This window comes from Chryseobacterium sp. 'Rf worker isolate 10' (genome assembly GCF_050753305.1).
In the GTDB taxonomy this organism is placed as follows: domain Bacteria; phylum Bacteroidota; class Bacteroidia; order Flavobacteriales; family Weeksellaceae; genus Chryseobacterium.
Window position 1 is genome coordinate 576,714 of sequence record NZ_JBOZOF010000003.1, and the last position, 174,980, is coordinate 751,693.

Consider the following 174,980-nt stretch of genomic DNA (forward strand, 5'->3'; position numbering starts at 1 on the left):
AGCCGGATTTCACGGTAATCAACGGATCAAAAACTATCAACCCGAACTGGGAAGCACAAGGATTAAACTCTGAAAACTTCATCATGTTCAATCTTACGGAAAAACTACAGATCATCGGAGGTACTTGGTACGGAGGTGAAATGAAAAAAGGGATGTTTGCTATGATGAACTATTACCTTCCATTAAAAGGTATGGCTTCCATGCACTGTTCTGCAAACGTAGGTGAAAAAGGTGATGTTGCTTTATTCTTCGGTCTTTCAGGAACAGGTAAAACTACTTTATCAGCAGATCCTAAAAGATACCTTATCGGTGACGATGAGCACGGATGGGACAACAACGGAGTATTCAACTATGAAGGTGGATGCTACGCTAAAGTAATTGACTTATCAGAAGAAAAAGAACCGGATATTTTCAGAGCCATCAAAAGAGATGCACTTCTTGAAAACGTTGTTGTAAACAATGGAGTAGCAGATTATACTGACGGATCTATCACAGAAAATACAAGAGTTTCTTATCCAATCTATCATATCAACAAAATTGTACTGCCTTCTAAAGCAGGTCATGCTAAGAAGATTGTATATCTTTCTGCAGATGCATTCGGAGTACTTCCTCCGGTTTCCATTCTGAATGAAGATCAGGCTCAATATCACTTCCTTTGCGGTTATACTTCAAAATTAGCCGGAACTGAAAGAGGAATTACTGAACCTCAGCCATCTTTCTCACCGGCATTTGGTGAAGCATTCCTTACATTACACCCAACAATGTATTCTAAAACATTGATCGGTAAAATGCAGGAACATGGAGCTAAAGCATATTTAGTGAATACAGGTTGGAACGGTACTGGAAACAGAATCTCTCTGAAAGATACAAGAGCAATTATCGATGCAATCATTGATGGATCTATTGATAATGCACCTAAAACTCAGGTTCCGATTATGAATCTTGAGATCCCTACAGAATTGCCAAACGTTTCTACAGGTATTTTAGATCCTAGAGATACGTATGAAAATGCTTCAGACTGGGAAGAAAAAGCAAAAGATCTTGCTTCAAGATACATCAAAAACTTTGAGCAGTACTGTGATACTGAAGAAGGTAAGAAATTAGTGGCTTCAGGACCTCAATTGCAGGAACAAACTATCTAATAGTTACCCATCAACATACAAAAAGCCTCATCAATGATGAGGCTTTTTTATTAATATTTTTGACAGTTTTCAATCAATTCATTCTGTTCATCAAGTTTTAAGACTGTTGATTTGATGGATTCTTCAGTCAGATATTTTATGATCATAAAATGTTTTGAAGAAAAGTAAGATTCTTCGTCCAATATTTTATCTAAACACTTTGGAGTAGTGAAAGTCATCCAATATTTTGCTTTGTTGGAAAACGTAATAGTTACTTCTATGGCATCAGATTCAATATTTTTTATTGGATCATCTATGTTGATAGAAATTATCTCCGGTTCATTGCGTGCGCTAAAATAAAATTGTGAATACCATCTCAGTCTTCCTTCATCATTCTGAACCTTTACATCTTCAGTATTTATTTCTTCAATAATATAAGATTTTCTTTTCGTTAGTTGCCCGGAATATACCCCAATGCCAGTGCAGTAAATCTTGTCCTTTATCTTCATAAATTATGTTCTAATTATCCACATACATCTGTGAAAATCTGTGGGGAAATAAGCAACTGAATTATTTTAAACTCAATAAAGCCAATCTATACCCGTCCATTCCAAAACCAGATAAAACTGCATCAGTGTTAGCTGCTGTTACTGATTTCTGTCTGAATTCTTCCCTTTTGTAAATATTGCTGATGTGTACTTCTACTTTTGGCTTGCGGATATTTTTCAAACAATCAGCAATAGCATAAGAATAATGGGTAAAAGCTCCCGGATTAATCACTACTGCTTCAAAATCATCCTCTTGAAGTCTGTTGATAAGCTCCCCTTCAATATTAGACTGATAATATTTTAATTCGTGAGCCTGAAACTCAGATTGTAAATTTTCCAAATAGCTTTCCATAGAAACAGTTCCATAGATTTCCGGTTCTCTGGTGCCTAGCAGGTTAAGGTTAGGGCCGTTGATGATCAAAACTTTCATAGTATAAAATTAAAAACTTTTTTTAATTAATGATCAATAATTTCTGCACAGATTAATCTCTGTGTAATTAAATTATTGATAATGATATTTGTCATGTGTGAGAAAATGATAAGGTGTGTAACTCTTTATTTTAATGGGTTTTATTAAAAAATTACGTTAATTTTTGAAAATTTATCATGAAAAATAAATAAGTCTACTTGTTTTGTAGACTAAAAGTTTTTAGCTTTGCAACCATATTTCGATCGGCTTATAAAGAAAGACGGAGGGAACTGACCCTGTGAAGTCTTAACAACCTACCCATGGGGCAAGGTGTTACATTCAGCCTTTTAGGGAAAAATAAGCATTTGGTTTATCGTATTTATCGATGCCCTTTGCTGACTTTTCTGCAAAGGGCAATATTTTAATATATGATAAATAAAATTGATTATGATTAGCAAAAATTTATTCAATTCTAAAGCTTGGATACCTCCTGTTGCTGCATTTTTCTTTGGGATTACCAGTGCAAATGCGCAAAATTCTAAGCCGAAAAAAGATAGCCTTCATGAAAAGGAGATTGATGAAGTGGTGGTGGTGGCTTACGGAAAAGCTAAAAGAAACAGTTATACCGGTTCCGTAGCTACTATTTCAAGTGATAAGATTAATAACAGACCTGTAACCAATATTACAAAAGCATTAGAAGGCCAGGTTGCCGGAATTCAAACAACGAGTGCATCGGGGCAGCCAGGAGCTGTTTCTACCATTCGAATCAGAGGAATTGGTTCCATCAGTGCTTCCAGTGATCCGTTATATGTAGTAGACGGAATTCCTTTTGACGGAAACCTGAACTCTATCAGCCCGAGCGATATTGAATCCATCAGTGTTCTGAAAGATGCTACAGCAAGTGCTTTGTATGGTTCAAGAGGAGCCAACGGAATTATCATTATTACTACAAAATCAGGTAAAAAAGGAGAAGCTAAAGTCAATTTTAATATCAGTCAGGGATTCTCCGGAAGAGCAGTGAAAGACTATGAACAGGTTAATACAGACCAATATTTCCAATTATACTGGGAAGCATTGAGAAATGGATATCAGTCTGGGAAAGTGAATGCTCAGCAAGCTGCTCAGATGGCAACAGACAACCTTGTTTCTTCACTGGGGATCAACCCATATGGAACAGGTTATCCAAAACCGGTAGGAACAGATGGTAAATTGTTGCCGGGAGCTTCACCACTTTGGAATGACGACTGGAGAGATATTTTACAGAGAGTAGCTTCAAGAAATCAGGTAGATCTTGATATCAGCGGAGGAAGTGAGAAAAGTAATTATTTCTTCTCTCTGGGCTATCTGGATGATAAAGGAATGGCGATTGAATCAGGATATAAAAGATACAATACCCGATTAAAAATCAATTCTGAAGTCAAAAAATGGCTGAATGTAGGAGTGAATTTAAATTATACAAACAGTATTCAGCAGGCTCCGACTTCTTCGGATTCGAAAGCGAGTAATATCATCAATGCAGCAAGATTTATTCCTTCATTTTATCCTTATTATGAAAGAAATCCGGACGGAACGTATATTTTAGGTGCTGATGGAAATCCAATTTATGATTTTGGAAAATACAGACCTACAAATGCCCTTCAGAATCAGAATGCTGCTGCAACACTGCCTTTAGATAAAAATGATAATAAAGAAGATAACTTCTCAGGAAAAGGTTTCATGGAATTTACTTTCTTACCGGAGTTGAAATTCAAGACAAGTTTCTCTGTTGATTTGGTGAATTATAACGGTCATTATTATTCAAATCCATTACTGGGGCAAGGTGCAGAGACGGGAGGCTCTGTGACTAAAACAAATACCAGAACACTTTCTTATACCACCAGTAATATTCTTACGTATGATAAGAAATTTGGAAAACATCATATCAATGCTTTGGCAGGACATGAATTCTATAAATACGATTATCAGACGATTTCCGGGACAAGAAGCCAGTTTTCACTGCCTTATTACTATGAGCCGGATGCAGCTTCTCTGTTGGGAAGCTTCAGTGGAAACAGTAATAAATTAAGCTTATTAAGTTTCCTTGGAAAAGTAGAATATGACTACAATAATACCTATTTCCTGTCAGCTTCAGGACGAGCAGACAGTTCTTCAAGATTTGAAAAAGATAACAGATGGGGGAGATTCTGGTCAGTAGGAGGTTCATGGAAGATTTCGAATGAGGAATTTATTAAGAGCCTGAATGTCTTCAATCAGTTGACATTACGTGCCAGCTATGGAGGTCAGGGGAATGACAAATTGCTTCGACCAAACGGACAGCCACTTTATTATGCATATCAGGAGTTGTACAGATTTATCAGTCTTGGCGGAGAACCGGGAACAACACTGGAAAAAACGTCTACTAATAATGTGAAATGGGAAACCAACCTTAATTTAAATGTAGGATTGGAGTTCGCTGTTCTGAATAACAGGATTAAAGGAAATATCGAATATTTCAAAAGACAAAGCCAGGATCTTCTGTTTAATATGCCTGTTGCACCATCATTGGGAATCAGTGATTATCCTGCGAATATCGGAACCATTCAGAATACAGGGTTTGAGTTTTCATTATTCACAACACCGATTAAAACTGATGATTTCCAATGGAATGTGGATGTTAACCTAAGTACTTTAAATAATAAAGTAACCAAGTTACCTGCGGGTTCTCTTGTTGTTGGGACAAAATTATTAACAGTAGGAGGGTCTGTATATGACTTCTTTATTCCGGAGTGGGCTGGAGTAGATCCAAGCAATGGAAAACCACTGTGGAAAACGGTTACTACAGATGTCAGCGGAAATTCAGTAGAAGGAACTACTTCAGAGTATTCAAAAGCTACAAAACTGTTGCAGGGTTCTGCATTACCTAAGCTGACAGGAGGAATCAGTACCAGTATCAATTACAAGAATTTCGATTTTTCAGGATTACTGACATTCAAAATCGGGGGTAAAATTCTGGATAATGACTATACTTCCATCATGCATAACGGAAGTGCCGGAGGACGTGCATGGAGTGCTGAAATGCTGAACAGATGGACTCCGGACAATCCTAATACAGATGTTCCGGGGTTGAGTACCACAACGAATAACTGGACGTCAACATCTTCGAGATTCTTATATTCAGGAACGTATGCAAGACTTAAAAATGTAAGCTTAGGATACACTCTTCCTGAAGCTTACTTTGAGAAGATAGGATTGAAAAAGTTCAGAATTTATATTCAGGCAGAAAATCTTCTGACCTTCTATAAACATAAAGGAATGGATCCTGAACAGGCTTTGGACGGGACAACGTATTACAGATATCCTGCAATGAGAACAATCACTTTTGGTCTTCAGGCAACTCTTTAATCTTTTAAAATTGAAACAATGAAAAAATTAAAATATATATCGTTTGCACTCATCAGTTTTTTGTTGCTGACAAGCTGTGAAAATGATCTGGATACTGCACCGACAGATCAGGCTAACAGTGTGGAGGTTTTCAAAACAGCAGAAAGTGCAGAAACAGTTGTGAATGGTACCTGGGCAAAATTTAATAATGACGGAACAACGTATGCCAATATTGGTTATTCTACTGTTCTAAGAGCCAGTGATGCCATGGGAAGTGATGTGGCCGTATTGACTAATAAATATGGTTTCGGGTCTACGTATGCTTTCACAGAAATGGTGAACAGTACGGCTAGCCGTCCGTTGTTTATCTGGACAATGTTATATTCTACCATCAACAATATGAATAATGTGATTACAAGAATTGATGGAACAGAAGGAAGTCAGGAGAAAAAGAATCAGGTGAAAGGACAGGCCAAAGCATTGCGTGCTTTCTGTTATCTGAATCTGGCGAGTTTTTACCAGTTCAGCTACCTGAAAGACAAGTCAGCGCTGACAGCTCCTATTTATACTGAACCTTCCACAACAAGCACTGTAGGAAAAAAGAGATCGAGCCTTGAGGAAATCTATACTTTGATTAAAAGTGATCTTACCGATGCCGATAATCTGTTGAAAAATTATACAAGAAACAATAAAGATAAAATCAACCGTTCTGTAGTGAACGGACTTTTAGCAAGAACTTACTTAAATACAGGAGAATGGAGCAAAGCAGCAGCTTCTGCAAAAATTGCGAGAGAAGGTTCTCCACTGATGGCTCCGGAAAAATATAAAGATGGCTTTAATGACATCAACAATGTTGAATGGATCTGGGGGCATGCACAAACTCAGGAACAGTCTGATGAAAGTTATGCGTTCCATTATCTGGATGTTTCTTCATCAGGAAGTTTTTATTACAGTTTTATGGCTGATCCTTATTTTAAAGACCTTTTCGATGCTAATGATATCAGATCTCAGCTGTTTTCATGGGACGGGCAGAAAGGAAGAGAGGGATTGCTGAGATATGCTAAGTTTAAATTTAAACCAACCCTTATTGCAGATATTGTCTACATGAGAGCTGCAGAAATGTATCTGATTGAAGCTGAAGCTGAAGCCAGAACCGGAAATGTTCCTCAGGCAGTTGCTGTTCTGAATCAATTAAAATCTGCCAGAAATGCTAATGTTTACAATGGTTCATTATCACAGAATGCAGTAGTAGATGCTATTTTGATTGAAAGAAGAAAAGAATTATTTGGAGAAGGATTTTCTCTTTCAGATATTATCAGAACGCAGGGAACAGTGGTAAGAAAACCGTTTGTAGATGCCGATGGTAAACCGATAAAAGTACAGATCACTACACCGGATGGAACTGTAAAAACCGTAGACGGTAAAGGACATTCTGTTCTTGATTTTCCGGATAAATCGGCTTTCACACCCAACAGTAATTATTATTTATTCAGTATTCCACAAAGAGAATCTGAAAACAACCCGAACTTATAAGGGGACATACTTATAATTAGATTTGATTTTTAGCCACTGCTTTTGCGGTGGCTTTTTTATTATTTAAGACTTTATTGATAATAAAATGTGTAGATCTTATCTGATAGATTTACATAGACTGTATCTCCCATTTTTTCTCCACTGATCTTCTTAAAATAGACTTTATCATTTTGAGATTTGTCAACTTTTCCGAAATAAATGGATCTAATAGTTGAGCTATCCATCGTTTTGTTTTTAAAAGCAATATAGAGAGAATGGTTGTTTTTCCTATTATAAATAGTATGAATACCTATCTTTATATAATTTATTTTGCCATTCGGTTCCTGAATCTTATAATAGCCATTAATTTGAGCTAAGTTATCGTCAGACTTGTAACTACTGAAATTACTTGTTACACAGCTAATAGTTGTACACAGTATAGAAAATAATAAAATATATTTAACCACAATCAGTTTTTTTATTCATATGCTATAGTGGAAGGCTTCAGTTGTTTCACTTCATTTTTGTTGAAGATAATATCCTGTATAATTTTATTAATTCTGTCGAATTTTTTTCCATTATAGCAGAACCATCCCTCTTCAGTATTGTGAATATATTCTACATTAATGTTGTTCAGACTCAATCTGTCATAGATTTTAGGATTATATCCCCATCTAGAACAATCAATTGTAGAAGGAAGACTTTCAAAGCTGTTTTCTGAAAAAGTTTTCAGAATTTTTTCTTTTTCTTCTCTGGTTAAATTGACTTTTATCGTAGTCGAATCAGAATCATAATTTCTTGTAAACAAACCTGTTTTTGAATCATAGGTATCAGTCAAATCTTTATAAATGAATGATGAATTCTGGTTTATTGTATTTTGCTTATTACATGATATCAGACTAATGATAATCAGCAAATAAAAGGTGATAAAAAAGTGATTATTTTTCATATGTGCCCTTTTTGATATTGAGTTATTTTTATTTTCAATGATATGAATTTTATTTTTATGATAAAGACCTTGGTATATATTTGTGAATAGGTTTTTACATAAAGAATGTTAGTTAAATACTTAATAGAATAATTCATTTTAGAAAAAATCTCTACCTTTGTAGCAATGAACCTCTTAAGATGGATACTGGCAATTTATTTCATGGCACTCTCATTGATGCCATGTGAAGATACGTCCCATCCTCTGAATTCAGGAGGTAATAAGATCTCATTAAGTATTCATGGTGTTCATTCTGGAGAAAAAGGAGATATCTGTTCTCCATTGTGTGCATGCAGCTGCTGTCAGATGACAGTTTCAGCATTTAAAATGGATCCTTTATTGGAGATTCCTGAGCAGATTCCTGCTTATTTTTCAAAGAAGATCTTATTCCACAAAAACGACTTTGCTTACCAGATTTATGATCCTATCTGGCAGCCTCCTAAGATTTAATTTTTATTGACTTTTAGAAAGCCTTTGCTTTCTGATTTTAAACTGTGCTTGAAACTTTGCAATACCATTGCAGAGGTTTTCAGGATATTTTTGCTGCAGCATTGTAATGCTGTGAGCATTTATTTTCAATAAAAATTAAATATCAATCGTGTTAGATAAAATCATAAAATTCAGTATCAAAAATAAAGTTATCATTGGTTTGATGACTCTGGTGCTGATTATCTGGGGAACGTGGAGTGCTACCAGATTGCCAATAGATGCTGTACCGGATATTACCAACAATCAGGTACAGATCATTACCGTATGTCCTACATTGGCAGGACAGGAAGTGGAACAGCTGGTTACCTTTCCTATTGAACAGAGCATAGCCAATGTTCCCGATATTCAGGAAACAAGAAGTATTTCAAGATTCGGACTTTCTGTAATTACAGTGGTGTTCAAAGAAAATGTAGATGTTTACTTTGCGAGACAGCTCATTAATGAACAGCTGAAAAATGCCGTGGAAGAAATTCCCAAAGGAGTAGGAACTCCTGAGCTGGCTCCTGTAAGTACAGGTCTTGGAGAAGTCTATCAGTATATTCTTCACCCTAAAAAAGGAAGCGAGAAGAAATACAATGCGAAAGAACTCCGCACCATGCAGGACTGGATCGTGCGAAGACAGCTGAACGGAACTCCGGGTGTTGCGGAAATCAACAGTTTTGGAGGCGAATTAAAACAATATGAAGTTGCTATTGATCCCAACCGTTTAAAAGCAATGGGAACAAGCATCACTGAAATATTTACAGCCCTTGAAAAAAACAATCAGAATACAGGAGGAGCTTATATTGATAAAAAACCCAATGCGTATTTTATCCGTGGAATTGGCTTGGTTACCTCTTTGGAAGATATCAAAAACATTGCGGTTAAAAATGAAACCGGAAGCGTTCCGATTTTTATAAAAGATGTTGCTGATGTTCGTTTAGGAAGTGCCGTTCGTTACGGAGCATTAACCTATGACGGAAAAGTAGATGCCGTAGGTGGAGTAGTGATGATGCTGAAAGGAGCCAACAGTAATGAAGTTGTTAATAATATCAAAGCTAAAATTCCAACTATTCAGAAATCTCTTCCCAATGATGTCATTATAGAGCCGTTTCTGGACAGGACAGACCTTGTAGACAGAGCCATCAATACTGTACAGAAAAACCTCATCGAAGGAGCTCTGATCGTTATTTTTGTTCTCGTTATTTTCTTAGGAAACCTGAGAGCCGGACTTATCGTAGCTTCAGCAATTCCGCTTTCCTTACTGTTTGCTCTGGGAATGATGAATGTTTTCGGAGTGAGTGCCAACCTGATGAGTCTTGGAGCAATAGATTTCGGGTTGATTGTAGATGGTGCCGTAATTATTGTTGAGGCTACCCTGCATCATTTAGGAATAAGGAAATCTACCCGTGCATTGACACAATCTGAAATGGATCAGGAAGTATTTCTTTCTGCATCAAAGATCAGAAGCAGTGCAGCTTTCGGAGAAATTATCATCCTTATCGTATATATTCCAATTCTTACACTGGCGGGGGTAGAAGGAAAAATGTTTACCCCAATGGCTAAAACAGTAGGATTCGCCATTCTTGGAGCATTGATTCTGTCATTGACGTATATTCCGATGATGAGCGCCCTCTTTTTATCTAAGAAAATATCCCACAAAGAAACCTTCTCTGATAAAATGATGAACAGCCTGCAAAAGGTGTATCAGCCATTATTACAAAAAGCGATCAAAGTAAAATATATAATAGTTTCTGCAACGGCTGTAGTGTTCCTTATTTCTGCTTTTATTTTTAAAAATATGGGCGGTGAATTTATTCCGCAGCTGCAGGAGGGAGATTTTGCTTTCCACTGTATTTTACCACAGGGAAGCTCACTCAGCCAGAGTATAGAAACCTCCATGCAGGCATCAAGAATTATCAAACAGTTTGATGAGGTGAAAATGGTCGTTGGGAAAACCGGTTCCGCTGAGGTTCCTACAGATCCAATGCCACCTGAAGCAACTGATATGATTGTAGTATTGAAACCACAAAGCGAATGGAAAACCAAGAAGTCCTACAATGAACTCGCCGATGAGATCAGTGAAAAACTGGAAACAATTCCTGGAGTGTTCTTTGAGAAAAACCAGCCTATTCAGATGCGCTTTAATGAGTTGATGACAGGAATCAGACAGGATGTTGCCGTAAAGATTTTCGGAGAAAACCTTGATTCTCTTGCAATATATGCAAATAAGGTTGGGAAAATCATTCAGACCGTAGATGGAGCGACAGCACCTCAGATTGAAAGAGTGAGTGGTCTTCCGCAGATCAATGTTCAGTATGACAGAACGAGAATTGCCAATTATGGATTGAATATCGAAGATGTCAACAATGCAGTAAGCACAGCCTTTGCAGGGAAAGCAGCCGGACAGGTTTTTGAAAATGAAAGACGTTTTGATTTGGTTGTTCGCCTGGATAGTCTTCACAGAACGGATATTTCAGATGTGAATAACCTGATGATCACTTCTGCTACCGGAGCACAAATTCCATTATCACAGGTGGCTAATATAAGTTACAAATTGGGACCGGCACAGATCAGCCGTGAGCAGGGAAAAAGAAGAATTGTTATTGGCTTCAACGTAAAAGGTCGTGATGTGGAAAGTGTAGTAAAAGATATTCAGGCAAAACTGGATAAAGTGAAACTTCCTTCCGGATACTATTTTACCTACGGAGGACAGTTTGAAAACCTTCAGGAAGCGAGCAAACGTTTGATGATTGCTGTTCCGGTATCATTGCTTCTGATTTTTATGCTGTTGTATTTCACCTTCCGCTCATTCAAACAGGCCGCATTGATTTTTACAGCGATTCCTATGAGTGCCATCGGTGGTGTATTTGCACTTTTAGTAAGAGATATGCCTTTCAGTATCAGTGCCGGGATCGGATTTATTGCCCTTTTTGGAGTAGCGGTTCTTAACGGAATTGTTTTGATAGGCACATTCAACCAGTTAGAAAAAGACGGCGAAACGGATATTCTGAAAAGAGTATTTGAAGGAACAAAAACGAGATTAAGACCTGTGTTAATGACTGCTACAGTAGCTTCATTAGGATTTTTACCAATGGCTATTTCCACCGGAGCCGGAGCAGAAGTACAGAAACCTTTGGCGACAGTGGTAATTGGTGGTCTGGTAACCGCAACATTCCTTACACTATTTGTTTTGCCGATGCTGTATATCATTTTTAACACAAAGATTTTGAAAAGAAAAAATAATACTACAGGAACCATTATTGCCGTTCTTGTTGTGGGATTGATGATGCTGGGACAAACTTTTAAAGCACAGTCCAGACCGATTTCTGTAGAACAGGCGGTAGAACAGGCGGTGAACAATAATTTAACCCTGCAGTCTAAAGATTTAAGCATTAAATCTGCTGAAGCATTAAGACCAACTGCAAAAGAACTTCCTAAGTTAGGGGTTACAGCACAGCTTGGGCAATACAACAGTCCAAGGTTTGACCAGTCGTTTGCCATTTCACAAAGTATTCCTTTTCCTACATTGTTTAAAGCAAGAAAAGACTTAATCAATGAGAATATTAAAAGCAAGCAGATTGATAAGGAAATTACAGCCAATGAACTGATAAAACAGGTTCGTACTTACTATTACCAGATTGAATATCTTCAGTATAATAAAGCACAGCTGACCAGCCTGGATAAATACTATGAAGAATTTATCAGAATAGCAACCGTAAGATTCAAAGCAGGGGATATCAAAAAGATTGAAATCAGTACTGCAGAAACTCAGAAAGGGGAAATTGATCTGCTGCTCAGACAAAATGAAGTCTTTCTGAACAACGCTTACAAGAATTTAAAGACTTTGATGAACACGTCAGAAGATCTTGAAGTTCCGTTTAATAAAGATTATGCACCTTTAAAAGCAGAAAATGTACTCGATAGTGCTGTGGTTGCCAACAACCCGACTGTGAAAGCTTTTTATCAGGAAATGGAAATTGCTGAAAAAAATAAGAAAGTTGAAAAGTCCCTCGGACTGCCTGATTTCAGTTTAGGATATACCAACCAGTCTTTGATAGGCCTTCATACCATCAACGGACAGGAGAATTTTTATAACTCAGGAAAACGTTTTCAGTCGGCAACAGTAGGAGTGTCTATTCCATTAACATTTGGTGCCACAAAAGCAAGAATTCAGGCATTGGAATATGAAAAACAGGTTGCTGAAACTAATGCGAAAATGCAGAAAAAACAGCTTTCTGCCCAGTTGGAAAACGCTTTCAGCCAGTATCAGCAAGATTTGCAGCAATATGATTACTATACAGGTCAGGCACTTCCTAATGCAGAGAAAATTGTAAATGCAGCTCAGCTAGGATATAAAACAGGAGAGATTTCTTATGTGGAATATCTTTTTGCCCTGCAGACTGCAACGAATATCCAGTTAAAATACCTGGAATCTATCCAGCAGGTGAATCAATCTGTAGTTACTATTAATTCAATCATAAACAAATAATATGAAATCACTGTTAATAAAACTTTCTGCCAGATCAATGAAAATGAAGGCACACAGCATCAGACAAAATACATTTTTACTTATGAAACTCAAATATAATATCATCCCTCTTATCCTGATCTCAATCTTACTAACAAGCTGTGGAAAAAAAGAAGCTTCGGAAGAAAAAGCTCCTGAAAAAACAGAACAGAAAGAGCAGGCACATGAAGAAGCTCCACAAACGATAGCTTCACTCACAGAAGAGCAGATGAAGTCTGTAGGCGTTGCTTTGGGAACCGTAGAAATGAAAGAGCTGACTTCTACTATAAAAGCCAATGGTTTACTGAGCGTACCGAACAGCAACAAAGCAACCATCACTTCCCTGTATGGAGGAATCATCAAAACCATCAATATTCAGGTAGGAAGCATCGTAAAAAAAGGACAGGTGATTGCCACGATTGCCAACCCGGAATACATCCAGCTTCAGGAAGATTATCTGACTACCAATAGCAGAATAACCTACGCAGAACAGGAGTACAAAAGACAGAGAGAGCTTTTTGATAATGATGCAGGAGCGAAGAAGAACCTCCAGAGTGCCGATGCTGAGCTGAAAACCTTAAGAACAAAAAGAGCTTCTCTGTTGAAACAGCTTCAGATGATGGGAATAAGCCCGGGAAAAGTAAGCAATGGAAATATGAAATCCGGTTTGGTGATCACAGCACCCATCAGCGGGACAATCAGCGGTATCACTGCACAGATCGGAAGTTATGTGGATATTTCCTCTCCCGTTGCAACGGTGATTGATAACGGTTCCATTCACCTCGATCTCCAGGTATTTGAAAAAGACCTTCCTAAAATGAGAGTAGGGCAGGTTGTTCATTTTAAACTGACCAACAATCCGGAAACCGAATATGATGCAAGAATTTACAGCATAGGATCTTCTTTTGAAAACGAAAGTAAAACCATTTCCATGCACTGCGAAGTGATCGGAAATAAATCCGGACTGATTGACGGAATGAATATCACCGGAATTGTAAGCCTTGATAAAAGTACAACCCCGGCAGTTCCTACAGAAGCTATTGTTGAAGCAGACGGGAAATATTTTGTATTTGTTCAGACCGATAAAAAAGCGGAAGAAGAACATGAAGAAAAAAGCAAACCACATCCGAAAACCTTAAACTTTGAGAAAATAGAAATAGTGAAAGGAACATCTGATATGGGATATACCGCAATCACTCCGGTAGGGAATATTCCTGACAATGCAAAAATAGTAGTGAAAGGAGCATTTTTCGTGAATGCAAAACTGGTGAATTCAGGAGAACATGAACATTAATGAAAGCCACTGGAACCAGTAAAATGTCGATTTTTATCCTTAAATTAGAACTGTTTACGTAATTTTTTATTGAATAAAAACGGTTGGAAGAAACTAAAGCTAACCTCACCGAATTTTAATAAATAACCCGATTATGTTATTAAACAAAAAAATATCAGTCTGGTATTTCATCCGTGAAATAAAAAAACAAATTCTGTTTATCGGAATATTTGCTATAGCCATTGGTCTTTTGGACGAATTGCCGTGGTTTCGCAAAATATCACTGCCCTTGAATATTCCGGCATTGTTAGGAACAGCAGTATCATTGCTGCTGGCATTCCGTACGTCCCAGTCCTATGAAAGATGGTGGGAAGCCAGAACTGTTTGGGGGGCAATTGTAAATGATTCCCGGACTTTTGTAAGGTTGATTATACAGTTTATGCCGGCAGGAGAAGACAAAACAATAAAAGAGTTTGCCGAAAGACAAATGATCTGGACGTATGCACTTGGAGAATCTTTGAGAAAACTGCCGTTTTCTGAAAAAGTTCAGCAATATTTGGATCAACATCAGATCAAAGGAGCCAATATTCCCAATGCAATTCTGGACGAACACTCCAGACAGCTGAAAGAAATTGCAGCCTCCAAAGGGCTGACCGATTTCCAACAAATGCAGCTCAATGATATCATCACAAGGCTCTGCGACAGCATGGGAAAATGTGAAAGACTGAAGAATACGGTTTTCCCACGTTCTTACAGTGTTTTAGTTCATATTTTGATCTATGTTTTTGCAGCTATCCTTCCGTTTGGACTTGATGATTCACAGCTGTTGGTAGAAATTGCAATCACTTTCCTGGTTCCGGTGACATTCATTGCCATTGAAAAAACATCCATCATCATGCAGGATCCGTTTGAAAATGGCCCTGTAGATACTCCGATGACTTCCCTGGCACAGACCATAGAGATCAATATCAGACAGATGATCGGTGAGCAGAATGTTCCCCTTAAAAAAGAAAATACATCCTATTATGAAATGTAATTAAACCATACACAATATGGAAAGTACACCAACACAAACCGTTTCTGCGGGAAGCAGACATAAAAAGAACCTCCTGATCGTACTCTGCCTTAGCGGAACCTATCTCATTGCTGAGGTAATAGGAGGAATAGTGACCAACAGTCTTGCGCTATTAGCTGATGCAGCCCATATGCTGACAGACGTTGTAGGATTGTTATTGGCATTTATTGCCATTAAAATAGGAGAAAGAAAAGCAGATCCTTCCAGAACATTTGGTTATTATCGGACAGAAATATTAGCAGCTGTAATCAATGCAGTGGTTTTACTGGCCATTTCGATCTATGTTTTGTTTGAAGCCTACCGGCGTTTTCAAAATCCACCCGAAGTACAAAGTAAATCAATGCTGATTGTAGCAGGAATCGGATTGATTGTCAATATTGTTGGAATGATGATTCTCAGAAAAGATTCAGAAGGCAGTCTCAATATGAAAGGCGCCTATTTTGAAGTCCTCTCAGATATGCTTACCTCTGTAGGAGTTATGATTGCCGGAGTGATTATGCTTACAACAGGCTGGTACTATGCCGACCCGTTAATCTCAGCTGCCATCGGATTATTAATCTTTCCAAGAACATGGAGACTGTTGAAAGAAGCCATCAATGTTTTGTTGGAAGGAACACCCAAAGATGTGGATATTCATGCCCTTCGTCAATCATTGGAGCAAACTCCCGGAGTGAAAGAAGTACATGATCTGCATGTATGGTCACTGACATCCAGTGTTAATGCAATGAGTGCTCATGTGGTGAAAGATGCAGGCTATTCTCAGAATCAATTATTAACTGTATTGACAAATACTACGATTACTAATTTTAAAATCAGTCATACCACTTTTCAGATAGAAGAGGAAGGTTATGAAGAAAATGAAGTTCATCTGTAAAAATTTAAAAGCGTACAATGAAAAAAGATATAGAACACAAACTCATTGATAAAAATACCAAACCTACCAGTATGAGGATCTTGGTATATGATTTCTTAAGCTCTCAGGAAGCAGCATTATCCCTTTCTGAAATAGAAAATCATTTTGATAATGCTGACAGAATTACCATCTACAGAACATTGAAAACCTTTGAAGAAAAAGGAATTGTTCACAGCATTCAGGAAAATACAACCACAAAATATAAACTATGCGAAGACGATTGTGATGAAAAAACACACAAAGACTGGCATCTGCATTTCTACTGTAAAATATGCAAGCAAACAACCTGTAAAGAAGATATTTCCTTTCCGGAAAACATTCAGACTAATTTCAGGATTGACGAAATACGATTGTTTGCCAAAGGAATCTGCGAAAACTGTCTTGAAAATTTGCAATAGCATTGCATCAGTCTCATCTTTACATTTGTATAAAAATATTCAGTTATGGAAAAATGCTGTAGTACAACCCCCGAAAAACCCGATACAAAAGGGCATAAACATAATCATTCAGAAGGAGACGGACATGACCATGACGGACATGATCACTCTCACGACTCAGGAGATCAGACGATCTTCCAGATGTTTCTTCCTGCTATTATATCCTTTGTTGTCTTATTAATAGGAATTGCCTTTGACAACTATATAAAACCCGCATGGTTTACAGGCTGGGTACGTCTGGTATGGTTCCTGGCAGCTTATATTCCTGTAGGATTTCCTGTATTAAAGGACGCCTATAAAAGCATCATCAAAGGAGATGTATTTTCGGAATTTTTTCTGATGAGTATCGCAACCATTGGTGCCTTTGCCATTGGAGAATACCCTGAAGGAGTAGCTGTAATGCTGTTTTATGCCGTAGGGGAAGTATTCCAGTCTATGGCGGTTACCCGAGCCAAAGGAAACATAAAAGCATTATTGGATCAGCGTCCTGATGAGGTAACGGTTATGGAAAATAATCAGCCAAAGACAATGAAAGCCAAAGAAGCTAAAATTGGAGACATCATTCAACTGAAACCCGGTGAGAAACTGGCGCTGGATGGAGAACTGCTTTCAGATTCAGCTTCATTCAACACCGCAGCTTTAACAGGAGAAAGTAAGCCTGATACCAAAAATAAAGGCGAAGTTGTTCTTGCGGGGATGATCAATATGAACAGTATTGCTTTGGTAAAAGTAAATACGGCCTATGAAGACAGTAAACTGAGCAAAATTCTGGAACTGGTTCAGAATGCCACGGCTCAAAAAGCACCTACAGAATTGTTCATCAGAAAATTTGCAAAAGTATACACCCCTATCGTTGTATTTCTTGCTATAGGAATCTGTTTGCTTCCGTATTTCTTTGTGAACGACTATCAGTTCAGAGACTGGCTGTACAGAGCGTTGATATTCCTGGTAATTTCCTGTCCTTGTGCCCTTGTGATCTCAATTCCATTAGGATATTTCGGGGGAATTGGTGCAGCAAGCCGAAACGGAATTTTATTCAAAGGAAGTAATTTCCTGGACAGCATTGCAGAGATTCAGAATGTAGTGATGGATAAAACCGGAACCATGACGGAAGGTGTATTCAAAGTTCAGGAAGTAAGCATGAGCGCTGAATTTAATAAAGAAGAAATCCTTCAGATGGTCAATGTCCTGGAAAGTAAAAGTACCCATCCGGTGGCAACAGCTATTCACAATTATGCAGGAGATATCAATCACAACATTCCTTTAGAAAATGTAGAAGAAATTGCAGGTCATGGATTAAAAGCAACGATTAACGGAAAAGAACTTCTGGTTGGAAACTTTAAACTGATGGATAAATTTAATATCAGTTATGATCTTAACCCGGCTAACATCGTTTATACGGTAATTGCGGTAGCTTATGATAGAAAGTTTGCAGGCTATATCACCATTGCAGACAGTATAAAAGAAGATGCAAAACAAACCGTAGATAACCTTCATAAAATGAATGTAAAAGCTACAATGCTGAGCGGTGATAAAAGTACTGTTGTGAAATATGTAGCAGATCAGCTGGGTATTGACAATGCATTCGGAGACTTGCTGCCTGAAGATAAAGTCAATAAAGTTAAAGAGATTAAAGGAAGAAACCAAACCGTAGCTTTCGTAGGAGACGGAGTAAATGATGCTCCTGTAGTGGCTTTAAGTGATGTAGGAATTGCAATGGGAGGCTTAGGAAGTGATGCCACCATTGAAACAGCAGATGTCGTGATTCAGGATGACAAACCAAGTAAGATTCCAATGGCCATCAATATCGGAAAACAAACGAAAAAGATAGTTTGGCAGAATATCATTCTTGCTTTCGCTGTAAAAGCTGTTGTTCTGGTCTTGGGAGCGGGAGGACTGGCAACCATGTGGGAAGCCGTATTTGCCGATGTAGGAGTAGCGTTGCTGGCTATTTTAAATGCAGTAAGAATTCAGAGAATGAAATTTTAAAAAGCAAATAACAAACACAACTAAATTATATTCAATAAAGCCCGGCTGAACTTCAGTAGGGCTTTTGTTTAATAATACATCGTGCCAGCCATTCCATTGAGATCCATATTATGCAGCTGAGACTCCTACGGAGTGAGAAAGGGACAGTCTTTACTTTCCATATAAACTATGACTGACAAATACAATTAGTATAAAAATGATACACACAGCTTGTCATTCTGTAGGAATTCAATGATCAGGCTCATTATTAGCAGTATTAAATTTTATCGGAGATAAAATCCTTGCGCCTTAAAACAATAAACGTTAAAAAAACTTGCGTCTTTGCGTTTATCCAACAAAACATAAAAAAAGCTCTGCCAAAAACATGAGCAAAGCTTTTATCAACAAGATTAAATTTGATATAAAGAACTAAATTTTTTAATTAGATCTTAATTTTCAATCAAAGTTCGGGATAAAATTATACTGGTAACAGGCACAGTTTTGTAATTTTTGTAGGTAACAGTAAACAAGCATAATGACATTCATCATAAATCATCCGGAAAACAGTTTTGAAGTAGTATATTTGTAACAGAGAACAAAATCATTGAGGTTATTCATTTCCATATTCATCATTTTTACCGTTGCAATACGTCCCGTTTTGCCATTGGTAAATTATGCAGTGAACTATGATTATATTGTGAAAAACCTTTGTGAGAATAGAAACGTACCACAATCCACATGTAAAGGAAAATGCTACGTGGAAAAAGAACTGGCAAAAACAGAAAAGCAGTCCAATAGCTCTCAAACCATAAAGATTGCAGGCTTAGATGTTTTTATTTCTCATGATATCCTTTCTTTCTCCTCTCATGTGAGCCCGGAATCGCTTTCTGAAATTCCTGATTCCAGTTACTTTAATTCTCACTCTTCAGAATACTTTTCAAGGATATTCCATCCTCCATTGGCTTAATTTTTATTGTAAACTATGTTTTTAGTTTATGAGATAAAAGAGTTTAAAGCTTTTATAGATAAGTCATCAAAGATACATTATGCAGTTAAAATACATTGAGGAATTCCGTGTTTTCTCAGACTTGTACATTGTGTCATAATTTTATTTAACATTATTAATTTCAATTTAACATTAAAATGAAATCCCTTATTATTTTGACCGCTCTGCTGTCAATATCATTACTGTCGTGTGCCAAGGAAGTCCCTCAGGTAAGGCATGCAAGCCATATGGACTCCTCTGGAAAGAATGTAGAAAATGTACAGGTGGTGAATGAAGAAGACCCAATTTGTCACATGAAAACTACAGGATCTATTAGAGATACCGCTGTATATAAAAATAAAACGTATGGTTTTTGCAGTGTATCCTGCAAACTTGAATTCAAAAAAAGCCCTGAAAAATATGCCCAAAAATAAAAAGTCCAATAATAAAAGTAAAGTGATCATACCTATCGCTTTATTTGCGTTGCTTTTCCTTGGAATAGGTGTGGGAATGGGCTATTTTAAAAAGAACCTTTACACCGTGATGAAAGTTCCTGATTTTGAACTCACCGATCAGAACAGTAAAAAGATCACCAATAAGGATATGTTAGGAAAGGTATATCTCGTAGAATTTTTCTTCAGCAAATGTCCTACAATATGTCCTGTGATGAATACTAACATGAAGGCTATTCAGAATCAGATCAATGACCCTAATTTTGGTATTATCTCCATCAGCATTGATCCTGAAAATGATACTTCTGCAGCATTGAAAGAACATGCTCAAAGAATAGGCGCAAAATCTCCGGACTGGCATTTCCTGACCGGAGATCGAACCTATATTGGCGATCTTGCTGATAAATTTAATATCTATGTTGGCGACAAAGAAGATGAAGGAGAAAGCCTGAACCACAGCGGAATGATTGCTCTGGTAGATCAGGACGGAAATATCCGATGCAGATACAATAAAGAAAATATGCCCATTCTGTATTATTCAGGATTAAATTACGATGATCCGGAAGGGAAAAACCCAAGATTAAACGGGAAATACCATCCGGATAGAGAAATTCTGATTGAGGATATTAAGAAATTATTGAAATAGATTACTTCCAGCCTCCATCTCCCAGCTTAAGAAGAAAACATTGTTAAACCATAAACAAAAACGTTATGAAGATTTTGAAAATAGCTGCTCTAAGTGCAGTTTTCGCGGCCCAGTTTGCACTGGCTCAGTTTAAGCAGACACCTCTGCCATATGCTTATAATGCATTGGAAGGAAATATTGATGCCCAAACGATGGAAATTCATTATTCAAAACATGCTGCAGCCTATGTAGCTAACCTGAATAAAGCCATTACAGGAACTCCACAGGAAAAAGAAACTTTGTTTCAGATTCTTTCTAATGTTTCAAAACTACCAGCTGCAGTAAGGAATAATGCAGGAGGACATTACAATCATGAATTGTTCTGGACCGTTCTTACACCTCAGAAAAATACACAGCCTTCAGCAAAATTAGCAAAAGCCATCACTGAAACTTTCGGAAGCATAGATGCTTTTAAAGAAAAAATGGCTAAAGCCGGAGCAGACCGTTTCGGATCAGGATGGGCATGGCTTTCTGTAGATAAAAACGGAAAACTATTCGTTTCTTCTACTCCTAACCAGGATAATCCTTTGATGGATGTAGTGGAAGAGAAAGGAACTCCTATCTTCGGAATTGATGTATGGGAACATGCTTATTATTTAAAATATCAGAATAAAAGAGCAGATTATTTGACCGCGATCTGGAACGTTACCAACTGGAAAGAGATCAGCAGAAGATATGACGAAGCGATAAGCAAGAAATAGTCTGATGAAATTATTTTACAGCATACTTTTTACCTTTTATATGGTGCTACGACCTTTAGTGCCCTTGGTAGAGTATGCTGTAAATTATGATTATATCGTAAAAGTTCTCTGTATTAATAAAAGCAGACCGGAGATTCACTGTAACGGAAAATGTTATCTGAGTAAAGAACTGGCCAAAACCAATGATTCGGAATCTTCACCCTTTCAGAAACTCAAAAACTCAGGACAGAAAATCCTTGATACGTATATTCTGCCTGAAACCACAGAGATCAATACTACTGAAAAACAGTCTTTTTTCAATTTCAATTTTACTTATGAAACAGCCTATTCTTTTCTGTTTCTTACCCACATTTTCAAACCACCGGTTTTTTAAGTTATACCATCACTATTCAACCATAAAAGTCACAAAAGCTTAGATGAATTAAAAGCTTAAGTGTTCTTATCAGACATAAAACCTGTCACTTAAAAAGAATTTAAGTGTAAAAAATTTTTGTGCCTTTTGTGGTAAAAAAAGAATGTTTTCACATTCAAAATAACACATTCAAATTGTATTCAACTTAAAAAATCAACAATGAAAATTTATAAATTTTTATCACTATTCTTTATTGCCTTTACTTTATTCTCTTTTGTAGCCTGCGAAAGCAGCAGGGATGACGAAAATCCACAGGATACCACACCCGGAAAACTTCAGATCAAATTTGAAAACGGATTTAATAATGTAGGAGATATTGTCTTGAATCAAACAACTCAAACATCTTCTAACGGACAGAAACATAATTTTTCTGCTTTGAAATATGTCATCAGCAACATTTCATTGATAGACGAAAATGGAAACGAATTTAAATACAATGAAAACAACCCTGATAAAGGTGCTTTTATTGTGGATCAGGCAGATGCTGTAGCCGGAATTATATACCTTAATCTGGATGGTGTTCCGAAAAACAATTACAAGAAAATAAAATTCGGATTAGGTGTCAGTCAGAAAGCCTACCTATTAGGACAAGACGGACAGGCTGAATTCTGGACAAAAGCCAAGCAGAAGGGAATGTCATGGTCATGGGCTGCCGGTTATGTTTTTGTAAAACTGGAAGGAAAATACGGAAATGATGCTCCTTCAAAGGAATTCATGAATCATACCGGAAATATGGGAAATGTTACAGCTAATCAACAGGCTGATTTATACCGCGAAATCACATTGAATCTTCCGACAACAGCAAGAGTGACAAGTCAGATTCGACCTTCTGTTCATATTCTTGCAGACCTGAACCAGTTTTTGAGCGGAGATAAGGCGCTTACTCTTGCCACCGGTAATGATATGCTGATGGGTTCGAACCAACACCTGGTAGACGTTACCAACAATCTCACAAAAATGTTTAAAGTAGATCACGTTCACAATGATTAATTTTTTTGTTAAAACGATACTGGTTCTGCTTGTATTTCTGTTGAGTTGTATTTCCTGTTCTGATGAGGTCATACAGCCACTGGAAAAAGATGAAGCGTATAACCTGCAGTTTCCTTCTTATTTCCCGGAAATGACTTTTGACAAATCAGTTAATCCTGTGACCAAAAATGGGGTAGAGTTGGGACGAAAATTATTCTATGAAGGCAGACTTTCAAGGAATAATACCATTTCATGTGGTTTCTGTCATATTCAGGAAAATGCTTTTACCCATCATGGTCACACAGTAAGTCATGGTGTTGACGATAGAATCGGAATCAGGAATGCACCACCTATTCAGAATATGGCTTTTTTGAAAAGGTATATGTGGGACGGAGTGATTCATAATCTTAATGAACAGCCTATCAGTCCGATTACAGATATCAATGAAATGGACAGTTCCATACCGGAAGCTATTTCAAAGATAAAAGACGATCAGAAGTATAAAAAACTTTTCAGAGAAGCCTATGGGGATGAAACCATTACCGGAGAAAGAATTCTGAAAGCATTGTCGCAGTTTATGGCTTCTTTAATTTCTGCAGATTCAAAATATGACAGATTTAAGCAAGGAAAAGAGCAGCTAACTTCAACAGAATCTCAAGGAATGGCTTTGTTTGGACAGAAATGTGCCTCCTGTCATAGTGGAGAACTGTTTACTGATGAGAGTTTCAGAAACACGGGAATGTATTACAATACAGAATTCAAGGATGCAGGACGTTACAGAGTTTCCCTTAATCAGGTAGACTGGATGAAATTTCGTGTTCCCAGTCTGAGAAACGTAGAATATACAGCACCTTATATGCATGACGGTAGATTTTACACTTTAGAAGCGGTACTCAATTTCTATTCAGATCAGGTGGAAGATAATGCCAATCTTGATCCTCAGCTGAAACAGAACGGTCATGTGGGAATTGCCATGAACAGTCAGGAAAAACAGTCGATTATTGCATTCCTGAAAACATTATCGGATAAAAGTTTTATATCCAATCCAAAATTTGCAGAATAATTTATAGAAAACATGAAGAAGATTATAGTGATAGTAAGTTTGATCCTGTTTAACCAGTATCAGGCAAAGACCATTAGAGACAGTGCTTATAGTGCTCCGCAAACCTTTAGCAGATTCGATTTTGATGATGATTGTGATGCCTGTGGCTGTGCGGCAGGAAACGGATCTTCCGGCTTTGAGTCTTTATTGAATCCACAATTTGTAGGAATCAAATACTTTGCTCAGCATTACAAAGCCAAAGAAAACTTATTTGTGAAAGACCTTACGCAGGATCAGTATTTCAATACTTTACAGCTTTGGGGAAAAATTCCGCTGACTAAAAAACTCAGTGTATATGCAAGTCTGCCCTTCCATTTCCATGAAAAGAAAACAATGCAGGGAGATATTAAGATTAATGGAATAGGGGATCTGAACCTAATGGGAATTTACCAGCTGATGAGTTCTAAAGATAATTTCCATCATCTGAGCGGAGGTTTGGGTGTAAAAATTCCGCTTGGAAAATTTGATGAAAAAGGAGTCTCCGGGGTCAATCCGAGTTTTCAGTTGGGAACCGGAAGCTGGGATTATCAGGCCGCTTTGAATTATAAATTTCAGAAAAACAAAGTCGCAGTATTGGTCAATACAGACTATACCATCAAAACAGAGAATAAGAAGAATTACCGCTTTGGAAACCAATGGAACTATGCTGCAACGGGTTTTTATCAAATTGCAGGAAATGAAAAATCCATTTTTTCTGTAAAGACCGGAGTTCAGGGAGAGGTTTATGCACAGAACAAACAATTTGATGAAGCCCTGCCCAATACTGCAGGAAGTGCTTTGTACGGAAAGCTGGGATTTGAAGCTTCTTATAAAAAGCTGAGTCTTGGAAGTGAGATCATGCTTCCCATGTACACGCATCTTGCAGGAGGAGATATTGAAGCAAAATCAAGGTTTAGTATTTTCCTGAATATTGGAATTTAAAGCAAAACCCTTGATAAAATCAGGTTAAAGCTCCTTCGGGAGCTTTAATTGTTTATGAATCATGATTTTAATTGGGGATTAGGAATTATTATTTATCTTTGCCGAAATTTGGTGAGCCCTAAAAAGCTCTTAAAAGGGAATCCGGTGAAAATCCGGAACAGACCCGCTGCTGTAAGCTCCGCACCAAAGTTTTTGAAGAATATATCCACTGTTTTTTTAATGGGAAGGATTTCAAAAATGGAGTAAGTCAGAAGACCTGCCAGAAAATAATCGTTTGACGCTTTCGTGGAATAAAGCTTAGGACATCAATGATTCTGTGCAGTGACAGCTGTGCTTTGTCGTTGTATTCTTACATCCATTAGCGTCTTCATGATACTAAATGAGCTAATGGCGGCAAAACTAACTACTTCTGCAATTCAAAAAACTGTTTTCACTATATTGGTGATCACATCTCAACTTTTATATTCTCAAAAAAAGAAGAATGATACTCTGAAGGAAGAATCCATTAAGGCAATCAGTCTCTACAAAAAGAATTTTAAAGAGATCCTTCCGGCACAAACCCTAGAGGGAGAGCAGCTGGAAAGACTGAACAGCCAATCTGTTGCAGATGCACTGCGGTATTTTTCAGGTGTTCAGATCAAAGACTATGGAGGATTGGGCGGTTTGAAAACCATTAATATCCGAAGTATGGGAAGCCAGCATGTAGGTGTTTTTTATGATGGAATTCAACTGGGGAATGCCCAAAACGGGCTGGTAGATCTGGGAAGATATTCTTTGGACGATCTGGAAGAAATATCATTGTATAACGGCCAGAAAAGTGAAATCTTTCAGCCGGCAAAAGACTTCGGGTCTTCCGGATCTATCTATTTACAGCCTAAAACTCCGGTATTTAAAGGAAATAGGAAAACCAATCTTGTTATAAGAGCAAAAAGTGCTTCAATTGATCTTTTCAATCCTTCATTCCGATTGGAACAGAAGATTTCAGACCGGGTTTCTGCCAGCTTCAGTGGAGAATTTATGCAGAGTGACGGAATTTACAGATTTCGATATGCCAAGAAATATCCTGATGGACAACAGGCTTATGATACCATCGCAAAGAGACAGGATTCAGACATTCGGGCAAAACGTTTTGAAACTTCTTTAAATGGAACTTTAAATAACGGAAGCTGGAACATCCGTGGTTATGGTTATATTTCAAACCGTGGAATGCCGGCTCCTATTGTGAATGGTCGTTTTGGAGGAAGAGGAGCGAGACTTTCCGATGAAAATTATTTTGTGCAGGCTAATCTGAGAAAAAAGCTGTTTCCCAAATTTGAAACACAGCTGAAAGCAAAATTCGCTTACGATTATACTCATTTCATGGATACGGTTCGTTCACAATCTATTATTTATACCGATAACACCTATATCCAGCGAGAGCTTTACCTTTCTTCATCCAATATCTATTCAATCACGCCCAATTGGGATGTCAGCCTGAGTGGAGATTTTCAGTACAATAATCTGGACGCCAATCTGGATAATTTTTCTTATCCTACCCGTTACACAACATTGGTAGCATTGGCAACAACGTATCAGTGGAACAGGTTCAAAATTCTGGGAAGCCTTTTAGGGACCTTTACTTTTGAAGAAGTAAGGAAAAACAAAAGACCGGGAGATGCCAGAGAATGGACACCTGCTGTATTTATGAGCTATCAGCCGGAAATTATTCCCGAACTTACCCTTAGAGCATTTTATAAAAGAATTTTCCGACTTCCAACCTTCAATGATTTGTATTATACCAATATCGGAAATACTTACCTGAAACCGGAATTCACCAATCAGTATGATGTAGGATTTACCTATCAGAAGAATTATAAAAATGGTTTCTTTAAAAGCTTTTATGCTAAAGCAGACGGCTATTATAACAAAGTTCAGGATAAAATTGTAGCGGCTCCTAACGGAAGCATGTTCCGCTGGCTGATGATGAACCTTGGAATGGTTGAAATCATAGGAGCCGATGTAAATCTTCAGACTGAATTACAGCTGGGACAAGTAAAGCTAAGACCATTGCTTTCCTATACTTATCAAAGTGCCAGAGATATGAGTGATCCGGAGGATACTTTCTATCGCAATCAGATTCCTTATACACCATGGCACAGCGGATCATTCACCCTGATGGCGGATTATAAAGACTGGAGTTTCAATTACAGTGCAATGTACGTAGGAGAAAGATATGACGTGAATCAGGATAATATTCAATACAATTATGTTCAGCCCTGGTATACTCACGATCTGTCTGTTCAGAAAAAATTCAATTGGGCGAGTCATCAATTTAAAGTAAGCCTTGAGATGAATAATATTTTCAATCAATACTATGATGTGGTCATCAATTATCCGATGCCAGGAAGAAATTTTAAACTTATTCTAAACTTCACCCTATGAGAAAACTAAACTTTTATTTTTTATTTATTGTATTAGCTTTTCTTACTTCATGCCGTACAGATGACATTATTGTCCGTCAGGAAGTGGTAGAAGGTCTTCCCTCAGAAAATACGGCTATAAAAGGCTTTTATATGCTCAATGAAGGGAATATGGGGAGCAATAAATGTACGCTGGATTTTTTTGATTATACCAAAGGAACCTATTACCGGAATATCTACGCAGAAATTAACCCCAATGTGGTAAAAGAACTGGGAGATGTAGGAAATGATATCAAAGTCTACGGAAGCAAACTCTATATTGTTGTGAATGTTTCCAATAAAATTGAAGTGCTGGATGCCAAAACAGCTAAGCGTATTACCTCTATTCCGCTGCAAAATTGCAGATATCTTGCCTTCAAAGACGGGAAAGCTTATGCCAGCAGCTATGCCGGGCCTGTAGCTATTAACCCCAAAGCACCGAAAGGAAAAGTAGTGGAGATTGATACCACTTCTCTTTCCATTCAGCGTGAAGTGGTAGTAGGATACCAGCCGGAAGAAATGGAAGTTGTTGGAAATAACCTATTTGTAGCCAATTCCGGAGGATACAAAGCTCCCGATTATGACAATACAGTTTCCGTCATTGATCTGAACACTTTTACAGAACTCAAAAAAATAGATGTTGCCATTAATCTTCACCACCTTAAAAAAGACAATTACGGTGATCTTTATGTAACCTCAAGAGGAGATTATTATAACGTTCCTTCCAGTTTGTATTTAATAGATGCAGCTACCGGAACTGTGAAGAAAAATTTCAATCTCTCCGTGAGCGAAATGACCATTGTGAATGATAAACTTTATTTCTACGGAAATGAATTCAATTACAATACCCACAGCTATAAAAAGAGTTTTGGAATCATTGATGTAAAAACAGAACAGATCATTGCCAACAGAATTTTTGATAAAGAATATGAAGATGCCATTAAAACACCTTACGGAATTGCAGTAAATCCGATCACAGAAGATATCTATATGACAGACGCCAGAAATTACGTATCCATGGGGTTTGTCTATTGCTTTGATAAAAACGGACACTTTAAATGGAAAACGGAAGGCGGGAATATCCCTGCTCATTTCGCTTTTTTATACAAATAACCAAACTTAAAGAAATGAACAGAAATACCTTTACTTATTTAAAAATCGGAATTTTATCATGCTTCCTCGTAGGAGTGATAGCTTGTAAACATGACGATGAAGATGAATTTACATTTAATGGTCTTGATGATTCCTATACCATTGAGCGTTTCAAAGTTCTGAGCATTCCTACTCATGCTTCAGGGTCGGTTATCTGGAGTATTAATGATTCCATTATTTCTCAAAATTCAGAACTAGAATTTATTAGTCCAAAGGCAGATGCTTATCCTTTGACTTTAAAAATTAATAATAAAGGAAACGAGCAGGTTTTTCATTCTAAAATAATCGTTACCAAGGAAAAAACACCTTACAGTAAATATATTTCCAAAGTATTAGAGTTCCGCCCTGCTGTAGGACAGTTTATGAACGAAATTCCGGAATATTTGCCGGGAAATACAGCTGCAAATATGCTTCAGAAAGCTAATGAATCTTTGGTGGGAGGAAATTCTACCATGATCAGTTTGGGAGGTTATGGCGGATACGTAGTTTTCGGTTTTGATCATACCATTCCCAATCTGAATGGGCGTGATTTTAAAGTACTGGGAAATGCATTCTTTGGAAATGATGCTGCTGATCAACGCTCAGGATCTTGTGAGCCGGGAATTATTATGGTAGCCTACGACCGAAACAAAAACGGAAAACCGGACAATGACGAATGGTACGAAATTGCAGGCAGTGAATATTTTAAAAATACCACAGTAAAAGATTACAGCATCACTTATTATAAACCTAACGAAAATAAAATACCTGTACCCGGAACTGAATTCTGGCAGACTGATGTAGAATATATCAAGTGGAGTGATAATCTGGGAAATCAGGGATTCAAAACAAAAAATACTTTCCATGTACAAAGTTATTATCCTTTATGGTTTACAGATCCTTCATACAGCTTTTCAGGAACCAGACTGGCGAATAATTTCTTCGATCAGAGCGGGGACGGATCCTATTGGGTAGGGAAATCCTACGAGTTTGGCTATGCAGATAATGCTCCGAATACAGATGCAGCCTCCAACATTGATATTTCATGGGCGGTAGACAGAAGCGGAAAATATGTGAAGCTTCCCGGAGTCGATTTTATGAAAATATATACGGGAGTCAATCAGGAAGCTGGCTGGCTGGGAGAAGTTTCTACAGAAGTAGCGGGAGCTTACGATTTACATTTCAAATAATAATACAATCTATTTAAATTAATAAAAAATGAAAAAGTTTTATCTTTTTATGATGCTTTTTCTGTTTGCATGCGTATCAAATGCACAGATAAAAGTTCAGGGTGTACCCAGAAATGATATTTCAGGGATCAGCAAGCTTAATACCACTACCATCAGTTTTTCTGATATTCAGTATTGGGTAGGATCAGGATCCAATCAGGCTGCTTTTGTAGTACAGTGGAACGACAGCAAGAATCCGGATGCCATGGTTTGGGGATTCAAATGGGACGGAAACGCCACAGGAGAAGACATGCTGAAGGCTATTGCTAAAGCAGATCACAGGCTATACACTTTGCTGTATCAGGGAACTCAATTTGGATCAGCGGTAGGAGGAATAGGTTTTGATCTTAACGGGCAGAACACCAATGCACTGATCAAAAGTGGAAACACCACTTATCCGTTATATCCGGTAAATGGTTTTGTGAATACCACAGCTTATGATTTTGACAGCTATACCATTGTAGATGCTGCCAACGATCACTGGCAATCCGGCTGGACAGTGAATGGGTATTGGGCGTATTGGGTAAAGAATCCTGCTGATACGGATTTCGGATATTCTAACGTAGGGGCTTCTTCACGTGTATTGGAAAACGGTTCATGGGATGTTTGGAATTTTAACGTAGGGTTTAATGAAACTCCTATTTCTTCCACACTTACTCCGGTTTCTCCATACGTAGCTTCTACTAACTTTACGAATGGATATTTCATGGTAAACGAAGAATGGTTTGGTCATACTAATGGCTCTGTGAATTTCATTGACAATAATGGCCAGATCAATTACCGTGTGTACAGTAACGCCAACAATAACCAGGCTTTCGGAGCGACTACACAATACGGAACCATCTATGGAGATAAATTCTATTTTGTATCAAAACAGGCTGCTGATGGAGGAGATACTCAGTATACTCCGGGAGGAAGACTTGTTGTTGCTAATGCGCAGACAATGCAGAAAATTGCAGGATTCAACAACATCGGAGGCGGTGACGGAAGATCTTTTGTAGGAGTAAACGAACACAAAGGATATATTGGTACTTCTACAGGAATTGTTCTTTTTAATATTGATAATTTACAGGTTGGTACTTTAATTGCCGGAACCGGCGGAACAGGACAGATTGGGAACATGATCCGTACTTCACAATATGTATTTGCTGTGAAGCAGGGAGCTGGAATTTTAGTTATTGATCCTAATACGGATACGATAGTGAGTACAATTGCCGGAGGTTTCTACTCGGTTGCTCAGGCTAAAGACGGAAGTGTATGGGGGATTCAGGATCAGAAATTGATTAACATCAATCCTACAACTTTCGCAACACAGATTTACAATATTCCTACAACGAAGTACATCGGTGACTGGGGAGCATGGAATGCTGGTAAATTTTCAGCAAGTAACAAAGAAAATGCTTTATACTGGATCAACTCAATTAGCAGCTTTAGCTCAGGATCACAGATTGTAAGATTTGATGTTACAACGAAAACATTTAATGAAAACTTTGCAGCTATTCCAGGACAGACAGGACAGTTTAAGCAGATTCCTTACGGTGCGGCTCTTCGTGTAAATCCTATTACCGGAGAATTGGTTCTGAATACTACAGAAAGCGGATATGGAGCGCACTATCAGAAAAACTGGATTCATACCTATAATATGTCCGGAGCTCTTATCAACACCAAAACGCTGAATGATTACTATTGGTTCCCTTCACTGACGGTATTTACCAATAATTCAGTTCCTGTGGTGAGTAATGTTTTGCCTTCACAGGTTACAGCTGGAAATACTACAGCGATTGATTTGAAATCAATAGTTTCTGACGCCGATAATATGGCCGTATCAGTAGTAAAATCTATAAAATCAAACAGCAATCCTACAGCAGTTTCTGTGGCTATTAATAATAATGATGAATTAGTTCTTACGCCACTTACTTCAGGAACATCTGATATTGTGATCAGCTTCAACTCGAATGGTAAATTGGCAGAAAAGACAATTACTGTAAATAGTACAGCTTCAACATTGGCTACTGCTGAAGTGAAAAAACTTGAGTTCGGTATTTATCCAAATCCGGTTGTTGACATCCTTACCATTAAAACTCAGGAGAAAATCCAGAATGTTTCTATTTATGATGCTTCAGGGAGAGCAGTTAATGCACAGCTGAATAACGGACAGATCAATGTAAGTGCACTTCCAAAAGGTATTTATATTCTAAAAGCTGTTACAGATAAAGCTGTATATCAGCAAAAGGTAATCAAAAACTAATACGGTTTTAGATAGTAATCTTGTTAACATAACCCTGACCAAAACTGGTCAGGGTTTTTTATAATACATAAGTGAAGCTTTTAATTCATTAACAGTTGTCATGAATTAATCTCATAAAAAACCCGGCAAGCTTGAAAAGCTTGCCGGGTTCGATTTGTTATGTCTTTTTTTTATTTGATAATCACCTTTTTAGAGTATGTTTTTCCTTCTTTTGTCTGAAGTTTCATAATATATACTCCCTGTGGCTGTTTGGTATCAAAAGTATTTGAATTCAGTTTAGAACGGAATACCTCTTTTCCTGAAGTATTTGTTAAAGTAACCTCCGAACCTTCTGCAGCAACATTTTTGTCAAGAGTAAACAATCCGTCCTGGCTGTGAGCCATGAAATTGATGAAAGGATCTTTATACTGGTAAGCATAGTATACTCTAAGTTCTCCGCCAATATTCAGTAATCCAGAGTTCACATTGATTTTGATTCGGTCAAATGGAATGTTCATGGTCATTTCAATTTCTCCTTTGCTTGGATCTGTGCCTCCAAGATTGATCAATTTTGTAGCAAGACTTGTGTAATCGTTATTCGAAACGTCACCATTAAATGTCTCAATTGATGCACCTCCCAATACCTGAGCGGATAGAGGAGTTCCGTTGGAACCAATAGCAAGAACAAGCTTATTCGTATTGTTAGCGATATTAGTAGTAGGGAAGATCAATGTTTGTTCTGTTCTCGCCAGCAATCCTACTGATACCTGAAGAGTAGAGTAGTCATTTTCGTTACTCCCTACTGCATTTTGCGGATTCAATACCCCGCAACCTATGCATAATCCCAATACCTGATTGGTTTGGCTGCTTGCATAGGTTTTTACAATCTGTGCAGAAGACATTACACTTGTTAAAAATAGGAATGATGCCAAAATTGCAGCTTTCATTGTGCGTTGGCTAAGTAATAAATAAGTTTTCATATGTAGAAAAATTTTGGGTTTTTAGCTTTGTGTAAATTTATAAATAAAATGATTATGTTGCTTATTTTATTTCATATTTACGTGATTTGTTAATAATTTGTTGATATATGTGATTTTGAATTTATTTTTATTCAATAATGATATTTCTTCTATTTCTTTGAAAATGAAGACAAAAAAATACGGCAGACCAGAATAAGTCTACCGTATTAAGTGATCTATTATTTAATTATTTTATTAAAACTTTTTTGGAATAAGTTTTTCCATCTTTCGTCTGTACATTCATAATATAAACTCCTTCTGGCTGTTTAGATTCAAATGTATTGGATTTTAATGTAGAGCGAAATACTTCTTTTCCTGAAGTATTATACAAAGTAACTTCAGAGCCTTCTACGGCAACATTGCCTCCAAGAGTGACCTGTCCATTCTGACTGTGAGCAGTAATGTTTGCCAATGGATCCTGGTAAGCATAGTAAATTCTGAATCCGCCGCCAAGACTTAATACACCTCCGGTTAAGCCGATTCTTATTCCATCATAAGGCTTTGCTGGTTTGAACTCTACTGTACCTCTGTTTGGAGTAGCTCCCAGTTTTAGGAGGCTTACATCTATCGTTCTTCGATCATCATTGGAAGTTCCCCCATTCATTGTTTCAAGAGTGACTCCGCTTAATAATTGTACAGATAAAGGAATGTTGTCTGTTCCGATTCCTACCACAAGTCTTGTATCTGATCTCAGATCAGGAAAGATTAGAGTTTGTTGTATTCCTCCTAATAAAACTGTTCCCAATACCATTGTTGAATAATCATCCTCATTAAATCCTACAGCATTCAACGGGTTGTCAATACGGCATCCAAGGCATGCTACCCCAAATACGCCGGAGCTTTGCGCGTGCGCATAAATTCTGTTCTGTGCAAAAGATAAAGTGCTTGTTGATAATAGAAATAAAGCCATCAATCCGGCTTTAAAAGAGAATTTTTTTCCCAAAAGTAAATTAATTTTCATGTTATATATTTTTTGAATTAATAGTTTTAGCCAAATTTAAGCATTAAAAGGACAAGTAAAAAATAATATTTCCATTATTAGTGATATTTTAAATAAAATTTAATATTACTATATAATTACTTGGGCTTATGCTATAGTGTAAGTTGGGTTATTTATTTTCACCAAAAAGTAGAGTCATTAGAATATATAAGGTAAAAATGGCGAGAGATATGAATCTCTTTTACTATAAGGATTAGTATAATGTAACCGGAGATCGAAAGGGATAGATGATATCCTGATTCAGGGTAATAGATGATCAAAGAATTGTTAGGTAAAGATTGTCCAATAGAGTAGGGAAACGAAAAAGGACTTCCGAAAAAGTCCTTTTGTAGCCCGTAGGGGAATCGAACCCCTCTTACCAGAATGAAAATCTGAGGTCCTAACCGATAGACGAACGGGCCCTCTATCTTCCATTACCGAAATAATGTGTTAGCTTTTGTTTTTATAAGTATCAACTCTTAATCTTGTAGCCCGTAGGGGAATCGAACCCCTCTTACCAGAATGAAAATCTGAGGTCCTAACCGATAGACGAACGGGCCGGTTAGATTTATTTTAATATAGCTTTTTCTACTGTGATCTTTATAAAACCACCGTTATTACAGTGGTCTTATAAGATGTAAGTAGCCCGTAGGGGAATCGAACCCCTCTTACCAGAATGAAAATCTGAGGTCCTAACCGATAGACGAACGGGCCAGCTATATTATTACGCTAATTTATTAACGTGCTTTGTCAATTTGCTTTTCAAGTTAGCAGCTTTGTTCTTGTGGATAATATTTTTCTTAGCTAATTTATCCAATAAAGCGATAACTTTTGGCAGTTGTTCTGTAGCAGCAGCTTTGTTCTCTTCATTTCTTAAAGCTTTTAAAGCTGTTCTAGCAGTCTTGTGGTAATATCTGTTACGAAGTCTTCTAGTTTCGTTTTGTCTGATTCTTTTTAGTGCTGATTTATGATTTGCCATATCGTTTAAATGTGAGTGCAAAACTATAAACTTTTTTTAAAACTACCAAATTTATTTTCGAAAATTTTAATTTTCTTCTGAAAGGTACTTTCTAAGCTTATTTATTGCTTGTTCTATTTTTAAATTTTCTTGTTCTTTCTCTATTTTTTTGATCGTATTTCCCAGCATGATCAGTGCGTTGTTCCATTCCCCAGTTGTATTGGTGAAAGTAAGTCCGTCAATTGTTACTTCAAAAGCAACCCTTTCTCCAGTCCTGTAAAGTCTGAAACTGATTTTATCATCGTTGCCTGTAATCCCGTCTTCATTGATTTTTAAATCATAACTTTTTGGGTTAGAGTGGATTTTCTTAAAAAGCAATTTCGCTTCTTGTATTTTTAAATCCGGCATGATATAAAATTTGATAGCCTGTAGATAACTACAAACATGATTTATAAATAATATTTTTCATCAGTGTGACCATATTTGTGTGACCAATTATGGTTAAAAATTTTTGCAAATATAATGCTTTTGTAAGATATAACGAAATAGAAGAGCCTTTAAAATGATTTTAAAATTTGGAATGAAAATATTGAAATAAAATAAATATAACACGACAACTTGGCGTTACCCGTATCTACATTTGGTTCAGATAAATACAAATGATATGAAAAAAAGATTAGATTATGTTTTAAGCAGAGACAAAAATGTAAAATCGCAGAAAATCATCAGGATAAACTTTGAGGAAGAATGAAAAAGACTATTGTAATATCAACAATTATTCTCTTCCTGTTCTCCTGCTCCAAAACAACAACAATAGAGCAGGTAAATTATGATTTAAAAGGAATGCTTGAAAACAAGGTTGAGGTTCAGAATCTTGAAATCAAAAAAATCTCTTCCTTTTCTGAAAACGGACATGAATTAGACAGTATTTATTTTGATTGCGATCTTTTGTTTACCAATGATTTGTTTTCAGAAGATTTCAAATTTAACAAGGGTATGAATGTATCTTCTCAAAACAACGTGTTTATTTACAATAAATCAAACAAGTTGGTCGGTTTGAAGTTTGGAAGAACAAATCAGATTGACAAATAAAAATAATGCGTCACGTTTTGTCGCTTTGACATTATAGCTTTGCACTATAATTACTAAAGAATAGTTTAATAATAAAATCAAGAATATTCATACTACACCATTAAATAACTCTTTTTCTTGTGAACTAAAAAATATACTTTTGCAGGAAAATTAAAACATAATTATTTAATACATATACAAATATGAAAACACAATTATTTTCGCTGGCACTATTAGTGTCATCATTCTCATTTGCACAAAGTTGGAATACAACAGGAAATTCAGGGACTAATCCATCCAATAATTTTATTGGGACTACAGACAATCAACCATTAGTTTTTAAAGCTAATAATAACCCATCACTTCGTATACTTTCCACAGGAGCCTTAAGGGTTGGACTCAATGATACGGATACTAATCCTTATACTACAATGAGAGTATATAATAACGACAATCCTGTTCTTGAAATTGCCAATTCATTAGGAAGGTTTCAAATTGGAAAATCTTCATGTAATGGCTGTTATGGTGGTGGTGTAGGAGATACTGTCTTAAGAAATCTTGACGTTTCTCATAATATTATTGTAGCTCAACCTAATGATGGTAATGACGGTTCTACCTATTTCGGTATTCAGGATGCTTATAATGGAACTTGGGTAAAGTTCTTCAATAATGCTATTGCTAGATTTGACGGTAAAATTAAGGCTAAAGAAGTTGAAGTAAAAGCCAATGTATGGGCTGATTATGTGTTTAAAAAAGAATACCAGCTTAGATCTTTAGAGGATGTTGAAAAACATATTAATGAAAAAGGGCACTTACCTAACATTCCAACTGCTCAGGAAGTACTCGAAAACGGAATTAACGTTGCTGAGATGAATTCTAAACTTCTTGAAAAGATTGAAGAATTAACATTATATTCTATTGATCAAAATAAGAAATTACAGCAACAGTCAGAAAAGATTGAACTATTAGAAAAGCAATCCGCGGAACTTAGAGAGTTGAAACAGCAGGTTCAACAATTATTATCAACACAAAAATAATCACAAATGAAAAGAAAATTACTATCATTATCATCCCTGATGATAGGATTCTTCGGGTTTTCCCAAACCGAAGTGTATTTCAAATATGATGAAGCAGGAAACCAACGATACAGGGGAACTGATTTAGCTGGGAAAACAGCAGAAAAGTCTGTACAAACTGTAGCTAAAACAGTTTCCGTCACTCAAACTATGGATGAAACCTCATTTTGGAAACAGATAAGATTATATCCTGTTCCTGTAAATGATATTTTAACAATAGACTGGACAGAGGAAGTAGATGGACTCATAGAATCTGTTTCACTCTATCAACACAGCACTGTTCACTGGAAATTCCAACAGAAGAATATACCTGATCTTAACAAACAAGTCAAAATTAACATGACGGGGTATGACTGGGGAGTGTATGTTGTACGCTTTACACTAAAAGACGGTAGAATTTTCAGTAAAAATATCACCAAACGATAAGAGCTATGAAACGTTACGATAAGAAAATAAAGATATTTTCAACAATTATACTGTCTCTTTGTTCGGTACTACTTTTTTCGCAGACCATACTGTATCAAACAGAAAGCAGCTCAAGAACGGTACAAGATCCACAATCAGTAGTGTTAGCTCAGGGATTCTATGCTTCTTCAAGCTCTTCAAATCCTTTTGTTGCTAAGATAGGTCCAACTACAGAAAATCCGGGAGGTGGACCAATTGATTCCAATGCAGGAGCTACTAATCCATCAGGGACAACTGTACCTGCTGGAAAGAGTTTTCATGATACCAGAGGAAATATTGATGTTAATGGAACTGGACAATTGCAGTTTACTTTACCCATTGCTTTACCGCCAGGGGTAAAAAGTGTAGCACCACAATTCAATTTGGTTTATACCAGTGGTACAGGAAATGGAATAGCAGGTTATTCTTGGAATCTTTCAGGAGTAACCTCTATTTCAAGAGCCGGAAAAACAATTGATAAAGATGCAGAGGCTAAGGGTGTTCAATTAGACTATACAGATCGTTATAGCTTCAATGGTCAAAGATTAATTTTAAGATCAGGAGAATACGGTAAAGACGGTGCAGAATATGTAACGGAAAAATATTCTAATATCAAAATAAAATCTGTTGGATCTATAAACGGGCAGGCATGGCAAGGACCTGAATATTGGGAAGTGACTTTTGAGGATGGATCGCAGGCATGGTATGGAGCAACTACTTCAGGGCTTAATAGCGCCAGGACACCGATTGAATATAATATTGTGAAATGGAAAGACAGTAAAGGTAATTATATCACGTATGATTATTTACAAACAGGAGTTTCAAATGTAGCCATTATTTCAAGTATCCAATGGGGAGGAAATGAGACGTTAAATAAACCTCATTTTAACAAAATAGATTTTACCTATATTAATAGAAGCTTAGCTGAGGATTCCTATGTTGGAGGGGTTCGTTTCTTACAAACTCAATTATTATCTGAAATTAAAGTCACCTCAAGCGGAAACCTATTTAAACGATATGCAATTAATTATCTAAAAAATGGAACGAATTATGAGATTGTTGATAAAATAATAGAGTACAATACTGATAGCAATACTAATAATAATTTTGCCAATCCCGCATCTTTTACTTATCCAACTCCTACCCAGCCTGTTTTAGAGTTTTCAAACAATAATGTAGATAGCTTTGAAAACGTAAAACTGACAGGTGATTTTAACGGTGATGGATATTTGGATTTTTCTCTGAATAATGGTGTGGTCAAGCTGGGAGGACTCAATAATACCTTTACTGATATTTCTACGGGTAAAACCTTTAATACAGAAGCTAAAGTTGTTAATACATTGCTCGATGAAGAAGGACAAGTCTATAATGGGAATGGAATTGTTCAATATGAAGGAGGTAAAATTACAGGCTATATTTTCAGAGATAACTTATTTGTAAAAGTATTTGAAAAGTTTGTTTATGATGAATCAACTTGTACAAAAAGTAATTATCCTCCACCTGCTGGCTGTACAATGTTATCTCCTAAATTAAATGAAGGAGATCTTAATGGGGATGGTGTTTCAGATCTATTTTTCACATTAGAAAAGGAAGTTTGTCAGTGGGTTTATGATCCTAACTGCGTCAATAAAACATCCAATGACACGACTAACCGCCCTCCTCCATGCAGTATACTTGAATGCAATACTTATACTGTAGGAAACTTTATTGTTGATTTAAAAAATGCTAACAATCCTTTATCTACCTATACTCTAGATTCTGGAATCAATGAAAGTTCCTATTATAAACAACAATATCTGGATGTAGATGGGGACAGGAAAGTAGATATTATTGATGTTTCCAATACCGCTTATACTGTTTTTGAATTTATAAAAACAGCTCCTAATCAGTATCTCAAAAAGATAAAATTTACAGGCAATTTAGCCGAAACAAAAGCCCCGGAATTTGCAGTATTATTTGGAGACTTCAACGGTGATGGAAACCTTGACTTTACGATCCCAACTACAGATAACAAGGAAAAAGATAACTGGAGGTTTTATATGGGTATCGGAAAAGGGTTTTCCAATATCCTAAAAACCGACTTTTTGAAATATAGAAAACCTGATGACTATCAGAACAGTAATTATCCTACTTTTAATATTTACAGGAATTTTTATACAGTTTCAGATATTAATAAGGATGGTAAATCAGATATTGTACACATCAATTCTTTTAACAAAGCTGGTCAGGTAAATTCAAGCGGAGTTATACTTAACAGATACTATGGCTATACCATTGCTGCTTATACCGCTAATGGAGCTATGGCAAGTGGAAGTCCTGATTTCTTTACCAGTTATAATTATGGAGGGTATAATTATGTAACTGGTACTAGTGAATTTGCTTTATTCTCTCCGGTCACCTCACAGGTAAAGGTCAACAATAGCTATTATGACATATTATTATTCTGGAAAGAGAGAATGCATAAGCTAAAATCTCCCTCACCTGTTGGAAAATTATCTCAAGTACAATCCATTATTCAGGGAGATATTGTCACATCAGTAGATTACCTGGAAGTAATCCCGAATGACCCCGTACTTCCTAATTTTTATCAAAAAGTAAAAAAAGAATATTACCCTTATTTTTCATTAAGCAGAGCAGACCAGTCCTATGCAGTATCACAGCTTAGACAAGAAGGCAGAAAAAGGATTTCCGATACAGAGGAATGACAGGACATTTACAAGGCAAAGGAATGATGGGCTATCATCAGTCTGCCCGCAGCTCATGGTATGCTGATGGATTTGAAAATACTAAAATTTGGTCAGGAGTAGAGATTGATCCTCTTTTTGATGGAGTTCCAGTAAAAGAATGGAGCATCAGGACAAGCAATGAAAACAACATTTTTCCAACAGATATTTCTGAGAATAACTCTCAGTTATTGAGCTTCAAATCTACAGTATATGAGTCTTATAAATTGTTGAATGAACAGATAGTAAGTACTCCTATTTCTGACATTGATAAGCCAAAGGTTGTAACAGCGACTGTTCCAAAAAGCACTAAAACAAAAGACTTTCTTAGTGGTACAATAACAAACAGCTCTATTGTTTATGGAGACTATTATCTTCCTAAACAGACAGTAACCAATGTAAATAATGGTTATGCAGTAACTACTTCTGATTTTGAATACATTCATAATATATCAGCAGCAGGTTCTGATTATTTTGTTGGACGTCCAAAAAACAAAACAGAAACGCTGCAAGCTTATGGTGATACAAAATCTGCAAAAGAAGAATATACTTACGAAAGCAATCTTATAAAAACCTTAAAAACCTGGAATCGGGATAATACAGGATATTTGCTTGAAACCTATAACTATGACGGTTTCGGAAATATTATCCAGAAGACAATCAGCAATAGTGTTGACTCACAAACTCAAACAAGTGGAGTGCTTTATGATCCTAAAGGAAGATTTGTTGTAAAGAAAACAGATAATTTAGGATTAGAAACCAATATTGGATATAATGACTGGGGACAGATTCTGACTCAAACAGATCCGTTAGGAAATATTCTTACCAATACATATGATGGGTGGGGAAAATTATTGACCTCTAAAACCAATCTTGGCGGTACAACTACCTATCAATATAACAGAGATAATGATTCTAATATCACTGTTACCCAGTATGATTCAGATGGAGATATTTCAAAAAAATACACCAATAGATTAGGACAGGATTATAAAACTTCCGCCAAAGCATTTGGGCAAGGGAAATTTGTTTCTAAGGTTACTAAATATGATGTTTTAGGCAGAAAAACAGCTGAAAGTGAACCCTACTTTGATGATCAGACTGTCAGCTTATGGAACATAATTAATTATGATGATACATTTTTTCCTACAAAATTAACTGCTATATCATTGGCTTCATTAGATCCATCTGGTAATATAACTTCATTTTTAGGTAAAAAAATAGAAACATCTATTTCAGGATTAACAACAACCATAACTGAAGTTAATAATTATAATAAAATCACCTCTAAAACATCTGATGCACTAGGAAACACAGTTTCTACAACAGACAAAGGAGGAACTATACAATTCTCCTACAATGCAGCCGGAGAACAGATTAAAGCGCAATATGCTGAAAATATTGTAAATACCAAATATGATGCCTGGGGAAGAAAATCAGAATTTAATGATCCTTCCAACGGAATTTATAAATATGAGTATGACGGATTTGGACAACCCCTAAAGATTATAAGCCCTAAAGGAACTAAGGAATATACTTATAATACTTTGGGTCAACTTATTTCTCAGAAAGAGTTATCTACAGGCGATGGCGGACAGGCAACCAATAAATTGATTTCTTATTCGTATGATAATAAAGGAAGGGTTATTTCCAGATCGGGAACCTCTAAAGGGAAAGTTTATAGCTCTAATGTAGCGTATGATCCTCAGGGAAGGCTCTTATCTTCATCTGAAAGCAGTAATGGAAAATATTTTATCCAAAAAGGAATTACTTATGATGATAAAGCAAGGGTAATCTCTTATGAAAAGCAACTCTACTCTTCGGGTGTTCTTACTAAAGTTCAGATTGAAAATGTGTACAGTGCATGGAATGGTGAGTTGTATCAAGTAAAGGATAAAGTTACAGGCAAAGCCCTTTGGGAACTAAAAGAAACCAATGCTAAAGGACAAGTTCTGAAATCAAAGCTTGGAGCAGCAGATATTAACAATACCTATGGTACTAATGGTTTCTTGACAAATGTGAATCATTCTTCACAGGTAAAACCAGGTATCCTGCAACTATCTTACTCATTTGATGCCATCAAAAATGAACTGAAGAGCAGAACTACCGGAGGAGATTTTAACATTAATGAATCTTTTGATTATGATGATAATAATCGTTTGGTGAACTGGACGAATCCTGTAACCGGAATCAAGCCAACAAGCAATAGAAATGTTTACGACATCAAAGGAAGAATTACCCAAAATGATGAGGTAGGAACGATCAAGTTTGAAAATTCTGCTAAGATTTACCAAGCTACAGGAATGACATTAAATGCTGCCGGAGAGCAGAATTATAATAATGATTTAATACAAAGTATTACCTACAATGAGAACAATGACCCTGTATTCATTGATGGAATGAAAGGAGATGTGGCCTTCCAGTATGGCTTAACTTCAATGAGACAGAGAGTAACCTATGGAGGTAATTTTAGCGGTGATGGTGATGGTAAGTTCACTAAGTTTTATAGTGAGGATGGGAGCTTTGAAGTGGTAAAAGATAATACAACCGGAAAGGAGAAGCATATTCTTTACATTGGAGGTACTCCTTATGAATCAAATATTGTATATTTAAAAAACTTTGCTGAGAGCAGCGGTTCTTATAAATTTTTGCATAAAGATTATATCGGAAGTATCCTGGCGATCAGTGATGAAGCCGGAAACAAATTAGAACAAAGGCATTTCGATGCCTGGGGTAATTTCACCCATCTTCAAATCGGAAACGGAGCAGTTATAACAGATAAAAATACAATTGACAATACTTCGCTATTATTGGAAAGGGGATACACGAGCCATGAGCATTTTGCAGAGGTGGGTATCATCCATATGAATGGTAGATTGTATGATCCTTTACTGAGAAGATTCTTAAATGCAGATGAGAATATCCAGGATCCTTATAACACACAGAATTACAACAAGTATGGGTATGTATTGAATAATCCCCTGATGTTTAATGATCCTAGTGGAGAGTTTGCCTGGGCAGCAGGATTTTTCTTAACATATGTTGCTCCGGTGATTTGGGGAGCAGTAGTAGGAACCTTGATTAGTGTAGGCATGTATACGATACAGTCACTAGTAATGAATAGCTGGTCATGGAATGGTTTTGCCAATGCGCTGTTAATGGGTGCTGTTACGGGTGGAGTCTCTGGTGGATTAGGACAGGTTTTCAGTGCCAGTGGCTTCTGGGGAACAGTTGGTAACAGTACTTTAGCAGGTGCTGGAAGTGGAGGAGCTACTGCTCTAATTACTGGACAGAATTTCCTTGAAGGGGTGATAAAAGGAGCTGTGATAGGGGGCGGCGTAGCAGTCCTTAGTCATTCAATAAAATATTTTGTAAATGGCAATTACAAATCTCACGCTTTTTATGCTTCAGGTACCCATGGAGATTACAAATATGATCCTTCTATAAGTAAAGAAGCTATGCAACAAAACATTAATGATGTTCAAAACAGTCTTTTTCCTGAAAGTGACCCTATAAGTAATTATGGAGTTGCTCAAAATACTTTGGGACCAGGAAATTCTGAAGGCTTTTTAGCTTTTGGTGAAAAAAATCAAAATCTACTCGCCTTTGCAAGCCCACAAAATTACCTTTCGGGAAACACTGATATTTTGTACTCTCCGCTAGCTGCACAACATAAAGACTTATTAGGAATAGTAATGGTGCACGAGACTGGACACGCTTACCTAAATATGTTGGGCTTAGCAGGTTCTTATATTACTAGAAATAAATGGGACGAATCATTGTCTTTAAGTAAAAAGTATAACACTACAGACCATTTTGCAATTTTAAAACTCGAAAATTATTATGCAAATAAAAATAATTTAAATATTTTAAAAATGTTTGGAGTTGATACTGAGACATTGTCTGTGGAGTTTATTAATTTCAGCAAAAGTATTCAAAATGAAGTTAACACTTTATATCAGAAGTTATTTCCAGTATTTAATAGAGTAATGAAATAAATATAGATAAATGAAAAATTTAAATTTAATAATGTTTTTTTTAGTGCTTCAAATAATTAATTGCACATCTTTTAAAGAGTCTAAGATCAAAGTAGATGAAAATAATATAAATGTAATATTTCAATCAAAATTTTATAAAAACTCTATGTTGGTTGGAGAAAAACATTATAATAGTAAAAATGGAAAATTTAAAATTAGCGAAACAAAACAAAATACATCTTTTGATAAAGAAATTATAATTAAGCTTACAACAGAAGATTTAAAAAAAATTTATTCCAAGTATAAAGAACTAAAAATTCCAAATAAAAAATTATGCTTACAAATGAAGGATGAAGGAAATAATATAGTAATCGAAAGGGTAATTCTAATAAATTCTGAAAATGATTTTACTTTAAATGATTGTGCAATTACAGATAATGATCAAAAAAACCTTAGCTACATTACATCAATGCTTTTAAACCTGTTAACATCAAAACCAGAATACAAAAAAGCTTTTCCAATGGCAGAATGGGAATTGTAAAAAAATACAATGATTCAAAATAGTTGTTGCTCCAGTGATTTGGGGAGCGGTAGTAGGAACTCTGATCAGTGTAGGCATGTATACTATACAGTCACTAGTAATGAACAGCTGGTCATGGAATGGTTTTGCCAATGCGCTGTTAATGGGTGCAGTCACAGGAGGAGTCTCCGGGGGATTGGGACAAGTCTTCAGTGCCAGTGGTTTCTGGGGATCTGTGGGAAGCAGTGCTTTCGCAGGAGCAGGAACAGGAGGTGTTACAGCTTTACTTACCGGACAGAATTTCCTTGAAGGAGTGCTTAAAGGTGCTGTAATCGGTGGTGGTGTAGCAGCAATATCTTATTTTGGCGCTAAATTCTTTACAAGCCCAGTATTTAGTGAACTAACCAAAGCGGAATATGATGCTCACGGAATATCTGATTCAGGAGAAGCACTGGATCCATCAATAAATACATTAAGAAAAATGTATAAAGATACTGGATGGAGTGAAATGAATACGGGTGCAAAACAGTTTTATGTAGATCATGTATCTGGTCCCTATATTAAAAAGGGAGATATGTACTATAATCCTAAAACAGGAGAAGATGTATACGCTTATACAAGACGTAACTTTTGGAATAATAATACCTCAAGCATATCATTCTCAAAAGCTGCTTTTGCATCTAAAATTAAGTTAGGACTTATAATGGTTCATGAATTAGGACATGCTACAATTAATCTTAATAATAGCTTAAATGTTTTTTTACAAAGTAAAACAGATAATGGATATAAACCTGAAATGTTACCAGCTATTCCTGGTTCTGGCATACCATCAATTAGTATAGAACATGGGGCAATCTGGGGAATTGAAAGGGACTTTTTAAAATTAAATGGACTTAATAATTTACCCGGTTTTTTTAATCCAGATGACAAAGCATACTTTGACGCTTGGTTTTCACCAGGAAAACAATATAATAGAGTATATGAATATATAAAACATTTACCTGTAAAACTAAAATAATGAAAAATATAATATTGATTATAAGTATCGTCTTTTTTATAAGTTGCAATAAAAAAATGGAAAAAAAAGTAGATATTTCTATTAAAATTTTAAAATATAATAAAGTAGATTCTGCAAATTCATATTGTGTTCTTTCGTTTGAAAATAATAGCTTTAAGAATTATGTATTGCCAAGCAGTGGTGGTATATACTTAACATCAACAAAAAAAGGGATTATATCTTATGATGACAAAGGAAAGATTAAAGGAAAAATAGTCAGCTCAGATTTTGTGGACTATGCTGGGGGGGCTAATAGTAATGAAAGTGTGAAAATGCAGCAACTAATTAATAACTATTTTGAAGCTACATGGCCCTCAACGATTGACCGAGAGCAAATTTGGAAGAATAACTTTGAAGGTTTTATTCATTCTTTATTATTCATGCCTAAAAAAAGCAAAAAAGAAGTAATAATATGGTTTCATGCTTTTGATATAAATCAGCACACCTTAACTAATAATAAATCAAGGATTTCTATAATTTCAGATGAGCAAGAGCCTAAATCACTTATCTATTTTAGAAAAATTGATTCTCTCTTAAAAGTACATGATCTTAATTATCAGGTTTATAATTATTCTCCATATTTAAAAGATTCATTATTTATTAATAAATAAATTGAACAAAAGATCTATATGGATAGTTTCGGTGATCTATGGAATGGTAGTAGGGATATTGACTAGTGTAGGCATGCATGTTTTACAGATATTAGTAATGAACCTGAATTGCTCCCTTCTGTTAAAAACAGTTTATACTTTTAATATATCCACTTTAATATTTTCTCAAATTCCTGTATCAATTGATACAGGAATTTTTCATTCTAACTTTTACTGTATTAGAAAAAACAACAATATCCAATAAGTTCTGGGTAGGATGAATAAATTCTCAAAAATTAAACCACGAACAGGCTTATTTTAAGCCTGTTTTTTATTTTCTGAGCATTCCCTTTGTAATTCTATTTTCATATAAAAGAAGGGTGTTTAAAAGAGTCCTCAGACCTGAGTGAGAGCAAGAAACTATAACCGAGCTAATTTCAAGAAACAAAAAGGTAACGAAAGGAAAGTAAAATTTTAGAAATCAAAAAAGATTTTCGAAATTCGCCTTGTACAAAGCGTGTATGAGAGTTCTTTTAAATTTTCGTGGAGATTCCGTTGACTTTTGGAATAAAAAAATCCCTGAATCTTGTATTGATCAGGGATTGAGTCATGTAGTTTAGTAGCCTATAGGGGAATCGAACCCCTGTTGCAAGAATGAAAATCTTGAGTCCTGACCACTAGACGAATAGGCCAAATTTTGAGGTTGCAAAAGTAATCATTAACTTTTTAACTTCAAAATTATTTTTTTTAATTATTTATAGACTTTCTGTATCACGGTGTTTTTGATACCTTTAGCTTCAAGATCTTTTTGAAGTTTTACGGCATCTTCTAACGTGTATACTTTTCCATAAGTATAATAGAACACTCCACTGTCTTTCTCTCTTTCTACATCTTTCAGGTTCTGAAGAATGTAAGAGTTGCCATTCAGTTTATCACCAGAGTATACTTCTATAGTATAATACCCCATATTAATCCTTTGATTAGGCATGAAACCTACTGCAAAAGCATTTCTAAAGCCAGCATCTTTGGCTGTTTTAAGATTAATATCTTTTACTGAAGCCATATTTGTTACGGCATAGTAATATTTGTACTGTCCGTTTTCTTTAAGAGTAAGAATATAATTCAGGCCTTTAAGGGCAGGATCATTTTCATTGTATTTCATTGGCGAACTCATCAGTAAGATTCGGAAATCATTTTTCAGAGGAACTTCTGCCGGTTTTTCAGGTTCAGGTTTCTTTACTGCAAAAGAACCTCCGGATTTTCTGTCAACAGCTTTCTTGTAATCTATCACTGCATTGTAGATACTTTCTGCAATCTCAGTCTGTCCTTTATCTGAAGCAATATAGTGGCTTTCTTCCGGATGGTTGATAAACCCTGTTTCTATCAGTACAGAAGGCATGGCATTCATACGGAGAACGTGAAGGTTCTTCTGGAAAACACCCCTTGAGGATCTTTTATCCTTATTCACAAAGTTATCTTCCACTAATCCTCCTAAAAGAAGACTTGATTCCAGATATTTACTTTGCTGAAGTTTTAAGGCAATTAAAGATTCCGGAGAATCAGGATTATAAGATCCGAAGGTCTGTTTATCTTTTTCATCCAGGAAGATCACATCATTCTCTCTTTTGGCAACCTCAAGATTCTCGTTGTTCTGGTTAGGTCCCTGTACATAGGTTTCCGTACCATAAGCCGTAGGTCTTTGGGAAGAATTACAGTGAATAGATATAAAAAGGTCTGCCTTGCTCCTGTTGGCCAGATTGGTTCTGTCGGACAGAGAAGGGTATTCATCAATTTTACGGGTGTATATTACTTTGAAGTCCCTATTTTTCTCTAACATTGCACCTACTTTTAACGTAATTGCAAGTGTAATATCTTTTTCTGCGACTCTTCCAATGTCAGAATATGCCCTGTTGGCTCCATGATCACTTCCTCCGTGTCCCGCATCCAGAACGATAGTAAACTTCTTTTGAGAGAAAATAAAGTTGCTAGTAAGGATAAGGAGAAATGATAAAATTATTTTAAAATTTTGTTTGTACATCTTACAGTTATAAAAATTATATTAATTTTGAGCCTTAATTATATAGAATAACATTGGCCAAAACCGTCCTCAAAAATATATTACAAATTTTAATTATCCTAATTTTTAACAATTTTTTAGCACAAAAAACTCCTGAAAAATTGCCTAAAAATGCGGTTAATGATACTATTTCCAAAAAGGATACCATAGTTGTAAAAAAAGAATCTCTGGATGATATTCTTCGTACCAAAGCTGACGATCAGAGAAGGGACATCCCTAAAAAGATGACTTTCCTGAACAAAAATGCGCAGGTAAAGTACCAGGATATGCAGATTGATGCAGATTATATTTCTATTGATGATAATAAAAATCTGATCTACGCCAGAGGGAAACAAGACTCTTTAGGGAAAATCATCGAACCTGTAATTACTACGCAGGCCGGGAAAAAATATGAAACCAACGAGTTCAGCTATAATACAAAAACCAAACAGGCCATCGCTTTCAATGCACGAACAGAAGAAAGTGAAGGAGTAATTATAGCTCAAAAAACTAAAAAATATAACGATTCCGTATTCGCGATGAGAAAAGCGGATTACACAACGGATGATTATTTCATTAAGAAAAAAGATACAGCGGCGGATTATTTTATGAGAGCTTATAATATTAAGCTGATTAAAACCAAAAATAAATCCCAGATTGTTACAGGGCCTATTCAGATGTTTATTGAGCAGGTTCCCACCCCTCTTTATCTTCCATTTGCTATTTTGCCGTTTTCAGCTAAAAGAGCAGCGGGTATCCTTATCCCGAGTTTCGGGGAAAGGGAAGATGTAGGATTTTTCCTTAACGGAATTGGATATTACCAGCCGATTGGAGAACATTTTGACCTTAAAGTTCTGGCTGATATCTATACAAAAGGAAGCTGGAATTTACGTCCACAGGTAAACTATCAGAAGAAATACCGTTATTCCGGAAACTTTACAGCAGATATTGGAACTATGGTGAGAGGGATTAAAGGGCTGGACGATTATTCTAAAAACAGTACATACAGAATCAACTGGACACACTCTCAGGATTCTAAAGCGAATCCTTTTCTTACATTCAGTGCTTCCGTGGATATCGTAAGTACAAAGTTTTACAACAATCCGCTTAACAACAACTATATTTTCAACCAGAACGTGTTGAATACCCAGCAGAACTCCACGGTAACTCTTACCAAAAGATTTCTGAAGCTTCCGATGACTATTACAGGAACGGCTTCTTACTCTCAGAACTTTGCAACAGGATTAGCGGATCTTCGTCTTCCGCAGATGAATGTTGCCATCAACCAGTTCTATCTGTTTAAATCAAGAACGGGAATCAGACAGGGGCTTCTTGAAAATATTACGGTGAATACCGGTTTCAACCTTACCAATTTCGTAAATACTCAGGAAAATGAGCTATTTAAAAAAGAAATGTGGGACAAAATGCAGACAGGGCTTAAAAACAATATCGCTTTGGCTACCAATACAACAGTGGCAAAATATTTTACCTTTAGTTTAAGTGCGAATATTGACAATGCGTTGACCACAAAAACGCTGAACAGATATTACGATCCGATAAAGAATGTAACAGTAGATCAGATCAACAAAAACTTTACCGGATATTCTACTTTTTCTACATCTGCCAGTCTTCAGACTACTCTTTATGGAATGATGAAATTCAAAAAAGGATCTGCAGTAGAAGCAATAAGACATATGATGACACCAAGTATTGGTTTTACCTATGCTCCGGATTTTTCAAGTCCTAATTTCGGATATTACAGAAACTATTACAATGCAACCGGAGCGCTGACTCCTTATTCCATTTTCGAAAAGGGAATTATCGGAAGTCCGTCAAGCGGAATGGTAGGTGCTTTAGGGTTTAATATCGGTAACAATATCGAAATGAAAGTAAAGTCTAAGAGCGACTCTACGGGAGTGAAAAAAATCAAGATTTTTGAATCTTTAAACCTTGCAGGAAGCTACAACTTCGCGGCTAAAGATCACCCTTGGTCTGTATTCACAATCAACGGGCAATCATCTTTCTTCAACAATAAGCTTACAGTAAATACCAGTCTTTCATTGGAACCTTATAAAATTGATTTCTCTTCAGGACAGGATACAGGTATAAGAACAGAACAGTTCGGACACTTCAGTGTACAAGGATTCAATGTACAGTTATCTTATCCTTTAAGCAGCGAGATTTTTGGAGAAAAGACAGACTATGCTAAAAAATATTCTTCGAAAGGTGAAGTCCGAAATGAAAATTATTATTTTGATGATGATCATTACGCTCACTTTAACCAGGCATGGACTTTAAACATCAGTGCCAACTATGCCTACTCGAAAGGATTAAGCAAATTAGGCAACAAAATTGCATCATTAGGATTGGATGGAAGCATCAAGCTGACACCTTACTGGAATGTTAACGGAAGTACGCATTATGATATGGTGACTAAACAATTGGCGTATACAAGAATTGGTTTCTCGAGAGATCAGCGAAGTTTTACGATCAATTTCAACTGGGTTCCTTTCGGACAATATAAAGTGTATGACTTCTTTATCGGGATCAAAGCCAACATCTTAAGTGATGCTCTGAAGTACAAAGACAGAAGCTTTACCCAGCCTAATGCACCTTTCTAATATCAGATTGGCATTTGAGAATATAAATTTTATATTTGCAACCAAAATAAATTCTAATGAAATCATCGCTAACGAAAATGCGTAGATGATTGCATATAACCATAGAAAAAATAAATATCCGCATATGAAACAAATAATAAACACAGTTAATGCACCTGCAGCTATCGGGCCTTATTCACAAGCTAATATGGCAAATGGAGTTTTGTATATCTCCGGACAGATTCCTGTAGATCCTGCAACTGGTAAATTGGTAGAAGGTATTGAAAAGGAAACGCACCAGGTAATGAAAAACCTTGAAGCGATTCTTACTGAAGCCGGCATGACTTTCAAGAATGTTGTAAAAGCTACCATCTTCCTTAAGAGTATGGATGATTTTGCTGTAATGAATGATATCTATGCCTCTTACTTAGATTCAGAAAGCTATCCTGCACGTGAAACAGTACAGGTTTCATGCCTGCCTAAAAATGTGGATATCGAAATTTCTATGATTGCACATCAGGATTAATGAATTTTATAAGAAATACAATTGCGGTTCTGGTAGGTCTTGGTATTACAGGACTTATTATTACTCTTGGTATAAGAGCTTTTCCGCAATGGATAACTTTTGAAGCTTTTGCTCCGTTTGAGCACTGGCAAAGGTTTCTTTTCAGCATGAAAGATGATAAGGCGTTTTTCGGCTTCCTTTTGTTTATTTCCGGATTGGGAACTACTATTGGGGGAGTTGCTACGGCTATTATCGTAAAGTATGCTAAAGTAGCTTATGCTATTCTGATCGGATTTATTATGCTCTTTATAGCAATGCTGGATGTTATTATTTTCCCTTACCATCCTACATTTTATAAGATCTCTATTTTTCTTACGTTCTTTCCGTTTTCGTGGATTGGCGGTAAGATTGTAGAAATTATTTATGAGCGGAACAAGAAGAAAAGGATTGCTGAAAAAATGAATAAGCCTAAATAAAAAATATAAAAAAACGCTGCAGATTTCTGCAGCGTTTTTTATTGATATGAAAAACTAATTGGTTTTAAGATTAAGGCATTTTAAATCCTCTTTGGTAATTTCTTCCGTAGTCGTCCATGTATTTTATTTGTGCGGTTCCGGAGAATTTATTCAGTAAATTTTCCACATCTTTCTGTGAGTTTACTGGCTTACCATTGATTTCTGTAATGATATAACCGTCTACAATTCCTGCTTTAGCCATTTCGCTTCCTTCTACAACATTTTTAGCAACAACCCCACTATTTAAGCCGTAATAAGCTTTTGTTCTGTCATCAATGCTTTGGAATTCAGACCCAATTTTTTCTGTTACACTAAGATCTGCTTTTGTTCTTGTAGAGGTTCCTCCTTTCTGATCTCTAAGCGTTACCGTAGTAGTTCCTTCTTTACCATTTCTTAAATAAGTTACCTGTACTTTATCGCCTGGACGTTTGCTTCCAATTGACATAGAAAGGTCTGCAAAGTCTGTGATATCATAGTTGTCTACTTTTGTGATAACGTCTCCTTTTTTCAAACCTGCATCTTCAGCACCACTGTTATCACCAAATCCTGTAATATAGATTCCAGATCCTATTTTTAGGTTAGTCTTATACTGCTGATTGTAGGAAGTTACCAATTGATCATTCGAAAGATCTAAAGACTGAACTCCTAAGAATCCTCTCTGTACGATTCCGAATTTCTTGATATCCTCTACAATTTTTCTTGCAAGGTTAGAAGGAACTGCAAATCCGTATCCCTGGTAATATCCTGTAGTAGACTGAATTGCAGAGTTGATACCGATAAGCTCACCGTTTGTATTCACCAAGGCTCCTCCTGAGTTCCCCGGATTGATCGCAGCATCCGTTTGAATGAAACTTTCAATAGGATTAGTTGCTTTTCCCTGGCTTCCCAAAATTCCGATACCTCTTCCTTTAGCAGAAACAATACCTGCTGTAACCGTAGAGTTTAATCCAAGTGGATTTCCTACTGCAAGTACCCATTGGCCTACATCAATATTGTCAGAATTTGCAAAATTTAAATAAGGAAGACCTTTTTCTTCAATCTTCAATAAGGAGATGTCCGTATTAGGGTCCGTTCCTATCAATGTCGCAATATATGATTTTTTGTTGCTTAAAACGACTTCCAGCTTGTTAGCACCTGCTACCACGTGGTTGTTGGAAATGATGTAACCGTCTGGAGAGATGATTACACCAGAACCCATTCCTGATGGCATATTGTCAGGAGTCTGCTGCTGCTTCTGTCTCTGCTGGCCCTGACCTCTTCCCCCGAAAGGATCTCCGAAGAAAAAGTCGAACAGATCTTGTTCTGAAGCTCTGCTTGCTGTTCTGCTTTGGTAATTTTTGATGGTAACTACAGCCGGAACGGTTGTCTTGGCTGCTTTTACAAAGTCATCCCCTACAGCTCCCGTATTCATTCCTGCGAATGAAGTGTTGGGTGCAGCTGTTGTGAAATAAGATTGATCTCCATTGTTGGAGCTGTGTCCGAAATATTGTAAAGCTCCAACGGTAGTAGCTCCGGAGATTACTCCTACTACTGCAAATGGTAATAGTTTTTTTAAAGTACTCTTCATTGTATATCTTTCTTGTTTATTAATTAATTTCTTTATTATGTTTTTGAGTAAACAAATTTAATGTTAAATAAGTAAGCAATTAGCATGCTATGTTTCAATTTTAACTAAAATTTAACGGCTATTATATCATTTTATACCTTATGTCATAATTGTTAATGTCAGAGTTAACAAAAATTAAAAAAAAATTAAAGAAAATATGTCAGACTGATAGTATAAAGTAAGACATAATTCATTGCTGGCCGTACATAATTCATGACTTGTGATTTGTGTCATAAATATACTTAATTCTAAAATTCTTATCTTTGCAAAAATTTTATTCTCACTTAAAACGTTTATAGCATGCAACTGTATAACACCTTAAGCGCAGAAGAAAGAGCTCAACTTATTGATGAAGCCGGTAAAGACCGTCTTACTTTGTCTTTCTATGCGTATGCCAAAATCGAAGACCCCAAAAAATTTCGCGACGAATTATTTATAGCCTGGAATGCACTTGATGCGCTTGGCCGTATTTATGTTGCGACTGAAGGAATCAATGCTCAGATGAGTGTTCCTGCAGATCAGTTTGAGGCTTTTCGTGATACGCTGGAAGTGTATGACTTCATGAAAGGAATCCGTCTGAACGTAGCGGTAGACCAGGACAATTACTCTTTTTTAAAATTAACCATAAAAGTCAGAAACAAAATTGTTGCTGACGGTTTGAATGATGAGACTTTTGATGTTACCAACAAGGGAATACATTTAAAAGCTCAGGAATTCAATGATTTACTTGAAGATCCAAATACTATTGTAGTAGATTTCAGAAACCACTATGAGAGTGAAGTAGGACACTTTGAAGGGGCAATCACTCCGGATGTGGAAAACTTCAGAGAAAGTTTGCCGATTATCAACGAACAGCTGCAGGATTTTAAAGAAGACAAAAAGCTGTTAATGTACTGTACCGGAGGGATCCGCTGTGAAAAGGCGAGTGCTTACTTCAAACATCAGGGCTTTAAAAATGTTTACCAATTAGAGGGAGGTATTATTGAATACACACGCCAGATAAAAGAAGAAGGAATAGAAAGTAAGTTTATTGGTAAAAATTTCGTATTTGACCACCGTTTAGGAGAAAGAATTACAGACGATATTATTTCACAGTGCCACCAATGTGGTAAACCATGCGATAACCATACAAATTGTGCTAATGATGCGTGTCATTTATTGTTTATTCAGTGTGACGAATGCAAAGCCGCCATGGAAAACTGCTGTTCTACAGAATGTCTGGATACGATACATTTACCTTGGGACGAGCAGGTGCAATTAAGAAAAGGACTGCAGGTTGGAAATAAAGTGTTCAGAAAAGGAAAATCGGATGCTCTGAAATTCAAAAACTCAGGGGATTTATCAGATAAGCCTTTAGCAAAAGCTGAAACAAAGAATATCCGCCAAAAGATTGCTGTCAAAAAAGAATTGATTGGAAAAGCAGAACATTATTACTCAAAATCAAAGATTGCACAGTTTTTAATTGAAAACAAAGATCTGTCAGTTGGAGATAAAGTATTAATTTCCGGACCTACAACTGGTGAGCAGGAAGTTACGATTACTGAAATTTATGCTAACGGAGGTCCTTGCGAAACGGCAAAACCAGGTGATCAGATTACTTTTGAACTTCCATTCAGAGTTCGTTTATCTGATAAACTGTACAGAATTGTGCAAAACGCATAATCCAAAATTAAGCGATAAAGCTGTAAAGCTTGTCAGAGTAACAATTATTTCAGTTCAAATAACTTAATAATTATGCTAAAAGCTGAGCTTAGAAAAAAATATACACAAAAAAGAAAAGCCTTGTCTTCTGATGAGGCTTTCTTGTTATCTGAGAAGATTTTTGAAAACTTCATTCAATATTTCAATCCAAATGAATCAGAAAAAATACACGTTTTCATCCCGATTCCGGCAAGAAAAGAAATTGACACCCAAATCTTCATTCAATATTTTTTAACGCATAATATCCGTGTTTATGTGCCTAAAGTTGTAGGAGATAAACTGATTAATATCGAAATCTCTGATGAGACTGTTTTTGAAACCAACAGCTGGGGTATTTCAGAACCAGTGTCTAATGAGGATTCCGGTGAAAATTGCTTTCATTATGTGATTACGCCGCTATTGTACTGCGACAGAAAAGGAAATCGGGTAGGGTATGGCAAAGGTTTTTATGATGGCTTGTTCCAAAGTATATCCGCTGAGACAAAAAAAATCGGAGTTAATTACTTTAACCCCGATGAATATGTGGATGATGTCTGGGAAAATGATATTCCCCTAGACTATTTGGTTACTCCTACAGAAGTACTGTCTTTCTTAAGCGGTTTGGAATAAAAATCCAAAAAGTAGAATTTGAATTCTTTTTTAAGCTTGGAAGTAGAAAGCAGGATATATTGTGCATTCTTTTCAAAGCTTCCCAGAGACTTATTCTTATTGTCAAAATATTCTACATTAAACTTGGCGTAGTCCAGCGTATCTTTTTTATAAAATTCTTTATAAACATTCAGGTTGCTCACCTTTGCTGTTTTTGCTTTCATGCTGTCAAGCTCTTTCAGTAGAGTTTTAAAGGTCAGAGAGTCAGGTTTGTGAAAATAGCTTTCCATCTGTGAATAAATAACGGTATCTATTTCGGTATTTCTGTTTCCGCTAAGATACAGCGTAGACAGATCCAGAAGTTCCTGAACTTTCTGTTTGGTAATGGAATTGATAGCCTGCATACTGTCCATTTGCACTGCAGGATAGCTCTTTTCATTGTTGCTGTTTCGTAGTTTATCGAGGTCGCTTACCTCTGAAGTTTTATTATTACAGGCAATAAATAAAGTCAGAAGCACGGTGAAAATTAAAAAATTAATTATTCTTTTCATCTGTGGTAGCAATTTTAAATTTGATGGATACAATCTTTCCTTTGTTATCCTTTTTCATTTCTATTACATTCAGGTTTTTCAGTGAGGTCGTAGGAGTGGTTACCAGAGTGATATACTTCTGTTTATCCAGCCTTTCTATACCATAGGTGTTATTGTCATATACCTGGTATATGATAGCATTGTTGCTGATCAGGTTCTCAAGCTGGCTTCTTTTCTGCTTAATAAGAGCAACCTGTTCATCAGGGTTTCCTCCCTTGATATCTTTTATGGAGAAATAATACACAGCCATCTTATAATCGTCCGGCTTGAGTTCGATTTTTTCCTCTTCAGGGGCATTTTCAAGATTTCTGTTAACTTCCAGAGGTTCATAGAATGGAGCACTGATGCGCATTTTTAAATTTTTATCCTTGGTTGAATAATAAAAACACTCACCTGGTTTTATTTTATACATCAATGGTGACTCATTTTCTTTCACCACCATTATTTCTAAAGTATTAATTACAGATACCCCTCTGTCTTTATCAATGAAACAATATTTATAAGTTTTTGAAAAAAGCACATCTTTAAATCCTAAAAGACCGGTTATGGTAATTAAAATTGAAGTAACGAATGCCCAGGCGTTCTTTTTGAAGAAATTTTTCTTAGGCGGAGCAGAGGAAATTTCAATTTCATTTGTGGTTACTTGTTTTTGTGTAATTTGTTGATTTTCAGTATTTGATTTTTGTAAATCAGTGTTTTCCGGGGTGCGGATTTCAACTTTTCTAGGCTGGTTTTCAGTTTTTGGAAGTTCAGGGGCTTCAGAAACTGTTTTTTCTAGTTCACTGATTTCTTCTTCCTCCAAATTCTCATTTTCCTGGAGCAGTTCACCGGCAAAAAGATGCTGTTTTTTGAACTCATACCAAGAGTCGTAACCTGCATAAATACTCAATAAATTGAGCATATCTATTCTTGGCAGTTTGGTAACCGGTGAGTTTTTAAAATAGGTATAAAATGACTTTTCACTGATGTTCCCTTTTGCCTTTTTCCGCAGGTCTTCCTGAAAATATATAATATCTATACCCTTCCACTTGGATATGTCATCCTGTGAAGGGGTATATTCTTTTAAGTATTGACCCTGAACATCCTTTTTTAGCTGCTCAAAGTGTAATAGATCTAAATCTGTCAATTTTTCAAAAAATAATTAAATTGTTGATTATCAGTTGTATTGTTTTGTAAAACTATTTTACAAAGGTATTACAATTATTTTTCATAGACAAACTTTCTAACTGCTCTACCTTTGTCTTGTTCAAATAACAGAACAGAAGAAAATTTTATAAAACAATATTAACAAAATTAAATTTAATTTATTATGAAAAAGTCATTATTCGTAGCTGCTATCGCTGCAATCTCTCTAGTTGCTTGTAAAAAAACTGAAGCTACTGCTACTGAAGGTACAACTGATTCTGCTGCTGCTACTGTAGCTGATTCTGCTGCTGTAGTTTCTGACTCTGCTGCTAAAGTTGTTGATTCTGCTGCAACTACTGCTGTAGAAGCTACTAAAGATGCTGCTGCTGCTACTACTGCTGCTGGTGCTGAAGTTGCTAAAGATGCTGCTAAAGGAGCTGGAGAAGCTGCTAAAGGAGCTGCTGATGCTGCTAAAGGAGCTGCAACTGCTGCTAAAGATGCTGCAAAAGACGCTGCTAAGAAATAATTCTAGCATAAGCTTAACAATAAAAGAACCGTTTCACCCAGTGAAACGGTTCTTTTATGCTTAGTCATTGCGAGCCGAAGGCGAAGCAATCTCATTCATAACAAAGTTTAATAAAGAGTTGCAGAAATAATACTCAACCCGTATTTACCCTTTCTTCTGCTTTAAAGATTCGTAGCAGGTAATCGCTACTGCATTGCTCAGATTTAATGAATCAATACTTCCGGCCATAGGAATCAATGTATTTTTTCCTTTTCCAATCCAGAAATCACTCAACCCTGAATGTTCCGTACCGAATAATACGGCAGAACGCTGTCTGAAATTTCTCTTATAAAGATCTTCAGCGCTTTCATCCATAAGGGTAGTGTAAATATTAAAGTTGTTTTTTTGAAGGAATTCCAATGTTTCTTCGTTTTCAGCCTGATATACTTCCATTCCAAAAAGGCATCCTACACTGGATCTGATTACATTAGGATTGTAAAAATCTGTTTTTCCATCAGCAACAATGAGTGCATCTACTCCAAAAGCTTCACAGCTTCTTAAAATAGCTCCAAGATTTCCTGGTTTTTCAACACCTTCCACAATAATTATCGTAGAATCTTCTTTAGGAATAAATGACGAAAGTAAAGCTTCTTTAGCATGATATACTCCGATAATTCCCTCGGAGCTTCCTCTGTAAGCTATTTTTTCATATATTTTATCACTTACATAATGTATTTTTCCATCAGGAAGAGTTCCTTTAAAGATATTTTCACAGATAAAGAACTCCAGCGGTTCGAAATCATACTGCATGGCTCTTTCATTTTCCTGCTGGCCTTCTACTACAAAAACCTTTGATTTTTTACGAAACCTGTTGTCAGTAAGGAGCTTAGTGACATTTTTTATTTTATCGTTTTGAAAACTTTCTATCAACATTTTGCAAAATTATGCAAAATTTATGATTGAACTTCTCTGGTTTTGATAAAAAGGCTTTTCCAGGTAATCTCAAATAGGGTTTTATTTTTTCTTTTTAAAATTGATAATAGTTGCGATCATGATGATAGCCAAAGATTTTATAAATATTTCCACACTAAACTGGAAGTACTAAGATAAGATGCAAATGAAACGTAAAAGTTTAGCTTTCTGATGGATCAATAAGATTACTGTTGTCAATAAGACTTTGAGGCAGGTCTTTTTTGTTTTTGATTCCTAATGACTTCAGTTTTTGAGTCTGGATCACAAGATTATCATTTCCTGTATGTAATTGCTTGTAGGCATCATTGAATACATTTTTTGCCTGATCGAGGTTTCGGCCTACTTTTTCCAGATTATCCACAAAACCTACAAATTTATCATAGAGTCTGGCTCCGCGTTCTGCAATTTCTATGGAATTTCTGTTTTGATATTCGCGTTTCCAAAGATCCGCAATAAGCTTAAGAGAAGTAATCAGATTGCTTGGATTAAGGAGAAGGATTCTTCTCTCATAGGCATAGTTCCAAAGATTCTGGTCTGCCTGCATTGCAGCAATATAAGCAGGTTCACTAGGAATGAACATCATCACGAAATCCAATGATTTTCCATAGTCATCGTATGCTTTTTGACTTAGTTGATTAATATGATTCTTGATAGATCCAAGGTGCTGGCTCAGTTTTATAGCATAAACATCGGCATCGGTTTCGTCTACCAATTCTGTGAAAGCAGTCAGTGATACTTTAGAATCAATGATGACATTTCTTTCATCCGGATATTTTACAACAGCATCAGGACGCATTTTCTTTCCGGAGAATTCGGAGAATAAAGCTTTATTGTCTTCATCACGCAATTCATGTTCCAGGAAATATTCTCTTCCTTTTACCAATCCTGATTTCTCAAGAATGCTTTCCAGAATCATTTCGCCCCAGTTCCCCTGGGTTTTGCTTTCTCCTTTCAGAGCACGGGTCAGTTTTTTGGCATCTTCGGAAATCTGCTGGTTCAGTTCTGCCAGTTCTTTCACTTTTTCTGCAAGAGAGAAACGTTCTTTATTTTCCTTTTCGTAAGCTTCATTGACTTTGTTTTTTAAATCAGCTATTTTCTCCTGAAAAGGCTCAAGGATATTTTTTAAGTTATTTTGATTGAGAGTAGTAAACTTTTCTGTTTTTTCTTCTAAAATTTTATTGGCGAGGTTTTCAAACTGAAGTTTAGAATCTTCCTGAATCTTGATAATTTCTTCTTTCTGAGTATCAAGAGATTTCTGAAGACCCTCATTTTGGGCAGAAAGTTCAGCGTTTTTCGCAAAAAGAGTCTGTTTTTCAAGAATATGGGTGTCTATCTGAGAGGTCTGTCTCTGATTGACTTGTTTTAAATCCTGAAACTGAATATGTAAGGAAGAATATTCAGCAGAGATTTTAGAAAACTCATTTTTCAGATCATTCAGAAGATCCTGCTGTATCATATTAGCGTCTTTTTCTTTGCTGATATTCTGATTAAGCTCCTGAATCTTCAGATTTGAATTTTCAAGATCAGACTGGGTTTTAATAGATAAGGTATGCAGCAAGTCATAAGAACTTCTTGAAACCATTGATGATTTCAGTGCAAAATATAATATAACGGCGCCAAGTACACCACCGGCAATCAACCCAATAATTAAATATATCATCTCCATCTTCCAAAATTATGAAAAAAGGCCGGAAGAAGGAAGAAGGATGTTGGAAGTTACCTCCCTCTTCCTTCTTCTGGCTTCCTTTCTTAATTAGAATACTTATATTTATGGGAAATTTCAGAAAATGATGAATATTTTGTTGGTAGAAGATGATCAGAGAATCAGCAATTTCCTGATAAAAGGCCTTTCCGAGGCTGGTTATAATATGACCCTTGCAGATTCCGGGGAAAAAGCGCGTGAACTTCTTCATACTTATGATTTTGATATTATTTTGATGGATATTATGCTTCCCGGATTGGATGGGATGCAGCTTACTCAAATTATCAGATTTAAAGGAAATTATACTCCGATTTTGGTTTTAAGCGCATTGAACAGCCCGGATGATAAGATCAAAATGCTGGATATGGGCGCTGATGATTATCTATCAAAACCTTTCCATTTTGAGGAACTGATTTCTAGGATTAAAGCGTTAACCAGAAGAAATAAAATGAGCTATCAGAAGGAAGATCAATATTTATCATGTGGAAATATCACCATAGATACTGACCTTCATAAGGTAACACAGAATGACAGAGAAATAGAATTTTCTCCTACAGAATACAAGCTTTTTACTTTCCTGATGGAGAATAAAAATAAGGTGCTGAGCAGAACTCAGATTTTACATAAGGTTTGGGGGATTGATTTTGATAATACAACGAATGTAGTGGATGTTTATATTTCCTACGTCCGTAATAAGATTGATGAAAAAGAACAGAAAATTATTCATACGGTGAAAGGAACCGGATATTTGATCAAAGACTGAAAATGACGCTCAGAAACAGATTTACCCTTATTTCAAGCCTTTCTTTCGGCATTGTTTCTATCATCACATCTGCGGTGATATTCTTTGCCTATTATGACAGTACCAAGATTTTTTATTTTGAAAAGCTGAGAAATACAGCTCTTATTTCTGCCATATACTATCTCGAAAAAGATGAACTTCCGAAAGACCGCCATGCTCAAATCAAAAAAGAATACAATCACTTGATTCAGAATAACAGGGTTGCAGTCTATAACCAGAATAATGAAGTGACTTTTGGGCATAATCTAAACGATAAAAATATAAAACCTTCCCATTTACAGGCTGTACGCAATAATAAAGGAATACAGTTTATGTCTGATAATCAATTCTACTATGGAATTTTTTATCCGGATAATCAGGGTGATTTTGTTGTTTTTGTAAAATCTTCAAATGATTCTTTTCAATCACAGATCCTGAGGCTGGCGATTATCATGCTTTCCGTATTGTTAATTGGATTGCTTGCAATTTATTTTCTGAGCAGATATCTTTCAAAGGTGGTTTATAAACCCATTTCCAACGTTGTTGAACGTATCAATAAAGTGGAATATAATAACATCTCTACAGCAATCATTACTTCCACAAATACCAATGATGAAATTGAAGATCTGATAAAATCGTATAATAAACTGCTGGCGAGAATTTCTGAAAATGTACTCTTACAGCAGAATTTTATCAATTATGTTTCCCATGAATTTAAAACTCCCTTAGCTGCTATCTCCGGAAATCTGGAAGTCTTCGCTCAAAAAGACCGTACGCCTGAAGAATATAGGGAAGTGGCAAAAGAGTCCCTGGAAAATGTATACGAGATCGAAAACATTCTCAACAACCTTCTGCTGATGTCCGGAATGACAAAACTTGAATCTTCTCACAAACCCATGAGAGTGGATGAGCTGATCTGGAAGATTTATGAGAAGTTAGAACCCAAAGCAAAAGAAAACAATTCATCCATTAAAATACAGCTTCAGGTAACAAAACCTGCTTTGCTGGAATTTCCCGGAAACGAAACATTATTATATCTTGCATTATACAATATTGTAGAAAATGCAGTAAAATATTCCTATGACAAGCCTGTGGTGATTACACTATCAGAAAAAAACAATCAATTGTATATTGAGGTCAGAGATCAAGGAAGAGGAATTCCTTCTGATGATCTTGTGAAAATAGCTGAGACTTTCTACAGAGGAAAAAATGTAGATACCGTGAAAGGAAGTGGAATTGGCTTATCACTTTCAAAAAGTATTTTTGATCATCATCATATTGGGATGAAAATTGACTCTGTTATTAATATAGGAACAAGTGTTCAACTTGAATTTCCTGTTCATTCGTAATCGTGTTATTTGTGAAAACATTTGTGTTATTCGTGTTTTTTTTGATTCTAATCAAACTCTAATGTTGAACTAACCGAATTTTAATTTTGTTTAAAATTCCCTCTAATCTTAGACAAATAGCTTTGTGGTCTTAAAATAAGAGACCTTGAAGAAACTATTTTTTACCCTACTTTATATTCATTGTTTCAGTTTCTTTTCAGCACAGATTTCAGACACCCTGAAAATTGGCAGAAAGGAGGCTGAGACTATTTTTCTGGCTAAAAACCTCGACCTTATCGCCCAGAAGCTTGAAATTTCACAAGCTGAAGCAAGAGCTGTTCAGGCTAAATACTGGCCTAATCCCAAATTAAGCATCAGTGAAGTGAATTTATGGAGAACCTACGACATCGAAGAACAGCCTGCGCTCATTGGAAACTGGGGAAAGAATACCCAGATTTCTGCTGAAATAGAACAGGTGATTCAGACTGCGGGTAAAAGAAGAAAAAATATTGAACTGCAGAAAATTGAAGTGGAAGGAGAAAAGTATGAATTGCAGGAAGTTTTGCGTGAACTTAAGAAGACACTCAGAAACACCATTACCGATATTCTTTACAATCAGGAACAGCAGAAAATTTATCAAGGGCAGATTACTTCTATTGAGAAATTAACAAAATCCTATAATAATCAATTAAGTCTTGGAAACATCAGTAAAGCTGAATATGTCCGCTTAAAGGCACAGGAAATTGAATTCAAAAAGAAACTGATTTCATTAAAACAGGAAATTGAAGACCAGCAGGTAGAACTTAAAGCCTTATTGATGTTGCCTTCTCAATCTTATCTGGTGATATCAGATTCATTTGTTATGCCTGAAAAACAACTTTCGGAGCTGGAAGTGACACAATGGATAGAAAAGGCAAAAGAAAACCGACCGGATATCATGATCTCAAAAAATAAAGAGAAACATGCTTCCAAAAATCTGGAAATTCAAAATGCGATGAAAACGCCTGATGTTGCTGTTTCTATTGGATATGACCGCGGAGGAAATATCATGAAGGACTTTATAGGGCTGGGTGTTTCTATGGATCTTCCCATTTTCGACCGTAACAAAGGAAATATTCAGGAAGCCAGGCTTGAGATTGAGAAAAGCAAATTGGAGACCCGTAAAAATATGCTGAAATCCGAGAATGAAATTGTATCGGTTTTCAGAAACTATATCAGAACACAGCAGGTTTCAGAAGAGATTGATGAAAATTATGAATCTACGCTGGATGGTCTGCTGGTAAGCCATGAAAAAAACTTCAGACTAAGAAATATCAGCATGTTGGAATACATGGACTTTCTGGATACCTACATCGGTAATAAAATGATCATCCTGGATACTAAAAAAGAATTGAATCAATACTACGAAAACCTGCAGTATGTTGTAGGACAAGATTTATAAGATATGAACAAAAATATTACTAAATACACTGCTGCAGCTTATCTGTCTGCCCTCATGATTTTTACAGGCTGTGCCGGAAAACAGGAAAATAAAGAAGCTGAAAAAGGCTACTGCATCAGCAAAGAGCTTAAAAAAGATATTAAACTGGCCAAAGCAGAAATGCTTCCCATAGAGGAAAGTATTACCCTTACCGGAGAAGTGGAAAGCAATTCGGACAAAACGGTTCCCTTTGTAAGCCTTGTGGACGGAGTGGTGATTGATACCTATTTCTCACTTGGTGATTACGTGAAAAAAGGTCAAACGTTGGCAAGTGTAAAAAGTACCGCTGTGAATGAAATGCAGGATGATACTCAGACCTTGCATGCTCAGTTAGCCGTAGCAAAAAGAAAACTATCCTCTGTAGAAGCCATGTATAAAGATGATATTGCCTCTCAGAAGGATTTGCAGGAAGCTCGTTCCGAAGTAGCCATATTACAATCCAATATTTCCAAGACTCAGAAAAATATGCAGCTGTATTCAGCGGGTGGAAATACCATTCAGATAAAAGCTCCGGCAGACGGATATGTTATTTCAAAAAATATTTCCAAAGGAATGCCAGTTACTGCTGGCGGAGATCAGTTGTTTACCATTTCCAATCTGGATAAAGTATGGGTAATGGCTAATGTATATGCAACCAACATGAGACATGTGTATGTAGATCAGCCTGTAGTAGTAAAAACACTTGCTTATCCGGATGACAGTTTTGCAGGGAAAATCAATAATATCTCTCAGGTTTTTAATGAAAATGAAAGAGTACTGAAGGCTAAAATCATTATGGATAATAACGGAATGAAGCTGAGACCGGGAATGTCTGCGGATGTTGTATTACCGATCAATTCACAAAACAAAAGTGCATTGGCTATTCCTGTAAAGGCATTAATCTTTGATAACAACCAAAGTTATGTAGTCGTTTACAAAAAAGACTGTGAGCTTGAGATCAGACCGGTAACGGAGATTGCTTCCAACAGCCAGTATATTTATGTAGAAGGTAATTTAAAACCAGGTGAAAATGTCATTGCTTCCAACGGACTGCTGATTTATGAAAACCTGAAAAACCAATTAAATAATTCCACGAAGTAATGCGAAAATTTGTCCAGAATATAGTTTCCTTTTCGTTAAAAAACTCACTGATCGTTCTTTTGGGAACTTTTCTTTTGCTGGCAGGAGGAATCTATTCCTATATGCATACTCCCATTGAAGCGTTTCCGGATGTTACCAATACAAGGGTAAGAGTTATTACCCAGTGGCCGGGAAGAAGTGCTGAGGAAATAGAAAAATTTGTCACTTTACCCATTTCCAAAGAAATGAATGCCATCCCGAATAAAACCTCGGTACGTTCTATTTCCTTATTCGGATTGTCTGTGGTTACCGTGATTTTTGATGATCATGTGAATGATTTTTATGCACAGCAATATGCTTCCAATAAATTAGGAAATGTAAATCTCCCCGCCGGAGCAGAGTATAGTATTGAGCCTCCTTCCGGTGCTACAGGTGAAATTTACAGATATATTATCAAAAGTAAACTTCCCATCAAAGAAGTAACAGCCATCCAGGATTGGGTGGTAGAAAGAGAATTGCTTGCCGTTCCGGGTGTAGCTGATGTGGTGAGTTTTGGTGGGGAAGAAAAAACATATGAAATAAAAATTAATCCTACGGAACTACACAATTACGACCTTTCCCCCCTGGATGTGTATGAAGCGGTTTCGAAGAGTAATATCAATGTAGGAGGAGATGTAGTAGCAAAAGGTGATCAGGCTTATGTAGTGCGGGGGATCGGTCTTTTAGAGAAAAAAGAAGATATTGAGAATATTCAGATTGAGGTAAAAGGTTCTACCCCCATTTTGGTAAAACATGTTGCGGAAGTAAAAGTTTCAGCAAAACCGAGATTAGGACAGGTAGGATACAACAAAGAAAATGATGTTGTAGAAGGAATTGTAATCATGCTTCGAGGTGAAAATCCAAGTGAAGTTATTACAAGACTGAAAGACAGAATACAAGAACTTAACGGGGGAGAGCTTCCCGGTGATGTGCAGATTGTTCCGATCATCGACCGTACGGAGCTTGTGAATACTACGGTTCATACTGTTTCCAAAAACCTTATTGAAGGGGTCATTCTCGTTTCTATTATTGTATTTATTTTCCTTTACAACTGGAGAACTACTTTTATTGTAGCATCAGTTATTCCTTTGGCTTTCCTGTTTGCTATTATTATGCTCAAAATTCAGGGGTTGCCGGCTAACCTGATTTCCATGGGAGCATTGGATTTCGGACTGCTTCTGGAAGGAACATTGGTGATTGTTGAACACGTCTTTGTTGCCCTCGAACTTAAAGCCAGGGCGATAGGAGTGCGGAGATTCAATAAGATTTCAAAATTGGGAATCATCAAGAAAAGCGCAGGCAGTGTGGCAAGCTATATTTTCTTTGCCCTGTTGATTCTTATTGTAGCCCTGATGCCAATTTTCTCTTTCCAGAAAGTAGAAGGAAAAATGTTCTCACCATTAGCATTTACGCTGGGATATGCATTATTAGGATCATTGATCTTAAGCTTGACCTACGTTCCGGCCATGTGTAAACTTTTGTTGACGAAAAATATTGAAGAGAAAGAAAACTTTATTTCAAGATTCTTCAGAGTCAATATTTACAGAATTTATGAGTTCAGTGACCGTTACAAAAAAGGATTTATCATTGGCTTCGTTGCCTTGCTTGCCATTTGTGGATGGAGATTTTCCAATTACGGATCTGAATTTTTACCAAAATTAAACGAAGGCGCAATCTACGTAAGAGCAACCCTTCCAAACAGTGTCAATCTGGATGAATCTGTACGGTTGACCAAAGAGATGAAGGAGATTCTCATGAAATATGATGAAGTAAAATTTGTCATGACCCAGACAGGCCGACCGAATGATGGAACAGATCCCACCGGATTTTTTAATATCGAATTTAATATCCAGCTCAAGCCGGAAAATGAATGGAAGAAAAAGATATCCAAAGAAGAACTTCTTGAAGAAATGAGAGTTTCTCTTGAGAGATTTCCGGGAATCAATTTTGGATTCAGTCAGCCGATTCAGGATAACGTGGAAGAATATGTAGCAGGAGTAAAAGCTCCATTGGTGATTAAGATTTTTGGAAATGATCTTTTTGAACTTGAAAATTATGCCAATAAAGTAGCCAATTCCATCAGAACGGTTCCGGGAATATCAGATGTGAATGTTTTCAAAAATATCGGGCTTCCGGAGCTGAGAATACAACTTCACGATTCCAAGATGGCAAAATATGGAGTGTCCACAGCAGATGCACAGGCGGTTATCGAAATGACAATCGGAGGGCAGGCTGCTACGAAGTTTTACGAAGAAGAAAGAATGTTCGACGTAATGCTTAGGTTTGAAAAACAATACAGGGATACTCCTGAAAAGATGGGAAATATTCTCATCCCGACTCAGGATAATAAAAAAGTTCCGCTGAAAGAAATTGCAACCATTGATTATCACACCGGACCGTCATTTATTTACCGTGAAGGAAACAGCAGATACATCGGAGTTGGATTCAATATTGAAGGACGTGACTTGGGAAGTACCATTCAGGAAGCAAAAGAAAAAGTAGATAAGGAAGTAAAGCTTCCTAAAAATCATAAGATGACATGGGCTGGAGAATTTGAAAGTAAAGAAAGAGCAGCAAAACAGCTTGCAATGGTTGTACCGATTTCTTTAGTTCTTATTCTGATGCTGTTGTATTTCAACTTCGGAAACATAAAAGACACGCTGATTTCTTCCATAACATTGGCATTTGCGTTTATCGGAGGATTTTTATCCCTTTGGTTTACGGGAACCATATTCGGAATTTCAGCGGGAATTGGTTTCATCATCCTTTTCGGAGTAGCAACCATAGACGGTATCGTTCTGATAGGAGTCATGAAAGAGAATCTGCAAAACAGAATGTCACTCAAAGAATCTATTGCTCTGGGAGTCAAAAGCAGAATACGTCCGGTAGTGATGATTGCTTTGATGGGATCTATGGGACTTCTTCCGGCAGCGATGTCAAACGGAATGGGCTCTGAAATTCAGAAACCTTTAGCCATTATGATTGTTGGAGGGTTGATCGTCTGTATGCTGCTGTCATTTACAATACTGCCAATTATTTTCCATTATGCCTATCGCAAAAAGCATAAGGAAGCAATATAGTTTCTTTTATTTTGTTCATTATGAGGCTGGGATCCGTGAGGAAGATCCCGGCCTTTTTTGTTATGAGGTTTTTGTAGATTCTAAAATCTCAATATTTTTCACCACATCACTGCTTTCACAATTTTTAAGTTCTTTTAAAAGAGCGGGAGTGAGGATCTTCGGGTTCAGAATTTGTGTAGCAACTTTGGCTGCGGCGTAATCTACGATGCCAATAACTGATTCTCTCAGGAGATTGGGTGTGTTGGATGCAATCACTGCTGTTGCCCAGGAAGTGTCTCTTGCTTTGGATATAGCAAAATCAAGTACAGCATTATCCTTTCCGTTAGAGAGTTTATCAATAAGATCTACAGGATAACAGATTTTATTCAGAGAATCCTGCACATTCTAATTGATGGAAGCAATGACCTTATTAATATTCTCGAAATCTTTTTTCAAAGGATTTATCTTCCGGTAAGGCATTATAGTGGCAGCCGAAATTCCCAGATCCAGATTGATGTGAGCATTCATACCCAAAAATATATGCTGCAATATCAATAGATTCTTGTTTTTAGCAGCTTCAAAAGCAGTGTACCATGAATTGGTGCATCTTTCTCCTTTGCTGTAGCTTTCCCATGCCTGAAGATACCTTTGTGCGAAAGCAATGTCAAGAGATGTCATTCTGGGATTGTCTTCAAATTTTTTCTGCTGGATTCCTCTCAGAACCTGTGCGGTCATGATTCTGTAGGTACAGGCAAAATACCCTGCAGGACTCTTTTTTTCTTTGCACCAGATAATAATTTCATCCAGTTTTTTCAGAACTTCCTCAATGGTTTTCATGATGGTTTTTGTTTATTTAAAGATAATAAAAAAGTGAGCCGGAAAAGCTCACTTTATGTATTGTTCGTTCAGATTATGGGGTGATGATAATTGGATCTGGAAAAGGTTCGAGAACCAGTGGCTTGCACATGGCAGCAGGTTGACAGGTTCCTCCCATGCATATAAAATTTGTCATCGTAGTGGTGCCGTCAGGACATCTGATCATGCCTTCACCGTGGCATCCTCCGGGACATTCTGCCGGATAAAGGGTTCCACCAAATACATCTTTGAGTTCTGTTCTCGAAAGTTTTGTAAAATTCATTTTTTTCATGAGATTAAGTTTTAATTATGGTATTGGTTTGTTGATAACTCGCTTATAATTAGGTGAATAAGTTGAATTGTCAATAAGCTAAAGTAATTAAATTAATTCATTGAAACAAGAGGTATTATTTAAAGTTTTCATATAATTTATAGATAATTGATTGAAATATAGAAGTTTTAAAAATAAATTGTATATTTATTTCCAGACAAAGAGAAATAATAAAGAGGAATCCGAAAATCTTAAAGAGTAGGAAATCAAATTAAACTAAATTAATCATGAAAAATTTAAAAAGCTTAAACAGAAAAGAGTTAAAAACTGTTTTAGGGGGTGCAGCATTAGCCTGTGAAACACCTGTTGATGGAGGATGTCCTGCGGGATATATATTCTGCAGCAATCCTTATTGCTGTTATCCGCCTAGAAAACCGTATATCTGCTTTGATTAATAAAAAAATCCCTCAGTTGAGGGATTTTTTATTTCTTAATGATTTTCTTTTTAAAGTTATTGCTAACTTAAGAGTTCCGGTTAAAATGATAACCCTAAAATAATCAGAACCCGCTTTTTTCATAAATTTCACGAGGTGACTTTATGAAAACATCTTTCCAGGCGTCTTTGCCATTCTTTAATACATATTGCTCAATGATTTTGTAGCCTATATAATATCCTATTGCACCGGGAAGCTTTTTATTAAGTTTTGTCTCTCTGCTCCTGAAAATATCAATTATGTTTCCATCTTCTGAAAATTTATTTTTTTCAAAAAAAGATTTGATCAATTCCATATTTTTTTCGCAAAGTTGTAATTCTGAATTTGTGTAGCCGAGATGTTGAGCAAGTGTATATTTTTTCTTCCAGTATTTTTGATTAACCCAAACGGCAAAACCTTCTCCGATTATGGGTTCCAGTGCAGTCTTGTCATTGTGTTTGTTTGTTTCCATCATAATTTGATGAGTAATTTCATGGGGTAAAATTTGCTCAATACTTTCTAATGATTTATTGTTATCATGTGATAAATCTATCACCATGGCATATCTTCCTAATCCGCCTAAATCAGTCCATGCGGGGCCAAATAAAATATACCAATCACCTTTGGCATCATAACCCGTTAGAGCTTCCATGTCTTTAGAAAACTTATGAAGTGACCTGGTGATTTGTTTTCCATTCACATTTTTGCTTTTTTCAATCCATTTTTCTGTTTGTGACTGGTTTTCGTTTAGCCATTGTACCACTTTGTCAGAATTTCCCAGATATCCATTCCATAGTTTTTGGTAAGGAATATAAATTGAATCTGCATATGCCTTATTCCTTTGAATAGAATCCGAATTTTTGTAGTGCTTCAATATTCTGATTTGTGTTGTAGAAACATCAATAATATTGATGCCTTTTTGCCCAAAAAGGCATTCGAAGAAAATGATTAGGATGATAGATATGTATTTTTTCACATCAATAAATTTTAATGATTTTCTTTTGAGATTTCATCATGATGTTTAAGATATAAAGGCAGTGCTGCTGAACCATACCAAGGGAAAATTTCATAACTAAAGACTCCAGCTTGTACAGCGGGATCTGTTTTTACCCATTGCTCAGCTTCTTCTTTAGACTTGGTATTGAAAATAAACATACCACGGTAGTTTTCTTTATTCTTTTCTAGGAAAGGTCCGGCTACAACAATTTTACCTTCATCTGCCAGCTTACCGATATTGGTCATGTGGCCTTTCATAAGTTCACCCATTTTAGCTTTGTCTTCAATCTTAGCAGAACCTGTTGTCAGCATGACAATAGTATAGGGTTTCATTCCATATTGATCAGCTCCTAAAGAAGTGGCCAGTTCCTGGTTATATTTAGGCTTTTCAGCTTTCTTTTCCTGTGCAAAGGACAGTGCTGATATAAGGAGGGATGCTATTAGTAATGTTTTTGATTTCATCTTGTTTTATTTTGATAAATATAATAAAACCTTAAAGATTTCTGAAAACTAAATTTTAATAATGATATGATACAAAAAAAAACCTCGATGATGACGAGGTTATCTATAATTGTTCTGATAAGAATACTAATCTTTAATTCTTAAAAATTCTTTGGCTAATTCAATCATTTTTGGATCTCCGGTATATTTACCATGTTCATCAGAAAGTTTTACCGTAGGAATCCATTCTTTGTTAGGAGCCTGCACACCGATAAGCTTCATCACAATATTCATTGGTTTCAATCCTACATCATTGGTAAGGTTGGTTCCAATTCCGAATGAGATGCCAATTTTTCCTCTGCAGTAACGGGTGATTTCCTCTACTTTTTCGAGATTTAGTGCATCAGAAAAAATAATGTATTTAAACATAGGGTTGATGCCGTTCTTTTGATAATGGGCAATTGTTTTGTCTGCAAATTCTAAAGCATCGCCGCTGTCATGACGGACACCGTCAAAAAGCTTCGCAAATTTTTTGTCAAACTGCTGGAAGAAAACATCTGTAGTATAAGTATCAGACAATGCTACTCCAAGATCACCTCTGTAAACGTCTACCCAATGTTCCAGCGCCATTTCATTGGCCATTTTGAATCCATATTCAGCAGCATGGAACATAAACCATTCATGAGCGTGTGTTCCGATTGGCTTTACACCGTATTTCATTGCAAAATGAACATTTGAACTTCCGATAAAAGTTGACTCTTTTTTCTGCGTTAAGGCTTCCATTACCAGGTTCTGTACCTTATAAGAATGTCTTCTTCTGGTTCCAAATTCGGCAAATGTTACCCCAAGTCTGCCCAATGAGTCTGCTTTTTCAAGGGTTTTGCTCATTACTACTTCATTGGAATCTCTTTCCATGTGGTTCATTTCATAATGCAGTTCGCTGATCAAAGCAAGCAGCGGAACTTCCCAAAGAATTGTTCTGTACCAAAGCCCTTCTACAATTACGGAAAGGTCGCCTCCCTCCTGATGAATTTTTACTTCAGACGGGTCATAATGATATCCTTCTAAAAAATCGAGATAAGGAAGATCTATATAAGGACATGTTCTCGCCATGAATTTTTTTTCGTCTTTCGTAAGTTTAAGTTCGGCCATTTTATTAACAGCTTCTCTTAAAGCAACGTCAAATCCTTCCGGAAAGTGGTGTTTTCCCCTGTTGATAAATTCATATTTTACAATAGAACTTGGGAATAGTTTTACCACTGCATTCTGCATGGTTATTTTATAGAAATCATTATCAAGGATAGAGTTTAATCTTACGTCGTTCATAATATGTGTAATTTTAACGCAAATATAAAAATAAAAAATAAAATCGCCTAAATGTAAGGCGATTTTTTTGAAATATTTCAATGCTTTTGATGGAGTTATTTTCCAAGATAAGAATTGTACATCCAAACTTCTTTCTCCTGCTCGGTAATATAGTCGCTCATTTGCGAATTTGTACCTTCATCTCCGGCTTCATCAGTAATATCTAAAAGTTCTCTCTGCAGATCGATCACTACTTTGAATGAATTTAGAATCTGCTCAACACTTTTTGTTCCATCAGTAACTTCTTTACTTTCTTTAATGGTAGCTACTTTTAAATAGTCTGAATAGTTGTGTGCAGGAATTGCACCTAACGTAAGGATTCTTTCTGCAATTTCATCAATCTTTAAAACCAGACTGTTGTACAGTTCCTCAAACTTCGGGTGAAGGGTAAAGAATTGTTCTCCTTTAATATTCCAGTGAGAACCTCTTGTGTTCTGATAGAATACAGAATAGTTAGCCAACAGCACATTTAATTTTTCTGAAATTTTTTTACAATCAGCTTCTTTAAGGCCAATGATACTAGCATTTTTCATATGTATATATTTATTTTTTTAAGATCGGATACAGTCACCGCTTCAGTGGAATGAAGACTTGTTATGGTGATTGATAAGTTTATCATTTTGTATATCCCAAATTTACGAAATATCGTGCCGAACTCCTCTGATTATTAATAGATCATAACTATAAGAAAGTTTTTAAATATAGTTTGGATATATCGGATGAGGTTTTTGGAATCTGTTTTGGATTAAAAAGTTATAGATAATTTTTTAATAAGGTAAATTTCATAATTATTTAATACGGTTTTTTTAAAATGTTAAAGCTGTTTTTTTCAATCCCTTTTCCTTTTATATATTAAGTTTCTGTGATTGCCGTATTGAAATGGGGTGTATTTTCCTGTAAGTATTTGATTTTAATTTTTATATAAGTGTTTGCAGATTAAAAAAATATTACTATTTTTGCACCCTAAAATAAAAAGCAATTAAATGCCTACTATTCAACAATTAGTAAGAAAAGGAAGAGCCACGCTTGCCAAGAAGAGCAAATCGGCTGCCCTTGATTCTTGTCCACAAAGACGTGGTGTATGTACGAGAGTATATACAACTACACCTAAGAAACCTAACTCTGCACTTAGAAAAGTAGCAAGGGTAAGACTTTCTAACGGTAAAGAAGTTAACGCCTATATCCCGGGCGAAGGACATAATCTTCAAGAGCACTCGATAGTATTGGTTAGAGGCGGAAGGGTGAAAGACCTACCGGGAGTACGTTACCACATCGTAAGAGGTGCATTAGACACAGCTGGTGTAAATGGAAGAACTCAGAGAAGATCTAAGTACGGAGCTAAGAGACCTAAACCAGGACAAGCAGCTGCTGCACCTGCAAAAGGAAAGAAAAAATAATCATTAAATAAGGTACAAAAGCAATGAGAAAGACAAAAGCGAAAAAAAGACCGTTGTTACCAGATCCGAAATTTAATGATCAATTGGTAACTAGATTCGTAAACAACTTAATGCTTGACGGTAAGAAGTCAATCGCATTCAAAATTTTCTATGATGCATTAGATATCGTAGAAACTAAAAAAGGAGAAACTGAAAAAACTGCACTTGAAATCTGGAAAGATGCACTTACAAATGTAATGCCTCACGTAGAAGTACGTTCTAGAAGAGTAGGTGGAGCTAACTTTCAGATTCCAATGCCAATCAGAGCTGATAGAAAAATTTCTATGGCAATGAAATGGTTAATTAGCTACTCTAAAAAGAGAAATGATAAGTCTATGGCTTTGAAATTAGCTAATGAAGTAGTAGCTGCTTCAAGAGAAGAAGGTGCTGCTTTCAAAAAGAAATCTGATACTCACAAAATGGCGGAAGCTAACAAAGCTTTCTCACACTTTAAATTCTAATTAGAAATGAGTAGAGATCTTAAATTTACAAGAAATATTGGTATTGCCGCTCACATTGATGCTGGTAAAACTACTACTACAGAAAGAATCTTATTCTATACAGGTGTAAACCATAAAATTGGAGAAGTTCACGATGGTGCTTCTACAATGGACTGGATGGAGCAGGAAGCAGAAAGAGGTATTACTATTACTTCTGCTGCAACTACTTGTTCTTGGAACTTTCCAACTGATCAAGGAAAACCTGTTGCAGACACTAAACCTTACCACTTCAACATTATCGATACACCGGGACACGTTGACTTCACTGTAGAAGTAAACAGATCTTTAAGAGTATTAGATGGATTGGTATTCTTGTTCTCTGCAGTAGATGGAGTAGAGCCTCAGTCTGAAACAAACTGGAGACTTGCTGACAACTACAAAGTTGCTAGAATGGGATTCGTAAACAAAATGGACAGACAAGGTGCTGACTTCCTTAACGTGGTAAACCAGGTTAAAGACATGTTAGGATCTAATGCAGTTCCAATCGTTTTACCAATCGGTGCTGAAGAAGATTTCAAAGGTGTTGTTGACTTAATTAAAAACAGAGCTATCATCTGGGATGAAGCAGGACAGGGAGCTACTTTTGAAGTAGTGCCAATTCCTGAAGACATGAAAGCTGAAGTTCTTGAATATAGAGAGAAATTAGTAGAAGCTGTAGCTGACTACGATGAGACTTTGATGGAGAAATTCTTCGAAGATCCAGATTCAATCTCTGAAGAAGAAATCAACGAAGCTCTTAGAAAAGCTACTATCGATTTATCTATTATCCCAATGACTTGTGGTTCTTCATTTAAGAATAAAGGAGTACAGTTTATGTTGGATGCAGTATGTAAATACTTGCCTTCTCCATTGGATAAAGATGATATCAAAGGTACTGACCCAAGAACAGACGCTGAAATTACAAGAAAGCCATCTGTAGATGAACCTTTCTCTGCATTAGCGTTTAAGATTGCTACTGACCCGTTCGTGGGAAGACTAGCATTCTTCAGAGCTTACTCAGGAAGACTAGATGCTGGTTCTTATATCTTGAATACTCGTTCAGGAGATAAAGAAAGAATCTCAAGAATCTATCAGATGCACGCTAACAAGCAAAACCCAGTAGAATATATTGAAGCTGGTGATATTGGTGCAGCAGTAGGATTCAAGTCTATCAAAACTGGTGATACTATGTGTGATGAGAAAAACCCGATCGTTCTTGAATCTATGGTTTTCCCTGATCCGGTAATTGGTATCGCTGTTGAGCCTAAAACTAAAGCTGACCAGGATAAAATGGGTAACGCTCTAGCTAAATTGGCTGAAGAAGATCCAACGTTTACTGTTAGAACTGACGAAGCTTCTGGACAAACGATTATCTCTGGTATGGGTGAGCTTCACTTGGATATCATTGTTGACCGTATGAAGAGAGAGTTCAAGGTTGAAGTAAACCAAGGACAGCCTCAGGTAGAATACAAAGAAAACTTAACAAAAGTTGCTCAACACAGAGAAGTTTACAAAAAACAATCTGGTGGTAAAGGTAAATTTGCTGATATTGTATTTGAATTAGGACCTGCAGACGAAGGTAAAATTGGTTTAGAATTCATCAATGAGATCAAAGGTGGTAACGTTCCTAGAGAATTTGTTCCTGCAATTGAAAAAGGCTTTAAAGCTGCAATGAAAAACGGTCCTTTGGCTGGTTTCGAAGTTGAAGGTATTAAAGTTATTCTTAAAGACGGATCTTTCCACGCAGTGGATTCTGATGCTCTTTCTTTTGAAATGGCTGCTAAATTAGGATTTAAAGAAGCGGGACGTGCTGCTAAGCCAGTAATTATGGAGCCAATTATGAAACTGGAAGTTGTAACTCCGGAAGAATATATGGGTAACATCATTGGTGACCTTAATAAAAGAAGAGGTACTATCAGTGGTCAGGAAGAGAAAAACGGTGCTGTTGTAATCAAAGGTTCTGTTCCACTTTCTGAAATGTTTGGATACGTAACTACTCTAAGAACACTTTCATCAGGAAGAGCTACTTCTTCTATGGAATTAGAGAAGTACCAAGCTACTCCACAAAACGTTGCTGAAGAAATCATAGCTAAAGCAAAAGGTTAATTTTTAAATTAAAGAAATGTCACAAAGAATCAGAATAAAACTAAAATCTTACGATTACAACTTGGTAGACAAGTCTGCTGAGAAAATCGTAAAAACGGTAAAGGCTACTGGTGCTGTTGTAAACGGTCCAATTCCATTGCCAACGAATAAAAGAATCTTCACAGTGTTGAGATCTCCGCACGTAAACAAAAAAGCAAGAGAGCAGTTCCAACTTTCAGCTCACAAGAGACTAATGGATATCTACTCTTCTTCTTCTAAAACTGTTGATGCTCTAATGAAATTAGAACTTCCTTCAGGTGTAGACGTTGAAATTAAAGTGTGATAAATGCATACTTTGCAATGATTATACAAATCCGTTCCTTTTTAGGGACGGATTTTTTTATGAATATTATCCTGATAAGTTTGACCAGGAATAATAAAGCTGATTTGTGAGTTATCAAATCAGCTTTTTTTTTGCATTGTACTTTCTGTAACCATAAAAAGCCTAGAAGGGATAACTCTTAACAATAGGATAGATCTGTTTGGGGATTCTAAAGAGTCCTCAGGAAGGATTAATGATCTGATATTAATAGTTCTTTTTAGGGTGACATATGTCACTCGTGTTTATTTATTTAGAATCAATAAAAATAATAATTTGCAAAAAATTATCAGATGAATAAAGTAGTATCCTTTTCTCTGCTAGTATTGGGTGGAGTTCTGGCCAATGCACAGAAAGTAAATGATTCAATTAAACACAAGAAAATTGAAGAAGTAGAACTATTTGGTGAAAAAAAGAAACAGCCGCAAGGTCTGGATGCAATTACAAGATTGCCTTTGAAAACCAGAGATCAGATTCAGAGTATTTCTGTAATTTCCCATAAAGCAATTGAAGAATTAGGAGCACTTACAGTCACTGATGTTGCCAAAAACGTTCCGGGGGTAACCTTGTTTTCAAGTTATGGTGGAGGAAACGAAAGTATGTCTATCAGAGGATATCGTGGCGTTCCCGTATTGAAAAACGGAGTTCAACTGGATTCAGATTTCCGTACTGCAGGAATGATCACAGACATGCAGGGAGTAGAAAGCATTCAGGTAATCAAAGGATCTGCTGCCATTGGCCAGGGAATAGGAAATGGTCTTGGATCTGCAGGAGGAGTCATCAACGTTGTAACAAAAAGACCACAGTTTATTGATCAGACCAATGTAGGATTCCGTTATGGAAGCTGGGATTTTTACAGACCTACAGTAGACTTCCAGAGAGTATTGGATTCTCAGGGTAAAGTAGCGGTTAGATTCAATGGGGCGTATCAGAATAACAATTCATTCAGAAGCCACGTAAAAGGGGAAAGAATCTATGTAAATCCATCAATAGCTTTCCGTCCGGATGATAAAACATATATCAATGTGGAAATGGATTATCTGCATGATAAAAGAACACCGGACAGAGGAACAATCAACCTCGCTCCAGGAACTGTAGAAGCATTGTATCATATGCCAAAAGGTAAGTTCTTAGGATATACATCCGATTATTCAAAAACTGAGACTTTCAACTTCGCCACTACAATCGTACGTAACCTTACAGATAAATTAAAAGTGAGAGCTGCTTTCGTTAATTCAGTAAGCAATACAGATTCTGAAGCTTCCTCCGTATCATTACCGGCAGGTGAAACCAACTATAATATCAGGCAACGTACTATTGGAAAATCACAAGGTGAAGATATCAATAAAGTATTACAGTTAGACTTCATCGGAGAACAGATAAAAACAGGATTTATCAACCACACATTTCAGGTTGGTTTTGACTGGAGAGAAACTGAAACTTCATCTACAACCTATGAAGCATATAAAAACTCAATCGCACCAGGAAATTTAATTACAGCACGTGCTACAAAAATTGGAAACACAACCTACGCGGCTAATCCACTTGATGTTTTTGATGTGGTAAACGGAAGTATTCCAAATCAGCTTCCTGTGAATGTTATCTATAAAAATCTTGGTAGATCAAATGCTGTTTTAACTCCAAGTATCGGTGCAATGGCTCAGGATGTAATGACGATCGGGAAATATGTAAAAGCACATGTAGGACTTCGTTACAGCAGATTAAATGGTTCCACTAATGAATCTGTAGATACATGGAATCCTAATTTCGGATTAATCCTTTCACCACTTCCAAATGTTAATGTATTTGGATCATATACAACGACAACATCTTTAAGATCTTCCAATAACTTCCTTTTAGACGGAGGTAGAGTGGGTCCATCAATGACTAAACAGTGGGAAGCTGGTATTAAATCAGACTGGTTTAATGAACGTTTAAGATTTAACGTAACAGTATTTGACATCAAAACAGATCACCTTTCTTTCACTATTCTTGACGAAAACTATAACCCTGTTGTGATCAACAAACAAACGATGTATGGTCTTGCAGGAAACCTTCGAAGAAAAGGAGTTGAAGTAGAATTGATTGGTAGAATTCTTCCAAACCTTCAGGTGATGTCAGGATGGGCTTATCTGGATGCACAATATCAGGACAGCCCAGCTTACATGAACGGGTCAGCACCCATGAATGCTCCTAAACACACCGCAAACGGATGGCTGAATTATAAATTCAATAAAGGGACTTTATCAGGGCTTGACGTAGGAGCAGGAATTTATTATGTTGGAAAAAGGCCGGTTGATGAATGGACTCAGAAAACGTTTACAGCAGGTCACCTGAACAGTGTGAAACCTGGAGATAAACCTTTCGACATGCCGGAATACACAACAGTAGACGCGCAGGCAGGTTATTCACTGAAAAATGGAATGGGAATAAGAGTATTCTTTAACAATATCTTTGATAGTGTGGGATACAGCTCATATTTCAGAGGAGGCTATATCGATCAGATTCAACCTAGAAACTTTGCTGTACAGGTAAACTATAAATTCTAATCAACAAAATCATTTATTATGAAAAGCATCAAAACACTATTCTTCGCATTGGCTCTTGGAGCAGCAGCAATATCATGCTCCGGAGACAAAAAGAAAGGAATAGATTACAACCAGTTCAAAACAGAAGTGAAACTGACTGCTGAACAGGAAAAGAACTTCAATGACATCACTGCAAAATATCAGCAGCTTCAGGTCCAGGCAGCAAAAGCGCAGGGAGGGAATATGGACCGTGTAGCTTTAGGAATCAAAAACGAAGAACTTAGAGCACAGCAGTCTATTGAAATGGCTACTGTTTTAGATGCCCCACAGATGGAAAAGTTCAATAAATTTATTGATGAAAATTCCAGAAAAAGACCGAGATACGACAACTCATTATTAGAAAGAATCAAAACGGAAGCTCAGCTTTCTGAAGATGAATTCAAAGTAGTAAATGCAGCGAATGATGCTTTTGAAAAAGCCTTCAATGATGCTCACGATGTCTATCACGGAAATAATGATCTGGCAAAAGAATACTGGGTGAAATTTGATGCCCAGAGAAAGCAGGTAATTCAGAAAGCCTTAAGTCCTGAACACTTTTCAAAATTCGAAGAAATTGTAAAAGATGTTCAGTTCAAAGGAAGAAAATAAACGACATTGATACCAATGAGGGCTGGAAGCAGGAAGAAGGAAATGGATATGCTATTAGGTTAAAAGTTCTTGCTGCTTTTAAGAAAACGTATTCAATTTGGTGAATGTAGATTAAAGTTAAATTGTAAGACTTTAGCCTGCAATAACTTCCATCGAGAGCTTTATGCTTCCTTGCCCGAATTTGTATTAACTTTTTTTAATTTATTCATATCAATTTTAATTTAAAACATTAAGACGGTACTACTGTCTTAATGTTTTTGCTGTTAAACAATGAGATTATTATTCAAAAGCCTTTACAGGAAAAGAAGAAAAAATGAATCGGTTACCAAATATATGATGTGGATTATTCATCTCTGGCTGGGACTTTTACCCAGTGCTGTTGTTTTTGTAATGTGCCTTACCGGATGTCTGTATGCTTTCAAAAATCAGATCAATGATTTTAGCAACAGGGATAAAATTTATATCAGCCAAGGTTCAGGAGCAGTTATGAACCCAGATTTGATTCAGGCAGAATTATTAAAACAGAATAAAGAACTCACTTCCCTGATGATTCCCGATGATAACGGGAAAAGCTATGTGATTGGTTACCGTGAGAACAATTTGGATAAAAATACTTATTATAACCAGTACACAGGAGAACTTCTGGGGCAGGCTGATGTTGGTTCCACTCAGTTCTTTGAAACAGTTCTCGATCTTCATAGAAATCTGATGATGGGAAATGTGGGAAGACAGATTGTTGGGGCATCGGTTTTGATTTTTTGTGTTCTGCTGATCTCGGGGTTAATTCTTTGGCTTCCGAAAAAGCTAAAGTTTTTGAAACAAGGATTAACGGTCATGTTCAAAGCCAAATTCCAACGGGTTAATTATGATCTGCACAATACGCTTGGTTTTTATACCTTTCTAATGCTTTTCTTTATTGCTGTTACCGGATTATATGTCACTTATCCATGGGTGAAGAATGGACTTATTGTAAGTCTTGGTGGATCATCCATAGACAATATTTCAAAAGAAAAAGATAATGGAGAGGATGCTTTTGGAGGTCTTCTGGAAGATATGCTTCAAAAGCAGGATGAAAAGAAAAATCTGAAAAATGCTGAGTCAGCTTCCATTGATAAAATTTTGAAACTGGCAAACCATCACTTACCTTACCATGCTGTCACAAGTATTGAACTTCCTAATAAAGAAAATCCAAGGTATGTTGTAATCAAGACAAGCAGGCAGAATCTCCTTGGAATGATGTTTCCGGATGAAGTAACTTTTGATAAAACCGGAGTTTTCAAAACAAAAGAATCATTCTCAGACAAGCCTTTGAACAAACAGTTTACAGCTTTGGCCAAACCCTTACATACCGGAGAGATTATGGGACTGCCAAGTATTATTCTCTACTTTATTGTTTCTCTTATTGGATGTTCTCTGCCAGTGACCGGGTTTCTTATTTGGTGGCACAAATTCCGAAAAATGAAATAAAAAGATGAAGATAAAACAACCCTGAAATATTTAGATACCTCATATTCATTATCTTTTCCCGTTTTCAGATTAATTTTTTATACATTTAATATTCTAAAAACAAAGATCATGGGTCATAAAGGGAATCGTTTTTTTGAAAAATTTTCAAACTGGGCTGTAAAATTTACAGGAAGTGCTTATGCTTTTGTCGGGGCATTTCTAATTGTAGTGGTATGGGCAGTTTCCGGTCCTTTCTTTGACTACTCTGAAACCTGGCAGCTGGTAATTAATACCGGAACAACAATCATCACCTTTCTCATGGTATTCCTGATTCAGAAGGCTCAGAACAAAGATTCGAAAGCCATACAAATCAAACTGAATGAACTTATTGCGGCTCATGAAAAAGCAAGCAACAGAATTGTAGATATTGAAGATCTTACAGAGGCAGAATTGGATCAGCTTCACATCTATTATGAGAAACTGGGTGAACTTGCCAAAAAAGATACAGATATTCATATGTCTCATTCCATTGATGTTGCACAGATAAATCATGATTATAAGTATGAGTTTTTTAAAAGAAGACATGAAGAATGGATGCAGAAACAGGAGCAAAAAAAGGAATCTAAATGATTCCTTTTTTTTTATTTATTTTAAAACTGTTATCTCATAAAATAGCTGAAATAACTACAGCTTCCCATCAGGTTTTTCGTTGTTTCAGTATCAGAATACTGAGCTTTCAACAGAGCGAAATAAGTTCTGTATTTTTGGTTTTTAAGGTTGTCCATTTCTTTTTGGCGGGCATCTTCTTTTTCAGACCATTTAGGGTCGGAATAATCAAAATCTTTTGGAGCTTTGGCTTCATACTGGTAATATTTACCCTGTTCAGCACTTGCCATCTGGAATAAAATTCTTGCTTTTTCTTCCTTGTTGTTGGAAAGCTTAAGTGCCTTTTGATAGTAATTGATACTCAGATCAAAATTATCAGGTTCAATATAAGAAGTGTCCAGGAAGTTTTTATAATAATACTTGTAAGGGTTCTTTCTGTTGGTGTTCCAGAAGTTGTATTTACCTCCGTTGCTGTTGTCGATATCCATTACAAACAATTCACGGTAATATCCTAGAATAGAAGTATTGTACAGTAAGTTACCGATAAGCTGATTGGCTTTTGCTGCTTTTTCACCCGTACCGTTTCCAATTTTTTTCAATTGAATCAGTGCATCAGCAAGTTCAAGTTTATCCATGCTTGTTTTGATAAAAAGGAAATCGGTATAATTTTCAGCTTTCATACTCTCTGCATCTGGACTTCCGAAGCTTTCCCAGACATTATGCCCGAATACGAGATCTGAAATGTTTTTAAATCCGTCATATTCTGCAGGCGTATATTGTTTTGGAGTGATGTTTTGACCATTCTTTTCGGTCCATTCATAATTTTGTCTTGGAATGCCGGCAAAGCTTTTTGCTTTTTCATAATAAGATTTCGCTTTTTCAAAGTCGGCAAGTCTCATTGCTCTGTCTCCGTAAATGGTACTGAAGAATGCATCTACATTACCTACGTTGTCCATATTTTTCGCAATGATCTGCTGCTCAAACTGGGTTTTATTAGGCTTTCTGTAAAACTCTTCTACGCTTTTTACTAAAGTGGAGTTAGGATTGTACTGAAGATCAGAGAGCTTATTGTTCATCAGGAATGATTTTCCGTCTTCACCTTGAAGGAAATAACGATTTGCCATAACGTCCTTAAGGAAATCAGCAGTAGAAGGTACTTCACCATAATAATCAAAATTATCTGTAGTGGCTGTATCTTTTTCTACCTTTTTCTCCACAAAATATTCAGCATAATCTTTCATTAGATGATCTTCATATTTTGCATCAATTCTTGGCTGGGAAACAATATCATTCAGAACTTTCATTCGTTTGATCTCTTCCAGGTATTCAGGATTAGTTGTTTTGATATCATTCAGGATTTCCGTGCTTTCTTTGTAATCCTTGTTCAGGAATTTAAGATAAGCATCCGCAATCTGCCAGTATTCATCCTTAGATTTTTCTTTGGTTTTGCTTGTGAATTTTTCAAGATCATCAAGGTAATCCTTCATCTTATCATCATACCCATAACCAGAAGTAGTATAAAAAGGAATTCTGTTTGGATTGTCAAGTAATTCATCATCACTCTGATCTGTTTTACTTCCATCAGCAGATTTTTTAGATTTTGAACCTCCGAAGAGATTTTTAAAGAATCTTACAATCTTTTGCCAGAAAGAAAGTTTTTCCTCTTTTACTTCAGTTTTAGTCGTGGTGTTAGCATCTTTTGAAGTCGTATTGGTATCCGCTTTTCCTCTTTGTATATACGGATTATTGGCAGCATCTGAAGTATAATAATAAGTAGGAAGGTAACTTCTTTCCAGTTCATTGATGCTTCTGGCTGCCATTACCTTCAGAATTTCAGAGTCAGGGTTTATTTCATACATCTTTTCCATCGTAGGAATAGGATTGTTGAAGTCCTCATATCCCAGAAGGAAATAAGCCATATTCTTTTCTTCATTGGTATTGGCTCTTTTCATGATATTGCTGAAAGAGGCAGTGTCAGAAAGTTTCATAGAAACAAATGCAGATTCCTTACGGTCTTTGCTGTTCATGAATACCTGGAAGAAATTCCAGTTGGCATCGCTGTTCATTTCCAATCCTCTTTGTGCTCCTCCCAGCTGGTCCAGAGACATGAAGTAAACTGATCCTTTTAGTTTTATAGGGGCAACATAGGTTTTGAAAGCCTGTACTGCAGAATCATAGTTTCTTGTATAATGATTCAGACGTACCAGCTGATATCCATAACGTTGTTTGATTTCAGGGTTTCTTGCTGCATTATACAAAGAAGTTAATGCGGCAATGGTTTTATTATAATCAAGAGCTGTAGCATTTTTTCTGTTGGCATCCCGGTCGTAATAAAATGAATTATCATTTTCAACATAATTGATACTCATATAAGGTTCCAGATATTTGGCCTCAATTAAATAATCAATACCTTCCTTGTATTTCTGATAAAATCCGGCACCCAGTTTTTGTAAAAGAGGATTGCTTGGATTTCCGTTCTTTAAAGCATTCAGATCGTTCATACTGATCTTATACACTAGATTCTGAGTCTCAGAATAGCTAAGCTGATTGTTGAAAAACTTTTTCCATGTTTCCACATTATCATCAGGAATCAGTGCCGGGTTGTATCCTCCATAGAATCTGCTTGAGTAGCTGTGCAGAAAAGGGAGATAAGCCTTGTCTTTGATGATGGTTTGTGTAAAAAGGTTGAAGTAATCATAATCAGGATCTGACCACGCGCAGGCATCAGATTGTGTATAGAAAAGTGATACAACCGCAAGTGAAAGAATGTACTTTTTCATAGGGTTTGTAGTGTGTTTTTTAGTTTCTTAATAGTTTATGGTTTGGTCTTGACAGTTGGTGTGTCTCTATCTCCGGGAGATTTAAAATTTCCGATCTAACACAAATTTACTATCTAATTGATAATAAATAATATTAAAATGCTGGATTTTTTTCTCCAGAAAATAAATTACCTCTTCAAGTTGTTCTTTGGATATTTCTTCTGCCTTTATTTTGAAGCCTTTATTGAGATAACTTCCAAAGTAGAATCCGTCTTTCAGAACTTCAATCTCATGATCGGACGTTTTCTTAAAGTTGGGATTTTCCAGATCTCTTTTGGATAAGGCATTAATCAGTTTATGTTTCCCTAAATGATTGGTGACAATTCCCCATGAATAAATAGGAAGAGGCACTTCAATTTTTTTGATAGGGTAGTCTTCCATTTTTGAAAGGTAGCTTTTCAGAATGTTGACATCCAGAATAGAATTCTTATCAGAATTTTCCAGAGGTGATGAAGTGGAGTAGCACATCAGATATACTTTTTCCACAGGAGGAATCCCGGCCTGTTTTTTATCTTTCACCTGATGAAGGCGAAGGGTGCAGGTAATTTCTTTTCCCGAAACTCTTTTGAGTTCTTTCAGGAATTTAAAATAATCATTCCGTGTTCCGGCAGTCCAGTCGCAGTCGATTTGGATTTCATTGTTTGTTTTCAGTTGATATTCTTTCGCTTTCTTTTGAATTAAAAGATGAATACTTTCAGCCAGAAACCTGATCTCTTCTGCAGAAATACCCAGCAATGTCTGATTGGTAATGAAAACTGTTGGAACAATCTGTTTATCTGTCTGAAAACTCTGGTCTTTAGTAATAATTGCTACCGGTTGAAATTTTCCGTTCACTTTATCTACATCAAAGAATCTTGTGTATAAATAAGGAACTGTAGCCTTGTCTAATGCTTTCTTCTCCTCGCCGTCAAGTTTTAATTTGGTTTTCCAGTAATAAAACGTATAAGGATGATTTTCTTTCCTGTTGCATGATACAATAAGAAGTAGGAGAAATATAAATAGAAATTTTAAATTTTTCATTGAGATAAATCGCTTTTCAAAAATAAAGATATTTAAGCAGAATATTAACCGTAAAAACCCGGTGATTGGCATTTCACTACAACAAGAAAACCACCCCAGATGGAGTGGCTCTCTCTATATACAATTTTAACTACTTGTAAAGTTCACTTTCACACTTACACGTGTCTTTATTAACACTCTCACTGGATGAACAGCAGTCCTCAAGGTGTAGAATATTTCCTCTTTCATCGGTAAGGTAGATTTTATCTTTGTCAAATTTCACCAAAAAATTCTCTTCGTATTTCTTGAAAACTACTTTCATTACTTTATTAGGAGCATACTTTCCGGCATTTATTTCTTCTTTTGTTTCTTCTCCGCTGGCCTGATTCACCTGGACATATCCAAAATGAACATCACCGTTATTTTTGATATCCACATAATAATGGGGAGTTCCGGTGCCACTGTATCCTTTCATAATATCAAAGCTTCTGTGTCCGGTAAAAGGAACTTTCACCTGCTGAGCTAAAGTGAAAATGCTGATGCACAGAATCATTAAACTGAAAATCTTTTTCATACATATTTTTTTCAAAAGTAAATATATTTAAGCAAAGCGACCACCGTAAAAACACGGTTATTGTATGGTTTTTTTACAGAGTATTTTTAAGCATTCTCCTTTTTAAGCCGAGGTGTAATAAAAACCACCCCAAAAGGAGTGGCTTTTCTATAATTTAGCTAAAATCAGATTAAAAAACAGTTGCTGCAAGTTGGATTCTTGCATATTTATTGGACGGATTCCACATGGCCATCATAGAGACAGGAAGGCTGTAATGATCGGTAATCTTAACTACTTTTCCAGCTTTTACTCCTACATTCACGATGTCAAAGCTGTTTTTGCCATTGCTATATAAAAATGTTTTGTCATTGAGCGCAAATCCTGCTCCTACAAATGCATCCAGATTCACTTTCTCTCCCTTAATGACAGGATAGCTTGCCTGTACATAAGTAGAGTATCTGTTCTTTTTGTAGGTTCCATCAGCTTCCAGAATAACTTCTCCTGCGTTAGCCCCACCATACAGCATGATATCAGCCTCAATATTGATCGGGAATGAAGGACCGAAAGTATAGTTTGTTCTTAAATCAATGATATGGGCAGTCCTTCTCTGCGAATAGCTGAAGATATCATCAGCAGCCACTGCAGTATTGATGTTTCGGGAGTTGTAAAGATCCCATAATCCAATATAAAAACGTCCGTTGGAATATTGAACATAATAATTGATCTCCTTATAATGAGTGTTGTCCTTATCATCTGCTAATGCAGATGCACCCCAAATTCCTACCTTCCATTTCTTTTCCGCATCTAAGGCATAAGAAAGATTTCCCATTACAACAGGTTTGTCTGTAATAATAAGTCCTCTCCATAAGTGATTGTTCTGAATGTTGGCTGTAAAATCAAGCCTGCCTTCTTTGGTTTCCTTGGTTTCGCCATTTTCCTGTGAAAATAATCTTCCTGTGCCGATGGCAAGAAGGAAGATACCCTTTAAGACTTTTTTCATCATTTGTTTTTATTTTAAAAATCCATATAAAACTGCTGCGATAATAGCTCCTGTAACAGGACCTACTACGGGAATCCAGGCATATCCCCAATCACTGCTTCCTTTTACAGGTAAGATGGCATGCATGATTCTTGGAGCTAGATCTCTTGCAGGGTTGATTGCATATCCTGTAGTACCTCCAAGCGATAATCCTATTACCCATACAAGAAAGGTAACCGGAATAGCCCCTACTGTGCCTAATCCTACTTTTGCGGTTGGATCTGCCTGTAAAGAGATACTCGGATCTGAAAAATGAAAAATAACGAATACCAGAACGAATGTTCCAATGATTTCGCTGATCAGATTAGAAGATGTTTTTCTGATGGCAGGACTTGTACTGAAACAAGCCAGTTTACCCCCTTCATCTTCTGTAATGGCAAAATGATCTTTATTAAATAACCATACCAGAAAAGCACCCAGCATTCCTCCGATCATTTGAGCGGCGATATAAGACGGAACCAGATCCCAGGAAAATTTTCCTGCAGCTGCAAGACCAATAGTTACAGCCGGGTTCAGGTGAGCCCCACTTATTGGCCCGGCAACGGTTACTCCCACGAAAACGGCAAGTGCCCATGCGGTAGTAATAACGATCCATCCGGAATTATTTCCTTTCGTATCTTTCAAGACAACATTGGCTACAACACCGTTGCCTAACAATATAAGAAGCATCGTTCCGATAACTTCTGCAATAAATGGGGTCATATAAGTTTTTTTTATAAGTGAATTAATCTTCTATCCAGCTTTGAGCGCTTTTTACAGCTTTCTTCCAGAAATGGGTCATTTTATCTACTTGCTCCCTGCTCAATTGAGGGTGGAAGTCTTTATCTATAATCCATTGTTCCTGAATTTCATCAATGTTTTTCCAATACCCTACAGCAAGGCCGGCAAGATAAGCTGCTCCTAGTGCTGTTGTTTCAAGTGTTTTAGGTCTCGTAGTTTTGAAACCGAATAGGTCAGACTGTATCTGCATCAGAAGATCACTTGCAGAAGCACCACCGTCTACTCTTAATTCAAGGCTTGCTCTTCCGGAATCTGCTTCCATAGCTTTTACAATCTCATAAACCTGGAATGCTATTCCTTCCAGCGTAGCTCTTGCGATATGTGCGTCAGTAGTACCGCGGGTAATTCCTACAATAGTTCCTCTGGCATATTGATCCCAGTAAGGAGCACCAAGGCCAGTCAATGCAGGAACGAAATATACTCCGCCATTATCTGGCACAGAAGCGGCCAGTTCGTTCACCTGATCTGAAGAATGAATAATTTTAAGACCGTCTCTCAGCCATTGAATGGCTGCACCTCCTACAAATACACTTCCTTCCAGTGCATAGTTCACTTCTCCATTAATTTTCCAGGCTACGGTTGTAAGCAGATTATTTTTAGAAGAAACAGCTTCATTTCCTGTATTCATTAATAAGAAACAGCCTGTTCCGTATGTGTTTTTAACCATTCCCGGAGTAGTGCACATTTGTCCGAATAAAGCAGCCTGCTGGTCGCCCGCAATTCCGGCAATCGGAATTTTGGTAGAGAATAGAGTAGTGGCAGTTTCGCCATATATTTCACTGCTTTGTTTTACTTCAGGAAGAATAGCTTTCGGAATGTTGAATAATTCTAATAAATCATTATCCCATTCCAATGTATGAATATTCAGAAGCATTGTTCTGCTGGCATTGGAAACGTCTGTAATAAACATTTTTCCACGGGTAAGTTTCCATACAAGCCATGTGTCAACCGTTCCGAAACATAATTTTCCTTCTTCCGCCTTTTGTCTTGCTCCTTCTACATTATCAAGAATCCATTTCAGTTTGGTTGCTGAAAAGTAAGCATCCAGAACAAGTCCTGTTTTTTCTTTGATCATTTCTGCGTGCCCCTGTTCTTTCAGTTCATCGCAGTACTTTGAAGTCCTGCGGTCTTGCCATACAATTGCATTGCAGATAGGTTCACCGGTTTCTTTGTCCCAAACGATTGTCGTTTCACGTTGGTTGGTAATACCGATAGCGGCAACTTCCAGTCCGGAGATACCTGCTTTCGCTATAACTTCTGCTGCTACGGAGATTTGTGATGACCAGATTTCGTTAGGATCATGCTCTACCCAGCCCGGGGTGGGGAATATCTGACTGAAATCTTTTTGCGATACATATTTGATTTCTCCGCTGTGATTGAAGAGAATCGCTCTGGAGGAAGTTGTTCCCTGGTCTAGAGCGAGAATTAGTTTTTCATTCATGTATATAATGCTAATTTAGGTTGATAACTTTAGGTGAATAAGGAGTTAATAAATATCCTTTTGCTAATTCAATAAATTCATTTTCCTGCTGCTGAGCCCATTCTTCAGAATATCCTTTTTCTTCAGCAATGATTCTTGCTACGTTATGAGCACTGTCTATAGCAGCTCTTGCATCAAGAAACAGTAAACGTACTCTTCTGGCCAGAATATCCTCAATAGTTTCTGCCATTTCAGCTCTTACAGCCCATACAACTTCTGCTACGGTAAAAGGATGATCCGGGTGAATCTTTTGAGCGTAACGAGGATTGCTTTGCTGTAATGTTTTAATGGCTGGAATATCAGAACCATAAACATACAGGTGATTAGTTCTGTCTACCTGCTCAGGTTTTACATTTCCATGGATGGAAAGGTGTTCTGTTTTAGACGGGCTGTTTCCTAATCTGTGAACTTTCATGGCCTCGTTTACAGTGTCCTCTGCCATTTTACGGTAGGTAGTCCATTTTCCTCCGATGATAGAAACTAATCCTGTTTCTGAAGTAATCACTTTGTGGCTTCGGGAAACCTCTTTTGTACTTTTACTTCCGTCTTTAGGAGCAGCAAGTGGACGAAGGCCGGCGAAAACAGATTTTACGTCTTCACGAGTCGGTTTTTTAGCCAGATATTGTCTTGCGGTATTTAAAACAAAGTTGATTTCTTCTTCCAAAGCACGAGGTTCAAAACTTTCATCCTTTAACAGGGTGTCTGTAGTTCCTACTAATGCTCTGTCATGCCATGGAACAACAAATAGAACTCTGCCGTCCGAGGTTTTGGGAATCATGATGGCATCATCACTTTTCAGGAAGGATTTGTCCAGAACAAGGTGGATTCCCTGGCTTGGTACAACAAGTTTACCGTGCTTAGGGTTGTTCATGTTAAGAATGTCATTCGTAAATACACCGGTGGCGTTGATAACTACTTTACCATGGATCTGATATTGCTGTTTGGAAAACTGATCTTCCGCAACCACACCTATTACTTTATCAGAATCATCTTTCAGAAGGTTGACTACTTTTACATAATTAACAGCACTTCCGCCTTTTTCAATGATAGTTTGGGTAAGATTGACCGCAAGTCTTGCGTCGTCAAATTGTCCATCCTGGTAAACAACACCACTCATTAAATGATTTTGTTCAATAGTAGGAAGCTTTTCAACAGTTTTTGATTTGCTGATATATCTTGTTTTACCTAAACTTAGTTTTCCGGCAAGGAAATCGTAAACAGAAAGCCCTATCTTATAATAGATTCCTCCCCACCATGTATAGTTTGGAATAATGAAAGACTGATTCTTTACGATATGTGCTGCGTTTTTTGCTAGAAGTCCTCTTTCCTTCAATGCTTCTTTTACCAATCCGACATCTCCCTGGGCAAGATATCTTACTCCGCCGTGTACCAATTTGGTACTTCTGCTGGATGTTGCTTTTGCAAAGTCATGAGATTCAAGCAATAATGTCTTGAATCCTCTGCTTACTGCGTCTAATGCTGAACCTAAACCACTGGCTCCTCCTCCTATGACAATAAAGTCCCATTCTTTTACATTGGTTAACTTACTGAGTTCTTCGTTTCGTTTCATAAATGTTTCGTTTATGTTTCGTTTTCAAATATATAAATTAAAAATGAAAGCAAAAAGAAAATAAATGAAATTTTAAGATGTTAAAAAAAATCGGTATTTTTGATGAAACGAATAAAATGGAAAAGTTACTACCAAGGCAGGATGAAATACTGAAAGAGCTTGATGAAAAAGGACATGTACTTGTTCAGGATCTGTGTGAAAAGCTCAATGTTTCTTCGGTTACGATTCGAAAGGATTTGAACAATCTTGAAAGTTTGGGGCTTCTTTTCAGAAATCATGGAGGGGCGAGTAAGCAAGTAAGGTATGCTTATGAAAAAAATGTAGGCGAGAAAGAGAATATTAATGTGGAAGCGAAGCAAGCGATTGCAAAAGCTGCTTTGTCATTAATTCAGGAAAACGACTGTATTATACTGGCGTCCGGAACAACGATGCATTATCTGGCAAGAATGCTGGTGAATTTCGGCCCTCTTACAGTGCTTACATCTTCTTTAAGGGTGGCAATTGAACTTTGTAATAATCCTAACATTAATATTATACAGCTTGGAGGAGAGGTGAGGAAAAGTTCTACGTCTATAGTAGGTTCTATTTCTGAAGGCATCCTTAAACAGTTTTCCTGCAATAAACTTTTTCTGGGAGTAGACGGTATTGATCCTGAATTCGGAATCAGTACTTCCAATGCAGCGGAAGCTCACCTTAATCAGATTATGATGGAATGTGCAGACCAGACGGTTATTCTTGCTGATTCTTCTAAATTAAATAAAAAAGGTTTTGGAAAAATTGCTGCTTTAGACAGTATTGATTATCTTATTACGGACCAAGGGATTTTAGAAGAAGATAGAAACAGTCTCGAAGAAATTGGAGTGAATGTGATTATTTGATGATATTCTGGCTGCAGAAAAGAACAGTGTTCTTTCGTTGGATTGATTTTTTTTAAATGTTTGATGTTTTAGGTGTTTATTTTACAGACATTAGTTTAACATAATAAAATATTTTCAACATTTATGAGGAAATATTTGGTGTTTTGTTTTTTGACTTCTATTTTTGACTTGTTTAATAAACAAAACTAATAACAATGAAAAAAATGTTTTTTATCGCAGCATTAGCTGTTGCGGGTATGGTGAGTGCTAATACCACAGAAATCAAAAAAGATGGTAATGCTGAAAATGCAAAAGAGAAAACTATCTTAGTGGAAAGCAAAAACCAGAAAGGAGTCGCTCAAACTCTTAAAGTGACTTTTAAGCCATACAACTGGGTTACAATCGTGACACCTTGTGGCGAAGTATTCTACCTTGATTATAATGACTATTCTACAACTGATGCTTTCTGGGATGATGTACATCATTTCGCGGCAATAAAGTGTTCGTAATCAGATTAAAAAGAAAAATGTATAGAATCGGTTGCTTCGGGCTTCCGATTCTTTTTATTTATTTATAATATTTAGATATGAAATTCTATTTGGTATTCTGTTTTTTTATAGTGTCCTGGTTTCATGCTCAATTTCGTATTGAAAGTCCGGATTTCTCAATGAAAACATCCACTTACAAGGTGGAAAATTACGATACAAGTTTATATAATGTCTATTATCAGTTCGCTTTTGTTCCGGATGCTGCCCGTAAGGAGGTGAAAAAGGAAGCTGTTTGTGTTCTTCAGATAGGAAAACAGTATTCGAAATTCAATGATGTAAAACAGTTAAGGGTAGATTCTCTCAGTGAGAAATATAGCCGTCAGAAAGAGATTAATGCAAGAGAAATGGAAGCAATGATGAATATAAATGTTGCTTTCCAGCCGGTAATTTTAAAAGATCTTTCAAAAAAGAAACTTATTTATCAGGGAAGGATAAAAGGAATTTATCAGTATCAGGAAGATCAGCCGGAATTTAAATGGAAATTGGAAAAAGAAACTAAGGTCGTTTTAGGATATTCCTGCAAAAAAGCAACAGTAAAATTTGGAGGAAGGGAATATGTCGCATGGTTTACAAGTGGTATTTCATCTAATAACGGACCTTATAAATTTGAAGGTCTTCCGGGGCTTATTCTTGAACTTTCTGATGCAAAGAATGAGTTTCATTTTGTTGCCGTTGGTATTGACAAGAAAAGTCTTCCTATTTATCTTAGAAATGAAGACCGTATTCTAAAGGTGACGAAAGAGAAATACAAAGAAGTTGAAAAAACATATCATGATAATCCTGGATTTTTTCATGGCAAGGCTTATAATACTGATGGAACCCCGATGGTTGTGAAGTCTAAACCTCTTCCTTATAATCCTATTGAACTGGAGTAATCTTTTTTTAATCCTGATTTTATTCCGGGAGTTTTAAAAAATGTGTTTTTTCTGTAATTGATTAAAAATCAAAATATTTTACCCGAAATATTTGTCAGTTATAAAATTATTCATAAATTTGCACACTCATTTTAGGAGCGTAGTATGCCTATATCAAAAGTAGAAATTACTTCAGACTTCCGAAAAATGGGGATAAATAAAGGATAAATTTTATTATAATATAAACAATGTCAGGTATTATTGGTAAAAAAATCGGTATGACATCTTTGTTTAACGAAGAAGGGAAAAACATTCCTTGTACAGTTATTCAAGCTGGTCCATGCTCGATTTTACAGGTCAGAACCTTAGAAAAAGACGGTTATACAGCTGTTCAATTAGGTTTCGATGACAAGAGTGAGAAGAACGTTGGTAAAGCGTTAGCTGGTCATTTTAAAAAGGCTGGTTCTGCTCCTAAAGCTAAATTGGTAGAATTCCACAATGGATTTACTGAAGCAAAAGTAGGAGAGGTAGTAAGTGTTGATCTATTCATCGAAGGTGAGTATGTAGATGTAACAGGAACTTCAAAAGGTAAAGGCTTCCAGGGTGTTGTTAAAAGACACGGATTTGGAGGTGTAATGCAGGCAACTCATGGTCAGCACAACAGACTTAGAGCTCCAGGTTCTATCGGTGCTGGTTCAGACCCTTCAAGAGTATTCAAAGGGATGAGAATGGCTGGAAGAATGGGAGGTGAGCAGGTAACTGTTCAAAACCTTCAAGTGTTAAAAGTTGATCAAGAACAAAATCTTTTAGTAGTAAAAGGTGCTGTTCCGGGAGCTAAAAATTCTTATGTAATTATCAGAAAATGGAACTAGTAGTATTAAATACATCAGGAAAAGAGACCGGAAGAAAAGTAACTCTAGACGAAACAGTATTCGGAATTGAGCCAAATCAGCACGCGGTTTACTTAGAAGTGAAACAGTACCTTGCAGCACAAAGACAAGGAACTCATAAAGCAAAAGAAAGAAGCGAAATTACGGCTTCTACTAAAAAGCTTAAGAAGCAAAAAGGATCAGGATCTGCTAGATATGGTGATATCAAATCTCCAACTTTCAGAGGTGGAGGTAGAGTATTCGGGCCAAAACCAAGAGATTACAGATTCAAATTGAACAAAGCTCTTAAGAGATTAGCTAAAAAATCTGTTTTATCTCAAAAAATGAGAGACAACAGCATTAAAGTTTTAGAAGATTTGAGCTTTGGTGCTCCTAAGACTAAAGATTTTATCAATGTATTAAACGCATTGGAACTTAACGGTAAAAAATCTTTATTCGTTCTTCCTGAAGCTAACAAGAATGTGTATTTATCTTCAAGAAACTTGCCTAAAACTAAAGTAATGAACTTCAACGAGATCAGTTCTTACGATTTAGTAAATGCAGGTGAGATTATTTTCTTCGAAGGTGCAGTTGAAAAATTCCAGGAAAATTTAAAGAAATAAGTCATGTCTATTATTATTAAACCAGTTATTTCAGAAAAGGCTAATTACCTTACAGATTTAAGAGGTTCTTATTCTTTCTTAGTTGAACCTAAGGCGAATAAAATCCAGATTAAAAAAGCTGTTGAAGCAGCTTACGGTGTAAAAGTAGCAGACGTTAACACAATGATTTATGCTCCGAAGGTTTCTTCAAAATACACTAAAAAAGGTCTTCAAGTAGGAAAGACAAACAAATTGAAAAAAGCGGTAATCAAACTTGCTGAAGGTGAGGTTATCGATATTTTTGCTGTAAATTAATTATTAATTATAAATAATAGTAATGTCTGTTAGAAAATTAAAACCTATCACCCCGGGACAGAGATTCAGAATTGTAAACAATTTTGAAGAAATTACTACCAACAAACCAGAGAAATCTCTAACAGTTGGTATTAGTAAGTCAGGTGGACGTAACCAAACTGGTAAAATGACCATGCGTTACACCGGAGGTGGACACAAAAAGAAATACAGAATTATTGACTTCAAAAGAAACAAAGCAAACGTTGAAGCAACTGTAAAAACTGTAGAGTATGATCCAAACAGAACTGCATTTATCGCTTTATTAGAGTATGCTGATGGAGAGAAGAGATATATCATCGCTCCAAACGGTATCAAAGTTGATCAGAAGGTAGTATCAGGAGAAAGCGTTGAACCAAACGTAGGTAACGCAATGAAATTGAAAAACATTCCATTGGGTACTGTAATCTCTTGTGTTGAAATGAAGCCTGGACAAGGTGCAATTTTGGCAAGAAGTGCTGGATCTTCAGCTCAATTAACTTCTAGAGATGGTAAATATGCAATCATCAAATTGCCTTCAGGAGAATCAAGAATGATCCTTACTGAATGTATGGCAATGATTGGATCAGTTTCTAACTCTGACCACCAGTTAACTGTATCAGGTAAGGCTGGTAGAAGCAGATGGTTAGGTAGAAGACCAAGAACAAGAGCTGTTGTAATGAACCCAGTTGATCACCCAATGGGAGGTGGTGAAGGTCGTTCTTCAGGAGGTCACCCAAGATCTAGAAACGGTATGCCTGCTAAAGGTTACAAAACCAGAAAGAAAAATAAAGCGTCTAACCGTCATATCATATCTAAACGTAAATAATTATGGCAAGATCACTTAAAAAAGGACCATTCATTCATCATACTTTAGATAAGAAGGTTCAGACAAATATAGAGTCTGGTAAGAAGACAGTTATCAAAACTTGGTCTAGAGCATCAATGATCTCTCCAGACTTCGTAGGACAAACTATTGCAGTACACAACGGGAAATCTTTTATCCCTGTTTATGTTACAGAAAACATGGTTGGTCACAAGCTAGGCGAATTTTCTCCAACAAGATCTTTCAGAGGTCATGGTGGTAACAAAAACAAAGGAAGCAGATAATCATGGGATCAAGAAAAAGAGAAAGTGCATTAGCACGTAAATTGACAAACCAAGATGTAGTAAAAGCAATACACAATGATTGCCCATCTTCTCCAAGAAAAATGAGATTAGTAGCTGATATCATTAGAGGAGAGCAGGTAGACAAAGCTTTATACATTCTAAAATATTCTAAAAAAGACGCATCTAACAAGTTAGAAAAAGTATTGCTTTCAGCAATGGCTAACTGGCAAACTAAAAACGAAGGTGCTGATATTGAAGAAGCTAATCTTATCGTTAAAGAAATTTTTGTAGACAGTGCAAGACAATTGAAGAGACTAAGACCAGCTCCACAAGGTAGAGGGTATAGAATCAGAAAAAGATCAAACCACATTACATTAATCTTAGGTAAAAAAGAAAATTAATCAAGGTATGGGACAGAAGACAAATCCAATTGGTAATAGATTAGGTATCATCAGAGGTTGGGATTCTAACTGGTTTGGTGGAAACGATTATGGAGACAGAATCGCTGAAGACTACAAAATCAGAAGATACCTTGAGGCTAGATTATCTAAAGGTGGTATTTCAAAAATTTATATTGAAAGAACATTAAAATTAGTAACAGTTACAATCACTACTGCTAGACCGGGACTTATCATCGGTAAAGGAGGTCAGGAAGTTGATAAATTGAAAGAAGAATTGAAGAAACTTACAGGTAAGGATATTCAAATCAATATTTTCGAAATCAAAAGACCTGAATTAGATGCTGTACTAGTTGCTGATAGTATTTCTAAGCAAATTGAAAACAGAATTTCTTACAGAAGAGCTGTTAAAATGGCAATGGCAAGTACTATGAGAATGGGTGCTGAAGGTATCAAAGTTCAAATCTCTGGTAGATTGAACGGAGCTGAAATGGCAAGATCAGAATCTTTCAAAGACGGAAGAATTCCATTGTCAACTTTCAGAGCTGATATTGATTACCACTGGGCAGAAGCTCACACTACTTACGGTAGATTAGGTGTAAAAGTTTGGATTATGAAAGGTGAAGTTTATGGTAAAAGAGAACTTTCCCCACTAGTAGGACAACAGAAAAAAGGAGGTCAGTCAGACAGAGGAAACAGAGGAGGAGACAGAGACAACAGAAGACCTAGAAAAAACAACAACAATAACAATAATAATTAAAATTTTAGATTAGAAATTTTGAATTTTAAATTACCGTTACTTTTTTAAAATTAAAAAAAATCTAAAATCTAAAATCTAAAATCTAAAATTTAGAAATTATGTTACAACCAAAAAGAACCAAATTCCGTAGAGTTCACAAGATGAAGATGAAGGGGAATGCCCAAAGAGGTAGTCAACTTGCTTACGGAACTTTTGGGATCAAAGCAACGGAAGGAGCTTGGATCACTGCAAGACAGATTGAAGCAGCTCGTATCGCTGCGACAAGATATATGAAGAGAGAAGGTCAACTATGGATCAAAATCTTCCCAGATAAGCCAATTACTAAAAAACCAGCGGAAGTACGTATGGGTAAAGGTAAGGGTGCTGTTGAATACTGGGTAGCTGTAGTAAAACCAGGTAAAATTATGTTCGAAATCGGAGGAGTACCTTACGATATCGCTAAGGAAGCTTTAAGACTTGCTGCACAAAAATTACCAGTAGTTACTAAATTCATCGTTGCTAACGATTTTGTTAAACCTCTATAATCTTTGAATACAATGAAAAAAGCTGATATTAAAAATTTAAGCGCGGGTGATATTCAAACTCAATTAACTGAAGCAAAAGCTCAATATTCTAAATTGAAATTGGCTCATGCAATCAGCCCAATTGAAAACCCGATTCAAATCAGAGATTTGAGAAAGACAATCGCAAGACTAAACACTGAGTTAACTAACAAACAATAATTTCATTTTACAATGGATAGAAATTTAAGAAAAGAAAGAATCGGAGTGGTTTCCAGCAATAAAATGGAAAAAACTATTGTTGTTAGTGAAACTACAAGAGTAAAGCACCCGATGTACGGTAAATTCGTTTTGAAAACGAAAAAATATACTGCACACGACGAGAACAACGAATGCACAGAAGGTGATACAGTTCTTATCCAAGAAACTAGACCTTTGAGCAAGAGCAAGAGATGGAGATTAGTAAGAATCATTGAAAAAGCTAAGTAATAATGTTACAAACAGAATCAAGATTAAAAGTTGCTGATAACACAGGTGCAAAAGAAGTACTAGTTATCAGAGTTCTGGGAGGAACCAGAAGAAGATATGCTTCAGTTGGTGATAAAATCGTTGTTACTATCAAGGATTCTACACCATCAGGAAATGCTAAAAAAGGTCAGGTATCTAAAGCTGTAGTAGTAAGAACTAAAAAAGCAGTAAGAAGAAAAGATGGTTCATACATCAAATTCGACGACAATGCTTGTGTATTACTAAACGCAGCGGGAGAAATGAGAGGAACGCGTGTTTTCGGACCAGTTGCTCGTGAGTTGAGAGACAAAGAATATATGAAAATCATTTCATTAGCTCCTGAAGTACTTTAATTTTAAAAATTTTTAAAAGAAATGTCAAAGTTAAAAATAAAAAGAGGAGATAACGTAATCATTACTACTGGTAAGAAAGATATCAAAGGTAAGACTGGTGAAGTTATTGAAGTGATCAAAAAAGAAGGAAAAGACCCTAGAGTAATCGTTGCAGGACTTAACATCGTTAAAAAACACGTTAAGCCTTCAGCTTCAAATCCTCAAGGAGGAATTACTGAAAAGGAAGCTTCTATTCATATCTCAAACGTAGCTTTAGTTGGTAAAGACGGAAAAGCTATCAAAATCGGTTACAAAATCGAAGGAGATAAGAAAGTAAGAATCAACAAAAAAACGGGTGAAACTTTATAATTTGAATTAACATGGAATTTATAGCAAGACCCAAAAAAATATACAAAGAGACAATTGTTCCTGCAATGATGGAAGAATTCGGGTACAAGTCAATCATGCAAGTACCTAGATTAGAGAAAATCGTTGTATCACAAGGTTTAGGAGATGCTACTGCAGATAAGAAAATTATTGATTATGCAGTAGAAGAACTTACAAACATCACAGGTCAGAAAGCAGTAGGTACGATCTCTAAGAAAGACGAAGCTGCATTCAAACTAAGAAAAGGTATGCCTGTAGGTGCAAAAGTAACTTTGAGAGCTCAGAGAATGTATGAGTTCTTAGACAGACTTACTTCTTCTGCTTTACCACGTATCAGAGATTTCTCTGGTATCAAAGCAGATGGTTTCGATGGTAGAGGTAACTACAACTTAGGTATTACTGAGCAAATTATCTTCCCTGAGATCGTAATTGACAAAGTGAAAAAAATCCAAGGGATGGACATCACTTTCGTTACTACTGCGAAAACAGATAAAGAAGCTAAAGCATTATTAACTCACTTCGGTTTACCATTTAAAAAGAACTAAGAAATGGCTAAAGAATCAATGAAAGCGCGTGAGCGCAAAAGAGAAGCACTAGTTGCTAAATACGCTGCTAAAAGACAAGCTCTTAAAGAAGCAGGTGATTACGAAGGACTTCAAAAATTGCCTAAAAATGCTTCTCCTGTAAGATTACACAACAGATGTAAACTAACAGGTAGACCAAGAGGATACATGAGAACGTTCGGTATTTCCAGAGTAACTTTCAGAGAAATGGCAAACAACGGTCTTATCCCAGGTGTAAGAAAAGCTAGTTGGTAATAATTACTAATTAAAAATCGGGACAATTAAGTTGTCAAGATACTAAAGAATAAAAATATCAGACCGAAGTTTTCTGAAGTCTGATATTTTTCTCTTCAAGTCTTTTCAATACTGATTGTTCTTTAACCAATAATTTATAAAAGAAAAATGGTAACAGATCCAATTTCAGATTTCCTAACAAGAGTAAGGAACGCACAAAGCGCAGGCCACAAAGTGGTGGAAATTCCTGCATCGAAAATCAAAAAGGAGATTACTAAGATCCTATTTGATCAAGGGTATATCTTAAACTTCAAGTTTGAAGATAACGCTGTTCAAGGAGTGATCAAAATCGCTTTAAAGTACGATAAGCAAACCAACAAACCAGCTATCAAGTCTATTCAAAGAGCTTCTAGACCAGGTTTGAGACAGTACAAAGGTTCTACTGAACTTCCAAGAGTACTAAACGGTTTGGGTATTTCTATCATCTCTACTTCTAAAGGAGTAATGACTGACAAGAAAGCTAGAGAAGAGAAAGTAGGCGGTGAAGTAATCTGCTATGTTTATTAATTTTTAATCAGAGGAAAATGTCAAGAATTGGTAAAGCAATTATAACAATTCCAGCAGGAGTTACAATCACTGAAAATAACGGTGTAGTAACTGTAAAAGGAGCGAAAGGAGAACTTTCTCAAGAGCTTACAGCAGGAATTACTTTAGAACTAAGAGATGGTGAGCTTAATGTAAACAGACCATCTGATTCTAAGCAACACAAAGCGCTTCACGGTTTATACAGAGCGTTAATCGCCAACATGATCGTTGGTGTAAATGAAGGTTTCGAAAAGAAACTAGAACTAGTAGGGGTAGGATATAGAGCTTCTCACACAGGTCAAAAACTTGAGTTAGCTTTAGGATTCTCTCACGGTATCGTATTAGAACTTCCAGGTGAAGTAAAAGTTGATACATTGACTGAAAAAGGTAAAAACCCAATTATTACTTTAACGTCTCACGACAAGCAACTTCTAGGAATGGTTACTGCAAAGATCCGTTCTTTCAGAAAGCCTGAGCCATACAAAGGAAAAGGTGTGAAATTCGTAGGAGAAATTGTTAGACGTAAAGCTGGTAAATCTGCTTAATAAATTATAAGTATTATGGCATTAAGTAAATTAGAAAAAAGAATAAGAATCAAAAGAAGAGTAAGAGGGAAAATCTCTGGATCTTCTGAATTGCCAAGATTATCTGTATATAAAAGTAATAAGGAAATTTACGCTCAGTTAATCGACGATAAAAATGGTAAAACTTTAGCATCAGCTTCTTCTAGAGAGAAAGGTGTAGACGCTAAAGGTACTAAGACTGAAATTTCTGCTGCTGTTGGTAAAGCTATCGCTGCTAAAGCTATCGCTGCAGGAATCGAAAGTATTGTATTTGACAGAAACGGATTCGTATACCACGGTAGAGTGAAAGCTCTAGCTGATGGTGCAAGAGAAGGTGGACTTAAATTCTAATCATTAAATTTCGGAAAATATGTTAGGACTAGATAATATAGAAAGAGTAAAACCGGGAGGATTAGAATTAAAAGATCGTCTCGTAGCTGTTAACAGAGTAACAAAAGTAACTAAAGGAGGTAGAGCTTTCGGATTTTCTGCTATTGTTGTAGTAGGTAACGAAGAAGGTATTATCGGTTTCGGTTTAGGAAAATCTAAAGAGGTTGCTTCTGCAATTGCTAAAGCAGTTGAAGACGCTAAGAAAAACCTTGTTAAAGTTCCTGTAATGAACCATACTATCCCTCACCAAACTACTGCTAGATACGGTGGTGCAGATATCTTCTTAAGACCTGCTTCTCACGGTACAGGACTTATCGCCGGTGGTGCGGTAAGAGCGGTATTGGAATCTGCTGGTATTCACGATATCCTTTCAAAATCTAAAGGATCTTCTAACCCTCACAACGTAGTGAAAGCTACTTTCAAAGCGTTATTAGACATCAGAAGACCTGAGGAGATCGCTAGAATGAGAGGAGTTTCTCTAAGTAAAGTGTTTAACGGTTAATATATAAAACAATGGCAACAATTAAAGTAAAACAAGTAAGAAGCGCTATTGGTAGAACAAAAACCCAAAAGAGAACGCTTGAAGCATTAGGATTAAAAAAACTTCACCAAGTTGTAGAACATGAAGCTACTCCTTCCATCTTAGGAATGATCGCTGCAGTAGGACACTTACTTGAAGTTCAAAAATAATTTTATAAAAGAGAAATTAAAATGAATTTAAACAATATACAACCAGCTGCAGGTTCTACATTCAATTCAAAAAGAATTGGAAGAGGACAAGGTACTGGAAAAGGAGGTACTTCAACAAAAGGACACAAAGGTCAGAAAGCTAGAGCTGGTTATTCTCAGAAAATCGGTTTCGAAGGTGGACAGATGCCTTTACAAAGAAGATTACCTAAATTCGGATTCAAAAACGTAAACAGAAAAGAGTTTAGAGGAGTTAACCTTGATACTATTCAAACTTTAATCGAGAACAAATCCATCACTGGAGATATCACGAAAGAAGTTTTAGTAGAAAACGGGATAGTTTCTAAAAACGAATTAGTGAAAATTATGGGTAGAGGAGAATTGAAATCTGCGGTTTCAATCTCTGCTGACAAATTCACTAAATCTGCTGAAGAGCTTATTGCTAAAGCAGGTGGAAAAGCAATTACCTTATAATACTTACTAATGAAAGAATTTATACAAACACTTAAAAATATATGGAGCCTAAAGGAATTAAGAGATAAAATTCTCTTTACGTTAGGTATTATCCTTGTGTATAGATTCGCATCTTATATCTCGCTTCCCGCAATTAACCTTGCAGAAGTGGGAGATCTCTTAGAGCATTATAAAAATCAAGGCGGTAACAAGCAAGGAGCAGGTCTCCTTGGCTTGCTTTCGTCGTTTACGGGGGGAGCTTTCAGCCACGCTTCCGTAATGGCGTTGGGTATCATGCCTTATATTTCTGCTTCTATTATTGTTCAGTTGATGGGAATGGCTATTCCTTATCTTCAGAAGCTTCAGAAAGATGGAGAGTCAGGTAGAAATACATTGAACCAAATTACAAGATGGTTAACGATTGGAGTTTGTCTGGTACAGGCACCTTCTTACTTAACTTCTATTACTCAATTATTCTTACCGTATGCTCAATTCCAGTCTGCATACTTTGTAGAGCCAAATTCTATCATGTTCTGGTTGCCAAGTATTGTAATCTTGGTTGCTGGTTCAGTATTCGCAATGTGGTTAGGTGAAAAAATCACCGACAAAGGTATCGGAAACGGTATCTCTATCCTTATTATGGTGGGGATCCTTTCAAGATTACCAGAAGCATTCGTACAGGAAATGGCAGTGCAGAATGGAAAAGGAGGAATGGGATCAATCATGATCCTTATTGAAGTATTATTCTGGATGGTGGTAGTTCTTTTAGCAGTGATCTTATCAGTTGCTGTCAGAAAAATCCCGATTCAGTATGTAAGCAGAGCTCAAGCAAGAGGAGGTGTAAACAGAAATCTTATGCAGGGAGCAAGACAATGGATTCCATTGAAAGTAAATGCTGCTGGTGTAATGCCGATTATCTTTGCTCAGGCATTGATGTTCGTACCAGGATTATTAACAAAATTCGATGAGTCTAATACTTTTCTTGCAGGTTTCAAGAATGTTTTTAGCTGGCAGTACAACGTATTGTTTGCACTATTAATTATTATCTTCTCGTTTTTCTATACTGCAATTACAATTCCGGTAAACCAAATGGCTGATGATTTGAAGAGAAATGGAGGTTTAGTACCGAAAGTAAGACCAGGAAAAGAGACAGCTGATTATTTAGATGATATTTTATCAAAAATTACCTTGCCAGGTGCAATATTTTTATCTATCTTTGCAATCCTTCCGGCAATTGTGCACGGAACCTTTGTTCAGACAGATGCGTTTGCCCTATTTTTCGGGGGAACGTCACTATTAATTATGGTGGGTGTAATTTTAGATACAGTTCAACAGATTAATACATATCTGCTGAACCATCATTATGATGGCTTAATGCAGTCTAAATTATCAAGAACGACTGGATATTAATTTATGGCAAAACAAAAACATATTGAACAAGACGGCGTTATAACGGAAGCACTTTCGAACGCTCAGTTCCGTGTAGAGCTAGAAAATGGGCATATTCTTATCGCTCATATTTCTGGTAAAATGAGAATGCATTATATTAAACTTTTACCTGGTGATAAGGTAAAACTAGAAATGTCTCCTTATGATTTATCAAAAGGGAGAATCACATTTAGATATTAAACAAATGCCAAATGGAATCTTAGGATCTCCATTTGGCTATTGTTAAAAAATAAATACTATCAAAATGAAAGTAAGAGCATCAATTAAAAAAAGAAGCGCTGATTGCAAAATCGTACGCAGAAAAGGTGTACTATTCGTAATCAACAAGAAGAACCCAAAATTTAAACAAAGACAAGGTTAATTAAATTATGGCGAGAATTGCAGGTATTGATTTACCAAAAAACAAAAGAGGAGTTATCGGTTTAACTTACATTTATGGTGTTGGAAGAAGTACTTCTTCTGAAATCCTTAAAGCTGCCGGTATCAGCGAAGACAAAAAAGTCAACGAATGGAATGACGATGAATTGGCTGCAATCAGAACTTATATCTTAGAAAACGTAAAAGTAGAAGGAGAATTAAGATCTGAAGTGCAATTGAACATTAAGAGATTAATGGACATAGGATGCCAACGAGGAATACGTCACAGACTTGGATTACCTTTAAGAGGCCAGAGAACGAAAAACAACTCTAGAACCCGAAAAGGAAAGAGAAAAACTGTTGCTAACAAGAAAAAAGCTAGTAAATAATCGTTAGGAATTATGGCAAAACAAACTAAAGTAGTTAAGAAGAGAAAAGTAAAAGTTGAAGCTATTGGAGAAGCACATATTCAAGCTTCTTTCAATAACATCATCATTTCTTTAACAAATAAAAACGGAGAGGTTATCTCTTGGGCTTCTGCCGGTAAAATGGGTTTCAGAGGTTCTAAAAAGAATACTCCATTTGCTGCTCAGATGGCAGCTGAAAATTGCTCTGCTGTAGCTCACGAAGCTGGTTTAAGAAGAGTAAAGGTGTTTGTGAAAGGTCCAGGTGCAGGTAGAGAATCTGCTATCAGATCTATTCACAATTCAGGAATTGAAGTTAGCGAAATCATTGATGTGACTCCTATGCCACACAATGGATGTAGACCACCAAAAAGAAGAAGAGTTTAATTTTTAGAATTTACCCATTATGGCAAGATATATTGGACCTAAAACTAAGATTGCTAGAAAGTTTGGTGCTGCAATCTACGGAGATGACAAAAACTTCGAAAAGAGAAAAAACCAACCGCCAGGACAACACGGTCCTAACAAAAGAAGAGGTGCTAAAAAATCAGAATATGCAGTTCAGTTAGCTGAAAAACAAAAAGCTAAATATACTTACGGTATTTTAGAAAGACAGTTTGCTAACTTATTTGAAAAAGCACACAGAAGCAAAGGTGTAACAGGGGAAGTTCTATTACAACTTTGTGAATCAAGATTGGATAACGTAGTATACAGATTAGGTTTTGCTAAAACTAGATCTGGAGCTAGACAATTAGTTTCTCACAGACACATCACTGTGAACGGAGAGATTCTTAATATCCCTTCTTACTTGGTAAAAGCTGGTGATGTAATCACTGTAAGAGAAAAGTCTAAGTCTCTTGAAGTTGTTACCAATGCATTGGCTTCTAAGTCAAACTATGAGTGGTTACAATTCAACGATGAGAAGAAAGAAGGTACCTTCATTTCTGCTCCTGAAAGAATCCAAATTCCGGAGGACATTAAGGAGAACCTTATCGTCGAACTTTACTCTAAATAATTTTTTAATCAAATTTTTGCTCAACCCAATAATATGGCAATTTTACAATTCATAAAACCCGATAAAGTAATTTTACTTAACTCTGATGAATTTAAAGGTCAATTTGAATTCAGACCTTTAGAACCAGGTTTCGGGCTTACAATCGGTAATGCTTTGAGAAGAGTGTTGCTTTCTTCTCTGGAAGGATACGCTATTTCATCTATCAAAATAGAAGGTGTAGAGCACGAATTTTCAACTATTCCAGGAGTAATCGAAGACGTTACCGAAATTATTCTTAACCTTAAGCAGGTAAGATTAAAAGCTGCAGCAGAAGGCCAGGCTAACGAGCAGGTTGTTGCTAAAGTTTCAGGTCAAACGGTTATTACTGCTGGTGATTTAGGAAAGTCTATCAACGGATTTGAGGTTTTAAACCCAGATTTAGTGATCTGCAACCTAAACAGTGATGTAACTTTCGAAATTACTTTCAATATTGAAAAAGGTAGAGGGTATGTTCCTTCTGAACAAAATAAATCAAACAATGCTCCTGTAGGAACTATTGCTATTGACTCTATTTTTACGCCGATTAAGAAAGTACAATACAGCATTGAAAATTATCGTGTAGAGCAAAAAACAGACTACGAAAAACTTGTATTAGATATAGAAACTGACGGGTCTATCAGCCCTCAGAATGCTTTAACTGAAGCTTCTAAGATATTAATTTATCACTTCATGCTATTCTCTGATGAGAGAATCACGCTTGAAACTGAAGCTGTAAAAGCATCTATCCAGTACGATGAAGAAACTCTTCACACAAGACAACTTCTTAAGTCTAAATTAGCAGATATGGATCTTTCAGTAAGAGCCCTTAACTGTCTTAAAGCAGCTGAAGTAGAAACTCTTGGAGAACTGGTTTCTTACAGTAAGTCTGATTTGATGAAATTCAGAAATTTTGGTAAAAAATCTTTGACAGAACTAGAAGAATTAGTGCATTCAAAAGGTCTTAACTTCGGTTTCGACGTTGCAAAATATAAGTTAGACGCTGATAAATAATTAATAATGAGACACGGTAAAAAATTCAATCACTTAGGAAGAACAGCTTCTCACAGAAGTGCTTTACTTTCTAATATGGCTTGTTCTCTAATTGAGCATAAAAGAATCAACACTACTGTAGCTAAAGCTAAAGCTTTAAGAGTATATGTTGAGCCTCTATTAACAAAAGCAAAAGAAGATACTACACACAACAGAAGAGTAGTATTCTCTTACCTTCAAAATAAATTTGCGGTTGCTGAATTATTCAGAACTGTAGCTCCTAAAATCGCTGAAAGAAACGGTGGTTATACAAGAATCATTAAGACAGGTTTCAGACCAGGTGATGCTGCTGATATGGCTCTTATCGAATTGGTAGATTTCAACGAGCTTTACAACCCTAATGCTGAAGAGAAAAAAGCTACAAGAAGAAGCAGAAGATCAACTGCTACTACAAAAAAAGCTGAAGCAGTAGTTGCTGATGCTCCAGTAGTAGAAGAGAAAGTAGAAGAAGCTAAAGCTGATACTACTGAAGAAAAAACTGAAGAATAATAATTTTCATTCAGATATTAAATAGAAACCATCCGTTTTTCGGATGGTTTTTTTTATTTCGTTAACGTATAATTAATATATTTAGAATAACTTTGAGGCTCTAAAAAAATCTTGATCATGATCATCTTAAAAGATAAGTTAGGAAAAACAATTTCCGGGGAGAGCATTAGCTTTATAGAGACTCCCAATAAAGAGGGAATTATTGTTCCGGAATACATTATCATTCACTTTACTGCAGGGCGGGGGGCTGAAAGTTCAATAAACTGGTTTAAGGATCCTACAGCAAAAGCTTCAGCTCATATTATTATAGATAGTGATGGCAGGATTACCCAAATGGTAGAATTCAATAAAAAAGCCTGGCATGCAGGAAGAAGCCGATGGGCAGACCGTTCAGGATTCAATGATTTTTCTATCGGGATTGAGCTCGAAAATCCGGGAAGACTTACTAAAGTAAATGAAAGATTTTATGCTTGGTTTGAAAAAGAATATTCCAAAGATGTAGTAGTAACCGCTAAGCATAAGCATGAAAATGAAACCTCTTATTGGCATAGCTTTACAGAAAAGCAGCTGGAAACATGTTTTCAGGTTTGCAAACTGTTGATGGAAACATACAATATCAAAAATATTCTGGGTCATGATGATATTGCTCCTTTCAGGAAGAATGATCCCGGGCCTGCATTTCCTATGGACAATTTCAGAGCGAAATTATTAGGGAGAGAAGACGATACTGCAGATATGTATAAAGTGAATGCTGAATATGCCAATGTAAGAAACGGTGCAGGAACAGAATTCGAAGTTGTAGTAGAGCTTAAAAAAGATACCCAGGTTGAGTTCATTCAAAGTAAACTGGGCTGGTTTTATGTATATGTTCTGTTTAATCCTGGAAAAGATGGTGAGCCAATATATGGCTGGATCAATAGTGACTTGCTGAAAAAGATATAATACCTATAAAAATAAAATGTCCCAGTAGGTTTTGGGACATTTTTTATTTTAAATCTTTGTTCTTTTCAGTTCGATAATATTATTACCCTGTTCAAGATGAAGGCTGTCACCTTTTACTCTTGCCGTCATATCATCTTTCTTATAAATCGTTTCATCACCTTTGGTTTCTGTCTTCGGTAATGTAAATGTTTTCTTGTTGCTGGTAATCGCTACTGTATTTTCTTTCGGATCGTTTTTGAATACCACTTTTACTAACGTTCCGTCTGTAGCTTTATAAACAAAATCTGTTTTCTCAGTTTTCTGTCCGTTAATGTCTACCGTTGAAGAACTTTGTGTCAACGAATCTACTTTTCCATTGTTGTCTGTAACTACAGTTTCTGAGCTCTCTGTTTTGATAACGCTTTTGTTTCCGCTTTCACTTTTTTTACAGCTCACCGCTGTTAATGTAAGTACAGCACCAAGTGCTAAAAGACCTTTTTTCATGATTATATTATTTGATATTTACTATGATTTTTACTCTTTAAATTTTACAAAAATCATGCCTGACAATATGAGGAATTTCTGTCGATTTTGAAAAATAAATCACTTCTTTTTCTCTTTAAATAAAGTGATCCCCTGCAATATTAATTTTAAAACTCATGCTGAATTTTTTCTGTTAAACGAAAATCTGTTCTGCATCTGCTCCAAATAATAAATTTCTCTGAGTTTAAATCTGATTCCTGAAAGTTGAATTGTTATTTGTTTATTGTTTGTTTTATTATGTTATTATTAATTTAAATTTATATTGGTTTTGAAGTGAAAAATTGATTAAATTTAAGAAAACTAAATAGACTAAACCATAATTATAAACTCACTTGTCAATATTACACAAAGGTGTAATTGATTTCAATTTGTTTTCTGTTGAAATTTGCTACAAACAAACAAAGTCATGAGCATTTCCATCGCCATAGTAGAAGATGAAAAAAACTACAACAATGCGTTGAAGAAAGTAATCAATTACCAACAGGATATGATGGTAATTGCCCAGTTCTTTGATGGAAATGATGCCATGCAAAACCTTCCCGACATTTCCCCGGATGTGGTGATGATGGATATCCAGCTGCAAGATATGCTGGGAATAGAAATCATAGAAAAACTACGAAAAGAGATGCCCAATACACAATTCATCATGTGTACCAGCTTTGATGATGATGAAAAGATCTTTAATTCTTTAAAAGCCGGAGCAATGGGATATCTCGTAAAAGGAGAAAGTATGGATAAAATCCTTTCTTCCATCCGTGATGTTTACAGTGGTGGAGCTCCTATGAGTTTTTCCATAGCCCGGAGAGTTCTTAAGCATTTTGAAAGAAATCTCACCGAAATCAAAGGTTTCGATGAACTTACAGAGCGTGAAAAAGAAGTTCTTGAGCTTCTTTCAGAGGGCCTTCTTTATAAGGAAATAGCGGATAAAAAATGTATCAGTATTGATACCGTTAAAAAGCATGTTGGAAATATCTACAGAAAACTTCACGTAAACAATAAAGTGGAGGCTATCAATAAGTTTAACAATTTTAAAAACTAAGAAATTATGGAGACATTAGAGTTAAAAAATCCTGAATTTGGGACAGAGGCTATTGGAAACAAACTTGCAGATCTGGTATTGCAAAATAAGGAAAAAACTAATCCTTTGATTGAAGCGCACATGGATCATGACATCGGTATCATGTTTATGTACCAGGCAAAAAAAGGTATTTTAAATAGTTCGGGAGTAGCGTCCAAGCTGGTCAATCCGTATTTGGATACCTATTTGGTAGACATCAGTACTTTTGAAAACTTATTCAACACATTTAGTTCTCAAGGAAAAGGGATTAAATTTGAGTTTATCTTTATTAGCCAGCAGGATTATATTAAGTATACGGGCAGTACGAATGTTTCTACTGGTGCAAGCGAATTTTTATACTTTGTGGCTACACCACTGGATCATAATGACAACGCAATGGGACATTATATTATCTTTAATTTGGGTCATAAGTTTGAAGCAAATATGGATTTCATTAGCCCTGAAGAAAGAAGAATCCTGCATGATAACTACCTCTCCTCACAATTTTATAGTAATATGAATGCTTACAGCGCTCCATTGATGCAGGCAGAAGGGATATACTATACCTGGGCAGATATCAATAAAATACTGAATGAAAGAAATATAGACGGCCGCCTTTACAAAGAAGTTCAGTTTGCTCTTGGAGAAGTGATAGAGCTTGGCATTATTACAGATTATTTTAAAGCTAATCCTAATTATGTTTTTGATGCTTCAGCATATGCTTCAGCTTATGGCGGAAATGAAAAAAGACTTACCATGATTGGAAGATACCTGCCGGATGATCTTATAGGAAAAGAGGGATTCTTTGATATGGGCTCATTATATCCATAAAATGCTCATTCAGATTATATACATATCAATACTCTTTATAGATACTGTAAAGTCGATGGTTTTAGCTGGAAAGAAAGGTCTTTCCAGCCAAAACTATTTTACAGTATACTTATTCCTTTCTTTATGCCTTGAGCTTTATGGACACTATAAAATATATATTCAGGAATTCGACTTTGCTTATCTCTTCAATTACTACAGTATTTTTCTGATTATTTTTTTCAACAGATATTATGCAAAAATTTTCCCTCAAAAATTCAAAAAATTCTTTTTATATACCCTCATTGTCCTACTTGCCTATATTGCTTTGTTTGTGAAATTTTATAGTGAAAACTATGAGAATACATTAGGAATATTGGTCTGCTTTTATTTTATCATCAATGCACTAGTTTGGTTTTATATCAGACTGAAAAACTTTGATGAAATAAAGATCTTTAATGATCCGCATTTCTGGGTTTCCTGCGGATTACTTTTTTGGAGTATTTTTTTTATTTTCAGATCAATCCCCATGTTTTTTCTTAAGGATAATGACCCCGGTTTTCTACAAATTTTAAAAACGATGCAGTATTGCGTGAATATCATTATGTATGGAATATTCTATACTGCCCTAAGGAAATTTGAAAATAACGGAAAATAAAACACAATATGAAACAATTGCCGGATACAATAAGGTTGGCTTATATTATAGCAGTCATTCTGTTAATAACTTTTGTTATTTTCATTGTTTTCATTGTTGTTTTGTATAATAAAAGGCAGCTTTTTTTTATTCAGCAGCAACAGCTTAAAGAAGCTGAACACCAAAATCAGCTCCTTCAAAAAGAACTTGAAAAACAAAAAATTCTGGAAAAGGAGAGGGAACGTATTTCCCACGATATGCATGATGATCTTGGAGCAGGAATTTCCGCATTAAAACTTCAGGCAGAATTTATAAAACAAAAAGCATCAGATGATGAGCTGCAAAACGACATTGATGAACTTCTGAAAACCTCCGAAGAAATGAATATTTCTATGCGTGAAATGCTGTGGAGCCTGAATTCCGGGAATGATACACTGGGCAGCTTTGTTGATTATGCCATACTCTATACCGGAAACTTCCTAAAAAAAACAAAAATAGTACTGCATTCTGAATGTGAAAATATCATTACTGAAACACCAGTTTCTACAGAAATGAGGCGTAATCTATTTCTCTGTTTAAAAGAAGCTGTTAATAACGTATACAAGCACAGCCAGGCCAATACCTTAAAACTTTCATTTTCGCAGGAAAAAAATAACTTTTCTATGAAAATCTCTGATAATGGAACCGGAATTCATGATGAACAGCCAAAAGGAAACGGCCTCAGAAACATGAAAAGAAGAATGAGCGAATTGTCTGGTGAATGTAATGTCATGTCCGGGAATCCCGGAACCTGCCTGGCTTTCAAAATAATAGTATAAATAAATTACCCTTTTGTGTAATTGACTGGTATGTCTTTTAGAGGGAAATTTGATGTATAAAATTAAAAGCCATGAAAACTCTTATTAACGACAGTATTGGAGATTTAGAAGCTGCTTTAAAAAACAACAGTGATCTTCAGGAGAAGTTTAAAACAAATCCTATAGAGGCTATTAAAAATGTAGAAATTAGAAACCCAAAAGATACAGACTATTGGATCTACAGGATTATCGTACTTATGCTTGGGCTGGCAGTGATTGGTATCATAGCAGGGCTTATTCTCATCGCTTACTGGAATGACGGATCTGCCAAAGATAATCAGCTGGTAACGATCTTTGCCACCATTTCATCAGGAGCAATAGGAGCATTGGCCGGGCTTCTGTCTCCTACACCCAGAAAATAATAAAATACCTTACTATAATTTTATTAAAAAATCACTTTTTAAGGTGGGTTTTTTAGTTATGATTTTCTCATTTTAAATCCATGATCTGCCCTTTTGAAATTGTGGAATTATCATAATATAAATTAACTAAAATTTAACTTGGATTTATCTCAAAAAAATCCCTCGAAATACCCCTAAAAGTTAAATTTTGATTAAATTTGTCTAAACTAAAAAAAATAAAAAATGAGTGCAATTTCTTACATAGAAGCAAGACAGATTTTAGATTCCAGAGGTAATCCTACCATCGAAGTAGATGTATTTACAGAAAGCGGGGCAATGGGTCGTGCTGCTGTACCTTCAGGAGCATCTACAGGAGAACACGAAGCAGTAGAATTACGTGACGGTGGTTCAGAATACCAAGGAAAAGGAGTTCTGAAAGCTGTTGAAAATGTAAAAGAAGTAATTGCAGAGAATTTAGTAGGACAGCCGGTTTTCGAACAAAACTATATTGATCAGATTATGATTGATCTTGACGGAACGCCTAATAAAGGAAATCTTGGTGCTAATGCTATTCTTGGTGTTTCTTTGGCTGTAGCAAGAGCTGCGGCTGCAGAATTGGGAATGCCTCTATATAAATATGTAGGTGGTGTAAACGCCAACACACTTCCTGTTCCAATGATGAATGTAATCAACGGTGGATCTCACTCAGATGCTCCTATTGCGTTCCAGGAATTTATGGTTATGCCGGTAAAAGCAGATTCTTTCTCTCACGCTTTGAGAAAAGGAACTGAAATTTTCCACAACCTGAAATCTATCCTTCATTCAAGAGGTTTATCTACTGCAGTAGGTGATGAAGGTGGTTTTGCTCCAACTTTCAAAGGGACAGAAGATGCTTTGGATACATTACTTCAGGCGATCGAAAAAGCAGGCTATAAGCCTGGTGACGATATTATGTTAGCACTTGACTGTGCGGCTTCTGAATTCTACAAAGACGGAATTTATGATTACAGAAAATTCCAGACTCCGGATGCAGCTCAGTTTTCAAGCAGCGAGCAGGTTTCTTACTTAGCCGAATTGGCTGCAAAATACCCAATCATTTCTATTGAAGACGGTATGCAGGAAAATGACTGGGAAGGCTGGAAAATGTTAACGGATAAAATCGGTGACAGAGTACAGTTGGTAGGGGATGATTTATTCGTAACCAACGTAGAAAGACTGTCAAGAGGAGTAAAAGAAAATATTGCCAACTCAATTCTTGTAAAAGTAAATCAGATTGGTTCCCTTTCTGAAACAATGGCTGCTGTACAAATGGCTCAGAACAACAAATTTACTTCAGTAATGTCTCACAGATCAGGAGAAACTGAAGATTCTACAATCGCTGATTTAGCAGTAGCTATGAACTGTGGACAGATCAAAACAGGTTCAGCTTCAAGATCAGACAGAATGGCAAAATACAACCAGTTATTAAGAATTGAAGAAGCTCTTGGTGAAACTGCAATTTTCCCAGGATTAGAAGCATTTAAGATAAAAAGATAATTGAATTTATAAATAACGGCAAACGATATTTTTTGTTTGCCGTATTTTATGGAAAGTGGTATATTTAAAAAAAATAAATAAATAATGTCAGACAACAAAGTAATATTGAATTATGCAGGTAATTCATATGAATATCCAATCGTGGATAGTACTATCGGAGACAGAGGGATTGATATTTCAAAATTAAGAGACCAGACAGGTTTGATCACTCTGGATTTAGGTTACAAAAATACGGGAGCTACTATTAGCGACATCACTTACTTAGACGGAGATCAGGGAGAATTACTTTACAGAGGTTATCCAATCGAGCAGATTGCTGAAAAATCTAACTTCACTGAAGTAATGTATCTTTTATTACATGGAGAATTACCTACTCAGGATCAGTTTGCTTCATTCGACAATAATATTAAAAAATATAACTTCATCGCAGACGAAATGAAAAAAATCATTGATGTTTTTCCTCGTTCTGCTCACCCTATGGGAGTTTTATCTTCTATGACATCTGCATTAACCGCTTTCAACCCGAAAGCAGTGAACGTAAACTCTAAAGAAGAAATGGATCATGCTGCTGAGCTTATGATCGCTAAGTTCTCTCACCTTTGTGCTTGGACGTACAGAAAAACTCAAGGTTTACCATTAAACCATGGTGATAACAACCTAAACTATGTAGAAAACTTCTACAAAATGGCATTCAGATTACCAAACGTTGATTTCGAGATGGATCCGGTAGTTGTAAATGCTTTAGATAAATTATTAATCCTTCACGCAGATCATGAACAAAACTGTTCTACTTCTACAGTAAGAATGGTAGGTTCTGCTCACACAGGTCTTTTCGCTTCTATCTCTGCTGGGGTATCTGCACTTTGGGGACCACTTCACGGTGGTGCTAACCAGGCTGTAATCGAAATGCTTGAGCTTATCGAGAAAGATGGTGGTGACGTATCTAAATATGTTGCTAAAGCAAAAGATAAAAATGATAGCTTCCGTCTAATGGGATTCGGACACAGAGTGTACAAAAACTTCGACCCAAGAGCGAAAATTATCAAGAAAGCTGCTGATGATATCCTTAAATCATTAGGAATCCAGGATAAAGCTCTTGACATTGCAATGCAGTTAGAAAGAGTAGCACTTGAAGATGAGTACTTCATCGAAAGAAAACTATATCCAAACGTAGATTTCTATTCAGGAATCATCTACAGAGCGTTAGGAATTCCTACAGAAATGTTTACAGTAATGTTTGCATTAGGAAGACTTCCAGGATGGATTTCTCAGTGGAAAGAAATGAGAATGAAAGGAGACCCAATCGGAAGACCAAGACAGGTTTACCAAGGTGCTCAGGAAAGAAACTACATCGACATCGCAAGCAGATAATATTTGCTTATACCATAAAAGAATCCCAAAGCTTGCTTTGGGATTCTTTATTTTTAAACTTATTCAGTAATGGCTAAAGCTGTAATAAGGCCATTCTCAATCCGGAAATGAAAATTCAGGACTACCGGACTGCCTTCAAAAGAACCGGAAATATTGATTTTTAAAATTTTCATATTGTCCTTCACAGAAAAATCCATCACCTCAAATAGGGTTTGGTATTCATTATTAGATTTTTCATTCCATTGTTTTATTTCCTCTTTTCCAGTGTATATTTTTCCTTCGTCAAATACAGATGCGTGTTCAGAAAAACAATTGGCAAAAGCAATACTGTCAAAAAGTTTTTGTGCCTTTAAGAATTCTTGTAAAATGATAGGTAATTTCATATTGTTATTTTTAAATGATTAAACAGTAGGAATGGTGCCGCCGTCTATTACATATTCAGTTCCCGTTAAATATTGTGCCCGGGGAGAGACTAAGAATCCGACAAACTCTGCAATATCTTCCGGCTGGGCTGGTTTGCCAATAGGAATTCCACCTAACGAATCCATAACACTTTGTGTAGCTTCTTCTATTGAAATCTTTGAGCTTTCAGCAATGCGTCCCATCATCCGGGTTGCAGATGAAGTCATGATCCAGCCTGGGGAAACAGTTAGTACACGAATTCCTTTGGGTGAAACTTCTTTTGATAAACCTTTGCTGTAATTGATCAGACCGGCTTTAGCTGCCGCATAAGGTAAAGTAGAATCAAATAAAGGCAGTCTTCCCTGAATAGATGCAATATGAATGATCACTCCCGTCTTTCGCTCCAGCATTTGCGGAAGAAATCCTCTGTCTAGACGGACAGGTGCCAACAAATTTGTCTGGATTGTGTTTTCCCAGTCTTCATCGTTCAGAACAGAGAAGCCGCCACCAGGTGTTTCTGAGCCACCTAATGTGTTAATTAAAATATCAAGCCTTCCAAAAGTAGACAGCACTTCTCTTACCAGCTTTTCGGTGTCTTTTGCCCGGCTCAGATCTCCTGAAATAAAATAAAGCTGATTATTCATCTCTTCAGGTTGATTCCTTGCAGTGACAATCACGGTTGCACCAGCGGTTAATAATCTTTCGGCAATAGCTTTTCCGGTTCCTTTCGTTCCTCCCGTTACCAAAGCAATTTTACCTGATAATTCGTTGTTGAAATTAAATGATTCTGTCATGATTTCTTTTTTGTACAAATTTCAGCAGTATGGCAGGCTCATACAAGTACGGGTTTACGAATCACATAGGGATAAAATTATCCCCTATTGTGGTATCATGTCATTGTGCTACATTTGTTTTATGTATGAAAGAAAAATCCCACCCAACCTGAACTGCGGTCTTGATCTGATTGCAGAAGTATTGTATGGTAAATGGAAAATCCGTTTGCTGTGGTTTATTAATGAAGGATATCAAAGACCCAGCGAGCTGCAGAGAAAGATTCCTGATGCTTCCCGCAGAGTACTGAATGTGCAGCTGAAAGAACTCGAAGAGCATGAACTTGTTACCAAGACAATTTATCCCGTTGTACCTCCAAAAGTGGAATATAAACTTACTGAGTTCGGAGAGACGTTGATTCCGGTAATTGCAGCTTTAGGAAAATGGGGTGATGATCACGAAGAACGCTTACGAACACTAATCCTGAAAAAGCTGGAAAACGGAGCATAAAATGGAGGAAAACATATTTGATTATCAATTTTTACTATTTTACATCTGTTTTGCAAAATCGGATATAATATTTTGATTAAATTTACTACTGTAAAAAATTAATACCCAATGACTTTCGGAGAACAGATGTTATTTTTCTTCAGTGCAGTAGGAGCATTCAACGGACTTCTGCTGGGCATTTATCTGCTGTTTGTTAAAAAACTGAAATACCCTCCGGATTTTTTCCTTGGAATTCTTCTTTTAATGCTAAGCTCAAGAGTAGCGATTTCTGTATGCTTTTATTTTTATCCCGATTTACCCAGAATTATCGCACATCTAGGCCTGTCTGCTTTATTTTTTGCCGGACCTGCTTTATATTATTATGTAAAATCTTCCTTCGAGAAGGATAAGTTTGATTGGAAGAACTGTCAGAAATGGTTTGGGATATTAACCCTTATTTTAGGAGTTGTTGGTTTATTATATCTGGTGTTTCCGATTACATGGGATAACTATTTTGCTACTTTTATTTATACCGTTTGGTCTGTATTTATATTTCTTACAGTCTATCAGTATTATATTTTGCTTAAAGAGAACCGTAAAAGTCCGAACAATTTTGTACTTCCGATTCTGGTCAGCAATGTGATTATATTTTTGAGTTATCAGCTGATTTCGACAGGTTGGGTACAAATCTACTGCGCAGGAGGCAGCCTTGTGTTTTCGTTTGTACTGTATGCCAACTTTTTGATTTTATTTAATAAAAAATACCAGCAGCTTCCCGCAAAAGAAATAGAGAAATACTCCAATAAAAAGATTTCCGGAGAACAAGTCGATGGTTTTGTATCAAAATTAGAACGATTAATGGATACAGAAGAGCTCTATAAAAATCCGAATTTAAAATTGAGCGATCTTGCCTCAAGAATGAATATGTCAGCTCACCAGCTATCCCAATTGTTGAATGATAATCTGGGGAAAAGTTTTGCTACCTGCATCAATGAATACAGGATCAATGAAGCTTGTGAAAAAATAGAAAACGGATCTTATCTCAAAATTGAAGAGATTGGATATGAAGTAGGATTCAATTCCAAATCAACTTTCTTCTCAACTTTCAAGAAAATAAAAAATACAACCCCTCTTTTATACAAGCAATCTCAAACCCTTACTGATCCTAGGTTTCAGAGTTCAAATTTATAATTCAGTACTGCGGAATTTCAATTTCAAAACCGCATTGTTACGGCAAGCCGATACTTTTGATATCATAAAAATTAATATTTATGATGATCAAATTATGGTTTTTGATGCTGCTGTTGTTTATCTCGTTTTTTGGAAAAGCACAACAGGGTGAAGTAAAATCAAAAGTTCCGGATTCTCTGACTGAAGTAAAATCATCCACAACGAATATATCAGAAGTTGTTATCCGGTCTGCTCCACGAAAAATGAAACTGAATGACGGCAATCTGGTATTATCTGTTGCCGGAAACAAAGACTTTAAAACTTCCACTCATCTTCTCGATGTCCTGAGGAAAACTCCTGGTGTAACTGTAGACCAGGAAGACGGAATTTTTGTTGGAGGAAGAATTACCCCGGCTGTTCTTATTGATGGAAAGCCTATAGTGATGAGCAGTCAGGAATTACAGGCTTATTTGCGGTCTTTATCTCCTGAAATGGTAGAATCTATAGAAGTAAATACCAATCCATCTTCGAAATATGATGCTGAATTTAAGGGGATTATTGATATTAAACTAAAAAAGAATATCCGTCTCGGATGGAAAGCCAGCTATAATGGAAATGTATATATCAATAAATTCAACTATCGGGAAAATACACTCAATATATCATATAACACCGGAAAAGTAACCTACAATGTTCAGGCAGGTTATAATGAAGGAATATCAACCTACCGTTATCATGCTTTACAGCGTTTGGCAAATACTAATATTATGCGTACCCAGACTTATCAGGAAGACTTTGGAAAAGCCTACAATCTGCAGGCAGGAGCTGATTTCAGGTTGAATGATAAAAACAGATTAGGATTCAATCTGAGAGGAAACTTCCGGAACAATGACCGTACACGCAACGGTTCACTGTTTACAACAGACAAAAGTGAAACCCAGCTGGTATTGAATACGGCCAGTGAGAATCCTACAGATTATACACAGGACAACTATGGGATGACAACCGATTATTCCTTCCAGAATAAAGGATTTAAGCTAAGTTTTTTAGGGAATTATCTTTCAGTTAAAAATAAACAGAATGATGATTTTATCAATAGGGATCAGGGTACATCGAAAGTACTGTCTTATTGGAAGTCTGACCTGTTTAATAAGATTAATGTTTATACTGCCCAAATAGATGCTTCCCAAAAAATAAATGACATTGATATTGAAGCAGGCGTGAAATACAGTGATTCTGATACGAATAACAATATCAGGTATGATACATTGTCAGTAGGAAATCAATTTGTATTTGATCCTACGCGAAGTAATATATTCTCCTATAAAGAAAAAATATGGGCTGGATATATTGCCTACAGGCAAAAAATCGGGAACGTTCAAATCAATGCAGGATTAAGATTTGAAAATACCAACAGTATTTCCAATGCAGTTACTGCGGATTCTGTTGTTTCCAGGAGCTATCTGAAGTGGCTGCCATCTTTAAGTGTAAGTTACACGTTGAATACCTCCAGTGAACTTTCTCTTTCTTTCAGCAGAAGAATAACGAGACCTGCTTTCTCGCAGCTTAATCCGTTCCGGTTTTATTTCAGTCCGTTAAATTACTGGATAGGAAACCCTTACCTGCTGCCTTCCTTTACCAGCCAGATTAAAGCATCATATCGCTATAAAAACTGGATCACAAGTTTTACTGTTGGAAAAGAACATGATGTGATGACCCGTTATCCACTTTATAATCCGGAAACGAATGTGCTGGAATATTTGGGAACAAATCTTCCCTATCGAAATTTTGCTATTCTGGAGATCAGCTTTCCGGTCAGGATTACAAAATGGTGGAATATCACCAGCCAGATTGCGGGATATTACAATTATGAATTCAGACCCTACCTGGATGAGGTATTTGCGTTGAATATCTATAATTATGAAGTGAGGCTGAATCAGGTATTTTCACTTCCGAAAGGATTTATAGTGAATGTATTTGGCAGTTATGAATCCAAAACAGGTAACAGTCTTTACATCATTAAACCAAGATATACTATAGATGTATCAGTTCAGAAGTCATGGCTTGATAATAAACTGAACACTAAAATTGGTTTTAATAATCTCCTGGATTCATATGAACAGAAACTGGAATTCCGTCATAAACAGATTATGGATAACCGCCTTACCCACTGGTGGGATAGCAGCAGACTCATATTTTCGCTCAGTTATACTCTGGGAAATTCAAAATATCAGGTAAAAGAAACCCAGAAAACAGAAGAAGAGAACAGGACGAGATAAGAAAACCTGCTTGAAAAAAGCAGGTTCTCGTTTTTTATTATGGACATTGGCATCTGTCACATGTCCAGATATAACATTTTCCTGTATCGTCCCATTCGCAACATCTTCTGGCTGTTGAAATTGGTGCTCCTCCCATTACAGATTTTTGTTGCTCTCTTCCTAATTTTTGTGCATTTTTCAGCACCGGATTGTTCTTGTTCATGACTTTGATTTTTGGTGTTAATAGTTACGTTTTATTGTTTATAATTTCGCGAAAATTATATCACTAATATAGGAAATTAAATAATATAATTATCTGTTTTTTTGTTCTTATGTAGATGGAAAATAGTAAGTTGTAGATGTTTTTGGGGCTATTCACTGCGGTTGGCTGAATAGGCAAGGAAATTTTGTTGAACAGTGTTGATTTTAGAAATCAAATTTAATACATAAAATAATGCAAAAGTTTTATAGATAGAGACCTTTACTTATATTTGTAGTATTGCATAAATCTTTATGAGACTAAACATTAAAAACGAAACGGGTAGGCTGAAGTCAGTAGTTCTAGGCCAGCCTAATTCATTGGGGCCAGTTCCCACGCTAGAGGAAAGTTATGACGCAAAGTCATATTACTCAATCGAACACAACATTTATCCTAAAGAAGAGGATATTATCAATGAAATGAACGCTTTTGAAGCAGTTTTAAAAAAGTATGACGTTGAAGTACTTCGTCCAAGTATCATTAAAGACTATAACCAGGTTTTTTCAAGAGATGTAGCTTTTGTGATTGATGACAAGATGATCATTTCCAATGTGATTGCAGACAGAGCAGACGAGCAGGAAGCATACAAAAGCGTTTTTGAAAAAGTAGCATGGAGAAAAATTATCAATCTTCCGGAAACAGCACACATTGAAGGAGGGGATGTAATCGTATGGAATGACTTTATTTTCATCGGAACCTGCTTCAGCGAAGATTACAGAAACTATAAGACGGCAAGAACCAACGAGTATGCCATTGAAATCTTAAAAGAATATTTTCCAAAGAAAAGAATCATAGACCTTGAATTGAAGAAAAATGATAAAATTCCGTTTGAAGGTATCCTGCATTTGGATTGTACATTCAATCCGATAGGAGAAGACAAATGTATCATTTATAAAAACGGATTTGTGGATGAAAGCGATTACCGTTTAATCATCGATATTTTCGGAGAAGAAAACTGCTTCCATATCAATGATGAAGAAATGTTTGAAATGTTTCCGAATATTTTCTCTATTTCTCCTGATGTAGTAGTTTCAGACAAAGCATTCACCAGAATGAATGACCATTTGAGAAACGAATGGGGAATGACTGTTGAAGAAATTCCTTACAGAGAAATCTCTAAAATGGGTGGATTGTTGAGGTGTTCTACAATGCCGCTTGTGAGAGAATAATGAAGTGGGAGAGTTTTAGGGTTTGAGAGTGGAGGAGTTTAACCTTTCAATCTTCAATTTTTTAATTTTTAAATCAAAAAAATGCAAACAACAGATACAGTATTAATGATAGAGCCGATTGCATTCGGTTACAATGCTGAGACAGCAAAAAATAATTACTTTCAGGTAGAACAGACAGGATCTGATATTCAGTCAAAAGCTTTGGCTGAGTTCAGTACTTTTGTTGGAAAGCTGAGAGAAAAGGGAATTAATGTAATCACCATAAAAGATACTCTGGATCCACATACTCCGGATTCTATCTTCCCGAATAACTGGGTAAGTTTCCATAAAGACGGGAAAGTGGTTTTATATCCGATGTTCGCATCCAACAGACGAGTGGAAAGAAGAGAAGATATTATTGAAACCATCGAAGCTCAAGGATTTGAAGTGACTGAAATTGATGACTGGTCTTTCTCTGAAACTCAGGGACATTTCCTGGAAGGAACGGGAAGTATGATCTTTGACCACGATAATAAAATCGCTTACGGTTCAGTTTCTTTGAGGCTGGATGAAAAACTGTTCAGAGAATTCTGTGCAAAATTCGGATTTACTCCCGTTGTTTTTCATTCATTCCAGACCGTAGGGACAGAAAGACTTCCTATCTATCACACCAATGTAATGATGTGTGTGGCAGATCAATTTGTCGTAATCTGTCTTGATTGTATTGATGATGAGCTGGAAAGAGAAAAAGTAATAGAAACCATTAAAGGTTCAAGAAAAGAAATTATTGAAATTTCTGAAGAACAGATGCAGCAGTTTGCAGGAAATATGCTTCAGGTTCAAAACAAAGAGAGTGAAAAATTCCTGGTGATGAGCCAGACTGCTTATCAGTCTTTATCTTCAGAACAGGTAGCCGCAATTGAAAAATACTGCGAAATTATCTATTCAGACCTGAATACCATTGAAGTAAATGGTGGCGGAAGCGCAAGATGTATGCTTGCTGAGGTTTTTCTTCCAAAAAAATAATATATTTACGAAAAAATTAATTGAACCCATTATCAAGTAAAGGTTTACATATTCTTCTGACTTTGGAAACAGAGTCAGAAGATTTGTTATTAGACAGCAAAGGTTTTCTGACGTTTACAGAAGAAATTCTGAAAACAAAAGATGTAGAAATTGTAGGAGTCACCAATCATATTTTTGAAAATGATAGTTTTACTTCCGCAGTGATCCTGAAAGAGTCTCACCTTTGTATCCATACGTGGCCGGAATTTAAACAGCTTACTTTTGATGTTTTTCTTTGCAATTATACGCAGGACAATACCACAAAAGTAGAGCAGATTGCAGATGAAGTAGTTCAGTATTTTAAAGCTAATACCATTCAGAAACACAAAATTTACAGATAACAAATGCACTATGTCTGCCCAGCATGCGAATCAGAAAATAAATTAGATCTTACTTTTCCTATTGAGGAATATGTTTGCCAAACCTGCTCTCACCTCATTGATGCAGCCGGAAATAAGAAGACCAAACATTTGAAAGTGCCGACAGAAAACGTTGTATTGGATGTCGGACAGAAAGGGAAAATTGAAGATGTAGAATATACCGTTGTAGCAATTGTTGTCAGGAAATACGGAAACAGTATTTTCTGGCGTGAATACTCTTTAAAAGATAATAAGGGAAATGATGCTTTCCTAAGTGAAAGTGACGGACATTGGGTTTTTATAATTCCAATGCATCCTGACGATTTTAAAAGTAAAGATTCAAAATTACCAACCTATGCCGGACGAACTTATCGCTGGTACGAAAATACACCATGCAGTATCGATGCCGCCGCCGGGTTTTTTGATGAACATCTGGATTTCAGCATTGCTACCTACAAAGAATATGTCAACGGAACCCGTATGATCTCTCAGGAGAAGACCAGCAAGAAAAGCCAGTACTTCTATGGAGTTCACATTTCAAAACACGACGTTAAAAGAGCTTTTAAAATAGCTCATATGCCCTATTATACGGGAGTTGGAATCGTTCAGCCTTATTATTTCAACATAAGGCAGGTGGTCAACATCTTTTGTGCGGCAGCATTGATGATATGTCTGCTTCAGCTCTATGTTTATACTTCAAGAACGAACGAAACCGTTTTTGCGGAGACCATCAATTTTGCAGATGTACAGGGTAAAGAAATGGTGAGCAAAAGTTTTACCCTTTCAGGAGGCTCAGCACCATTAAAGGTGAGTGCATTTTCAGGTGTTGATAATTCCTGGGCGAATATCCAGCTGAGTCTTGTGAATGAAAATACCAATGAAATTATTTATACCTCTAAAGATATCGAACAGTATCATGGTTATGAAGATGGGGAAAGCTGGTCAGAAGGAAGTCAGTCTGAGGAATTCAACCTTTGTGGGGTAAGCTCAGGAAAATATCACTTTCTTATCTCTGCAGAGAAGGAAGGTTCTTTACCTGCCTTTTCCAACCTTCAGTCTCCGGATTCAAAAGTGATGATATCCCGTGATAAATCAGGAACTATAGAGATCACCGACCTACTTAAGGCCCAAACTACAACCTTTGCAGACGGAAAGACTCTGGAAAAAGATACAACAGAATTGGGTAAACTGGTAAAAGCATCGTTCGGAACTTCAAAAATAGATTCTCTGATCAATGCTGAAGCACCTAAGCCTACTACAGATCCTACATCAGGCAATACCTATGTGCAGCTCAAAGCAACCTGGCTTCCCGTTTCATTCTGGAATTTCGGATTTATTTTATTCATAATGGTTGCTCTTTTTGTGGCTATGTGGATAGGAAGACATTTCTTTAATGTCAATAAATGGAAAAACAGTTCAAACACTCCTTATTCCGCATCATGATGACTACTATATTAAATTACATAAGACAAAACTGGATTCTCTGTCTGATCGGAGGATTTTTCATGACCTGGTTCGTATACCTTACTTATCAGGGAAATCAGGTCTGCGACTGTGCCAAAACGGAAACATACCGCGACGGAACTACCAGAAGCCATTCCAGAGTAGGATTCTACAGATACTATCACAAATAAAAATATAAAAACTATGGACAACATTAATTTCTTACCCATATTAAACTCGGTTCTTTACTCATTCTTAGGAATCGCAATTCTTCTCGTGTGCTATTTCATCATCGAAAAGCTTACACCGGAGAAAACTTGGCATGAGATCGCTCAGAACAAAAATATAGCACTGGCTATTGTCTTCGGGGCATTTATCATCGGAATTTCAATGATTATAAGCGCTGCAATTCATGGATAAGAAGAGGATTCCTCTTGAGCTGCTTTTATTGTTTTCAGTATTCGTCATTGCTACATGTGGATTGATTTATGAGCTGGTGGCCGGAGCCCTGGCGAGCTATCTTTTAGGAGACTCTGTAAAGCAGTTTTCTTTCATTATCGGGGTATATCTCTTTTCAATGGGAGTAGGTTCCTATCTTGCGAAATTCATCAAAGGAAATCTTATTGATAAATTCATTGAGATCGAAATTCTTGTAGGAATCGTTGGCGGAATCAGCTCTGTGGTGCTGTTTATTTTGTTTAATACTCTGGCACACTTTGAAAGCGTTCTATATCTTTTTGTCTTTTTTACAGGCTGCCTCGTCGGAGTGGAAATACCGCTTCTGATGAACATTCTGAAAGACAGAGTACAGTTTAAAGATTTAGTTTCAAATGTATTTGCATTCGATTATATCGGGGCTTTATTAGCATCGATTCTTTTTCCGTTGGTTTTGATTCCAAAACTGGGAATTGTAAAGACACCTTTGTTTTTTGGATTGATTAATATCTCTATTGCGATATTTTTATGCTATTATCTTACCAAGGAATTGTCAAAACCCTTGTCCTTAAAAGTAAAATCTATAGCAGCATTTGCATTTCTGTTAGGACTTTTCTTTTTCTCAGATACGATTTTATCGTACTCTGAAGAAAAACTATACGGTGAAAACGTAGTCTATACCAAAAGTTCACCCTATCAAAGAATCGTTTTAACGAGAAATACTCACGAATTTCGTTTATATCTGAATAACAACTTACAGTTTTCATCCACCGATGAATACCGCTATCACGAAGCATTGGTACATCCTGCGATGTCTATGGCAAAAAACATTGATAACGTTCTGATTCTTGGTGGTGGTGATGGTTTTGCAGCCAGAGAAGTATTGAAATACAAAGACGTTAAAAAAGTAACACTCGTAGATTTGGATGGTGAAATGACTCAGTTTTTTAAGACCAACGAAACCATGCGCAGGCTGAATCAAAGCTCTTTTTCCAATCCGAAAGTAGAAATCATCAATAAAGACGCTTACATTTGGGTAAAAGACAGCAAAAAGAAATTTGATGTCATTATCATCGACTTTCCGGATCCGTCCAATTACAGCTTAGGAAAATTATATTCTCTGCAGTTTTATAAAGAACTGGAGAAGCTGACAACGCTTGATACCAAAATTGTAGTTCAGACCACCTCTCCATATTTTGCTCCGAAATCATTCTGGTGCATCGAAAAAACAATCAATCAGATTTTTCCTTTCACGTCAGCATATCACACCTATGTTCCGTCTTTTGGAGAATGGGGATTTTCTATGGCTTCATTTGAACCTGTCAATAACAGAGTCTACAGAAAGCTTCCCGGTTTAAAATACTATGATTACGATTTTTCACAAATGGCCTATTTTAATAAAGATATGAAAGTGAGAGACGTAGAAGTTAACCGTCTGGATAACCAGATATTAGTCCGTTATTTCGATGAAGAGTGGGGGAAAGTACAGTAGAAAGGATTTTCTTAAAACTATATTTTTAGGTAGCCTGATGCTTCCCTTTTTGCAGTATTGCGGAAAGAAAGTAAAATCATTGCTGCTTAAAATCACCGGGACAAACCATGTTCTCGGTCATAAGCTGTGGGCTAAAGATTTTCCACAGTTTTCAGAAGTTATCCACACGAAATATCTTATCGTTGGCGGTGGAATTTCCGGACTTTCTGCATGCCGATTTTTCAGCCAGAATAATGAACAGGATTATCTTCTTTTGGAAATGGAAAACCATCTGGGAGGAAATTCTTCCAACGGACAAAATTCATTTTCAAAATTTCCTTTAGGTGCGCATTATTTACCCTTACCTAATAAGGAGAACGTAGAAATTATAGACTTTTTAAAAGAATGTGGAATCTGCATTGGAACAGAAGAAAATGGTGAACCTGTTCTTGATGAATACCAAATGACTTTTCCACAGCAGGAAAGATTGTTTTATAAGAATTCATGGCAAAATGATATTGTGCCTCAAAGAGGTATTTCAGCAATAACCCAGCAAGAGCTTAACCGCTTTTTTAAGTTGATGGATGAACTTCGTGTAAAGAAAGATGCACAGGGGAAATATTGGTTTGCCATTCCGGTGCACGATTCAAGCAGGGAAGATGAGGTTGTAAAGCTTGAAAAAATCATTTTCAAAGACTGGCTTAAGGAAAATAACTATCACTCTGAAGAACTTCTCTGGCTGCTGGATTATTCCTGCAGAGACGATTTCGGATTAGGAATAGACTACGTTTCTGCGTGGGCGGGAATTCATTATTTTGCCGGTAGAAAAAACAACTGGAGCACGAAATATAAAGATCAGGTATTCACATGGCCGGAAGGAAATGCAAGGCTTGCCAACCACTTTTCAAAGTACACAGAAGGAAAACACATGCCAGGAAATCTGGTTTTTGGTGTAAAAATCAATGATAAAGTTGAGGTCTTAAGTTTTGATAATACTCAAAAGAAAACAAAAAAAATCATTGCTGATAAAGTGCTGTTTGCAACACCTCAGTTTGTGAATGAAAGAATTTTTAATCAAAAAAAAGCCTCGTCATTTCATTATGTTCCGTGGCTTTTAACAACGATTACGCTGAAAAACGAATTCGGAGGAGATGAAGAACTCGCCTGGGATAATGTGATCTATGGATCTTCCGGTTTGGGATATATCTTTGACCAACATCAGAATCTGAACCAGATTATAGGTGAGAAAGTGATTACCCACTATAAAAGCTTTTCAACAGCAGACTGTAAGAAAGCAAGGAAACAACTTTATGCTATGAAAGATGCTGAACTGAAAGATTTAGTTTTAAATGATCTGAAGAAAGCGCATCCTCTGATAGAAGATTTTATTCTCGAAATGCAGTTTCATAAAATAGGACACGCCATGATTGCTCCTGTTCCCAATCAGATCTTTGGGGAAAATACAAGAATGGCGAAAGAACCTGTGGAAGACAAAATTTTCTTTGCCCATTCCGATCTTTCAGGAATATCTATTTTTGAAGAAGCCTTTTATCAGGGAATCCGGACTGCAGAACAAATGATATAAAATAATACAATGAAACAGCCGTGGATACATAACGCAAAAACAGACTGGTGGTTTATCTTATCACCACCTTTTGTTGTATTGTTGATTATTTTTCTTTTTCAGAAACAAATTCAAGAGTTAGAAAATCATTATTCCTTTTACACATGGCTTTTCCTGATCGTTTTTGTGGATGTGGCGCATGTATATTCTACCCTGTTCAAAACCTATTTTGTAAAGGGAGAAATACAGAAAAATAAATGGCTTTATCTCGGAATTCCTGCAATAAGCTGGATTTTAGGGATTATCCTGTTTCAGTTTGGGAGTCTGACATTCTGGTCGGTCCTGGCATTGATAGCCGTTTTTCATTTTATACGCCAGCAATATGGTTTTATGAGGATCTATGCCCGCTTTGAACCCAATAACTGGAGCAAAAAAATAGATGAGGTTGCTGTTTACTCCGCTACTGTTTATCCGATGTTGTACTGGTTTAAAACTCCTCGTGCTTTTACCTGGTTTCTCAACAATGAGTTTGACTGGCTTCAAAATCTTCCAAACTATCTTCCTCTGATTACGATTGCGTATTTTACAATTCTGCTCATTTGGATCATTAAAACTGTTTTCGAAGCTTTTAAAACAAGAAATATTAATATCCCGAAAATCGCATTGATCACCGGAACTTTTCTTTCCTGGTATTTTGGGGTTGTCTATTTCAATAATGACCTTCTGTTTACTTTTCTGAATGTAGTTTCTCACGGAATTCCTTATATCGCATTGATTTATATCCGGGAAATCCAACAAAAGGAAAATGGCCAGCTGAACAGAATGCAGGTTTTTAAATCTTTTTCAGGAATATTTTTATTTATAGGAGTTATTTTAGGTTTCGCCTTTTTGGAAGAATTTTTATGGGAAACTTTGGTATGGAACGAACATTTTTCCCTGAATGTAATTATTTCAGAAAAATTGTTTCAGTTTCTCGTTCCTTTATTGGTGGTTCCGCAGCTTACTCATTATCTGCTTGATGGCTTTATTTGGAGAAAACCAAAAAAAGTTAGTTAACTTTGCGGTAATCTTTAAAATCTAATAATGAGACAATACTTTCTGTCATTAGCAATTTTTCTTGGAATGATTGTAGGGGCTCAGCAGAAAACGTTCTGTAATCCCATTAATATTGATTATGGTTATACCCCTTTCGAAGTTTTTTCAAAACAGGGAAAACACCGTGCTACGGCAGATCCGGTAATTGTTAATTTTAAGAATAAACTGTTTCTTTTTTCTACCAATCAGGAAGGATACTGGTACAGTGATGATATGCTGGACTGGAAATTTGTCAAACGCAAATTTTTAAGAGATAATAAATATACTCATGACCTTAATGCTCCGGCTGTCTGGGCAATGAAAGATACGCTGTACGTCTATGGCTCTACCTGGGAGCAGGATTTTCCGATCTGGAAAAGTACAAACCCAACGAAAGACGATTGGAAAATTGCTGTAGATACTTTAAAAGTAGGAGCTTGGGATCCGGCATTCCATTATGATGAAGATAAAAATAAACTGTATCTGTACTGGGGCTCAAGTAACGAATGGCCATTGCTGGGAACAGAGGTGAAAGTGAAAAATCTTCAGTCTGAAGGTTTCGTAAAGCCTATTATTAAGCTAAAACCTGAAGATCATGGCTGGGAACGTTTTGGGGAATATAATGATAATGTTTTTCTTCAGCCTTTTGTAGAAGGGGCCTGGATGACAAAACACAACGGGAAATATTATATGCAGTATGGTGCTCCGGCTACGGAATTCAGTGGATATTCTGATGGAGTATACGTAAGCAAAAGTCCTTTGGAAGGCTTCGAATATCAGCAGCATAATCCATTTTCCTACAAACCGGGAGGTTTTGCCAGAGGAGCAGGACACGGCGCTACGTTTGAAGACAATTATAAAAACTGGTGGCACATTTCGACCATCTTTATTTCAACCAAAAATAATTTTGAAAGAAGGCTCGGAATCTGGCCTGCAGGTTTTGATAAAGATGATGTGATGTACTGTAACACGGCTTATGGAGATTATCCAACTTATCTTCCGCAGTATGCACAAGGGAAAGATTTTACTAAAGGTCTTTTTGCCGGATGGATGCTGTTAAATTATAATAAACCTGTTCAGGTTTCATCTACTTTAGGAGGTTATCAGCCCAATAATGCGGTAGATGAAGATATCAAAACATATTGGAGTGCCAAAACCGGGAATTCAGGAGAATGGTTTCAGACGGATCTTGGTGAAGTTTCCACCATCAATGCCATTCAGATCAATTATGCGGATCAGAATGCTGAGTTTATGGGGAAAACCTTAGGGAAAATGCATCAGTATAAAATCTACGGTTCCAATGATGGGAAGAAATGGAATGTGATTGTAGATAAAAGCAAAAACACAAAAGACGTTCCTCATGACTATGTTGAGCTTGAACAACCTGCAAAAGCCCGTTTCCTGAAAATGGAAAACCTGAAAATGCCTACCGGAAAATTTGCATTAAGCGGTTTCAGAGTGTTTGGAAAAGGAGCTGGGAAACAGCCTGCTAAAGTAGAAGGGTTTGTGCCTTTAAGAGCTGATCCCAAAAAGTATGGTGAAAGAAGAAGTATCTGGATGAAATGGCAGCAGAACCCTGATGCAGATGGCTATGTAATCTATTTCGGTAAGACTCCTGATAAATTGTATGGAAGCATTATGGTCTACGGGAAAAATGAATATTTCTTTACAGGAGCAGACAGAACAGATGCCTACTATTTCCAGATTGAAGCTTTCAATGCGAATGGCGTTTCAGAAAGAACAGCCGTTGCAAAATCTGAATAGATTGAATTAAAAAATAAATGAGTAACACGTTTTGAAAAATCAGAACGTGTTATTTTTTGTCTGTTTTTTTAAGAAAAGCTTCAATTTTATTGATGAGAAACTCACCATTGGGTTGTCTATCCCAATCCAAGTGTCCACCATCGAATTGATAAGTTTCATAGATAACATGATTTTTATTTAAAACAGAATCTAAGATTTTTCCTTGTGAAGAAGGAATAACACGATCTGAATTTCCATAATAAGATAAAGTAGGAGGGGAGTTTTTATTTATCCATTTGACAGGGCTTGCGAAATCTATTCTGGATGTTCCCGGTTTCGGTATGCGAGGGTCTACAAGCCTTCTTTCAACAAAAGAATATTCCTGATAGTTTTTGAAACCAGAATCAGAGAGGTCAGTAGGTCCCACAATATTAATAACGGCTTTTACTTTCTTATCAGTATCGAATTTATAAGAATACAACATAGATAAATGGGCTCCAGCACTATTACCAAGTAATATAAACTTAGGACTGTATTTAAGTTTCTTTTCTAAAAAAGCGGAAACATCTTTAATGTCATTTATTTGATTGGGTAATCCATACTGGGTTTCTGAAGCGAGTCTGTAATTCATATTGACAAAAATATAATCAGGAAATCTTTGCATCATAGAAAGAGTGAAAAAAGTGAGCTGTGACTTATCCCCAGCACGCCAGCCACCACCATGAATAATGATGAAAACTTCCTTTCCCTTTCCTGACTTTGTATTTGGAATATAAAGATCCATTATTTGGTCAGAATTTTTCCCATAGTGAATATTTTCCTCCTTATCAAAGCTGACACCTTTACCTAGCTTTATCTTTTTTTCTTTACAGCTTGTCAATAGAAAGAGCAGGCTCAGGCAAATTAAAATAATATTTATATCCTTTTTCATAGCTATTAAATATAAAAAAATCCGCTGAAAAGAATCAGCGGATACCGTAAGAATAATTGAATATGAAGAAAGATAATCTTTATCTTGTTCTGCTTTTAATAGCATCTGAAGCGCCTTCGATGTCTCTTACCTTTTTCACTTTCTGGTTCCCGAAATTGTAGGTAAGGCTTACCGTAAAACTTCTGTTGTATCGGTTTTGGTGGATGTAATTGTAATTTCCGTTATCCTGAAAATCTTCAATTTTAACGATGTTGGTATTCAGAACATCATTTACATTCACTGCAAAGGTCCAGTCGTTCCACATTTTCTTCAAGCTGAGGTCTAAACTCATTAAACCTTTCAGTAATCCAAGCTCGATCTGCTGCTTGTCTACGAAGAAATAATTAACTCCAAAGAACCATGTTTTCTTTTTATCAAGACGAATGGTGTTGTTGGTCTGAATCAAAAGACTGGTAGAATTCGTTTTGTTGGTGTAAGCGATATCTTTACCATCCTGGTTTCTGAATCGGTCTCCTGTAGTAGGATCCACATCGAGACTTCCATTGTTGATATTATGCTGAACTCCGATGTTGAAATTGGTGGTCCAGTATTGTTTAAAAAATGACTTCTGAATACCTACCATGGCAGACATTTCCTGCTTATCTCCAAAATTGGTTCTGATGTATCTCAATACAGGATTAGTCCCCACCGTACCATCCGGTGATACAGGATATCCCTGCAGCGGAACCTGAGTGATAGCATCTTTAATATAGGAATGGTTTACAATCAGGAAATATGAATTTTTAAACATATATGTAAGTTCCTGGTTATAAGTAGAGGAAGCTTTTACAAATGGGTTGTTCTGTGTATAGTTATCATCCGTCAGGATATTTCTTACAGGATTGATTTCCCAGAAACTAGGTCTTCTCATTCTGCTTGAAAAAGAGTACGAAATATTGTTTTTATCGTTGATAGCGTAATTGAAACTTAAATAAGGAAGTAAGTTATTGTAATTTCTTTCAATCCTTTTAAGTTCGTCTGTAGGAGCATTATCAGAAGTTCCGAGACTGTTTGTAATTTCATATCTCGCCCCGATTTTTCCGGAAATTTTATCCGAGAATTTCTTTTCTACAGTAAGGTATGCTCCGTAAATATTTTCATCATAAATAAAGTGATTCGGTCTTGGGTCCGGAGATTTTGCGGGATCAAAAGAATACGTAATGTTTTTAGAATCGTTGTCTGTTTTGGTTTTGTTGTAATTTCCTCCTATAGAGATCGTCAGGTCATTTTTAAATTTCTGAATATAATCTACCATTCCGGAGAAGTTATTAATGATCTGAGGTAGATCCTGAAATACTTGTGTTGTCATATTTCCAGTTCCCATATTCGCATCAGACATATACGTTCTGTTGTCTGTAAACTGGAATCTTTTATAATTAAGATAAGCTGCATTTACATTAAGCTTACTGCCAAGAGAATCAGTTTTTAACTCATAATTTAAGTTCAGTGAATTGTTATAAGATCTTGCATCTTCTTTGTTTTTAGACCATGTATATTTTGTGCCGTCTTCTGTCTTGATTGTATTGAAAAGATTGACTGTTGAATTATAGCTTTTATTCGCCCATGTGTTCCATGACAAAGCCAGATTACTTTTTTCATTCAGCTGATAATCAATATTCAGATAGCCACCTAGATTTTTATTAGGATCATCAATATCTCCTGTGGATTGATTAGAAGTTTTAGCCGTACCATTTCTTAAAGTGTAGGTTTGTGCTTCAATATTTTCTCCACCGCTAAGATTGGCGCTCACTCCCAGCTTACCTTTTCTGTAATTGGCAGAGAAGCTGGCCTGGCTTCCGTTGTATTTATTGGTGGTATTAGACATTCTCATGTTTCCGCTAAGGCCATCACTCATTTTTTTCTTGAGAACGATGTTGATGATCCCATCGGATGATTCTACCTGAAACTCACTTCCCGGAACGGTAATCACTTCAATTTTCTGAATGTTTTCTGCCGGAGTATTTTTCAGGAACTGTGCCAGAGACTCAGAATCCATATTGGTTTTTCTTCCGTTGATATAGATCAGAGCATTGTTTTTTCCAGCGATTTTCAATGTTTTATCATCTGTTGAAGATAATAGCGGAGTCTGCTTTAGCAGATCAAACGTGGTATTTCCTTTGGCTACGGGGGAAGCTGCTACATCATATACAAAACGGTCACTTTGTTTTTTGAAAACCTGTTTTGTAATGGTAATTCCTTCTATATTTTTTGTTTTTGCCGTGTCAGCTTTCTTTTCCTGAGCAAATGCGCATGTACCGAATACGATGGCCATTGACAAAATTATACGTTTCATGTTGTTTTTATTTAAGAGTGGATGTAGTGATATAAGTTTTATAGTTTAGGTTCTTGATTTTACAGCATCATTCGCTGATTTCATTTCCCTTGCTTTTTTCAGTTTCTGATTTCCAAAATTGTAAGTAACACCGATACTCATCAGTCTTGGATAATTGAAATTGGTGATATTATTATAGGTTCCGTTGGGCTGTACTCCTTTAATTCTGTAGAAACTTTGATTAAATAGGTCGCTTACTTCCGCTACAATCGTCCAATCACCAATAATTTTCTTCACATTAAAATCAAAACTCTGTCTTGCTCCTATCATTCCTCCTTCCATGGCTGTCTGGCTTCCAAAGAAGTAGTTAACTCCTAAGAACCAGTCTTTTTTAGACGAAAGCCTGATTACGTTATTCAAGGTTAGAGACATATTATAGTTTTTCACATCAATGATATAAGGTTCTACTTGTTCAGTTTCTCCCGGAACCGGCATAGAAGTTGGGTCTTCCCATACACCGCCTGTAAATGTTACATATCCTAAGTTCACAGAATAATTGGTTGTCCAGATATCTTTGAACCATGACTTGTTCATACCAAGCGTTAAGGCAAGCTCTCTGTTTTTTCCGTAATTGGTTCTGATATATCTTAGAAATCTTACTTTTTCCGTGATTGCATTGCCGCTACCATCATTGATAATATTACCATTTGCATCTCTTTTAGGACGTGTTACCGTTCCCTGTAACGGAAGCAGATCAGAAGCCGCAGCATCTTCTACCATGTTAAAACTAAGATTCGCGTAATAGGCATTTTTATACATATAATTCAGCTCCTGATTATAAAATTTAGCAGCCAGTATAAAAGGATTGTTCTGCGTATAATTGGTAGGAGTGAAGTAAGTTCTGGAAGGGTTCAGTTCCCAGAATCTTGGTCTTCTGATTCTGCTGGAAAAAGTGTAACTCAAATTATGATCTGAATTGATGGCATAATTTAAATTCAGATAAGGTAAAAGGTTGTTATAGTTTCTTTCAAATCCGGTTTTGTCTACAATATCTCCCGTACTTCTTGTCATTTCATAACGAGCTCCTATTTTCCCGGATAACTTTTCAGTCAGTTTTCTTTCATAATTCAGATAAATTCCCAAAATATTTTCTTTGTAAATGAAATGATTAGTCTGGTTAGGATCTATTACAAACTCTCCGTTTTTAAGTTTGTCCTGCTTCGTGTCATTATCTGTATTGGTGTGATTATAACTTACGCCCATTAACCATGTTGCTCCTTTAGCAGTCTTTTTCAGATAGTCGATATTGGCTGCATAGTTGTTGATAATTTGGGGTACAGACTGATGTAATGCAGAATAGTTGTTATTCGGATTACTGTTCAATGGAAAGCTTTCATTGAAGCTTACTTTATTTCTGTTGAACCATAAATAAGATACATTTGATGTTAATTTACTTCCCAAAGAGTCAGTTTTCATTTCATAATTTAAATTGAAAGAATGATTTCTGGTTTGTGCATCCTCATTATTCACAGTCCTGTTGTTTAAAACTCCATCCTGCCAGTTGGTAATATCCAGTATAGAATTGAAGCTTTTGTTATATCTCATGTTATAAGAGAATCCCAGACTGTGTTTTTTATTGATTTCATAATCTATATTGAAACCTCCACCGTAGTTTTTGTTGGGATCATCATTATATCCGTAAGACTCATTTCTGAAAGTAGGATCACCATTAGACAGCGTGTATCTTTGTCTGTCTGTCCAGCTTCCCGTTCTGAAATTAGAATTACCTGACCATTTTCCCTGTCTGAAATTAAAAGAAGCACCTGCATTGGGATTGTTGTAATAACCTTGCTCATTCTGCATTTTCAACGTTCCATTGTAGCCGTTGTTTTTGTTTTTTTTCATGACAATATTGATTACCCCTTCTTTAGATTCTACCTGAAATTCACTTCCCGGAACTGTAATGACTTCAATTTTCTGTATATCTTCTGATGGAGTAGATTTCAGCATTTCAATCAATGCCTCAGAATCCATATTGGTTTTCTTATTGTTGATATAGATTACCGCATCATTTTTCCCCAAAATCTTCAGCGTTTTTCCATCTATACTGGAAATCATCGGAGTTTGCTTCAATAGATTGAACGTATTGGTGCCCTTAGCAATAGATGAAGATGCTACATCATATATTAAACGGTCACCTTGTTTTTTGAAAACCTGCTTCTTGATATTCACTGCATCAATAGCATTTACTTTCATACTGTCTTTTTTCTGCTGGGCAGTGATAAGTCCCCCGAAAAATAGTGCTGCAATAAGAATTTGAGTTTTCATGATATTATTTTTTAATTAATAGCTTGTATGGTTTGTTATTTTACATTGCAAAGATATATAATAAATTTAGTATCATGCAATGCAAAGTACTTAAAATGTTTTTAATAATTATTTAAATAACTGATTATCAGTTACTAAAATTTTATGTCAATTTTAAGCTTTAATGACTTTATTACTTAATTAGACAATTTAAAGTTCATTTTTGTTACATGACAGAAATGAAATTGATGAAAATTTGAAAAAATATTGGATGAGAAATCAGAAAATATAATAATGATTGGTTTTTATTATTAATTTAGTGAAAACTAAAAATTAATACCATATGAGAAAATTTTATCTATTATTGTTATTATTGTCTTTGATTTTTTCGTGTAAAAATGAAACTTTCTCAGAAATTGATGACAACGCAGCAAATCCTTCATCCAATTATAATTTTGGGAATACAGCGCAAAAAAATTTCCAGGGTGTAGTTCTGGATACAAGCGGAATACCGGTTTCGGGAGCAACGGTTACAATCGGAACCAGTACGGCAACAACCAATCTTAAAGGTTTCTTTACATTTAAGAATGCTTCGGTAAAAGAAAACTTTGCCCACATAAAAGTGACAAAGGCTGGTTTTATAAATGCTTCACGGGTTTTAGTTCCTACCAACGGAATAAATCAGGTGAATATCATGATGATCCCTGTAACAACTACTTCTACAATTACTTCAGGTTCTACATCTACAGTTTCACTTCCAAACGGAACTAAAGTAAAATTCGACGGAAGCTTCAAAGATGCAAACGGAAATGCCTATTCAGGAAATGTGAGTGTTGGAGTTTTTCATTTAGCACCATCCAATCAATACCTTAATGAATTAATGCCGGGGTCTTTTTTGGCAACCAATTCCGGGGGAAATTCCAGAGTGATGGAAACTTTTGGAATGCTGCATGTACAATTAACGGGAAGTTCCGGACAAAATCTTCAGATTGCCAACGGACATACTGCAGAAATCACCGTTCCAGTGGATGCTGCACAAACTTCAAGCTCACCTGCTACAATACCATTATGGTCTTATAATGAAGATACAGGAATGTGGAAAGAAGAAGGTTCTGCTACAAAGATTGGAAACACCTATGTAGGAACAGTAAGCCATTTTTCATGGTGGAATTGTGATGCTCAGTTTGAGCAGGCAACCATGAAAGTAACGGTAAAAAATTCTGCAGGACAGGTTTTACCTAATATTAAAGTAACTTTAAAGAGAAGCTCTCAATCCTACGAAACCTATGGAATGACAGATAATGCAGGGATGGTGTCTGGAATTGTTCCTGCAGGTGAAGCCCTTAGCTTAAAAGTGTACGATGTTTGTAATAATGTAATTTATACCTCGAATGTTGGGCCATTTCCAGCTGGGATTATAACAACGATCCCGGATATTACTGTAAATCCTACTGCAACTACCAGTTATACCATTCAGGGGAATTTGAAAACCTGTTCAAATACGAATGTTACTGATGGCTATGTAATCCTGAAACCTGTAATAAGTACAAACTACTTTCAATATTTGTCAGTACCGGTAAATAGTACTGGAGGCTTTACATTTAATACCTATTCATGCAATGCAAATCCACAATTTACTTATGAAGGATTTGACAGTGTTAATTTTCAGACAACCAATGAAATTACTTTCACTGCAACCTCTAATAATGTAAACCTAGGGAATATCATGGCTTGTAATTCTTTGAGTGAATTTATAAATTATAAGATCGATAATCAGTCTGTTGTTTATATATTGGGACAGATCAATGCACAATGGACGGGTCTTACACCTACATCACCTAATATGCTGCCTAAACAATTGAGAATAAATTCAATGAGTCCTGCAGGCCCATTTTTTTCTATGACTCAGAATAATATGTTGGGAGTTGCTGCAAGTTTTACTTCAAATTATGGATTTGAATTTTCAGGAGGCGCTATTACAACAAATAACGGAAACTTAGTTGTAGACATAACTGCTTTTGGAGCAGTAGGAGATTACATTGATTTTACAGTCAATGGAACTTTTACCAACAGTTCAGGAAATCATACCTTCACAGCAACTGGACATGTAAAACGAGATTTGTAATCATCATTAAAATAAAAAGGACCGAAAAGGTCCTTTTTTTATACAGTATATTTATTATTTATTCTCTGTCAAAACGGGCTAGCTTTTTATCTACCCAAACTGTTGCAAAAGGGAAAAATGCGGATAATAAAGCGAAAACAAAATCTTCATCGTCCCAGTTATAAATTTTTCTTGCAGGAAGGCAGAGTAAAAGATAAAGGGTGAAAAATAATCCATGTAAACTGCCAATAACGCTGATGAAGATAATAGAATATAAATTTTCATCATATCGGATCCAGATCATCGCAACACAATACAGTAAAAGACATGAAATAGCTTCTGCCAGACAAATCTGTTTAAACCATTTGATGATTTTTTCCTGAGAATATTTTGAGAAAAATTTTTCGATGAAGTCCATTTCTTGAGGTATGAGGTGAGAGTTAAAAAGATAAGAGTCTTTCTCCGGCTTTTATTTGTAGCCTCTCATTTCTGATTGCAAAATTACTTATAAAAACTGCTACCATCCAAATATTCAAAAACTTCAGGAGGTAACATGGGTCTTACGTTTTTCCCATCTTTGATCATATTTCGGATTTCAGTAGCGGAAAGCTCTATTACCGGAGCCTTGATCAAAGAAATATTTTCGTGTTGCAGATATTCAGAATCTTTCTTTTCTCCTTCAAATACTCTCGGATAAACAATAATATGATGGTTCTTGATCAGTATATCAGAATTTTTCCACTTATGAAGGCTCTTCAGGTTATCTTCTCCCATAATCAGGCTGAAAGAATATTCAGGATACTTCTCATGAAGATAGGTAAGCGTATCAATAGTATAGCTTGGCATCGGAAGAGAAAATTCCACGTTAGAAGCTCTCATATTCGGATAATTCTTTACCGCAAGCTGTACCATATCAAGCCTGTTATGATCTTTCAGTAAAGACTTTTTATCTTTAAAAGGATTCTGCGGGCTCACCACAAACCAAAGTTCTTCCATATCAGAATTTTCCAGAATATAATTAGCCAGAATAAGATGTCCGATATGAATAGGATTGAATGACCCGAAAAATAAACCGATTTTTTTCATTTTTTGTTAGGTAATAGGTAGTAGGTGCCGGGTAGCAGGTTACAGTAGTTTGAAATATCAATATTTTGATCAGAATTTTATCTTTGTGCAGGCTTTTACTACCTGTAACCTTCTTACTCCCTGAATTTTACATCCTTAATGTTCAGATAATGCGTTACATTGCCTTTCCAGTGATTTTCCTCCAATGTAAAAGCAAGATCAAAATTCTTATTTTTAAAATCTTCAACAAACTGTCCCAGTTTGAATCCGACACATTCAATATTTCGTCCTGTAGATTCCTGCTTGATATAAAACTTAAGGTGATTATTGTCTTTCCCCATAGTTTTTACATAGCCTGAAAGCTTTTGATCTGTCAGGGTAAAAATAGGTTTCATATTATGAGGCCCGAATGGAGCCAGTTTTCTATGGAAATTGATAAACTCTCTGTTGATTTCATCAATCTTAATTTCCGTATCAATGGTAATGGAAGGTTCCTTCTGATGGTCTTTGATTTTTTCAGAAACAATTCTCTCAAATTTTTCCTTGAAAGCATCAAACTTATCTTTTTCCATCGAAAGACCGGCAGCAGCATGATGTCCTCCGAATTTAAGGAAATATTCAGAGCACAGATCAAGCGCTTCGTGTACATCAAAGTCAGAAACAGATCTTGCTGAAGCCACCATTTCCCCGTTATTACCATTGGTAAATACGAGTGTTGGTTTATAATAGGTTTCAATAAGTCTTGAGGCTACAATCCCAATTACACCTTTGTTCCATTCAGGATGGTAAACAATAGTCGTATGTTTTGTTTCCTGTTGAGATTCTATGATTTGGTTCAAGGCTGAAAGTGTGGAATTCATATCCAGTTCACGCCTTTCATCGTTGAGGTCCATGATGTCATTCACAATCTGGTTCGCATGTTTCAGATTGTCGGAAACCATCAATTCTACGGCTGCTTTACCGTGAGATATTCTTCCGGCAGCATTGATTTTAGGAGCTATTTCAAAAACAATATTGGAAATTTCAAAATGAGAAAGCTTGTCCTCAGGAATCAGCAATCTTAATCCAAGATTTCTGGTTTTTCTAAGTGTTTTTAATCCCATTTTAGCCAAAACTCTATTTTCTCCTGTCATAGATACAATATCTGCAGCAATGGAGATCGCCAGAAGGTCTGTCAGCTCAAATAATTCTGCTTCCGGTAACTTATAAATTGTATTAAGCCCCTGGCAAAGTTTAAAACCAACACCACATCCTGAAAGTTCTTTGAACGGATATCGGCAGTCATTTCTTTTAGGATCAAGTACTGCGGCCGCATTAGGAATCTCATCACCGGGAAGGTGATGATCACAGATAATAAAATCTATACCCTGATTGCTGGCATAGCTGATCATGTCCAGTGCCTTGATTCCGCAGTCTAAAGCAATGATTAATGAAAAACCGTTTTCTTTAGCAAAATCAATTCCTTCTGTAGAAATTCCATATCCTTCAGAATTTCTATCCGGAATATAATAGTCTAAATATTTTTTCTCAACAATCTTGCTGAGATAAAGGTACATTAAGGCAACAGCTGTGGTTCCGTCCACATCATAGTCACCATATACCAATATTTTTTCACCATTTTCAATTGCGGTTGCAATACGCTCTACAGCTTTTTGCATATCTGCCATTAAAAATGGGTTGTGTATATCGTTAAGATTTGGTTTGAAAAATTCTCTGGCCTTTTGGTAGTTGTCAATTCCTCTCAGAACGAGAAGTTTAGATTCAAAAGTACCAAAACCAAGTGACGAACTTAGTCCGTCCACAACTTCCTCATCGGGTTCAGGCTTGTAAATCCATTTTTGACTCATTTCACAAAAATAAGGAAAAAAGTTCTAAAAGCGGCTTTAAAAATCAGCAAATTAGATTTTAAAAATGAGCTGCATGAACCTTAATAAACTTTATACTGATAAATAAAAATGATATCCGCATCTGTTTTTTTATAATCATTTTGATTTAAATAAAAGCGAATGAACTTTTATTTTTCCTTTTAAAAATAAAAAAATAATCTCTGGAAAAGATATGGTGTAATTTTGACTTTATAATTGTTGAAAAAGGTTATCTTCGTGCTCCAAATTTTAAATAAATATGAAAAAAATTACTTTAAGCCTTATGTTATTGGGGGCTATGTATTCGATCAATGCACAGAAAATCAATCTTGGAAAAGCTGCCGGGATGGTTTCAAACGGTGCAAAAGCTTTAACATTTACCAACGAAGATGCTATTAAATTATCCAAAGAATCAGTAGACTGGATGGATAAGAATAATGCCGTTGCAGGTCCTAAAGATCCATATACGGTGAGACTGAACAAACTGTTTGGAAAGCATAAGTCTCAGGACGGTCTGAATTTGAATTATAAAGTTTATAAAGTAAAAGATATTAACGCATTTGCCTGTGCAGACGGAAGTGTACGTGTATTCTCTTCTCTGATGGATATCATGACAGATAATGAATTGCTTGCAGTAATCGGGCATGAGATCGGGCACGTAAAAAATCAGGATACAAAAGATGCAATGAAATCTGCTTATCTGAAAGCAGCAGCTTTAGATGCAGCATCATCGGCTTCTTCTGCTGTGGCTACTCTTAATGAGAGTCAGGTAGGGAAAATGGCGAATGCATTTTTAGATGCTTCACACAGTAAAAAACAAGAGTCTGAAGCAGATACTTATTCATATGATTTTATGAAAGCTAATAAATACGATGTGGTAGGAGCTTATTCAGCCTTCAAAAAATTAGCTTTGCTTTCAGAGGGAAGTACACAGACTAATTTTGAGAAAATGTTCAATTCTCACCCGGATAGCAATAAAAGAGCAGAAGCTATCAAAAAGAGAGCAGAGAAAGACGGATTGTGGAAAGATCCGGGAACCGTTTCTTTACCTACTGCAAAACTGACGAAATAATTATTTTATTTATTGTTTAAACGAAAATACCTCAAAGCATTGCTTTGAGGTATTTTTATATAGATTTTAATGTTGTTCGATTAAGAATACATTTTTTCTCTTAATTCTTTTATCTTTTTATCAGCAAGATATTCGTCGTAAGTCATTTCTCTGTCGATGATTCCGTTTGGAGTCAATTCAATGATTCTGTTACAGACTGTTGAAAGCATTTCGTGGTCATGAGAAGCCAATAGAAGATTTCCTTTGAAGTTTGACAGTGAGTTGTTCAAAGTGGTAATACTTTCAAGGTCTAAGTGGTTGGTAGGTTCATCCAATAAAAGAACATTTGCTTTCTGAAGCATCATTCTACTGAACATACATCTCATTTTTTCTCCTCCTGAAAGTACTTTACAAGATTTCAAAGCTTCATCTCCTGAGAAAAGCATTCTTCCTAAGAATCCTCTCATGAATTCTTCGTGACGCTCTTCGTCATTTTTAGTAAATTGTCTTAACCAATCAACTAAGCTAAGATCTTCCTGGAAGAAACTTGTATTGTCTAAAGGCATGTGAGATTGGTTCGTTGTAACTCCCCAGGCAACAGTTCCTTTGTCGGCTTCAACATTTCCCGCTAGAATTTCGAAAAATTCTGTAATCGCTAAAGAGTTTTTAGAAAGTATAGCTACTTTGTCACCCTTTTTAAGATTAAGATCGATATTTGAGAATAATAATTCTCCATCTTTTGTTTTTTCAAGACCTTTTACATCTAAAATCTGATCCCCTACTTCTCTTTCCATTTCGAAAATAATTGCAGGGTATCTTCTTGAAGAAGGCTTAATATCGTCAATATTTAATTTGTCGATCATTTTCTTTCTTGCAGTAGCCTGTTTTGCCTTAGCAACGTTAGAGCTGAATCTTGCAATGAAGTCCTGAAGTTCTTTTTTCTTCTCTTCAGCTTTCTTGTTTGCCTGAGCTCTTTGTCTTGTTGCCAATTGAGAAGCCTGGTACCAGAAAGAGTAGTTACCTGTGTAAAGGTTTAGCTTAGCATAATCCAAGTCACCGATGTGTGTACAAACCGTATCAAGGAAGTGACGGTCGTGAGATACAACGATTACAGTGTTTTCGTAATCAGCAAGGAAATCTTCCAACCATGAGATGGTATCAATGTCAAGGTCGTTGGTAGGCTCATCCAGAATCAATACATCAGGATTTCCGAAAAGTGCCTGAGCCAAAAGAACCTTTACTTTGTCCTTATTTTCAAGCTCGCTCATCATTTGCCAGTGCATATCATCTTTGATTCCAACGTTTGAAAGCATAGTCTGTGCATCAGATTCTGCAGTCCATCCTCCCATTTCATCATAAATTACACCTAATTCACCGGCCTTAATACCATCTTCATCAGAGAAATCTTCTTTTGCGTATAACGCATCCATTTCCTCTTTTATCTCAAATAATTTCTTATTACCTCTCAAAACAGCTTCAAGAACAGTATACTGATCAAAAGCAAAGTGATCCTGCTCCAAAACTGACATTCTTTTCCCTGGTTCCAGAGATACATGCCCTGTTGTAGGATCCTGCTTTCCTGTTAATATTTTCAGGAATGTAGACTTTCCCGCACCGTTTGCTCCGATGATCCCGTAGCAGTTTCCTTTGGTAAACATAATATTTACCTCGTCAAAAAGAACTCTTTTCCCGAATTGTAAAGATAAGTTAGATACTGTTAACATATAGTTTTGTAAATTTGGCGCAAAAATACGAAAAGAATTTGGGTATTCTGTAATAATATAATAGTCAAGTTTTTAAATGTATGGTATTTTTTATATATTTCATTAACGAAATTTTAAAATGATGAAGATTGAGAAAACAGTTAGCATATTAAACAGAAGAGCCCGTTTTGAATATGAAATTCTGGAAGAATACGAAGCCGGAATGGTTTTGACGGGTACAGAAATAAAATCTTTACGTTCTTCCAAAGCATCCATCACAGAATCCTTCTGTCAGTTTATTGATGGGGAATTATACATCATTAACATGATGATTGATGAGTATAAATTAGGAACTTTTTACAATCATAAAACAAAAAGGGAACGGAAATTGCTCTTGCACAAAAAAGAATTGCAAAAACTTGAAAAAAAGTTAAAGGATGCTGGGAACACCATAATACCTTTAAAATTATATATCACTGACCGAGGTAAAGCAAAGGTGCTGATAGCACTTAGTAGAGGGAAAAAGCTTTTCGATAAAAGAGAGGCGATAAAAGATAGAGAAAATAAACGGAACCTGGACAGAATATTAAAGAAAAGTTAAAAATCATTTGAAAAACTTTGTATATAAAGAAAAATTATATTTATTTTGCATTATCAATTATTTAATCATTTAATTCTATGAAAAATCTAAAATTAGGAATTTCAGCATTGGCGCTTACTGTTGCCTCTACTGTTTTCGCACAGACTACCAACAATCCGTGGTTAATCGGAGTTGGTGCTCATGCAGAAAACCACGTAGCAGCACGTGCAAGCTTCGGTAATACGTTCTCTGCTAACAATTTGACAAAGAGTATGTTCAATGTGAACAATTTCTCTATTACACCTCCATTATCTAAGTTAACAGTTGCTAGAAACGTTGGTAAAGGTTTAGTAATTGACTGGCAGACTTCTGTTGGAAATGTTGAAAACAAAAGATTCAACATGGGGAAAGAATTTTTCCTAATGACAGGTCTAGGTTTCCAGGCTCACGCTGCAGGTCTTTTATGGAACGAAGAATCTTGGTTTGATCCATATTTAAGAGTTGGTGCTAACTATTTAAGACATGATTATACTGCTCTTACTTTTCCTAGAACTGCTGTAGATGCTAACGGTAATCCAATCGAAAATGTATCAAATGGTAAGGATGGTAACGAAAATGGTAAAGCTAACCACTTTACTGTAGCTACAGGTGCTGGTGCTAACTTCTGGGTAACTAAGAACTTCGGTCTTGGTGTTCAGGGAGATTATGTATCAACTCCAGGTGACCACTCTACAGTGGCTAACTTCTGGCAAGCTTCTGCTTCTATCTTATTCAGATTCGGAAACAGAGATAGAGATAAGGATGGTATCCTAGATAAAGATGACCTTTGTCCAGATACTCCAGGTTTACCAGAATTCCAAGGATGTCCTGATACTGACGGTGACGGAGTTCCAGATAAAGACGATCAATGTCCAGAAGTGGCAGGTCCAGTTGAAAACAACGGATGCCCTTGGCCAGATACTGACGGTGATGGTGTAATCGACAAAGATGACGCTTGTCCTACAGTAGCAGGTCCTGCTGAAAACAACGGTTGTCCTTGGCCAGATACAGACGGTGACGGTATCTTAGATAAAGATGATGCTTGTCCTACTGTTCCAGGTCTTCCAGAATACAACGGATGTCCTAAGCCAAAAGAAGTAACAGCTACTGACGTTGAAAAGAACCTTAAGAGCGTATACTTCGATTTCAACAAAGCTACTATCAGACCTGAATCTAAAGGTGCTTTAGATACTGCTTCTGAAATCATCAAGAAAGATGGAGGTAGATTCCTATTAGTTGGTGAAACTGACAAAAAAGGAAGCGATGCTTATAACTTGAAATTATCTAAAGAAAGAGCTGCTTCTGTAGTTGCTGCTTTAGATGCAAGAGGTGTAGATGTTAACGCATTGAAATCAGTTGGTATTGGTGAGCAAAATGCTAAAGTTGCAGAATCTGCATCTGATGCTGAAAGACAAGCTGATAGAAAAGTAACTGTTAGATACATCGGTGATGACAGTGAATGGAACAAATATCAAAAATCTGATGTTGTTGCTCCAGCAAAAAAAGCTACTAAAAAAGCTGTAAAAAAAGGAGGTAAGAAAGCTCCTGCTAAAAAAGTAGTTAAAAAGAAAAAATAATTAATTTTTCTAAATAATGAATACCTCCAATTTTATTGGGGGTATTTTTTTTTTGTAGACTTTTAAGTAATTTTGTTGGAAATTTAAAAATTAAAATGGGAAGAGCATTTGAATATAGAAAAGCTTCTAAAATGGCCAGATGGGATAAAATGGCCAAAACATTCTCCAAAATAGGAAAAGATATTGCATTGGCTGTAAAAGCTGGTGGTGCAGATCCAGAAGCCAATCCGGCGCTGAGAAGATGTATCCAGAATGCGAAAGGAGCAAACATGCCTAAAGACAATGTAGAAAGAGCAATTAAGAAAGCGAGTGGTGCAGATGCAGAAAACTATGAAGAAATCACTTATGAAGGTTATGGGCAAGGTGGTGTTGCTTTTTTTGTAGAATGTACTACAAACAATACAACAAGAACGGTAGCGAATGTAAGAGCTGTTTTCAATAAGTTTGACGGTAACCTGGGTAAAAATGGTGAATTGGCATTTATCTTTGACAGAAAGGGAATTTTCACCATTGATTTGGCTCAGATCAAAATGGATTGGGATGATTTTGAAATGGAAATGATTGATGGAGGAGCAGAAGATGTAGAAAAAGACGAAGAAGAAGTAATGATTACCACTGCTTTTGAAGATTTCGGTTCTTTATCTCACAAATTAGATGATCTTGGAATTGAAGCAAAAAGTGCAGAACTTCAAAGAATTCCAAACAATACAAAAGAAGTGAACGCAGAACAGTTCAAAGCTAATATGAAAATGCTTGAGCGTTTCGAAGAGGACGATGATGTTCAAAACGTTTACCACAATATGGAAATTACAGAAGAGCTGATGAACTCTTTATAAAAAATAATATAGCATTCATATACAGTTAATTTTCAATTAGTTTCTTTGTACAAAACTATGAAAAGAAACGTTGAATTAGTTGTTATATCGGATGTTCACTTGGGAACTTATGGATGTAAGGCTAAAGAACTGTTAAGATATCTCAATTCTATCCAGCCCAAAACTTTAGTTTTAAACGGTGATATTATTGATATCTGGCAGTTTAAAAAGTCTTACTTCCCTAAACCTCATTTGAAGGTAATCAGAAAGATTCTTTCATTGGCTACCAAGAGCACAGAGGTGTATTATATTACAGGCAACCATGACGAAATGTTCCGTAAGTTCACCGATTTTGAACTGGGTAAACTTAAAGTCTGTAATAAAGTCTGTCTGAATATCGATCAGAAAAAAGCCTGGATATTTCATGGTGATGTTTTCGATGCATCCGTCCAGCACTCAAAATGGATCGCCAAACTTGGCGGAAAGGGTTACGATCTCCTGATTATTATCAATAATGTTGTAAATTGGTTCTTAGAAAAAATGGGTAGAGAGAAATACTCTTTTTCGAAAAAAATAAAGAACAATGTGAAAAAAGCAGTAAAATATATCGGAGATTTTGAACTTACAGCTTCTGAGCTGGCCATTGACAATCAGTATGATTATGTGGTTTGCGGACATATCCACCAGCCGCAGATTCGTGAAGTGGCCAATAAAAAAGGAGCCTGTACTTATTTAAATTCCGGTGACTGGATTGAAAATCTGTCTGCTTTAGAGTATCATGATAAAGAATGGAAGATTTTTTACTATGATGAGCATAAACATTTGCTGAAAGATGATGAAGCGGAAGACATCCCGGAGATGGATAATTCTGCTCTTTTAAAAATTGTAACCAACTTTTCCTAAATGAAGATTTTGTATGCATTCCAGGGTACTGGAAACGGCCATGTTGCCAGAGCACAGGAAATTATTCCTATTCTTAAAAAACACGCAACTGTTGATACATTGATCAGTGGACATCAATCGCAATTAAAGGCTGATTTCGACATTAATTTCCAATACAGAGGCATTTCTCTTCTTTATAATAAAACAGGCGGTTTATCGTACCGAAAAACGTTTACCGAAAATAAATTTTTTGAAGCGGCCAAAACAATCAAAGAATTGGAACTGTCACAATATGATTTAATTATCAATGATTATGAACCTTTGACAGGCTGGGCTTCCAAACTGAAAAATCTTCCGATGATAGAACTCAGCCATCAGGCTTCCATGAGTTTTCCGGAAACACCAAAGCCTAAGAAAAAAGATTTTCTGGGAGAAATGATTTTAAAATACTACGTTCCCAGCGAAAGGAAAATAGGATTTCATTTTGAAAATTACCATCCGCAGATCAAAAAACCTGTTATCAGAAGGAAAATCAGAAATCTTAATCCTTACAAGCAGGGATATTATCTTGTTTATCTTCCCAGTTTTGCGGATGAGAATATTATTAAGATTTTAAGAAAAATTCCTGTAGAATGGAAAGTGTTTTCAAAATACAGCAAAGTACAGGTGAAGGTAAAAAATGTAGAAGTATTTCCTATTGATGAAACCCAGTATTTGAAATATTTTGAAGGCTGTGATGGAATTTTGTGCAACGCAGGTTTTGAAAGTCCTGCAGAAGCATTGTTTATGGACAAAAAACTATTTGTGATTCCTATCCATAATCAATATGAACAGGAATGCAATGCATGTGCTCTTGACAAAATGGGAATACCTAATTCCAAGGTTTTAAATCTTCAGGAAATTATGGAGTGGGTAGCTTCTGATCATCATCTAAAAGTAGATTATCCGGATGATATTGAACATATCCTGCTCAATGAAGTTTTAATTCTTTAAAAATATATCATCCACATCACTCATTCTCATCATCACGGATCTTGCATAGGAACAGTGCGGATATACTTTCCAATTGTTTTCTCTTGCAAATTTGATAGCTTCTTCCACTAAAAATTTTCCCATTCCTCTGCCTTCAAATTCCGGGTGTACCAATACAAAAGAGATAATGAATTTATGATCTTCAGGAAAAATAGTATACGTAAGTCTTCCTACTTCTTTTGTTTCATTATTTAACGTAAGAACTCCGCCGTTTCCAGATTTATTGTTTTCAAATTTCATGATTCAGGGCTTTAATGATAAATATACAAAAATTACACCGGGCTTTGCATAAGCAATAAGCAATCGGGAATGGTCAATTCTTGATTGACAATTCGCTTGCGAAGCAAAATTGCCCATTGACTCTCCTAATTATCTTTTCCAGTGTAGTAGTTGTAATCTTTAATAATTACATTGATAAACTGTCTTTCTGTCATTTTAGTAGCATCTATTTCCAGCTTCAGGATACTTTTGATTTTATCGGAAAGCTTATTGATGATCTGCCGGTCATCTACTTTCAAAGCTTTGGTATAGTTATCTTTGATGATTCTCATATCGTTATCACTCAAAGCAATCACCTGAGGGAAAGAAGGAATATAATTTTCATGGATATTCTCCAGGATGGTATGAGAGATATTGATGTTGTTTTTCAAAGAAATAACAGCCGTTCCGGAAGCAATATCACCCAGACGCTGGTTATTTTTAGAAACAATCATAGAAATCAGCCCTATGACTCCTGCAAATGAAACATCTACAATTCTGAAAACCCAGCGGATCATATAATCTGCGAAGCTTGCCTGATAACCGTCAATTTTCACCACTTTGATTTTCATCAGTTTTTTACCCGGAGTCTGGCCCTCCATCAGGCTTTCCAAAACAAGAGGATAAATATAAATAGGGAAGGTAAGGATAAGATATACAGCTCGTATAGACCAGTCATCAAGGCCGTCTAAAATATATCCCAAATCGAAAATGTTGAAGAATAAATAGAGAACAATTACCACATAAGCAATCCTGATCAGAAGATCAATAATGAAGGCAAGCATCCTTTCTCCTACACCAGCAATATTAAAATTAATATTTACATTTTGTGAGGTATTTATCGCAATTTGAGACATATTTTTTATTATTTTAGCCTTAATAATTATGAGAGAAGTTTATTTCATTAAACAAAATAAAGAAAAATGGTTGGGAATCGAACAGGTTATTCAAGGGAAAATTAAAAAAAATCCTGATGACCTGTCTTCATTGTATATAAACCTGATCAACGATCTTTCTTTTGCCCAGACTTATTATCCTAAAAGTAACACCACAGTGTATCTGAATCATTTATCTGCCCAGATTTTTCAGAAGATCTATAAAACAAAAAGAGTAGAGGAGAACAGGCTGGTTTATTTTTTTAAAACTGAGGTTCCATTGCTGATGTATCAGTACCGGAGATATCTGATGTACGCATTTCTCTTTTTCATTTTATTTACTTCAATAGGAGTGCTTTCTGCAATCTATGATAAAGGCTTTGTCAATATTATTCTGGGTGAAGGATATGTGAATGAAACGGTTGAAAATATTAAAAATAACAATGCTGTAGGTGTTTATCAGAGTGGAAGTACCTGGGGAAGTACCATCGGGATTATTTTTAATAATATTCAGGTTGGGGCAAAATTATATATTTATGGAATTGCCGGAGGGGTGGGAACATTGTATGCTTTGCTTTCCAACAGTGTGATGCTGGGAGCTTTTCAATATTTTTTCTATGATTACGGAGCATTGAAAGATAGTGCAAGGGGAATTTGGCTTCACGGAGTTTTTGAAATTTTTGCCATGGTAGTAGAAGCGATGTGCGGATTGATTCTGGGAGCTTCTATTTTATTTCCGAGAACGTTTTCAAGATTTAACTCTTTTAAAAAAGGATTTAAAGATTCATTTAAAATATTTTTAAGTACTGTTCCTTTCACTATTTGTGCAGGGATTATAGAAGGTTACGTAACAAGACATGCTTTGAAGATGCCTTTGTTTCTGAATCTGGTTATTATCTTTGGCTCATTGGCAATTATCGGATTCTACTATTTTGTATATCCGTCTGTTGTCTACAAAAAAACTAATAAACACATCAATGATACAATTTTATAAAAAAAGAGATTTTGGAACTTTCATCAGCGATAGTTTCAATTTTTTCAAATTATACGGAAAGAATTATTTTAAGAACTATATTCTGATCAACGGCTTGCTTTTGATCTTAATGGTAACTGTTATGATTTTCGGGTATAAGGAACTTTTTTCGCAGATATTCGGTTCCAATCTTAGTGGTGAAACCTATTATTTTGAACAATATTTTTCGGAAAATTCAGGAATGCTGATTACAGTAGGGTTGCTTACTTTCCTGCTTTTTATGATTCTGATGATTGTCAATTACCTGTATCCTGTTTTTTATTTAAAAAGAATCGCACAGGGAGCTGAAAAGATAAAGGCTGATGAAATTCTGAGTGACTTTAAAAACAATGCCGGAAGAATTGGTAAGCTGTGCCTTGGAATGATCTTTATTGTTACTCCTGCAATTTTATTTGTTGTAGGTTTTTCTTACATTCTTATTTTTATTATTATCGGATTGTTTCTGATCCTGCTGCTTTATCCTACGATATTTAATTTCACTACCTTTCTGATGTATGATTATTTTAATTCAAACAGAGGTTTCTGGGGGAGTTTGAGCTATGCTTTGCGTTCTCAGTTTTCTTACCCGAATGGAAGTGAGAAATCACCCTATTGGAAATATTGGGGATCTGCATTTGTGATGTTTATTATTATTTACATGGTAACTTCTGTGTTCACATTTATTCCGATGATATTCTTTTACGGATCACTTCTCACCTCTACACCGGACGGAAATTTTGAGCAGAATCCTTTTACCGGAGCTGCGGGCATCCTGTTTTTTGTATTTTACGGAATTTCGATGCTGCTTTCATTTTTTCTTTCAAACCTGATGTATGTGAATGCAGGATTGATGTATTATGACAGCAGAACAGATCTTCATCAGAAAGTAGAACTGGCAGAAATAGACACGATTGGAATCAATGAATAGAATTCTTTTTTTCATACTGCTTTTTTTCTCTCTTGGGCTGGTTCATGCTCAGGATGATAATTCCGATTCTGATGATCTGGTAGATTCATTATATACTACCGGACATTACAGAAATATGCTGCGTGCAGATTCTGTATTGATGAAAAATCCGGTATCGGAAAATGAGGTTTATCCGAAAACATTCAGAGAGAATGTCCCGTCAAGATATAAAGGAAAGGAGTTTGATTATTCAGTATCAAAACCGAGAGAATCTTTCTTTCAGAAGCTGATGCGAAAACTGGATCAGATCATACAGAGTATTTTTGGTGAAACTACGCTCAGTAAGTCGGGAGAATTTACCACTGTTCTTATCCGTTTGTTTGCCATTCTTCTTGTAGGATTTCTGCTTTATATTATCATTAAATATATCATGGGAAAAGACGGGAATTTTATTTTTGGCAAAAAGAATAAAAAGCTGGATCTCAATGTACAGGAACTCCATGAGAATATCCATGAAATCAATTTTCCGGAAAGTATTGCGAAATTTGAACATGCAGGAGATTACCGTTCTGCCGTTCGTTACCAATTTCTGTTTGTTCTTAAAAAGCTGAGCGACAAAAAGCTGATCAACTGGAATCCAGAGAAAACAAATAAGGATTATGCCACAGAGTTAAAAGCTCCTCATCTGAAAAATGACTTCTCTAATCTTTCTTATATCTTTGATTATGTCTGGTATGGAGAATTTAATATTGAAGAAGAAAGCTATCAGAAATTTAAAAATCAGTATCAGGCATTTAAACCATAACAATAGTAACCATGAATAAAACTTTCAAAACATATGCTGTAATTTTCGTCATTGTGATGATTGTTTTGGCATTGCTTGAAGTTAACAAAAAAGAAACGACAGACTGGCGGAAGAATTTTGATATCAACGAAAAGTCTCCGTTTGGGTTGTTTGTTTTTAATAATGAAGCTAAAGATCTTTTTAAAAATAACCTGAAGAAGATTGAGCAGATACCTTACGAATACTACAGCCAGCATAAAAAGACCCCACACAATATTGTAGTTATTGAAAATGATATTGACAGAGAGTCCTGGAATAAAATTCTGACTCAGGTATCTGAAGGTTCAGATGCAATGCTGATGGTAACCCGTATGCCTAAAGAGGTCTCAGACAGTATTGGATATTATGATTCTGAAATCTCTTTTGAAGAAGAAAATGTCCTGAAACTTACGGATAAAAAATTTCAGAATGATTTTATAAAACTGGATAAATTTCCATCCGGCCGAGGATTCTCATTTATCAAACCCAAAGTGGAAGTACTTGGTAAAACGGTAGAGAAAAAAAATACAGATCAGGCCAACTTTATCAAAGTGAAGTTTGGAAAAGGATATATTTATGCTCACACCGAACCTCTTTTCCTGACCAATTATTGTCTTCTGAAACCGGGAAATGTAAAATACGCTCAGGATGTATTTTCGTATTTACAGGATAGAGAAACTCTTTGGTTTGTATCCAACAAAAGTTCTGCATCCCGTTTCTTTATGAGATTTATACTGTCTAATCCGGCTTTAAAATATGCATGGTGGGTGTTTTTAGGAGGATTTATCCTTTTCATTTTCTTTAATGCAAAGAGAAAGCAGAGAATAGTGCCTGTAGAAGAGCCGTTAAAAAATACGTCTCTGGATTTTGTGAAAAGTATTGGAAATCTGTATCTTCAGGAAGGTGATTTTCATGATATGATGGCCAAGAAGGCACAATATTTTCTGAACAAAGTGAGAATGGATCTGTTGATAGATACCCAGAATTTAGACGAAGAATTTGCAAAAAAATTACAACTGAAAACTGGAAAGCCAGTGGAAATGATCAGTGAAGCAATAGGGCTTATCAAAAAAGCTCAGGATCCTTACGCCAGTGTAATGAAGGAAGACCTTACAAGGATCAATAAGCTCCTTGATGAAATACTTAAATAATAGAAGAATATAATAACCTAAAGATGCAACAGTTTTTCGATGCTGATAACTACAATTCACTTGAATAAAGTAGTTATAGAGATCCATTGTTAGGCTGACCAATGAAAATTTATTATGGAAAATTTTGATAACCCCAACATAGAAAACGAAAGTTCTATTAATCTTAATAAACAGGAAGAACAGTTTCAGTCGAGAATCGATATGATTGAACTTCGTGCAAGCCTGGAGAAAGTAAAATCTGAGATCGGAAAAGTAATCGTAGGGCAGGAGAAAATGATTGAACACCTTTTGGCAGCATTACTTTCGAACGGTCATGTTCTTATTGAAGGCGTTCCGGGAGTAGCGAAAACAATCACCGCGAAATTATTAGCCAAAACCATTGACGTAGGTTTCAGCAGAATCCAGTTTACTCCGGATCTGATGCCTTCTGATATCCTGGGAACATCCATATTCAATGTGAAAAATTCAGAATTTGAATTTAAAAAAGGACCTATCTTCTCCAATTTCATCCTGATTGATGAGATCAACAGATCACCGGCAAAGACACAGTCTGCATTATTTGAAGTAATGGAAGAAAGGCAGATCACAATGGACGGAACACGTTATATTTTGGAAGAGCCTTTCCTGGTTATTGCTACACAAAACCCGATTGAACATGAGGGAACATACCGGCTTCCGGAAGCTCAACTGGACCGTTTTCTATTCAAAATCAATGTAGGATATCCTAATCTTGAGCAGGAAATAGCGATCATTAAAAATCAGCACGAAAGTAAAAAAGAAGATAAAACAGAAGGGGTAAACCGGGTTATCACAGCCGAACAGTTGAAGAGCTACCAGCATCTGGTAAAAGAAATCATTGTGGAAGCTCAGCTGATGGAATATATTGCTAAAATTATCATCAATACCAGAGAAAATCAATTCTTATATCTGGGAGCTTCTCCAAGAGCATCACTGGCACTTCTTACAGCTTCAAAAGCATTTGCAGCACTAAGAGGAAGGGATTTTGTAACTCCTGAAGATATTAAAGAAGCTAGCTACGCTGTTTTAAGACACAGGGTAATTGTATCTCCCGAAAGAGAAATGGAAGGACTTACCGCTGATGAAATTATCCGCCAGATTTTAGAAGGAATTGAAATACCGAGATAGGTAATAGAGAGAAGTGGATGGGTAATAATCCCAGATCCCTTTATCCTAAATCCTAATCCCTAACCAATGAAAAACTTATACATCAATACACGTTTCTTTTTTGCACTCATCGGAGTGGGGATCCTGTATGTCCTGGCATTTTTCTTTCCGGTGCTGATGTGGGTAGCCCATATTGCACTCCTGATTTGCTTTCTGGCGGCAATGGTAGATTTTCTGTTGCTTTTTAATCAAAAGAATGCATTACGGGTCCAAAGAATTCTGCCGGAAAAATTGTCCAACGGAGATGAGAATTTTGTAAAAATTGATATCAAGAATAATTACAGCTTTACCATAAATACTAAGATTATTGATGAAATCCCGTTTCAGTTTCAGAAAAGAGATTTTCTGATCGAAAAGCAGATTGCTTCAGGAGCGAATACCTTCTTTCAATATTCATTAGAGCCTAAAGTAAGAGGAGAATATCATTTCGGAGGGTTGAATGTCTATGCATCATCACCATTGGGATTAATTTCCAAAAGATTTATTTTCCAGAAAGATGCTGTGCTGCCGTCTTATCCGTCTTTTATTCATCTCAGAAAATATGAGCTGATGGCCATTCAGAGTGAATTTTTATTAGGTGGGATCAAGAGAGTGAGAAAGCTGGGACACACCATGGAATTTGAGCAGATCAAAGAATATGTTCCCGGAGATGATATCAGAACGATCAACTGGAAAGCAACATCCAAGACCAACCGTCTGATGGTAAACCAGTTTCAGGATGAAAAATCACAGCGTATTTTTATGCTGATTGATAAAGGAAGAACCATGAAAATGCCTTTCAACGGACTAAGCTTACTGGATTATTCCATTAATGCCACGATGGCACTTTCTCATATTATTTTGAGAAAAGGAGACAGAGCAGGAATGATGACTTTTTCCAAGAAAGCTGAAAATAAAATTGCCGCTGATAACAAATCCGGACAGCTGAAGAAAATCTCTGAAGCACTTTACAACATTAAAACAGATTTCTTCGAAAGTGATTTCAACCGTTTGTATCAGGATGTAAAATATTCCCTCAATCAAAGAAGTTTAATTCTGCTTTTTACCAACTTTGAAACACTGGATGGGCTGAACCGGCAGCTGAAATATCTTCGTGGAATTGCTAAGAACCATTTGCTTGTAGTCGTATTTTTTAAAAATTCAGAACTACAGACGCTGATCAACAAAAATCCTGAGAATATGCAGGAAATTTATGATGAGGTCATTGCTGAAAAATTTGAATTTGAAAAGAAACTGATCATCCAGGAACTCCGTAAATATGGAATTTATACGGTCTATACTCTTCCGGAAAATTTGAATATCGATGTTATCAATAAATATTTGGAGATAAAAGCAAGAGGAATTTTATAACTTTGTAGAAGTAATAAGCAATAAATAATGAAAATTACACTTAACAGAATAAACGACGATTTTTTATTTGAATGTACCAACGCTCAGGGAAATTCTATTCTTTTGGATAATACTTCCCAGCCGGGAGCAAAAGGAGTTTCTCCCATGGAAAGTGTACTGATGGCAGTGGCTGGATGCAGCGGAATTGATGTAGTTTCTATTCTGAAGAAGCAGCGTCAGGAAATCAGGAGTTTCCAGGCTGAAGTAGAAGGAGAAAGAGTACAGGTAGATGATGCAAAACCTTTTAAATCGATTAACGTTAAGTTCCTTTTAGAAGGAGAAATTGATCCTAAAAAGGCACAGAAAGCAGCAGAACTTTCTTTTGAAAAATACTGTTCCGTATCAAAAACGTTGGAACCGAATGTAGAAATCGGATACGAAGTATATGTGAACGGAGAAAAAATTTAATCTCTCATTTAAAAAAATAGAAAAAGCCGGATGATTCATCCGGCTTTTTTATTGCTCATTACCTATTACTCATTGTTGATTAAAAGGTAAGTCTTGGTTTTATCAGTTTCGCTACAGTAGCAGTCCATCCTGTTTGGTGAGATGCACCTACACCACGGCCGTTGTCTCCATGGAAATATTCAAAGAAGGTAATGTAATCTCTGAAATGTTCATCGTAATTGAACTTGGGATTACCACCATTAAAGGCTCTTTGCCCATGTTCATCCTTTAAAAACAGGGAACAAAGTCTTTTGCTGATATTTTGAGCCACTTCATCAAGATTTCTTTTATCACCGCTTCCCGTTGGGAATTCTACTTTTAAACTGTTTCCATAATAAAAATGGAAGCGTTGCAGACTTTCTACAATCAGAAAGTTGATAGGAAACCATATGGGTCCGCGCCAGTTGCTGTTTCCTCCGAACATTCGGCTGTCACTTTCTGCAGGTGTGTAGTATACTATATTTTCTTTTCCGTGCACTGAGAAGACAAAAGGATTTTCCTCGTATACCTTAGACATAGCACGGATTCCGTAAGAACTCAGGAACTCATTTTCATCAAGCATTCTGGTCAGAACCTTTGTTAGTCTGTTTTTACGCAGGATGCTCATCAGGTGTTTTCGGCCTTGCCCTTCCTCGTCCCAATGGGAAACAAGTTTGGTGAGTTCCGGTTTATTTTTTAAGATCCATTCCATTCTGCTTCTGAAATTAGGCATCTTTTCCAGTAAATGATGATCCACAATCTCAACGGCAAACATAGGAATCAAACCTACAATACTTCTTAGTTTTAAAGAGACGCTGTCTCCGTTTCCAAGCTGTAGTACATCATAAAAGAATCCGTCTTCCTCATTCCAGAGACCTTTCGTTCCTTCCCCCAGATTTTCCATCGCTTCAGCAATATAAAGGTAATGCTCAAAAAACTTGATCGCCATATCTTCATAGACCTGGTAATATTGGGCAAGTTCCATCGCAATACGCATCATATTCAGTGCATACATTGCCATCCAGCTTGTTCCGTCTGCCTGTTCAAGGTGCTGGCCGTCCTTTAGTTCCATATTTCGGTCAAAAGCTCCGATATTATCGAGACCAAGAAAACCTCCTCCAAAGATGTTTTTCCCGTTTTTATCCTTTCGGTTCACCCACCACGTGAAATTAAGAAGCAGTTTCTGAAATACTTTCTCTAAGAATAATAAATCCGGTTTTCCGTTATTTTTTTCATCAATTTTAAAAACACGGAAGCATGACCACGCATGTACGGGCGGATTCACGTCACTCATATTCCATTCATAGGCAGGAAGCTGGCCGTTAGGATGCATATACCATTCTTTCGTAAGTAACAGAAGCTGTCCTTTAGCAAATTCTGCATCGATGATAGAAAAAGGAACACAGTGAAATGCCAGATCCCACGTAGCATACCATGGATATTCCCATTTGTCAGGCATGGAAATAATATCCTTATTGTGGAGATGATTCCATTCTGTATTTCTTACATATTCGTTGAAATTTCTTGGGGCTTCAAAGTTGGGATCACCTTTCAGCCATTTTCCGATATTATAATGATAGAACTGTTTATTCCAAAGCAGTCCTGCAAAAGCCTGCCTCTGGACATTTCTTTCATCTTCGTTTACGGTGTCATTCTGAACTTCTTTATAAAAATCCTCAGCTTCAGCCTGCCGAGTATTGAAAATTTCATCAAAGTTTTCAAAAGGTTCATCTGTCCCCTCAGGACATAATCTGAATTCAAAAACTTTTGATTCTCCTGCTCCAATAACTTCGTCAATCAGTAAAGAAGCTTTTGTACCTCTTTTTTCGGGATTTACTGTATCTGTTTTATGAATAATGAAATCATTGATTCCATCTTTGAAATAGGTGTTTTCACTTCTGGGAGCTCCGTAAAGCTTAGAAGTATTGGTTTCATTATCACAGAATAGACTTTGTGCATTTGAGTTTCTGGAATACAGTTTCTTGATAGAAATACTGTCGTGAGCAATGTTTATACTTCCATCATGAGAAGCATTGAGTTCTCCTTTATAAGTATTATATCCCCATTTCCAGTTGTTTCTGAACCATACAGTAGGAGCTACCAGAATAGGAGCTTCATGCTGGCTTCGGTTGCAGATCGTTACTCTGGCAAAAATATCATTGTGATCGGCTTTGCAATATTCAATGAAAATATCAAAATATTCATCATTATCGAAAATTCCGGTATCGAAAATTTCATATTCCGGTTCCTTTTTACTGCGTCTCCCGTTTTCTGCAATAAGGTCATCGTAAGGAAATTCGTTGATTGGATATTTGTAAACCATTTTCATATAGCTATGAGTAGGTGTATTATCCAGATAATAAAAGATTTCTTTGATGTCTTCCCCATGATTCCCCTGGGGGTTGCTCAATCCGAAGAACCTTTCTTTTATCATTTTGTCTTTCTTGTTCCAAAACGAAAACGAAAAACAAAAAATCTGCTTTACATCAGAAATTCCGGCAATACCTTCTTCACCCCAGCGGTAGGCATAGCTTTCGGCATTATTATGATTGGTAAAATTCCAGGCATTCCCGTTCGGGCTATAATCTTCGCGTACATTTCCCCACTGCCGGTTGCTTACATAAGGTCCCCAGTTTTTCCATTTGGTATCTTGTAATCTTTCTTTTTCAGCGGTCATATCTCATCATTTTTCCCCACGAAGTTAGTTTTTTTGAGGAGCAATTCCAATTTTTTTCATCTGAATAATTATTAATATAGTCTTGAAATACTTGTATTTAAGGGCTTTTTTGAATATTAAAATAATTTTTTTTTGAAATTAAAAGAAAAGAACTACCTTTGCATCATTCGTTCATTCAAATATTGAAAATGTTATCAAGAAAGGTTGAGGGATTAGACCCTATGAAACCTTAGCAACCCTTTGCGCAAGCAAAGAAGGTGCTACGTTCTACCAAAGTATTTTGGACAGATAACTCACTGAAGTTCTTTTTCAGCCATTTCCTGTGGCATTTTCAATTGTATTAAAATTTAATAGAATTGAAAACAGAATTAAACTATATTAATCTTTCGTATCAAACTTATTCCCAAAAGGAATACCATATCCCGTTAAGCTATCAGCTTTTTGGGAAAGATCTGTTTACAGCCCCTATCATTTTAATCAATCATGCTCTTACCGGAAATTCCAATGTATCCGGAGATAATGGCTGGTGGAAACAGTTGGTAGGAGAAAATCAGATTGTAGATACCGATAAATATACTGTTCTGTGCTTTAATATACCCGGAAACGGATATGACGATTTTTTAATTGAAGACTATGAAGACTTCACTCCTTCGGATATCGCAGCGATATTTCTGAAAGGGCTTGAAGCTTTACATATAAAAAATTTATATGCCATTATCGGAGGCTCTTTGGGAGGAGGGATTGCCTGGGAAATGCTTGCCAAGCAGCCGGATCTCGCAGAAATATTTATTCCTATAGCATGTGATTACAGAACGCACGACTGGCTTCATGCACAGTGTCTGGTTCAGAAATTTTTATTGAATGATAAAAAGGAACCATTACAGAAAGCAAGAATTCACGCCATGTTGTGTTACAGAACTCCACAGTCACTCAACGATAGATTTCAAAACCAATATAATCAGGACAAACAACGCCTGGAATCAGAAGACTGGTTGGTTTATCATGGCAATGCGATAAACGAAAGGTTTAGTTTAAAAGCATACAAGCTGATGAATCATCTCTTGATGAATATCAATGCTAATGAAATAGCACTGGAGAACATACAGGCACGAATGCACATGATCTCAGTAGATACAGACTTATTCTTCCCGGCTTCTGAAATCCGAATGTGTTTTGAAAACTTACAAGAGAAAAATAAGGATGTTTCTTATCACGAGATCCAATCTATACACGGGCATGATGCCTTCCTAATGGAATATCAACAATTAAATAATATCATTAAAAACATTTTACAGAAGTAATGAAAAATGCTAACGAAATAAAATTTTTGAAGAACAGATCAATCATCAAATTTGAAGGTGAAGATTTCCTGGGAGAAATCGGGATTGATGGACGAATTTTTAAAGCGCTTACTTTAGCGCGTATCAGTGTAGGAGTAATCTCTCAGCAGGCCATAGAAAACGGAATTTCTATCCTGGTTCAGGAAATTGATGCAGAAAAAGCAGTAGCCTGTCTTATTGATGAGTTCGAAGCAGAAAGAAAATCTGGAAAAGTTTCTCAAATCTATAGTATCAATAATGTTTCTGTAATCGGTTTTGTAGCAGAAGATTTCAATAAAGTCTTTGCAGAACTGGCAAGAAACAATGTTTTCCCATTGCTTTTGAATCAGGTAGCAGGAGAAAACAGAGTCAACATCGTAGTGACTTCCTCACAGGATGAAAAAACGAGAAACATTATAGAATCTGAAATTTTCAAAAAACCAAAGACAGTTCATCTGGCAATCATTGGTCATGGAAACGTAGGAAAGACATTGATACAACAGGTCTTGGAATCTGCAGAAGAAATTAAAAAGCGTAAAAAAATAGACCTTAAAGTAGTTGCAGTAGCTAATTCAAAGAAAATTGCCTTCAACAAAAAAGGATTTGATGCCAATTGGGGGGAAGAGGTTTTGACAGCAGAACATCCATCGAATGTAGAAGAACTGATTAATTTCTCCAATGAAAATCAATTGGAGAATCTAATTGTTGTGGATAATACAGCAAGCAAAGATTTTGTAAAAAACTATCATGCTTTAGCAGAAAATGGATTCGATCTTGTTTCTTCCAACAAAATTTTCAATACCCTTCCGATAGAAGAATACAGAAAACTAAGATATACGTTGAGTAAAAATAACAGACGTTATCTGTATGAAACCAATGTTGGTGCAGGTTTACCGTTAATTGATACCATTAAATTATTACACCTTTCAGGAGAAAATATCACAAGAATCAAAGGAGTGTTCTCCGGAACCTTGAGTTATGTTTTCAATAATTTTTCTTTGAGAGACGATAAATTCTCAACCATTATCAATGAAGCTTTGGAAAAAGGATACACAGAACCGGATCCAAGAGAAGACTTATCTGGAAATGATGTAGCAAGAAAATTATTGATCCTGGCAAGAGAATTAGACTTAATCAACGAATTCGGAGATATCAATATTCAAAATCTGGTTCCGGAAAGCTTACTTGAGGTTTCGAAATCAGAATTCCTGTCAAGACTGGAAGAGCTGGACGAAGAGTATCAGAAAATAAAAGAAAATCAGGAACCCGGACATGTATTGAGGTATGTAGGTGATCTACACGGTGATTTACAGAAAGATAAAGGCGAACTGGATGTAAAACTGATTTCTGTTCCTGCAACTTCAGCATTAGGACAGTTGAAAGGTTCAGATTCAATCTTTGAAATTTATACAGAAAGCTATGGTGAAAACCCAATCGTGATTATGGGAGCCGGAGCCGGAGCACAGGTGACAGCAAGAGGTGTATTCGGAGATATTTTAAGAGTAAGTGAAACGAAATAATACTTAATATAACAGTGTAGTCATTACTGCAATTGTCATTCTGAGCATAGCGAAGAATCTGATGATTACACTGTTAAATTGACAAATTAAAACTATATGGAAAATTTTGAAACATCAGCAATAAGAACCCAAACGGAAAGAACCCAATTTGATGAGCATTCTACACCATTATATCTTACTTCCAGTTTTATATTTCAGGATGCGGAAGATATGAGAGCAAGCTTTGCAGAAGAAAAACCTAAAAACCTGTACAGCCGTTTCTCTAATCCCAACGTAACAGAGTTTACAGACAAGATCGCTAAAATGGAAGGTGCAGAAGCAGGATATGCCTTTGCAACAGGAATGGCAGCCATCTATTCTACATTTGCAGCTTTGTTAAATGCAGGAGATCATATCGTAAGCTGTCAGTCAGTATTCGGGTCTACACACACTTTGTTTACCAAATATTTCCCGAAATGGAATATTGAAACATCTTATTTCAAAGCAGGAGATGCAGAGAATATTGAACAATACATTAAACCTAATACCAAGATCTTATACCTTGAAACGCCTACCAATCCGGCTATTGAAATTCTGGATCTTGAGTTCTTCGGGCAGATCGCTAAAAAACATAATCTTATTTTTATTGTAGATAACTGTTTTGCAACGCCTTATCTTCAGCAGCCTATCAAATACGGTGCAGACATTGTTGTACACTCAGCCACGAAACTGATTGACGGGCAAGGGAGAGTTTTAGGAGGAATAGCAGTAGGAAAAGAAGACCTTATCCGAGAAATTTATCTTTTTGCAAGAAATACAGGACCTGCATTGTCTCCTTTTAATGCCTGGGTATTATCAAAAAGCCTTGAAACATTAGCTATCCGAGTAGAAAAGCACTGTGAGAATGCATTGAAGGTAGCTGAGTTTTTAGAAAGCCATCCCAATGTTGAACTGGTAAAATATCCCTTCCTGAAATCCCACCCAAGTTATGAAATAGCCAAAAAGCAGATGAAGCTTGGAGGAAATATCGTAGCGTTTGAAATAAAAGGAGGAATAGAAGGAGGAAGAAACTTCTTAGATAAGATACAAATGTGCTCACTATCTGCTAACTTAGGTGATACAAGAACGATCGTTACTCACCCGGCATCCACTACCCATTCTAAACTGTCTGACGAAGAAAGAAATGAAGTAGGGATTACAGCAGGATTGGTTCGTTGTTCAGTAGGACTGGAAAATGTAGAAGATGTCATTGCAGACCTGAAACAGGCTTTAGATTAGTTAATCGTTTACAGTTTATACAGCCAAAATGGATAGGGACTACACAGAATTAGTAATTTATAGGGAAGTGCGAAAGTTGGTTACTCTGACTTATATTTTGACCACAAACTTTCCTGGAGAAGAATTATTGGCTTTAACAAGTCAAATAAGAAGAATAGCAACTTCAGTTTCGTTCAATATTACGGAAGGAAGTAGAAGAGAGACCCCTGAAGATACTTTACAGTTTCTACATATCGCAGGAGAATCTCTTAATAAGCTGGAATCTCATTTCCATTGGGCTCTAGACCAACATTACATTTCTAAAGAAGATTTTGAAGTCATCAATAAAAAAATCCTCTTATGTAAAAAATTGGTCATCGGATTTATAAACTGTTACAAATTGATAGAAAATGAAGAATTCAGAACAATTATATAAAGCATTATCCGAAAGAATTTTAATTCTTGACGGTGCAATGGGAACCATGCTTCAGCGATACAAATTTGAAGAAGAAGATTATCGTGGAGAACGTTTCAAAGACTGGGAACATCCGGTAAAAGGAAATAATGATCTGCTTTCCCTGACGCAGCCTCAGGCGATTGAAGAAGTTCACAAGAAATACCTTGAAGCGGGAGCTGATATCATAGAAACCAATACGTTTTCAGGAACTACTATTGCGATGGCAGATTATCATATGGAAAATCTGGTATACGACCTGAACTATGAGTCTGCAAAAATTGCGAGAAAAGCCTGTGACGAATACACCGCAAAAAATCCGGACAAACCAAGATTCGTAGCAGGATCTATAGGACCAACGAACAGAACGGCAAGTTTAAGCCCGGATGTGAATGATCCAGGATACAGAGCTATCACTTTTGAAGAATTGAGAGTAGCTTACAAACAGCAGTGTGAAGCTTTACTGGACGGAGGTTCTGACATCCTTTTAGTAGAGACCATCTTTGATACATTGAATGCAAAAGCAGCCTTATTCGCCATTGATGAGCTGCAGGATGAAAGAGGAATAAAAATTCCGATCATGGTTTCAGGAACCATTACCGATGCTTCCGGAAGAACATTGAGCGGACAGACAGCAGAAGCTTTCCTGATCTCAGTTTCCCACCTGAATTTATTAAGTGTAGGTTTCAACTGTGCACTGGGGGCCGATCAGCTGACTCCTTACCTTGAAACACTGGCTCATAATTCAGAATTCTATGTTTCAGCTTATCCGAATGCCGGTTTACCCAATGCTTTCGGAAAATATGACGAAACCCCTGAAGATATGGCAAGACAGATCAAAGAATATGTGGAAAAAGGGCTTATCAATATTATCGGAGGATGCTGCGGTACAACTCCTGAACATATTAAAGCGATCGCTGATCTGGTAGAACAGTATCCGCCAAGGAAAGCAGGGGACTTGCTAAAAAATGTTATTTAGCATACGGGAAATTTTCAGTGATTGCAACTTTCAGGCAAATACTGGAATTTATTGAGGCAGAATGCCAATAATGCCTACTATATTTTAGAAGAATAAAATGAAATATTTAAGATTATCAGGCCTTGAGCCTCTTATCATAACGCCGGAAAGTAATTTCATCAATGTTGGTGAAAGGACAAACGTTGCCGGTTCCAAAAAGTTTTTAAGACTGATCAAGGAGGAGAAATTCTCTGAAGCATTAGATATTGCCCGCCATCAGGTAGAAGGAGGTGCCCAGATTCTGGATGTCAATTTTGATGATGGTTTGATTGATGGTAAAGCATCCATGATCAAATTCCTGAACTTAATTGCCTCCGAACCGGATATTGCAAGAATCCCGATCATGGTAGATTCTTCTAAATGGGAAATCCTTGAAGCAGGTCTTCAGGTAGCTCAAGGAAAGTGTGTAGTGAATTCCATTAGCTTAAAAGAAGGCGAAGAAGAATTTATCAAACATGCTAAAGCCATTAAAAGATATGGAGCAGCAGTTATTGTAATGGCATTTGATGAGGTAGGGCAGGCTGACAGTTTTGAACGAAGAATTGAAATTTCAAAACGTTCCTATGATATCCTTGTAAACCAGCTTGGCTTCCCTGCAGAAGATATTATTTTCGACTTAAATATATTTCCGGTAGCAACAGGAATGGATGAGCACAGAAGAAATGCCATCGATTTTATTGAAGCGACACGCTGGGTAAGACAAAATCTTCCTTATGCCTCTGTAAGTGGAGGAGTGAGCAATGTTTCCTTCTCTTTCCGTGGAAATGATACCGTAAGAGAAGCGATGCACTCCGTATTCCTTTACCACGCAATCCAGGCAGGAATGAACATTGGTATTGTAAACCCAGCCATGCTTGAGGTGTATGATGAGATCAATAAAGAACTTCTGGAGCTTGTAGAAGACGTAATTCTGGATAAAAGAGAAGATGCTACAGAAAGGCTTCTTGACTATTCTGAAAAGCACAAATCTGTAAAAAAAGAAAAGACTGAAGATCTTGAATGGCGAAGCAATCCATTGCAGGAAAGAATTACCTATGCCCTGGTAAAAGGAATTGATCGTTTCATTGAAGAAGATGTAGAAGAAGCGAGACAATTGGCTGCAAAACCACTTCATGTCATTGAAATTAATCTGATGACCGGAATGGGAGTGGTAGGAGATTTATTCGGAAGCGGAAAAATGTTTCTGCCGCAGGTAGTGAAGTCCGCAAGGGTAATGAAAAAAGCAGTGGCCTATTTACAACCTTATATTGAAGCGGAAAAAGACGGATCAAGACCAGCTAATGGTAAAATCTTAATGGCAACAGTAAAAGGGGACGTTCATGACATCGGTAAAAATATTGTGAGTGTTGTTCTGGGTTGTAACAACTACGAAATAGTTGATCTTGGAGTAATGGTTCCTGCCGAAAAGATTATCCAGACAGCCATTGCAGAAAAAGTAGACGTGATAGGATTAAGCGGGCTGATTACACCAAGTTTGGATGAAATGGTGTATATCGCTTCAGAATTGGAAAGACAAAACTTAGATTTTCCTTTATTAATCGGTGGTGCTACAACTTCCAAAGCACATACTGCTGTGAAAATCGATTTAAAATATAAAAACGCTGTCGTTCACGTGAATGACGCATCAAGAGCCGTAAACGTAGTAAGCTCATTGTTGGGTGACAGAAATAAAGAATATGTTTCGGATTTAAAGAATGATTACTCCGACTTCAGAGAAAAGTTCCTGAACAGACAGGTAGACAAAGATTATGTTTCCATTGAAGAAGCAAGAGAAAATCATTTTAAAATTGACTGGGAAAACGAAGAAATCTTTACCCCAAATACGATAGGAATAAAAGTAATCGAAAATCAGGATCTGAGAGAACTTCTTCCTTTCATCGACTGGTCTCCGTTTTTCAGAAGCTGGGATCTTCACGGGAAATACCCGAATATCTTAGAAGATGAGGTAGTGGGCGCACAGGCGAAAGAATTATTCAAAGATGCTCAGGTTATTCTAAAGAGGATTTTAGATGAAAAGCTATTGACAGCAAAAGCCATCTTCGGAATCTTTAAAGCCAATTCCAATGAATCGGATGATATCTTAATTTTTGACGAAAATAATAATGAGCAGGCGAAGTTTTTAACTTTAAGACAACAGGCTCAGAGATCAAAAGGAAAAGACTATCTGGCTCTAAGTGATTTCATCGCCCCTCAAAGTTCTGGAAAAACTGATTACGTGGGAGCATTCTGTGTAACCACCGGCTTTGGAACCGATGAACTGTCTAATGAATACGAAAAAGCCAATGATGATTACAATTCCATCATGGTAAAAGCTCTGGCAGACCGTTTTGCAGAGGCTTATGCCGAATTTTTACATAAAAAAGTAAGAACAGAATACTGGGGATATGCCAATCAGGAAGCTTTAAGCAATGAAGAATTGATTGCCGAGAAATACAAAGGAATCCGTCCGGCTCCGGGATACCCGGCTTGTCCAGACCATCTGGAAAAGAAAACAATCTGGGATCTATTAAAAGTAGAAGAAAATACTGGCGTTTTCCTTACAGAAAGCCTTGCCATGTTCCCAACAGCGTCTGTTTCCGGATATTATTTCGGAAGCCCGCATGCCAAATACTTCGGATTAGGAAAAATTACAGAAGACCAGCTTAAAGATTATGCAGCAAGAAGAGGTTGCAGCATTCAAGAAGCGAGAAAGTGGTTGTCGCCAAACTTAGCAGATTAAAATTAACATGAAGATAACAGAACACATTAAAAACGCTAATGGAAAAACTTTATTCTCCTTAGAAGTTGTTCCGCCACAGAAAGGAATCGGGATTGAAGATCTCTATACCAATATAGATCCGTTGATGGAATTCAAACCACCATTCATTGATGTTACCACATCCAGAGAAGAATATATCTATCTGGATAAAGGAAATGGTCTCATGGAACGCCGTATTACAAGAATGCGTCCTGGAACTTTGGGAATTTGTGCCGCTATTCAACATAAATATAATGTAGATACAGTACCACACCTTCTTTGTGGAGGATTCACGAAAGAAGAAACAGAATATCTGCTGGTAGACTGTATGTATCTCGGAATTGATAATGTTATGGCTTTAAGAGGAGATGCCATGAAAGGACATCAGTATTTCGAACCTACTCAGGGAGGACATCCAAGTGCCATGGATCTTGTGAATCAGATTAATAATCTCGGAAGAGGAAAATATCTTCATAACGAAGAACAGGCATGTGATGAACTGAATAAATTCTGCATTGGTGTCGCCGGATATCCGGAAAAACATATGGAAGCCCCTTCCATGAATTATGACCTGAAGTGGCTGAAACAAAAAGTTGATGCCGGAGCAGATTATATTGTTACTCAAATGTTCTTTGACAATAAAAAGTATATTGAATTCGTTCAGAAAGCAAGAGAAATGGGAATCACGGTTCCGATTATTCCGGGAATCAAACCTATAGCGACAAAGAAGCACTTGAAAATCCTGCCACAGGTATTCAAAATAGATCTTCCCGAAGAACTGATCAATGAAGTGGAAAATGCCAAGAATAATGAAGCTGTAAAGCAGATCGGAGTAGAGTGGGCCATTGCACAATGCAAAGAGCTTCTGGATTTCGGAGTTCCTGTACTGCACTTTTACTCAATGGGGAAAAGTGATAACATTAAAAAAGTAGCCGGTGAGCTATTCTAATAAAAGTACCAAAAATGAAGGAACCCCTGTGAATTTCACAGGGGTTTATTTTTTATTGATTTAAGAACTTAACCAGTTTGATGAGGTCTGCTTCTCTATTTATTTTAATATTATTCGATTTTACGAATTTTTCAATATCATCTTTTTTCGCAGGAAAAGCTTCTGTTATCTCTTTTACTTTCTTTGGGTTTTTAATATATCCCGATTCTGTCTTGATATAATAAACCGGATCCAGTGTATTAAAGATTGCTGGTCTGTCCATTTCATATGAATTTCTTGCAGCAACAGCATTTTTAAATTGAGATTTCAGTTTTTTATAAAGTCCGTTTTTACCCCCTGCCAATTCAAAGAAATATCCTTTTAAATCATCACCAGTGTCCAGCTTTACCAATGTCTCTTTTGTTCTGGTAAATTCAATTCTGGTAAAAGGACTGTCCGGAACTAAAGAATACGTTTCTTCATCCTTCTTGAACTCTACTTCATCAAAATACATATTATAACGTGCTACAGCATTTTCAGCTCTGTCTGCAACAATAAATTTAGCAGGCGAAAATGCTTTGTCATAGTAAGGAGTCCCCTGTATGTCATCATAGCTGATTCCCTTACCGGTTGAATCTCCATTTTGATAAAACGTGTGATTCAGTAATCGTGATCCGTCATAGCTCAATGTAGTCATCTGCTGTGCAGAAAGAGGAATGAATGATACTAATAAGATACTTATAATGATTTTTCTCATTGTATATGGTTTTATTTAGTTTATTAAAAATTTACTTTCAAAAATACAACTATTCCATCAATTTATGTGAAAAGAAATAATTGTTCTTAATCTATAAGTCCGGGTGTCTTTCAAACTCTTTATTTCTATCAAATAAATACCTGTAGGTCGCCAGTTTTCGGGTAATACTGGTATCAAGAGTTTCTGCAATCTTGATCATTTTCGGATTAAAATCACCAATCCACTGAAGTTCCGTAATAGTAAAATCTGTATGTTTTCTCAAATGTTGAGTCCCTTCCCAGATCATATATCCGTCAATGCCTTTCTTCTGCCACTCAGGAACTACACCAAAAACGAGCCCCATCATTTTCTCATTCTTTTTAAAACGTTTTAAAAACAAAAATTTAATTTTTTCAAAAATCCCGAACTTTCCATTCAGATATTTAGACCATTGGTTGAGGTCAGGAATATTGATCCACATTGCAATAGGTTTATCATGTTCATAGACAAACCAGGAAATATGCTCATTGATGATAGGTTTCATCGTATTGAACATTTTCAGAACTTTGGATTCTTCCAGATGTTTTCCTTCCCCATGAGATGCCCATGCTTTATTATAAACCTCAGTAAAATCTTTTGCAAATTTCGCCAGATTATTCTTTTTCATAGGCTGAGCCGAAATAGCAGGATTTCTTTTGTTCTTTTCATGGGCAATCGTAAAAATCCTTGAAACTTCTGCAAAAACAGGTCTTGTAAAACAAAGCTGTTCAAAATAAATCTTAAATCCATAATTTTCAAAAAGATCTTTGTAGTAAGGGAAGTTATAATTCATTCCAAACAAAGGCTCAGCAAAACCTTCAATCAAAAGCCCCCAGAATTTATCCCGCTCCCCAAAATTGATTGGGCCATCCATTGCCTGCATTCCTTTTTCCTGAAGCCATTTTTTACAATGGTCAAAAATAAAATTGGCAGTTTCCTGGTCATGAATGCAGTCGAAAAAACCAATTCCTCCCGTAGGCTGCTTCTGCTCATAACAACCGTTCACAAAAACAGCTACTTTACCAACCGTTTTGTTATTCTTTCTAAACAAAAATCTTTTACATTCCCCGTTTTTAAAGAATTTATTTTTTTCAGGATCAAAAATCTCCTCAATATGCTTATCTAAAGGGCGGATATAATTTTTGTCGGATTGATAAAGACGGGCTGGAAATTCTAGAAATTCTTTTTTATGGAGTGTGTTTTGTACTTCTTCGACAATAATCATAGGCTTTTTAATCAGAATAGCTATAAAAGATAATGTTTTTCATCTTATTTAAAATAGAGAAATAGATATTATCCGTATTTTTGCTGCAAATTAAATAAAAATGGTTGATTTTACTGATAACGACGATGATATTTTCACTGGAAAAGAACATACGCCTATAAGGAAAGATGCTTTTGATAAATCGCCACAGGAAAAAATTGAAAAAATTACCGAGCTTTTTGGCGAAATTATGGAAACATTAGGAATGGACATGACGGATGATTCTCTAAAAGACTCTCCAAGACGTGTTGCCAAAATGTATGTGAATGAGATTTTCGGAGGACTGCTCCCTGAAAACAAACCAGGAATATCCACTTTCTCCAATAAATACAAATACCGCCAAATGCTGGTAGAGAAAGATATCACCGTATATTCTTTCTGCGAACACCACTTTTTACCTATCATAGGAAGAGCCCATGTTGCTTATATTTCCAATGGGGAAGTAATCGGTCTTTCAAAAATTAACAGAATTGTGGATTACTATGCGAAGAGACCACAAGTTCAGGAAAGGCTTACCATGCAGATTGTAGATGCTTTGAAAGAAGCTTTGGGAACAAAAGATGTCGCGTGTATTATTGATGCAAAGCACCTTTGTGTCAACTGCAGAGGAATAAAAGATACGGCAAGTTCTACCATTACTGCAGAATTGAGCGGTATTTTCAGAACAAACCCTATTACAAGACAGGAATTCTTACATTATGTAGGAAGCCATGCAAAACTGGATTACTAAACAATGAACTACCAGGTCCTTAAAAATATTATTGATGCCGAGCTTCAGAGATTCCAAAATATCTCGGAAGAAGAATGGTCGTATAGAAGTTCTTCAGAAAAATGGTCTAAAAAAGAAATTATTGGCCATCTTTGTGACAGTGCTTTTACAAATATCCGTAGATTTGTTGTGACCCAATATAAAGAGAATGAAAATATTGTATATGATCAGAATTTCTGGGTAAAAGCTCAGAACTATCAGAATGTTCCTACTTCAGATCTTATTGACCTGTGGAAGTCTTTGAACTATCAGATTGTTCATATCGTGGAAAATATCCCCGATGAAGCATTGCAAAGAACATGCGATACCACCAAAACAGAACCTCGGATTTATACGCTGGAGTTTATTATTGATGATTATGTAGATCACCTACAGCATCATTTAAAAGCGATTTAATTATGATAAAATTTAAAAAAGTTTCACATAAGATTTTTATCACAACAATTATTTGTTGTGACAGAATAATTTTTTAACTAATTTTTGAATCTTTAAAATCATTAAATCTTTTAACTTAAAAATAAATGCAATTAAAAATATATAACTCGCTTACTGCAGAAAAAGAAATATTCAAACCCATCTTAGAAGGAAATGTCGGAATGTATGTCTGCGGACCTACCGTGTACAGCAATGTGCATTTGGGAAATGTAAGAACTTTCCTTTCCTTCGATTTTATTTACCGTACCCTGGTGCATTTGGGGTATAAAGTAAGATACGTAAGAAATATTACCGATGCAGGTCACCTTACCGACGACGGAAACGTAGATAATGACAGATTCGTAAAGCAGACCAGACTTGAAAAGCTGGAGCCTATGGAAATTGTACAGAAGTACACCGTAGATTTCCACAAAGTATTGGATATGTTCAATCTGCTTCCTCCAAACATCGAACCTACCGCTACAGGACATATTGTAGAGCAGATCGAATTAACGCAAAAGCTGATTGAAAGAGGCTTTGCTTACGAAAGCAACGGTTCTGTGTACTTCGATGTATTAGAATACAACAGAAGAGGCTTGAACTATGGTGAACTTTCAAAACGTAATATAGAAGAACTTTTCGCCAATACAAGAGACCTTGACGGGCAGGGAGAAAAGAAAAATCCACAGGATTTTGCATTGTGGAAAAAAGCATCCCCAGCTCACATCATGAGATGGAATTCCCCTTGGGGAGAAGGTTTCCCGGGATGGCACCTTGAATGTACTGCAATGAGTACTAAATATTTAGGTGAAACATTCGATATCCATGGAGGAGGAATGGATCTTAAATTCCCTCACCATGAATGTGAAATCGCACAAGGGAAAGCTTGCAATGATGCAGCACCGGTAAATTACTGGATGCACGCCAATATGTTGACGATGAATTCTCAGCGTATGAGTAAATCTACAGGAAATTATATCCTTCCAATGCAATTGGTTACCGGAGATAATGACTTCTTTGAAAAACCTTTCCACCCTTCAATCGTGCGTTTCTGTTTCCTGCAGGCACATTACAGAAGCGTTTTGGATATTTCAAACGATGCCATGATTGCCAGCGAAAAAGGATTCATCAGATTAATGGAAGCTGTAAAAATTTTGAATGCAATTACTCCTGATGATACAAAACAATCCGGTTTCAGCCTGAAAGAATGGAAAGATAAAGCATATGATGCTTTAACAGACGACTTCAATTCGCCAATCCTGATTGCTCACCTGTTTGAAGCTGTGAAATACATCTTTGCTTTAAACGATGGTAAAGAAACAATCTCAACAGAAGATCTTGAAGATTTAAAGTCAACATTAAATGCCTTTATATTTGACGTTTTAGGATTGCAGACTGTAGAAGAAAACAACAATGAAAAGCTGGATCAGACCCTGAAGGTTTTGATCGAATTAAGAAATCAGGCAAGAAAATCCAAAAATTTTGATCTTTCAGATCAGATCAGAGACAAACTGCTTGCAGAAGGAATCGAATTAAAAGATGGAAGAGACGGAACATCATACGTCCTGAACTAAAAATATAACTTCGTTTTATACCCATTCCGTAGGAGTTCCTTATATAAAGGATTCTTACGGAATGTTTTTTTTATTCCCTCCCCTGAAAACATATCAGATTTCCATTTCTGATCCTTCATACAGAAAGCTATCACTTAACCCTCTCGTCCCTTCGCTTTCCCATCTTACTCTCAATCACTCCTCCTCTCCAGCATTCTCAGGAGCTTCATCCTGCTATCCATTCATACTCCTCGCGCCAGTGCTCTCCGACGCTCAAACCCACCCGGCT

Annotated in this window: 167 protein-coding genes, 4 tRNA genes, 1 pseudogene and 3 riboswitches (1 of these 175 only partly in view); of the genes and pseudogenes, 126 read left to right on the top strand and 46 right to left on the bottom strand. The window is 36.3% G+C overall.

Going from position 1 to position 174,980, the window contains the following annotated elements:
- Window positions 1-1,142 carry the 3' portion of a phosphoenolpyruvate carboxykinase (ATP) gene (gene pckA, locus LKL37_RS16975; RefSeq protein ID WP_431611680.1) on the top strand. It extends 475 nt beyond the left edge of the window, so 1,142 of the gene's 1,617 nt are visible here — the last part of the coding sequence; its start codon lies off the left edge, out of view; the stop codon is at window positions 1,140-1,142.
- A 50-nt stretch (window positions 1,143-1,192) separates the two neighbouring features.
- Here pckA and LKL37_RS16980 read toward each other — a convergent pair whose 3' ends face one another.
- Together LKL37_RS16980 and LKL37_RS16985 are read right to left on the bottom strand one after the other, a co-directional pair.
- The gene (locus LKL37_RS16980) at window positions 1,193-1,630 is read right to left on the bottom strand and encodes a hypothetical protein (protein ID WP_431611681.1); all 438 of its coding nucleotides are present in this window, start codon (window positions 1,628-1,630) and stop codon (window positions 1,193-1,195) included.
- Between the two features lie 61 nt (window positions 1,631-1,691).
- A complete protein-coding gene (locus LKL37_RS16985) occupies window positions 1,692-2,099 on the bottom strand; it encodes a type II 3-dehydroquinate dehydratase (protein ID WP_431611682.1) in 408 nt (135 codons plus the stop codon).
- Window positions 2,100-2,343: 244 nt separating this feature from the next.
- A riboswitch (SAM riboswitch) is annotated at window positions 2,344-2,442 on the top strand.
- Window positions 2,443-2,525: 83 nt separating this feature from the next.
- Here LKL37_RS16985 and LKL37_RS16990 point away from each other — a divergent pair.
- Complete coding sequence (locus LKL37_RS16990) at window positions 2,526-5,459, top strand: SusC/RagA family TonB-linked outer membrane protein (RefSeq protein ID WP_431611683.1); 2,934 nt, start codon at window positions 2,526-2,528, stop codon at window positions 5,457-5,459.
- A gap of 18 nt (window positions 5,460-5,477) precedes the next feature.
- Window positions 5,478-6,971: a RagB/SusD family nutrient uptake outer membrane protein gene (locus tag LKL37_RS16995; RefSeq protein WP_431611684.1), complete on the top strand. Its 1,494-nt coding sequence runs from the start codon at window positions 5,478-5,480 to the stop codon at window positions 6,969-6,971.
- Window positions 6,972-7,428: 457 nt separating this feature from the next.
- Here LKL37_RS16995 and LKL37_RS17000 read toward each other — a convergent pair whose 3' ends face one another.
- Window positions 7,429-7,899 (bottom strand): hypothetical protein, encoded by a 471-nt coding sequence (locus tag LKL37_RS17000; RefSeq protein ID WP_431611685.1) that lies wholly within the window; start codon window positions 7,897-7,899, stop codon window positions 7,429-7,431.
- Window positions 7,900-8,064: 165 nt separating this feature from the next.
- Here LKL37_RS17000 and LKL37_RS17005 point away from each other — a divergent pair, with 165 nt between their 5' ends.
- The 19 genes from LKL37_RS17005 to LKL37_RS17095 all read left to right on the top strand — a co-directional run bounded on the left by LKL37_RS17005 (window position 8,065) and on the right by LKL37_RS17095 (window position 31,855).
- Window positions 8,065-8,388 carry a DUF6660 family protein gene (locus LKL37_RS17005; RefSeq protein ID WP_431611686.1) on the top strand — a complete coding sequence of 108 codons (324 nt, stop codon included), beginning with the start codon at window positions 8,065-8,067 and terminating at the stop codon, window positions 8,386-8,388.
- A gap of 148 nt (window positions 8,389-8,536) precedes the next feature.
- The gene (locus LKL37_RS17010; protein ID WP_431611687.1) at window positions 8,537-12,898 is read left to right on the top strand and encodes a CusA/CzcA family heavy metal efflux RND transporter; all 4,362 of its coding nucleotides are present in this window, start codon (window positions 8,537-8,539) and stop codon (window positions 12,896-12,898) included.
- 82 nt (window positions 12,899-12,980) lie between these two features.
- Window positions 12,981-14,210, top strand: a complete 1,230-nt coding sequence (locus LKL37_RS17015) for an efflux RND transporter periplasmic adaptor subunit (RefSeq protein WP_431611821.1) — start codon at window positions 12,981-12,983, stop codon at window positions 14,208-14,210.
- A gap of 133 nt (window positions 14,211-14,343) precedes the next feature.
- Entirely contained in the window at window positions 14,344-15,225 is an 882-nt protein-coding gene (locus LKL37_RS17020) for a bestrophin family protein (RefSeq protein WP_431611688.1), read from the top strand.
- Window positions 15,226-15,241: 16 nt separating this feature from the next.
- Window positions 15,242-16,138, top strand: coding sequence for a cation diffusion facilitator family transporter (locus LKL37_RS17025; RefSeq protein WP_431611689.1), 897 nt, complete (start codon window positions 15,242-15,244; stop codon window positions 16,136-16,138).
- 17 nt (window positions 16,139-16,155) lie between these two features.
- Window positions 16,156-16,575 (top strand): Fur family transcriptional regulator, encoded by a 420-nt coding sequence (locus LKL37_RS17030; protein WP_121486359.1) that lies wholly within the window; start codon window positions 16,156-16,158, stop codon window positions 16,573-16,575.
- A 45-nt stretch (window positions 16,576-16,620) separates the two neighbouring features.
- On the top strand, window positions 16,621-18,603 hold the full coding sequence (locus LKL37_RS17035) for a heavy metal translocating P-type ATPase (protein ID WP_431611690.1): 1,983 nt from the start codon (window positions 16,621-16,623) through the stop codon (window positions 18,601-18,603).
- A gap of 583 nt (window positions 18,604-19,186) precedes the next feature.
- Window positions 19,187-19,549 (top strand): hypothetical protein, encoded by a 363-nt coding sequence (locus LKL37_RS17040; RefSeq protein WP_431611691.1) that lies wholly within the window; start codon window positions 19,187-19,189, stop codon window positions 19,547-19,549.
- Between the two features lie 176 nt (window positions 19,550-19,725).
- Window positions 19,726-20,001 (top strand): YHS domain-containing protein, encoded by a 276-nt coding sequence (locus LKL37_RS17045; protein ID WP_431611692.1) that lies wholly within the window; start codon window positions 19,726-19,728, stop codon window positions 19,999-20,001.
- Window positions 19,988-20,665 carry an SCO family protein gene (locus LKL37_RS17050; protein ID WP_431611693.1) on the top strand — a complete coding sequence of 226 codons (678 nt, stop codon included), beginning with the start codon at window positions 19,988-19,990 and terminating at the stop codon, window positions 20,663-20,665. Before LKL37_RS17045 ends, LKL37_RS17050 begins: the two co-directional genes overlap by 14 nt.
- 65 nt (window positions 20,666-20,730) lie before the next feature.
- On the top strand, window positions 20,731-21,405 hold the full coding sequence (locus tag LKL37_RS17055) for a superoxide dismutase (protein ID WP_414845965.1): 675 nt from the start codon (window positions 20,731-20,733) through the stop codon (window positions 21,403-21,405).
- Between the two features lie 4 nt (window positions 21,406-21,409).
- Complete coding sequence (locus tag LKL37_RS17060) at window positions 21,410-21,778, top strand: hypothetical protein (protein WP_431611694.1); 369 nt, start codon at window positions 21,410-21,412, stop codon at window positions 21,776-21,778.
- A 198-nt stretch (window positions 21,779-21,976) separates the two neighbouring features.
- Window positions 21,977-22,807: an MbnP family protein gene (locus LKL37_RS17065; RefSeq protein WP_431611695.1), complete on the top strand. Its 831-nt coding sequence runs from the start codon at window positions 21,977-21,979 to the stop codon at window positions 22,805-22,807.
- On the top strand, window positions 22,800-23,849 hold the full coding sequence (locus LKL37_RS17070) for a cytochrome-c peroxidase (RefSeq protein WP_431611696.1): 1,050 nt from the start codon (window positions 22,800-22,802) through the stop codon (window positions 23,847-23,849). Before LKL37_RS17065 ends, LKL37_RS17070 begins: the two co-directional genes overlap by 8 nt.
- Before the next feature lie 12 nt (window positions 23,850-23,861).
- Window positions 23,862-24,809 (top strand): transporter, encoded by a 948-nt coding sequence (locus LKL37_RS17075; RefSeq protein ID WP_431611697.1) that lies wholly within the window; start codon window positions 23,862-23,864, stop codon window positions 24,807-24,809.
- A 92-nt stretch (window positions 24,810-24,901) separates the two neighbouring features.
- A riboswitch (cobalamin riboswitch) is annotated at window positions 24,902-25,087 on the top strand.
- A gap of 109 nt (window positions 25,088-25,196) precedes the next feature.
- On the top strand, window positions 25,197-27,230 hold the full coding sequence (locus tag LKL37_RS17080) for a TonB-dependent receptor plug domain-containing protein (RefSeq protein WP_431611698.1): 2,034 nt from the start codon (window positions 25,197-25,199) through the stop codon (window positions 27,228-27,230).
- Window positions 27,227-28,360 (top strand): YncE family protein, encoded by a 1,134-nt coding sequence (locus LKL37_RS17085; protein WP_431611699.1) that lies wholly within the window; start codon window positions 27,227-27,229, stop codon window positions 28,358-28,360. The genes LKL37_RS17080 and LKL37_RS17085 overlap by 4 nt, the downstream gene beginning before the upstream one ends.
- 14 nt (window positions 28,361-28,374) lie before the next feature.
- Window positions 28,375-29,568 (top strand): cell surface protein, encoded by a 1,194-nt coding sequence (locus LKL37_RS17090; protein WP_431611700.1) that lies wholly within the window; start codon window positions 28,375-28,377, stop codon window positions 29,566-29,568.
- A gap of 28 nt (window positions 29,569-29,596) precedes the next feature.
- A complete protein-coding gene (locus tag LKL37_RS17095) occupies window positions 29,597-31,855 on the top strand; it encodes a DUF5074 domain-containing protein (RefSeq protein WP_431611701.1) in 2,259 nt (752 codons plus the stop codon).
- 170 nt (window positions 31,856-32,025) lie between these two features.
- On the opposite strand, the gene LKL37_RS17100 is transcribed toward LKL37_RS17095, so the two are convergent.
- The 7 genes from LKL37_RS17100 to LKL37_RS17130 all read right to left on the bottom strand — a co-directional run bounded on the left by LKL37_RS17100 (window position 32,026) and on the right by LKL37_RS17130 (window position 35,198).
- On the bottom strand, window positions 32,026-32,814 hold the full coding sequence (locus tag LKL37_RS17100; RefSeq protein WP_431611702.1) for a T9SS type A sorting domain-containing protein: 789 nt from the start codon (window positions 32,812-32,814) through the stop codon (window positions 32,026-32,028).
- A gap of 226 nt (window positions 32,815-33,040) precedes the next feature.
- Window positions 33,041-33,814: a T9SS type A sorting domain-containing protein gene (locus tag LKL37_RS17105; RefSeq protein WP_431611703.1), complete on the bottom strand. Its 774-nt coding sequence runs from the start codon at window positions 33,812-33,814 to the stop codon at window positions 33,041-33,043.
- Window positions 33,815-34,182: 368 nt separating this feature from the next.
- Window positions 34,183-34,254 (bottom strand) — tRNA-Glu (locus tag LKL37_RS17110).
- Window positions 34,255-34,320: 66 nt separating this feature from the next.
- Window positions 34,321-34,392, bottom strand: a tRNA-Glu gene (locus tag LKL37_RS17115).
- Between the two features lie 82 nt (window positions 34,393-34,474).
- Window positions 34,475-34,546: transfer RNA gene (locus LKL37_RS17120), tRNA-Glu, on the bottom strand.
- 10 nt (window positions 34,547-34,556) lie between these two features.
- The gene (gene rpsT, locus LKL37_RS17125) at window positions 34,557-34,811 is read right to left on the bottom strand and encodes a 30S ribosomal protein S20 (RefSeq protein ID WP_002983073.1); all 255 of its coding nucleotides are present in this window, start codon (window positions 34,809-34,811) and stop codon (window positions 34,557-34,559) included.
- A 66-nt stretch (window positions 34,812-34,877) separates the two neighbouring features.
- Window positions 34,878-35,198 carry a hypothetical protein gene (locus LKL37_RS17130; RefSeq protein ID WP_431611704.1) on the bottom strand — a complete coding sequence of 107 codons (321 nt, stop codon included), beginning with the start codon at window positions 35,196-35,198 and terminating at the stop codon, window positions 34,878-34,880.
- A 339-nt stretch (window positions 35,199-35,537) separates the two neighbouring features.
- Here LKL37_RS17130 and LKL37_RS17135 point away from each other — a divergent pair, with 339 nt between their 5' ends.
- From LKL37_RS17135 to LKL37_RS17170, 8 genes are all read left to right on the top strand, one after another.
- Window positions 35,538-35,882 (top strand): hypothetical protein, encoded by a 345-nt coding sequence (locus LKL37_RS17135; protein WP_431611705.1) that lies wholly within the window; start codon window positions 35,538-35,540, stop codon window positions 35,880-35,882.
- Window positions 35,883-36,064: 182 nt separating this feature from the next.
- Window positions 36,065-36,898, top strand: coding sequence for a cell wall anchor protein (locus tag LKL37_RS17140; RefSeq protein WP_431611706.1), 834 nt, complete (start codon window positions 36,065-36,067; stop codon window positions 36,896-36,898).
- Between the two features lie 6 nt (window positions 36,899-36,904).
- On the top strand, window positions 36,905-37,363 hold the full coding sequence (locus tag LKL37_RS17145) for a hypothetical protein (RefSeq protein WP_431611707.1): 459 nt from the start codon (window positions 36,905-36,907) through the stop codon (window positions 37,361-37,363).
- A gap of 5 nt (window positions 37,364-37,368) precedes the next feature.
- Entirely contained in the window at window positions 37,369-40,086 is a 2,718-nt protein-coding gene (locus tag LKL37_RS17150) for a SpvB/TcaC N-terminal domain-containing protein (RefSeq protein WP_431611708.1), read from the top strand.
- The gene (locus LKL37_RS17155) at window positions 40,083-44,102 is read left to right on the top strand and encodes an RHS repeat domain-containing protein (protein ID WP_431611709.1); all 4,020 of its coding nucleotides are present in this window, start codon (window positions 40,083-40,085) and stop codon (window positions 44,100-44,102) included. Before LKL37_RS17150 ends, LKL37_RS17155 begins: the two co-directional genes overlap by 4 nt.
- 10 nt (window positions 44,103-44,112) lie before the next feature.
- Entirely contained in the window at window positions 44,113-44,622 is a 510-nt protein-coding gene (locus LKL37_RS17160; RefSeq protein WP_431611710.1) for a hypothetical protein, read from the top strand.
- 34 nt (window positions 44,623-44,656) lie between these two features.
- Window positions 44,657-45,619 (top strand): hypothetical protein, encoded by a 963-nt coding sequence (locus tag LKL37_RS17165; protein ID WP_431611711.1) that lies wholly within the window; start codon window positions 44,657-44,659, stop codon window positions 45,617-45,619.
- A 56-nt stretch (window positions 45,620-45,675) separates the two neighbouring features.
- Entirely contained in the window at window positions 45,676-46,269 is a 594-nt protein-coding gene (locus LKL37_RS17170) for a hypothetical protein (RefSeq protein WP_431611712.1), read from the top strand.
- Window positions 46,270-46,868: 599 nt separating this feature from the next.
- Here LKL37_RS17170 and LKL37_RS17175 read toward each other — a convergent pair.
- Together LKL37_RS17175 and LKL37_RS17180 are read right to left on the bottom strand one after the other, a co-directional pair.
- A tRNA-Glu gene (locus LKL37_RS17175) sits at window positions 46,869-46,940 on the bottom strand.
- Window positions 46,941-46,999: 59 nt separating this feature from the next.
- Window positions 47,000-48,286, bottom strand: coding sequence for an N-acetylmuramoyl-L-alanine amidase family protein (locus LKL37_RS17180; protein WP_431611713.1), 1,287 nt, complete (start codon window positions 48,284-48,286; stop codon window positions 47,000-47,002).
- Window positions 48,287-48,339: 53 nt separating this feature from the next.
- Between LKL37_RS17180 and LKL37_RS17185 the strand changes: the two genes are divergently transcribed.
- The 3 genes from LKL37_RS17185 to LKL37_RS17195 all read left to right on the top strand — a co-directional run bounded on the left by LKL37_RS17185 (window position 48,340) and on the right by LKL37_RS17195 (window position 51,885).
- The gene (locus LKL37_RS17185; protein ID WP_431611714.1) at window positions 48,340-50,925 is read left to right on the top strand and encodes a putative LPS assembly protein LptD; all 2,586 of its coding nucleotides are present in this window, start codon (window positions 48,340-48,342) and stop codon (window positions 50,923-50,925) included.
- A gap of 124 nt (window positions 50,926-51,049) precedes the next feature.
- A complete protein-coding gene (locus LKL37_RS17190; protein ID WP_034694591.1) occupies window positions 51,050-51,430 on the top strand; it encodes a RidA family protein in 381 nt (126 codons plus the stop codon).
- Window positions 51,430-51,885, top strand: a complete 456-nt coding sequence (locus LKL37_RS17195; protein WP_431611715.1) for a hypothetical protein — start codon at window positions 51,430-51,432, stop codon at window positions 51,883-51,885. The genes LKL37_RS17190 and LKL37_RS17195 overlap by 1 nt, the downstream gene beginning before the upstream one ends.
- Before the next feature lie 70 nt (window positions 51,886-51,955).
- Here the strand turns inward: LKL37_RS17195 and LKL37_RS17200 are convergent, their stop codons facing one another.
- A complete protein-coding gene (locus LKL37_RS17200; RefSeq protein WP_431611716.1) occupies window positions 51,956-53,491 on the bottom strand; it encodes a trypsin-like peptidase domain-containing protein in 1,536 nt (511 codons plus the stop codon).
- Window positions 53,492-53,830: 339 nt separating this feature from the next.
- On the opposite strand from LKL37_RS17200, the gene LKL37_RS17205 reads away from it, so the two are divergent.
- Both LKL37_RS17205 and LKL37_RS17210 read left to right on the top strand, forming a co-directional pair.
- The gene (locus LKL37_RS17205) at window positions 53,831-55,192 is read left to right on the top strand and encodes a rhodanese-related sulfurtransferase (protein WP_431611717.1); all 1,362 of its coding nucleotides are present in this window, start codon (window positions 53,831-53,833) and stop codon (window positions 55,190-55,192) included.
- Between the two features lie 72 nt (window positions 55,193-55,264).
- Window positions 55,265-55,840: a 5-formyltetrahydrofolate cyclo-ligase gene (locus LKL37_RS17210; RefSeq protein WP_431611718.1), complete on the top strand. Its 576-nt coding sequence runs from the start codon at window positions 55,265-55,267 to the stop codon at window positions 55,838-55,840.
- On the opposite strand, the gene LKL37_RS17215 is transcribed toward LKL37_RS17210, so the two are convergent.
- Both LKL37_RS17215 and LKL37_RS17220 read right to left on the bottom strand, forming a co-directional pair.
- Complete coding sequence (locus LKL37_RS17215) at window positions 55,789-56,370, bottom strand: hypothetical protein (protein WP_431611719.1); 582 nt, start codon at window positions 56,368-56,370, stop codon at window positions 55,789-55,791. The two genes, LKL37_RS17210 and LKL37_RS17215, sit on opposite strands and share 52 nt — an antisense overlap.
- The gene (locus tag LKL37_RS17220) at window positions 56,354-57,535 is read right to left on the bottom strand and encodes a hypothetical protein (protein ID WP_431611720.1); all 1,182 of its coding nucleotides are present in this window, start codon (window positions 57,533-57,535) and stop codon (window positions 56,354-56,356) included. Before LKL37_RS17220 ends, LKL37_RS17215 begins: the two co-directional genes overlap by 17 nt.
- A gap of 183 nt (window positions 57,536-57,718) precedes the next feature.
- Between LKL37_RS17220 and LKL37_RS17225 the strand changes: the two genes are divergently transcribed.
- On the top strand, window positions 57,719-58,060 hold the full coding sequence (locus LKL37_RS17225) for a hypothetical protein (protein ID WP_431611721.1): 342 nt from the start codon (window positions 57,719-57,721) through the stop codon (window positions 58,058-58,060).
- A gap of 144 nt (window positions 58,061-58,204) precedes the next feature.
- On the opposite strand, the gene LKL37_RS17230 is transcribed toward LKL37_RS17225, so the two are convergent.
- Both LKL37_RS17230 and rmuC read right to left on the bottom strand, forming a co-directional pair.
- On the bottom strand, window positions 58,205-58,972 hold the full coding sequence (locus LKL37_RS17230; protein ID WP_431611722.1) for a TrmH family RNA methyltransferase: 768 nt from the start codon (window positions 58,970-58,972) through the stop codon (window positions 58,205-58,207).
- A gap of 199 nt (window positions 58,973-59,171) precedes the next feature.
- The gene (rmuC, locus tag LKL37_RS17235) at window positions 59,172-60,677 is read right to left on the bottom strand and encodes a DNA recombination protein RmuC (RefSeq protein WP_431611723.1); all 1,506 of its coding nucleotides are present in this window, start codon (window positions 60,675-60,677) and stop codon (window positions 59,172-59,174) included.
- 124 nt (window positions 60,678-60,801) lie between these two features.
- Between rmuC and LKL37_RS17240 the strand changes: the two genes are divergently transcribed.
- The 5 genes from LKL37_RS17240 (at window position 60,802) to LKL37_RS17260 (ending at window position 68,480) form a co-directional block, all read left to right on the top strand.
- Window positions 60,802-61,476 carry a response regulator transcription factor gene (locus tag LKL37_RS17240; RefSeq protein WP_431611822.1) on the top strand — a complete coding sequence of 225 codons (675 nt, stop codon included), beginning with the start codon at window positions 60,802-60,804 and terminating at the stop codon, window positions 61,474-61,476.
- Between the two features lie 2 nt (window positions 61,477-61,478).
- On the top strand, window positions 61,479-62,843 hold the full coding sequence (locus LKL37_RS17245) for an ATP-binding protein (RefSeq protein WP_431611724.1): 1,365 nt from the start codon (window positions 61,479-61,481) through the stop codon (window positions 62,841-62,843).
- 145 nt (window positions 62,844-62,988) lie between these two features.
- Window positions 62,989-64,263: a TolC family protein gene (locus tag LKL37_RS17250; RefSeq protein WP_431611725.1), complete on the top strand. Its 1,275-nt coding sequence runs from the start codon at window positions 62,989-62,991 to the stop codon at window positions 64,261-64,263.
- A gap of 3 nt (window positions 64,264-64,266) precedes the next feature.
- Window positions 64,267-65,382 carry an efflux RND transporter periplasmic adaptor subunit gene (locus LKL37_RS17255; RefSeq protein WP_431611726.1) on the top strand — a complete coding sequence of 372 codons (1,116 nt, stop codon included), beginning with the start codon at window positions 64,267-64,269 and terminating at the stop codon, window positions 65,380-65,382.
- Complete coding sequence (locus LKL37_RS17260) at window positions 65,382-68,480, top strand: efflux RND transporter permease subunit (protein WP_431611727.1); 3,099 nt, start codon at window positions 65,382-65,384, stop codon at window positions 68,478-68,480. Before LKL37_RS17255 ends, LKL37_RS17260 begins: the two co-directional genes overlap by 1 nt.
- 60 nt (window positions 68,481-68,540) lie before the next feature.
- On the opposite strand, the pseudogene LKL37_RS17265 reads toward LKL37_RS17260, so the two are convergent.
- Window positions 68,541-69,296 (bottom strand): annotated as a pseudogene (locus tag LKL37_RS17265) (DUF5995 family protein).
- A 73-nt stretch (window positions 69,297-69,369) separates the two neighbouring features.
- Entirely contained in the window at window positions 69,370-69,606 is a 237-nt protein-coding gene (locus tag LKL37_RS17270) for a hypothetical protein (protein WP_255813641.1), read from the bottom strand.
- A gap of 266 nt (window positions 69,607-69,872) precedes the next feature.
- Here LKL37_RS17270 and LKL37_RS17275 point away from each other — a divergent pair, with 266 nt between their 5' ends.
- Complete coding sequence (locus LKL37_RS17275; RefSeq protein ID WP_156106412.1) at window positions 69,873-70,040, top strand: bacteriocin-like protein; 168 nt, start codon at window positions 69,873-69,875, stop codon at window positions 70,038-70,040.
- A gap of 103 nt (window positions 70,041-70,143) precedes the next feature.
- Here the strand turns inward: LKL37_RS17275 and LKL37_RS17280 are convergent, their stop codons facing one another.
- The 4 genes from LKL37_RS17280 to LKL37_RS17295 all read right to left on the bottom strand — a co-directional run bounded on the left by LKL37_RS17280 (window position 70,144) and on the right by LKL37_RS17295 (window position 73,393).
- A complete protein-coding gene (locus LKL37_RS17280; protein ID WP_431611728.1) occupies window positions 70,144-71,034 on the bottom strand; it encodes a DUF2268 domain-containing putative Zn-dependent protease in 891 nt (296 codons plus the stop codon).
- An 11-nt stretch (window positions 71,035-71,045) separates the two neighbouring features.
- Window positions 71,046-71,516 (bottom strand): YciI family protein, encoded by a 471-nt coding sequence (locus tag LKL37_RS17285; protein ID WP_431611729.1) that lies wholly within the window; start codon window positions 71,514-71,516, stop codon window positions 71,046-71,048.
- Window positions 71,517-71,642: 126 nt separating this feature from the next.
- The gene (gene pncB, locus LKL37_RS17290; protein ID WP_431611730.1) at window positions 71,643-72,821 is read right to left on the bottom strand and encodes a nicotinate phosphoribosyltransferase; all 1,179 of its coding nucleotides are present in this window, start codon (window positions 72,819-72,821) and stop codon (window positions 71,643-71,645) included.
- Window positions 72,822-72,916: 95 nt separating this feature from the next.
- Window positions 72,917-73,393, bottom strand: coding sequence for a Dps family protein (locus LKL37_RS17295; RefSeq protein ID WP_431611731.1), 477 nt, complete (start codon window positions 73,391-73,393; stop codon window positions 72,917-72,919).
- Window positions 73,394-73,843: 450 nt separating this feature from the next.
- On the opposite strand from LKL37_RS17295, the gene rpsL reads away from it, so the two are divergent.
- The 8 genes from rpsL (at window position 73,844) to LKL37_RS17335 (ending at window position 82,491) form a co-directional block, all read left to right on the top strand.
- Complete coding sequence (gene rpsL / locus LKL37_RS17300) at window positions 73,844-74,257, top strand: 30S ribosomal protein S12 (protein ID WP_002983146.1); 414 nt, start codon at window positions 73,844-73,846, stop codon at window positions 74,255-74,257.
- 23 nt (window positions 74,258-74,280) lie between these two features.
- Window positions 74,281-74,757 (top strand): 30S ribosomal protein S7, encoded by a 477-nt coding sequence (gene rpsG, locus LKL37_RS17305; protein ID WP_034677991.1) that lies wholly within the window; start codon window positions 74,281-74,283, stop codon window positions 74,755-74,757.
- Window positions 74,758-74,763: 6 nt separating this feature from the next.
- Window positions 74,764-76,881: an elongation factor G gene (fusA, locus tag LKL37_RS17310; protein ID WP_414845925.1), complete on the top strand. Its 2,118-nt coding sequence runs from the start codon at window positions 74,764-74,766 to the stop codon at window positions 76,879-76,881.
- A gap of 16 nt (window positions 76,882-76,897) precedes the next feature.
- Window positions 76,898-77,203, top strand: a complete 306-nt coding sequence (rpsJ, locus tag LKL37_RS17315) for a 30S ribosomal protein S10 (RefSeq protein WP_002661363.1) — start codon at window positions 76,898-76,900, stop codon at window positions 77,201-77,203.
- A 329-nt stretch (window positions 77,204-77,532) separates the two neighbouring features.
- On the top strand, window positions 77,533-79,788 hold the full coding sequence (locus tag LKL37_RS17320) for a TonB-dependent siderophore receptor (protein WP_431611732.1): 2,256 nt from the start codon (window positions 77,533-77,535) through the stop codon (window positions 79,786-79,788).
- A gap of 18 nt (window positions 79,789-79,806) precedes the next feature.
- Entirely contained in the window at window positions 79,807-80,415 is a 609-nt protein-coding gene (locus LKL37_RS17325) for a hypothetical protein (RefSeq protein ID WP_431611733.1), read from the top strand.
- A 270-nt stretch (window positions 80,416-80,685) separates the two neighbouring features.
- The gene (locus LKL37_RS17330; RefSeq protein WP_431611734.1) at window positions 80,686-81,882 is read left to right on the top strand and encodes a PepSY-associated TM helix domain-containing protein; all 1,197 of its coding nucleotides are present in this window, start codon (window positions 80,686-80,688) and stop codon (window positions 81,880-81,882) included.
- Window positions 81,883-81,990: 108 nt separating this feature from the next.
- Entirely contained in the window at window positions 81,991-82,491 is a 501-nt protein-coding gene (locus LKL37_RS17335) for a low affinity iron permease family protein (RefSeq protein ID WP_431611735.1), read from the top strand.
- A gap of 29 nt (window positions 82,492-82,520) precedes the next feature.
- Here LKL37_RS17335 and LKL37_RS17340 read toward each other — a convergent pair whose 3' ends face one another.
- From LKL37_RS17340 to LKL37_RS17370, 7 genes are all read right to left on the bottom strand, one after another.
- Complete coding sequence (locus LKL37_RS17340; protein ID WP_431611736.1) at window positions 82,521-85,247, bottom strand: hypothetical protein; 2,727 nt, start codon at window positions 85,245-85,247, stop codon at window positions 82,521-82,523.
- An 81-nt stretch (window positions 85,248-85,328) separates the two neighbouring features.
- Complete coding sequence (locus LKL37_RS17345; protein WP_431611737.1) at window positions 85,329-86,306, bottom strand: hypothetical protein; 978 nt, start codon at window positions 86,304-86,306, stop codon at window positions 85,329-85,331.
- A gap of 130 nt (window positions 86,307-86,436) precedes the next feature.
- A complete protein-coding gene (locus LKL37_RS17350; RefSeq protein ID WP_431611738.1) occupies window positions 86,437-86,859 on the bottom strand; it encodes a hypothetical protein in 423 nt (140 codons plus the stop codon).
- Between the two features lie 169 nt (window positions 86,860-87,028).
- Window positions 87,029-87,841 (bottom strand): hypothetical protein, encoded by an 813-nt coding sequence (locus LKL37_RS17355; protein WP_431611739.1) that lies wholly within the window; start codon window positions 87,839-87,841, stop codon window positions 87,029-87,031.
- A 6-nt stretch (window positions 87,842-87,847) separates the two neighbouring features.
- Window positions 87,848-88,579: an MIP/aquaporin family protein gene (locus LKL37_RS17360; RefSeq protein ID WP_431611740.1), complete on the bottom strand. Its 732-nt coding sequence runs from the start codon at window positions 88,577-88,579 to the stop codon at window positions 87,848-87,850.
- A 22-nt stretch (window positions 88,580-88,601) separates the two neighbouring features.
- Complete coding sequence (glpK, locus tag LKL37_RS17365; RefSeq protein ID WP_431611741.1) at window positions 88,602-90,098, bottom strand: glycerol kinase GlpK; 1,497 nt, start codon at window positions 90,096-90,098, stop codon at window positions 88,602-88,604.
- 10 nt (window positions 90,099-90,108) lie between these two features.
- Window positions 90,109-91,707, bottom strand: a complete 1,599-nt coding sequence (locus LKL37_RS17370; RefSeq protein ID WP_431611742.1) for a glycerol-3-phosphate dehydrogenase/oxidase — start codon at window positions 91,705-91,707, stop codon at window positions 90,109-90,111.
- A gap of 116 nt (window positions 91,708-91,823) precedes the next feature.
- On the opposite strand from LKL37_RS17370, the gene LKL37_RS17375 reads away from it, so the two are divergent.
- The 32 genes from LKL37_RS17375 (at window position 91,824) to LKL37_RS17530 (ending at window position 108,960) form a co-directional block, all read left to right on the top strand.
- Window positions 91,824-92,585, top strand: a complete 762-nt coding sequence (locus LKL37_RS17375) for a DeoR/GlpR family DNA-binding transcription regulator (protein ID WP_431611743.1) — start codon at window positions 91,824-91,826, stop codon at window positions 92,583-92,585.
- Window positions 92,586-92,779: 194 nt separating this feature from the next.
- Entirely contained in the window at window positions 92,780-93,073 is a 294-nt protein-coding gene (locus LKL37_RS17380) for a hypothetical protein (protein ID WP_431611744.1), read from the top strand.
- A gap of 77 nt (window positions 93,074-93,150) precedes the next feature.
- A complete protein-coding gene (locus tag LKL37_RS17385) occupies window positions 93,151-93,987 on the top strand; it encodes a GLPGLI family protein (protein ID WP_431611745.1) in 837 nt (278 codons plus the stop codon).
- Between the two features lie 227 nt (window positions 93,988-94,214).
- Window positions 94,215-94,838, top strand: coding sequence for a 50S ribosomal protein L3 (rplC, locus tag LKL37_RS17390; protein ID WP_431611746.1), 624 nt, complete (start codon window positions 94,215-94,217; stop codon window positions 94,836-94,838).
- Window positions 94,829-95,458, top strand: a complete 630-nt coding sequence (gene rplD, locus LKL37_RS17395; RefSeq protein WP_045491156.1) for a 50S ribosomal protein L4 — start codon at window positions 94,829-94,831, stop codon at window positions 95,456-95,458. The genes rplC and rplD overlap by 10 nt, the downstream gene beginning before the upstream one ends.
- Window positions 95,459-95,461: 3 nt before the next feature.
- Complete coding sequence (gene rplW, locus LKL37_RS17400) at window positions 95,462-95,752, top strand: 50S ribosomal protein L23 (protein ID WP_047380577.1); 291 nt, start codon at window positions 95,462-95,464, stop codon at window positions 95,750-95,752.
- Between the two features lie 22 nt (window positions 95,753-95,774).
- On the top strand, window positions 95,775-96,596 hold the full coding sequence (gene rplB / locus LKL37_RS17405) for a 50S ribosomal protein L2 (RefSeq protein ID WP_047380579.1): 822 nt from the start codon (window positions 95,775-95,777) through the stop codon (window positions 96,594-96,596).
- Window positions 96,597-96,598: 2 nt separating this feature from the next.
- Window positions 96,599-96,877 (top strand): 30S ribosomal protein S19, encoded by a 279-nt coding sequence (gene rpsS / locus LKL37_RS17410; RefSeq protein ID WP_034702850.1) that lies wholly within the window; start codon window positions 96,599-96,601, stop codon window positions 96,875-96,877.
- A 2-nt stretch (window positions 96,878-96,879) separates the two neighbouring features.
- Window positions 96,880-97,278 carry a 50S ribosomal protein L22 gene (rplV, locus tag LKL37_RS17415; RefSeq protein ID WP_034694674.1) on the top strand — a complete coding sequence of 133 codons (399 nt, stop codon included), beginning with the start codon at window positions 96,880-96,882 and terminating at the stop codon, window positions 97,276-97,278.
- Between the two features lie 7 nt (window positions 97,279-97,285).
- Entirely contained in the window at window positions 97,286-98,035 is a 750-nt protein-coding gene (gene rpsC, locus LKL37_RS17420; protein ID WP_076353263.1) for a 30S ribosomal protein S3, read from the top strand.
- A 98-nt stretch (window positions 98,036-98,133) separates the two neighbouring features.
- Window positions 98,134-98,559, top strand: coding sequence for a 50S ribosomal protein L16 (gene rplP / locus LKL37_RS17425; RefSeq protein WP_029297776.1), 426 nt, complete (start codon window positions 98,134-98,136; stop codon window positions 98,557-98,559).
- 12 nt (window positions 98,560-98,571) lie between these two features.
- Complete coding sequence (gene rpmC / locus LKL37_RS17430) at window positions 98,572-98,757, top strand: 50S ribosomal protein L29 (RefSeq protein WP_115973411.1); 186 nt, start codon at window positions 98,572-98,574, stop codon at window positions 98,755-98,757.
- A gap of 12 nt (window positions 98,758-98,769) precedes the next feature.
- On the top strand, window positions 98,770-99,024 hold the full coding sequence (rpsQ, locus tag LKL37_RS17435) for a 30S ribosomal protein S17 (protein ID WP_027371715.1): 255 nt from the start codon (window positions 98,770-98,772) through the stop codon (window positions 99,022-99,024).
- A 2-nt stretch (window positions 99,025-99,026) separates the two neighbouring features.
- Window positions 99,027-99,395, top strand: a complete 369-nt coding sequence (gene rplN / locus LKL37_RS17440) for a 50S ribosomal protein L14 (protein ID WP_002983226.1) — start codon at window positions 99,027-99,029, stop codon at window positions 99,393-99,395.
- Window positions 99,396-99,416: 21 nt separating this feature from the next.
- Window positions 99,417-99,743: a 50S ribosomal protein L24 gene (gene rplX, locus LKL37_RS17445; RefSeq protein ID WP_040993533.1), complete on the top strand. Its 327-nt coding sequence runs from the start codon at window positions 99,417-99,419 to the stop codon at window positions 99,741-99,743.
- Window positions 99,744-99,754: 11 nt separating this feature from the next.
- On the top strand, window positions 99,755-100,306 hold the full coding sequence (gene rplE / locus LKL37_RS17450) for a 50S ribosomal protein L5 (protein WP_105702144.1): 552 nt from the start codon (window positions 99,755-99,757) through the stop codon (window positions 100,304-100,306).
- A gap of 3 nt (window positions 100,307-100,309) precedes the next feature.
- Complete coding sequence (gene rpsN / locus LKL37_RS17455; RefSeq protein WP_002983233.1) at window positions 100,310-100,579, top strand: 30S ribosomal protein S14; 270 nt, start codon at window positions 100,310-100,312, stop codon at window positions 100,577-100,579.
- Between the two features lie 147 nt (window positions 100,580-100,726).
- Window positions 100,727-101,125, top strand: a complete 399-nt coding sequence (gene rpsH / locus LKL37_RS17460) for a 30S ribosomal protein S8 (protein ID WP_047376575.1) — start codon at window positions 100,727-100,729, stop codon at window positions 101,123-101,125.
- A gap of 17 nt (window positions 101,126-101,142) precedes the next feature.
- Window positions 101,143-101,688 (top strand): 50S ribosomal protein L6, encoded by a 546-nt coding sequence (gene rplF, locus LKL37_RS17465; RefSeq protein ID WP_431611749.1) that lies wholly within the window; start codon window positions 101,143-101,145, stop codon window positions 101,686-101,688.
- Between the two features lie 15 nt (window positions 101,689-101,703).
- A complete protein-coding gene (gene rplR, locus LKL37_RS17470) occupies window positions 101,704-102,057 on the top strand; it encodes a 50S ribosomal protein L18 (RefSeq protein WP_077413597.1) in 354 nt (117 codons plus the stop codon).
- A 19-nt stretch (window positions 102,058-102,076) separates the two neighbouring features.
- Complete coding sequence (rpsE, locus tag LKL37_RS17475; RefSeq protein WP_045491132.1) at window positions 102,077-102,598, top strand: 30S ribosomal protein S5; 522 nt, start codon at window positions 102,077-102,079, stop codon at window positions 102,596-102,598.
- Between the two features lie 11 nt (window positions 102,599-102,609).
- Complete coding sequence (rpmD, locus tag LKL37_RS17480; RefSeq protein ID WP_027371710.1) at window positions 102,610-102,786, top strand: 50S ribosomal protein L30; 177 nt, start codon at window positions 102,610-102,612, stop codon at window positions 102,784-102,786.
- A 21-nt stretch (window positions 102,787-102,807) separates the two neighbouring features.
- The gene (gene rplO / locus LKL37_RS17485) at window positions 102,808-103,257 is read left to right on the top strand and encodes a 50S ribosomal protein L15 (protein WP_027371709.1); all 450 of its coding nucleotides are present in this window, start codon (window positions 102,808-102,810) and stop codon (window positions 103,255-103,257) included.
- Between the two features lie 9 nt (window positions 103,258-103,266).
- Window positions 103,267-104,646, top strand: a complete 1,380-nt coding sequence (gene secY / locus LKL37_RS17490) for a preprotein translocase subunit SecY (protein ID WP_089692682.1) — start codon at window positions 103,267-103,269, stop codon at window positions 104,644-104,646.
- A gap of 3 nt (window positions 104,647-104,649) precedes the next feature.
- Complete coding sequence (infA, locus tag LKL37_RS17495) at window positions 104,650-104,865, top strand: translation initiation factor IF-1 (RefSeq protein ID WP_027381317.1); 216 nt, start codon at window positions 104,650-104,652, stop codon at window positions 104,863-104,865.
- Window positions 104,866-104,929: 64 nt separating this feature from the next.
- Window positions 104,930-105,046 carry a 50S ribosomal protein L36 gene (rpmJ, locus tag LKL37_RS17500; RefSeq protein ID WP_007839480.1) on the top strand — a complete coding sequence of 39 codons (117 nt, stop codon included), beginning with the start codon at window positions 104,930-104,932 and terminating at the stop codon, window positions 105,044-105,046.
- A 7-nt stretch (window positions 105,047-105,053) separates the two neighbouring features.
- Window positions 105,054-105,431, top strand: coding sequence for a 30S ribosomal protein S13 (gene rpsM / locus LKL37_RS17505; RefSeq protein WP_034694696.1), 378 nt, complete (start codon window positions 105,054-105,056; stop codon window positions 105,429-105,431).
- 12 nt (window positions 105,432-105,443) lie between these two features.
- Window positions 105,444-105,833 (top strand): 30S ribosomal protein S11, encoded by a 390-nt coding sequence (gene rpsK / locus LKL37_RS17510; RefSeq protein WP_002983263.1) that lies wholly within the window; start codon window positions 105,444-105,446, stop codon window positions 105,831-105,833.
- 19 nt (window positions 105,834-105,852) lie between these two features.
- Window positions 105,853-106,461 carry a 30S ribosomal protein S4 gene (rpsD, locus tag LKL37_RS17515; RefSeq protein ID WP_047096812.1) on the top strand — a complete coding sequence of 203 codons (609 nt, stop codon included), beginning with the start codon at window positions 105,853-105,855 and terminating at the stop codon, window positions 106,459-106,461.
- A gap of 33 nt (window positions 106,462-106,494) precedes the next feature.
- Entirely contained in the window at window positions 106,495-107,490 is a 996-nt protein-coding gene (locus tag LKL37_RS17520; protein ID WP_047376582.1) for a DNA-directed RNA polymerase subunit alpha, read from the top strand.
- Window positions 107,491-107,496: 6 nt separating this feature from the next.
- A complete protein-coding gene (rplQ, locus tag LKL37_RS17525) occupies window positions 107,497-108,018 on the top strand; it encodes a 50S ribosomal protein L17 (RefSeq protein WP_047380592.1) in 522 nt (173 codons plus the stop codon).
- Window positions 108,019-108,135: 117 nt separating this feature from the next.
- Window positions 108,136-108,960 (top strand): N-acetylmuramoyl-L-alanine amidase, encoded by an 825-nt coding sequence (locus LKL37_RS17530; protein ID WP_431611751.1) that lies wholly within the window; start codon window positions 108,136-108,138, stop codon window positions 108,958-108,960.
- A gap of 48 nt (window positions 108,961-109,008) precedes the next feature.
- Here LKL37_RS17530 and LKL37_RS17535 read toward each other — a convergent pair whose 3' ends face one another.
- Window positions 109,009-109,443 carry a hypothetical protein gene (locus tag LKL37_RS17535; RefSeq protein WP_431611753.1) on the bottom strand — a complete coding sequence of 145 codons (435 nt, stop codon included), beginning with the start codon at window positions 109,441-109,443 and terminating at the stop codon, window positions 109,009-109,011.
- 445 nt (window positions 109,444-109,888) lie between these two features.
- Between LKL37_RS17535 and LKL37_RS17540 the strand changes: the two genes are divergently transcribed.
- The 7 genes from LKL37_RS17540 (at window position 109,889) to LKL37_RS17570 (ending at window position 116,088) form a co-directional block, all read left to right on the top strand.
- Window positions 109,889-110,521: a response regulator gene (locus LKL37_RS17540; RefSeq protein WP_431611754.1), complete on the top strand. Its 633-nt coding sequence runs from the start codon at window positions 109,889-109,891 to the stop codon at window positions 110,519-110,521.
- A gap of 6 nt (window positions 110,522-110,527) precedes the next feature.
- On the top strand, window positions 110,528-111,370 hold the full coding sequence (locus LKL37_RS17545) for a hypothetical protein (protein WP_431611755.1): 843 nt from the start codon (window positions 110,528-110,530) through the stop codon (window positions 111,368-111,370).
- A gap of 1 nt (window position 111,371) precedes the next feature.
- Window positions 111,372-112,004, top strand: coding sequence for a hypothetical protein (locus LKL37_RS17550; protein ID WP_431611756.1), 633 nt, complete (start codon window positions 111,372-111,374; stop codon window positions 112,002-112,004).
- 8 nt (window positions 112,005-112,012) lie between these two features.
- Window positions 112,013-112,801 (top strand): sensor histidine kinase, encoded by a 789-nt coding sequence (locus LKL37_RS17555; RefSeq protein WP_431611757.1) that lies wholly within the window; start codon window positions 112,013-112,015, stop codon window positions 112,799-112,801.
- Between the two features lie 71 nt (window positions 112,802-112,872).
- Window positions 112,873-113,202: a hypothetical protein gene (locus tag LKL37_RS17560; protein WP_431611758.1), complete on the top strand. Its 330-nt coding sequence runs from the start codon at window positions 112,873-112,875 to the stop codon at window positions 113,200-113,202.
- Between the two features lie 222 nt (window positions 113,203-113,424).
- Entirely contained in the window at window positions 113,425-114,717 is a 1,293-nt protein-coding gene (eno, locus tag LKL37_RS17565) for a phosphopyruvate hydratase (protein WP_431611760.1), read from the top strand.
- Window positions 114,718-114,801: 84 nt separating this feature from the next.
- Complete coding sequence (locus tag LKL37_RS17570; protein WP_431611761.1) at window positions 114,802-116,088, top strand: citrate synthase; 1,287 nt, start codon at window positions 114,802-114,804, stop codon at window positions 116,086-116,088.
- A 59-nt stretch (window positions 116,089-116,147) separates the two neighbouring features.
- On the opposite strand, the gene LKL37_RS17575 is transcribed toward LKL37_RS17570, so the two are convergent.
- The gene (locus LKL37_RS17575) at window positions 116,148-116,471 is read right to left on the bottom strand and encodes a nuclear transport factor 2 family protein (protein WP_431611762.1); all 324 of its coding nucleotides are present in this window, start codon (window positions 116,469-116,471) and stop codon (window positions 116,148-116,150) included.
- Between the two features lie 18 nt (window positions 116,472-116,489).
- Complete coding sequence (locus LKL37_RS17580; RefSeq protein ID WP_431611764.1) at window positions 116,490-117,284, bottom strand: SDR family oxidoreductase; 795 nt, start codon at window positions 117,282-117,284, stop codon at window positions 116,490-116,492.
- Between the two features lie 121 nt (window positions 117,285-117,405).
- Between LKL37_RS17580 and LKL37_RS17585 the strand changes: the two genes are divergently transcribed.
- The 3 genes from LKL37_RS17585 (at window position 117,406) to LKL37_RS17595 (ending at window position 121,199) form a co-directional block, all read left to right on the top strand.
- Entirely contained in the window at window positions 117,406-117,771 is a 366-nt protein-coding gene (locus LKL37_RS17585; RefSeq protein ID WP_431611765.1) for a winged helix-turn-helix transcriptional regulator, read from the top strand.
- A 108-nt stretch (window positions 117,772-117,879) separates the two neighbouring features.
- Window positions 117,880-118,941: a helix-turn-helix domain-containing protein gene (locus tag LKL37_RS17590; protein WP_431611766.1), complete on the top strand. Its 1,062-nt coding sequence runs from the start codon at window positions 117,880-117,882 to the stop codon at window positions 118,939-118,941.
- Between the two features lie 80 nt (window positions 118,942-119,021).
- The gene (locus tag LKL37_RS17595; RefSeq protein WP_431611767.1) at window positions 119,022-121,199 is read left to right on the top strand and encodes a TonB-dependent receptor domain-containing protein; all 2,178 of its coding nucleotides are present in this window, start codon (window positions 119,022-119,024) and stop codon (window positions 121,197-121,199) included.
- Window positions 121,200-121,236: 37 nt separating this feature from the next.
- Here the strand turns inward: LKL37_RS17595 and LKL37_RS17600 are convergent, their stop codons facing one another.
- On the bottom strand, window positions 121,237-121,401 hold the full coding sequence (locus LKL37_RS17600; RefSeq protein WP_165790500.1) for a hypothetical protein: 165 nt from the start codon (window positions 121,399-121,401) through the stop codon (window positions 121,237-121,239).
- Window positions 121,402-121,691: 290 nt separating this feature from the next.
- Here LKL37_RS17600 and LKL37_RS17605 point away from each other — a divergent pair, with 290 nt between their 5' ends.
- From LKL37_RS17605 to LKL37_RS17650, 10 genes are all read left to right on the top strand, one after another.
- Window positions 121,692-122,606, top strand: coding sequence for a dimethylarginine dimethylaminohydrolase family protein (locus tag LKL37_RS17605; protein ID WP_431611768.1), 915 nt, complete (start codon window positions 121,692-121,694; stop codon window positions 122,604-122,606).
- An 81-nt stretch (window positions 122,607-122,687) separates the two neighbouring features.
- Entirely contained in the window at window positions 122,688-123,611 is a 924-nt protein-coding gene (ctlX, locus tag LKL37_RS17610) for a citrulline utilization hydrolase CtlX (protein ID WP_431611770.1), read from the top strand.
- A 20-nt stretch (window positions 123,612-123,631) separates the two neighbouring features.
- Window positions 123,632-123,991 (top strand): S-adenosylmethionine decarboxylase family protein, encoded by a 360-nt coding sequence (locus LKL37_RS17615; RefSeq protein WP_047380623.1) that lies wholly within the window; start codon window positions 123,632-123,634, stop codon window positions 123,989-123,991.
- Between the two features lie 3 nt (window positions 123,992-123,994).
- Window positions 123,995-125,452 carry a DUF4178 domain-containing protein gene (locus tag LKL37_RS17620; protein WP_431611771.1) on the top strand — a complete coding sequence of 486 codons (1,458 nt, stop codon included), beginning with the start codon at window positions 123,995-123,997 and terminating at the stop codon, window positions 125,450-125,452.
- Window positions 125,449-125,643: a hypothetical protein gene (locus tag LKL37_RS17625; RefSeq protein ID WP_431611773.1), complete on the top strand. Its 195-nt coding sequence runs from the start codon at window positions 125,449-125,451 to the stop codon at window positions 125,641-125,643. Before LKL37_RS17620 ends, LKL37_RS17625 begins: the two co-directional genes overlap by 4 nt.
- A 13-nt stretch (window positions 125,644-125,656) precedes the next feature.
- On the top strand, window positions 125,657-125,872 hold the full coding sequence (locus tag LKL37_RS17630; RefSeq protein ID WP_045491052.1) for a DUF350 domain-containing protein: 216 nt from the start codon (window positions 125,657-125,659) through the stop codon (window positions 125,870-125,872).
- A complete protein-coding gene (locus LKL37_RS17635) occupies window positions 125,865-127,379 on the top strand; it encodes a polyamine aminopropyltransferase (RefSeq protein WP_431611774.1) in 1,515 nt (504 codons plus the stop codon). Before LKL37_RS17630 ends, LKL37_RS17635 begins: the two co-directional genes overlap by 8 nt.
- 37 nt (window positions 127,380-127,416) lie before the next feature.
- Window positions 127,417-128,943: an NAD(P)-binding protein gene (locus tag LKL37_RS17640; protein WP_431611775.1), complete on the top strand. Its 1,527-nt coding sequence runs from the start codon at window positions 127,417-127,419 to the stop codon at window positions 128,941-128,943.
- Between the two features lie 9 nt (window positions 128,944-128,952).
- Window positions 128,953-129,978: a hypothetical protein gene (locus tag LKL37_RS17645; protein ID WP_431611776.1), complete on the top strand. Its 1,026-nt coding sequence runs from the start codon at window positions 128,953-128,955 to the stop codon at window positions 129,976-129,978.
- A 27-nt stretch (window positions 129,979-130,005) separates the two neighbouring features.
- Complete coding sequence (locus LKL37_RS17650) at window positions 130,006-131,760, top strand: discoidin domain-containing protein (RefSeq protein ID WP_431611777.1); 1,755 nt, start codon at window positions 130,006-130,008, stop codon at window positions 131,758-131,760.
- Between the two features lie 49 nt (window positions 131,761-131,809).
- Here LKL37_RS17650 and LKL37_RS17655 read toward each other — a convergent pair whose 3' ends face one another.
- Genes LKL37_RS17655 through LKL37_RS17665 form a run of 3 tightly spaced genes read right to left on the bottom strand, consistent with a single transcriptional unit; the run spans window position 131,810 to window position 137,309 of the window.
- The gene (locus LKL37_RS17655; RefSeq protein WP_431611778.1) at window positions 131,810-132,775 is read right to left on the bottom strand and encodes an alpha/beta hydrolase fold domain-containing protein; all 966 of its coding nucleotides are present in this window, start codon (window positions 132,773-132,775) and stop codon (window positions 131,810-131,812) included.
- On the bottom strand, window positions 132,750-135,002 hold the full coding sequence (locus LKL37_RS17660) for a TonB-dependent receptor domain-containing protein (protein ID WP_431611779.1): 2,253 nt from the start codon (window positions 135,000-135,002) through the stop codon (window positions 132,750-132,752). Before LKL37_RS17660 ends, LKL37_RS17655 begins: the two co-directional genes overlap by 26 nt.
- Window positions 135,003-135,047: 45 nt before the next feature.
- The gene (locus tag LKL37_RS17665; RefSeq protein ID WP_431611780.1) at window positions 135,048-137,309 is read right to left on the bottom strand and encodes a TonB-dependent receptor domain-containing protein; all 2,262 of its coding nucleotides are present in this window, start codon (window positions 137,307-137,309) and stop codon (window positions 135,048-135,050) included.
- A gap of 322 nt (window positions 137,310-137,631) precedes the next feature.
- Here LKL37_RS17665 and LKL37_RS17670 point away from each other — a divergent pair, with 322 nt between their 5' ends.
- Window positions 137,632-139,413 carry a carboxypeptidase-like regulatory domain-containing protein gene (locus LKL37_RS17670; RefSeq protein WP_431611781.1) on the top strand — a complete coding sequence of 594 codons (1,782 nt, stop codon included), beginning with the start codon at window positions 137,632-137,634 and terminating at the stop codon, window positions 139,411-139,413.
- A gap of 58 nt (window positions 139,414-139,471) precedes the next feature.
- On the opposite strand, the gene LKL37_RS17675 is transcribed toward LKL37_RS17670, so the two are convergent.
- The 3 genes from LKL37_RS17675 to recJ form a co-directional block, all read right to left on the bottom strand.
- On the bottom strand, window positions 139,472-139,810 hold the full coding sequence (locus LKL37_RS17675; RefSeq protein ID WP_431611782.1) for a DUF3817 domain-containing protein: 339 nt from the start codon (window positions 139,808-139,810) through the stop codon (window positions 139,472-139,474).
- A gap of 83 nt (window positions 139,811-139,893) precedes the next feature.
- Window positions 139,894-140,478, bottom strand: a complete 585-nt coding sequence (nadD, locus tag LKL37_RS17680) for a nicotinate (nicotinamide) nucleotide adenylyltransferase (protein WP_431611783.1) — start codon at window positions 140,476-140,478, stop codon at window positions 139,894-139,896.
- A gap of 113 nt (window positions 140,479-140,591) precedes the next feature.
- Window positions 140,592-142,304 carry a single-stranded-DNA-specific exonuclease RecJ gene (gene recJ / locus LKL37_RS17685; RefSeq protein WP_431611784.1) on the bottom strand — a complete coding sequence of 571 codons (1,713 nt, stop codon included), beginning with the start codon at window positions 142,302-142,304 and terminating at the stop codon, window positions 140,592-140,594.
- Window positions 142,305-142,581: 277 nt separating this feature from the next.
- On the opposite strand from recJ, the gene LKL37_RS17690 reads away from it, so the two are divergent.
- Window positions 142,582-143,394, top strand: coding sequence for a M48 family metalloprotease (locus tag LKL37_RS17690; protein ID WP_431611785.1), 813 nt, complete (start codon window positions 142,582-142,584; stop codon window positions 143,392-143,394).
- An 80-nt stretch (window positions 143,395-143,474) separates the two neighbouring features.
- On the opposite strand, the gene LKL37_RS17695 is transcribed toward LKL37_RS17690, so the two are convergent.
- A complete protein-coding gene (locus LKL37_RS17695) occupies window positions 143,475-145,097 on the bottom strand; it encodes an ABC-F family ATP-binding cassette domain-containing protein (RefSeq protein WP_431611786.1) in 1,623 nt (540 codons plus the stop codon).
- A gap of 121 nt (window positions 145,098-145,218) precedes the next feature.
- On the opposite strand from LKL37_RS17695, the gene smpB reads away from it, so the two are divergent.
- The 5 genes from smpB to LKL37_RS17720 all read left to right on the top strand — a co-directional run bounded on the left by smpB (window position 145,219) and on the right by LKL37_RS17720 (window position 149,962).
- A complete protein-coding gene (smpB, locus tag LKL37_RS17700) occupies window positions 145,219-145,677 on the top strand; it encodes an SsrA-binding protein SmpB (protein ID WP_180565796.1) in 459 nt (152 codons plus the stop codon).
- A 77-nt stretch (window positions 145,678-145,754) separates the two neighbouring features.
- Window positions 145,755-147,272 (top strand): OmpA family protein, encoded by a 1,518-nt coding sequence (locus tag LKL37_RS17705; protein ID WP_431611787.1) that lies wholly within the window; start codon window positions 145,755-145,757, stop codon window positions 147,270-147,272.
- A gap of 95 nt (window positions 147,273-147,367) precedes the next feature.
- A complete protein-coding gene (locus tag LKL37_RS17710) occupies window positions 147,368-148,108 on the top strand; it encodes a YebC/PmpR family DNA-binding transcriptional regulator (RefSeq protein ID WP_431611788.1) in 741 nt (246 codons plus the stop codon).
- 57 nt (window positions 148,109-148,165) lie between these two features.
- Window positions 148,166-148,990: a UDP-2,3-diacylglucosamine diphosphatase gene (locus tag LKL37_RS17715; RefSeq protein ID WP_431611790.1), complete on the top strand. Its 825-nt coding sequence runs from the start codon at window positions 148,166-148,168 to the stop codon at window positions 148,988-148,990.
- Window positions 148,991-149,962, top strand: a complete 972-nt coding sequence (locus LKL37_RS17720) for a glycosyltransferase family protein (protein ID WP_431611791.1) — start codon at window positions 148,991-148,993, stop codon at window positions 149,960-149,962.
- On the opposite strand, the gene LKL37_RS17725 is transcribed toward LKL37_RS17720, so the two are convergent.
- Both LKL37_RS17725 and LKL37_RS17730 read right to left on the bottom strand, forming a co-directional pair.
- Window positions 149,951-150,241 (bottom strand): GNAT family N-acetyltransferase, encoded by a 291-nt coding sequence (locus tag LKL37_RS17725; RefSeq protein ID WP_062673684.1) that lies wholly within the window; start codon window positions 150,239-150,241, stop codon window positions 149,951-149,953. The two genes, LKL37_RS17720 and LKL37_RS17725, sit on opposite strands and share 12 nt — an antisense overlap.
- A 125-nt stretch (window positions 150,242-150,366) precedes the next feature.
- On the bottom strand, window positions 150,367-151,116 hold the full coding sequence (locus tag LKL37_RS17730) for an RDD family protein (protein ID WP_431611793.1): 750 nt from the start codon (window positions 151,114-151,116) through the stop codon (window positions 150,367-150,369).
- A 28-nt stretch (window positions 151,117-151,144) separates the two neighbouring features.
- Between LKL37_RS17730 and LKL37_RS17735 the strand changes: the two genes are divergently transcribed.
- The 7 genes from LKL37_RS17735 (at window position 151,145) to LKL37_RS17765 (ending at window position 158,009) form a co-directional block, all read left to right on the top strand.
- Window positions 151,145-152,128, top strand: coding sequence for a stage II sporulation protein M (locus LKL37_RS17735; RefSeq protein ID WP_431611794.1), 984 nt, complete (start codon window positions 151,145-151,147; stop codon window positions 152,126-152,128).
- On the top strand, window positions 152,112-153,074 hold the full coding sequence (locus tag LKL37_RS17740) for a DUF4013 domain-containing protein (RefSeq protein WP_431611795.1): 963 nt from the start codon (window positions 152,112-152,114) through the stop codon (window positions 153,072-153,074). Before LKL37_RS17735 ends, LKL37_RS17740 begins: the two co-directional genes overlap by 17 nt.
- Window positions 153,067-153,858 (top strand): DUF4129 domain-containing protein, encoded by a 792-nt coding sequence (locus LKL37_RS17745; protein WP_431611796.1) that lies wholly within the window; start codon window positions 153,067-153,069, stop codon window positions 153,856-153,858. Before LKL37_RS17740 ends, LKL37_RS17745 begins: the two co-directional genes overlap by 8 nt.
- A gap of 11 nt (window positions 153,859-153,869) precedes the next feature.
- A complete protein-coding gene (locus LKL37_RS17750; RefSeq protein WP_431611798.1) occupies window positions 153,870-155,027 on the top strand; it encodes a hypothetical protein in 1,158 nt (385 codons plus the stop codon).
- Between the two features lie 114 nt (window positions 155,028-155,141).
- Window positions 155,142-156,173, top strand: a complete 1,032-nt coding sequence (locus LKL37_RS17755; protein WP_185126174.1) for an AAA family ATPase — start codon at window positions 155,142-155,144, stop codon at window positions 156,171-156,173.
- A 66-nt stretch (window positions 156,174-156,239) separates the two neighbouring features.
- Window positions 156,240-157,562 (top strand): DUF58 domain-containing protein, encoded by a 1,323-nt coding sequence (locus tag LKL37_RS17760; RefSeq protein WP_431611800.1) that lies wholly within the window; start codon window positions 156,240-156,242, stop codon window positions 157,560-157,562.
- Window positions 157,563-157,589: 27 nt separating this feature from the next.
- Window positions 157,590-158,009, top strand: coding sequence for an OsmC family protein (locus LKL37_RS17765; RefSeq protein ID WP_431611801.1), 420 nt, complete (start codon window positions 157,590-157,592; stop codon window positions 158,007-158,009).
- 79 nt (window positions 158,010-158,088) lie between these two features.
- Here the strand turns inward: LKL37_RS17765 and LKL37_RS17770 are convergent, their stop codons facing one another.
- A complete protein-coding gene (locus tag LKL37_RS17770; protein WP_431611802.1) occupies window positions 158,089-160,704 on the bottom strand; it encodes an MGH1-like glycoside hydrolase domain-containing protein in 2,616 nt (871 codons plus the stop codon).
- A gap of 188 nt (window positions 160,705-160,892) precedes the next feature.
- A riboswitch (SAM riboswitch) is annotated at window positions 160,893-160,999 on the top strand.
- Window positions 161,000-161,060: 61 nt separating this feature from the next.
- Here LKL37_RS17770 and LKL37_RS17775 point away from each other — a divergent pair.
- From LKL37_RS17775 to metF, 7 genes are all read left to right on the top strand, one after another.
- The gene (locus tag LKL37_RS17775; RefSeq protein ID WP_431611803.1) at window positions 161,061-162,005 is read left to right on the top strand and encodes an alpha/beta fold hydrolase; all 945 of its coding nucleotides are present in this window, start codon (window positions 161,061-161,063) and stop codon (window positions 162,003-162,005) included.
- Entirely contained in the window at window positions 162,005-163,543 is a 1,539-nt protein-coding gene (locus LKL37_RS17780; RefSeq protein WP_431611804.1) for an ACT domain-containing protein, read from the top strand. The genes LKL37_RS17775 and LKL37_RS17780 overlap by 1 nt, the downstream gene beginning before the upstream one ends.
- 96 nt (window positions 163,544-163,639) lie before the next feature.
- A complete protein-coding gene (locus LKL37_RS17785; RefSeq protein WP_431611806.1) occupies window positions 163,640-164,800 on the top strand; it encodes an O-succinylhomoserine sulfhydrylase in 1,161 nt (386 codons plus the stop codon).
- Window positions 164,801-164,828: 28 nt separating this feature from the next.
- The gene (locus LKL37_RS17790) at window positions 164,829-165,215 is read left to right on the top strand and encodes a four helix bundle protein (protein ID WP_431611807.1); all 387 of its coding nucleotides are present in this window, start codon (window positions 164,829-164,831) and stop codon (window positions 165,213-165,215) included.
- Window positions 165,190-166,212 carry a homocysteine S-methyltransferase family protein gene (locus tag LKL37_RS17795; RefSeq protein WP_431611808.1) on the top strand — a complete coding sequence of 341 codons (1,023 nt, stop codon included), beginning with the start codon at window positions 165,190-165,192 and terminating at the stop codon, window positions 166,210-166,212. Before LKL37_RS17790 ends, LKL37_RS17795 begins: the two co-directional genes overlap by 26 nt.
- Before the next feature lie 97 nt (window positions 166,213-166,309).
- Complete coding sequence (gene metH, locus LKL37_RS17800) at window positions 166,310-168,970, top strand: methionine synthase (RefSeq protein WP_431611809.1); 2,661 nt, start codon at window positions 166,310-166,312, stop codon at window positions 168,968-168,970.
- 7 nt (window positions 168,971-168,977) lie between these two features.
- Window positions 168,978-169,937 (top strand): methylenetetrahydrofolate reductase [NAD(P)H], encoded by a 960-nt coding sequence (gene metF, locus LKL37_RS17805; RefSeq protein ID WP_431611810.1) that lies wholly within the window; start codon window positions 168,978-168,980, stop codon window positions 169,935-169,937.
- Window positions 169,938-169,989: 52 nt separating this feature from the next.
- On the opposite strand, the gene LKL37_RS17810 is transcribed toward metF, so the two are convergent.
- Window positions 169,990-170,673, bottom strand: coding sequence for a hypothetical protein (locus LKL37_RS17810; RefSeq protein ID WP_431611811.1), 684 nt, complete (start codon window positions 170,671-170,673; stop codon window positions 169,990-169,992).
- Between the two features lie 91 nt (window positions 170,674-170,764).
- Window positions 170,765-171,916 (bottom strand): hypothetical protein, encoded by a 1,152-nt coding sequence (locus LKL37_RS17815; RefSeq protein ID WP_431611812.1) that lies wholly within the window; start codon window positions 171,914-171,916, stop codon window positions 170,765-170,767.
- Window positions 171,917-172,016: 100 nt separating this feature from the next.
- Between LKL37_RS17815 and folE the strand changes: the two genes are divergently transcribed.
- The 3 genes from folE (at window position 172,017) to cysS (ending at window position 174,712) form a co-directional block, all read left to right on the top strand.
- Window positions 172,017-172,685: a GTP cyclohydrolase I FolE gene (folE, locus tag LKL37_RS17820; RefSeq protein WP_047376638.1), complete on the top strand. Its 669-nt coding sequence runs from the start codon at window positions 172,017-172,019 to the stop codon at window positions 172,683-172,685.
- A 3-nt stretch (window positions 172,686-172,688) separates the two neighbouring features.
- Window positions 172,689-173,120 (top strand): DinB family protein, encoded by a 432-nt coding sequence (locus LKL37_RS17825; RefSeq protein WP_431611813.1) that lies wholly within the window; start codon window positions 172,689-172,691, stop codon window positions 173,118-173,120.
- A gap of 125 nt (window positions 173,121-173,245) precedes the next feature.
- Entirely contained in the window at window positions 173,246-174,712 is a 1,467-nt protein-coding gene (gene cysS / locus LKL37_RS17830; protein WP_431611814.1) for a cysteine--tRNA ligase, read from the top strand.
- Window positions 174,713-174,980 lie beyond the last annotated feature (268 nt).

Bases quoted from the DNA above. Each gene is read 5' to 3' on its own strand.
- LKL37_RS17570 (WP_431611761.1), top strand. From the start codon at position 114,802: ATGTCAGACAACAAAGTAATATTGAATTATGCAGGTAATTCATATGAA.
- LKL37_RS17650 (WP_431611777.1), top strand. From the start codon at position 130,006: ATGAGACAATACTTTCTGTCATTAGCAATTTTTCTTGGAATGATTGTA.
- rpsK (WP_002983263.1), top strand. From the start codon at position 105,444: ATGGCAAAACAAACTAAAGTAGTTAAGAAGAGAAAAGTAAAAGTTGAA.
- LKL37_RS17255 (WP_431611726.1), top strand. From the start codon at position 64,267: ATGAACAAAAATATTACTAAATACACTGCTGCAGCTTATCTGTCTGCC.
- LKL37_RS17730 (WP_431611793.1), bottom strand. From the start codon at position 151,116: ATGTCTCAAATTGCGATAAATACCTCACAAAATGTAAATATTAATTTT.
- LKL37_RS17810 (WP_431611811.1), bottom strand. From the start codon at position 170,673: ATGAGAAAAATCATTATAAGTATCTTATTAGTATCATTCATTCCTCTT.
- LKL37_RS17375 (WP_431611743.1), top strand. From the start codon at position 91,824: ATGGAAAAGTTACTACCAAGGCAGGATGAAATACTGAAAGAGCTTGAT.
- LKL37_RS17555 (WP_431611757.1), top strand. From the start codon at position 112,013: ATGAAACAATTGCCGGATACAATAAGGTTGGCTTATATTATAGCAGTC.
- rplP (WP_029297776.1), top strand. From the start codon at position 98,134: ATGTTACAACCAAAAAGAACCAAATTCCGTAGAGTTCACAAGATGAAG.
- LKL37_RS17145 (WP_431611707.1), top strand. From the start codon at position 36,905: ATGAAAAGAAAATTACTATCATTATCATCCCTGATGATAGGATTCTTC.
- LKL37_RS17670 (WP_431611781.1), top strand. From the start codon at position 137,632: ATGAGAAAATTTTATCTATTATTGTTATTATTGTCTTTGATTTTTTCG.
- folE (WP_047376638.1), top strand. From the start codon at position 172,017: ATGGTTGATTTTACTGATAACGACGATGATATTTTCACTGGAAAAGAA.
- rpsT (WP_002983073.1), bottom strand. From the start codon at position 34,811: ATGGCAAATCATAAATCAGCACTAAAAAGAATCAGACAAAACGAAACT.
- LKL37_RS17560 (WP_431611758.1), top strand. From the start codon at position 112,873: ATGAAAACTCTTATTAACGACAGTATTGGAGATTTAGAAGCTGCTTTA.
- rpsM (WP_034694696.1), top strand. From the start codon at position 105,054: ATGGCGAGAATTGCAGGTATTGATTTACCAAAAAACAAAAGAGGAGTT.
- LKL37_RS17580 (WP_431611764.1), bottom strand. From the start codon at position 117,284: ATGACAGAATCATTTAATTTCAACAACGAATTATCAGGTAAAATTGCT.
- rplV (WP_034694674.1), top strand. From the start codon at position 96,880: ATGGGATCAAGAAAAAGAGAAAGTGCATTAGCACGTAAATTGACAAAC.
- LKL37_RS17065 (WP_431611695.1), top strand. From the start codon at position 21,977: ATGAAAATTTATAAATTTTTATCACTATTCTTTATTGCCTTTACTTTA.
- rpsL (WP_002983146.1), top strand. From the start codon at position 73,844: ATGCCTACTATTCAACAATTAGTAAGAAAAGGAAGAGCCACGCTTGCC.
- LKL37_RS17190 (WP_034694591.1), top strand. From the start codon at position 51,050: ATGAAACAAATAATAAACACAGTTAATGCACCTGCAGCTATCGGGCCT.
- eno (WP_431611760.1), top strand. From the start codon at position 113,425: ATGAGTGCAATTTCTTACATAGAAGCAAGACAGATTTTAGATTCCAGA.
- LKL37_RS17750 (WP_431611798.1), top strand. From the start codon at position 153,870: ATGAATAAAACTTTCAAAACATATGCTGTAATTTTCGTCATTGTGATG.
- LKL37_RS17575 (WP_431611762.1), bottom strand. From the start codon at position 116,471: ATGAAATTACCTATCATTTTACAAGAATTCTTAAAGGCACAAAAACTT.
- LKL37_RS17325 (WP_431611733.1), top strand. From the start codon at position 79,807: ATGAAAAGCATCAAAACACTATTCTTCGCATTGGCTCTTGGAGCAGCA.
- LKL37_RS17630 (WP_045491052.1), top strand. From the start codon at position 125,657: ATGGACAACATTAATTTCTTACCCATATTAAACTCGGTTCTTTACTCA.
- LKL37_RS17595 (WP_431611767.1), top strand. From the start codon at position 119,022: ATGATGATCAAATTATGGTTTTTGATGCTGCTGTTGTTTATCTCGTTT.
- LKL37_RS17210 (WP_431611718.1), top strand. From the start codon at position 55,265: ATGCTAAAAGCTGAGCTTAGAAAAAAATATACACAAAAAAGAAAAGCC.
- fusA (WP_414845925.1), top strand. From the start codon at position 74,764: ATGAGTAGAGATCTTAAATTTACAAGAAATATTGGTATTGCCGCTCAC.
- LKL37_RS17105 (WP_431611703.1), bottom strand. From the start codon at position 33,814: ATGAAAATTAATTTACTTTTGGGAAAAAAATTCTCTTTTAAAGCCGGA.
- LKL37_RS17090 (WP_431611700.1), top strand. From the start codon at position 28,375: ATGAACAGAAATACCTTTACTTATTTAAAAATCGGAATTTTATCATGC.
- LKL37_RS17665 (WP_431611780.1), bottom strand. From the start codon at position 137,309: ATGAAAACTCAAATTCTTATTGCAGCACTATTTTTCGGGGGACTTATC.
- metH (WP_431611809.1), top strand. From the start codon at position 166,310: ATGAAATATTTAAGATTATCAGGCCTTGAGCCTCTTATCATAACGCCG.
- LKL37_RS17180 (WP_431611713.1), bottom strand. From the start codon at position 48,286: ATGTACAAACAAAATTTTAAAATAATTTTATCATTTCTCCTTATCCTT.
- LKL37_RS17690 (WP_431611785.1), top strand. From the start codon at position 142,582: ATGAAAAAAATTACTTTAAGCCTTATGTTATTGGGGGCTATGTATTCG.
- LKL37_RS17720 (WP_431611791.1), top strand. From the start codon at position 148,991: ATGAAGATTTTGTATGCATTCCAGGGTACTGGAAACGGCCATGTTGCC.
- LKL37_RS17660 (WP_431611779.1), bottom strand. From the start codon at position 135,002: ATGAAACGTATAATTTTGTCAATGGCCATCGTATTCGGTACATGCGCA.
- LKL37_RS17540 (WP_431611754.1), top strand. From the start codon at position 109,889: ATGAGCATTTCCATCGCCATAGTAGAAGATGAAAAAAACTACAACAAT.
- LKL37_RS17030 (WP_121486359.1), top strand. From the start codon at position 16,156: ATGAAAAAAGATATAGAACACAAACTCATTGATAAAAATACCAAACCT.
- LKL37_RS17345 (WP_431611737.1), bottom strand. From the start codon at position 86,306: ATGAAAAATTTAAAATTTCTATTTATATTTCTCCTACTTCTTATTGTA.
- LKL37_RS17025 (WP_431611689.1), top strand. From the start codon at position 15,242: ATGGAAAGTACACCAACACAAACCGTTTCTGCGGGAAGCAGACATAAA.
- nadD (WP_431611783.1), bottom strand. From the start codon at position 140,478: ATGAAAAAAATCGGTTTATTTTTCGGGTCATTCAATCCTATTCATATC.
- secY (WP_089692682.1), top strand. From the start codon at position 103,267: ATGAAAGAATTTATACAAACACTTAAAAATATATGGAGCCTAAAGGAA.
- LKL37_RS17215 (WP_431611719.1), bottom strand. From the start codon at position 56,370: ATGAAAAGAATAATTAATTTTTTAATTTTCACCGTGCTTCTGACTTTA.
- LKL37_RS17320 (WP_431611732.1), top strand. From the start codon at position 77,533: ATGAATAAAGTAGTATCCTTTTCTCTGCTAGTATTGGGTGGAGTTCTG.
- cysS (WP_431611814.1), top strand. From the start codon at position 173,246: ATGCAATTAAAAATATATAACTCGCTTACTGCAGAAAAAGAAATATTC.
- LKL37_RS17735 (WP_431611794.1), top strand. From the start codon at position 151,145: ATGAGAGAAGTTTATTTCATTAAACAAAATAAAGAAAAATGGTTGGGA.
- LKL37_RS17050 (WP_431611693.1), top strand. From the start codon at position 19,988: ATGCCCAAAAATAAAAAGTCCAATAATAAAAGTAAAGTGATCATACCT.
- LKL37_RS17160 (WP_431611710.1), top strand. From the start codon at position 44,113: ATGAAAAATTTAAATTTAATAATGTTTTTTTTAGTGCTTCAAATAATT.
- rplB (WP_047380579.1), top strand. From the start codon at position 95,775: ATGTCTGTTAGAAAATTAAAACCTATCACCCCGGGACAGAGATTCAGA.
- LKL37_RS17100 (WP_431611702.1), bottom strand. From the start codon at position 32,814: ATGAAAACTTATTTATTACTTAGCCAACGCACAATGAAAGCTGCAATT.
- LKL37_RS17705 (WP_431611787.1), top strand. From the start codon at position 145,755: ATGAAAAATCTAAAATTAGGAATTTCAGCATTGGCGCTTACTGTTGCC.
- LKL37_RS17140 (WP_431611706.1), top strand. From the start codon at position 36,065: ATGAAAACACAATTATTTTCGCTGGCACTATTAGTGTCATCATTCTCA.
- rplW (WP_047380577.1), top strand. From the start codon at position 95,462: ATGTCTATTATTATTAAACCAGTTATTTCAGAAAAGGCTAATTACCTT.
- recJ (WP_431611784.1), bottom strand. From the start codon at position 142,304: ATGAGTCAAAAATGGATTTACAAGCCTGAACCCGATGAGGAAGTTGTG.
- glpK (WP_431611741.1), bottom strand. From the start codon at position 90,098: ATGAATGAAAAACTAATTCTCGCTCTAGACCAGGGAACAACTTCCTCC.
- LKL37_RS17360 (WP_431611740.1), bottom strand. From the start codon at position 88,579: ATGACCCCATTTATTGCAGAAGTTATCGGAACGATGCTTCTTATATTG.
- LKL37_RS17765 (WP_431611801.1), top strand. From the start codon at position 157,590: ATGAAAATTACACTTAACAGAATAAACGACGATTTTTTATTTGAATGT.
- rplD (WP_045491156.1), top strand. From the start codon at position 94,829: ATGGAACTAGTAGTATTAAATACATCAGGAAAAGAGACCGGAAGAAAA.
- LKL37_RS17620 (WP_431611771.1), top strand. From the start codon at position 123,995: ATGCACTATGTCTGCCCAGCATGCGAATCAGAAAATAAATTAGATCTT.
- LKL37_RS17060 (WP_431611694.1), top strand. From the start codon at position 21,410: ATGAAATTATTTTACAGCATACTTTTTACCTTTTATATGGTGCTACGA.
- LKL37_RS17355 (WP_431611739.1), bottom strand. From the start codon at position 87,841: ATGATGAAAAAAGTCTTAAAGGGTATCTTCCTTCTTGCCATCGGCACA.
- LKL37_RS17780 (WP_431611804.1), top strand. From the start codon at position 162,005: ATGAAAAATGCTAACGAAATAAAATTTTTGAAGAACAGATCAATCATC.
- rmuC (WP_431611723.1), bottom strand. From the start codon at position 60,677: ATGGAGATGATATATTTAATTATTGGGTTGATTGCCGGTGGTGTACTT.
- LKL37_RS17600 (WP_165790500.1), bottom strand. From the start codon at position 121,401: ATGAACAAGAACAATCCGGTGCTGAAAAATGCACAAAAATTAGGAAGA.
- LKL37_RS17045 (WP_431611692.1), top strand. From the start codon at position 19,726: ATGAAATCCCTTATTATTTTGACCGCTCTGCTGTCAATATCATTACTG.
- LKL37_RS17675 (WP_431611782.1), bottom strand. From the start codon at position 139,810: ATGGACTTCATCGAAAAATTTTTCTCAAAATATTCTCAGGAAAAAATC.
- LKL37_RS17770 (WP_431611802.1), bottom strand. From the start codon at position 160,704: ATGACCGCTGAAAAAGAAAGATTACAAGATACCAAATGGAAAAACTGG.
- LKL37_RS17350 (WP_431611738.1), bottom strand. From the start codon at position 86,859: ATGAAAAAGATTTTCAGTTTAATGATTCTGTGCATCAGCATTTTCACT.
- LKL37_RS17230 (WP_431611722.1), bottom strand. From the start codon at position 58,972: ATGTTGATAGAAAGTTTTCAAAACGATAAAATAAAAAATGTCACTAAG.
- LKL37_RS17815 (WP_431611812.1), bottom strand. From the start codon at position 171,916: ATGATTATTGTCGAAGAAGTACAAAACACACTCCATAAAAAAGAATTT.
- LKL37_RS17000 (WP_431611685.1), bottom strand. From the start codon at position 7,899: ATGAAAAATAATCACTTTTTTATCACCTTTTATTTGCTGATTATCATT.
- LKL37_RS17545 (WP_431611755.1), top strand. From the start codon at position 110,528: ATGGAGACATTAGAGTTAAAAAATCCTGAATTTGGGACAGAGGCTATT.
- LKL37_RS17340 (WP_431611736.1), bottom strand. From the start codon at position 85,247: ATGAAAAAGTACATTCTTTCACTTGCGGTTGTATCACTTTTCTATACA.
- rplX (WP_040993533.1), top strand. From the start codon at position 99,417: ATGTCAAAGTTAAAAATAAAAAGAGGAGATAACGTAATCATTACTACT.
- LKL37_RS17095 (WP_431611701.1), top strand. From the start codon at position 29,597: ATGAAAAAGTTTTATCTTTTTATGATGCTTTTTCTGTTTGCATGCGTA.
- LKL37_RS17275 (WP_156106412.1), top strand. From the start codon at position 69,873: ATGAAAAATTTAAAAAGCTTAAACAGAAAAGAGTTAAAAACTGTTTTA.
- infA (WP_027381317.1), top strand. From the start codon at position 104,650: ATGGCAAAACAAAAACATATTGAACAAGACGGCGTTATAACGGAAGCA.
- LKL37_RS17725 (WP_062673684.1), bottom strand. From the start codon at position 150,241: ATGAAATTTGAAAACAATAAATCTGGAAACGGCGGAGTTCTTACGTTA.
- ctlX (WP_431611770.1), top strand. From the start codon at position 122,688: ATGCAAACAACAGATACAGTATTAATGATAGAGCCGATTGCATTCGGT.
- LKL37_RS17590 (WP_431611766.1), top strand. From the start codon at position 117,880: ATGACTTTCGGAGAACAGATGTTATTTTTCTTCAGTGCAGTAGGAGCA.
- LKL37_RS17640 (WP_431611775.1), top strand. From the start codon at position 127,417: ATGCTTCCCTTTTTGCAGTATTGCGGAAAGAAAGTAAAATCATTGCTG.
- rplQ (WP_047380592.1), top strand. From the start codon at position 107,497: ATGAGACACGGTAAAAAATTCAATCACTTAGGAAGAACAGCTTCTCAC.
- LKL37_RS17710 (WP_431611788.1), top strand. From the start codon at position 147,368: ATGGGAAGAGCATTTGAATATAGAAAAGCTTCTAAAATGGCCAGATGG.
- LKL37_RS17635 (WP_431611774.1), top strand. From the start codon at position 125,865: ATGGATAAGAAGAGGATTCCTCTTGAGCTGCTTTTATTGTTTTCAGTA.
- LKL37_RS17225 (WP_431611721.1), top strand. From the start codon at position 57,719: ATGAAAAAGTCATTATTCGTAGCTGCTATCGCTGCAATCTCTCTAGTT.
- rpsS (WP_034702850.1), top strand. From the start codon at position 96,599: ATGGCAAGATCACTTAAAAAAGGACCATTCATTCATCATACTTTAGAT.
- LKL37_RS17745 (WP_431611796.1), top strand. From the start codon at position 153,067: ATGAATAGAATTCTTTTTTTCATACTGCTTTTTTTCTCTCTTGGGCTG.
- LKL37_RS17535 (WP_431611753.1), bottom strand. From the start codon at position 109,443: ATGAAAAAAGGTCTTTTAGCACTTGGTGCTGTACTTACATTAACAGCG.
- LKL37_RS17760 (WP_431611800.1), top strand. From the start codon at position 156,240: ATGAAAAACTTATACATCAATACACGTTTCTTTTTTGCACTCATCGGA.
- rpsQ (WP_027371715.1), top strand. From the start codon at position 98,770: ATGGATAGAAATTTAAGAAAAGAAAGAATCGGAGTGGTTTCCAGCAAT.
- LKL37_RS17740 (WP_431611795.1), top strand. From the start codon at position 152,112: ATGATACAATTTTATAAAAAAAGAGATTTTGGAACTTTCATCAGCGAT.
- rplR (WP_077413597.1), top strand. From the start codon at position 101,704: ATGGCATTAAGTAAATTAGAAAAAAGAATAAGAATCAAAAGAAGAGTA.
- LKL37_RS17155 (WP_431611709.1), top strand. From the start codon at position 40,083: ATGACAGGACATTTACAAGGCAAAGGAATGATGGGCTATCATCAGTCT.
- LKL37_RS17655 (WP_431611778.1), bottom strand. From the start codon at position 132,775: ATGCTATTAAAAGCAGAACAAGATAAAGATTATCTTTCTTCATATTCA.
- rpsE (WP_045491132.1), top strand. From the start codon at position 102,077: ATGTTAGGACTAGATAATATAGAAAGAGTAAAACCGGGAGGATTAGAA.
- LKL37_RS17080 (WP_431611698.1), top strand. From the start codon at position 25,197: ATGGCGGCAAAACTAACTACTTCTGCAATTCAAAAAACTGTTTTCACT.
- LKL37_RS17135 (WP_431611705.1), top strand. From the start codon at position 35,538: ATGAAAAAGACTATTGTAATATCAACAATTATTCTCTTCCTGTTCTCC.
- rpmJ (WP_007839480.1), top strand. From the start codon at position 104,930: ATGAAAGTAAGAGCATCAATTAAAAAAAGAAGCGCTGATTGCAAAATC.
- rplC (WP_431611746.1), top strand. From the start codon at position 94,215: ATGTCAGGTATTATTGGTAAAAAAATCGGTATGACATCTTTGTTTAAC.
- LKL37_RS17370 (WP_431611742.1), bottom strand. From the start codon at position 91,707: ATGAAACGAAACGAAGAACTCAGTAAGTTAACCAATGTAAAAGAATGG.
- LKL37_RS16990 (WP_431611683.1), top strand. From the start codon at position 2,526: ATGATTAGCAAAAATTTATTCAATTCTAAAGCTTGGATACCTCCTGTT.
- LKL37_RS17715 (WP_431611790.1), top strand. From the start codon at position 148,166: ATGAAAAGAAACGTTGAATTAGTTGTTATATCGGATGTTCACTTGGGA.
- LKL37_RS17335 (WP_431611735.1), top strand. From the start codon at position 81,991: ATGGGTCATAAAGGGAATCGTTTTTTTGAAAAATTTTCAAACTGGGCT.
- LKL37_RS17825 (WP_431611813.1), top strand. From the start codon at position 172,689: ATGAACTACCAGGTCCTTAAAAATATTATTGATGCCGAGCTTCAGAGA.
- LKL37_RS17200 (WP_431611716.1), bottom strand. From the start codon at position 53,491: ATGAAGAGTACTTTAAAAAAACTATTACCATTTGCAGTAGTAGGAGTA.
- rpsC (WP_076353263.1), top strand. From the start codon at position 97,286: ATGGGACAGAAGACAAATCCAATTGGTAATAGATTAGGTATCATCAGA.
- LKL37_RS17245 (WP_431611724.1), top strand. From the start codon at position 61,479: ATGACGCTCAGAAACAGATTTACCCTTATTTCAAGCCTTTCTTTCGGC.
- LKL37_RS17330 (WP_431611734.1), top strand. From the start codon at position 80,686: ATGAGATTATTATTCAAAAGCCTTTACAGGAAAAGAAGAAAAAATGAA.
- rplF (WP_431611749.1), top strand. From the start codon at position 101,143: ATGTCAAGAATTGGTAAAGCAATTATAACAATTCCAGCAGGAGTTACA.
- LKL37_RS17785 (WP_431611806.1), top strand. From the start codon at position 163,640: ATGGAAAATTTTGAAACATCAGCAATAAGAACCCAAACGGAAAGAACC.
- LKL37_RS17550 (WP_431611756.1), top strand. From the start codon at position 111,372: ATGCTCATTCAGATTATATACATATCAATACTCTTTATAGATACTGTA.
- rpmC (WP_115973411.1), top strand. From the start codon at position 98,572: ATGAAAAAAGCTGATATTAAAAATTTAAGCGCGGGTGATATTCAAACT.
- LKL37_RS17285 (WP_431611729.1), bottom strand. From the start codon at position 71,516: ATGAAATCAAAAACATTACTAATAGCATCCCTCCTTATATCAGCACTG.
- LKL37_RS17195 (WP_431611715.1), top strand. From the start codon at position 51,430: ATGAATTTTATAAGAAATACAATTGCGGTTCTGGTAGGTCTTGGTATT.
- LKL37_RS17605 (WP_431611768.1), top strand. From the start codon at position 121,692: ATGAGACTAAACATTAAAAACGAAACGGGTAGGCTGAAGTCAGTAGTT.
- rpmD (WP_027371710.1), top strand. From the start codon at position 102,610: ATGGCAACAATTAAAGTAAAACAAGTAAGAAGCGCTATTGGTAGAACA.
- rplO (WP_027371709.1), top strand. From the start codon at position 102,808: ATGAATTTAAACAATATACAACCAGCTGCAGGTTCTACATTCAATTCA.
- LKL37_RS17695 (WP_431611786.1), bottom strand. From the start codon at position 145,097: ATGTTAACAGTATCTAACTTATCTTTACAATTCGGGAAAAGAGTTCTT.
- LKL37_RS17790 (WP_431611807.1), top strand. From the start codon at position 164,829: ATGGATAGGGACTACACAGAATTAGTAATTTATAGGGAAGTGCGAAAG.
- LKL37_RS17020 (WP_431611688.1), top strand. From the start codon at position 14,344: ATGTTATTAAACAAAAAAATATCAGTCTGGTATTTCATCCGTGAAATA.
- LKL37_RS17070 (WP_431611696.1), top strand. From the start codon at position 22,800: ATGATTAATTTTTTTGTTAAAACGATACTGGTTCTGCTTGTATTTCTG.
- LKL37_RS17035 (WP_431611690.1), top strand. From the start codon at position 16,621: ATGGAAAAATGCTGTAGTACAACCCCCGAAAAACCCGATACAAAAGGG.
- rpsH (WP_047376575.1), top strand. From the start codon at position 100,727: ATGGTAACAGATCCAATTTCAGATTTCCTAACAAGAGTAAGGAACGCA.
- LKL37_RS17055 (WP_414845965.1), top strand. From the start codon at position 20,731: ATGAAGATTTTGAAAATAGCTGCTCTAAGTGCAGTTTTCGCGGCCCAG.
- rpsG (WP_034677991.1), top strand. From the start codon at position 74,281: ATGAGAAAGACAAAAGCGAAAAAAAGACCGTTGTTACCAGATCCGAAA.
- LKL37_RS17625 (WP_431611773.1), top strand. From the start codon at position 125,449: ATGATGACTACTATATTAAATTACATAAGACAAAACTGGATTCTCTGT.
- metF (WP_431611810.1), top strand. From the start codon at position 168,978: ATGAAGATAACAGAACACATTAAAAACGCTAATGGAAAAACTTTATTC.
- LKL37_RS16980 (WP_431611681.1), bottom strand. From the start codon at position 1,630: ATGAAGATAAAGGACAAGATTTACTGCACTGGCATTGGGGTATATTCC.
- LKL37_RS17380 (WP_431611744.1), top strand. From the start codon at position 92,780: ATGAAAAAAATGTTTTTTATCGCAGCATTAGCTGTTGCGGGTATGGTG.
- LKL37_RS17130 (WP_431611704.1), bottom strand. From the start codon at position 35,198: ATGCCGGATTTAAAAATACAAGAAGCGAAATTGCTTTTTAAGAAAATC.
- LKL37_RS17085 (WP_431611699.1), top strand. From the start codon at position 27,227: ATGAGAAAACTAAACTTTTATTTTTTATTTATTGTATTAGCTTTTCTT.
- pncB (WP_431611730.1), bottom strand. From the start codon at position 72,821: ATGAACGACGTAAGATTAAACTCTATCCTTGATAATGATTTCTATAAA.
- LKL37_RS17295 (WP_431611731.1), bottom strand. From the start codon at position 73,393: ATGAAAAATGCTAGTATCATTGGCCTTAAAGAAGCTGATTGTAAAAAA.
- LKL37_RS17260 (WP_431611727.1), top strand. From the start codon at position 65,382: ATGCGAAAATTTGTCCAGAATATAGTTTCCTTTTCGTTAAAAAACTCA.
- rpsJ (WP_002661363.1), top strand. From the start codon at position 76,898: ATGTCACAAAGAATCAGAATAAAACTAAAATCTTACGATTACAACTTG.
- rplE (WP_105702144.1), top strand. From the start codon at position 99,755: ATGGAATTTATAGCAAGACCCAAAAAAATATACAAAGAGACAATTGTT.
- rpsN (WP_002983233.1), top strand. From the start codon at position 100,310: ATGGCTAAAGAATCAATGAAAGCGCGTGAGCGCAAAAGAGAAGCACTA.
- LKL37_RS17795 (WP_431611808.1), top strand. From the start codon at position 165,190: ATGAAGAATTCAGAACAATTATATAAAGCATTATCCGAAAGAATTTTA.
- LKL37_RS17240 (WP_431611822.1), top strand. From the start codon at position 60,802: ATGAATATTTTGTTGGTAGAAGATGATCAGAGAATCAGCAATTTCCTG.
- LKL37_RS17015 (WP_431611821.1), top strand. From the start codon at position 12,981: ATGAAACTCAAATATAATATCATCCCTCTTATCCTGATCTCAATCTTA.
- LKL37_RS17385 (WP_431611745.1), top strand. From the start codon at position 93,151: ATGAAATTCTATTTGGTATTCTGTTTTTTTATAGTGTCCTGGTTTCAT.
- LKL37_RS17520 (WP_047376582.1), top strand. From the start codon at position 106,495: ATGGCAATTTTACAATTCATAAAACCCGATAAAGTAATTTTACTTAAC.
- LKL37_RS17005 (WP_431611686.1), top strand. From the start codon at position 8,065: ATGAACCTCTTAAGATGGATACTGGCAATTTATTTCATGGCACTCTCA.
- LKL37_RS17645 (WP_431611776.1), top strand. From the start codon at position 128,953: ATGAAACAGCCGTGGATACATAACGCAAAAACAGACTGGTGGTTTATC.
- LKL37_RS17755 (WP_185126174.1), top strand. From the start codon at position 155,142: ATGGAAAATTTTGATAACCCCAACATAGAAAACGAAAGTTCTATTAAT.
- LKL37_RS16995 (WP_431611684.1), top strand. From the start codon at position 5,478: ATGAAAAAATTAAAATATATATCGTTTGCACTCATCAGTTTTTTGTTG.
- LKL37_RS17530 (WP_431611751.1), top strand. From the start codon at position 108,136: ATGATCATCTTAAAAGATAAGTTAGGAAAAACAATTTCCGGGGAGAGC.
- LKL37_RS16985 (WP_431611682.1), bottom strand. From the start codon at position 2,099: ATGAAAGTTTTGATCATCAACGGCCCTAACCTTAACCTGCTAGGCACC.
- LKL37_RS17585 (WP_431611765.1), top strand. From the start codon at position 117,406: ATGTATGAAAGAAAAATCCCACCCAACCTGAACTGCGGTCTTGATCTG.
- LKL37_RS17270 (WP_255813641.1), bottom strand. From the start codon at position 69,606: ATGAAAAAAATGAATTTTACAAAACTTTCGAGAACAGAACTCAAAGAT.
- LKL37_RS17205 (WP_431611717.1), top strand. From the start codon at position 53,831: ATGCAACTGTATAACACCTTAAGCGCAGAAGAAAGAGCTCAACTTATT.
- smpB (WP_180565796.1), top strand. From the start codon at position 145,219: ATGAAGATTGAGAAAACAGTTAGCATATTAAACAGAAGAGCCCGTTTT.
- LKL37_RS17170 (WP_431611712.1), top strand. From the start codon at position 45,676: ATGGAAAAAAAAGTAGATATTTCTATTAAAATTTTAAAATATAATAAA.
- rplN (WP_002983226.1), top strand. From the start codon at position 99,027: ATGTTACAAACAGAATCAAGATTAAAAGTTGCTGATAACACAGGTGCA.
- LKL37_RS17150 (WP_431611708.1), top strand. From the start codon at position 37,369: ATGAAACGTTACGATAAGAAAATAAAGATATTTTCAACAATTATACTG.
- LKL37_RS17075 (WP_431611697.1), top strand. From the start codon at position 23,862: ATGAAGAAGATTATAGTGATAGTAAGTTTGATCCTGTTTAACCAGTAT.
- rpsD (WP_047096812.1), top strand. From the start codon at position 105,853: ATGGCAAGATATATTGGACCTAAAACTAAGATTGCTAGAAAGTTTGGT.